Raw genomic sequence first — 222,915 nt, 5'->3', positions numbered from 1 at the left:
GCGCGGTGGTTCTCGATCACCACGACCTCCATGCCGTTGTCGAGCGTAAAGGTGGTTACCTGCTCCTCGATGGCCTCCTGCGCGGTGGCGGGGCCGGTCAGGATCGGTGTGGTCGCCGGCAGCGCCAGAAGCGCGGCGGCAGCGATGGTGCTCAGCCGTGTCAGCATGCGGGGGTCAACCTCCTCGAACCCGGTTCACCGACTAGCTACGACAGCCCTCGGCGAGTTCAAGCAACTTGACAGATTTGTAAGCTCGGGCCCCGTGTCCGACTGTGCGTCGGCCTGATCCCGCTTGCCGGCGCAGAGACGTCAGCGTGCGGGCGGCGGAGCGGACGGCGTTCGGATGTTCGTGCCCGGCACGCGGACGCGGTCCAGCCATGCCTGTGCGTCGAGCGACTGGCGCCGATACGCCCGGTTGTACTCGTCCTCGCGAACGATGCGCCAGTTGAGGATCGATGCCCGCCGGCGGAAGGCCGCATCCTCGCGTGCCAGATCCTGCCGGACGGTCGGATTCACGCCGCGCCGCCCCGCCGCAGCGACGAGCGCGCCGTCCGAGGCAGGGATCCCGGCGCCCGACGACAGCCGCGACGGATCGCCGCCAAGCGCCGCGACGGTATCCGACAGCGGGGTCAGGTCCGCCCGGTTCGCGCCGCCCGGCGTGGGCGCCGGCAACGCGGCGCGTCCGGCCGGCGGCGCCTGCAGCGGCTTGTTCGGGACGATGCCGAATTCCTCGGGCGCGCCGCGGAAGTTCTCGACACGGCGGAGGTTGGTCTCGCCGTCGCGCGCCGAGGAACAGGCACAAAGGGCCAGCCCTGTCAGGAGCCCCACGACCATCCGAACCCGCATTCCGCCTCTCCGTTCCGTCATCGCCCGAGCCTTAACGCAACTCTTTGCCGTCGTCACGCGCGCTTTTTCCGTCGTGCTGGCGGTGAGTTGTCGTCGCCCGGAAAGAGCACGAGCCCCGCCGCGCCGACGAAGATGGCGATGTCGGCAACGTTGAACGAATACGGGTTGTCGATGCCGCAGCACGACATGTTCAGAAAATCCGCGACCGCACCGTAGACCAGCCGGTCGATGACGTTGCCGAGCGCGCCGCCGATCAGAACGCCGCCCGCGATCAGGCCGGGCACACCCGGCGGATCGCGCCTGAGCCACACCAGCACGAAGAGGACGATGCCCATCGCCACCGCGATCAGCACCCACCGCGTGAGGTCGGCCTGTCCCGAGAACAGGCCGAAGTTGATGCCTGTGTTCCACGCCATGCGAAAGGTCAGCCACGGCGGCGCCACCTCGATCACGCCGCGCGTGTCGAGCGACAGGATGTGCAGGATCCACCACTTCGTCGCCTGGTCCAGGACGAAGATCGCCAGAGCCGTGATCCCCACGAGCCGCATGCCGCGCCGCCCGGTCAATGTCGGAAGTGCCGCATGCCGGTGAAGACCATCGCCAGCCCCGCCTCGTCCGCGGCGGCGATCACCTCGTCATCGCGCATCGCGCCACCAGGCTGAATCACGGCCTTCGCCCCGGCCTCGGCGGCGGCAAGCAGGCCGTCGGGAAACGGGAAGAAGGCGTCCGAAGCGACGACGGCGCCCTGCGTCAGCGCCGTGTCGAGGCCGAGCGCCTCGGCCATGTCGGCGGACTTGCGCGCGGCGATGCGGGTCGAGTCGACGCGGCTCATCTGGCCCGCACCGATGCCGACGGTCGCGCCATCCTTAACGTAGACGATGGCGTTGGATTTCACGTGCTTGGCCACGGTCCACGCCATGCGCAGATCAGGCATCTCCGCCTCCGACGGGGCGCGGCGCGTCACCACCCGAAGCGCGTCCGGCCCGACGCGGCCGGTATCGCGGTCCTGCACCAGAAAGCCGCCCGACACCTGCCGGATCGCGAGGCCCGCGGCCGCCGGATCGGCAAGCCCGCCGGTCACGAGAAGGCGCAGGTTCTTCTTCGCCGCGAAGATCGCGCGCGCGTCCTCGTCGGCCTCGGGCGCGATCACCACCTCGGTGAAGATCTCGGTGATCGCCTCTGCCGTCGCGCGGTCGAGCGGCCGGTTTAGCGCAACGATGCCGCCGAACGCCGAGGTCCGGTCGCAGTCGAAGGCGCGCGAATAGGCCTCGGCCAGCGTCGCGCCCGTCGCGACACCGCAGGGATTGGCGTGCTTGATGATCGCGCAGGCCGGTGCGTCGGCGCTGAACTCGGACACGAGTTCGAACGCCGCGTCGGTGTCGTTGATGTTGTTGTAGCTCAGTTCCTTGCCCTGAAGCTGGCGCGCCGTCGCGATGCCCGGCCGGGTCGCGCCGTCGGTGTAGAACGCCGCGGACTGGTGCGGATTCTCGCCGTAGCGCAGCGTCTGCGACAGGCGGCCCGCGACCACCCGGCGGCGCGGCGCGGCGTCGCCGAGCGCATCGGCCATCCAGCCCGACACCGCCGCATCGTAGGCGCCGGTGCGGGCATATGCGGTCAGCGCGAGCCGCTGGCGGAACGCGTAGGAGGTCGCCCCGTCCTGCGCGTCGAGCTCGGACAGCAGCGCGTCGTAGTCCTCGACATCGGTCACGACACTGACGAACCGGTGGTTCTTGGCCGCCGCCCGGATCATGGCGGGGCCGCCGATGTCGATGTTCTCGATCGCGGTATCGTAGTCCGCACCGCCGGCCACGGCGGACTCGAACGGGTAGAGGTTGACCACCAGAAGGTCGATCGCACCGATACCGTGTTCGGTCATCGCGGCCACGTGGCTGTCGTCGTCGCGCAGCGCCAGAAGCCCGCCATGCACCTTGGGATGCAGCGTCTTGACCCGGCCGTCCATCATCTCGGGAAAGCCGGTGACGTCCGAGACGTCTTGTACCTCGAGCCCGGCGTCGCGCAGCGCGCGGGCGGTGCCGCCGGTCGACAGAAGCTCCACCCCCCGGTCTGCGAGCGCGCGGCCGAGATCTTCCAAACCGGTCTTGTCGGAGACGGATATCAGCGCGCGGCGGAGGGGCACGAGGTCGGTCATGGGCAGGCCTTCGGTCAGGTGGCGTCTTCTATGTCGTCGTCCTCGGCCACGGACGGCGCGAGGTCGCGGATGGCGACCTCGGTCTCGTGCGCCTTGGCGAGGGTCCAGCGGACGCGCGTCGCATACTCCATCGCGCGGCCGGATAAAACGATCTGTTTCGTCGCCCGCGGACGGAGTCGCCCCTTCTCGAGATAGACCGACGGTTCAAGCGCCAAATCGGCCACGCCGTCGTGCCGGAAAACCCAGACCTCGCCCGAGCGGAGCGCCACCGACACAGCCGATCCGCCCATGTCGAGGGTCGCGTCGGCCTCGGGGTGCAGGTGAAAGCGGATCTGGAAGGGCAGCCCGGCCAATTTCGCCCCGGTCAGCCGCGCATCGAACAGCCGCTTGTCGCGGGCGCCCATCGCCACCAGAAGATCCTCGCCCGCCAGATGACGTCCGTCATGCGCCAGATCCAGCATCCGCGCGTGCGTGAGCCCGTGGGTCGAGGCGTAACCATCGTGCGCCCCTTCGAAGCGATACGCATCATCGAGCGTCTTGAGCTCGACGGGCACGCGCTCCGGCGCGTCCTCCAGCATCTCTCGCGGGGCCGCGCCGACATATCCGCTCTTGCCGAGCCTTGCGCTGGAATACCCGTCGAGGCACAGCGCCGAATGCGAGGGGGTCGCCCGGCCCGCGCGGCGCCACTCCGACCCGAAAATCGCACCGGAGCCGCAATTGACGATCAGCGGCCGGCGTCCCGAGGTCAGTTCGAAGGCCAGTGTCGAGGCATGGGCGTTGAACGACGCAGGGCCCGACGGCGGCGGCGTCGCGTCAACGATCAGGCTCGTGCGCCCGCCCGCAAGCCGCGCAAATCCCATGGCGAGGCCGCGCTGGGGCCGCCGGCGCACCCGTGCCGCAGCCAAGGCCTGGTCCAGCCGGCCCTCGAGACCGCGGCCGCCACCGTGAAAACGGGCCAACCCGCCATCGGCGTGACGCAGCGCGCGCAGCGTCGGCGCGATCCGGGCGATCGCCTCGGCATGATCGGGCTCGGGGGCGCTGCCACCCTCGTCGAGCGCCGACGCCGCCCATGTCAGCAACGTGAGCACCTCGAGCAGGTCCTCTGGATTTCGGGTCGCCAGCCCGCCCTCCGCATCGACGATGCGCGCGCATTCGCGCGCGAGCGCGGCCCGGGCGGGTTCGACCTGGTCATCCATTCCCTCGAGCGACAGGCCGGCATAGAGCAATCCGGTCAGCGCCTCGAACCGCGCGAGACCCGGCAACGTGGCGGACCAGCGCCGCGCGAGGTAGAGCGTTTGCGCCCCGAGTGCGCGGTGAAACGCCGCGGATTCCTCGGTCGTGCGCCCACGCAGCAGGAAGAAGGCATGATGCGTCCAGCGGATGATGCGCCGTCCGGCCAGGTCGGGCTGCCAGCCGGGGCCCGAGCCGTCGCCGAAGCGGTCGATCCAGCCCCAGACCCAGGCCTGTGCGACCGCGCGGGTGCGCGGATCGGCAGCGGCTGCAAGGTCGTCGAGCCACGCGCAGCCGTGAATCTCTTCTTCGAAGGCCGGGTCGGGCGCGGTCACGTCCCAGATCGACCAGCCCGGTGCCTCGACCAGGTGCCCGGCAAACATGAGGTTGCCGGCCGCGAGTTGGCGGCCCCGCGCGAAGGACCCCACCGTGCGCGGCTCGGGCGCCGAGCGGAACGCCGTCGCCGGGCGCGCCCGCGCCGCGCGCCACGCGTGATACCGGTTGTGGGTGCGTGCGGCGGTCTCGCGCCACCGCTCCAGTCTGGACATGCCCTGCTTCGCCTCTCGCCCGCCGCGCCCGGCGTGTTGTCGGACCCGAGATTACCGGCGCATCGGGGCGAAGTCACCGCCTCGCGTGAAACGATCATGCGGCCGGTCCCGAAGGCTTGCTGTACACCCCGAAAACGCGAAGCGCCCGGCACGAAGGCCGGGCGCACCGTCACGGTCGGGGGGTGACCGTCATTCCAACGCGGCAAGCTCGCGCGGCAGCTTGAACGTCCAGAGCATACCGCCCTGGTTGAGGTAGTTGACCTTCTTGGCGACTTCGCCGCCCCAGAGCGGCACAGCTCCGCCCCAACCAGAGATCACCGACACGTACTGTTCGCCGTCCTGCTCCCAGGTCACGGGCTGTCCGACGATTCCGGAGCCGGTCTGGAACGACCACAGCTCTTCGCCGGTCTCGTCATCCAGCGCGATGAACTTGCCCTCGGGCGTGCCGAAGAACACGAGGCCGCCGGCGGTCGTCATCACACCGCTCCAGAGCGGCGCGTCGTTCTTGTATTCCCAGACCCATTCGCCGGTATCGGGGTCGATCGCCTTGAGCGAGCCGATATGATCCTCGTAGTTCGGCTTGATGGTAAAGCCCGAGCCGAGATAGGCGGCGCCCTTCTTGTAGGTGATCGGCTCGTTCCAGATATCCATGCCCCACTCGTTCGAGGGCACGTAGAAGTTGCCCGTACGCTTCGAGAACGCCATCGGCATCCAGTTCTTGCCGCCAAGGAACGACGGCGACGAGAACACGACCTCGCCCTTCGCACCGTCGGCGCTGGCCGACGGATCGCCGGGCCGGTTTTCCTCATTGAAGATCGGTCGGCCATTCTCGTCGATGCCGTCTGCCCAGGTGATGTCCTTCACAAAGGGCTCGGCCGACACGAACGCGCCGTCCTCGGCGTTCAGCACGTAGAAGAAGCCGTTCCGGTCCGCCGTGGCGAGGCGCATGTTGCCCTCGCGGTCCTCGTAGGGCACGACCTCGTTCACGCCGTCGTAGTCCCAGCCCTCGCGCGGCGTGGTCTGGAAGTGCCACTTGATGTCACCCGTCTCCGGATCGATGCCGAGGCGCGACGCCGCATACAGGTTGTCGCCCGAGTTGTCCTCGGTCGGCTGGCCCGCATTGCGCAGGTGGCTGTTCCACGGCGCCGGGTTGCCCGTGCCGAAGATGAGCGTGTCGGTGCGCGCGTCGTAGGATCCGCCGAGCCACGTCGCACCGCCGCCGGTCTTCCACATGTCGCCCGGCCAGGTGGCGTTGAGCTCACCGGTCATGGTGCTCTCTTCGCCGTTGAGGGTGCCCATGTGTCCTTCGATCACCGGGCGGGTCCAGACCATTTCGCCCGTTTCGGCGTCGCGCGCCTGAACTTCGCCGACGATACCGAACTCGCCGCCGGAATTGCCCGTCACGACGAGGCCGTCGACGATGAGCGGCGCGGCGGTATAGCTGTAGCCGGCCTTGTAGTCGGCGATCTGGTCACGCCACACCACGTCGCCGGTCTTGGCGTCGAGCGCCACGATCCGCGCGTCCAGCGTGCCGAAATAGAGCTTGTCGTTGTAGAGCGCGGCGCCGCGGTTCACCACGTCGCAGCAGGGCAGAATCCCCTCCGGCAGACGGGCATCGTACTGCCACACCTCGGCGCCGGTCTCGAGATCGATCGCGTAGAGCCGCGAATACGAGCCGGTGATGTACATCATGCCGTCGTAGATCAGCGGCTGTGTCTCCTGACCGCGCTGCTTCTCGCCGCCGAGGCTGAAGGCCCAGGCCGGCACGAGGTTCTGCACGTTGTCGCGGTTGAGCATCTCGAGCGGGCTGTAGCGCTGCAGGTCGCGGCCCATGCCGTTGGTCACGACCTGTTCGGTCATCGACTGGTCGTCGGCGATCATTTCGTCGCTGACCTGCGCGGTCGCGGCGCCGGCCGAAGCGACGATCCCGGCCACGACGATGGCGGTGAATCGTGTCATGTCTGTCCTCCCTGTGGAACACGGCACCGGCACGCCCTGCGCACCGGTCAATCTCTCCTCCGTCGGCAGTATATGCGCTGCCCCGCGGCCTCATACGGCGCTTTGGTCTTACGACCCACGTGCGATTGACAGCCCCGGCCTCCACCCGACGGCGCGCCCTGGCCCTGGGAGGTTTTGCCCGGGCGGGCCGCCGAACGGGACCGGGGCTCGATCACTCGGCGGAATCCCCGCCGCCGAGCGACATCAGGTAGGCGAGGATGAAATCCTGCACCGTCGGATCCTCGATGCCGACATGCCGCATGCGTGTGCCGGGCATGAAGCCGTCGTTGTCGGCCATCCATACGCGGAGCGCCGCCGGCGTCCAAACGATGCCCGATCCGGCAAGCACCTCCGAGTAGGCAAAGTCCGGCATGCCTCCGGCCCGGCGCCCGACGACCCCGGCAAGCGGCGGCCCGTACGAGGCATCCGTGGCCTCCGGCGCATGGCACCGCCGGCACTCGGCCGAGAAGAGAGCCGCGCCGGCCTCGACCTTGATGGCCTCGAACGTGGCTTCGGACGCGCCGAGCGGTGCAGCGGCACCGACCAGCATCGCGGCCATGAGAACGGAGCGCATGTGCATGATGGATCTCCTGTCTGTCCCGGGCGCAGGCTTGCCGACCACGAGCGATGCGACCTTGATTCACATCAAGCCGCGCGCACCTTGGGCTCGTGCTTTGGTCTTACGACCTTGCGAGAGGCCCATGGCGGCAGGCCGATCCCCGGGGCCTTGCGCCCCTCCGGGACCGGGGCTAACCCGGTGGCCATGCGGATCCTGCGCGCCCTGTCCGAACTGCCCGACGATGCCCGCGGCGCCACCGCTGCGATCGGCAATTTCGACGGCGTGCACCTCGGACATCGTGCGGTGATCGAGACGGCCCGCGCGGCCGCCCCTGGCGCACCGCTCGCGGTTCTCACCTTCGAGCCGCACCCGCGCGAGGTGTTCCGTCCAGAGGATCCGCCGTTCCGGCTCACCGGGCCCGAGACGCGCGCGAACAGGCTGGCCAAGCTCGGCGTCGACTGGCTGTTCCAACTGCCCTTCGACGATTGGCTCCGCGGCCTGTCGCCCGAAGCCTTCGCGCGTGAGGTCCTGACCGACGGGCTCGGCCTCGCCCACGCGACGACTGGCCCGGATTTCCAGTTCGGCAAGGGCCGCGCGGGCGGTGTCGCCGATCTCGCCCGTTTCGGCGCCGAGATGGGATTCGGCACCACCGCCGCGCCACTGCGCGAATTGGGCGGCCTGCGCGTCTCGTCTACCGCCATCCGCACGGCGCTGACCGAGGGACGCCCGCGCGACGCCGCCGAACTCCTGGGCCACTGGCACCGGATCGACGGGCCGGTCCTGCATGGCGAGAAGCGCGGCCGCGACCTCGGGTTTCCCACCGCGAACATGTCGCTGGACGGGCTGCACAAGCCGCGGTTCGGGGTCTACGCGGTCCTGGTCGACGTGCTGTCGGGGGCCCATGCCGGCACCTGGACCGGGGCGGCCTCGGTCGGCGTGCGCCCGATGTTCGGAGAGAACTTCGCCAATATCGAGACCTTCCTCTTCGATTTCGCCGGCGACCTCTACGACACGCACCTGTCGGTGGCGCTGGTCGACTTCCTGCGACCCGAGGAACGCTTCGACGGCGTCGAGCGGCTGGTGGCGCAGATGCACGAGGATTGCATGCGCGCCCGCGAAATCCTGAAGGATTTGGCATGAGCGACGACCCGATCGACCGGTCCGGCCTCTCCCCCCGATTCTGGGAGGACAAGCGCCTCGACGAGATGTCCGGCGCGGAGTGGGAGGCGCTCTGCGACGGCTGCGGCAAGTGCTGCCTGAACAAGCTCGAGGACGAGGACACCGGCGAAGTCGCGCTGACCCGGGTAGCCTGCCGTCTCTTCGACGACGCCACCTGCCGGTGCGCCTCCTACGACACCCGCCACGCCTTCGTGCCCGAATGCATCGTGCTCAGCCCGAAGACGATCCCGGATCATGCCTACTGGCTGCCCTCGACCTGCGCCTACCGCCTGCTGTGGGAAGGGCGCCCGCTGCCGGACTGGCACCCGCTTCTCACCGGCACGCCCGACAGCGTTCACCGCGCGGGCGTGTCGGTGCGCGGTCAAACCGTGTCCGAGGTCACGCTCGACGAGGACGAATGGGAAGACCACATCATCGACGAGCCGGTCTGAGCCGCCAACTCTCCAGGAACCAGGTCATGAACTTCACCTCCGACAATGCCGGCCCGGCGCATCCGTCCGTCCTCGAAGCGATGGGGCGCGCGAATGACGGCCATGTCGCCGGCTATGGCGCCGACGCTCTCAGCGGTCGCGTGCGCGACCGGATCCGCGATCTTTTCGAGGCGCCGGAGGCGGCGGTCGAACTGGTCGCTACCGGCACCGCCGCCAACAGCCTCGCGCTGGCGACGCTCTGCCAGCCGTTCCAGACGGTCTTCTGTTCGCCGGTCGCGCACATCCACGAAGACGAGTGCAACGCGCCCGAATTCTACATGGGCGGCGGCAAGCTGACGCTCGTGCCGGGCGACGACGTCATGACCCCCGACGCCCTGCGCGCGGCGATCGAGGCGGAGGGGACCCGCGGCGTCCACGGCGCGCAGCGCGGCCCGGTCTCGATCACCCAGATCACCGAGCGCGGCAACCTCTACCCGCTCGAGCGGATCCGCCAGCTCTGCGGCGTCGCCCGCGATTTCGACCTGCCGGTCCATCTCGACGGCGCCCGCTTCGCCAACGCGGCGGTCGCGCTCAACGCCAGCCCGGCAGAGATGACGTGGAAGGCCGGTGTCGACGTCGCCGTCTTCGGCGGGACCAAGAACGGCCTCATGGGGGTCGAGGCGGTGATCTTCTTCGATCCCGAAGCCCATTGGGAATTCGAACTCCGGCGCAAGCGCGGCGGGCACCTGTTCTCCAAGTTCCGCTACCTCGCCGCGCAGATGGACGCCTATCTCGAGGGCGACCTGTGGCGCCGGCTCGCCACCGATGCCAATGCGCGCGCCGCCGAGATGGTCGCCGGGCTCGACGGCGTGGCGACGCTCCGCAACGCCCCGCGCGGCAATATGATCTTCGCCGAGCTGCCCCGGCCGGTGCACACCGCGCTGCGCGACGCCGGCGCGCACTACTATGTCTGGGAGGGGGACGAGCACGGCACCGACCCGGTCACCGCGCGCCTCGTTTGCGGGTGGTCGACGCCGCCCGAGGATGTCGCCCGCTTCGTCGAGGTCGCGCGCGCGGCCTGACGCGGTCACACATGACGTGGCGCGACAGCGCCACGGATCGGCTCAGTTCATCTGGAAGTGCAACTCGTAGGATCCGTCCTGGAACGCGCCGAACAGGTCGGCGATGTCGGGATGATCCACGGGCTCACCCGAGTAGTCCGCGACGAGGTTCTGCTCGGACACGTAGGCGACGTAAAAGCTCTGATCGTTCTCCGCCAGCAGGTGATAGAACGGCTGCTCCTTGGCCGGCCGACTGTCCTCCGGAATGGATTCATACCATTCCTCGGTATTGGCAAACTCGGGATCTACGTCGAAGACAACGCCCCGGAAGGGGTGCTTGCGGTGACGGACCACCTGGCCCAAATTGTATTTGGCGCGTTGTGTCTGCATGGCTGGCCTTTCTGACGCCGAGACTAGCCGGTTTCTCAACGATTTGTCCAACTTCTCGCCCCAAAAATGCCGGAAACACTCCGTCGACCCGCCTCCGACAGTCAGCGATATAGCGTGTGAGCCGGCGATGTCGTGCCCGTGGCCCGGAATTGCAAGCCCGCGGGCCGTGGCGCGGCGAATTGTGATTTCACCGCTGCGCGAGTTTCGCTAAACTGCCGGCACCACCGGGCGCAGATCCGGATCGACAGAACCGAGCAGTCAGAGCGAGAGGCAGATGAGGCACTTCCTTCGGGGTCCCCTGCGCGCCATGGTCGTCGTCCTGCTTGCGGCGTCCTGCGGCGGCGGCGGTTACAACTCCCCCCCGCGCAACCTCGACGACGCCTGCGCGCTCGTCCGCGAACGGCCGGAATATTTCCGTGCCTTCAAGCGGACCGAGCGCAAGTGGGGTGTGCCCGTGCACGTCCAGATGGCGACCATTCACCAGGAATCGAAGTTCGACGGCGATGCGCGCACGCCGTTCCGCTACTCGCTGGGCGTGATCCCGATCGGCCGGCAGAGCTCGGCCTTCGGCTACTCGCAGGCGCTCGACGGCACCTGGGAGGAATACCAGGACGGCCACGGCGGCCGCCGAACCCGGCGCGACCGGATCGACGATGCCACCGATTTCATGGGCTGGTACATGCGCCAGACCCGCGACAGTCTCGGTATCCCCCTCACCGACGCGCGCAACCAGTACCTCGCCTATCACGAGGGGCGCACCGGCTACGCGCGCGGCTCATACAATCAGAAGGCATGGCTCGTGCGGGTCGCCGACAAGGTCGACCAGCGCTCGCGCATGTACCAGGCCCAGCTGGTGCGCTGCCGCTGACATCCGGTCGCTGCGCCGGCCTCCCGGCGCGCCGCACCCGAAGGTCTCAACCACCCCGTTCCGGGGCCCGCACGGCCCCGGCCATGATCTTCTTCTTGGCGAAAATACTCCGGGGAGCGCGAGGGGCCGCGCCCCTCGCTCCGCCGGCCGCCGCCGGGCGCCCGCGCCGGGTCCGGCGTCCGCCGACGCTCGCAGGCTCAGTCGCGGCGCGCGATCTCGCCGCGGATGTTGAACTTGCCCGACGCGATCTGCGTCTGGCTCAGCCCGCCGAGAACGACCGTGGTCTGCGTGCCGTCGCCATCGGTGATGACCCACTGGCGCAGCTCGACCGGATTGCCGGTGAACTTCATCTGGATGGAGCCGTATTGCGGGTTGCGCGGGTCCTGCGCGGTGACGGTCGTCGCGGTCCCGTCGTAGCCGTGCTGCGTGACCATGCCGGCCTGCCCGAGATTGACGTTCCGCGCGAGGATGATCGACAGCGGGGTCTGGCTGAGCGGATAGGTTTCCGGCGCGGCGTTCACCTTGCGGTCGAAGATGACCACTGTGCCGTTGTTGGCGATGACGAGCGCCTCCTCGGGCGGCGCGTATTCGAAGCGCACCTTGCCGGGGCGCTGCAGGTAGATCGTGCCGGTGGAGATGGTTCCATCGGCGTTGACCTGCGTGAACGGGCTCGTCGCCGAGGTGATCGAGTTCAGGTAGTTCGAAACCTGCGACAGCGACAGCTGTTGCGCCGAGGCCGGCAGGGCGGTGGCGACGGCAAGGACGAGCGTCGCGAGGAGGACGGGAATGGCCCGCATGTGGTGTCTCCGTGTTCTGGGTCCGCGCACAGATCTGACATGACGCGCGCGGCTAAGCGATATCAGCTGGATAAAAGCAGCCACGGACCGCCGATCAACCCGGCGGCCGAGGCGATGAACGCCAGGACCATCACGACACCGTCGCGCATCGTGATCGCGAGGCCGAAGAGCGCGATCGCGCTCATCGGCAGGACCGCCGCGAACGGCACGACCTCGAGCGGCGGCACCACGAGGCAGAGCGCGATGATCGCGAGCGCCGCGGCCCGGCGCGCGGCGTCGGACGTCAGCGGCACGAGGCGGCGCCCGAATCGCCGGTCCATCCATCGCGCGGCCGGACGCATCCACCCGACCCCACGGGCGAGGTGATCGCCGCGCACCTGACGCGTCGACAGCGCGCGCGGCAGCCACAACCGCCGCCGGCCGCTCAGCATCTGCGCCGCCACCATCGCCATCACCGCTGCCATGAGCGTCGGCACGGTCGGGATGCCGCCGAACGGGCTGATGACGAGGAGCGCGAGTGCGAGGAAGACGGGGCCGAAGCCGCGTTCGCCTATGGCGTCGAGCACATCGCCAAGCGGGACGTGCCGGCGCGTGCCCTCGTCGATGCGGTCCGACAGACGGTCGAGCACGGCCTGGACGGCGCGCCGCTGCGGCGGTGCGGCGGCATCCGCCCGATCTCGGTTCCGTGCTTCCATGTCACGGCAACGCGAGGTCGGGAATGCGGTTCCCCGGCAGGGGAGGGGGCCCTTGGGCCGCCGCGCGGGACGGCCCATCGCGGCGACCACGGTCCTGGCACGGCAGGCGGGGCGCGCGCCCGGCGCTCCGGCGCCCCGAGCCGCCGGGATCAGTGCTGTTCCGGCACCAGGATCTCGCGCTTGCCGACATGGTTGGCCGACGACACGACGCCCTCGTCCTCCATCTGCTCAACGAGGCGCGCGGCCTTGTTGTAGCCGATGCCGAGCTTTCGCTGGATGTAGGAGGTCGAACACTTGCGGTCCTTGATGACGATCGCCACGGCCTGGTCGTAGAGCGCATCCTCTCCGCCGGTATTGCCGCCGGTGTTGAGCCCGAGCACCTGGTCGATGTTGTCGGCCTTCTCCTCGTCCGGCCCCTCGACGACGCCGCCGACATAGTCGGGCGGACCGTAGGCCTTGAGATGGTTGACCACCTCCTCGACCTCCTCGTCCGAGCAGAACGGCCCGTGACAGCGGGTGATCTTCGCCCCGCCGGCCATGTAGAGCATGTCACCCATGCCGAGGAGCTGTTCGGCGCCCATCTCGCCCAGGATGGTGCGGCTGTCGATCTTCGAGGTCACCTGGAAGGAGATCCGGGTCGGGAAGTTCGCCTTGATCGTGCCGGTGATGACGTCGACCGACGGGCGCTGCGTGGCCATGATGAGGTGAATGCCCGAGGCGCGCGCCATCTGCGCAAGCCGCTGGATGCAGGCCTCGATCTCCTTGCCCGCGACCATCATCAGGTCGGCCATCTCGTCGACGATGACGACGATGTAAGGCATCTTCTTGGGCTCGATTTCCTCGGTCTCGAAGACCGGATCGCCGGTCTCGTCGTCGAACCCGGTCTGGACCGTGCGCGAGAACATCTCGCCCTTCTTCTGCGCCTCGGCCACGCGGCCGTTGTAGCCGTCGATATTGCGCACGCCCATCTTGGACATCTTGCGGTAGCGGTCCTCCATCTCGCCCACGACCCACTTGAGCGCGACCACCGCCTTCTTCGGGTCCGTCACCACGGGGCTGAGCAGATGCGGGATTCCGTCGTAGACGCTCAGTTCGAGCATCTTGGGATCGATCATCACCAGGCGCAGTTCTTCGGGCGTGAGCTTGTAGAGCAGCGACAGGATCATCGTGTTGATCGCCACCGACTTTCCCGAGCCCGTGGTGCCCGCAATCAGCAGGTGCGGCATCTTGGCGAGGTTGGCGACCATCGGGTCGCCGCCGATATCCTTGCCCAGCGCCAGCGGCAGCTTGGCGTTGCCGTCGCCGTATTCGCGGCTCGACAGGATCTCTCGAAACGACACCATCTCGCGGTTGTCGTTGGGCAGTTCGATGCCGATGACCGACCGGCCCGGCACCGTCGACACCCGCGCCGAGAGCGCCGACATCGACCGCGCGATGTCGTCGGCAAGGCCGATCACCCGGCTGGCCTTCAGACCCGGCGCCGGCTCCAGTTCGTACATCGTCACGACCGGGCCCGGCCGCACCGACACGATTTCGCCCTTCACGCCGTAATCGTCGAGCACGCTTTCCAGCATGCGCGCGTTCTCTTCCAGCGCCTCGTCGGACAGGTGATGACGCTGGATACGGTCCGGGCTCATCAGCAGCGACAGGGGCGGCAGGTCGAATTCGGGTGCCGGCGTCTCGTCGAAGGCAAGGCGCGGCTGCGCCTCTTCCTGCGCGCGACGCGAGGGCTGGACCGGTTTCGGCGCGGCCTGCTGCACGACCTTGCGCGGCGCCGCAGGAGCCGGGCGCGACGGCGCGTCGAACGCCGCCAGATCGGCCTCGCTGTCGTCGTCCGCCTCGAAGGCCGGCACCGCGGGCTCCGCCGGGCGCGGGGCGCCGGTCTTGCGCGCCGGGCCGCTCGTGGCCGCCGGCGCCTCGTCCGGTGCGGGAACCGACCATGTCTCCTCGGCATCCTCCGGCATGTCGACGTGGATCCCGCCGGGCTTCGGCGCGTAAGCGTCCTGCGCCGGCGAGTGCGCGACGGTCGCGACACGGCGCGGCGCATCCTGCGCGGGGGCCGTCAGCGGCGGCTCGCGCCGCTCGTTCCGACCATGCTCCGCGGTCAGCGGCGGCTCCGTCCGCATGGCGTTGCGCGGCGCGAGGTTGGCGATCAGCGGGTCCGGCCGGCGGCCGCGCCCTTTGGTGAGCGGCGCCTCGGCGGCGATGCGTGCCTCGGGAGTCTGGCGCAGACGGGCGCGGATCGCGTCCGAGATCTTGGCGCGCACGCGATCTTCTTCGGGCGCGAGATCCGCATCATCGATGTCGGGACCGGCGCTGTCGTAGAGTTCCGCCTCGGGCAGCGGATCGGTCCGCCGCAGCAGGCCGGGCATGCGCGAGAGCAATCCGCCGCGGTCCTCGGGCTCTGCCGTGAACGCGGGCTCGTCCCGCCGGCCGAGCAGCGGCATGCGGCTCAGCAGGCCGCCGCGCGCCGGAGCCGGATCGTCCTCGTACTCCGCGTCGTCGTCTTCCCACAGCGGCTCGTCCGCGACGAGCGGCGGCGACCGCCGCACGCGCGAGACGCCGGCACTCGCATGGGCCTGGGTCTCCGCCCAGACCGCGTTTTCCTCGGCCTCGCGGCGGCGCTGCTCACGGCGATCGGCGTGTGCGGCGCGGAGCGCGCGCGCACTGCGCGCCGCGCCGGCAGCTCCGAGCCCGGTCACGCGCGCCAGAGTGGCGTAGCCCATGATGATTGCAACGAGGCTCGTCCGAATCGCGGACGTCATCTCGGCCCGGGTAAGGCCCATGACGAAAGCGCCGAGCGCCACGCTGCCCAACCCGCAGAGCAGCGTTGCGGCCTTGAGGCTCAGCCCCGGGCCGAACGGCAGAAAGCCCATCAGCGAGCCCATCGCGACGTCGCCCAGGAGCCCGCCAAGGCCGAAGGAATGCGTCCACTCCGGCCCGGCGTTCAGACCGGCGGCATAGACCGCGGCCAGCGCCCACCAGATCGGCACGAAGATTAGCCGGCCGAGCGCACGCTCCTCGCCGCGATGCAACACGAACCGCAGACCCCAGGCCATGAGCGCCAGCGGAAGCACCCAGTTGCCTGCGCCGAAGATCATGAAGAGCGGCGCGGCCACGGCGGCGCCCGCCGGTCCCATCCAGTTCTGTACCGGCGCGTCGGTCGCGGACATCCACGACGGATCGTCCGGCACGTAGCTGCCGAAGGTCGCAGCCGCCATCAGGCCCACGACGATAAGCGCAAGCCCCAGCAATTCCTTGCCGCGCCGCTCCAGCGCATTCGCCATGTCGGTGTCGAAGAGGGGGTCCCGTCCCCGTGCCTGATATGCCATGCCTCGCCTCTTGTTCGGTCTTCTGTCGTGGTCCGCGGCCATTCAGGGAAAGAGCGTCGCGCGCAGGCGCGCCAATCCGTCGGCCGTCTCCTCGCGCGGCGCCACCAGCGCCACGCGGATGTACTTGCTGCCGGGATTCCCGGTCTCGGTGTCGCGCGACAGGTAGGCGCCGGGCAGAACCCGCACGCCCGTCTCCTGCCAGAGCCGCAGAGCCGCCGCCTCGCCGTCCTCGACCGGCAGCCAGAGAAAGAACCCCGCCTGCGGCGCGCGATAGCCGGGCACGTCGCCCAGGATGCGGTCGGCGTCGTCGTATTTCTCGGCATAGAGGCGACGATTCTCCGTCACATGGGACTCGTCTGCCCAGAGCGCGGCCGCCGCGTGCTGCAGCGGCAGCGGCAACGGCGCGCCGGCATAGTTCCGCAGTTGCCGGATCCGGCCGATGCAGTCCGGCCCGCCCGCCACGAAGCCCGAGCGCAGACCCGGCACGTTCGACCGCTTGGACAGCGAATGGAAGACGACGACCCTTTCGGGATCCGCGCCCATTTCGGCCGCGACCTCGAGCACGCCGGTCGGGGCCGCGTCGCGCCAGATCTCGGAATAGCATTCGTCCGCCAGGATGCGGAACTCATGCCGCTCGGCCAGCGCGATCAGCGTGCGCCAGTAGTCGCGATCCGCGACCGCGCCCTGCGGATTGGCCGGCGAGCAGACGTAGGCCAGCGCCGTACGGTCGAGGATGTCGGCCGGCAGGCCCGCGTAATCCGGCAGGTGGCCGGTGTCCTCCGTCGCGTTCACGAAGACCGGCTCCGCCCCCACCGACAACGCCGCCACGGCATAGACCTGGTAGAACGGGTTGGGCGACAGCACCACCGGCCGTGCGCCGCGCTTGCTTTCCGGGCAGAGCGCCATCGCCGCGTTGTAGAGACCTTCGCGCGTCCCGTTCAGCGCCATGACCTGCCGGTCGGGATCGAGCCTCACGCCGTAGCGACGGCTCACCCAGTCGGCGATCGCGCCCAGAAGCTCCGTCGCGCCCTCGTTCGGCGGGTAGCGTCCGAATCCCTCGGCGTTGTCGGTGATGACGTCGGTGATCCAGTCCGGGAACGCATGCTTCGGCTCGCCGATGGTCATGTGAACCACCGGCCCACCGGGGGCATGCGCGTCGAGAAGCCCGCGCAGGCGCGGGAACGCGTAAGCCGGCAGGGTTGAAAACCGCTCGGGAAACATTGCTCGGACTGCCTCGGGTCGCGGGGTCGTTGTCGCCCCGTCGTTATCGCCGAAGATAGAAGATCGGGGGCCGCGCAGTCCAGCGCGACGGTGCCTCGATGCCACGATGTGACCGATAAGCCGCAGCGCTCAGGCGAAAAAATCTGGCGTGTGACACGCCAGACGCGAAGGCGGCGCCGGGCCGGCGCCGCCCCGAGCGCGTATCACTCCGCCGACGCGAGCTTCTCGTCGAGGATCTCCGAGAAGTCGGCATAGGTCATGTTGGAGTACTTCTCGCCGTCGATGATGAACGACGGGGTCGAGGTGATGTCGTCCTCGGTCGCGTTCTCCTGGTACCAGCCGACCAGCGAGCGCAGCTTGTCGCCGTCGTTCATGCAGGCCTCGAGCTCCTCGCCCTCGATCCCGGCAAGCCGGCCGATCTTGCGCAGCTCGTCGGCGATCGCGGATTCGGATCCGGCGCGCGCCCAGTCCGACTGCGACTCGTAGAGCATGTCGGTGATCCCGAAGAAACGCTCGGTGTCGGTGTTGCACCGCGCGATCGCCGAGGCCCAGATGCCGTACTTGTCGAAGTAGACCTCGCGCATCGTGAACTTGATCCGCCCGGTGTCGATGTAGTTCTCCTTGAGCTCGTCGAAGACCTGCTCGTGGAAACTCGCGCAGTGCGGGCAGGTGAACGACGCGTATTCGATCACCTCGACCGGCGCGTCGGCCGACCCGAGCGTCATCTCCTCGATCTCGACGCTCTCGCCCTCCTGCGCCGCCGCGGCTCCGGGCAGCACCGGCGCCGAGGCGCCGCGCTCTGCGGTCCAGCTCGTGCCGGCGCCGCTCAGCGCCCAGAACCCGCCGCCGACAAGAACCGCGGCCAGCGCCGCGGGAAGGATGATGCGTGTCATGTGGGTCTCGTCTCCTTGATGAACGTCCGGGGGGCGGTCCCCCGTGATCAGTGAAACGGCCGGGGCGGGTCAGCTCCGCCGCGGCCGCGTGGCGTAGTGGTTGCGCGCCAGCCGTTCGAGCGCGGCGCGCAGCGATCCGTCGGAAATCCCCTCCGCGGTTTCCGCCGCGGCGGCCCGCGCCGCGGGGTCGTCGGGCGGCGCGGCAGGGGCACGCGGGCGATGCGCGAAATCCGCCTGCCCGTCGGCGAACCCCGTGGCTGCCGTCTGGGTGATGCGGATGCGCGCGATGGCGTTGTAGCCGTAGACCGCGTTCACCCGCTCGCGCAGCCGCTCCTTTTCCATCTCCAGAAGCGGCGCGTTCGCGCCCGTCGTCAGAAGGGTCAGGCAGGCTCCGAGGCCGCCGCGACCGTAACTGATCTCGACCGGGCGCGACAGCGCCGCGAGCCGCGGCCCGGCGATCTCGGCCCAGTGCGTCAAGAGACGCGCCTGCGCGAAGCCGCGGCTTTCCGACGCCTTGCGGATCCGCCCCTCGAGAAGCGATCCCGTCCGGGCGAAACCGCGGGTGGTGGATCTGCGACCCATGCTTGCATCCCTCCGTCACCTTTCATTCTAGTGGCTCACGCGTCGGGCACCAGCCCGGAGCGTTCACCGATCAAGGGATCGTCAGCTTTGCGTGACTCCGCCGCCCCCGCCGCGCTGCAATCCGCGCTGCTCGACTGGTACGACGCCGAGGCCCGGGACCTGCCCTGGCGCGTCGGGCCGGCCGCCCGCGCCGCCGGCGAGCGGCCCGATCCCTATGCCGTCTGGCTGTCCGAAATCATGCTGCAGCAGACGACGGTGGCCGCGGTAAAACCCTATTTCGACGCGTTCACCCGGCGCTGGCCGGACGTCGGCGCATTGGCCGCGGCCAGGGATGCCGACGTCATGGCCGCCTGGGCCGGGCTCGGCTACTACGCCCGGGCGCGCAACCTCCTCAAATGCGCGCGCGTCGTGGCCGCCGAGCACGACGGCCGCTTCCCGGCCGATCACGCCGCCCTGCTCGCACTGCCGGGAATCGGGCCATACACCGCCGCCGCGATCGCGGCGATCGCCTTCGACATCCCCGCCCCCGTGGTCGACGGCAACGTGGAGCGGGTGATGGCCCGGCTCTTCGACGAGCACACCCCCCTGCCCGCGGCCAAGCCGGTGCTCACGGCGCACGCCGCCGCGCTCACCCCGGCGGCCCGTCCGGGCTGCCATGCGCAGGCGGTGATGGATCTCGGCGCCACCATCTGCACGCCGAGGTCGCCGGCCTGCGGGCTCTGCCCGTGGCGGCCCGCCTGCGCGGCGTGGCACGCCGGCACGCAGCGCGAGCTGCCCAAGAAGACGCCGAAGACCGCCAAGCCGGTCCGCCACGGCGTCGCCTACCTCGCGCGGCGCGTCGATGGCGCATGGCTGCTCGAGACCCGGCCGGAGCGCGGCCTGCTCGGCGGCATGCTCGGCTGGCCCGGCACCGATTGGGTCGCGCTCGACGCCGCGCCCGGAGACACACCGCCGATCCGCGCCGAATGGCACACGCTGCCCGAGGAGGCGCGCCACACCTTCACGCATTTCCACCTGCGCCTGACCCTGCGCACCGCGCTGGTGCCGATGGACCGCGCCCCGGATCGCGGCCGGTTCGTCCCGCCCGAGGCGTTTCGCCCCGCGGACCTGCCGACGCTGATGCGCAAGGCCTTCGACCTCGCGCGCCCGCGCTGACCGGCACCTCACGGGCGCCTGTGCTCCGGCCGCCGGCCCACCTGCCCCTTCTTCTTGGTCCAAATACTCCGGGGAGCGCGAGGGGCCGGCCCCTCGCTCCGACGCGGGCCACCCCGCGCCCCGGCCGGCACCCCTCGACCCCCAGTTGCAAAAGCGCGCCGGTCATGCATCTTTTTACCGACACCCGGTCCGCGGCGCTTTCGCGCCCCGAGAGCGCGGGCCATCGTCGGGAAAACAGGACAGGACCCAGACCTTGCGTATGCTCCGATCCATGACCGTGGGCATCGGCCCCGCGGCGCTCGGCCTTCTTCTCGGGCTGGCGCCGGTGGCGCCCGGCGCGCTTGCCGACGGCAGCTTTCTTCAGGTCGACCTTTCGTCATCGGCCGCCGATGCGGTCGGCACCGTGACCCGGGGCCGGCTAAGCTTCGGCGCGAACCACAACGATTACGACGGCGGTGCGGTGACCGGCCTCAGCCTGACGCATGCCTTTCCGCTGGGCGACGCGGCGACCCTGAAGCTCGGACCCGCGCTCAGCGTGGTGCGTGACGACGATGATGGCTTCGAATCGCCCCGGGCCGGGGTGAAGGCCAGCCTCGACCGCTACACGGCGACCGCGTTCGGATCGCTCTACCTGCTGGGCGAGGTCAACACGATCGACAGCGGGTGGTTCGCGCTGGTCCAGACCGGCCTCGGCAGCGGCGGATTCTCGGTCGAGCTGTCGCGTGGCGGCAGCGACACCTACGACGAGGCGACGCTGGCGGTGAACCAGCGTCTCGGCGCCGGCCCGATGAACCTGCGCGCCGGCTGGCGTTTCATCGCCGAAGAAGCCTTCGTCGGCGTCTCGGTGAACACGTTCTGATGGCGGTTCGGGAGCACGACCGGCGCCGCGCCGATCCCAGGTCGATCCTGCCGCGGCTGTCTCTGGCCGCGGCGGTCTACATCTTCGTTGTGGCGAGCGCCGTCGCGGTGCTGGCCGGCGCTGCGCTGCTGTTCGTCGCGCGCTCCGACCGGCTGCTCGATTCGGCGCTGGACAGCGCGGTCCGGCTGCGCTCCGAAGCGGCGGCGGAAACCTATGCGCGGCTCCTCCACGGCGACTGGCTCGACCTCGAGCAGCTGGCGCAGGACATTCCCACGACCTCGCGCGACGGCATCCGGGGGCTGATGGACGGCATCCAGGGTGACGGCCAGCGGTTGTCCTGGGTCGGCTATGCCGGCACCGACGGCACCGTGCTCGCCGCCTCCGACGGGCTTCTCGAGGGCGAGGACGTGAGCGGGCGCGACTGGTTCCGCAACGGTCTGCGCGGCGGGTTCGCCGGCGACGTGCACGAAGCGCTCCTGCTCGCGCGACGGCTGCCCGAGCGGCAGGTGGACGGCCCGCTGCGGCTTCTCGACCTGTCGCGCCCGGTGCGCGACGCCGAGGGCGACGTGACCGGCGTGGTCGGCATGCATATCGATTTCGGCTGGGCCGAGCGGGCGCTCGCGGAGACCGCGCGCACGCTCGGGATCGACGCCTTCCTCCTGAACGCGAACGGCGACGTGATCGTCGCCTCGGACGGCGGCCGCCCGTCGGCCGACGCGCTTGAGATCCTGCGCACCGCGCGATCCGGCGCGATGACGGCGGGCCGCGAGGCGTGGCCCGACGGGCAGGACTACTTCGCGACGCTGGTGCCGAGCGTCGGCTACGGCGACCTGCCAAGCTTCGGCTGGCGGCTGGTGGGCCGCATCCCGGCGGACGCGTTCCGGCCCGGGATGGCCGACCTGCGCGGAACCGCTGTCGTAGCGGGCATCGGGCTCGTCGCCATTCTGGGCATGGCGACCGCAATCTTCGTCCTGGTCTTCGTTCGGCCGATCGGCGCGCTGGGCGAGATCTCCGACCGGATCGCCGATGGCGACATCGTCTATCCTCCCGAATACGGCGGCACGCGCGAGGCGGCGCGGATCTCGGGGGCGCTGGCGCGCCTGCAGGACCGCCGCGTCAGCGACCGCCGGAGCTGAACGACAGCCGACGCGCCAGGTCCGACACCATCGCCGAGAGCCGGACGTTGCCGACCCCCGGCGCGGCGCCGTCGGCGTAGAAGCGGACGAACAGCGCCTCGCGCTGCACCGCATCGGGTAGAAGTTGCACCCGCGCGCCGTCGCGCGTTTCCGAGATGACGTAGGCCTCGACCGGACCGACATCGGCGATCTCGAGCGTGCCGCGCGTCTCGGCCGGGTAGCGTCGGCCGCGGATCCGGGCGGTATCGGCGGTCATCGACGTCAGCCAGACCTCGTGCACGGCAGCGCCTTCGTCGAAGCGCGCGCGCTCCGGCGCGTCGGCGACGTGACGTTCGCGCCGTGGCAACTCGATGCAGGCGATCACCGTGACGCTCAGCACGATCAGATTGTAGATCGTCCAGAACAGCACGACCCACTTGCCGTCGCCGGCATCGCTGTAGGCGAACCGGTCCGAGAAGATGCCGAGGATCAGTCCGCCGATCGTCAGCGAGAGGAGCACCGCGAACGGTGCCATCATGCGCCACTGCACGACGATGCGGGACCGGTCCCCGCCCTTCGCGGTCACGGAGAACGGGTGCCCCTTGGGTTTCAGAAGGCCCACGATCGCGGCGCGACTGATCGGGATCGCCCCGATAAGCTGGCTGACATCGTGCAGGATCGGCAGGATCATCAGCGGCGCCATCAGGTTCATGACGATCTGCGCCCACAGGTAGTAGGTCGCGAAATAGATCAGCACCTCGTCGAGCGGCGCATCCACGACGATCACGTTGAAGTACCAGTAGAGCAGCGGGAACACGACGACCGCGAGGCGGAAGATGAAGCTCGGCAGCCAGTAGAACACCGAATCGATCACGCTCCAGCGGTCGCGCAGGCGCAGGGCGTTGCGGCGGAACGGGCCGAGCGGCGAGCGCGCGATCTGCATGAGGCCGAGGCACCAGCGCGCGCGCTGGGTGACGTATTCCTTGAGCCCCTCGGGGGCGAGGCCCTCGGTCAGCGGCTCGTTGAGATAAGCTGTCTGGTAGCCGTGCGACTGCATCGTCAGCGAAAGCAGGAAATCCTCGGTCACGCTGTCGGTCGACATTCCGCCGATCTCGATCAGCGCGGAATACCGCGCGACCGACGACGTGCCGCAGCAGATGGCGATGCCCCACCCGTCGCGCGACGCCTGCATATGATCGAAGAAGAACCGTTGCTCGTCGGGATAGGACCGAGTCAGCCCGAGGTTGTTCTGCAGCGGATCGGCGTTGAAGAAGTGCTGCGGAGTCTGGACGAGACCGATGCTCGGGTCGTGGAACAGCGCGAGCGAGCGCGAGATGAAGCCCCGGTGCGGCACGAAATCGGCATCGAGCACGGCGACGAAATCGGGCGGCACGGCATCCTCGGCAAGCCGCTCGAGCGCGTGATTGATGTTGCCGGCCTTCGATCCCTTGTTGTCGGGACGCCGCATGTAGCGCACGTCCTGCGCCGCGCAGTAGTCGCGCAGCCAGTCGCGGCGTCCGTCGTCGAGGACGATGACCTCCTTGTTGGCGTGGCGCAGCGATTTCGCACCGATGATGGTGCGTTCCAGCACCTCCATCTCTTCGTTGTAGGTGGCGATCAGGATCGCGACGCGCGGCTCGTGGGCGCCCCACCAGCCGGCATGCGCGTCCGCGTCCGGGCTGCGGTCGCGGCGGCGCATCATCAGCACGCAGGCACTCAGAGAGCCGGCAAGCGCCAGCATCTCCAGCACGAAGAGCGTGCCGCTGGCGATGAAATCGATGGTGAGCCCGACCGGGGCGAGCGTTTCGGTCGCCCGCCAGAACGCGTAGCGCAGCGCCATGAAGATCGTGATGCCGTAGAGCACCACGCGGTGCGACGCCCGATTGCGGTCTGCGACGAAGGGCAGGAGCAGCCCGATGCCGGCGACCAGCAGAACCTGTATGTACGCGGCCCCGAGCTGTCCGAGATGCGGGAAAGCCGTCATGTCAGTTCAGAAAGCCCCGGATCCCGTCCAGCGGCCGCCGGTCGAAGAATGCGCGGCCGGTGCGGCCGATGGCACAGCCAAGCTCGGCATCGGCGTTCAGGGCCGGCACCAGCAACGCCACGTCGTAGCGCTCCAGGTGCCGCTGCGACGGCGCCACGGCGATGTTGCGATAGACCGTCTCGGCGCCGCTACCGGCGAGGCGCGCGATCGTCGCGTCGAACACGCGGCCGTCGCCCTGCATCCGGAACGAGGCCGGCTGCCCGATCCGCAGCGTGTTGTAGATCCGCTCGGTCACCGACAGCGTCACGAAGGTCGAGTCGCAATCGACCAGACGCAGGATCGGATCGCCCCTCTGCACGGTCACGCCGTCGGCCTGCAGAACCTCCCAGTAGCGGCCGTTGACCGGCGCAGTGATGTCGCCGCCGCCCAGCCGGGTCACCCTCACCTGCTCGCGCTGGACCCTCTGATCGAGCGTCGCGAGCCGCGCCTCGGCGCGCGCGCGATCGACCTCGAGACCGGCGAGCTGGCTCTGGAGTTCGACGGCACGCTGTTCGGCGTTCGGCGCGTCGTTGTAGCCGTCCCCGAGGAACACGCCCTGTTCGGCGGCGCGCACCGCGATCTCCAGAACCTCGACCCGCTCGCGCGCGTGGTCGATCGCGAGATCCGACCGCAGCGGGGCAAACGGGATGCGCGCGGCGTCGGTGTCGAAGCCATCGATGATCTCCTGCGTCTCCGCGTCCGGGACGCCGCCCGCCTCCAGGATCCCGAGCCGGGCGCGCGCATGGTCGAGCCGGGTCCGCAGCTCCGCGAGCCGCTCCTCGCGGTAGGTTTTCGTGCGGTCCAGCAACGCGGCCCGGATCGCGCGCACCTCCTCGATCATCGACGCGGCATGCGCGATTTCGGCTTCGGCGAACGAACGCTCCATCTTCAGGTCGTTCAGGCGCACGGTGTCGACCAGCGTGTCGGTCACCGAAGCGACGCTTTCGCCCGCTGTCACGAGTGATCCGAGCGCGCGCTCCGGCAGCGCAAGATCGCCTGCGACATCCGAGCGCACGGTCGTCACGCGCGCATTGACCACCGCGTTCGCGCTCGCCCCGGACATCTGTTCGCCCACGATGATCCAAAGCGCGACAGCCACTACGACGAGCCCGGTGAGGAGCCTGAAAACTTTCATGAATCCTGCCTCGAGTTGCTTCTTCTGAAACACCGGCACCCTACGACACACGAATACATGCATCCAAGGTTCGCGTTCTGATAGACACGGAAATTGGCGCTATTGTGTCGAGGCGCAGGACGCACCCTCGCGCGTGGCCACTCCGGCCAGCATGTGCAGGACGGCGGCGTAATACGGCCCCTCGATCGACCGCCGCCCCGGTGCGTTGACCTCGCCGCAGGCCACGAGGCGCGCCAGAGCAAGGTATCCCGGTAGATCGCTTTCGGCCACAGGAACGCCGCGCGCATCGCGCGCGACGACGATGGCGCCCCCTGCCCCGTCGGGCGCGAGCCGCGCCTGCGCCATACGGACCGCCGGATGATCGCGACGCCCCGACCATACGAGGTAGAGGGAGATCCGCAGCGCGTCGTAGGCCGAGCGCAGGTCGTGGCCGGTCGGTTCGGCAAAGCCGTCGGCCGTCACGTCGATCCAGTCGGGCATCATGTCGCGCGCCGCGAGTTCGGACAGGCAGGTTTCGCCGTGATCGGCCGCCCGCATCAGCCGATCGTTGCCCGCCGCCTCCGCCAGTTCCCGCAGCGCGCGCGGCATGATGTAAGACGGGTTGAACAGCACCCGGCGGTCGGTGGCGAAGGCTTCCGCACCCGGGCGCAGGATCAGCTCCTCCCCGGCGCGCGGATCCGGCCAGAGACAGCTCACCGACAGATCCGCCACGATCGCCGCGACATCGCCGGCGGCGACCTCCCACCCGGAATCCCGCCGCGCCCGAAGCAGCGCCCAGGCGCGGAAGAGATCGCCGTCCGTCGCGTTGTGCCAATCGTCGCCCACGACGCCAGCACCGGGCGTCCAGCGCCACGCCATCAGCGCGTCTTCGCGGACCAGGAGATGCGCGCGGGTCCACTCCTCGATCCGGCCAAAGGCGGCGCGGTCCCCTGCCGCCTGCGCAAGGAGCAGCGCGTAGGCCTGGCCTTCGGAATGGCTGATCCCGCCCTGTTCGGCATCCACGACGCGGCCGTCGTCCCGAAGGAACCGCGCCTTCCACATCGTCCATGCGTCGGCGACCTCGGCCGCACCGGGGGCGACACCTGCGAGGGCGCTCGCCCCGAGACCCTGCAGCACGATCCGTCTGTCCACGCGTTCGATCCTTTCCGCCGCGGCGCGCCTCGGCCGCACGGCAAACAGGACACGTCATGCCTGCGCCGCGTGCAAGGCCGCTTGCGGCCCCCGGCCATGCGCGCCGATCACGATATCTCGGCAGCCGGCGCAGAGCGGCGCGCGAACAACAACGCGAGGCAGAAGGCGCTCTCGGCGAGAACCGGCACGGCGTAGGCGGGCATGAAAAACGGCAGCATCTCCGGCGCACCGAACCGCAGACCGCTCCCGATCAGGTAGACGGCGCCGGCCGCGCCGAGCGCGACGCCCAGCCAACGCGGGAACAATTCCGAGTGCCAGATCAGCACCGCGGTCAGCAGGCTGTTGATCCCGAAGAATACGAGGCCGAGGTCGTAGCCGTGCGCATGCAGGTTCAGGAACAGCGCCGCGAGCCCGGCGCGCTGGTCCGGCGCAAGCCCCGCGATGTCCTGACCCGCGGCGACAACAAGCCAGGCCGCCTGCATGTTGAGGAGGTTGGCCGCAATCAGCCCTGCCTGCATCAACCGGAACACCATCGCCGCGCGCGCCAGACCGGGCGCGGCGTGCCGGAAGATCTCGAACAGCAGAAGCGCCAGTGCGACATCCGCGGCGGCCATCACGAGGTCCGCGACAATGGCGAGCCGAAAGGTTGCCGGCGCCCCGAGGATCGCCGCGGCGGTCGCGCCTGCATCGGCGAAATCGATCAGCGGGGCGCGCAGGCCGACCTCGGCCCCGATGCCACAGACGATGATCGTCAGGTAAAGAAGACCGGCCCATCGCAGGACCGCGATCTGGGGAAAATCTGTCTCGGCACGCATGAGGATCTCCTTTTCGGTGCAAAGAGTGTCGCGCCGTCCGGTCGATCCGCGACCCGGCGCCTCTGCCATTCGTCTATGCCGGATGCCGTTCGCCGCCTTGGCCGAGTCCGCCACTGGCTTGGCGCGCGCCGCCAATCGCCGCTCAGGCGTGCCGCCGCGCCTGCCGGAAGCGGGCGGGCGTCTGCCCGGTCCAGCTCTTGAAGGCACGGCTGAAGGTGCTCTGCTCGGCAAAGCCGGTGCAGAACGCGACCTCTGCGATCGTGCCGTCCCCTTCGGCCAGAAGCCGCTCGGCCATCTCGCGGCGCGTCTCGCGCACCAGCGCCGGGTAGCTCGCGCGCTCGTCCGCCAGCCGCCGCGACAGGCTACGCTCACTCAGGCCCAGTGCGCGCGCCATGTCGGCCGCGGGGGGGACGCCGCCGCTCAGCGAACGTGCGAGCCGGACCCGAACCCGCGCCGTGATCGTGTCGACCGTCCGATGCCGGTCGAGCGCGGCGGCGAGTTCGCCCGCGAAATAGTCGGACATCGCCGCATCGCCCAACCGCGTTTCGCGATCCAGCACCCCCGGTCCGAAGCGAATCGCGTCGGGTCCGCCGCCCAGGCGGACGGGACATCCGAAGAAACGCTCGAGCGGCGGCAACGGCCCGCCCGGATCGTGCCGCAACGTCACCTCGGCAAAGGCGATGTTCGATCCGGCGCACTGCCGCATCGCCGTGGCAAAGCCGGTCAGCGCGCAGGCGTTCCGCACGGCCAGGGCCGGATGCATCCGGGTGAGCGTCTCGATCCGGAACACGCCGCCCCCGGCCTCCGGCTGGAGCCGGTAGGCCACCGTGTCGGTCATCAGCAGGAAATACCGCGCCGCCCGCTCCAGCGCGGCCCGCAGTGTCGGCGCCGATTTCATGGCGAGTCCGAGCACCCCGAGATCGTCGATGCGAAGGCGCTTGCCATAGTCGATCGCCAGGACCACGGGATCGCCGTGCTTTTCCGCCACGCGCGCGATCAGGTCGAAGTATGTCTCGTCGGGCACGCGCCCGTCGCGCGCGGGAACGCGCGCCACGACAGCCGCACCATCACGCACCCGCCCGTCCGGATCGAGCCTGAAGCCCGCCGCCGCGACGAGGGTTCGCGCGAAGATCTCGGTGACCGTGCCCATGCGGACTTCATAGCACGGCGACCGCGGGTCGCACGCCCTGCGGCTCTCGCATCGGCCCATGAACGATCGCGCTGCCCCGCGTGAAACGCACCACCGGCGGCTCGCGCCCGGATCAGACCGTCTCGCCCTTCGACAGCCGGTCGAGGAACGCCTCGGCCTCCGCGATCACCGTCTCGCGCCGATCCGGCTTCATCCGGTCCCAGGTCGCGTACATCTGGGCCATGCGCGGGTTCTTCTCGAACCGGTCTCGGTGGCGGTCCATGAAATGCCAGTAGAGCAGGTTGAACGGGCACGCGCCCTCGCCGGTTTTCGTCTTCACCGCGTAATGGCAGCTGCCGCAGTAGTCCGACATCCGGTCGATGTAGCTGCCCGACGAGACATACGGCTTCGACGCGATCACCCCGCCGTCGGCGAACTGGCTCATGCCGATCGTGTTGGGTGCCGTGACCCATTCATACGCGTCGACATAGACGCGCATGTACCAATCCTCGACCTCCGCCGGGTCGATGCCGCACAACAGCGCGAAGTTGCCGGTGACCATCAGCCGCTGGATGTGATGGGCGTAGGCTTCCTCGCGGGTCTGCGCCACGACCTTCGACAGGCACCGCATCTTCGTTTCCGCTCCCCAGTAGAGCGGCGGCAACCCGCGCTGGTGATTGAGCCCGTTGCGGCGGGGATAGTCCGGGCCCTCGTGGAAATAGATGCCGCGCATGTACTCGCGCCAGCCGATCACCTGCCGGATGAATCCCTCGACCGCGTTCAGCGGCGCCGCGCCCTCGCGCCAGGCGGTCTCGACCGCATCGCAGACCTCGCGCGGGTCGAGCAGACCAAGGTTGATATAGGCCGAGATGACGCCGTGATAGAGAAACTTCTCGTCGTCCACCATCGCGTCCTGGTAGTCGCCGAACGACGGCAGCGCATGCTTGACGAAATGCGTCAGCGCGCGCCGCGCCTGGGCCTGGTCAGTGGCGTACCAGAACGGCCGGACGTCGCCGAACCAGTTGCCGAACCGGGCCTCGACCAGCTCCAGCACCGCCTCGACCTCGGCGTCGGGCGTGAACTGCATCGGACCGCCGAAGGCGATGTCGTCCGGCGCGGGCTTGCGGTTGTCGTGATCGAAGTTCCACTGTCCGCCCGCGGGCGCGTCGCCCTCCATCAGGTAGCCGGTCTTCTTGCGCTGCTCGCGGTAGAAGTACTCCATACGCAGTGTCTTGCGCCCCTTCGCCCAGCGCTCGAACTCCTCGTGGCTGGCGATGAAACGGTCGTCGGCGTGCTGCGTGCACCTGAGCGGCATGTCCGACAAGGCCTCGATCAGCCGCCATTCGCCGGGCTCGGTGGCGATCACCTCTCGCGCGCCCGTCTCCTCGGCCCGGCGCAGGAGTTCGCCCGGGATCGACCCGGCATTGTCGGTATCGTCAAGCTCGGCGTAGCGCACGTCCCAACCCTCCGAGCGCAGCCGCACGGCGAACTTGCGCATCGCCGCGAAGATCAGCGCGATCTTCTTCGGATGATGCTGGACGTAATTCGCCTCTTCGGCGACCTCGGCCATCACCACGACGTCCCGGTCCTTGTCCGCCGCGCGAAGCGCCGACAGCTCCGGCGACAGCTGGTCACCCAGCACGAGAACGAGCCGGCTCACCAGGGGATCTCCTTGAAGGCGTAGTCGAAGAAGCGACCGGTGTGATCGGCCGTCAGCCCCTCCATGACATCGACGAGCCGACGCGCCGCGGTGCCGGCGTCCACGGTCGGATGGCTGTCGGCGTACTTCTCGGTGAACGCGGTCTCGACCGTGCCGGGATGCAGCGCCACGCAGGCGAGGTGCCGGTGCGACCGGCCGAACTCGATCGCCGCGCTGCGGATCACCTGGTTCACCGCTGCCTTGGCCGTGCGGTACGAATACCACCCGCCGATCGCGTTGTCGCCGATCGAGCCGACCCGGGCCGACAGGGTCGCCATCACCGCCGGTGACGCGCGCGGCACTAGCCGGATCGCGTGTTTCAGAACGAGCGCGGGGCCGATCGCATTGAGCCGCAGCTGCGCCAGCATCGCCTCGGGCTCCAGCCGCTTGATCGTCTTCTCGGGCGCCGCTCCGTCGATCTCCAATGCGCCGGTCGCGCAGAACACGAGGTCGAACGGTCCCTCGAGCGCCGAGAGATGCCGCTCCACCGAGGCGTCGTCGGTGACGTCGAGCCCGTCGGACGACCGCGACAGCCCGGTGACCTCTACGCCGCGCCGCGACAGCTCCGCCGAAACGGCCGATCCGATCCCGCCCGAGGCGCCGATGATGAGTGCTCTGTCCATGGCGCCCGAGCTAGCGGCGGCGCCCGCGCGTTCAAGCGCGGCCATGGCGCGCCCCTGCCCTTGTGCCGCGCGCCCTCAGCGGCCCGCTCCGATCCCGCCGCGGCGCGTGGCGCGCCGGCCCCTCCGGCCCGCGATCCCGCACCGCGACCGCCCCGAGCGCCCGCGATCCCCGACGCCCCGCGCGGCCACTTCTTCTTGGCGCAAATACTCCGGGGAGCGCGAGGGGCAGCGCCCCTCGCCGGCCACACCCATCCGCAAGCCGTCGCCGCGGTCAGCGCGCGAAGGGCTCCGCAGGGTAGCCCACCCCGGTCAGGTAGAGCCCGTGCGGCGGCGCGACCGGCCCGCAGGCCGCACGGTCGCGCGCCGCGAGGGCGCGGAGCACCGCCTCAGGGGGCCACGCGCCGGTGCCCACGCGTTCGAGCGTGCCGACGATGCTGCGCACCTGGTTGTGCAGGAACGATCGCGCCCGCAGCGTCACGTGCACCTCGCGCCCCGCCGGGCCGGACACGTCGTGGATCTCCAGCGCATCGAGCGTCTTCACCGGACTCTTCGCCTGGCAGAGCGTCGAGCGGAACGTCGTGAAGTCGTGATGGCCCACAAGGTGCGCCGCGCCGGCGCGCATTGCCGCGACGTCGAGCGGCCGCTGGACCTGCCAGGCCTGCCCGGCTTCCAGCGTCGCGCGGGGCCGCCGGTTCAGCACGCGGAAGAGATAGCGCCGCTCCACCGCCGAGAACCGCGCGTGCCACGCGTCGTCGACCGCCGCCGCGGCGACGATCGCCACCGGCGCCGGCTTCAGGTGGTGGTTCAGCGCGTCGCGAAACGTGTCCGGCGCCCAGTCCTTGGCCATGTCGCAATGGCAGACCTGGCCGCGCGCGTGCACGCCGGCATCGGTGCGCCCGGCCGCGGCGATCCGCGGCAGGTCAGGCTCCAGCCGCGCCAGCGCCGCCTCGATCGCGCCCTGCACGCTGGGGCGATCGTCCTGCCATTGCCAGCCCGAGAAGGGCCTGCCGTCGTATTCCACCATGAGCGCGTATCGGGGCATGGCGCGCCGCCTACCCCGCGCCGCATCCGCAGGCAAGCGCCCCCGCGCCGTCGCGGCGGGCGCGCCGCGCGCCCTTTCACATCGCGCGCGCGGCCTTTATCTAGACGCGAGGCACGCAACCGGAGGCCCGCTTGATCCTCGGAGACATCGCAGACCGCCTAGGGCGCAGCGTCGAGGGCCTGACCGACGCGGTCGGCGACCGCTTTGGCGAACCGACCCTGCGCCTCGGCGTGACCGGCCTGTCGCGGGCCGGCAAGACCGTGTTCATCACCGCGCTCGTCGCGAACCTGATGGATCGCGGGCGCATGACCCAGCTCGCTGCGGCCGCTGACGGCCGCATCGAGGCCGCCTTCCTGCAGCCGCAGCCCGACGACACGCTGCCGCGCTTCGACTTCGAGCGTCACCTTGCGACGCTGACCGCCGACACCCCGGCCTGGCCCGAGAGCACCCGCGCGATCTCGGAGCTTCGGCTGTCGCTGCGGATCCGGCCGACCGGCCTGCTCGCGGGTTTCCAGGGCGCGCGCACCCTGCATCTCGACATCGTCGACTACCCCGGAGAATGGCTGCTCGACCTCGCGCTTCTCGACAAGAGCTTTGCCGACTGGTCGCGCGAGACGCTGGCACGGCTCGAGCACCGGGACATCGCGGCGGACTACCTCGCCCGCGCCGCGGCCGAGGACAGCTCGGCAGAGCTGGAAGAGGTCCGCGCCCGCGACCTCGCCGAAAGCTACACCGCCTATCTCGAGGCCGCGCGGAACGCGGGCTTTTCGGACTGCACGCCCGGGCGGTTCCTGCTGCCTGGGGATCTCGCCGGGTCGCCGGTGCTCACCTTCGCCCCGCTTCCGCCGGCCGAGGGCGCCGGCCGCCGCTCGCTCTGGCGCGAGTTCGAGCGGCGGTTCGAGGCCTACAAGGCCCGCGTGGTCAAGCCGTTCTTCCGCGATCACTTCGCCCGGATCGACCGGCAGGTCGTGCTCGTCGACGCGCTCGGCGCGATCCACAAGGGGCCGGGGGCGGTCGAGGACCTGCGCCGCACCATGGCCGACATCCTCACCGCCTTCCGCCCCGGTCGGAACGCGTTCCTGAGCCAGATCCTGATGGGCAAGCGGGTGGAAAAGATCCTGTTCGCCGCCACCAAGGCCGACCATCTGCATCACCTCCAGCATCCGCAGCTGGCCGCGCTCATGAAGGCGATGATGCGCGAGGCCGCCGACCGCGCCGCCTTCGCCGGCGCCGAGACCCGTGCGATGGCGATTGCCGCGCTGCGCGCCACCGTAGAGGAGACGCGCCAGCACCACGGCGAGGAATTGCCCTGCGTTCGCGGCACCCTGGCCGACAGCGGCCGCAGCGCCGCCTTCTACCCGGGCGATCTGCCGCAGGATCCCCAGCGCCTCCTCGGGCCGGCGCGGGACGGCGCCGAGCGCTGGCTGGACGCCGATTACGGCATCATGACCTTCGCGCCGGCCAAGCTGTCGCTGCGCCCGGGCGAGGGGCCGCCGCATATCCGCCTCGACCGCGCCGCGCAGTTCCTGATCGGGGATCGGCTGTGACCGGACCCTGGCTGCGCCCGGCCCGGCCGACCGACGCCGGTGGAATCGCCGCGATCCTGTCGGACTGGACCGACAGCACGCCCTGGGTGCCGCGGGTGCAGTCGCGCGCCGAGGACCTCGCGCTTGCCGGCGCGATGGTCGAACGCGGCTGGGTCACGCTGGCCGACACCGGCGCGGAGCACGCCGCCATCGCCGGGTTCATCGCCCGCGACGCGGAAACGGTGCACGCGCTCTACGTGGCGCCGTGGGCACGCGGGCACGGGCTCGGCGCACGGCTTCTGGACGGGGCCATGGCGACCGCACCGCACCTCACGCTCTGGACGTTCGAGGCCAATCTCTCCGCCCGCCGCTTCTACGCGCGGCAGGGCTTCGTCGAGGTCGCGCGCACCGACGGCGCCAACGACGAGGGCCTGCCGGACATCCAGTATCGCTGGAACAGGAGGGCCGCATGAGCGACCCAAGATCCCGCCGCGGTCCGGTGGTCTTCGATCTCGACGACGACACCGAGCCGGGCCCCACACCCGCCGACGCGCCGCCGGTCCCCGAGCTCGACGCGCCCGCCGAGGGCGCCGCGATGAAGGCCGCGGCCCGCGTGGCGGCACGGCGATCCACCGCGCTCGGGCGCTGGTTCTGGCGCCTCGCCGGCGCGATCGTGGCGCTCCTTGTCGGCGCCGCGGCGTGGTCCTTCGTCGCGAGTGTGATGGCGGCGAACCCAATCCTCGGCTGGGCCGTCACGGCGCTTTTCGCGCTCTTCGCCCTCGTCCTCGTCCTGATCGCCCTGCGCGAGGTGCGCGCCTTTGCCAGGCTCGCCCGGATCGACAGCCTGCACCGCGACGCGGGGGCGGCCCGCGCCGCGGGCGATCTGGCCGGCGCGCGCCGGATCGTCGACCGGCTGACGGCGCTCTACGACGGGCGGGACGACACGCGCTGGGGCCGCGCGCGGCTGGCGGAGCGGCAGGACGACGTGATGGACGGCCCCGACCTGCTGTCCCTCGCCGAACGCGAATTGATGGCACCGCTCGATCTCGCCGCCGCGCGCGAGGTGCAGGCGGCGGCCCGGCAGGTCGCGGGCGTCACCGCGCTCGTGCCGCTGGCCTTTGCAGACGTGGCCGCGGCCTTGGCGTCGAACCTGCGGATGATCCGCCGGATCGCCGAGATCTACGGCGGCCGTTCGGGCACGCTCGGCACGTGGCGGCTGACCCGAGCGGTGTTTTCGCACCTCGTCGCGACCGGCGCGATCGCCGCGGGCGAGGACATGCTCGAGCCGATTCTGGGCGGATCCGTTCTCGCGCGGCTGTCGCGCCGGTTCGGCGAAGGCGTGGTCAACGGCACGCTGACCGCCCGGGTCGGCGTGGCGGCGATGGAGGTCTGCCGGCCGATCCCGTTCTCGCGCGAGATGCGGCCCTCGGTCAGGACGCTGGTCGCGCAGAGCCTCACCGGCCTTTTCGACAAGCGCGGCAGCTGAGCCCGGTCGCGGGACAGGTCCCGCGCCGCGCGATGTGAAGAGACCTATGGCGCGACCGTGGGTATGGTCGCGCGCGACAAACCCCGCCGCCCGGAGCTGCCGATGGAAAGTTTTGCCGCCGACCTCGCCACCATGGTGCGAACCCCGCTCGAGGATACGCATGTCCGCGCGCTCTCCCGGGCGGGCCAGGAGGTGCACCTCGCGGCCGGCGAGATGGCGCATCGCCCGGGCGAGGTGCTCGACGTTTTCCTCTACGTGCTCGACGGAGAGCTGGAGGCCGTCGATCCGGCGACAGGGGCGCGATACGGCGGCGCCACGCTCGGGCCGACGCAGTTCTTCGGCGACACCAGCTTTCTCTACGGCGCGCGGAGCCTGAGCGGCGCGCGGGCGGTGCGCGACAGCCGGCTGCTGTCGGTGCCGCGCGACACGCTCCTGCGGCTCATGTCCGAGATGCCCGAGATGTCGGACATCATCGTCACCGTGTTCGCCGCCCGCCGCCGCCGCATCGTCGAGAGCCGCGAAGGCGGCCTCGTCCTCGTCGGGGTCGAGGACTCCCGCAATCTGCGCGACGTCGCCGCGTTTGCCGGGCGCAACCATCTGCCCTGCCGGGAGCTTGCGCTCGACAGCGCCGACGCCGCCGACCTCGCCCGAGCTTGCGGACACGACGCGGGCGTCCCGCTCGTGGTGTTCGACCGCAGCTTCGCCCTGGCAGATCCGACGCCACAGGCCGTCGCGGAGGCGCTCGGTCTCGACATGCCGCTGTCGGTCGATGCCGCTTACGACGTCGCCATCGTCGGCGGCGGACCCGGCGGGGTTGCCGCGGCGGTCTATGCCGGGGCCGAAGGACTGTCGGCGCTCGTTCTCGAGGAAATCGCCATCGGCGGGCAGGCGGGCACGTCCAGCCGGATCGAGAACTACATGGGATTTCCCACCGGCATCTCGGGCGCCGACCTGGTCGCGCGCGGAGAGATCCAGGCGATGAAATTCGGCACACGTTTCGCGATGCCGCGCCGCGCGGTCGCGCTCGCCGATCGCGATGACGGCGGTTTCATCGTGACGCTGGACAACGGCCGGGAGGTCCGCGCCGGGTCGGTGGTTGTCGCAACCGGCGTCCAGTATCGCAAGCTGCCGCTCGACATGCTGGAGGCGTTCGAAGGCGCCGGCATCTACTACGCCGCCACCGAGACCGAGGCCCGGTTCTGCCGCGACCGAGACGCGGCGGTCATCGGAGGCGGCAATTCCGCGGGACAGGCGGCCATGTACCTCGCGCGGACGGCGCGGCACGTGCACCTTCTGGTGCGCGGCACGTCGCTGGCCGCGTCGATGTCGGATTACCTGTCGTCGCGGCTTGCGGCGCATTCGCGCATCACGATCCACTATCGCACCGAGGTGACCGCGCTTCACGGCGATCACCGGCTCGAGGCGGTGACGATCCGCGACCGCGCCGCCGGGCAGGACTGGCGGCTCGCCACAGGCGGGCTCTTCGTGATGGTCGGGGCGGCGCCGCGCACCGACTGGCTCTCGGGATGCGTCGACCTCGACGCCAAGGGCTTCGTTCTGACCGGGGAGGCCGTGGGCGGCGAAAGCCCTTATGCCACGTCGCACCCCGGCATCTTCGCGATCGGTGACGTGCGCGCGGGGTCGGTCAAGCGTGTCGCAAGCGCGGTGGGCGAGGGATCGGTCGTGATCTCGACGGTCTGGGACTACGTGAACCGCCGCGGGTGACGCGACGCGCCCGGGGAAAGGCGCGCCGCGTCGGCGAGGGCGTCACTCGGCCGAAGCCGCGCCGCCACCGCCATCCGCTGCGCCTTCGGGCGCCACCGGTGCGCTTTGCGTGTCGCTGGCCGGTGCGGATACCTCCGGCGCCGTCGGCGCGGGCGCAGATGCGTCGTCGCCGCCGCCGAGAAACGCCGTGCCGGCGATCACCAGCACGACGAGACCGAGCGCGACGCCCAGTCCCGCGACCGCGCCACCGCTGCGCGGCTCTGTGCGCAAGCGCGGGTCGGCGCGCAGGGGATCGGTATACGGGTCGTGCCGGCTATGATCGGGATAGGCCATGACTGGTCTCCTCTTCGGGGTTCGGGCAATGGGATCGTGTGCCCGTCTGCCAAACAGATTGGGGCGCGATCGACACCGTGGGAGAGGGCGGACACCGTCCTGCCCGATCCGCGCGCCGGCTTGCCGGTTTCACTGTCCGCGATGGGCCGGTTCCGGCCACGCCGCACCGCGGCATCGCGGGAACCGGCGGCCCGGTGCCGAGCCAAGTGGCCCGATCGGCCGGGTCCGGCGCATGCTGGGCGGCCCGCGCGGGCCCGGCGCCGCCTTTACGCCGCGCGGCCCTGCGCCTATAACGCCGCCCATGACGGTTTCCTTCGCGATCCTCATCCGAATTATCTGCCCGGCGCGGTGAGTCCCCCGATGGGACGTGCCTCGCGCCGGGACAATGGCGCCCGCGCCGACGCGCCGCCCCTCTCTCCCCGACACGCCGCCGAGCCAACGCCGCAAGGACGCAACCCATGTGCGCCGACACCACCGACACGACCAGCCTGACGCCCGACTACAAGGACACCCTCGCCCTGCCGCAGACGGATTTCCCGATGCGCGCGGGCCTGCCGAAGCGCGAGCCCGGCTGGCTCGAGCGGTGGGAGACGATCGGCGTCTACGACCGCCTGCGCGACCGGGCCGAGGGCCGGACGCCCTTCACCCTGCATGACGGACCGCCCTATGCGAACGGGCACCTGCACATCGGTCACGCCCTCAACAAGACGATCAAGGACATCATCGTCCGCAGCCACCAGATGATGGGCCACGACGCGCGCTACATCCCGGGCTGGGACTGTCACGGCCTGCCGATCGAGTGGAAGATCGAGGAGCAGTACCGCGCCAAGGGCATGGACAAGGACAAGGTGGACGTCGTGGACTTCCGCCAGGAGTGCCGCCGCTTCGCCGAGGGCTGGATCGACATCCAGCGCGACGAGTTCAAGCGTCTCGGGATCACCGGCAACTGGGCCGATCCCTACCTGACGATGGACTACCGCGCCGAGCGCATCATCGCCGAGGAGTTCCAGACCTTCCTGATGAGCGGCGTGCTCTACCAGGGCTCGAAGCCGGTGATGTGGTCGCCGGTCGAGAAGACCGCGCTCGCCGAGGCGGAGGTCGAGTATCACGACAAGGAGAGCTTCACCGTCTGGGTGAAATTCCCGGTGACCGATTTCTCGCTGCCCGAGGCGGACGTGTCGGACGAGGAAATGTCCGACGACGAGCGCGAGGCGGTCGCCAGCGCCCGCGCGGAGGCGCGCGAGGCCTTCGTCGGCGCCAACGTGGTGATCTGGACCACCACGCCCTGGACCATCCCCTCGAACAAGGCGGTGGTCTTCGGAGAGGATTTTTCCTACGGCCTCTACGAGGTCACCGACACGCCGGACGAATGCTGGGCGCAAGTCGGCGATCGCTACATCCTCGCCGACAGGGTCGCCGGACCGACCTTCGCCCGCGCTCGGCTCGAGGACGGGATGTGGCGCCGGGTGCGCGACGTGACGCCCGCGCAGCTCGCGGCGATGACGCTGGCCCATCCCCTCGCGGGTGCCGAGGGCTCCGGCGGAGAATGGAACGACCCGCGCGATTTCCGCGCCGCGGACTTCGTGACCGACGAGGAAGGCACCGGGTTCGTGCACTGCGCGCCGTCGCACGGCATGGAAGAATACGAGCTCTATCGCGGCCTCGGCATGCTCGACCGCGTGATCACCTACAACGTCGAGGACGACGGCAGCTTCCGTCCGGACCTGCCGTTCTTCGGCGGCACCCGCATCCTCAAGCAGAACGGTAAGGAGGGCGACGCCAACGCGGCGATCATCGCCAAGCTCGTCGAGGTCGGCGGGCTCCTCGCGCGCGGGAAGATCAAGCACTCCTACCCGCATTCCTGGCGCTCCAAGGCCCCGGTCATCTACCGCAACACGCCGCAATGGTTCGCGGCGATCGACCGCGCGGTCGGCGACGGCCAGGACACCTACGGCACTACGATCCGCGGCCGCGCCCTGCGCTCGATCGACGAACTGGTGACGTGGACGCCGCGCTCGGGGCGCAACCGCCTCTACTCGATGATCGAAAGCCGGCCCGACTGGGTCCTGTCGCGGCAGCGCGCCTGGGGCGTGCCGCTCACCTGCTTCACCCGCAAGGGCGCGAAACCGACCGACACGGACTTCCTGCTGCGCGATCCCGCGGTCAACGCGCGCATCCTCGAGGCGTTCGAGACCGAGGGCGCGGATGCCTGGTACAAGCCCGGCGCGAAGGAGCGGTTCCTCGGCACCGACCACGACCCCGCCGACTGGGACCAGGTCTTCGACATCCTCGACGTGTGGTTCGACTCTGGCTCGACCCACGCGTTCGTCCTGCGCGATCGCGCGGACGGCACCGAGGACGGCATCGCCGACGTCTACATGGAAGGTACCGACCAGCATCGCGGCTGGTTCCACTCCTCCATGCTGCAGGCCTGCGGCACGATCGGCCGCGCGCCCTACCGCAACGTCGTCACGCACGGCTTCACGCTCGACGAGAAGGGCAACAAGATGTCCAAGTCGCTCGGGAACACGGTCGTGCCCGAGGAGGTGGTGAAACAGTACGGCGCCGACATCCTGCGGCTCTGGGTGGCCCAGGCCGACTACACCTCGGACCAGCGGATCGGGCCCGAGATCCTCAAGGGCACCGCCGACAGCTACCGCCGACTGCGCAACACGCTGCGATTCATCCTCGGCAACGTCGCGCATTACCGGCCCGAGGACGCGGTCGATCCGGCCGACATGCCCGAACTGGAGCGGCTGATCCTAAACAAGCTCTCGGTGCTCGACGGAGTCGTGCGCGAAGGCTACCGCAGCTTCGACTTCCAGCACGTCTTCCAGTCGGTGTTCAACTTCGCGACGGTGGACCTGTCGTCCTTCTACTTCGACGTGCGCAAGGACGCGCTCTACTGCGATCCGCGCGACAGCCTCGAGCGGCGCGCGGCGCTGACCGTGCTCGACCTGCTGTTCCACCGGCTGACGACGTGGCTCGCCCCGATCCTCGTCTTCACCGCAGAGGAGGTCTGGCTCGAACGCGTTCCCGGCGAGGGCAGCTCCGTTCACCTGCAGGACATGCCCGACACCCCGGCCGCCTGGCGCGACGACGCGCTCGCCGCGCGGGCCGACACGGTCCGCGCCGTGCGCCGCGTGGTCACCGGCGCGCTCGAGGAAAAGCGGCGCGAGAAGGAAATCGGCGCCTCGCTCGAAGCCGCGCCGATCGTCTACCTTCCGGCCGACGTGGCCGAGATCATCACCGATCGCGACACCTTCGCGACGCTGTGCATCACCTCCGACATCCGCCTGACCACCGATCCCGCGCCGGCCGACGCCTATCGCCTGCCGGACGTGCCGGGCATCGCGGTCTCGGTCGTCTCCGCCGAGGGCGAGAAGTGCCAGCGTTGCTGGAAGATCCTGCCGGACGTGGGCACGCACGCGCATCCCGGCACCTGCGCGCGCTGCGACCGGGCGCTCGCGGCGCAGAGTTGACGCTCCCGCGCGCGGCACCGTCCGAACGGCGGTGCCGCGCGGCACCACGCACCCACCCGCAGCCTCGGCCACGTCCCGGGCCGAGCTTGTTCTTGGCCGAAATACTCCGGGGTGAATTGCGCCGCAGGCGCAAGAGGGGCAGCGCCCCTCCATGGCCGGTCCGTCACCGGAGCGGCCCCTGGTCCGCATCCGCTTGTGTGCCGCGCAGGGTTGCGCCTACCATCGGAGACCCCGAGCAAGGAGCATCTCCGTGGCCACCGATCACCGCCCGCTGACCCTGCGCGACGTGTCCGAGGCCTCGGGCGTGTCCGAGATGACCGTGAGCCGCGTCCTGCGCAACCGCGGCGACGTGAGCGAGGCCACGCGCGAGCGCGTTCTCGAGGCGGCCAAGGCACTGGGCTACGTGCCCAACAAGATCGCCGGCGCGCTGGCGAGCCAGAGGGTGAACCTCGTGGCGGTGATCATCCCCTCGCTGCGCAACATGGTCTTTCCCGAGGTCATGGCCGGGATCAGTCACGAACTGGAAGAGACCGAGCTGCAGCCGGTCGTGGGGGTGACCGACTACCTGCCCGAGAAGGAGGAAAAGGTCCTCTACGAGATGCTGTCGTGGCGTCCCTCCGGCGTGATCATCGCCGGGCTCGAACATTCCGACGCAAGCCGTGCGATGCTGAAGGCCTCGGGCATCCCGGTGGTGGAGATCATGGACACCGACGGCACCCCGGTCGACTGCGCGGTGGGCATCTCGCATCGCCGCGCCGGGCGCGAGATGGCCCGCGCGATCGTCAAGGCCGGCTACGAGAACATCGGCTTCATGGGCACCAAGATGCCGTTGGATCACCGCGCCAGAAAGCGGTTCGAGGGGTTCACCGAGCAGCTCGCGAAGTCGGGGATCGAGGTCATGGACCAGGAGTTCTACTCCGGCGGCTCGGCGCTGGCCAAGGGCCGGGAAATGACCGCGGCGATGCTCGAGCGTACGCCGGAGCTCGATTTTCTCTACTATTCCAACGACATGATTGGCGCGGGTGGCCTCCTGCACCTGCTCGACAAGGGCATCTCGGTGCCGCGGCAGGTGGGTCTGGCGGGCTTCAACGGCGTGGAGTTGCTGGACGGGCTGCCAAGACGGCTCGCCACGATGGATGCCTGCCGGACCGAGATCGGCCGCCGCGCGGCGCGCATCATCGCCACGCGTGTGGCCGAACCCGAGGCGCCCGTGGAGCCCGTGATCGAACTGTCGCCCAAGATCGATTTCGGCGATACCCTGCGGCGGCGCTGACGCGTGGGCGCGCCGAGGCTGTCGAGACGGGGCCGGGGCCGAGGCAACCCCTCCGACACATGTTAACTTCGCCACAGAGTTGCTTGGAATGGTGTCATTTCGCCGACACATGCACGCTTTAGAAGTGGTGCATGGCGACCCACACCTCTCATAACGCTGCATTGCGCTCCGTGCGCCTCCGGCTGACGGGGGCGACGTCGCTGCGCGACGGCCAGATGCAGCAGCGCTCGGTCGCGATCGAGGACGGGCGGATCTCCAAGGGTCCGCTGCCGGAGGTCGACCTCAGCGGCTACTACATCCTGCCGGGTATCGTCGATGTGCATGGCGCCGCGTTCGACCGCTTCCGCGGGACGCTGCCGCGGGTCTGCGATCCGACGACCATCCTCGCCGCGGCGGAGTCGGAGGCGGCGGCGAACGGCGTGACCACCGCCTGGCTCGGCCAGTCGTGGAGCTGGGAAGGCGGGGCTGCGGACCCGGCCGAGGCGCAGCGGATGCTCGCGCTGCACAATGCCTACGTGACCACCCGCGCGCTCCTCGACCTGCGGGTCTCGATCCTTTGCGAGACCCATACCGTCGAGAGCCGCGACGCGCTGCTTTCGGCGATCCGGCGCTACCGCGTCGATCTCGTGCTGTTCACGAACCGGCTCGCCACGCTCCAGGGCCACGGCCCCGCCGAGGGGCCGCGCCCCGGTGACATCGCCGCGCGGATGCGCCGCGCCGCGGAGGAGACGCGCGACGTGCCCCGGCACCTGTGCCGTCTGGCCGAGGGCTTCGACACGCTGGGCGTGACCTACGGCAGCCTCGACGACCCCGACGGCGAACGGCGCGAGACCTACTCGATGATCGGCGCCAAGCTTTGCGTGCGCCCGGCGCGGCGGTCTGCGGCGGCGCTTGCACGCGCGGTCGGCGATCCCGTGCTCCTGCCGGCCCCGGCGATCCTGAACGCCGGCGTGAGCCCGTTCGACACGGCAGCGATCGATTACGTCCGGCACGGGCTGTGCAACGCGCTGGTCTCGGATCGCGCGCCGGCGGCGCTGGCGCAGTCGGCGTTCGCGCTGTCGGACTCGGGCATCGTGTCGCTCGCGCAAGCGTGGGGGCTCATCTCGGCGGCGCCGGCGGCGATCCTGGGACTGCCGGACCGCGGCACGATCGATTACGGCCGGCGTGCCGACCTGGCCATCGTCAACGCCGCCACGCACGCGGTTGAGGCCACGATCGTGGCGGGCCGGATTGCGCATCTGGCCGGCGCCGCGGCCGAGCGGTTCCTGTCGAGCCGCGCCGAGGTCGCGCTCGCCGCCGAGTAGGCGGCCCGGACACCAAACCTTCGCGCTGGCGTCAAGAATCTGTCACTGCGCATGGTTAACCGTGCGCCTGCGTCTGTGACCGCGCAAAGGCCCCGATGGGGCATACGTTTCCAGGACGATATTTCGATCAGGTATTCCAAGGCGGGGCGGCTTTGGCCGCCCCATTTTGGTTGCCACCGAGCGTTCGACGACGGCCATGCACTGGTCGGGAGGCGGCCTTGCAGCGCCGGCGGCTCGTCATGCCGCGCCGCAGCATCTAGCTTGGATGGCAAGGGAGGGAGCACACTCCAATTCGATCGAGGCTCCAGACATGGCACTTGCAGACACAAATCCCGCCGGCATCGCCCGCCGCAACGAAACCCGCGGCATCTTTTCCCGCATCATGGACGGCCTGGTCCATATCGCGGAAACCAATCACCGCGTGCGCCGCGTGCAGCACCTTAGCGCACTCAACGACTCGGAGCTCGCCGCGCGCGGGCTGAAGCGCGAGGACATCGTCCGCCACGTATTCCGCGACGTGCTCTACCTCTGAGCGCACGCGCCACGTTGCACGAAAAAGGCCGCGCCCCCGGGGGACGCGGCCTTTGTGTTTCGGATGCGCCCAGGATCAGTTCTGGGCGTAGAATTCGATGACGAGGTTCGGCTCCATGACGACCGGGTACGGCACGTCCGACAGGCCGGGCTGACGCACGAAGGTGCAGGTCATCTTGGAGTGGTCGACCTCGAGATAGTCGGGCACGTCACGCTCGGGGAGCTGCGCGGCCTCAAGCACCGAGGCGAGCTGCTTGGATTTCTCGCGGACCTCGATGACGTCGCCTTCCTTCACGCGGTAGGACGGGATGTTCACCTTGCGGCCGTTCACGAGCACGTGGGCGTGGTTAACGAACTGACGCGCGGCAAAGATCGTCGCGACGAACTTGGCGCGGTACACGACGGCGTCGAGCCGACGCTCCAGCAGACCGATCAGGATCTCGCCGGTGTCGCCGCGGACCCGCTCGGCCTCTGCGTAGATGCGGCGGAACTGCTTCTCGGTGATGTCGCCGTAGTAGCCCTTGAGCTTCTGCTTCGCGCGCAGCTGCAGGCCGAAGTCGGACATCTTGCCCTTGCGGCGCTGGCCGTGCTGGCCGGGGCCGTATTCGCGGCGGTTCACCGGGGATTTCGGACGACCCCAGATGTTTTCGCCCATCCGGCGGTCGATCTTGTACTTGGCAGAGGTGCGTTTGGTCACCGTCTGATCTCCTTCAACAGGTCTGTCGCCCTTGCGGTGGTCGCTCGGGCGGGGATGAAGGGCGTTGTCCTCTCGGGCCTGCAGCCCGTGACAGGCATCCCCTTGCGGGGGCCACCAACACCAATGAAAGCGGCGCGTACGCCGGCGTGCGGCCGATGTCAACCCAACGCCATTAATCGCGTGGCAAGGCGCCCGCGCTTAGATGCCGCCGAGTCGTCTGGAAGGAGGCGCCGGTGACGGACCGAAGCGCGAAACCGCCCGCATCGAACCCCATAGCGGAAGCCGTGTCCCTGCGCGACCGGGGGCTTCAGGCCACGGCCGAGGAGGCGATCCGCCACAAGCAGGTGCGCCTCGCGTTCCAACCCGTCGTGCAGGCGCACGCGCCCGAGCACATCGCGTTTCACGAGGCATTCGTGCGCGTGCTCGACCCCACCGGCCGCGTATTGCCGGCCGCCGAGTTCATGCCGGCGGTGGAGGCGACGGAAACCGGCCGCCTGCTCGACTGCATCGCGCTCGACAAGGCGCTCACGCAGCTTCGACGCACGCCCGACCTGAGGCTCGCCGTGAACATGTCGGCCCATTCGATAGGCTATGCGCGGTGGCGCCGCACGCTGGAGCGGGCGATCCGGTCGGATCCGACCGCGGGCGAGCGCCTGATCCTCGAGATCAACGAGGCCTCGGCCATGCGCGTCCCCGATATCGCCGGCGCCTTCATGTCCGAAATGCAAAGCACCGGGGTCGCCTTCGCACTCGACGATTTCGGTGCCTCGCACTCGGAGCTGCGCAATCTGCGCACGTTTCCCGTCGACATCGTGAAGATCGACGGAAGCTTCGTGCGTGGCCTCGCGACCGACGCCGACAACCAGGCGATGGTCAGGGCGCTCCATGCCGTCGCGCGCGCCTTCGATCTCTTCACGGTCGCGGAATCGGTGGAGACGGCCGCCGATGCGGCCTTTGCCGCCGATCTCGGCATCGACTGCCTGCAGGGCTACTTCTTCGCCGCGCCGACCATGCGGCCACCGTGGTCCGCTCCCCGTCAGGCACATCGCCGCGCCTGAGCGGCGCCGCCGAAGCGATCGCACCGCCCGCTGCTGCGAGTTGTGCCGTTACGTCCGATCCGATAATCACCGAAGGGAAGAGGCGACCGTCCATCCGGCCGCCCGGCCTGGTGACAGAGGAGACAAGGCATGACGAACATCGTGATCGCGTCCGCGGCACGCACCGCGGTCGGCGGCTTCAGCGGAGGCTTCGCCACCACGCCGGCCCATGATCTCGGCGCCGCGGTGCTCGAGGCGCTGATCGAGCGGTCGGGAATCGACAAGTCCGAGGTCTCCGAAACGATCCTTGGGCAGGTGCTGACCGCGGCGCAGGGGCAGAACCCCGCACGCCAGGCCCACATCAACGCCGGCCTTCCGCAGGAATCGGCGGCCTGGGGCATCAACCAGGTGTGCGGTTCCGGCCTTCGGGCCGTCGCGCTCGGGGCGCAGCACATCATGCTCGGCGATGCCGACATCATCTGCGCCGGCGGGCAGGAGAACATGTCGCTCAGCCCCCATGCCGCGCATCTGCGGGCCGGGCACAAGATGGGTGACGTGAAATACATCGACACCATGATCCGCGACGGTCTGTGGGATGCCTTCAACGGCTACCACATGGGCCAGACGGCCGAGAACGTCGCCGAGAAATGGCAGATCAGCCGCGAACAGCAGGACGAGTTCGCCGCCGCCTCGCAGAACAAGGCGGAGGCTGCGCAGAAGGACGGCCGCTTCAAGGACGAGATCGTTCCGTTCACCGTGAAGACCCGCAAGGGCGACGTCGTCATCGACACAGACGAGCATCCCCGTCACGGCGCCACGGCCGAAGGCATGGCCAAGCTGAAGCCCGCCTTTACCAAGGACGGCAGCGTCACCGCCGGCAATGCCAGCGGCATCAATGACGGCGCCGCGGGCGTTCTGCTGATGAGCGCCGACAACGCCGAGAAGCGCGGCATCGAACCGCTCGCACGCATCGTGTCGTATGCGACGGCTGGTCTTGATCCGTCGATCATGGGCGTCGGTCCGATCCACGCCAGCCGCAAGGCGCTCGAGAAGGCGGGCTGGAAGCCCGACGATCTCGACCTCGTCGAGGCGAACGAGGCGTTCGCGGCGCAGGCTTGCGCCGTCAACAAGGACATGGGCTGGGACCCCGAAAAGGTGAACGTCAATGGCGGCGCCATCGCGCTGGGTCACCCGATAGGGGCGTCGGGCGCGCGTGTCCTCAACACGCTCCTGTTCGAGATGAAGCGCCGGAACGCCAAGAAGGGCATCGCGACGCTCTGCATCGGCGGCGGCATGGGTGTCGCTGTCTGCGTCGAACGCCCCTGATCGGATCCGGGCGGGGCCACGGCCCCGCCCATCGCCATGGCACAGGCATTCACCTCCCCGACCCAACTCGTGTTCTCCGGAGGCGGCCTGCGCTGCTTCTGGCAAGGCGGCTTCCTCGAAGTCGTCTGCAGCGAACACCGTATCGAGCCGCGCCGCGTGACCGGTGTGTCGGGCGGCGCGCTCTCGGCGGTCGGCTTTCTGGCCGGTCGCGAAAAGGACCTCTACGACGAGATGTGCCGCGCCTTCGCGGAGCAGCACGCCAACCACAATGCCCACACGCTTTTCGACGAGGACGACGGCGGGCTGACCCCGCATCAGGAAATCTACTGCGCCGTCGTGGAACGGGTGATCGACGCCGAGGCCGAACGGCGCATCGCAGATGGACCGCAGCTCCAGATCCTGATCGCGCATCCGCCAGCCTCGAAGGCGCCGGCGCTGTCGGGCACGGCGATGGCCCTCGCCTACCAGTCGGAGCTCTACATCAAGTCGAGTCCGCATTTCGGCTGGGCCGAGAAGATGGGCCTCGAATGGACGCTGGTCGACGCGAACCAGGCCGCCCGCGACGGTGCGCTCACGCATCTCATCTGTTCGGCCGCCACGATCCCGCCCGTGTTCAAGCCGCCGGCATGGAACGGCCGGCCGGTGATCGATGGCGGCATGGCCGACCAGGCGCCGATGCCGGATCCGGACGAGGGCGACACCACGATCCTGCTGACCAGACGTTATCGCAAACTGCCCGACGATCCGCGCTTCACCTATATCGCGCCGTCCGAAGAGACGCCCGCGGACAAGATCGATTTCACCGATCCCGAGAAGCTGCGCCTGACGTGGGAGCAGGGCGAGGCCGATGCGCGTCTGTGGCTTGACGGAAAGCTGGATTGATGCTCTCACATCTTGAAACAATGTTGCGCTCGAGGAGTTAAAGGCGCAACGGAATTACTCAAAATCTCGGAGGAGGGAGAGAACATGGCTCGTACAGCATTGGTCACCGGCGGCAGCCGCGGCATCGGGGCGGCGATCTCGAAGGCGCTGAAGGAGGCCGGCTACGATGTGGCGGCGACCTATGCCGGCAACGACGAAAAGGCCAAGGCCTTCACCGACGAGACCGGCATCAAGACCTACAAGTGGAACGTCGCCGATTACGACGAGTCGAAATCCGGCATCGAACAGGTCGAGGCCGATCTCGGTCCGATCGACATCGTGATCGCCAATGCAGGCATCACCCGCGACGCGCCCTTCCACAAGATGAAGCCCGAGCAGTGGAAAGAGGTCATCGACACCAACCTCACCGGCGTCTTCAACACGATCCACCCGGTGTGGCCCGGCATGCGCGAGCGCGGCTTCGGGCGGATCGTGGTGATCTCGTCGATCAACGGCCAGAAGGGCCAGTTCGCGCAGGTGAACTATGCCGCGACAAAGGCCGGCGACCTCGGGATCGTCAAGTCGCTGGCCCAGGAGGGCGCCTCGAAGGGCATCACCGCCAACGCGGTCTGCCCCGGCTACATCGCCACCGAGATGGTGATGGCCGTGCCCGAGAAGGTGCGCGAGGCGATCATCGGCCAGATTCCGACAGGCCGGCTCGGCGAACCCGAGGAGATCGCGCGATGCGTCACCTTCCTCGTGTCCGACGACGCGGCCTTCATCAACGGCTCGACGATCTCGGCCAATGGTGGCCAGTTCTTCGTCTGAGCCAGCGACGCGCGCCCGTCAGGGCCAAGGAGCTCCCCGGTGTTCGGGGAGCTTTTTTGTGCGCTCGCGCACCGATGGGCTGACCCGCTGCCCGTTATCATCGCGCACGCGGCTCGCTAGATCCCGTGGGCAACGGGAAAGGAGATCCGCCATGATCACCGACATTCAGGGGCTTCACCACGTGACCTCGATCGCGTCCGATGCCCAGCACAACAACGATTTCTTCACTAAGGTGCTCGGTCTGCGCCGGGTCAAGAAGACGGTCAACTTCGACGCGCCCGAGGTCTACCACCTGCACTACGGCGACGAGGTCGGCACGCCAGGTTCGGTGATGACGTATTTCCCGTTTCCGCACGCCCGCCGGGGCTCCCCGGGCGCCGGCGAGGTGGGCACCACCGCGTTTTCGGTGCCGCAAGGCGCCCTGCCCTATTGGAGCACCCGCCTGTCGGAGGCGGGCGTGTCCGGACTGTCCGAGGACAGCCGCTTCGGCGAACCACGGCTGGCGTTCCATGGACCCGACGGCGACGGCTTCGCGCTCGTCGAGGTCGCGGAGGACCCGCGCGCGCCATGGACCGGCGGCGGCGTGCCCGAGGAGGCGGCGATCCGCGGTTTCCACTCCACGGACATGGCGCTGCGCGACATCGGCGCGACGGCCGAACTCCTGCGCTTCATGGGCTACGAAGAAAGCGACCGGCGCGCGGACGTCACCCGGTTTCACCTGCCGGGCCGTAGCGCGGCCCACGTGATCGATCTGACGGAGGTCTCCGCGCCCGCGGCCGGCCAGGGCGCCGGTTCGGTGCATCATGTCGCCTTCGCCGTCGAGAACCGGGCGCGACAGCTCGACGTCCGCAAGGCGCTCATGGATACGGGCTTCCAGGTCACGCCGGTGATCGACCGCGATTACTTCTGGGCGATCTACTTCCAGACGCCTGGTGGTGTGCTGTTCGAGGTCGCCACGAACGAGCCCGGCTTCGACCGCGACGAAGACATCGCGCATCTGGGCGAGGCGCTGAAGCTGCCGACCCAGCACGAGCACCTGCGCGAGGCACTCGAATCGCGCTACCTGGCGCCGATCCGCGATTGACCGGGAGCGGCGCGTCCTCCGGAACGAAGAAGGGCGCGCCGAACGGCGCACCCTGTTGAACGTCTCGGTGCTGTGCTGGCCGCCGCCGCGTCAGTGCAGCCGGCGCGACGACAGGCGCGTGATTTCCTCCTTGAGGCGCAGCTTCTGCTTCTTCAGCTCGGCAACATGCAGGCCATCCATGCCCGGCGCACGCTGGGCCGCCTCTACGGCCTCCGACAGGGACGCGTGCTTCTTCTTCAGTTCCTGCAAATGCGAACTCAAGCTCATGGGGACCTCCTGACTATGGGTGAGAATTCCATGGCACCACAATTTTCGCGCGAAGTCACGCTGCAGCGCATCAATCCGCAAATTCTGGATGACGGGAGGAAAACGAAATTGCGAAATCATGCCGAAAATTTAAACGGCTTTCCGTCACGCAAAATCGCGGCGACGGCAGGGTTGTAATCGTCCCCGTCGTGCACATGCGCCTCTCCGGCATGCAGAACGAGCGGCGGATGCAGTACGAAAGGCGTGCGCCCGCCCTTCCGGCCACGCAGGAGAATCAGACGCGCGGGGCGGCCATCCCGCGGCAGAAGCGGCTTCAGCTCCAGCGAGCCGAGCCGTGCCGCGAACGCCTCCAGAAGCTCCGGCAGGCGCTCTGCGCGATGGATGAAGGTGACGGTACCGCCCGGCGTCGTCCGCCGCGCGGCGGCATCTACCCACGTCGCGAGCGGCGTTTCCTCGGACAGGCCCGCCTCGCGCCCGGGGTCGGCGGCGGGCGATCGTCCCGCGGCCTCGAAATACGGCGGATTGGAAAGCACGTGGTCGAACCGCCGCGCGCGGATCTCGGCCGGCAGCGCGGCGACGTCCCCGGTGACGATCCGCGCGTCCAGTCCTGCGGCGGCGGCGTTGCGACGCGCAAGATCGGCATAGGCCGCCTGACGCTCGACCCCCGTCAGGTCCAGCCCCGGCACACGTGCGGCGAGACAATAGAGCGCCGTCCCCGCACCGCATCCAAGATCCAGCACGTGATCGCCCGCGCGCGCCGGAACCGACGCGGCGAGGAGCACGGGATCGATACCTGCGCGGTAGCCGCGCCGCGGCTGACTGAGCGTGATGCGCCCGCCCAGAAACGCGTTCTGTGTGAGGTCCGCGGCCGGAAAGCCGACCGCGTCAGCGGTCAAGCGCGACCCCGTTTTCCCAGAGCACGCGGCGCGCACGCGGCAGGTCGGCGCTGCGAACCATGAGCCGCCGCGGCAAAATGCCGATGGATCCCTCCAAGACGCTCATGTTTACGTCAAGCTCGAAGCACTCTATATCCTCCGCCTCGAGAAGGGTACGCGCGAGGGGGATCACCGTGATGTCGTTGGTGCGCAAAAGCTCTTCCATACCCGCGATCTAAAGCATGCGCGCGCGGCCTGTCGAGCCTCGCACGCCGTTCAGGGAAGCCGCATGAGCCTCGATCATCCCGCTGCCAAACCGCACGATCGCCTCGCTGCCGCGCTGTCGCAGGACATGGAGGCGGTCAACACGCTGATCCGCGCCCGCATGGCCTCCGAGAACGCGCCCCGCATCCCGGAAGTCACAGCCCACCTTGTCGATGCCGGAGGCAAGCGGCTGCGCCCGTTGCTCACGCTCGGCTCGGCCCGGATGATGGGGTATGGCGGCGGCCATCACGTGCACCTGGCCGCGACGGTGGAGTTCATCCACACCGCGACACTCCTGCACGACGACGTCGTCGATGAAAGCCGCCAGCGCCGCGGCCGTCCGACCGCGAACCTCCTTTGGGACAACAAGTCGAGCGTGCTTGTGGGCGACTACCTGTTCGCCCGCGCCTTCCAGCTCATGGTCGAAACCGAGAGCCTGCGCGTGCTCGATATCCTGTCGAACGCGGCGGCCACCATTGCCGAAGGCGAAGTACTGCAGCTCTCGGCCGCGCAGAACCTCGCGACGGACGAAGAGATCTATCTCAAGGTGGTGCGCGGAAAGACCGCCGCGCTGTTCTCGGCCGCGACAGAGGTCGGCGGCGTGATCGCCGGCGCGCCCGAAGGCGAGATCGCGGCGCTGCACGCTTATGGCGACGCGCTCGGCATCGCGTTCCAGATCGTCGACGACCTTCTGGACTACCAGGGCGAGACCAAGGCCACCGGCAAGAACGTCGGCGATGATTTCCGCGAGCGCAAGCTGACCCTGCCGGTCATCAAGGCGGTCGCGAAGGCGGACGCGGAAGAACGCGCGTTCTGGTCGCGCACGATCGAGAAGGGCCAACAAGACGACGGCGACCTCGATCACGCGCTCGCGCTGCTCGACAAGCACGGCGCGCTGGCCGAAACGCGGGACGACGCGATCGGCTGGGCACACCGGGCGAAAGACGCGATGGCGCGCGTGCCCTCGGCCGATCCCGAACTGCGCGCGATGCTGGTCGATCTGGCGGACTACGTCGTCTCGCGGGTGAACTGAGCGTCTACGCGGACGGGTTCAGGGTCACCACGCGCACCCACCATCCCGGCTCGGTCTGCGCGATCCGGTCCGCCGCCGCACGCGCATCGTCGGGGCGGTCGTAAAGACCGAAGCACGTCGCGCCAGAGCCCGACATCCGCGCGAGCCGCGCGTCGCCGAGCGCGTCAAGCACGTCTCGGATGACCGGCGCGACCGCACAGGCCGGACCCTCCAGATCGTTGCGTTGCGCGGCGAGCCACTCCGCCGCGGCGCCAGGCGTGGCCAGCACCGGCAGTTCTGGCGGCATCGGCGCGTTGTCCCGCCGGGTCATCCGCGCGAACACCGCCGGCGTTGCGACCGGCGCCCCGGGATTGACGAGGACCGCGGGCAGCTCTGGCAAGCCGCCAACGATCATCGAACGCTCGCCGATGCCGCCGACCCGCTGCGCCCGTGGATCGAGACACATCGGCACATCCGCGCCGAGCGCCTCCACCCGGTCCGGCATCGGCCGCTTCCAGTGCCGGGACAGGAGCCGCAGCGCCGCTGCTGCGTCGGACGACCCGCCGCCGATCCCGGCTGCGGCCGGCAGATGCTTGTCGAGCGTGATCCGCGCCGCACCCTCCGGATCGAGCAGCCGCGCGGCGCGCAGCACGAGGTTGTCCGCTCCGGTCGGCACGCCGGCGGCCATCGGGCCCGTCACCCGAAGCGACAGCGCCTCGTCGGCGGCGACCGTCAGGCGATCCCCCAGATCCGCGAACACGACCAGCGAGTCGAGCAGGTGATAGCCGTCCGCGCGGCGGCCGGTGACATGCAACGTGAGATTGACCTTGGCCGGCGCGAACCCCGGATCAGCGTCCGCCATCGGCCGCAACATCGAGCGGTGGCGCGCCCTCCTCGGCAAGCACGGCATCCAGCCCGACCTCGATCTTCCGGCGAATGCGCTCGGGATCGGCATCCTGGCTCACATCCTCGTGGTCGACGAAGGACAGCGCGCGCTGCCACATGAACTCGGCCTCGCGCTCGCGACCGACCGCCCAGTACACGTCGCCCAGGTGGTCATTCACCACCGGATCGATCGGCATGAGCTCCGCCGCGCGCTCCATGTGGCCCACGGCCTCCTCGTAGCGACCGAGCCGGTAGAGCGCCCACCCAAGGCTGTCGACGATATAGCCCGAGTCCGGCGAGAGCTCGACCGCGCGTTCGATCAGGTCGAGCGCCTCCTCGAGGTTCTCCTGCTCTTCGACGAGGCTGTAGCCAAGGTAGTTCAGAACCTGCGGCTGCTCGGGATTGAGATCGAGCGACTGCCGGAAATCGGCCTCGGCCTCGTCCCAGTTGCCCTGCCGCTCCTGGCTGATGCCGCGCGCGTAGTACAGGAACCATTGCGCCGTGTCGGGCGAGTCGAAGGCCGCGATGGCGTCCGAGTAGGCGCCGACCGCATCCTCGAAGCGTTCGAGCTGGCGGTACATGTCCCCGAGCGAGGACATCACCACCGGAAGGTCGCCATGGCTCTCGGCCAGGGATTCCAGCACCTCGACCGCCGCATCGTCGCGGTCGCTCTGGCGCAGGGACTGCGCCCGGCCAAGCTCCGCGGCGTGATAGGACGGGTGGTCGCGCGGCACTTTGCGATAGGCCTCGACCGCGAGGTCATGCTGGCCGACCTCGTCGCACAGCTCTGCCGCCAGCAGGATCGCGTCGACATGATCCTCGCGCAGATGCATCGCGACCCGCGCGTAGATCAGCAGGAAATCGCTCGACATCTCGCTCGAGAAGGCGCCGGCGAGGGTGTAGAACACTTCGGCCAGGCCGTCGCGCGCGGATTGCGCATGGGTGAAGGGGACGGTCTCGCCCGAGTCGAGCGCGGCCCGCAGGGCCCGCAGGCCGGGGTCGATGTCCGCGGTGAACGCGTCGTCGATCAGATCCACCGCCTCGCCGTTGCGATCGAGTTGGCTCAGAACCTCGGCGCGCGCCATGATCGCGCGGCGCGTCTGCTGCACGCCCTCCATCGCCCCCGAGGCAAAGATCGCCTCGGCGCCCTCGTGGTCTCCGACCGACGCCAGCGCCAGGGCCTTGTGGTAGGCGGAGAACGGGGCGAGCCCCTCGATGCGCGCAACCTCGTCGAACGCGACGAGGGCGGCGGACATGTCGCCTTCGCCGAGAAGCGCCCAGGCCTTGACCAGACCGTCGACCAGTCCGCCGATGCCCGACCCGCTGTCGATCTGGCGGATTACGGCGGTGTATTCGCCACGGCCAAGCCTGTCGGCGATCACCGCCATCTGGCCGACGCGGCTGCCCTGACCGAGTTCCATGACCCGCTCGCCGAGCACGCCCGCGCGCTCGAAGTCGCCCAGCGCCATGTGCGCGAACAGCGATTGCTCGAGAAGTTCGGCGCGCTCGCGATCGTGGCTGATCGCCCGGTCGTAGTAGCGCGCCGCAGCGCGGAAATCGCCGGTGATCGCGGCCTGCCGTCCGGCAAGGTAGTCGCCCGACATCCCCTGCGCGCCAACCGCGGCGGGTGTCGTGAGCGCCGCGACGAGCGCGGCCCGTGCGATCCAGTGACGTGCGCGTGCGGCCATGTGCTGCCCTTCCTCGCTTCGACCCGTCGCGAGAGCCTAGACGCCGCGCGGCGCGCGTGCAACGCGCGGGCGCCGCGCCAGGCTGTCACGCCTGCGTCAGCGCCCGCGCCCGGTCTCACATGTTGGGATAGTTCGGCCCGTCGCCGCCCTGCGGCGTGGTCCAGACGATGTTCTGCGCCGGATCCTTGATGTCGCAGGTCTTGCAGTGCACGCAGTTCTGGAAGTTGATCACGAAGCGCGGTTCGCTGTCGGTATCCACGAACTCGTAGACCCCGGCGGGGCAGTAGCGCTGCGAGGGCCCGGCATAGACCTTCCAGTCGACCTCGACCTGCCGCTCCGGCTCCTTCAGCTTGAGGTGCGTGGGCTGGCTTTCCTCGTGGTTCGTCATCGAGAACGAGACGTTGGTCAGCCGGTCGAAGCTCAGCTTGCCGTCCGGTTTCGGATAGTCGATCTTCGCATGGTCCTTGGCCTTGCCGGTGGCGGCCGCGTCGCTCTTGCCGTGGCCGATCGTGCCCAACAGCGAGAAGCCCCAGGTATTCGTCCACATGTCGAGCCCGCCGAGGCCGAGACTCGCCGTCAGACCGTACTTGGACCACAGCGGCTTCACGTTGCGCACCTTCTTCAGGTCCTGCCCGATCGCGCCCTCGCGCACCTCGGTCTCGTAGGTCGTGAGCTCGTCAGCCGCGCGGCCGGCCCTCAGCGCCTCGTGCGCGGCCTCCGCCGCCGCCTTGCCGGACAGCATCGCGTTGTGATTGCCCTTGATCCGCGGGACGTTGACCATGCCAACCGCACAGCCGAGCAGCGCGACGCCCGGTGCAACCATCTTGGGCATCGACTGGTAGCCGCCCTCGGTGATCGCGCGCGCGCCATAGGCGACGCGCTTGCCGCCCTCCAGCAGCTCCTTGACCATCGGATGGTGCTTGAAGCGCTGGAACTCCATGTAGGGATAGAGGTGCGGGTTGGTGTAGTTCAGGTGAACCACGAACCCGACATAGACCTGGTTGTTCTCGAGATGGTAGATGAACGACCCGCCCCCGGCATTCTTGCCGAGCGGCCACCCCATCGTGTGGGTCACCGACCCCTCGCGGTGCTTCTCGGGCGAGATCTCCCAGATCTCCTTCATGCCGAGGCCGTACTTCTGCGGCTCGACGCCCTTGTCGAGCTCGTACTTCGCGATCACCTGCTTCGACAGCGATCCCCGCACGCCCTCGGACAGGAACACGTACTTGCCACGCAGCTCCATGCCCGGCTCGTAGCCGTCGCCCGGCGTGCCGTCGGGGTTGAGCCCGAATTCGCCGGCCACGACTCCCGCAACCTCGCCGTTCTCGCCCCAGACGATCTCCGAGCATGCCATGCCCGGAAAGATCTCGACGCCCAGCGCCTCGGCCTGCTCGGCCATCCAGCGGCAGACGTTACCCATCGACACGATGTAGTTGCCGTGGTTCGACATCAGCGGCGGCATCGGCCAGTTGGGCACGCGCACACGCCCTTCCTCGCCCAGCAGGTAGAAGTTGTCCTCCGTCACCGGCACGGTGAGCGGCGCGCCCTTCTCCTTCCAGTCGGGGATCAGCGCATCGAGGCCCGATGGATCGAGCACCGCGCCCGACAGGATGTGCGCCCCGACCTCCGAGCCCTTTTCGAGCACCACGACCTCGAGGGTCTCGTCGAGTTGCTTCAGGCGGATCGCGGCCGACAGGCCGGCCGGCCCCGCGCCAACGATCACCACGTCGTATTCCATCGACTCACGCTCTACGTCGCTCATCTCGCTCCCTTCCCGGCCGGATCGGCCCCGCTTGACGAAATTTGCAGAGAGGTAACCCTTCGCGGCGCCCCCGGCAATTGTGACACCGCGTCCCGGCGGCGGGCCGCGCCCCCTTGAAATCGCATCCGCCTTCGGATCAAGTGCGGTGCTGACACGCGCGGGCGGTGCGCCGCCGCCGCCCCCACACGTTTGGACGCATCATGGAAAAGATACCGATGACCCGCGCGGGACACGCCGCGCTCGAAAAGGAATTGAAGACGCTGAAGTCCGACGAACGGCCGGCGATCATCCGCGCGATCTCCGAGGCGCGCGAGCACGGCGACCTGTCGGAGAACGCCGAGTATCACTCCGCGCGCGAAAAGCAGAGCTTTATCGAGGGCCGCATCAAGGAGATCGAGGGCATTCTCTCGCTCGCCGAGGTGATCGACCCCAAGACGCTGCAGGGCGCGATCAAGTTCGGGGCCACCGTCACCGTCGTCGACGAGGACACCGACGAGGAGAAGACCTGGCAGATCGTCGGCGAGCACGAGGCCAACATCGAGAAGGGTCTCCTGAACGTGCGCTCTCCGATCGCCCGCGCCCTCATCGGCAAGGAGGAGGGCGACAGCGTCGAGGTCCGCACGCCGGGCGGCGAGAAATCCTACGAGATCCTGAAGATCGAATACGTCTGACGCGAGGGCCGGCATGGCCGACGAGCACTCCGCCCGCACGACGCCGATCGGCGTCTACGACCGGACCCAGCCCGGAGAGGATGCGCCCTCCTCCGGCGAGATCGCCGCCGCGGCGCTCTGCGCCCTGTGGGTGCTGCTGGCCGGTGGCTACTTTCTGGTGTTCGGAACCGGCGGCGCCGACGGGCTGCGCTTCGCGCTCGTGCTGATGACGATCTTCCTGCCTGTGGCGATGATCTGGGTCGCCGCCACGGCGATGCGCGCGACGCGCATCCTGCGCGCCGAAAGCGCACGGTTGCAGGCCGCCGTCGACGCGCTGCGCCACGCCTATGTCAGCCAGGCGCAGGCCGGCCGGTCCGAACCGCAAGGCAGCGCCATCACCCGCAAGCTCGACGAGATCGCCGCCGCTCAGCGCAAGACGGAGACGACCCTCGCTGTCTTCACCTCGACCCGCAGCGCGCCGCGGCCCGCGACGGCGTCCGCCGCGCCACCGGCGACAGTCCCCGCCCCTGCCGAGGCCGCGGCCCAGCCGACCCTCGCGCTCGGCACTTCGGCCGAGGATACCGCGCCGGCGCTGCCGCGCGCCGACCTCATCCGCGCGCTGAACTTCCCCGAGACCGCGGAGGACACGGAAGGGTTCGCGGCGCTGCGCCGCGCGCTCAAGGACCGGCAGGCGGCCCAGCTGATCCAGGCCGCGCAGGACGTGCTCACGCTGCTGTCCGAGGACGGGATCTACATGGACGACCTGTCGCCCGACCGCGCACGCCCCGAGACGTGGCGGCGCTTCGCGCAAGGCGCCCGCGGTCGCGAGATCGCCGCCCTCGGCGGCATCCGCGACCGCTCGTCGCTGGCGCTCGCCGCCGGCCGCATGAAGCAGGACCCGATCTTTCGCGACGCCGCGCATCACTTCCTGCGCCTGTTCGATCGCGGCGTCGCGCGCTTCGAACCCGAGGCGACGGACGCCGAGATCTCGGACCTTGCCGACACGCGCTCGGCGCGCGCCTTCATGCTGCTCGGTCGCGTCGCCGGCACCTTCGACTGACCCGCCGCCGCGCCGGCGCACCCGCCGATCGCTCCGGATCCGCAACTCTGCCGGGTCCGCGCCGGTGCGCGCGACTATCGCCGCCCTGACCGACGGACCATACCGGGGCCGCGCCGGGCGCGCCGCCCGCTCTTCATCTTGCCGACAAACCCCGGGGGTGCGGGGGCAGCGCCCCCGCTCCGCCGCTCAGGCCCCATCGGCGGTCTCGACCTCCAGCGCGAGGGGGGCCGCCTTGGACGGCAGGTCGTCGACCGACAGCGGCGCCGACGGCTTCGACAGGCGGTTGCGCACCACCCAGTGCAGTCGCGTCGAGGCGCGCGTGATCGCGACGTAGGCGAGCCGCTTCCACAGCGGCTGCCCGGCCTCGACCCGGCCCATCCGCGCCGCGGCATATAGATCGGGCGCGAAGACCTGGACGTTCTCCCATTGCGAGCCCTGCGCCTTGTGGATGGTCACCGCGGCGCCGTGCAGGAACGTCGCGCCCATGCGCGCGGCGAAGGGAATGAACGGCTCCTCCTCGCCCGGCTTCTCGATCTTGACGATCGAGGCCGCCGACATCCGCGGATCCTCCGCGCCGACGACGTGCAGACGTGAAAAGCCCGCCCGTTTCCCGGGCCCGAGATAGATCACCTGCGCGCCCTTGATCAGGCCGCGCGCCTCGAGGTCGAGCCGCTTCTTGCGATGCTTGAGCGGCAGCTCCAGCCCGTCGCAGATCAGCGGCTCGCCGGGCAGAAGCTCCGTCTCCGGCGCCTCGTGGACGGCGCGGAACGCGTTGATGAGCCGGATGCGCGTGGCGTTGCGCCAGACCAGCACCGGGGAGCGGGCCATCAGGTCGACCTCGACCCGCTGTGCCCAGACGACGCGGTCGTCGTGGCGGGCCTTGTCCTCCACCATCCGCTCGAAATCCTCGAAGGACAGCTGCGGGTCCGACAGCGCGTGCGCCAGATCGAGAATCGGGTTGTCCGCCGCCTGTCGGTGAACGCGGCTCAGTTCCAGCTTCTGCGGCGCAGGGATGTCGTCGAACACCATCTTGCCCGATTGGTTGACCGGCGCGAGCTGCGCGGGATCGCCGAACAGCACGAGCGTGGGAAAGATCTCCTGGAGGTCCTCGAACTGCCGGTCGTCGAGCATCGAGGCCTCGTCGACGAAGCCAACGTCCAGCGGCTCCTCGCGCCGCTTCCAACCGGTAATGAAGTCCGACCCGCGCAGACCCGCGGCCGCGAGCGCCGCCGGCACCGACTTGTGCCCCTGGTACGACGCGAAGGCGCGGTCGAGCGCGGCCTCGGTCAGCTCTTCGATATCGGGCTTCTCGGCATTGCCCATCAGCCACTCGGCGATGCGTTCGTATTCGGGGTCGTAGACCGGCGTGTAGAGGATGCGGTGGATCGTGGTCGCCGGAACCCCGCGCGTGCGCAACACGCTGGCCGCCTTGTTGGTCGGCGCGAGGACCGCGAGCGTTCGTCGCTCGCGCCGCCGCCGGCTCTCGTAGTCGCCCGAGACCAGTTCGACCCCGGCGGCCTCCAGCGCCCGGCAAAGCTCGGCCAGGAGCAGCGTCTTGCCCGAGCCCGCCTTTCCCATGAGCGCCAGCCGCTTCGACGCGTGCCCCTGCGCCGGCAGGACCTGTCCCTCGGTCAGGTCGATGCCCGCGGCCTGCAGCATCTCGGCCACGCGATCGTAGGCCTCGGCCTGATCGTCGGAGAATGTGATCGCGATCCCGGTCATGCGGCGGACCCTATCGCCGCCCCGGGACGGGCACCAGAGGGGCGGCGCGGCCGCGGCACCGGCGCCCGGGCGCGGTCGCGCTTGGCGCGGCGCACGGCTCGGTGTAGCTCTCCTTCATGTCGTTTCTCCGTCGCACGCTCGGCCTGTCCCGTTTCGACGCACAGATCGCGCCCCGCGCGGCCTTCGCGGCGATCGGCGATCTGCACGGATGCTGGACCGAAACCGACCGCCTGTTGCGACGCCTCGACGGCGTGCTGCCGACAACCGCGTCGGTGGTGTTCGTGGGCGACTACATCGACCGTGGACCGGAGAGCGGCCGGGTGCTGCGCAACCTCATGGACCTGCAGCGCGCGTGCGGGACAGACCGCATCGTCTGCCTGAGCGGCAACCACGAGGAGATGCTGCTCGACATGCTCGATGCGCCGGCCGATGCCGGGCCGCGCTGGCTGCGCCACGGCGGGCTCGAGACGCTGGCAAGCCTCGGGGTCGCGCCAGTGCCGCTCGACGCGGAGGAAGCCGCGTGGTTCGATTTGCGCGACGCGGTGCGCGCGGCGCTCGGCCCCAAGACCGAGGCGTGGCTGCGCGCCCTGCCGACGCTGTGGCACAGCGGCAATGTCGCCGTCACCCATGCCGGCGCCGATCCGGCGCTCCCGCTCGATGCGCAGGACGACGATGTTCTGCGCTGGGGCCATCGTGATTTTGCCCGCCGCGGCCGCCGCGACGGGATGTGGGTCGTGCACGGTCACACGATCGTCGATACGCCCAAGGCCGCGCATGGGCGCATCGCCATCGACACCGGCGCCTACGCCACCGGCACGCTGACCGCGGCGGTGATCTCTCGCGGAAGCTGCGAATTCCTGTTCGCCTGACGCGACACATGGGCCGTCTCGGTGCGGCGCGGAGGCGTTCCGAAGGCGGCGTCGAACCAGCGTCGCGATGTCTCGGGCGCGATCCCCGCCCGCGTGGCGACGCGGGCCCTCGCCTCCGTCTCGAAACTCCACAACCCGACCGAGATCGCCGCACGGCCGCGTCCGGCGGAGCCCAGGACCTCCGGCGACGCACCGATGCGGCGGTAGATCCGCACCATGCGCGCGTCGAACACGCCGACGAAATGAGCCACCCCGAAATGCTCCAGCACCTCGCCGCCCGCCAGCATCAGCGCGGCGGCGACGCGGGGATCGGCCGTCTCGGACAGGCAGAATCGGGTGCATTCCCAGATCAGCGGACTTTCGATGCGCACGCCGTCGGTCAGGTGCGTGAAGTAATCGTTGACCATCGTGGGCCCGAGTGTCGGCAGCAGCCGCATGGATCCGCCGTGATCGCCTCCGGGTGTTTCCCAGATCACGTAGAGCGGATCGAGGCCGTCGTACGCGTCGATCTCTCGACCGTCCGGTGTCAGCGGCAGATCCCACCCGAGCCGCCGGACGAATTGTGCCGCGCGGTCGCGGAACATGCCGTCGCGCAGGCGCGGGTGGGTGCCGAGGTCTCGGCCGTAGATGTAGCGGATCATGCGGGGCGTCCTCCGGTTGCGATGGGAGGAGACTGCCCGCCGAATGATTAACGCCCGCCGCCGGCACCGTGCGCAGCCCTCGGCAACGCCGCACCCTGTGTTGAGGATCGGTTGCGGATCCGTCCCGGATCAGAGGACGATCGCGCCGCGTTGCAACGCCCGGGCCACCGCATGGGTGGTGTTGATTGCGCCGAGCTTGTGGCGTGCGCTTTCGATGTAGACGCGGAGCGTGTGTTCCGAGATCGAAAGCGTATCGGCGACCTGCGCGCGATTGTGCCCGAGCGCGAGAAGGGTGAGCGCCTCGACCTCGCGCGGTGACAGCGCCGCCGCCTCCTGCGGTCGGCGCCCGGGCTGAAGCTCCAACGCCTTTTGGTTGAACGCATTGGCAAGCAAGATCAGGTCGCGCCGTCGGTCTCCGGTAAACCGCGCCCAAACCTCGTCGTCGCAGAAATGATTGATCGTGAAGAGCGCGAATTGCCCGTTCGGCCCCCGGATCGGCACGGAGAATCCCTGATTGCCGACTCCGTGCGCCACCGCGTCCGCTAAAAATGCGCGCGCAGCGCGCGATGTCCAATCGAGCTGTTTCCAATCCACCGGATGAAAGCTCTGGAAACATCCGAGCACGACCGGATCGATTCGCAGATAGCCTTTTTCCATGTATCGCTCGACCCAGGCGGGGTCGTATGTTCCGCACCCGTATTGGTCGCCGCTGCCACTTACCCAGTGATAGACGACGTGCGATACATCGAGATCTGTTCTGAGGTCTTCCGAAACGGCCTGGAGCGTCGCGTGACTGTCAGCCGACTCCAAACCGGTCAGCATCTTCCCGATCGGCGTGATCGACGATACGTAGTTCAAGTTCTTCGTCCTCGGCCCGCGACGCGATTTCCGCGTGCGCCACGAACTTGGCGTCCTCGATTTGAGCCGCCAGCGCGGTCAATCCGTTCTGTCGCGCAAAGGTGCCCAGGTCCGAAAGCACATTGATGATCCAGTCGTGTCTCATGGATGTCACCCGCAAATTCTTAACAGAAGGTTAACCAAGATCCTTGGCGCGTGAGCCGACCCTAGATCGCCCAATGCGGCAGAGATACTCACGAAAGTTCCCTCCCCAATTCCGGCGGGGTCCCTGCCCGCCAAGTTGACCTGTCATTCCCGGCCCGGGCGAATTTCCCTGTGCAAACGATCCGCCTCGTTGTCACGTCGGGTCGGCAGGCGCGACGCCTGGCACACCGCTGAACGAACACGATGGTCCGCGGAGATCCCGGATCGGCACCAGCGTGCGACGCGGGCTGATCGCGCCTCGAGACCCTGCGCCGGCGCCGGCGCACGCCGCTCCTCAGAGCCACACGCCCCAAGTCGTTCGACGCAGCGCCACTCGCCGCAAAAAACGCGAAACGACCCGCGACATCGCCACGGGCCGTCCGATTGCCTGGAAACGTTGCGTTCCGTGAAGTCAGCGCTTCGCTTCGAGCGCGTCCTCCAGCGTGCGCAAGCCGGTCGTCGGCGCCTGCACCAGCACGGACATGTTGCCGGGCTTGTGCTCGTTGCGCATCATTTTCATGTGCGCGTGCGGGATCTCCTCCCACGGGAAGACCTCGGACATGCACGGATCGAGCCGCCGCTCGACCATCAGCTGGTTCGCCGCCGCTGCCTGCTTGAGATGCGCGAAGTGCGAGCCCTGCAGCCGCTTCTGGTGCATCCACATGTAGCGCACGTCGAAGGTGGTGTTGTAGCCTGACGTGCCGGCGCAGATCACCACCATGCCACCCTTCTTCACCACCAGCGTGGAGACCGGGAACGTCGCCTCGCCGGGATGCTCGAAGACCATGTCGACGTTCACGCCCTTGCCGGTGATCTCCCAGATCGCCTTGCCGAACTTGCGCGCCTCCTTCAGCCACTCGCTGTATTCCGGCGTGTTGACCGTGGGCAGCTGGCCCCAGCACTTGAAGTCCTTGCGGTTGATCACGCCCTTGGCGCCCATCGACATGACGAAGTCGCGCTTGCTCTCGTCCGAGATCACGCCGATCGCGTTGGCGCCCGCGGTGTTCGCGAGCTGGATCGCGTAGGAGCCGAGACCCCCCGACGCGCCCCAGACCAGCACGTTCTGGCCGGGCTTCAACTCGTGCGGATGGTGGCCGAACAGCATCCGGTAGGCCGTCGCGAGCGTCAGCGTATAGCAGGCGCTCTCCTCCCAGGTCAGGTGCCGCGGCCGCGGCATCAGCTGCTGGGCCTGCACGTTGGTGAACTGCGCGAAGGAGCCGTCCGGCGTCTCGTAGCCCCAGATCCTCTGGCTGGGCGACAGCATCGGGTCGCCGCCGTTGCACTCCTCGTCGTCACCGTCGTCCTGGTTGCAGTGGATCACGACCTCGTCGCCGACCTTCCAGCGCTTCACCTTGTCGCCGACCGCCCAGACGATGCCGCTCGCGTCGGACCCGGCGATGTGGAACTCGGCCCCGTGCACGTCGAACGGCGAGATCGGCACGCCCTTGCCGGCCCAGACTCCGTTGTAATTGACCCCGGCCGCCATCACCAGCACGAGCACCTCGTGGCTGTCGAGCTGCGGCACGTCGACGACCTCCTGCTGGAAGCTCGTGTCGGGGTCGCCGTGCCGTTCGCGGCGGATGCACCAGCAGTACATCTGCTTCGGAACGTAGCCCATCGGGGGCATCTCGCCGATCTCGTAGAGGTCCTTTTCGGGCGCGTCGTACTGCGCGACGTCGGTTTGCGTGTCCAGAGCCATCGGGGCCTCCTTCGTGAAAGTCAGCCGGGGCTCTCGCGCGCGTCGCCGCGCCGCAGAATCGTCACCCCGTTCACCCGGGGATATCGCCGGCCGCGCAACAATTCAACACGAATGACGCAGCGTTTGAAACTTTATGACCCTGCAGTCGCAGAAAGATCGACGTCCGGCGCCGCTGCGGGCATCGCGTGCGCGATCGATCCGGCATAGTAGCGGGCGAGCGGAGCGCCGGATTCGGTCACTGCGAAACCTGCGGCCTCCTCGCGCACGATCTGCCGCTTGAGCAGCGCGCGCAGGCCCGTCTCGACGGCGTAGTCGCGGTTGCCGCGCGGCAGGTAGATCCGGTCGGGGCCGAGCGCGTCGGCAGCGCGGCCGAAGGCGCGTTCCAGCCCGCTCCGGTCGAGCGGACCCTCGCTGAGGAGAAGATGCGCCACCAGCGGCACCGGGAGCACCGGGGTCACCGCGCCGATCCGCGCCAGGAGCTCGCGCGCCAGCGCCTCCGGCGTGCGCGCCGCCTCGGGCTGCCCGCGCAGCGACAACGGCGTGCCATAGCTCACGGCGGCATAGCCGAACCGGTGATAGCGCCCGGTCAACCGCAGCCAGATCTGCTTGAGCGCGAACCCCGCGACGACACTGATCCGCGCGTTGAAGCGGCGGTCGCCGCGCGTTCCCGCGGCAACGAGGATGCGATCCTCCAGAACCCGGTCGTAGTTCAGCGCCACAGGCACGAAGACGACGTCGCGCCCGGCATCCGCGGCGCCCTCCGAGATGTACTTGAGCAGCCCGACGCGCGGCGATGCGAGCCGGCCGTCGAGGCTGAGACCACCCTCGGGAAAGATCGCCTGCGTCACGCCACCTGCGGTCGCGAGTTGGACATAGCGTTCGAGCACCCGGCGATAGAGCGCGTTGCGCGACCGTCTCCGGATGAAATACGCCCCCATCGCCCGGATCAGCCGCGACAGCGGCCAGACCCGCGCCCACTCGCCCACGGCATAGCTCAGCGCCGAGCGATCGGCTGCGAGCCACGTCACCAGGACGTAGTCCATGTTGGAGCGATGGTTCATCACGAAGACCACGGTCGCCTCGGGATCGATCCCGCGCAGGCTCTCCGGATCCGGCCGCACGATCCGCACCCGGTAGATGGCGTTCGACAGCAGGCGCGCCGCGCGGATCGCCACCCCGAAATACGCCAGCGCGGAAAACGACGGCACGATCTCGCGCGCGTACCGCCGCGCCTCCTCGAAGGCCACGTCCTCGCGCACCCCGGTCTCGCGCGCCCGCGCCACGATCGCGCGCGTCACTTCCGGGTCGTAGCACAGCCGCTGGATCAGATCGTACCGGCGCGCCAGGCGGAACGGCTCGATCGGTCGCTCGAGCCGGGTGTTGAGCCGCGCCACGGCACGCTCGAGCCGCCGGCGCAGGAACCAGCGCACCGAGGGAAACAGGAAATGCGACGCGAAGGTCACCGCGGCAAAGGCCATGATCAGCACGAAGAGCCAGGCGGGAAGCGTCACGGAACCGGTCATCGCCGCAGACTTGCACCCGCCCCCGGCGCGGGCAAGCGTTTCGCCCGCCCCTTCTTCTTGGCCGAAGTACTCCGGGGAGCGCGAGGGGCCGCGCCCCTCGCTCCAGCGCCGGGATCCGGGGATCACTGCGGGTGCGTCGCGGGCCGGATGACGCCGCAGCGCGGCGAATTGACATTGCCATAATATTTCTACTATCCACGCCAGAGCGAAACATTATTGCTCGGCATTCCTCAGCTCAGGTGACGCCCCGCCATGACCGACACGCCCGCTCTTCCGCCCCGCGACAAGCCCTGGCTGATCCGCACCTATGCCGGCCATTCCACCGCCGCCGCGTCGAACGCGCTCTATCGCGGCAACCTCGCCAAGGGGCAGACCGGCCTGTCGGTGGCCTTCGACCTGCCGACCCAAACGGGGTACGATAGCGACCACGAGCTCGCCAGGGGCGAGGTCGGCAAGGTCGGCGTGCCGATCTGCCATCTGGGCGACATGCGCACGCTGTTCGACCGGATCCCGCTCGACCAGATGAACACCTCGATGACGATCAACGCGACCGCACCGTGGCTCCTCGCGCTCTATATCGCCGTGGCCGAGGAGCAGGGTGCCGACGTGTCGAAGCTGACGGGAACGGTCCAGAACGACCTGATCAAGGAATACCTCAGCCGCGGCACCTATATCTGCCCGCCGAAACCCTCTCTCCGCATGATCGGGGATGTCGCCGAGTACTGCTACAAGCACGTGCCCAAGTGGAACCCGATGAACGTCTGCTCCTACCACCTGCAGGAGGCGGGCGCGACGCCCGAGCAGGAGCTGGCCTTCGCGCTCGCCACCGCCACGGCGGTCCTCGACGAGCTGAAGCCGCGCGTGCCGGACGCGGATTTCCCGGTTCTCGCGGGGCGGATCTCGTTCTTCGTGAACGCCGGCATCCGCTTCGTCACCGAGATGTGCAAGATGCGCGCCTTCGTCGATCTGTGGGACGAGATCCTGCAGACGCGCTACGGCATCACGGATCCGAAGTATCGCCGGTTCCGCTACGGCGTGCAGGTCAACTCGCTCGGCCTGACCGAGCAGCAGCCCGAGAACAACGTCTACCGGATCCTGATCGAGATGCTGGCCGTCACGTTGTCCAAAAAGGCGCGCGCTCGCGCCGTGCAACTGCCGGCCTGGAACGAGGCCCTGGGCCTGCCACGCCCATGGGACCAGCAATGGTCCATGCGGATGCAGCAGATCATGGCCTACGAGACGGACCTTCTGGAATACGACGACCTGTTCGACGGCAACCCGGCGGTGGAGCGCAAGGTGGCCGAGCTTATGGAGGGCGCGCGCGCCGAGCTCGCCAATCTCGACGCGATGGGCGGGGCCATCGACGCGATCGACTACATGAAGGCGCGCCTGGTCGAGAGCAATGCCGACCGGGTCGGCCGCGTGGAGCGCGGCGAGACCGTGGTGGTCGGCGTCAACCGCTGGACCGAGAGCGAACGCTCGCCGCTCCTGGGCGAGGACGGCGGCATCATGACCGTCGATCCGGCGGTCGAGGCCGACCAGATCGACAGGTTGCAGGCCTGGCGCGAAGACCGCGACGACGGCGCTGTGGCCGAGGCGCTTGCGGCGCTGCGCAAGGCCGCCCGGGAGGGCCGCAATGTCATGGAGGCATCGATCGCCGCCGCGCGCGCCGGGGTGACCACCGGCGAATGGGCGGGCGAGATGCGCGCCGCGCACGGCGAGTACCGGGGCCCGACCGGCGTGTCCAAGGCCCGCTCCAACAGGGCCGAGGGTCTCGACGATATCCGCGAGTCCGTGGACGCGGTGTCGGACCGGCTCGGACGGCGGCTGACTTTCCTCGTGGGCAAGCCCGGGCTCGACGGCCACTCCAACGGCGCCGAGCAGATCGCCTTCCGCGCGCGCGATTGCGGCATGGAGATCGATTACGAGGGGATCCGCCTGACGCCGGCGCAGATCGTCGAGGGCGCGCTGGACGGTGGCTGCCACGTGATCGGGCTGTCGATACTCTCGGGCAGCCATTTGCCGCTGGTGGAGGATACGCTACGCCGCTTGCGCGAGGCCGGACTTGGACATGTGCCGGTGATCGTCGGGGGCATCATTCCCGATGAAGATGCGGCCAAGCTGACGTCGATGGGCGTCGCGAAAGTCTATACGCCAAAGGATTTCGAATTGAACACGATCATGCGGGATATCGTGACTCTGGTAGATCCAAAAGCGGTTGCCGCTGAATAGCGTCGCATCTCCGACTGACGCCGAAAGCCGCCCATCGAAAGGGCGGCTTTTCTTTTTTCGTTGCCAAGCCTTACGTAACGGCGCAAATTAGCAATCGCGTAACGAATTTAACAAAAAACAACCGGCAGCCGAAATGGAGTGCAAGAATGACGGTAATGAACCTCGATGAGTTGTCGAAAGACGAACTTCAGAAACTTAAAGCTGATGTCGATCGCGCTCTGAAAACCATCGATCAGCGCCGGAAGGCCGAGGCGAAACGCGCGGCCGATGCAGCGGCAAAGGAATACGGGTTCTCTCTCGACGACCTCGTCGCGGAGGGTGGCAAGCTCGGCAAGGGGCTCCCCAAATACAAGAATCCGGACAACGCGTCGCAGACCTGGACCGGTCGCGGCCGCAAGCCGAATTGGGTGATCGCCGCGCTCGAGAACGGGAAGTCGCTCGACGATCTCAAGATCTGATCGCATGAGCCTGCATATCGACGCAGCTCCCGGCGACATCGCCGAAACGGTTCTTTTGCCCGGTGATCCCTACCGGGCAAAATGGGCCGCTGAAACGTTTCTCGACAGCCCGCGCCTCGTGAACGAGGTTCGGGGCATGCTGGGCTACACCGGCACGTGGAACGGGAACCCGGTGACGATCCACGGCTCGGGCATGGGCATGCCCTCGCTCTCGATCTATGCCAACGAGTTGGTGCGCGACTACGGCGCGCGCACGCTCGTGCGCATCGGCTCCTGCGGCGCGATGCAGGATCGGATCGCGCTGCGCGACGTGATCATCGCGATGACCGCCAGCACGCTATCGACGCCGTCGCGCGGGATCTTTCGCGAACTGAACTTCGCCCCGGCGGCCGACTGGCCCTTGCTGCGCGCTGCTGCCGCCGCTGCCGAGTCGCGCGCAACCACGACGCATGTCGGCGGGATCTATTCGTCAGATGTCTTCTACGACGAGCGACCGGACCTGAACGAGATCATGACCCGCCACGGCATCCTGGGCGTCGAGATGGAGGCGGCCGAGCTCTACACCGTCGCCGCACGCCACGGCGCGCGCGCGCTTGCCGTTCTGACGGTGAGCGATCACCTCCTGACGGGCGACGCGTTGTCGAGCGAGGCGCGCGAAACCGGCTTCGCCGAGATGGTGGAGATCGCGCTGGAGGCGGCGTTCGCCGCCGACTAGGCCCCGTGCCCCCGGTCGTAGCCGTTTCGCGACGGCTCGGCCCATCCCGCCAATGATCCTGGCGCCGGTCGCAGAATCTCGACCTCGAGGGGATGGCAGGGAGCTGCGTCGCTCGAATGCTCCGATCCGCAATCTCCGCCCGGACAGGCGCTGAGCGCCCCCAGAAGGTCGATCTCGGCCAGGAACGTGATGGCATCACCCGGACGCACCGGGCTCGCTTTCATGAAGTATTGCCCGGTGTCCCGGGTGAAGCCGGTGCACATGAAGACGTTGAGCACATCGTGCACATGTGGCTCCGCCTCCGTCGCCGCGCACCCGAGATGCGCGGCCAGCGCCCGGGTCAGGTTGGAGTGACAGCAGGCATGGTACTGGCGGCCGGACAGCAGGTGCGCCGTGTATGGATCGCACCGCGTGCCGATCACGTCGTGAACCGATCCGCCGTCGGAATCGATTCCGTACCAGTCGAGATCGTCCTCCACGATGGTCGCCATCGGGCGCAGATGCGGAAAGCATGACCAGAGCCGCGCTCCGGTCGACACGTGCGTGCCGTGAAGCGCGCGCGTCTTGCCGGAATAGAATCGTTCCGACAGGTCGTCAGCCGCCCACAGGTTCAGATCGCCGACCTGCGGTCCCTCGACCGATCGAACCCGGAAGAACGCACCGGCCGGCACCCGGAACGTCTCCGCCTCTCGCGGCGCGATCCGCACGCGACCGGCGATCTCCGCGTCCGCCAGCGCCGTGCGGTAAGCTTCGAGCGGAACCGGCGGCAGTGTTACGGTCGGATAGCAGATCACCGGCCGCGCGGCACGGCGCGTCGCGGCATCATCGGGGTCCATCTTCATTGCATCTCCTCCGGTCGCTGATGGTCGCGCCATCCGGTGTCGTGCGATCCGCGGCACGCCGCCAGAATGCCGCTGCGTGCGATCCGGGCAATAGGACCGGACAAGAAAAAGGCCGGGTCATTGCCCGGCCTTCAGCTCAGTTGGTCATGTAGCGTGGCGTCAGATCGCCACGACGTCCAGCGGCGGGAAGCCGTTGAAGCCGACCGAGGAGTAGGTCGACGTGTAGGCACCGCAGCTGCGGATGATGATCTTATCCCCGGCTTTCAGACCGAGCGGCAGCTCGACCGGGCGCTTTTCATAGAGGACGTCAGCCGAGTCGCAGGACGGGCCGGCCAGGACGCAGGGCCCCTTCGGCTCGTGGTCGCGCTCGGTGACGAGGTGGTAGCGGATCGCCTCGCCTTCCGTTTCGGCCAGCCCCGAAAAGCGGCCGATGTCGAGGTAGACCCAGCGATGCAGGTCGTTCTCGGATTTCTTGGACACGAGCAGCACCTCGGCGGCAATGGCCCCGGCTTCAGCCACGAGACCGCGGCCCGGCTCTGCCATGACGTGCGGCACGTCGCCGAAACGCTCGGACACCAGCTCCATCACGCGCGCGGCGTAGGCCGTCGGCGCGTCGATGTCTTCGGTGTAGAAGGCGGGGAAGCCGCCACCGATGTTCAGCGTGTGCAGTGCGTGACCAGCTTCGTGCGCCTTGCGCCAGACCGCGGCAACCTGATCGAGCGTGCCGGCCCAGCCCAGCGCGCGCTTGGTCTGTGATCCCACGTGGAACGACAGGCCGATCGGCTCGAGCCCGCGGGCCACGGCAAGGTCAAGCAGCGCGATCGCCTTGTCCTGGGCGCAACCGAACTTGCGCGACAGCGGCCAGTCGGCCTCCGAGGCGTCGACGATCATGCGGACGTAGACCTGAGCGCCAGGCGCGTGCTCGGCGATCTTCTCCATCTCTTCTTCGGCGTCGACGGCGAACATGCGGATGCCCGCCTGATGCGCGAACGCGATGTCCGACGCACGCTTGATCGTGTTGCCGAACGAGATGTCCTGGGGACGCGCACCGAGCGACAGGCAAAGCTCGATCTCGCCGCGCGACGCGGCGTCGAAGTGCGACCCGAGGCCGACCAGCGTCTCGATCACGGCGCGATCCGGGTTCGCCTTGACGGCGTAGTGGATCGCGGCACGGCCGAGCCCGGCAGAGAGCGCGCGGTACTGCTCGGCGACAGCCTGCGTGTCGATCACGAGGGTTGGGCGATCAAAGGTTGTGGCGCGGATGAAGCTCTCGACGCGCGAGGACACGCCGCGGGGCGCGGACACGACTTTGGATGCCGAGAACTCGGTGACGTATGCGTTCATGTTCCATCTCCAATAGGACCCGGTCCCCGCGGGGACCGACCAGTGCTGTCAGAGACGTTACCGTCGCTACGTAACCGTGGGGCGGACCCATGGGACAGAGGCGCGTGCGTTGGCGTCTGGTAGAGCGCATATGCGCGCTCGTCCGAGTCGCTGCAAGGGTGGATTTCGTCGGTTCTTCGATTTTTCCCTGCGACGGTCAGACGTTGTCGCGCAGACACGTTTTCGGCTTCTGGGCCGGTTTTCCGGCGACCGTCGCCCCGCACTGGACACAGCTCCATGTGGCTTCCGTGTCACTATGGCGCCGTTCGCGCCAGCGGCAGGACCGCGTCGCGCGGTTCGAAAAGATCGCGATCAGAATGAAGGCGACGATCAATCCGACGACGACGAACATGTCACGGCTCTCCTCGCTGCGAAGCGGGCGGCGCATCGCCGCCCGCACCGAAGGCTAGCGCCCGCCGGCACGGAGCCAAGCGGGCTCGGCCGTCAGGCGGCGTCGTGATACGCGACGGCGCCGAACGCGCGATCGTCGCTGCCGGTCCGCTGTGCGGCGGTCTGCGCGGGCGCGGCCGGGGTCCAGTAGGAAAGCTGTTCGGCGAGCACGGCAAGCGCCTGTTCGGCGCGGGTGGTCGCGGTTGTGTGGGTGCGATCGGTCATTGCAGGTGCCTCTAGCAGGTTGCTGTGGCCCCTCCCTGACACCCAATATGATGCCGCAGCGCAGCGAAGTCATCCTCCGCAACCACATGAGAGGCATGATGTGCCTGCAAGGATCGGCGCACGAAAAAGCGCCGCCCGGGCCCGGGCGGCGCCATTCCGACCTGCGCTGACGGTGCGGTCAGACCGCGCGTTCCACCATCTTCTTCTTGATCTCGGCGATGGCCTTCGCCGGGTTCAGCCCTTTGGGGCAGGTCTTGGCGCAGTTCATGATCGTGTGGCAGCGATAGAGCTTGAACGGATCCTCGAGGTCGTCCAGCCGTTCGCCGGTCGCCTCGTCCCGGCTGTCGATGATCCAGCGATAGGCATGAAGCAGCGCGGCAGGTCCGAGGTAGCGGTCGCCGTTCCACCAGTAGGACGGGCACGCAGTCGAGCAGCAGGCGCACATCACGCATTCGTAGAGGCCGTCGAGTTTCTCGCGGTCCTCGATCGACTGACGCCACTCCTTCGCGGGGCGGGGCGTCTCGGTTTCCAACCAGGGATGGATCGACGCGTGCTGCGCATAGAAGTGCGTGAGGTCCGGGATCAGGTCCTTGACCACCGGCATGTGCGGCAACGGATAGATCTTCACGTCGCCCTTGACCTCGTCCATGCCGTAGATGCAGGCCAGCGTGTTGATGCCGTCGATGTTCATCGCACACGAGCCGCAGATCCCCTCGCGGCAGGAGCGACGGAAGGTCAGCGTCGGGTCGATCTCGTTCTTGATCTTGATCAGCGCGTCCAGAATCATCGGACCGCAGCTGTCCACGTCCACGAAGTAGGTATCGACGCGGGGGTTTTCGTCGTCGTCCGGGTTCCAGCGGTAGATCTGGAACTTGCGAAGGTTCGTTGCGCCCTCGGGCTTTGGCCAGGTCTTGCCGGTGCGGATGGTGGAGTTCTTGGGAAGGGTCAGTTGGACCATGTCAGCCTCCGTGGCGAAGAAGGGCCGGCAGCCCCTCGGCTGCCAAAGAAATAAGTACGGCGCGGCGTAGGCACATCCGGACGAAACGTCGCGCGGGCACGCGGGCGCGGTCGACCATTAGATCGCTCCAGCCCGGCGCGCGTAGTCGGTGGCGAGGCAGCGGACCGTTTGCGGTTGCTGCACGACCTCGGCCACGATCTGGGCCGACGAGGCTGTCGGACCGGTGACCGAGTCGGTGGCCAGCGCGTAGATCTGCTGCGCGGAGGCCTGGTCGATGATGCAGTTGATTGCCGGCTCGACGGGCAGATTGGGATAGCGTTCCAAAACGACGCGGTTGATCGTGGACCGCGCGGCATTGCGCGCGATCTGGTCCTGCGTCTGGGCTGTGCAGCCCGCCAGAAGGATCAGTATTGGAAGCGCCATACCCCATCGCATCAGAACGTCCGCGCCTTCGGCGCGATCTTCTTCATCGCGATGCCGCCCTCGTCCTCGCGGGTGAGCGGGTCCTCGATCACCGGGCGGTAGCTGAGCGTCATGCGGATCGAGTTGATCCGGTTGCCCTCTGCCCGCGCAATGGTGTGCACGCGCCAGTTCTCGTCGTCTCGCTCCTGATGATCCTCGTGCGCATGGGCGCCGCGGCTCTCGGTCCGCGCCTCGGCCGAGATGATCGTGGCCAGCGCGTTCGGCATCAGGTTGGTCAGCTCCAGCGACTCCATGAGATCGGAGTTCCAGATCATGCTGCGATCCGTGACCGAAAGATCGTCGAGCTTGCCGGCGATCGCCGTCATCTTCTCGACCCCGTTCGACATCGTCTCGGCGGTGCGGAACACGGCCGCATCCTCCTGCATGGTGCGCTGCATCTCGAGCCGCAGCTCGGCGGTCGGCACCGTGCCCTTGGCGTGGCGGACCCCGTCGAAGCGATCGAGCGCCTTGTCGACCTCGGACTGGTCGACCGTGCGCGGGCTGGCCTCGCGATCGACGGTCTTGCCGGCGCGGATCGCGGCGGCGCGGCCGAACACGACGAGGTCGATCAGCGAATTCGAACCGAGGCGGTTCGCACCGTGGACGCTGGCGCAGCCCGCCTCGCCCACGGCCATCAGGCCCGGAACGACGCGGTTGGGATCGTCCTCGGTCGGGTTCAGCACTTCACCCCAGTAGTTCGTCGGAATGCCGCCCATGTTGTAGTGCACCGTCGGAATGACCGGGATCGGCTCCTTGGTGACGTCGACGCCGGCGAAGATCTTGGCGCTTTCCGAGATGCCCGGAAGCCGGAGCTGCAGCGCCTCCTTGGGCAGGTGCGACAGGTTCAGGTGGATGTGATCCTTGTTCGGACCGACGCCGCGGCCCTCGCGGATCTCCATCGTCATGCAGCGCGAGACGTAGTCGCGCGGCGCGAGGTCCTTGTAGGTGGGCGCGTAGCGTTCCATGAACCGCTCGCCCTCGGCGTTGGTGAGATAGCCACCCTCGCCGCGGGCGCCCTCGGTGATCAGGCAGCCTGCGCCGTAGATCCCGGTGGGGTGGAACTGCACGAACTCCATGTCCTGCAGCGGGAGGCCGGCGCGCGCCACCATGCCGCCGCCGTCGCCGGTGCAGGTATGCGCCGAGGTCGCCGAGAAGTAGGCGCGCCCGTAGCCGCCGGTGGCGAGCACCACCATCTTGGCGTTGAAGACGTGGATCGTGCCGTCATCGAGCTTCCAGCACACGACACCTGTGCAGGTGCCGTCGGCGTCCATCATCAGGTCTATGGCGAAGTACTCGATATAGAACTCGGCGTTGTTCTTGAGCGACTGACCATAGAGCGTGTGCAGGATCGCGTGGCCCGTCCGGTCGGCCGCGGCGCAGGTCCGCTGCACCGGCGGGCCCTCGCCGAACTCGGTGGTGTGGCCGCCGAAGGGGCGCTGGTAGATCTTGCCCTCCTCGGTCCGCGAGAACGGCACGCCGTAATGCTCGAGCTCGTAGACCGCGGCGGGCGCGTTCCGGGCGAGGTATTCCATCGCGTCGGTGTCGCCGAGCCAGTCGGACCCCTTGACCGTGTCGTACATGTGCCACTGCCAGTTGTCCGGGCCCATGTTCGACAGCGAGGCCGCGATGCCGCCCTGCGCCGCCACGGTGTGAGAGCGGGTCGGAAAGACCTTGGTCACGCACGCGGTGCGCAGGCCCTGCTCGGCCATGCCGAGCGTCGCGCGGAGGCCCGAGCCCCCGGCGCCCACCACCACGACGTCATAATCATGCGTCTCGTAGTCGTATGCTGCCATTCGTTCGGTGCTCCAGAGTTCTTAGAGGGCGAGGCGCGCGACGGCGAAGATCGTGACCGCGGCGGCGCCCCAGCAGAGACAGGTCATGCCGATGATGATGAACTTCGCCCAGTCGTTGTGAACGTAGTCCTCGATCAGCGTCTGGAAGCCGTCGGCGAAGTGCACGAAGCTCACCGTGAGCGCGAGCGCGGCGACGATCGCCGGGAAGGGCCGCGCGAAGTGGTCGGTCACGCCGGCGTAATCCTTGCCGATGGCCGGGGCCACGGCGATCAGGAAAAGCGGGATCAGGACCAGCAGCGCGACGGATTGCACCTTCACGCGCCAGTGGTGCTGGGTTCCGGTCTTGGCGCTGCCCCACGGGTCGGCGCGCTTGCGGTCGGTCATGTAGCTCATGCGAGGCGCTCCTTTCACACGGCCAGGGCGATCAGGGTGAGGATCCACAGCACGCCGGAACCGATCACGCAGCCCCAGCCGAGTTTCTCGGCGGTGTCGAGATCGAGGCCGATCCCATTGTCCCAGATCAGGTGCCGGACACCGGCCAGGAAGTGGTACCAGAGGGCCCAGAGCGACAGGGCGAAGATCAGGATGCCGAGCCAGCTGGTGACGACGGCGTCGGCGGTCGCGAAGGCGTCGGGCCCGGCGGCGGCCGCGATCAGCCACCAGACGATCATCACCATGGACAGAAGCAGCGCGTTGCCGGTGATGCGGGTGAGGATCGAGGTGATCGAGGTCAGTTGCGGGCGGTAGACCTGCAAGTGGGGTGAGAGCGGGCGGTTGCCGCGGTTCACGTCTGCCATTGTGGACGTCCTTTCGCTTCCCTTGCACGGGGTTCTAATGGTTTTGCCGCGCGTGTCACGGAACAAGCCGTGTTCCGGGCGCGGTTTTTTGGCGCAAGCGCGCCATTGAGGCGCATTGTGATCACGCAACGGCAGGGCGTGATCACGTGTGGCGACATGGCCGCGATTCTCGGGCCGCACGACGCGCGACAGGCGGCCCGCCGCGGGGGCGCTGCCCCCGCACCCCCGGGGTTTCTTGGCAAGATGAAGGGCCGCCGCCGGTGTTCGCGTGTCCCGGCGGGATCAGGACGGCATCAGCGCCCAGTAGTCGAGATCGAGAAGGATACCCGGCCGGTAGGCGCCGTCGGCATCCTTCGGCTCGCCCACGCTGCCGTCCGTCGTGGCGACGAGGCGCAGGCGGATCGCGCCGATGCCGGGGCGGTCGGTCGGCGCGGTCTCGAGCACCTCGGACCAGGCGCGGATCGTGTCGCCGGCGAAGCAGGGATTGGCATGCGCGCCCCCGTTCAGCCCGACGATCATCTGCGCGTTGGCGAGGCCGTTGAAGCTCAGCGCGCGCGCCATGGAGATGACGTGTCCGCCGTAGATCAGCCGCTTGCCGTCGTCGCGCATGGTCCCGTCGAAATGGGTCTTCGAGGTGTTCTGCCAGGCGCGGGTGGCCATCATGTGCTCGGCCTCCTCGATCGTGACGCCGTCGACATGGTCGATCACCTCGCCGACCGCGTAGTCGGACAGGCGGTGCGGTTCGCCGGCGAGCGCGGTATCGTAGGCGCCGAAGTCGAGCCCGTCGGGGATGTGCAGGTCGCCGGGCGCGAGCGCTGGGCTGAGGTCGGGGATCACCGTCTCGGGCGCCGGGGCGTTGGCGTCGCGCGTCTTGACCATGACCCAGCGGACATAGTCGAGCACGGTTTCGTCGCGTTGGTTCAGACCGCGCGAGCGCACCCAGACGATCCCGGTCCGGCCGTTCGAGTTGCGCTTGAGGCCGATCACCTCGCTTTCGGCGCGGAGCGTGTCGCCGGGCCAGACCGGGCGCCGCCAGCGGCCCTCGGCGTAGCCGAGATTGGCGCGCGCGTTGAGAGAGACGTCCGGCACCGTCTTGCCGAAGACGACGTGAAAGGCCAGCAGGTCGTCCATCGGCGCCGCCGGCAGGCCGCAGGCCTGCGCGAAGGCATCGGAGGAATAGAGTGCGTGCCGCATCGGGTAGAGCGCGTGGTAGAGCGCGCGCTCGCCGCTGCCGATCGTGCGCGGCGCGGCGTGCCGGATCACCTGGCCGATGCGGTAATCCTCGAAGAAGTATCCCGCACTGGTTTTGGGCGGCACGTGGGCATCCTTCATCACTGCTCTCCGAGCTTGAGGTCCGGGGAATAGGCGCCGTCGACTTCCTTGGTGACGGCCTGCCCGCAGCGCATGACGCCGTTGGCCGCGTCGAACGCGTAGGCAGGATCCCCGTGAAGCTCCCAGCCGCGCGACAGCGCCTCGCTGACCTTGTGGCAGAAGGCCGACGTGTCGTCGGCGGAGAGGAAGCGGTAGAGTTTCATCGGCCTACCCCGCAAACGGCCAGACGCCGAGCCAGGCGTGGATGGCGGTGATGATCGCGTACATGGCGATCGTGATGACGACGAGAAGGACATCCTTGCGGGCCGGGCCGGGCTCGGGGCGCACCCATGCCTCGCTGCGATTGATGACGATCACCTCGGCCACCGCCCAGGCGAGCATCGCGCCGAACAGGAGTATGGAGGCGAGATCGCCGTTCACCAGAAGGTGCGCGACGGCCCAGATCTTGACCGCGGTCAACTGCGGATGGCGCAGCTTGCCGCGCAGGCGGCCGGTGGTGGCGCTCATGCCGTAAACGAAGACCGCCGCCACCATCAGCAGGTTGTTGACGTGCACGAGGAAGGCCGGCGGCGTCCAGACCCCGATGAACGGGGCCTGCCGGTAGCCGAGAATCATCAGCACCAGAGCCACGAGCAGAACGACGGCGAGCGCGCCCTTGCCGGCGCCGCCGAGACGGGCGCGGGCGTCCGGCGCCGCGCGTTTGAAGAGATGCGCCGCCACCCAGAGGGCGATGCCGAGGACGAGAAGGATCATGGCTGGCTTACTCCGCTGCGATCGCGCCGATCGCCTCGGCTTGTGCCAGAACCTTGCGGGCCGTGTCCACGTGCAGGTTCTCGACGATCCGGCCATCGACGACGGCGACACCCTGCCCCTCGGCGGCGGCGGCCTCGTAGGCGGCGATCTGGCGGCGTGCGAGGTCGATCTCGGCCTCGGAAGGCCCGAAATGCGCGTTCGCGGTCTCGACCTGGGCGGGATGGATCAGAGTCTTGCCGTCAAAGCCCATGTCGCGGCCCTGCCGACATTCCACCGCCAGCCCGTCGACATCCTTGAAGGCATTGTAGACGCCATCGACGATCACCCGGCCGTGGGCGCGCGCGGCGATGACGCAGAGCCCGAGGCCCGACATGACCGCCACGCGATCGTCGGTGGCGCGGGCGCCGAGCTCCTTCACGAGATCGTTCGTGCCCATGACCATGCCCTCGAGGCGGGGATGTGCGGCGATCGCCGGCGCCTCGATCATGCCGCGCGGCGTCTCCATCATCGCCCAGACCGGGCGGTCCCCGGTGATACGAGCGAGCGCGTCGATCTGCGCCGGGTTCTCGACCTTGGGCAGCAGCACCGCGTCGCACGACATCATGGCGGCGGCCTCTGCGTCGGCCTCGCCCCAGGCGCTGTCGCGACCGTTGATCCGGACGATGCGGTAGCGCGCGCCGAAGCCACCCGCCTCCAGCTCGCGGGCGAGTGTCGCGCGCGCCTCGTCCTTTTCGTCGGGCGACACCGCGTCCTCGAGGTCGAAGATGATCGCGTCGACAGGCAGCCCGCGCGCCTTCTCGATCGCGCGCGGTTTCGAGCCAGGGATATAGAGCACGGATCGGAACGGACGGAGCTGCATCGGCGGCCTCCTCGCAGTCGCGGCAACAAAGTTGCGCGAGTGAGGCCACTTCTTTGCAAAATGTTCAAGCGGAAAATGCCGCATTGCAGCGGAAAGCGGCCGCGCCGTCAGGTGAGCGCGTCCCAGACCAGCTTTGTCCCGGTCACGGTCAGGAGGGTGTAGGTCAGTGCGAAGAACGCCCGCTCGGGGACGAGCCAGTGCAGCCGCACGCCGATCCAGGTGCCGAGGATCGCCATCGGCGCCAGCGCGAGATCGAGCAGCAGCGTGTCGCGGGTGAAGATGCCCATGCCGGCATAGATCCCGGCCTTTGACAGGTTGATCGCCCAGAAGACCAGCACCGTCGTCGCCTGGAAGGTCGTCTTGTCGAGCTTTCGGCCGAGCAGATAGACCGCCGCGGCCGGGCCGCCGGCATGGCTGACGAAGCTGGTGAAGCCGAGGGTCACGCCCGCGGCGGCGCCGGCGACCGGACCCATCGGCCGCTGGCCGAGGCGGATCAACCCCGACGCCAGGGCCGCCTGCCACGCGACGAACAGGAGCGCGACGAGCCCGATCAGGAAGCGGATCGCGTCGGGGTCGGCGCGGTCGTAGAAGAGCGCGCCGGCGGCGACACCCGGCAGGCCGGTCAGGATCAGGAGCCGTGCGTCGCGCCAGTTCCATCGCCTCCAATAGGCCGGGAGCGCGGTCACGTCGATCAGCATCAGCAGCGGCAGCATGATCCCGAGCGCGGCGCCCGGCTCGAGCACCAGCGCGAGGATCGCCGCGCTTGCGAACGCGGCGCCCGATCCGAATCCGCCCTTCGAGATCCCGGCAAAGAGAACCGCCGGAAGGCCGACCGCCAGCGCCGACCAGCTCAGGATGTCCACGCGATGTCTCCGTTCTCGCCGCTTCTGACGGTGTGGCTTAGCCCGGGCGCCGGCGCTTGCCCATGCCGGACGCGCCGGGCGGAGGCGGGCGGCGCCCTTGCGCGCATGCGCGCATGGGACTAGCCATGCGCCCAAACAATGCCACCGGAACCGGAGACAGTGACCATGGCCAGACCCAAGATCGCGCTGATCGGCGCGGGACAGATCGGCGGCACGCTCGCCCACCTCGCCGCGATGAAGGAACTCGGCGACGTCGTGCTGTTCGACATCGCCGAAGGCATCCCCGAGGGCAAGGCGCTCGACATCGCCGAATCGGGCCCGGCCGAGGGCTTCGACGCGGCACTCAAGGGCACGTCGGACTATGCAGACATCGCCGGCGCCGACGTCTGCATCGTGACCGCCGGCGTTCCGCGCAAGCCGGGCATGAGCCGCGACGACCTGCTGGGCATCAACCTCAAGGTGATGAAGGCCGTCGGTGAGGGCATCAAGGCGAACGCGCCGAATGCCTTCGTCATCTGCATCACCAACCCGCTCGACGCGATGGTGTGGGCGCTGCGCGAATTCTCGGGCCTGCCGCACGAGAAGGTCTGCGGTATGGCCGGCGTTCTCGACAGCGCGCGCTTCCGCCACTTCCTGAGCCTGGAGTTCGGCGTGTCGATGCGCGACGTGTCGGCTTTCGTGCTGGGCGGGCACGGCGACACGATGGTGCCGCTCGTCCGCTACTCGACCGTGGCCGGCATCCCGCTTCCGGATCTGGTCGACATGGGCTGGACGACGCAGGAGAAACTCGACGCGATCGTGCAGCGCACCCGCGACGGCGGCGCCGAAATCGTCGGCCTGCTGAAGTCCGGCTCCGCGTTCTACGCGCCCGCGACCTCGGCGATCGAGATGGCCGAGGCCTACCTCAAGGACCAGAAGCGGCTCCTGCCCTGCGCGGCATGGTGCGACGGCGTTCTCGGGCTCAAGGGTCTCTATGTCGGCGTGCCGACCGTGATCGGCTCCGGCGGCATCGAGCGCATCGTCGACATCAAGATGACCAAGGACGAACAGGCGATGTTCGACAGCTCCGTCAACGCGGTGAAAGGCCTCGTCGACGCGTGCAAGGGCATCGACGAGACGCTCGCCTGACGTGACCTACCGGGCGGGCTTGGCCTTGGTGGCCAGGCCCGCGCCGGCTTCCTCCATCCAGCGGTCGTGCGTCGCAGCGGAGAGGTCGACCGATGCGGCAAGGCCGTAGGCCGCCAGTGCCGGCGCCGGATCGAACGACAGATCCAGAATGTACCCTTCCGCCGCCAGCCGGGCTTCCTCGTCCGGGCGGACGGTCTTCAGCCGGTCATGCGCGCCGGCGAGAGCTGCCTCGAGGTCCGGCTCGGCCGACAGCTCTTCGGCGAGCGTTGCGCGCCAGGGCAACTGATGGCGCGTCGGTCCCTTTTCCTCTCGCGCGATGTATCGCGCCGTCTTCGCGATCCAGTGCTTCCGCGTCAGCCCGTCGAAATGCAGGATCCGCAGCCCATCGGCGTAGTCGCGCCTGATCCGCCGGTTCGCGGCGCGGCCGAGCCGCGGTGCATGTATGCCCATCAGCAATCCCTGTCGCCCCTTGGGCGCGAAGGCCTTGCCCGAGACATGGCCGCTCAGGCCGCCCGAGGTGAGCCGCGCGATATCCGGATCGAGGATGTCGGACCGCTCCGGCGGCACCTGGGCGCGGAACACTCCGTCGAAGATCGTGCGCTGCGGCACGCCGGCGCGGAACGCGCGCTCCACGTTGGCGATCTTCAGCGCGTCGACCGAGGCACCGTCGAGGACCTCGGGAACCGGTCGCTCGGGCCAAAGGTACTCGTCCGCGTCGAGGTGCAGCAGCCAGTCGACACTTTCCTGCGCGTAGGCGTGATCGGCGTTCAGGACTTGCCGGCGCTCCTGTCCGCGCGGGCGCTTTCCGGATTGGACCCCGCGCCAGTAGCCCCGATCGCATGCGACCACGCTGCAGGCCGGGATCTGCGCCAGAAGCGTCATCGTTTCGTCGTCCGGCGCATCGAGATAAATGTGGATGCGCGCGGCGCCGAGCGCGGCGTGCCACGCCGCGAACGCGGCCGTCACCGCCGGGGATTCGGCTTGGGTGGACACGACGCCCCAGGTTGGACCGGGTGCGCCGAATTCGGGCGGCATGGCCTGCTCCGGTTTTTTGTCGTCTGCTCTCGGGGCGACCGTAGCAGCGAGATTTTTGCGCGTCCCCGCCAGACGTTAACCCGCGTCGACGCGGTTCGGGACTGTTGCCGTTGGGCCCGTTCGATTCGATGGGCAAAGTGTGATCACACGCCGGCGGGCTGTGACCACAAACGTCGGAAAATACCTTTGATCGCTCCGATCTTGCGATAATCCCTTTAAAACCCCCGTGCGCGCATGGCTAGGTGCAGGCAAGCGAAGCAATTTCGGGACAGTCCTCATGAATATCCACGAGTATCAGGCCAAGCAGCTTCTGCGCAGCTACGGTGCGCCGGTTTCCGATGGCCGGGTCGTGCTGCGCGCGGAAGAGGCCAAGACCGCGGCGGGCGCGCTCGACGGACCGCTCTGGGTGGTCAAGGCGCAGATCCACGCCGGCGGGCGCGGCAAGGGTTCGTTCAAGGAGTCCGATGCGGGCGAAAAGGGCGGCATCCGACTCGCCAAGTCGGTCGAGGAAGCCGCGGACGAAGCCAAGAAGATGCTCGGCAAGACGCTCGTGACGCACCAGACCGGCCCGTCCGGCAAGCAGGTGGGCCGCATCTACATCGAGGAGGGCTCCGACATCGAGCGCGAGCTCTACCTCGCGCTTCTGGTGGACCGCGTGTCCTCGCGCATCTCGTTCGTGTGCTCCACCGAAGGCGGCATGGACATCGAGGAGGTCGCGGCCTCCACGCCCGAAAAGATCCTGTCCTTCCCGGTCGATCCGGCCACCGGGTACCAGCCGTTCCACGGCCGCCGCATCGCGTTCGCGCTCGGCCTCAGCGGCCAGCAGGTCAAGCAGTGCGTGAAGCTGATGGGCATCCTCTACAACGCCTTCGTCGAGAAGGACATGGAGATGCTCGAGATCAACCCGCTGATCGTCACCGACAAGGGTGATCTCAAGGTGCTCGACGCCAAGCTCGGTTTCGACTCCAACGCGCTTTACCGCCAGGCCGATGTCGCGGAGCTGCGGGACGAGACCGAAGAGGATCCAAAGGAGCTTCAGGCGTCCAAGTACGACCTCAACTACATCGCGCTCGACGGCGAGATCGGCTGCATGGTCAACGGCGCCGGCCTTGCCATGGCGACGATGGACATCATCAAGCTCTACGGTGCCGAGCCCGCCAACTTTCTCGATGTCGGCGGCGGCGCAACGAAGGAAAAGGTCACCGAGGCGTTCAAGATCATCACGTCCGACAAAAACGTGAAGGGTATCCTCGTGAACATCTTCGGCGGCATCATGCGCTGCGACGTCATTGCGGAGGGCGTGATCGCCGCGGTCAAGGAAGTCGGTCTCGAGGTCCCGCTGGTTGTCCGCCTCGAGGGCACCAACGTGGAGCAGGGCAAGACGCTCATCAACGAGAGCGGGCTCAACGTGATCGCCGCCGACAGCCTGTCGGACGGCGCCCAGAAGATCGTGAAGGAAGTCAAAGGGTGACGATGGAACGGCGGCTCCGGACAGGGACCGTCCTGATGGCGGCCGGTCTGGCTCTTTGGGCGTGTGGCCCGAACGAGGGCCTGCCGCCGGACCGCGAGGGCCTGATGGGCGGGATCCCCGCCTCGGCCCGGGGCCCGTTCGACGTTCGTGCCGCGGTCGCGGAGGCGACGCGCGCCTGCATTCGCAGCGAGCTCGACGGCCCGGCAACATTGCGGTCGCTGGAGCAGTCCGGCTGGACCCCGTTTCGCGACATGGATCTTGGCGGCTACGCGAAGTTCTACGGCGGGAACAAGACGGGGCCGTTCGCTCCGGCCGACTACGTGCGGGTCGGCGACCGCACCGCGCGCACCGACTGCGAGATTCAGGTGCCGCGCGCCAGGGGTCGGGAATTCTATCCGGTGGTCCTCGCCGAGTTCGAACGGTTGGGCTACGGCCGGTTCGACTACCGTGATGCGCCGCGTTTCTTTCGCGACGGGGAACGGTTCATCGTGACCGGACGCTACAATGTCACCACCTCGGCGTGGGCACATTTCGATATCGGCCGCGTCGATGGCGCATCCGACCGGACGTGCCGCGATCCGAATGTGCCTGACACCGCAAAGAGGGGCTGCTGATGCGCTTTCCCGAACGAGACGACCTCACCGACCGACTGTCCGACTACACACCGCTGATCGCCGGCGTGGCGATGATCGGCGCCGGGCTGCTGATGCGGCGCACCGCGCCCGAGACGCTGCGGCTGCCCGAACCGTCGCCGCGGCCGAAATCGCTGCGCGACGTGCGATCCGGCAGTGACGCGGCGCGCGCCGCGCGCGACGGCATCGCGCGGTTCATTCCGCAGAACCTGACCAAGACGCTCGGCCGATCGCTGATCCTCATGGGTGCGGCGACGATCGCCGTGCGCATGCTCGACGAACTCGTGGACGACGATTCCGCGCGATACTGACAAACGACCGGGCGGGCCCGACGCGGCCCGCCCAGAGGGACAAAGGACGAAACGACATGGCAATTCTCGTCGACGAGAACACCCGGGTGATCTGTCAGGGCCTCACGGGCTCTCAGGGGACCTTCCACACCGAGCAGGCGATCGCCTACGGCACGAAGATGGTCGGCGGCGTGACGCCCGGAAAGGGCGGCCAGACCCATCTCGATCTGCCTGTCTTCGACAGCGTGCACGCGGCCAAGGCGAAGACGGACGCCAATGCCAGCGTGATCTACGTGCCGCCGCCGTTCGCCGCGGACTCGATCATGGAAGCGATCGACGCGGAGATGGAGCTGATCGTCTGCATCACCGAGGGCATTCCCGTCCTCGACATGATGAAGGTCAAGCGCGCGCTCGAAGGGTCGAAATCCGTGCTCGTCGGCCCGAACTGCCCGGGCGTCATCACGCCGGATGCCTGCAAGATCGGCATCATGCCCGGCCACATTCACAAGCGCGGCAAGGTCGGGGTGGTATCCCGCTCCGGCACGCTTACCTACGAGGCCGTGAAACAGACGACTGACGTCGGCCTCGGCCAATCCACCTGCGTCGGTATCGGTGGCGACCCGATCAAGGGGACGGAGCATCTCGACGTGCTGGAATGGTTCCTCGACGACCCCGAAACCGAGGCGATCATCATGATCGGCGAAATCGGCGGATCCGCCGAGGAAGACGCCGCGCAGTTCCTCGCAGACGAGAAGAAGAAGGGCCGCTGGAAGCCGACCGCCGGCTTCATCGCGGGCCGCACCGCGCCTCCGGGCCGCCGCATGGGCCACGCGGGCGCCATCGTCGCCGGCGGCAAGGGCGGTGCCGACGACAAGATCGAGGCAATGAAGTCCGCCGGCATCGTCGTGGCCGACAGCCCGGCGACGCTGGGCGAGGCGGTGGTCGAGGCGATCGACAAGGGATGATCCGTCCGGTGCGGCACGCGCCGCACCGGGCACGCGACGAAGCCCACCGGCGCCGTCGCACAACGATACGAGACGGGGCGGCCCCGGCGTCATGCCGGGGCGCACCCATGCCCGGAGCCGGGCGCATCAGGAGACCAGAGACATGACCGACCAATCTCCGAACGACCTCTTCCACGCCTCCAGCTTCATGCAGGGCGCGAACGCGGACTATCTGGAGCAGATGTACGCCCGCTACGCCAATGACCCGAACGCGGTCGACGAGGCTTGGCAGGCCTTCTTCAAGGGGCTCGGAGACGACGAGATCGCGGTCAAGAAAGAGGCCGACGGCCCCTCTTGGGCGCGCCGTGACTGGCCGCCCGAGCCGCAGGACGACGTGACTGCCGCGCTCACCGGCAACTGGCCGATGCCGATGGTCCCCGCCGAGGCGAAGGGCGCGGCCGACAAGATCCGGGACAAGGCCGAGGCGCAGGGCGTCGCGCTGACCGACGACCAGATCCAGCGCGCCGTGCTCGACTCGATCCGCGCGCTGATGATCATCCGCGCTTACCGCATCCGCGGCCATCTGGACGCGCAGCTCGACCCCCTCGGCATGCGCAACCGCGGCCAGGAGCATCCCGAGCTCGACCCGAAATCCTACGGCTTTACCGACGCCGACATGGACCGGCCGATCTTCATCGACAACGTGCTCGGGCTCGAGATCGCGAGCCTGCGCGAGATCGTGGGTGTGCTGAAGCGCACGTATTGCGGCACGTTCGCGCTGCAGTACATGCACATCTCCGATCCCGAACAATCCGCCTGGCTGAAGGAGCGGATCGAGGGCTACGGCAAGGAGGTGAAATTCACCCGTGAGGGCCGCAAGGCGATCCTGAACAAGATGGTCGAGGCCGAAGGCTTCGAGAAGTTCCTTCACGTCAAATATACCGGCACCAAGCGCTTCGGTCTCGACGGCGGCGAAAGCCTCATCCCGGCGATGGAGCAGATCATCAAGCGCGGGGGCAATCTCGGCCTGAACGAGATCGTCATCGGCATGCCCCACCGCGGCCGTCTGTCGGTGCTCGCCAACGTGATGGGAAAGCCCTACCGCGCGATCTTCAACGAGTTCCAGGGCGGCAGCTTCAAACCCGAGGATGTCGACGGGTCGGGAGACGTGAAGTATCACCTCGGCGCCAGCCATGACCGCGAATTCGACGGCAACAACGTGCACCTGTCGCTTACGGCGAACCCCTCGCACCTCGAGGCGGTGAACCCCGTCGTTCTGGGCAAGGTCCGCGCCAAGCAGGACCAGATGAAGGACGAGACGCGCACGCGCGTGCTGCCGATTCTTCTGCACGGCGACGCCGCCTTCGCCGGTCAGGGCGTCGTGGCCGAGTGTTTCGCCCTGTCGGGGCTGCGCGGTCACCGCACCGGCGGCACGATCCACCTCGTGGTGAACAACCAGATCGGCTTCACCACCGCGCCGCACTTCTCGCGGTCCTCGCCCTACCCGACGGACAACGCGCTGGTGGTCGAGGCGCCGATCTTCCACGTCAACGGCGACGACCCCGAGGCCGTGGTGCACGCCGCCAAGGTCGCCACCGAGTTCCGCCAGAAGTTCGGCAAGGACGTGGTGATCGACATCTTCTGCTACCGGCGGTTCGGCCACAACGAGGGCGACGAGCCCATGTTCACCAACCCGCTGATGTACAAGCAGATCAAGGGCCACAAGACGACGCTCACGCTCTACACCGAGCGGCTGGTCAAGGACGGGCTGATCCCCGAGGGCGAGATCGAGGACATGAAGGCCGCCTTCCAGTCCCATCTCAACGAGGAGTTCGAGGCCGGCAAGAACTACAAGCCCAACAAGGCCGACTGGCTCGACGGGCGGTGGTCGCATCTCGACAAGCAGCAGCAGGGCAAATACCAGCGCGGCAAGACGTCGATCAAGCGCGAGACGCTCGACGCGGTCGGCAAGGCCATCACCAAGGTGCCGGAGGGCGTGGTGATGCACCGCACCGTCAGTCGCCTGCTCGACAACCGGCGGCAGATGTTCGAGACCGGCAAGGGCTTCGACTGGGCCACCGCAGAGGCGCTCGCCTTCGGGTCTCTCCTGACCGAGGGGTACCCGGTCCGGCTGTCGGGTCAGGATTCGACACGTGGCACGTTCTCGCAACGGCACTCCGCGATCATCGATCAGGAAACCGAAGAGCGGTATTACCCGCTGAACCACATTCGCGACGGCCAGGCCCGGTTCGAGCCGATCGACTCGGCACTGTCGGAATACGCGGTGCTCGGCTTTGAATACGGCTACTCGCTGTCGGAGCCGAACGCTCTCACCCTTTGGGAGGCGCAGTTCGGCGACTTTGCCAACGGCGCGCAGATCATGTTCGACCAGTTCATCTCCTCGGGCGAGTCGAAATGGCTGCGAATGTCCGGGCTCGTCTGCCTGCTGCCGCACGGCTACGAGGGGCAGGGCCCCGAGCACTCGTCGGCCCGACTCGAACGCTGGCTGCAGCTCTGCGGACAGGACAACTGGATCGTGGCGAACTGCTCGACCCCGGCCAACTACTTCCACATCCTGCGCCGGCAGCTGCACCGCTCGTTCCGCAAGCCGCTGATCCTCATGACGCCGAAATCGCTGTTGCGGCACCGCCTGTGCGTGTCCGACGCCGAGATGTTCGTCGACGGATCGTCCTTCCACCGCGTGCTGTGGGACGATGCCGAGCTGGCCGAGAGCGAGTTCAAGCTCAAGCCCGACTCCGAGATCCGCCGCGTGGTCCTGTGCTCCGGCAAGGTCTATTACGACCTGATGGAAGAGCGGAACGCGCGTGGGCTCGACGATGTCTACATCATGCGCGTCGAACAGTTTTATCCGTTCCCCGCGGTGTCGGCGGTCAAGGAGCTCGAACGCTTCAAGCAGGCCGAGGTGATCTGGTGCCAGGAAGAGCCCAAGAACCAGGGCGCCTGGTCCTTCATCGAGCCCAATATCGAATGGGTGCTCGGCCGGATCGCGGCCGCGCATCCGCGGCCGCGTTATGTCGGCCGCGCCACGTCGGCCTCGCCCGCCACGGGCCTGGCCTCCTCGCACAAAGCCCAGCAAGAGGCGCTCGTCGACGAAGCGCTGACGATCGAAGGAAAGTGACCCAATGACCGAAGTGCGCGTGCCCACCCTGGGCGAGTCCGTGACAGAGGCGACTGTGGCGACCTGGTTCAAGAAGCCCGGCGACAGCGTCGCGGTCGACGAGATGCTCTGCGAACTGGAAACCGACAAGGTGACGGTCGAGGTGCCCTCGCCCGCCGCCGGCACATTGTCCGACATCGTCGCCGACGAGGGCGAAACCGTCGGCGTGGATGCGCTCCTCGCCAATATCGAAGAGGGCGCATCGGGCTCCGGTGACGGCGGCGGCAGCAGCAGCGGCAGCAGTGGCAGCAGCGGCGGCAAGGCCGACGCGGGCTCGAAAGAGACCGAGGAGGCGCCCAAGAAAGAGGTCGCCGATGCCGGCGGGCCGCAGGGCGACGATACCGGCACCAAGATGGACGTGATGGTCCCCACCCTCGGTGAAAGCGTGTCCGAGGCGACGGTTGCGACCTGGTTCAAGAAGGAGGGCGACGCGGTCGAGCAGGACGAGACCCTGTGCGAACTCGAGACCGACAAGGTCTCGGTCGAGGTCCCCGCGCCCGCCGCCGGCACCCTCGCCGAGATCGTGGCGACCGAGGGCACCACTGTGCAGGCCGACGCAAAGCTCGCCGTGATCGCCACCGGGTCCGCCGGGGCCGGCGCGTCCGAGTCGACGGCCCCCAAGGCGGGGGCCGACCACGGCGGCGATGCGCCCGCCAAAGCACCGGGCGCGACGCAATACGACACGCCGCCGGCCGGCGACGGCGGCCCCGGCCGCTCCGACATAGAGGACGCGCCTTCGGCCAAGAAAGCGATGGCCGAGAAAGGCGTCAGCCGTGATCAGGTGCAGGGCTCGGGCCGCGACGGCCGGGTGATGAAGGAAGACGTCTCGCGCGCGCTGTCGGCCACCAACCAGCCCGCCGCGAAACAGACGGAAGCGCCGAAGGCGCCGCGCGCGCCCGTCCCGGCCGAGGACGAGAGCCGCGAAGAGCGCGTGAAGATGACGCGCCTGCGCCAGACCATCGCCCGGCGCCTCAAGGACGCGCAGAACACGGCCGCCATGCTCACGACCTACAACGAGGTCGACATGACCGAGGTCATGGCGCTGCGCTCGGAGTACAAGGAGCTGTTCGAGAAGAAGCACGGCGTGCGGCTCGGCTTCATGTCCTTCTTCACCAAGGCCTGCTGCCACGCGCTGAAGGAAGTGCCGGAGGTCAACGCCGAGATCGACGGCACCGATATCGTGTACAAGAACTTCGTGCACATGGGCATCGCCACAGGCACGCCCACGGGGCTGGTCGTGCCGGTGATCCGCAACGCGGATTCGATGTCGTTCGCCGACATCGAGGCGGCGATCAACGAGAAGGGCAAGCGCGCGCGCGACGGCAAGCTGTCGATGGCCGAAATGCAGGGCGGCACGTTCACGCTGTCGAACGGCGGCGTTTACGGCTCGCTGATGTCCTCTCCGATCCTGAACCCGCCGCAATCGGGCATTCTGGGCATGCACAAGATCCAGCAGCGCCCGATGGTCGTCGATGGCCAGATCGTCGCGCGGCCGATGATGTATCTGGCGCTTAGCTACGATCACCGCATTGTCGACGGCAAGGGCGCGGTCACGTTCCTCGTCCGCGTCAAGGAGGCGCTGGAGGACCCGCGCCGGCTGCTGATGGATCTCTGAGCCGACCTCGCAACCGGCGGAGGCGGTTTTCCCGGCCGCCTCGGCCGCTAGCTCTCGGGGCAGCGCCGCGCCACCGCGCGGCACCGCCCAAGGAGACCGACATGACCCAGCCGATCCACATCCCGCACGAAACGCCCGAGGTGAAGGTCCTGCGCGAAACCACGCGCGGCGGCTTGAAATACCGGCTTCTCGTCGACGCGGATTACGGCCCGTCCTCGGAGATTACGCAGGGCCTGTTCTATCTCTACGGGGGCCATGTCGAGGATCTCCACCGCCACGACATCCCCGAAACCCTGCATGTCGTCGAGGGCAGCGGAAAAATCACGCTGGAAGACCGCGAAATCGAGGTGACGCCGGGCGACACGGTGTTCGTTCCGGCCGGTTGCCGCCACGGCTTCGACGCCGACGACGACATGACGCTGCTCTTCACCTTCCCCGTGCCGCGCTTTGCCGAGATCGATTTCGACTACGGAGACGCCGGATGACGCGGCCGAAGACACCGGCCCCTGCGGGTCCGCTCGCCCGGCTCGTGGCGGCCCGCCGCGCGCTCGTGGCGCCGACCGGCCTCGCGACCCTGGCGGATGTCGGGCTCGACGGTCCGTACGTGTCGCCCTACCAGCTGTCGTGCGGCGCCGCCGACGGCCCGGTGCTCGTGTCCTTCAACTTTCTCGACGCGCCGACGGCGCGGGACCGCCGCGCGACGCTCGCGCGCGACGGATACTTGCCCGAGATGCTGTTCAACCGCGTCCTCGACGCCGCGCTCGCCCGTCTCGGCCGCGCCCGGCACGAGATCTATCTCACGCACGCCGCGCATGTCCTGCCGCCGGCGCGCTCTGCGCCGGTGCCGCGCGCGGCAATAGACGCGAGCATGGAAGCGGTCACCCGTTTCGAGACCGCGGACCGGCCGGTGATCGCGCTCGGCGACGTTGCCGCCAGCGCCTGCGCGCGGTTCGGCATCGCCCACGACGCGTTGCCCCATCCTTCCGCACGAGGCCGGACGCGAGATGACAAGGCCGCGGCACTGGCCACCGCGATCGCCCGCGTGCTGCCCGCCGTCGCCGACCGACAGGTCCCGGCCCATGCTTGAGGATCCGCTCTCGCTTCTGTGCCTTTACGGGCTTTGGGTCATCGTGACGATGGTTGCGCAGGTGCTTGCCGCCGCGGCGCAGGTCGGCCTGGTGACGCTGTCGTATCCTCGCGACAACATGCCGCCGCTCACCGGTGTCGCCGGACGGCTGGAACGCGCGCTGCGCAATTCCGTGGTGGCGCTTGCCCTGGTCGCGCCGCCCGTCCTGGTCCTCGCGCTCCGCGCGCCCGAGGGCCTGGCACCGGCCGGCGCCGTGACGCTGGCGATGCAGGTCTTTCTGGTGTCGCGTATCCTGTTCGTGCCGGTCTACGCGGCCGGCATCCCGTTCCTGCGAACCCTCATCTGGGCCGCGGGCTTCATCGCTACACTCTGGCTCTATCTGCAGGCGCTATGACACCCGAACTCACCGCCCTCGTCCTCGCCGCGCTGCTTCAGGTGGTGCAGTACGTCGCCTTCGCCGTGCCGGCGAACCGCGAACTCGGCCCCGGCTACACGATGTCCGCCCGCGACCGGGAGCCCTCGCGCGGGCTGTCGCAAGGGACCGCGCGGCTGCAGCGCGCGCTCGGCAACCATTTCGAGGGCCTGATCATGTTCTCGATCGCCGTGTTCGTGATCAACGCGGCCGAGGCAGGCAATTGGTTCACCGCGCTTTGCGCCTGGACGTATCTCGGCGCCCGCATCCTCTACGTGCCCGCCTACTGGTTCGGCTGGCGGCCGGGACGCTCGCTGATCTGGGCGGTGGGTTTTCTCGCCACCGTGCTGATGCTGCTGGCGGCGCTCGTCTGATGTTCCCTAATCTGCAAGATATCGCGCGGTGAGAGGGCCCCCGGCCCAGAGGGTCGGCCCCCCGCCGTGCCAACAACCGAAAGGACCTCCTCCATGGCCAGCTACGACCTCATCGTGATCGGCTCGGGCCCGGGCGGCTACGTCGCGGCGATCCGGGCGGCGCAACTCGGCCTCAAGACCGCCTGCGTCGAGGGGCGCGAGACATTGGGCGGCACCTGCCTCAACGTCGGGTGCATCCCGTCCAAGGCGCTCCTGCACGCCACGCACCAGCTGCACGAGGCCGAGCACAATTTCGCCAAGATGGGGCTGAAGGGGAAGGCGCCCTCCGTCGACTGGGCGCAGATGCAGACCTACAAGTCCGAGACCATCGAGACCAACACCAAGGGCATCGAGTTCCTGTTCAAGAAGAACAAGATCGACTGGCTGAAGGGCTGGGGCTCGATCCCGGAGGCCGGCAAGGTCAAGGTCGGCGACGAGACGCACGAGGCCAAGAACATCATTATTGCCACCGGGTCGGACGTAGCCCAGCTCAAGGGCGTGGAGATCGACGAGAAGGTGATCGTCAGCTCCACCGGTGCGCTCGAGCTCGGCAAGATCCCGAAGAAGATGATCGTCATCGGCGCCGGGGTCATCGGGCTCGAGATGGGGTCCGTCTACGCGCGTCTCGGCTCCGAGGTCACGGTGCTGGAGTATCTCGACACCGTGACCCCGACGATGGACGGCGAGGTGCAGAAGCAATTCCAGAAGATCCTGTCGAAGCAGGGCCTCAAGTTCGTTCTGGGCGCCGCGGTGCAGTCGGCCGAGGTCAAGAGCGGCAAGGCCAAGGTCACCTACACGCTGAAGAAGGATGACAGCGAGGAGACGCTGGACGCCGACGCGGTCCTCGTCGCCACCGGCCGCCGGCCCGTCACCGAGGGGCTCGGCCTCAAGGAGCTCGGCGTCGAGATCACCGAGCGCGGGTTCGTGAAGACCGACGGTCATTTCAAGACCAATGTCGATGGCGTCTACGCGATCGGCGACGCGACCGAGGGCCCGATGCTCGCCCACAAGGCCGAGGACGAGGGCATGGCCGCGGCCGAGACCGTCGCCGGACGCGCCGGCCACGTGAACTACGACGTGATCCCTTCCGTGATCTACACCCACCCGGAGGTCGCCGCAGTCGGCAAGACGGAGGAAGAGCTGAAGGAGGCGGGCCGCGCCTACAAGACCGGCAAGTTCTCCTTCATGGGCAACGGCCGCGCCAAGGCGAACTTCGCGGCCGACGGCTTCGTCAAGATCCTCGCCGACAAGGAGACCGACCGGATCCTCGGCGCGCACATCATCGGCCCGATGGCCGGCGACCTGATCCACGAGCTCTGCGTGGCGATGGAGTTCGGTGCCGCGGCAGAGGACGTGGCGCTGACATGCCACGCGCACCCGACCTATTCGGAGGCGGTGCGCGAGGCGGCGCTCGCCTGTGGCGACGGGCCGATCCACATGTGACCGTCCGTGCCGGACCGGCGGGCGGAGCGGGGGCTCTGCCCCCGCACCCCCGGGGTTTTCGGCAAGATGAAGGCGGGATCGCGCGCCGTTCGGTACGGGCGCGCGATGTTTTCGCGCGGTGCGGATATCTCGGGCCCGGCAATGCGGGTGTCGCGGGCGTCCCGGGCCGCGTACACGTGGATGCGTCAGGGCGTACGCGGGCCGGCCTCGGCCATCAGTCGGTCGCTCGCCGCCTCGATGTCGGTGCGCAGCCGGGCGAGAACGGTTTCGGGCGGCGTGTCGGCGGGCAGGCGCGGCAGGAACTCCACGACCCCGAGGCCCGGACGCTTGAGAATGCCGGAGCGTGGCCAGAACAGTCCGACATTGGTCGCCACCGGCACGCAATCCTGTCCGAGTTCGCGAAAGAGCGCCGCCGTGCCGACCTTGTAGGGGATGCTGACCCCGGGCGCGACACGCGTGCCCTGGGGGTAGATCACGAGCTGGCCCGGCTGCGCCCGGCCTCGCGCCACGTCGGCGAGCATCTTGGCGATCGCCTGTCCGCGGCGGCCGCGATCGACCGGCACGCAGCCGATCCGCCAGGCGTACTGCCCGATCGCGGGGGTCCAGAGCAGCTCGCGCTTCATGATGAACTTGGCGCGCGGCAGCACCGCGAAGATCATCAGGATGTCGAGAAAGCTCTGGTGCTTGGCCGCGACCATGACCTCGTCGGTGGGCACCTCGCCCCGGATCTCTGTCCGCACGCCGACCATCCAGCGCAGCGTCCAGATGGCGTAGCGCGCATAGGACCGGCAGGCGAAGCGCGCGACCCGCCGCGAGACGAGCGCGCCCGGCAGGAAGACCAGCCCGAAGACAATCATGGCGAGGTAGACCTGGGCGGTATAGACGACCGAGCGGATCCATTGCAGCGACTGGCTCATGCGAGATCTCCCAGGACACGGCGGGCGGCGGCGCGGGTCGCGAGGAGGGCGACCAGTGCCGCGAGGGGCGGCACGAGGACCGGCCACAGCCAGTCCGCTCCGAGAAAGCCCAGACCGGTGAGGATGCCGCCCGCCTCTCCCCCGTCGGGCACAAGCACGATCGCGACCAGGCCCAGGGCGGCGCCTGCCGCGGCGCCGGCGAGCGCGCGCAGCGTGAAGCGGCGTACGAAGGCCCCGGCGATGTAGGCGTCGGTCGCGCCGACGAGGCGCAGGACCGCGATCACCTGCGCGTTGGCGGCGAGCGCCGCGTTGGCCGCGAGCGTCACCATCGCGCCCAGCGTGCCGAAGATGAGCGCGAGCGCCGTCCACCCGAGCGTCCGCAGCCCGGCCGCGGCCTCCATCAGCGGCCGGCGCCAGCGGGCGTGATCGTCGAGCACGGCGCCCGGCACCTCGGCCTGGAGCCTGAGGCGCAGCCCGTCGGGATCGTAGCCTGCCGCGGTCTCCGAGAAGGCGATGAGCTGCGGGATCGGCAGATCCTCGAGCGGCAGGTCGGGCCCGAACCACGGTTCGAGCAGCGCGCGCTGCGCGTCGGCGTCGAGCGCGCGGATGTCGGTGACGCCCGGCGTCTGTTCGAGCACGCGCAGCGCCGCGGCGACCTGCCGGTCCATCTCGCCCGACGGCGCCGAAATGCGCAGCGTGGCGCCACGGGCCAGCTCCTCGCCCCAGCGGTCGGCGAGACGGCCGGCCGCGAGCGCCAGTGCCAGCGCGAAGACCGCGAGAAACGCCATCGTCGCCGCCGAAACCAGCGTCAGCCGCACGGTGAACCCGGCCGGTGGCACAACCCGGTCCGCCGCGGCGTCGCCGCGCAGGAGCGCACCGATCCGCTGGAGCCGCGCCCTCACAGGTCCGCCCCCGCGAGCTGCAGGCGCCGATTGGAGATCCGCAGCACGCGGGCGGAGACCTGGCTCTTGGCGGCGCGGATCAGGCTGAGGTCGTGGGTGGCGATCATCACCGCGCGGCCCATCCGGTTGAGCTCGACGAGCAGCGTCATGAGGCGCTGCGACATCTCCCAGTCGACATTGCCGGTGGGCTCGTCCGCGAGGATCGCGTCCGGCGCCACGATCACGGCACGGGCGAGCGCGGCGCGCTGGCGCTCGCCGCCGGACAGCTCGGGCGGGCGGGCCCGGGCGCGGTGGGTGAGCCCGACCCATCCCAGGAGCTCGTCGAGGTCCTGCCGCGCGGCCTGCGTGTCGCGCCCCGAGACGGTGAGCGGCAGGGCCACGTTCTCGGCGACGCTCAGGTGGTCGAGGAACTGGCAATCCTGGTGCACGACGCCGACGCGGCGGCGAACGTCGGCGACACCGTCACGGCCGAGATCGCGCACATCCTTTCCGAACAGCGTGACCTGGCCCGCGGTCGGCGTCAGCGCGGCGTAACAGAGCTTCAGGAAGGTCGTCTTTCCCGCGCCGGACGGGCCGGTCAGAAAGTGGAACGAGCCCGGCGCGAGCTCGAGAGAGATGTCGGTCAGAAGCTCGCCGCCGCCGTAGCTGTAGGCGACATGGTCAAAGGAGATCACGGCTATCCATCGCTCGCGTTCGGGGCCGGACGGGCAGCCGGCCCGGCGTCGGCCTCTTGTGCCCGAGCCACGCTCCGGATTCAATGTCGCACGGGCCGGGCCAAGGGTCTTTCCGCCGCGTTGACGGCGGCTTATGGTCGTCGGGCCGGTTGCGAAGGGTCGCGAGCCGGCGGATCGGATGGGAAGGCGGGACGAACACGATGCGGCTGATCTGCCCCAATTGCGGCGCGCAGTACGAGGTGCCGGCGAACGTCATCCCGACCGGCGGGCGCGACGTGCAGTGTTCGAACTGCGGGCATACGTGGTTCCAGGCGCATCCCGACGACCCGGTGGCCGACGACGCGCCGGAGGCGCACGCGCCTGTTCGGGACGCCGGGGCCGCGCCGGACCCCGACCCGCATACCGAACGCGAACCGGAGCCGGAAGCGGATCCGGAGCCCGAACCCGAGACCGTGGCCGAGCACGAGGAAGACGCCGCGCCGCGCCGCCAACTCGATCCGGCGGTTGCCGACGTGCTGCGGCAGGAGGCCGAGTACGAGGCGCGCCACCGCGCCGCTGAAAGCAGCAGCCTCGAGACCCAGACCGAGCTCGCGCTCGACGCGGAGCCCGAGGACGAGGCGACCCGCCGCAGCCGTCAGGCGCGAGAGCGCATGGCCCGCATGCGTGGCGAGACCCACGAGGACCCGACGGATCGGGCGCGGCGTGCCGCGGCATCGACCGGCGCCGTCGGCGCCGGTGCCGCGCTGCGCGAGCCCGACGAGACGCCGCTACCCGTATCCCCGGAGTCGGAGCGCGAGAGCGCGTCGCGACGCGACCTGCTGCCGGACGTGGACGAGATCAACCAGACGCTGCGCTCCGCCGACGAACGGCGCCCGGTCGAGACGCCGCAGGGTCGCGCGCCCGAGCCCGAGCCGCAACGCGGCGGTTTCGGACGCGGCTTTGCCGTGGTCATCCTGATCGGGGCAGCCCTTATCGCGCTTTACGTAATGGCGCCGCGCATCGCCGCCGCGCTGCCAGCCGCGGCCGACCCGCTGGCCGGATACGTCGCGGCAGTGGACGGCGCGCGGCTGTGGCTCGACGCGCAGGTGGCGGCCTTTCTCGACATCCTCGACGGGCCGAATCTCGATCCGGCCCCGGCGGAGCCCGCAACAGGCGACGGCTGAGCGTCGCGGCGGCCGCGCCTCAGACCCGTTCGATCGCGACCGCCGTACCCTCGCCGCCGCCGATGCAGATCGCGGCCACGCCGCGGCGCAGGTCGTGCGCCTCGAGCGAATGCAGCAGCGTGACGAGGATGCGCGCGCCGGACGCGCCGATGGGATGGCCGAGCGCGCAGGCTCCGCCATTCACGTTCACAACGTCATGGCTCAGCCCCATTTCGTGCATGAACGCCATCGGAACCACCGCGAAAGCCTCGTTGACTTCCCACAGGTCCACATCCTCGACGCGCCAGCCGACGCGGTCGAGCAGCTTCCGCGCCGCGGGCACCGGCGCGGTGGTGAAGAGCCCGGGCGCCTGGGCGTGCGTGGCATGACCGAGAATGCGCGCGCGCGGCGCCCGCCCCGCGGCCTCCGCGGTGTCGCGCCGCTCCAGCACGATCGCGGCCGCGCCATCGGAGATCGAAGAGGAATTCGCCGGGGTCACCGTGCCGTCCTTCCGGAACGCCGGCTTCAGCTGCGGGATCTTGTCGGGGCGCGCAGCGCCCGGCTGTTCGTCCTCCTGCACCTCCGTCGGCCCCTTGCGCCCGGAGACGGTCGTGGCGACGATCTCGGCGGCGAAGGCGCCGCTCGACTGCGCGTCGAGCGCCCGCGACAGGGACGCCAGCGCGTAGGCGTCCTGCGCCTCGCGCGTGAACTGGTAGGCCTCGGCGCAATCCTCGGCGAAGGTGCCCATCAGGCGGCCCTTGTCGTAGGCGTCCTCGAGCCCGTCGAGAAACATGTGATCGACGACCTCGCCATGGCCGAGCCGGGCACCGCTCCGCATCTTCGGCAGCAGGTATGGGGCGTTGGTCATGCTCTCCATCCCGCCCGCGACGAGCGCGTCGGCCTGTCCCAGCGCGAGGCGGTCCCACGCCATCATCGCGGCCTTCATCCCGGAGCCGCACATCTTGTTCAGCGTCGTCGCCGGCACCTCCTCGCCAAGACCGGCGGCAAAGCCGGCCTGGCGGGCCGGCGCCTGCCCCTGCCCGGCCGGCAGCACGCAGCCCATGACGACCTCCTCGGGCGCGACGCCGGGTGCGTCGTCCAGCGCGGCGCGGATCGCGGCACCGCCGAGCTCGGCCGCGGTTGCACCCGCGAGCGCCCCCTGAAAGCCGCCCATGGGCGTGCGCCGCGCGGCGGTGATGACGATCTCGTGCATCGGGCTCTCCTCCTCCGTTGCTGCCCATGATCTGGCATCCCGCAAAGCGTTTGGAAAGGTTTTGCGCCTAGCGTGCCCGCACGCGGCCAGCCGGAGGATCGCCACATGCTGCTTTCGACCGAATCCCTCGCGGGTGCGCTGATCGTCCGCGTCGACGCCACGCGGATCGACGCCGCCAGCGCAATCCAGTTCAAGGACGCGATGCGGGAGGCCTCCTCCGGACCCGAGACGCGGATCCTCCTGGACCTTTCGCGGGTCGAGTTCGTCGATTCGAGCGGCCTCGGCGCCGTGGTCGCGGCGATGAAGCATCTCGGGCCGGGCCGGCGGCTCGATCTCGTGGCCCTGCAACCGAATGTCGACAAGGTGTTCCGGCTGACCCGGATGGACACGATCTTTGCCATCCACGCGGACATCGCCGCGGCCAGCATCGCGCATGCCGGCGGATGAACCGTCTTCGGGACGCGCTGGCGCCGCAGTCGGCGATGCCGCCACAACCCTGCACCTGCATGCCACGCCGGTGGACATTCGATCCGCGCTGCTGCGCTTCGAGGCGGATCTGCGGGTTGCGGGACTGAATGCGGCGCAGGCCGGGCTGAGTGCCCTGGTGGTCGGCGAAGCGCTGAACAACGTCGCCGAACACGCGCTGCGCGGATGTCCGGCAGGCCGGATCGAGGTCCGCGCGATCCTCGAACCCGGGCACCTCAGCGTGCTCGTCGAGGATCAGGGCGCCCCGATGCCGGGCCTTGCCCTGCCGCGCGGCGACCTGCCGGACCTGTCGCGCGACCTCTCAGATCTGCCGGAGGGTGGTTTCGGCTGGCACCTGATCCGAGCGCTCACCCACAGCCTCGACTACAGCCGGACGCACGGACGCAACCGGCTTCGGATGCGGATCATGCTGGACCGGCTTCACGATGGCGTCGTCTGACGTGGTGCCGGGACCGCTTTCGCGGCGGCGCGACAACACGATGGACCGGCGATTCAGAGCTGACCGGGCGCGCAGCGGCACGGCGCGAAGGGCCGCTCGCGTGCCGCAAGACGAGACGCGTACCACGCAAAGCCGGGCGGCCGCATTGCCGCATGCGCGACAACGCGGAGCGTGGCGCGCGACTGTGGTCGATCCGGGACCGACCGGGTCGTGGAATTGTCAAATTGCCAGCCAAATTGGGCCCGAATGCCCCCTTACATACGGCACCGTAGCTGCATAAGGCTTCCCTCGGCGTCGCGTTGCAACAGCCCCCACCCAGTGCGCGGCGCCGAGGACTTTCCCCGACCTCCTTCCGAGTTGACGCGACCGGCCGGCTGCCTAGGCTGGGCCGCGACGAAGGAGATCCCCCAGATGCGCGACTTTCACCTGCCCGGCCGCTCCGCGGTCTTCGCGGAAAACGGCATGTGCGCCACCTCGCATCCCCTGGCCGCTCAGGAGGCCCTGCGAATCCTGCAGGCGGGCGGTTCGGCCGCGGATGCCGCGATCGCCGGCGCCGTTCTTCTGGGTGTGTGCGAGCCGCACATGACAGGACTCGGCGGCGATGCCTTCGCTCTCGTGTCCGAGCCCGGCAAGGACATCGTGGCGGTGAACGGCTCCGGCCGCGCGCATGCGGCCGCGGATGCCGAGCGGCTGCGCGCCGAGGGTCACGCAACGATGCCGCTCTCGAGCCCGCATGCGGTGACCATCCCCGGCGCGGTCGACGCGTTCTGCACCATGTCGGAGCGGTGGGGTCGGCTCGGGCTCGACCGCTGCCTCGCGCCCGCGATCGACTATTTCGAGGCCGGCGTGCCGGTCGCGCCCCGTGTCGCCTTCGACTGGGCGGGGCTGACCGACGTGCTCGGCCCGGACGCCCGGCGGCATTTTCAGCCCGGCGACGGGGCGCCGGCGCCGGGCGCGCGGATCGCTCTGCCCGGCCAGGCCGAGGTGCTGCGCCGGATCGCCCGGGACGGGCGCGCGGGCTTCTACGAGGGCGAGGTCGCCGCCGACATGCTCGCCGCGCTGGCCGGGGCCGGACACACGCCGGAGGATTTCGCTGCCGCGCGCACCGACATCGGGGCGCCGATCGCGGGCGGTTACGGCGATGCGACGTTGACCGAGCATCCGCCGAACGGACAGGGCGCGACCGCGCTCCTGATCCTCAACATCCTGAGCCGGTTCGATCTTTCGGCGCTCGATCCGAACGGGGCCGACCGGGTGCACCTGGAGATCGAGGCGGCCAAGCTCGCCTACGACGCGCGCAACCGCTTCCTCGCCGATCCGGATCACGTGACCCGGCTCGAGCACATGCTGTCGCCGGACACCGCAGCGGGCCTCGCCGCGCTGATCGACCCCGCGCAAGCGCTGCCGATGCCCGCCCCGGCGTCGGAGGCGGTGCACCGCGACACAGTCTACATCACCGTCGTCGATCGCGACCGCATGGCGGTGTCGCTGATCTACTCGATCTTCCACGGCTTCGGGTCGGGGATCGCCAGCCCACGCTTCGGCATCCTGTTCCAGAACCGCGGCGCGGGATTCTCGCTCGAGCCAGGACACCCCAATGCGCTCGCTCCGGGCAAGCGGCCGATGCACACGATCATCCCGGCGCTGCTCGACCGTGCGGACGGCACGCGGATGCCGTTCGGCGTCATGGGCGGGCAGTACCAGCCGTGCGGCCACGCGCGGGTCGTCACCAGCCTCGTGTCCTTCGGGATGGACCTTCAGGGCGCGCTCGACGCCCCGCGCACGTTCTTCGAAGGCGACACGCTCATGGTCGAACGCGGCTACCCGGAAACGCTTCACGCGGAGCTTTCCGCGCGCGGGCACGATGTCGGGGTGCCGCACACGCCGATCGGCGGCGCCCAGGCCATCGCCATCCGGCCGGACGGCGTGCTCGAGGGCGCGTCCGATCCGCGCAAGGACGGTTGCGCGCTGGGATACTGAGGCCGAGCGCGCGACGGCCGCCCGGGCGCCCGGCTCCCGCACACACGACCCGCGGGGGCTCTGCCCCCGCACCCCCGGGGTTTTCGGCAAGATGAAGGGACTCGCGGCGCGCGCAGCCCTCGCGGGGCGCCCGGGCGTCAGTAGCTGTATTCGGCGAAGACGCGACTGAGGTCGCCATCCCAATCGCCGCGATAGCGCTCGAGCAGTTCGTCCGCGGGCACCTGCCCGCTCTCGACGCTGTCCTTCAGCGCGTTCAGGAAATGCGTCTCGTCGGGCAGGAGGCCGCCGGCGCCCTGGCGCGCGCGGGCCTTCAGCCCGGCCTCGGACAGTTCCAGCACCTCGCGCGCGAGGGTGTGCATGTCGACCTCGCCCACCTTGGCCTGCAACCCGTCGACCGACGCCGCGATCCGCATGCCCTCGCGCGTGGCGGCATCCCAGCCCTTGGCGAGATCCCATGCGGCGTCGAGCGCGGACTGGTCGTACATCAGCCCCACCCAGAAGGCCGGCAGCGCGCAGAGCCGGCGCCACGGGCCACCGTCGGCACCGCGCATCTCGATGAACTTCTTGATCCGCGCTTCGGGGAAGATCGTGGTCAGGTGATCGGCCCAGTCCGACAGCGTCGGCACCTCGCCCGGCAGCGCCGGCAGGCGCCCGTCGAGGAAGTCGCGGAAGGATTGACCGGAGGCGTCGAGATAGCGCCCGTCGCGATAGACGAAGTACATCGGCACGTCGAGCGCGTAGTCGACCCAGGCCTCGAAGCCGAAGCCGTCCTCGAACACGAAGGGCAGCATGCCGGTGCGGTCGGGATCGAGATCGCGCCAGACGCGGCTGCGCCAGGACTTGTGGCCGTTTTCGCGGCCGTCGAGGAAAGGCGAATTGGCGAACAGCGCGGTCGCCACCGGCTGCAGCGCCAGCGCCACACGCAGCTTCTTGACCATGTCGGCCTCGGAGGCGAAGTCGAGATTCACCTGCACCGTGCAGGTGCGGTACATCATCGTCTTTCCCATCGTGCCGACGCGGTCCATGTAGTCGGTCATGATCCGGTAGCGGCCCTTGGGCATCATCGGCATGTCCTCGTGCGCCCAGGTCGGCGCGGCGCCGAGACCGATATAACCGGCCCCCACGGCGTCGGCGACGTCGCGCACCTCGGCGAGGTGGCGGTTCACCTCGTCACAGGTCTGGTGGATCGTCTCGAGCGGAGCGCCGGACAGTTCGAGCTGGCCGCCCGGTTCGAGGGAAACGTTGGCGCCGTCCTTTTCGAGACCGATCAGGTGGCCGCTTTCCTCGATCCCGTTCCATCCATGGCGGTCGCGCAGCCCCTCGAGCACCGCGCGCACCGAGGTCGGACCGTCATAGGGAAGCGGCGCGAGCGTCTCCTTCACGTAGCCGAACTTCTCGTGCTCGGTGCCGATGCGCCACGCCTCGGGCGGCTTGCACCCGCGGGCGAGATAGTCCGCGAGCTGATCGCGGCTTTCGATCGGCCCGCCGCCTTGTTGGGGAATGGACATGCGATGCGGGCTCCGGTGTCGTGCGCGGCTTCGGTCCCGAGGGATGTAGCCAAGCGCGCGGGGTGTCAATGCGGGCCGGTCACCGCCGGGTGCACGGAGCCCCTGCGCCAGATCACGACCGGACCGTCCGCGGCCGACCGGCGCGCCCGGAGGACAGCCTCGGTGTCGAGCCCGGGAAGGGCCGCGAAGGCATCGAACAGACGCTCGGCGCCCTCGGCGTTGGCCGGAATCACGAGCGGCGCGTCGGCGGCACGGTCGAGCCGCCAGGCCGCCGGGCGCGCCTGCGGCTCGTAGGTCAGCGCGGTGATCGCGTCGAGATCGGCGATGCCGCCGTCGCGCGGGCCGAAATAGGCGATGCGCCCTTCGGTGACGCTGACGATGCCGGGCCCGCCGCCGCCCGCGCCGAAGCGCGCGCGCTGCGCGCCGGCGACGGCCAGCGCGAGCCCGCCGGCGGCGACGACCCAGCCGAGCGCGCCGCCGCCGCGCGGCACCCAGAGGAGCCCGACGAGCACGACGGCCGCCCCGATCAGCGTCTCGGCCCAGCGGCGCAGCGCCGCCTCGGCGCCCGGCCGGATCATCGCCAATCTCCCAGCCGGCTCTGCCACAGGGTCAGCGCGGCGACGGCGGCGGTATCGGCGCGCAGGATCCGTGGCCCGAGCGCGGTGACCCACGCCTGCGGCATCGCGCGCAGCCGCGACCGCTCCGCCTCGGAGAACCCGCCCTCGGGCCCGATGAGGATCGCCCAGGGGCCCGGCTCGTCGGGCGCGCGCTCCGGTATGCCGGCCGCCCCGGCAGCGCCCTCGTCGCAGAACATGATCCGCCGCGCCTCGGGCCAGGCGGCGAGCGTGTCGGCGAGCCGGGCGAGGTCCGCGACCTCGGGCACGAAGACGGCGCCGCATTGTTCGGCGGCCTCGCGCGCATGGGCCTGCAGACGATCGCGGCGGATGCGCTCGGAATTCGTGTGCTCGGTTGCCACCGGCACCAGCCGGCGCACGCCCATCTCCACCGCCTTCTCGACGATGAAGTCCGTGCGCGCCTTCTTGACCGGGGCGAACAAAAGCCAGAGATCCGGCGGCGCCCACTGCGGCGCGGTGCGCTCCACCGCCTCGAGGGTGCCGCCCTTCTTGCCGGCCTCGACGACCCGCGCGGCCCATTCGCCGTCTTCGCCGTTGAACACGGCCAGCGTCGCCCCCTCGGCCAGCCGCATGACCCCGAAGAGGTAGTGCGCCGCCTCGCGCGACAGCGGCACCGGTTGTCCCGCCCCGAGCGGGTGCTCTACAAACAGCCTGACACGAGCCATGGAGCGGACCCTATGCCCGACACCTCCCCGGCGCCAGAGCCGAGCGGCGCGATCGCCGACGCCTATCGCGGCAACTGGGTCGATCGCCTCGCGCCGGAGGCGTGGAAACCCTATTTCAGGCTGTCGCGGCTCGACCGTCCGATCGGCACGTGGCTGTTGCTGCTGCCCTGCTGGTGGGGGCTTTTCTTGGCCATCGCGGCGACCGGTGGCGCGCGCTGGCACGACGCGTGGATCTTCGCGGGCTGCGGGCTTGGCGCGATCCTGATGCGCGGCGCGGGCTGCACGTGGAACGACATCACCGACCGCGGCATCGACGGGTCGGTGGCGCGCACGGCCGCGCGGCCGATCCCCTCGGGCGCGGTGAGCGCCCGCGCCGCCTTCGCCTGGGGCTGTGCGCAATCGCTCGCCGCCTTCTGTATCCTCATCACGTTCAACTGGGCGGCCATCGGGCTCGGGATTCTCGCGCTCCTGCCGGTCACGATCTATCCCTTCGCCAAGCGCTTCACCTGGTGGCCGCAGATCTTCCTCGGGCTCGCCTTCAACTGGGGGGCGCTGCTGGCCTGGACGGCGCATACCGGCACGCTCGGCTGGCCGGCGCTGCTGCTCTACGTCGCCGGCATGGCGTGGACTCTGTTCTACGACACGATCTACGCCCACCAGGACAAGGAGGACGACGCCCTGATCGGCGTGAAATCGACCGCCCGGCTCTTCGGCGACGCGACTCCGCGCGCGCTGGCGGTGTTTCTCGTCGCCGCTGTCGCGCTGATGGGGCTCGCCGTCATCGTGGCCGCGCCGGACGGCGAGATCGGAATGCTCGTGCTCGCGCTGATCGGGCCCTGGGCAATGGGCTGGCACATGCTGTGGCAGCTGCGCCGGGTCGATCTCGGCGATCACGATCGCCTCCTGTCGCTCTTTCGCTCGAACCGCAACGCGGGCCTTCTGCCCGTGCTGTTTTTCGCCGCTGCCTGTCTCGCCTGATTGCGGGCGGGCGCCGGCGCCCGTATCACGAACCCCTTCCTGAACGGTCCCGGACACCGATTCCATGCGCCTGTCTGCCATCGCCATCCTCGCCGCCACCTTCACCGCCGCCGCCGCCCTCTGCGCCGTGGCCGCGTCGATTTCCGTACGCATGGTCGAACAGAACTCGGCCGCGGGCGTCGAACGGCGCCTGGAACGCGAGGGCATCGACTGGGCCGGTGTCGACGCCAACGGGCTGCAGGTGTTCGTCCACGGCACCGCGCCGGACGAGGCGGCACGGTTCCGCGCCATTTCCGCGGCCGGCAAGGTCGTCGATGCCGCCCGGGTCATCGACGAAACCCTCGTCGCCGAGCCCGAGGCGGTCGACCCGCCGCATTTCTCGGTGGAGATCCTGCGCAACGACAGCACCGTGTCGCTGATCGGCCTGGTGCCGGCGGAGTACGATCGCGCGCGCCTGATCGAGCTCGCCGGCAACATCGTGGGCGACCCCGACGGCGTGTCGGACCTCCTCGAGACGGCCCGGTTCCCGGTGCCGGACGGCTGGGGCGACGCGATGCAGCTGGCCACCCTCGCACTCGAAGAGCTGCCGCGCGCCAAGATCTCGGCCGAGGCCGGGCAAGTGGCGGTGCAGGCGATGACCGACAGCGCCCAGGCCCGGCGCGAGGTGCAGGCCGATCTCGAGGCCGCGGCGCCGGAGGGAACACGGCTCGCGCTCGATCTGTCGGCGCCGCGCCCGGTGCTGTCGCCGTTCACGCTGCGGTTCGTGAAGGACGACGCGGGCACCCGCTTCGATGCCTGCTCTGCCGACACCGAGGAGGCGCGCGCGGCGATCCTCGAGGCCGCGCGCGCCGCCGGCGCCGCCGAGGGCGCGGGCTGCGTGGTCGGGCTCGGCGTGCCGTCGCGCGCCTGGAGCGACGCGGCCGTGGCCGCGATCGGTGCTGTCGACGCGCTCGGCGGCGGGCAGGCGACCTTTTCCAACGCTGACGTCTCGTTCATCGCCCCCGTGGGCACGCCGCCGGCGCGGTTCGACGACGTGACCGCGGATCTCGAGGCCGCGCTGCCGGACGGGTTCGTGCTCGACGCGGTGCTGCCCGAGCCCCCCGATCCCGACGCCGACCGCGGCCCGGTCGAATTCAGCGCCACCCTCAGCCCCGAGGGCCGGGTGCAGCTGCGGGGCCGCATCGACTCCGAGATGGCGCGCACCACCGCCGACAGCTACGCGCGGGCACGGTTCGGATCGGAGGCGGTGTCGGTCGGCGCGCGCATCGACGACGACCTGCCCGACGGCTGGTCGGCGCGTGTGCTGGCCGCGCTCGAGGCGCTGTCGATGATGGCCAACGGCGCGGTGACCGTCACGCCCGAGAGCATCGCGGTGCGCGGCGACACCGGCAATCCGGACGCCAGCGCGGAGATCGCGGCGCTCCTGTCGGAAAAACTCGGCACGGACGATTACGACATCGAGGTCGCCTATCTCGAACGCCTCGACCCGACCCTGGGGATTCCCACCCCGGCCGAATGCGTCGACCAGATCCGCCAGATCATCGGCGCGCGCAAGATCACGTTCGAACCGGGTTCCGCGGTGCTCGACGGCTCCACCCGCGAACTGCTCGACGAGGTGGCGGATCTCCTCAAGGTCTGCGGAGAGATCCCGCTGGAGATCCAGGGCCACACCGACAGCCAGGGCCGCGAGGTGATGAACGAGCAGCTGAGCCAGGAGCGCGCGCAGGCGGTGCTCGACGCGCTGCGGCAGCGCCGGGTGCTCACCGCGTCCTACCGCGCCGTCGGCTACGGCGAGGCCGAGCCGATCGCCGACAACGACACCGAGGCCGGCCGCGAGGCCAACCGCCGGATCGAATTCCGCCTGGACGAGGCGGAGGACGCGGGCGAAGACGCCGCGCCGGGTCCGGAAGACGTTGAATATCCCGTCCCGACGGGCGATGAAGCTGTGACGGAGGCTGCGGCCTCCGACGCCGCCGCAACGAGCGCCGAGGAAGGGCCGGAGGATGAACAGGATTGAGTTCATTGTCGCGACCGCGATCATCCTGTTCGTGGCGTTCTGCCTCGGATGGTTCGCGAACTGGCTGGTGCATCGCTTCACGCGGGTGAGCCAGGCCGACGTGAACGAGCTCGAGCGCATGAGCCAAGAGCTGCACGAGGCCGAGGAGACCCGCGACCAGGCGATCACCTACCTGCAGCAGCGCGAGGCCGAGCTCACAAACCAGCTCGCCCAGACGGAGGCCGAACTGGCCGCCGCGATGGAAGGACTGCGCGAGGCCCGTCACGAGGCCGAGGAAATGCGTGCCTACGTCGAGCGGATGAACGCCAGCTGAGGACGCGCCGCCGGACGCGGGCCACGCCCGTCGCCGCCGCGCGCACCGCCGCGATCCTTCATCTTGCCGAAAACCCCGGGGGTGCGGGGGCAGAGCCCCCGCGAGTTGTGCGTGCGGGGGCAGAGCCCCCGCGATCCGATGCGTGCGACCGGTTTGCCACCAGGCATGCGCGCCGTCCCGCTCCACTCGGCGTCCGCGCGCCCCATACCGTTCAGCGTTTGCGCCGGCCGCCGGCGCTGCGCTTGTGGAATCCCGGCGGACGCTTGGCCACCCAGCGCAGGAACCCGGCCATCCGCGGATGCGCGCGCAGCGCTTCGGGCGTGCAGAAGTCGCGGGCGAGTTCGGCTTCGGTGAACGTGGCGTGGATCTCGTTGTGGCAGATCTGGTGCAGCAGCACGACCGGGCCGCCCTTGCCGCCCTTCAGCTTCGGCACGAGGTGGTGCAGGCTCTGCCGCACGTCGGGCGGGATCGGCCGCCCGCAGAGGGGGCAGATCGGGTCGCTCATCGCTTGCGCCTCCGGTCGGGCTCGGACATGACGACCTGACACGGGCGGCGCGGAGTTCAAGTTTGGCAGCGACAGAGTGCGACGCCCTCGTCATCGGCGGCGGTCCGGCGGGCCTGATGGCGGCCGACACGCTCCTCTCCGCCGGGCGCCGTGTGATTTTGGCCGAGCAGCGCCCGAGCCTCGCGCGCAAATTCCTGATGGCCGGGAAGTCCGGGCTGAACCTGACCAAGGACGAGGACACCGAGACCTGCCTCGCGGCCTACGGCGAAGCGGCCGGCACTCTCGCCCCGATGATCCGGGCCTTTCCCCCAGCGGCGGTGACGCGGTGGGCAGAGGAACTGGGCCAACCGCTCTTCACAGGCACGACCGGTCGGGTGTTTCCAACCGCGATGAAGGCCTCACCGCTTCTGCGGGCGTGGCTGGCGCGGCTTGCCGGGCTTGGCCTCGATGCGCGGACACGCTGGGCCTGGCGCGGGTGGGCGGGCGCCGACACGCTGTTCGACACGCCCGACGGGCCAGTGCGGCTCGCGCCGTCGGTGACTGTCCTCGCGCTCGGCGGCGCGAGCTGGGCGCGGCTCGGCTCCGACGGCGCCTGGGCGGGGATCCTCGAGGCCACCGGCGCGCCGGTCGTGCCGTTCGCACCCGCGAATGCCGGGCTGCGCGTCGATTGGTCGGCGCACATGGCAGCGCATTTCGGCGCCCCGCTCAAGAACGTGGCGCTCGGTGCGGGCGGGCGCACCACCCGCGGCGAGATCGTGATCGCGCGCACCGGGCTCGAAGGCGGAGCGCTTTACCCGCTGTCGCCCGAGCTCCGTGAGAACGCGGCTCTGGCGATCGATCTCGCGCCCGACGTGGCGCCCGAGACGCTTGCGGCGCGCATCGCCGCCCGGCCCTCGCGCGAAAGCGCGTCGAACCGTCTGCGCAAGGCGGCGCGGCTGTCGCCGGCGGCGCGCGCGCTGGTGCTCGAATGTGCCAGACCGCTGCCGCGGGATCCTCAGTCCGTCGCGCGCCTGCTCAAGGCGGTGCCCGTCCCGCATGCCGGGCTCGCCCCGCTCGACGAGGCGATCTCGACCGCCGGCGGCCTTGCCTGGCCGGGCCTGTCGCCCGGACTGGAGATCGCGGCGCGGCCGGGTGTCTTCGCTGCCGGCGAGATGCTGGACTGGGAGGCGCCGACCGGCGGCTACCTGATCACCGCGTGCCTCGCCACCGGGCTGTGGGCCGGGCGGCACGCGGCAGAGACCTGATCGAGCGATCAGGGGCGCGGCGTCCGGGGGGAACCGCCGCGCCCCCTCGTGCCTCGAGCCACACGAGGGATCAGTGGCCGAGGATCTGGCTGAGAAAGAGCTTCGTCCGCGGATTCTGCGGGTTGTTGAAGAACTCCTCGGGTTCGTTCTGTTCGACGATCTGGCCCTGGTCCATGAAGATGACGCGGTTCGCCACCTGACGGGCAAAGCCCATCTCGTGGGTGACGCAGATCATCGTCATCCCTTCTTCGGCCAGCTCGACCATCGTGTCGAGCACTTCCTTGATCATCTCGGGGTCGAGCGCGGAGGTGGGCTCGTCGAAGAGCATGATCCGGGGACGCATGCACAGCGATCGGGCGATCGCCACGCGCTGCTGCTGCCCGCCCGAAAGCTGGCCGGGATACTTGTCGGCCTGCTCCGGGATCTTGACCTTCTCGAGAAAGTGCATGGCCGTCTTGTCGGCCTCGTGCTTGGGGATCTTGCGCACCCAGATCGGCGCGAGCGTGCAGTTCTCCAGGATCGTCAGGTGCGGGAACAGGTTGAAATGCTGGAACACCATCCCGACTTCGGAGCGGATCGTGTCGATGTTCTTGATGTCCGACGACAGCACCGTGCCGTCCACCTCGATCCGTCCGCGCTGGTGTTCCTCCAGCGCGTTGATGCAGCGGATCAGGGTGGACTTGCCCGACCCCGACGGCCCCGCGATCACGATCCTCTCGCCGCGATAGACGGTCAGGTCGATGTCGCGCAGGACGTGGAAGGTCCCGAACCACTTGTTCATGTTCGAGATCTGGATCGCGACCTCATCCGAAACCTGCATCTGCGCCGGTTTCGACGTCTCGACTGCGGTGTCTGCCATTGACTGAACTCCTTACCGGCGGTCCGTGTTGAGCTGCCGCTCGAGCCACTGGGAATATTGCGAGATACCGTAGCAGGTGACGAAGAACAGGAGCGCGGCAAAGCTCAGCAGCTCCCAGTAGACGCCGTTCCACTCGGTTGAAGCGAGAATGGGCCCGCGGATCATGCCGACGAGATCGAACATTGAGATGATCGACACGAGCGTCGTATCCTTGAACAGGCCCACGGCCACGTTGACGATGCCGGGGATCGAGATCTTGAGCGCCTGCGGCAGGATCACGAGGCGTATCGCCTGGGGGTAGTCGAGCCCCAGCGAATCCGCCGCCTCGTACTGGCCCTTCGGCAGCGCCGCGAGACCGCCGCGGATCACCTCGGCGATATAGGCGGAGGCGAACATCGTGATCATGATGATCACGCGCAGGATCAGGTCGAAGTTCGATCCCGGCGGCAGGAAGTAGGCCAGAACCACGTTCGCCACGAACAGCAGCGTGATCAGGGGAACCCCGCGCACGAACTCGATGAAGATCACGCAGATCCACTTGATGATCGGCATGTTCGACTGCCGCCCCAGCGCCAACGCGATGCCGATCGGGATCGACAGCGACACGCAGACCGTGCCGAGGATCAGGTTCAGCATGAACCCACCCATGTTTCGGCTGTCGACAGGTTCGAGCGCCAAAATGCCGGTGAAGTTGAAGAAACCCGTGAGCCACCAGAACACCAACGCCGCCGCGATGCCGCCGAAGAACCCGATCGCGAAGCTCTGCGTGATGAAGCGCGAATAGACGAGGTAACCGGCGACGAAGCCAAGCGCCGCGCAGACCGGCGTCAGGATCGACCCGCCCCAGATCAGCCAGTAGGCGAGGAACGGATAGATCGCGGTAAAGATCAGCATCGACCGCGGGAAGACCTTGTAGAACAGCACCGGCGCCAGCGCCACGAAGAGCAGGATGAACGCCGTCGCCGGACGCCAATAGAGTTCGGACGGGTACTGGAAACCGAACAGGAGCTGATTCCACCGCTCCGTCAGCACCGCGAAGCAGCCACCCGTCGCGCCCTGCAGGATCTCGCGGCAAGCCGACAGCGACGGCGCGTCCCAGATCCCGTTGGCAAGCCACGGCAACACCCCCGCGATGAGCTGGTAGAGGCACCAGAGCGCCACCAAGGTCAGGAGCGCGTTCGGGATCGTGGAGAACAGGTTGGCGCGCATCCACCTGACGACTCCACGCTCTGCCGCCGGCGCCGGCTGCTCGTCGATCAGCGTGTCGCGCGACCAGCCGACCGAGTGCTCGTGCATGTCGGACATGTCAGCGCTCCTTCAGGCGAACGGCGTTGTTGTAGACGTTCATGATCGCCGAGATCGACAGGCTGATCAGGAGATAGAACAACATCAGGAGCAGGATCGTCTCGATCGCGCGACCGGTCTGGTTGAGCGTGATGCCCCCGAGCGTGCCGGTCAGGTCCATGTAGCCGACCGCGATCGCCAGCGACGAGTTCTTGGTGATGTTCAGGTAGTGGGAAATCAGCGGCGGCACGATCACCCTCAGCGCCTGAGGCAGCACCACGAGGTTCATGATGCGGCGCGGGCGCAGCCCGAGGGCCGCGGCCGCCTCGGTCTGGCCCCGGCTGACCGACTGGATGCCCGCGCGCACGTTCTCGGCGATGAACGCGCCGGTATAGATGGCGAGCGCGAACCACAGCGCGATCAACGACCCGAGAAGCGTGATTCCGCCCGAGAAGTTGAAGCCGCCGAGCTCCGGGATCTCCAGCGCGATCGGACGGCCCAGAATGAAGTAGGCGAGGATCGCCGGCACCAGAACGATCGCGACGGTCGGCCATGTCGTCGGCAGCAGCCGACCCTCGTCGTAAAGCACCTTGGTCGCGTACCGCCGATAGAGAATCGCGCCGACGATCGAGATCAGGAAGACCCCCAGCACGACCCATCCCAACGGCTCGAACAGCGGCTTCGGGATGTAGACGCCGCGGTTCGTGAAGGCGAACATCCCGAACAGCATCGATGCGTCGGGGTCGTCGCCGCGAAACGCACTCGGCGCCGGGGCGACGGCGGTCATGATCGTGAAGATGATGATGATCCAGATCAGCACCGGCACATTGCGGAACATCTCGACGTAGACCGCCATCAGCTTCGACACGAGCCAGTTGTTCGACAGGCGAAGAACGCCCGCCGCGACGCCGATGATCGTCGCCGTGATGCAGGCGAGGATCGATACCAGGAGCGTGTTCAACAGCCCCGCGATCGAGGCGCGCAGGTGGCTCGACTGGCTGGTGTAGTCGATCAGGGTCTGGTTGATGTCGTAGCCCGACGGATCGCCGAGGAAGTCGTAACTGATGTTGAGCCCGGCGGCCCGCAGGTTCGCGACAAGGTTCGACCCGAGATAGGCGAACAACGCGGCAACGCAGACCAGCGCGATAAACTGGAAGGTGTACGAGCGATAACGCGTGTCGTTCACCAGCATCGAAAGCCGGAACGACTCGCGCGGCGGGTCGCTGAGTGTGGTCATCGATGTGATCCCTGTGGCGTCTGCCCGTTTGCGGCCGGCGGGTTGATCCCGTCCTGACCTCTGGGCCCGACTTTATGCAATGCGGCGCCGTATCCGGCGCCGCGGGGTCGGGCCGGCACGCCATGCGCGCCGGCCCGCATGTCGGATTAGCGGAACGGCGGAGCGTAGAGCAGCCCGCCGTCGGTCCACTGCGCGTTCAGGCCGCGCGAGAGGCCGATCGGGGTCGACTCGCCGATGTTCTTGGCAAAAATCTCGCCGTAGTTGCCGTTCGCCTTGATGGCGCGGTAGGCCCATTCGGCGTCGAGGCCGAGCATCTCGCCGAGGTTGCCTTCGGTGCCAAGGATCCGGTTGATCTCCGGGCTCTCGGTCCCGGCCTTCAGCTCGTCGATGTTCGCCGAGGTGATGCCGTATTCCTCGGCCGCGATCAGCGCGTTGAGCGTCCAGCGCACCACGTCGCCCCAGTCGTTGTCGCCGTGACGGACGAGCGGGCCGAGCGGCTCCTTCGAGATGATCTCCGGAAGGATCACGTGATCGCTCGGGGTTTCGAACGCCGCGCGCGTCGCCGCGAGGCCCGACGCGTCGGTGGTGTAGACGTCGCAGGCGCCCGCGAGATACTGCTGCTGCGCTTCGGCGTTGGTCTCGATCGGGACCGGCTCGTAATCCATATTGTTACGACGGAAGTAGTCCGCGAGGTTGAGCTCGGTCGTGGTGCCGGTCTGGATGCAGACCGTCGCGCCGGCTAGCTCGCGGGCCGAGCTGACGCCCAGCGATTTCGGGATCATGAAGCCCTGGCCGTCATAGTAGTTGATGCCGGTGAACTCGAACTTCAGGTCCACGTCGCGGGAGAACGTCCAGGTGGTGTTACGCGCCAGCATGTCGATTTCGCCGGAGGCGAGCGCGGTAAAGCGCGTCTTGCCGGTCGTGGGCACGAATTCGATGGCGTTCTGGTCCTCGAGCACCGCAGCGGCCACGGCGCGGCACACGGCAACGTCGAAGCCCGACCATTCGCCGTCCGCGTCCGGGGCGGCGAAGCCGACCAGACCGGTGGTCACGCCGCAGTTCAGCGTGCCGCGGTCCTGCACGTCGGACAGCGTTTGCGCGCTGGCCGCACCGGCCGACAGCGCGGCAGCGGTCAACGTGCCAAGGATGACAGATTTTTGCATTTGAACCTCTTCCTGTTTCAGCGCCGCCCTTTGACCGGACGGTCGCGCGTCCCCAACCGGGGCCGATGAGACGAAAGCCGGGCAAGCCCGGCGGTCAACACGCCCGAGTGTGGGCGCAATCGTTTTGAGAGGTCAAGCCAAAGCCGGGGCCGATTGCCTGTCTTTTCAACACTTGCCGCAACGTGCGGCGGTGCGGACCGGCGTCAGTGACTCCGGGCGAGCGACAGGAATCGCACCGCGTCCATGAACGCGCCGCGCTTGTGGTCTTCGGCAGCCGCGGCCTCCTCGTCCTCGCCCCAGAGCTCGGCCTGCCAGGTTTCATCGATCCGCGAGGCCGCCCAGAGCGTTTCGGGCGCGTGGGCGCCCCGCTCGGCTGCAAAGCCGATGACGAGCGACCCGGTCAGAGACACCAGATCGTGAAACGCCGTCAGCTCGAACGCGTCCAGCGCGTGCACGGCGCCACGCAGTTGCGACAGCGCGTGTGCATCCTGTCCGGCGTGCATGATTCCGGTCCGGGGCTCGAGCCGCGCGCCGAGCGTCTGCGCGGCCCAGTCGAGCAGCGGATCCCACGCCGCCGCCTGCCGCTCGACGAGCCCTTCGGGGCCGTCGGCGCGGTAGCACAGCAGATCGGCGTCGCCGTACTCCGCCAGCATGTCGGCGACGTCGGCGTGCTGGGGCCGCACGCGGTCGATCGCGGCGTTCGCGCCGCGGGTGACCGGCATGCTCAGCGGGTCGATCTTGTCGCCCTGCGCCTGCCATTCATCGGCGATCGCCGCTGCCATCGCCGCGGTCGGCACCACCAGAGGGGCCTTGGCCGGCGTCTTCACCGGCCGCCCGTCGAGGCGCACCGTGTGACCGTCTGCTTCGCTCGCAACCGTGGCATCGGTCCAGAACCGCTTGGCCGCCCACTCGCTCATGCTGACTCCCAGATCGTCTCGAGCCGCGCCGGCAACTCGTCGATGTGATCGATGACCGCGTGCGCCGCCGACAGCCGCTCCGGCCGGTGATATCCCCAGCTGACGCCGATCGCCGGAATGCCGGCGCTGGCGGCCATCGCCATGTCGAACTCGGTGTCGCCGACCATGACCGCGCGGTGCGGCGGCACGCCCGTCTCCGCGAGCGCCTCGAGCAGCATCGCGGGATGCGGCTTCGACGGATGGTCGTCGGCGCATTGCCGGGTGACGAAGAGGCTGCGCAGATCATGCCCCTCCAGAAGCTTGTCCAGACCGCGCCGCGACTTGCCCGTCGCCACACCCAGAAGCGTCGTCGGTACGCCGTGCAGTCGGTCGAGCATCGCACGCACGCCGGGATAGAGCGGCGAGGACAACGCCACGCCGCCGGCGGCGCGCAGCTCTGTATAGGCGTCCTTGTAGGCGTCGACCATGCGCGCCCGCACCGGTCCGGCGGCATCGGGCAACAGGTGCTCGAACGCCTCGGGCAAAGACAGCCCGACGATCGACAGGATATCGGTGCGTCCCGGAACGGGATGGTCCGTCGCTGCAAAGGCGCGATCCATCGCCGCGAGGATGTCGGCCTGGCTGTCGACGAGCGTGCCGTCGACATCGAAGATCACGAGCCGCAGATCGTCGCTCATGCCTCCTCCACGAACGGATCGGTCGGAACGTCGGCCGGATCCCAGCCGACCGTATCCCACGTGCGGATCATGTGCTCCGGCAGCGGCGCGGTGAAGGTCAGGCGCGCGCCCGTGACCGGATGCGTCAGCGCGATCATGCGCGCGTGCAGGTGCAGCTTCCGGCTGATCTCTCCGCCAAGCTGAGCGCCCCAGCCGTCGCCCAGGTTCTCCTGCCCGGATCCACCGTACTTGCCGTCGCCCACGATCGGGTGGCCGAGTTCGGCCATGTGCGCGCGCAGTTGGTGCGTGCGCCCGGTGACCGGCACCAGCGCGACCCAGGCGGCGCGGGTGGCGAGCCGCGACAGCACCGCGTAGTCGGTCGTCGCGTTCTTCGCGCCTTCGGTCGACGGCACGTCGTCGGGATGCAGGCAGAGCATCTTTTCGCCCTCGCCGCCGGCGCCGTGACCCGGCGCCTTCACGAGGCCGTAGCGGATCGTTCCCATGGCCGGCTGCGGCACGCCGGCGACGGCGGCCCAGTAGATCTTTCGGGACTCCCGCGCGCGGAACGCCTCTGACAGCGCCTTAGCCACCGCGCGCGTCCGGGCCAGCAGCAGGACGCCCGAGGTATCCTTGTCGAGCCGGTGCACGAGGCGCGGGCGCTCGTCGAGCCCGAACATCAGGGCCTCCGACAGGCCGTCGACGTGGCGCGTCTGCTTCGACCCGCCCTGGCTCGGCAGGCCGGGCGGCTTGTTGAGCGCGATGATGTGGTCGTCGCGGAAGATCACGCAGTCGCGGATCATCGCGGCGTCCTTGTCGGACACGCCGGGCTTGGGACGCGAGGCGACCTCGCCCGGTTCGGGGATCGGCGGGATCCGCACCTTCTGCCCCACGGCGAGGCGGTGCGCGCTCTTCACGCGACCGCCGTCGACCCGAAGCTCGCCCTTGCGGCACATCTTCTCGATCCGGCCCTGCGCGAGATGCGGGAACAGCCGCTTCAGCCAGCGGTCGAGCCGCTGATCGCCGTCGCCCGGCCCCACGGTAACCGTCTGAACCCCGCTCATGCCGTAACGCTCCGTGCCAGCGCCAGCCCGGCGACGAGCGCACCGATCGACAGTGCGACCGACGCCGCGGCATAGAGCACCGCCGTGCCCGCCGCACCCCGCTCCCAGAGCGTGACAACGTCGAGCGAGAAGGCCGAGAACGTGGTGAACCCGCCGAGAAGCCCGGTCATCAGGAGCGGCGCCACCCGGTTCGCCCCAAGATGGGCGAGCGCCACCACGAGGACGCCCATCGCGAAGGAGCCGGCGATGTTCACCGCGACCGTGCCCCACGGGAAACCCGGCCCCAGCGCGCGCATCAGCGCGGCGCCCGTCAGATACCGGGCGACAGCGCCCGCGGCGCCACCCAGCGCAACCTGGAGAAGGGTGAAGCTCATGGCAGAGGCATGTCGCGTCTGCCCGTTCGGGAGTCAAGCGCGCGCCGGCGGGCTCCGCTGTATGCGGCGCCGGCGGGCGCCCTTGCACGCGGCGCCGGCGCGGTGCAGGATTTTGACCTGACGGTCAAACCCGCCGGGACGCGGCGCGCCCCCGGCCCCTGCCCCCCGAGGAGCCCCGCCATGGACGGCACGCTCGAGCCGAACGACTTCAGCCATATCGTGACCGCGGACAAGCGGCATGTCTGGCACCACCTGAGTCAGCACAAGCCGTGGGAGACGTCGGATCCCAATATCCTGATCGAGGGCAAGGGGATGCGCGTCTGGAACCAGGCGGGGAAAGAGCATCTCGATGCGGTGTCGGGCGCCGTCTGGACGGTCAATGTCGGCTATGGACGCGAGCGCATCGCCAAGGCGGTCTATGACCAGATCCTGAAGATGAACTATTTCGCCGGGGCCGCGGGCACCGTGCCCGGCGCGCTGTTCGCCGAACGGTTGATCGAAAAGATGCCGGGGATGAGCCGGGTCTACTACTGCAACTCGGGGTCCGAGGCGAACGAGAAGGCGTTCAAGATGGTGCGCCAGATCGCGCACAAGCGCCATGGTGGCCGCAAGCACAAGATCCTGTTCCGCGACCGCGACTACCACGGCACGACGATCGGCTGTCTCTCGGCCGGCGGGCAGGACGAGCGCAACGCGCAATACGGCCCCTTCGCACCGGGCTTCGTGCGCGTGCCGCACTGCCTCGAATACCGCAGCCACGAACAGGACGGCGCGCCGGAGGACAACTACGGCGAATGGGCCGCCGACCAGATCGAGGCGGTGATCCTGCGAGAGGGGCCCGATACGATCGGTGCCCTGTGCCTGGAGCCCGTCACCGCCGGCGGCGGCGTGATCCCGCCCCCCGAGGGCTACTGGCAAAAGGTGCAGGAGATCTGCCGCAAGTACGACATCCTCCTGCATATCGACGAAGTCGTCTGCGGCGTCGGCCGGACCGGCACGTGGTTCGGCTACCAGCAATACGGCGTCGAGCCCGACATGGTGACGATGGCCAAGGGCGTGGCGTCGGGCTACGCGGCCATCGCCTGCCTGACCACGACCGAGGAGGTGTTCGACCTCTTCAAGTCGGACGAAAGCGATCCGATGGACTATTTCCGCGACATCTCGACCTTCGGCGGATGTACCGCCGGGCCGGCCGCGGCGCTGGAGAACATGGCGATCATCGAGGACGAGGGCCTGCTCGACAACACGACCGCGATGGGCGCCTACATGCTCGAGCGGCTGGGCGCGTTGCAGGACCGGCACGCCGTCATCGGCGACGTGCGCGGCAAGGGCCTGTTTCTCGGCGCGGAACTGGTGAGCGATCGCGCGACGAAAGAACCGGTGCCGGAAGCGCAGGTCAAGGCGGTGGTCGGCGATTGCATGAAGCAGGGCCTGATCATCGGCGCGACGAACCGGTCGGTGCCCGGCAAGAACAATACGCTGTGCTTCTCGCCCGCGCTTATCGCCACCAAGAGCGATATCGACGCCATCGTGGATGGCTTGGACGGCGCGTTGGGTCGCGTTTTCGGGTGACGGTCACGAACGCGCTGGGGCAACCCGTCGGCGCGCCGGTCGCGCTCGACCTGCCCCGGCCGTTGCCCCCGAGCACGCCGATGCGGGGTCGCACCTGTTCGGTCGTGCCGTCGACGCCCGATCACGCGGACGCGCTCTTCGCGGCCTATTCAGACGATGCCGAGGGCCGGAACTGGACCTACCTCCCGGTCGACCCGCCGCGCGATATCGCGGAGATGCGCGCACGGCTCGAGCAGATGCAGGCCAGCGCAGATCCGCTGTTTCACACGGTCCTCGATTCCGCAGGCACGCCGCTCGGTACCGCCAGCTACCTGCGGATCAATCCGGAGGCCGGCAGCCTCGAGGTCGGCTGGATCACTTTCTCGCCGCGGCTCCAGCGCACCGTCATGTCGACAGAGGCGATGGTCCTTATGATGGCGCGCGCCTTCGACGAGCTCGGCTACCGCCGCTACGAATGGAAATGCGATGCGCTGAACGCACCGTCGCGCGCGGCGGCCGACCGGCTCGGTTTCACGTACGAAGGCACGCACCGGCAGGCGACGGTGACCAAGGGGCGCAATCGCGACACAGCGTGGTTTTCGATTCTCGACAGGGAATGGCCGCCCCTGAGGGCGGCCTTTCGGGCTTGGCTCGATCCGGCCAATTTCGATGCGGGCGGACGGCAGCGCGCCCGCCTGTCAGATCTACTCGGCGGGTGACGGTTCGGCGGCGCCGCCGCTGCTTCGTGCGGTGTCGTAGACCGAACTCGCGTTCTCCTCCTTGTGCAGGTCGGACGGCTGCGGACGCGGACCCACCGAGACGTAGTCGAGCTCCTCTTCCATCAGGCCAAGGATCACCGCCGGGATCATCATGAAGACGAGGCAGAAGATCGGCAGCCCGACCACCGTGATGACCTGCTGCAAGGCTGTCAGGCCGGCCTGGCCTGCAAGCACGATCAACAGGATCGCGATCGTGCCCTCCGCGATCCCCCAGAACAGCCGCTGCTGAACCGGTCCGGCCTCGGCCTCGCCGGTGCACAGCATGTCGACGACGAGCGACGCGGAGTCGGACGACGTGGCGAAGAAGATCGCCACGACGAGCACCGCGAAGCCTTGGAGGAAGGTCGCGAACGGGAAATTCTCGAGGAAGGCGAACATTGCCAGCGGGATCGAGTCCGACACCGCCTGGCTCAGCTGGCCCGCGGCCTCGCCCATCTGCTCGCGGCTTTCCGCGCCGATGCCGTCGAAGCCCATCGCCTGCCAGCCGAATATGGCGAACCAGATCAACGTGAAGAGCGACGGCGCCAGCAGGACGCCCATGACGAATTCTCGGATCGTCCGGCCATAGGAGATGCGCGCCACGAAGAGACCCATGAAGGGCGACCACGTCACGGTCCAGGCCCAGTAGAACACGGTCCACGACCCCTGCCAGCCCCAGCCTTCGGTGTCGGGCGTTCGATCGGCCAGCATATCGTTCCAGAAGGCGAGCCGCGGCAGGTTCGACAGGTAGAGGCCCGCCGTTTCCACGATCCCGCGCAGCAGGAACAGCGTCGAACCGGCGACCAGAACGAACAGCATCAAACCGATGGCCATGCCGATGTTCAAGTTCGACAGAACCCGCACGCCATTGTCGAGGCCGGCGACGATCGAACCCACCGCCACGGCCGTCAGGATCGCGATGATGATGATCTGAACGCCCGGCCCGTCGCCGGTGCCCATGAGTTCGTTCAGGCCCGCGGCCACCTGGCTCGACCCGAGTCCAAGCGAAACCGCGACGCCGAACAGCGTGCCGAGAATCGCGACGACGTCGATCGTCTTGCCGATCGGGCCGTGGATGCCCTCTCTCAGGAGCGGGTAGAACACCGAGCTTACCCGCACCGGCAGCTGGTAGCGGTAGATGAAGTAGGCAAAGGCCAGCCCCGGCAGCGTGAAGATCGTCCAGGTGTGCAGTCCGAGATGGTAGAGCGCGATCGAGATCGCGTCCTGCGCCGCCTCGGCCGAATGCGGCTCCACGCCTGGCAGCGGTGGCGTCGCGAAGTGGCTCATCGGCTCGGCCACGCCCCAGAACATGAGCACGGTCCCGATGCCGCCGGCAAAGAGCATCGTGAACCACGAGATGTTGCCGTATTCGGGCCGGGCCGCGCGCCCGCCGAGGCGGATGTGCCCGTAGCGGCTGCACGAAACCCAGATCAGGAAGCCAAGCCAGACGTTGACGCCGAGGATGAAGAACCAGCCGAGATTGGTGACGATCCACGATCGCGCCGCGGCGAACCCGTCTCCGATCGCATCGGTGAAGATCACCAGCACCAGGGCGAAAAAGACCATGAAGATGGCGGCGGAAAAGAAAATGACGGGATCGGTCTTCAGACCGAGGCGGCGGGCAAGATCTTCCAAGATCAGTCTCCAATACGCTTGCTGGAACGTACCGCCGCACCCGCGGGATGGTGCCGCGTATGAGAAAAACAACCCGGGCGCCGTGACCCGGTTCCGCGTCAAGGGAAAAGATGTTCCAAATGTATAGTTTTAAACCGGAAGAATCTTTCTTCGGCGCCGATTGCAAGTGTCCTCGGCGCCTGCCGCCCGCGTGGCAGAAGCGCGCGATCGTCGCGCAGAAATGGAAAAGGCCGCCCGAGGGCGGCCTGTCCATCGAGCACCGAAGTGCGAGGATCAGACGTTCACGCTGTCCTTCAGGGCCTTCGCAACGGTCACTTTGACCTGCTTGTCGGCGTCCTTCTTGAACTGCTCGCCGGTCGCGGGGTTGCGCACCATGCGCTCGGGACGCTCGCGGCAATAGATCTTGCCGACGCCCGGGAGGGTCACCGCGCCACCGTCGGCGACTTCCTTGGTGATGATGCCGGTCAGCGCATCGAGCGCGGCGCCAGCCGTCTTCTTGTCGCTGCCCATCTCTTCTGCGAGAGCTGCCACGAGCTGCGTCTTCGTCATTGCCTTCGCCATTCAGTCGGCCTCCTTACCGCCACAGGTCTTGCGCCATATCGCGCCGAATAAACTCAATCTTGAGTGAGAACACAAGAAATTGCGGTGCGCCAGTGCGGAATCGCGCACAGCGCGTCGCAAATCCTCATCAAAGAAATGCTGTTTCATAAAAGCTGCGCAATTTCCGGCTGTGGATACGCTCAAGCGGCATCTCGCGCAACTGCTCCATGGCATGGATGCCGATCAGCAGATGCCGTGCCACCTGCGTGCGGTAGAAGTCCGTGGCCATCCCGGGCAGCTTCAACTCACCGTGCAACGGCTTGTCGGACACGCACAGGAGCGTCCCGTAGGGCACCCGGAACCGGAAACCGTTGGCCGCAATGGTTGCGCTTTCCATGTCGAGCGCAATGGCCCGCGACTGCGATAGCCGCTGGACCGGCCCCGACATGTCGCGCAGTTCCCAGTTGCGGTTGTCGACGCTGGCGACCGTTCCGGTCCGCATCACGCGCTTGAGCTCGTAACCCGACAGCTCCGTGACCTCGGCCACTGCGGTCTCGAGCGCGACCTGGATCTCGGCCAGCGCCGGGATCGGCACCCAGACCGGCAGGTCGTCGTCGAGCACCCGGTCTTCGCGCAGGTAGGCATGCGCCAGCACGAAATCGCCCAGCGACTGCGAATTGCGCAGCCCCGCACAATGCCCGACCATCATCCAGGCATGGGGGCGCAGCACGGCGATATGGTCGGTCGCGGTCTTCGCGTTCGACGGCCCGACGCCGATGTTGACAAGCGTGATGCCCGCCCCGTTCGGCCGCTTCAGATGATAGGTCGGCATCTGCGGCATCTTAAGGACCGGCGCGATCTCGGCCTCGGCATCGGTGATCTCGACGTTCCCGGTCGACACGAAGCTGGTGTAGCCGCTGTCGGAATCGGCCAGCATCTTGCGGGCGAAGGCCTCGAACTCACTGACGTAGAACTGGTAGTTCGTGAACAGCACGTGGTTCTGGAAGTGCTCTGGATCCGTCGCGGTGTAATGCGCGAGCCGCGCGAGCGAATAATCGACCCGCTGTGCGGTAAAGAGCGCGAGCGGTTCGGTTCCGTCGACCTCCGGCGTGTGGGTGCCGTTGACGATGTCGTCGTTCGTGGAGGTGAGGTCCGGCACGTCGAACACGTCGCGCAACGGAAACGCGGCGGCGCCTTCCTGCGGCACGGTGATGTCCGACTTCGCGGCCACCGCGAAATGGATCGGGATCGGCACCGACGACGGGCCGACCTGCACCGGAACTCCGTGCATGCGGATCAGAAGCTCGAGCTGCTGGCGCAGGTAATGCTCGAACAGGTCGGGCCGGGTGATCGTGGTGGCGTAGGTGCCGGGCGCGGCGACGTGGCCGAAACTCAGCCGGCTGTCCATTTTGGAATGGCTGGTCGTGGTGATGCGCACTTCGGGGTAGAAGGCGCGCTGGCGCATGCCCGGGTGTCCCTCGCGCATCGCCGTCTCGAACGCGCCGGTCAGGAAATCGACCGCCTCGTCGTAGAGTGCGGCAAGGCAGGCCACGGCCTCTTCCGGGTCATCGAACGTCCGGGGCGCGTGTGCGGCCGGCGTTCTGATCTCGATATTTCCCGGAATGTCCTGCATCGTCTGTCCTGTCCGCCCCAGTTGGCGCGCAAGATGGCAGGGGGCCGGGCGGGCTTCAAGCGTGCCGATGCGGCAGGCCACGTGCCGGCATGGAACGGCGCAGCGGCGCCGGCGTTACCGCGCCATGCCGACGACGCCAGACCTTCTCTACTACCCGGACAGCCGCCCCGGGATCCGCCGTCGGCGGCGCGGGCGCGGCTGGTCCTACATCGCGCCCGATGGCACCACGATCGACGACCGGGCCGAGCGGCGCCGGCTCAACGCGCTCGCCGTTCCGCCAGCCTACGAGGACGTGTGGCTGTGCCCCGAACCGCTGGGCCATCTTCAGGCGACAGGCCGCGATGCAAGGCGGCGCAAGCAGTATCGCTACCACCCGGACTGGACCGCCTTCCGCGCCAAAGCGAAATTCGACCACCTCGCCGATTTCGGCCGCGCGCTGCCGGGCCTGCGCCGCCGGGTCCTCGACACCCTTCGCGAAGGCCGCGCCGGCGACCACGCCTTCGCGATCGCCGCGGTTCTGGCGCTGCTCGACCGCGCGGACCTTCGCGTCGGCAATTCCGACTACACGCGCGAGAACAAGACCTTCGGTGCGACGACCCTGCGCCCTCGGCATCTGCGGCTCGACGGCGGAACGCTCCGGCTCGACTTTCCGGGCAAGGGCGGAACGCAGGTGCAGAAACGACTGCGCGACCGCACGCTGGAGCGCACGCTGTCGCGGCTCGACGATCTTCCCGGTCCGACACTGGTGTCGTGGATCGACGAGGACGGCGCGCCGCGCGCGGTAACCTCGGACGAGGTCAATGCCTTCCTGTCCGGCCAGATCGGGGCGGACGGCGTGACCGCCAAGACCTTCCGGACCTGGACCGGCTCTGTCGTCGCGCTCGAGACCGCGCTGGCGCAGGAAAAGCCGACGATCAAGGCTCTGGCCGAGGCCGCGTCGACCCGGCTGTGCAACACACCGACGATTGCCAGGAACTCCTACATCCACCCCGACGTGGTGGCGCTGACCGAGGAAAGCCCGTCGGCGCGGGCCGCGCTCGCCCGCGACGCGCGGGAGGTTCACGGCCTGCGCCAGGCGGAGGCCGTGCTTCTGCACCTGATCGGCTAACGCCTCACGCCGTGGGCCTCGGTATGAGCGGCCGAGACAAGGGTTTTGGCGCGCGCAGCACCCCCGCGCGGCCCGGGACGTGCCGCCGCGCGCACAACAGCGGTCGTGACTCAGCTGCGCACCTTCTTCTCGTAGGCGTCGGCGATGTCGCGCGCCATCGCGCCCACCTCGAAGGTGTAGTCGCCGATCTGGCCAACAGGGGTGACTTCGGCCGCGGTGCCGGTGAGCCAGCACTGCTCGAAGCCCTCGAGCTCCTCGGGCATGATGTGGCGCTCGTGGACCTTGACCTGCCGCTCCTCCAGAAGGCCCAGAACCGTCTGACGAGTCAGCCCGTTGAGAAAGCAGTCCGGCGTCGGCGTGTGCACCTCGCCATCCTTGACGAAGAAGATGTTGGCGCCGGTCGCCTCGGCAACGTAGCCGCGATAGTCGAACATCATCGCGTCCGAGCACCCCTTCGCCTCGGCGGCGTGCTTGGACATCGTGCAGATCATGTAGAGGCCGGCGGCCTTGGCGTGGCTCGGCGCCGTTTCGGGCGACGGACGCTTCCACTTGGCGATGTCGAGCTTGGCGCCGCGCGTCTTGGCGTCGCCGTAGTAGCTGCCCCATTCCCACGCCGCGATGGCCAGCCGCACGGGGTTGCGCTTGGACGCGACCCCCATGTCCTCTCCTGCGCCGCGCCACGCGACCGCGCGGACATAGGCATCGGTCAGGCCGTTGGCCTGCAGCACCTCGGCCTTGGCGGCCTCGATCTCGTCGACGGTGTAGGGGATCTCGAAATCGAGCTCGCGGGCGGAATAGTGCAGCCGCTCGGAATGCTCGCGCGACAGGAAGATCTTGCCACCGTAGGCGCGCTCGCCCTCGAAAACCGAGCTGGCGTAGTGCATCGCGTGTGTGAGGATGTGCACGTTCGCGCCGCGCCAATCCACCATTTGGCCGTCCATCCAGATCGTGCCGTCCCGATCATCATACGCCCCAGCCATCCCGCGAGCTCCCTACCTGCGTTTGCGTTTGTTGCGCATCTTGCGTCCGATCCGGACACAAAATGTCGCAAAACCTGCGAGTCGCTACCAGTCACCGCTTGGAATGTCAACAAGGCTGACGTAAAGTGCCCGCAAAGACGGCGGACGACGAACGGGGATCAGACCATGGGCGAGGCCGAACGCGCGGGACCACAGGGCGGCGAGGCGCTGCTGTTTCTCACCGATGAGCAATTGCGCCAGGGCATCGAGGCGATGTTCTTCGCCTATCGCGGATTTACCGCAGACCCCGACCGCATCCTCGCCACGCTGTCCTACGGGCGCGCGCACCACCGGGCGATCCACTTCATCCACTGCGTGCCCGGCACCACGGTGAACAACCTTCTGTCGATCCTCGGGGTGACCAAGCAATCGCTCAATCGCGTGCTGCGCACGCTCATCGCCGACGGCCTCGTGGAGAGCCGGGTCGGCCGGCTCGACAAGCGCGAGCGGCATCTCTACCTGACCGAGCGCGGCGAGGGGCTGGAACGCCAGCTCTCGGACGCGCAGCGGGCGCGCATGCGCCAGGCCTATCGCCAGGCCGGGCCCGAAGCCGTCGCCGGTTTTCGCAAGGTGCTGGAAGCGATGATGGATTCCGAGCAGCACCGACAGTATCGTGCGCTTCGGGACAGCCGCTGAAGCGGCGACGCGCACGGCGCGGAAGACGGAGGGGACGGCCATGAGCGATCCGGATGCGCATCTGCTGATCGTGGACGACGACGAACGGATCCGCGGTCTGCTGCAGAAATTCCTGATGCGCAGCGGCTTCATGGTCAGCGCCGCACGCGACGCGGCGCATGCGCGGCGCATCCTGTCGGGCCTCGATTTCGATCTCATCGTTCTCGACGTCATGATGCCGGGCGAAGACGGGGTTTCGCTCACCCGCTGGCTGCGCGAGACGCGCACGACGCCGATCCTCCTGCTCACCGCGAAGTCAGAAACCGACGACCGCATCGCGGGGCTGGAGGCCGGCGCGGACGACTACCTCGGCAAGCCGTTCGAGCCGAAGGAACTGCTGCTGCGGATCAACGCGATCCTGCGCCGGATGCCCGAACCGCCCGCAGGCGAGACCTCGCCCAAGCTGCTGACGCTCGGGCCGATCCGCTACGACATCGAACGCGGGGAGATGTGGCGCGGCGAGGATCCGGTGCGCTTGACCGCGACCGAGAGCCATTTGATGCGGATCTTCGCGGCGCAGCCCGGCGAAGCGCTGTCGCGCACGAAGCTCGTGGAGGATCTCGGACGCGATCGCGGCCAGAGCCAGGAGCGCGCGGTCGACGTCCAGATCACCCGGCTGCGGCGCAAGATCGAGGATGACCCGAAACAGCCCCGCTACCTGCAGACGGTGCGCGGGGCAGGCTACATGCTCTCGCCCGACTGATCGGCCCGATCATCGGCGAAGACGCCCGCAAGGGCGGATCGAGCCTTGCCCGCGCGCCCGCTTTCGGGTGTCCTGCCGGCCATGACCGCACTCCTGACTCATGCCGAAGGGTTGTCTCACATTACGCCCGACGGCCATCCCGAACGCGCCGCCCGGCTCGACCATGTGCTTCACGCGCTCGAACCGCTCGACCTCGACCGCGTGACTGCGCCTCTGGCCGAGATCGAGGATCTCGAGCGCTGCCACCCGCGTGGCTACATCGACGCGGTCCGCGCGAAGATCCCGTCGCGCGGAAGCGTGCCGCTCGACGCCGACACTTGGGTCTCGCCGGGGTCGTGGTCGGCGGCGTTGCGCGCCGTGGGCGCGGCCACGCGCGCCGTCGACATGGTGCTGGCCGGCGACGCGCCGAACGCGTTCTGCGCCACGCGGCCGCCCGGCCACCACGCGGAGACCGAGCGCGCAATGGGCTTCTGCCTTTTCGGGACGGTCGCCATCGCCGCCAAGCACGCGCTAGACGCGCACGGCCTGTCCCGGGTGGCGGTCGTCGATTTCGACGTTCACCACGGCAACGGCACGCAGGATCTGCTCTGGACCGAAGAGCGCGCGCTCTTCGTGTCGTCGCACCAGTCGCCGCTCTGGCCCGGATCGGGCAGCGAGCAGGAGCGCGGCGCCCACGGCCAGATCTGCAACCTGCCGCTCGCCCCCGGAACCGACGGCGCGGTCATGCGCCGCCGCTACGAGGATCACGTCTTTCCGCGTCTGCGCGAGTTCGCGCCGGAGCTCCTGCTGATCTCGGCCGGGTTCGACGCCCACGAGGACGATCCACTGGCCAATCTCGGGTGGGAGACCGAGGATTTCCGCTGGCTCACACGTGCGCTTTGCGAGGTCGCGGACGAGGTCTGCGGCGGCCGCGTGGTCTCGACACTCGAGGGCGGCTATGATCTTTCGGCGCTCAGCGAAAGCGCCCGCGCGCATGTCGAGGAACTGAGGGAGGCCGGCCGATGACCGAGACCGCGATCGAGGAGATGAGCTTCGAGCAGGCGATGGCCGAACTCGAGCGCGTGGTCGGCCAGCTGGAGCGCGGCGACGTCGCTCTCGAAGACTCGATCAAGCTCTACGAGCGCGGCGCTGCGCTGAAGAAGCGGTGCGAGGCGAAGCTCAAGGAAGCCGAGGAGAAGGTCGCCGCGATCACGCTCGACGCCGATGGTCAGCCCACGGGCACGAAGCCGGTCGACTCCCTCTGATGTCCTTCGACACCGAGCTTGCGGAGGCGCAGTCGGCGATCGGCGACGGCTTCGACCGTCTCTTTGCCGCGACGCCGGATCTGCCCCTGCACCGCGCGATGCGTCACGCCGTGAGCGGCGGCAAGCGACTGCGCGGGTTCCTCGTGGTCGCGGGCGCGCGGCTGCACGGGGCGGAGGACGCGCTGAATCCGGCGCTCGCGATCGAGGCGATCCATGCCTACTCGCTGGTGCACGACGATCTGCCGGCGATGGACGACGACGACGTGCGCCGGGGACAGCCGACGCTGCACCGCGCCTTCGACGAGGCGACCGCGATCCTCGCGGGGGACGCTCTGCAGACGCTTGGTTTCGAGCTGTGCCTCGCGCCCGGATGCCATCCGGACGCCGCCGTGCGCGCCGATCTCGCGTTCTCGCTGGCGCGCGCGTCGGGCGCTGACGGCATGGTCCTGGGTCAGGCGCTCGACATCGCCGCCGAAAGCGCGGCGGATCCGCTCGACCTCGACGGAATCACACGGTTGCAGGCCGGCAAGACCGGCGCTCTGATCGGCTGGGCCGCAGAGGCCGGCCCGCGCCTTGCCGGAGCCGACATCGCCCCGATGCGGGCCTACGCGCAGGCGCTGGGCCTCGCTTTCCAGATCACCGACGATCTGCTGGACCACGAGGGCGACGCCGGCGAGATGGGCAAGGCCGTCGGCAAGGATGCCGGCGCCGGCAAGGCCACCTTCGTGTCGCTACTCGGCGCGGACGGTGCCCGCGCCCGCGCGTCGCAGCTGGTGGACGAGGCCTGTGACGCCCTAGCTCCCTACGGCAAGGAGGCTGCGAGCTTGATCGCCGCCGCCCGCTTCGCTATCTCGCGGCGCAGCTGACCGGCCCCTCACGCCCTGTCCGCCCGCGCGCAACGAAGGAGACGCGCCAGCCCATGTCCGACCGTCCGCTTACCCCGCTTCTCGATCGCGTGGCCACGCCCGCCGATCTCAAGGCCTTCTCCGACATGGAGCTGCGCCAGGTCGCCGACGAGCTTCGCTCGGAAACGATCTCGGCCGTCAGCGAGACGGGCGGCCATCTCGGGGCCGGTCTCGGCGTCGTGGAACTGACCGTCGCCCTGCATGCCGTTTTCGACGCGCCGAGGGACAAGATCGTCTGGGACGTGAGCCACCAGACCTATCCGCACAAGATCCTGACGGGGCGGCGCGACCGCATCCGCACGATCCGTCAGAAGGACGGACTTTCGGGTTTCACCAAACGCAGCGAAAGCCCCTACGACCCGTTCGGAGCGGCCCACAGCTCGACCTCGATCTCTGCGGCGCTCGGTTTCGCCACGGCGCGGGATCTGGGCGGCGATTGCGACACCGGCCATGGCGACGCCATCGCTGTGATCGGCGACGGCGCGATGTCGGCCGGGATGGCCTACGAGGCGATGAACAACGCGGGACACATGGGCAAGCGGCTGATCGTCATTCTCAACGATAACGAGATGTCCATCGCGCCCCCGACCGGGGCGATGTCGACCTACCTGTCGCGCCTCTACACCGAGGCGCCGTTCCACACGCTGAAGGACGCCGCGAAGGGCGCCGTGTCCTTCCTGCCCGAGCCGTTCCGCGAGGGTGCGAAACGGGCCAAGGACATGATCAAGGGCATGGCGATGGGCGGCACGCTCTTCGAGGCGCTCGGGTTCAGCTATCTCGGGCCGATCGACGGCCACGACATGAACCAGCTCCTGCCCGTGCTGCGGGCCGTGAAGGCGCGCGCGCACGGCCCGATCCTGCTGCACGTGCTGACCAAGAAGGGCAAGGGGTACAAACCGGCGGAGGAACGCGCGGACCGCGGGCACGCGACCGCGAAGTTCGACGTCTCCTCGGGCGAGCAGAAGAAATCCAAGCCGAACGCGCCCGCCTACACCAAGGTGTTCGCCAACGCGCTGCTGGCGGAGGCCGAGGCGGATCACCGGATCTGTGCCGTGACGGCGGCCATGCCCGACGGCACCGGCCTCGACGTCTTCGGCGCCACCTACCCCTCTCGCACATTCGATGTCGGCATTGCCGAACAGCACGCGGTCACGTTCTCGGCCGGCCTCGCTGCCGGCGGCATGCGCCCCTTCGCGGCGATCTACTCGACGTTCCTGCAGCGCGGCTACGACCAGGTGGTGCACGACGTGGCGATCCAGCGCCTGCCGGTGCGATTCGCGATCGACCGTGCCGGACTGGTCGGCGCCGACGGCGCTACGCACGCCGGCAGCTACGACGTGGCCTACCTTTCGAACCTGCCGGGCTTCACCGTGATGGCCGCCGCCGACGAGGCCGAGCTTGTCCACATGGTCGCGACGGCCGCCGCGCACGACGACGGGCCTATCGCGTTCCGCTATCCGCGCGGCGAAGGCACGGGGGTCGAGATCCCGGGCAAGGGCACGCCGCTGGAGATCGGGAAGGGCCGGATCATCCGCGAGGGCAAGGGCGTCGCGCTCCTGTCCTTCGGGGCCCGGCTGAAGGAAGTGATCGAGGCGACCGACGCGCTCGAGGCGCGGGGCCTGCGCCCGACCATCGCCGACGCGCGTTTTGCCAAGCCGCTAGACCGCGAGCTGATCCTCGACCTTGCGCGCGACCACGAGGCGCTGATCACGATCGAGGAAGGCGCCGTCGGCGGATTCGGCAGCCACGTCGCGCAGCTTCTGGCAGAGGAAGGCGTGTTCGACACCGGGCTGAAGTTCCGCTCGATGGTGCTGCCCGACACCTTCATCGATCAGGCCAGCCCCGCCGACATGTACACGGTCGCCGGGCTGAACGCCGAGGATATCGAGGCGAAGGTCCTGTCGCTCATGGGGGTCACCCGGATGGACCGGCGCGCCTGATCGCGGTCGCCGCCGTGCCGCCCTTTCGGCCTCAGACGACGCCCTGCCAGATCGCCGTCGCCACGGCGAGGACACCGGCGACGGTGACGTAGCCCGCGATGATGTAAAGGCCGTCGCGAATCATCAGCCCGATCGCGAAGAGCGACACCGCCGTCGCGCCGAAGGAGGTGAAGAACGGCAGAAGCTCCAGCGCCGGCCACGTCATGGCCGTCAGCAGGATCGCCACCAGCGCCCCGGTCGAGAACGGGAAGCGTGACAGCATCCGCCAGCGGTTCCGGCTGTGGCGATCGACCCAGGCGGCCGGTTTCTTCAGGAAATCGAGGCCCTGTCGCAGCCGTTCGGCCCCGATGCGGCGCCGCCGCAGAAACCCGGGAAGCCACAGGTGGTCGCGCCGCGCCAGCGCCTGCACGGTGATGGTCACGATGACCAGCGCGCCGATGGTCGGCGTGCCGGGAATGCCCGACACCGGCGAGATAAGAATGAGCGCAGGCACCAGGATCGCGGCCGGGAACGACCGGTCGCCGATCTTCTCGAGGATTTCCTGCACCGAGACCGTCTTGTCCCCGGGCTCTGGCCGGATGCGCGCCAAAAGCTCGCCGAGCGAGGTCACCGGCGCGCCACCACCCGCTGCCATGGACGTGTCCTTCATGGGTTCGCCGTTCAGGCCGGTTCGGTTTCGAGGAGCGATTGCAGCCCCGTGCGGTAGTCCGGATAGGCCAGCGTCACGCCCAGCTCCGCCTTCATCCGGTCGTTCGCCACGCGCTTGTTGTCGCTGTAGAAGCTTCGCGCCATCGGCGACATCTCGGCCTCGTCGAACGGCACCTCCGGCGGCGCCGGCAGGCCGAGAAGCTCGGCCGCGTAGGCCAGCACATCCTGCGGCGGCGCCGGGTCGTCATCGCAGACATTGTAGACCGCGCCGGGATTCGGCCGTTCGATCGAGGCGGCGAGAACTGTCGCGATGTCCTCGACATGGATGCGGCTGAAGACCTGGCCGGGTTTGACGATGCGGCGCGCGGTTCCCTTGCGGACCTTTTCGAACGGACCGCGACCGGGGCCGTAGATTCCGGCCAGCCGGAACACGTGCAGCGGCAGCTGCGGGATCGCGCCCCAGGCGGCCTCGGCCTCCACCCGCTTCTCGCCACGCGATGTCGCCGGGTGAAGCGGCGTGGTCTCGTCGACCCACGCGCCGTGGTGGTCGCCGTAGACGCCGGTGGTCGAGAGGTACCCGGCCCAGTAGAGATCGGACGCCGCCGCCTCGATCGCGTCACCGGCCAGCATCAGGGCCGGATCGCCCTCGTCGTCCGGCGGCACCGAGACGAGCAGGTGTGTCGCCTCCGGCAGCGCCTCGGCGATCGCCTCGCGGGACCATTCGACGGGCTCGACGCCGTCGGCGCGGAGCGTTGCGGCCTTCTGCGGGTCGCGCACGGTTCCGCGGACGCGCCACCCCTCCGGTATCAACCGGCGAGAGAGCGCCTGCGCGGAATACCCGTGCCCGAGGCAGAGCAGCGTGGGATGTCGTTCACTCATGCATCAAAGATGCGGCTCGCGCGCCCGTTTGACAAGCGGTGCGGGTGTGCCTTCCGTCGGCGGGCCTCCGCCGAGGGCCCCGCCCCCGCGCGCTTTTGCGTCTCGCGGCGCGTCGCCTCCGTGGTATCTCGTCCCGCAAGAACAACGATCGGGACAGTTTCTCCATGCGCCTGCCTGTCGCACTCGCGTGCCTCTGCGCCGCGCTGTCGCTCACCGCCTGCGGGGCCGTCGGCCCGCTGGACGAGACCGAGAGCCGAAGCTTCGCCGCCGTCACCCCGGCGCTGCCGCTTCACCCCAACGAGACGCCCGAGCTGCGGCAACTCATCAACGAGTATTCCGACCTCTACGACGTGCCGCGGCCGTTGGTGCACCGGGTCATCGTGCGCGAGAGCACGCACCGACCCAAGGCCCGCAACGGCCCGTATTACGGATTGATGCAGATCCTGCCGGCGACGGCCCGCACGATGGGCTTCCGCGGGCAGCCTTCCGACCTGCTCGATGCCGAGACGAACCTGCGCTACGCGGTCAAGTACCTGCGCGGCGCGTGGATGGTGTCGGACGGCAGCTACGACCGGGCGGTCGGCTGGTACGCGCGCGGCTACTACTACGAGGCCAAGCGGCGCGGGATGCTCGTCGAGACCGGGCTCCGGCCCGGCTGAGGCCTGCGTGGGGGCTCTGCCCCCACACCCCCGGGGTTTCCGGCAAGATGAAGCGGCCGCCGGCGCGTGGTATGGCGCGGTGTCCTCAACCCGCCGGATGACGCTCGGGCCGCTCAGATGGTCGCGTCAACCGCGGAATAGTCCGGTCCGTGATCGACGCGGACGCCCATCGCCTCGAGTTGACGGATGCGCGCGAGGTCGCGGCGGTCGGCGCCGCGACCGGGCTCGCGCAGGATCACCCGGGCGATGCGGCCGGAATGCCGCTCGGCGGCGGCGAGATAGACCTTGGGGTCGTGCTGGCCGGTGTCGCCGACGAGCACCGCCGGCAGATCGGGATGCGCGCCGAGCAGCGCGTCGATCGCCGCGCCCTTGTGATCGCCGTGGGTGCCGGAGATGAACTGCGTCTTCGAGATGCCAAGATCGCGCAGGAAGATCGGCGCCTTGGGCACATCGTGCCGGTCGAGGATCCGGCGCAGGAAGTGGTGCAGGTTCCAGGGGCTCGACGAGACGAAGAAGACCGGCGCACCGGCCGCGGCGAACGCCTTCATCAGAGTGACCGCGTCGGGAAAGACGTGCCGGGTCATGGCGTTGCCGGTGAGCGAGGTCCAGAGATTGCGCGCGAGCGAGTAGGCGCCGGTCTCGAGCACGGTGTCGTCGATGTCGGAGATGACGAAAAACGGCGCGGCGGGGTCGACCACCAGCGCCTCGAGCGTGGCGCCGTCGCCGCCCTCGACCTCGACCGGCTCGGCGTGCCAGCCGGGCGCGGCGCCGTCGCGCGGCAGTGCGAGAGTGAAATAGCCTTCCTCGTCGGTGCGTGCATCGACCCCACGGGCCGTGACCCGGCGCTCGGCCACCTCGCGGGTGAAGAACAGGCCGATCATCTGCCGCAGGTTCACGAGCCACGACGCCTCGGGCGCCGGCGTCGTGCGGCGCAGCGATGTGAGAACGCGCCCGCGCAGGAGGATCGTCTCGGGCGTCGCGTAGCCCAGGTACGGGTCGATCACCACGCTGTCCGGCGTGCGACGGAGAAAGACCCGTTCGAGCGCCTGCTCGACCGGGTGCGCGATCCGGGCGAGCAGCCGTTTCGGCATCAGCCGGGGCTCATGCCGCGGATCTTCTCGGAGCGCCGGCGCAGCAGTTCGACAGTGGTCAGAAGCGCGATGGAGATGCCGACCAGGATCGTCGCCACCGCGAGGATCGTCGGCGAGATCTGCTCGCGCAGACCGGTGAACATCTGCCAGGGCAGCGTCTGCTGCTGGGCGGAGCCGACGAACAGCACGATGACCACCTCGTCGAAAGAGGTGATGAAGGCGAAGAGACCTCCGGAGATCACGCCCGGCAGGATCAGCGGCATCTGAACCTTGAAGAAGGTGGTGACCGGGTTCGCCCCGAGATTGGCCGAGGCCCGCGTGAGCGAGCGGTCGAACCCGACGAGCGTCGCCGTCACGGTGATGATGACGAAAGGAATGCCGAGCGCGGCATGCGCGAGGATCACCCCGAGATAGGTGCCCTGCAGGCCGATCCGGCTGTAGAAGAAGTACATCCCCGCCGCCGAGATGATGAGCGGCACGATCATCGGCGAGATCAGGATCGCCATGATCACCTGCCGTCCCGGAACGTGCGGCTGGCTGAGGCCGATGGCCGCGAGCGTGCCGAAAGTCACGGCGAGGAGCGTCGCGATCGGCGCGATGATGAGCGAGTTCCGCAACGCCTGCTGCCATTCCGAGGAATCGAAGAAGTTGCGGTAGTGCCGCAGCGAGTAGCCCTCGGGGTCGAAGGCCAGCATCTCGGGCGTGAAGGTGAAGAAGTTCTCCGCGTTGAAGGACAGCGGCATCACCACGAGGATCGGCGTGATGAGAAATACGAAGATCGCGCCGCAGAGCACCCGGAAGCTGTAGTGCCAGAGCACCTGGCCGCCGGTCAGGTAGGGCGGCAGGGTCATGCGGTAGCGGCACCGCCCCACCCAGTAGATGAACCAGCCGATGAACCAGCCGAAGAGGCCGCCCACGATCAGCCCGGGAAGCCCGCCGATCAAAAGGCCTGCAACGGCGAAGAGCGCGATCACGCCCCACTTGAAGCTTCGTTCCTGCGCCGTTCCGAGATAGGCCATGGCGAGGTAGGCGAGCGCCGCGGTGAGCGCGGCGCCGAGCGCGATGCCGGCGAAGCCGGATCCCTGGGCGGTGCCCACGAAGAGGCCGAAGAACGCCCCGGCCGCCGCGACCACGCCGCAGGTGAAGCCGTAGGGCATGGTCCGCGTTTCGGTGATGACCACGTCAGATGTCGACATGTCCTCAGCCCCCCAGCTTCACGTTGTCGATGCCGACGATCCGGTCGTAGGCCCAATAGAGGATCAGAACCACCGCAAGGAGGATCGTGCCGAGCGCGGCGGCGAGCCCCCAGTTGAGCGAGGACGAGATATGGTAGGCGATCCGGTTCGAGATGAACGTGCCGGTGGTGCCGCCGACGATCTCGGGCGTGATGTAGTAGCCGATGGCGAGGATGAAGACGAGGATCGACCCCGCCCCGATCCCGGGCACCGATTGCGGGAAGTAGACCCGTCGGAACGCGGTGACGTTGGTGGCGCCGAGCGACTTCGCCGCGCGCACGTAGGAGGGCGGGATCGTCGACATCACCGAGTACATCGGCAGGATCATGAACGGCAGCAGGATGTGCGTCATCGCCACGATGGTGCCGAACTGGTTGTTGATCATCACCAGACGGTTCGCATCCCCGACGAGGCCGAGCCAGACCAGCACGTCGTTGATGACGCCCTGCTGCTGAAGCATCACCTTCCACGCGCTCGTGCGCACAAGCAGCGACGTCCAGAACGGCAGCAGCACGAGGATCATCAGCAGGTTGGCGGACCGCATCGGCAGGTTCGCAAGAAGATAGGCGATCGGATAGCCGAGCAGGATGCAGCTGAACGTGATGACGAGCGACATGAACATGGTGCGTTTGAACAGCAGCCCGTAGATCCGCTCGTCCTCGTCGCGCAGTCCGGCGCCCTCGGGCGTGAGCTGCATGTCGACGGCATTGAGGAAATACCCGCTGGTATAGTTCGGCGAAAACGCCTCGAGCGTGCCCCAGATGCGCGGATCGCCCCAATCCTCGTCGACGGAAAGGAAGAACTCCTTGGTGGTCTGCGTCTCGAAATCCGCGACGGCGGCGTCGGCCTCCTGCAGAAGCTCGGCGTGCGGACCGGAATAGTTCGCGACATCTTCGTTCATCAGGTCGGTGTAGAGCCCGGTATAGACGCGGCTCCACGGCTCTTCGTCGAGCGGGGATTCCTGGTCCTCCGTGCGGATGAACTCGACGAAGTTGAGGAAGCTGCGGGTCGTTTCGGGCAGGAGCGTCGCCACACCCTCGCGCAGCTGGAACTCCGGCAGCGGGTCGCCCGACTCCTCGTCCCAGGCGCGCTGCTCCTCGAGCCACTGGTCGGAGCCCATGAGCTCGGCCCAGACGACCTCTTCCTCCCAGGCCTCGTTCAGCTCCTCGAACTGGTCGAGATAAGCGTCGCCCAGATCCTCGACGCTGCGTCCGGTCTGCCGGAACAGGGACGAAATCCCCGTGGTCTCGTAGTTGAGACGCGAGCCCAGACGAGTGTGCTCCCGGCGCTCGGCGGCGAGGAACAGATCGTCGTAGAGCGCGTCGAAGACCGGCTCGTCCGGCGCCTCGCCGCTTTCGTAGTCCCAATCCTGCAGCGCCTCGACGGTGCGTGGCAGCGTGTCCGACACGATCTGGTTCTCGACCGAGCGGAACAGCATGTCCGCGATCGGCGCGACGAAAGTCAGAAGAACGAAGAGCAAGAGCGGCGCGATCAGCATCAGCGCGCGGAGCTTCTGGATCCGCAGCGACCGCGCGAGCGATTTCTTGAGCGGCGTGCCGTCCGCGGCGAGCATCCGGCCCTGCGCGTCGACGTTGTCGAGCGCCTTGGCCTGCGCCAGCGGGTCGTCCGGTGTCGGGCCCTCGATCTTGCCCGGATCGGCGGTGGCGTCACTCATCGGTCCATCCCCTCCACGACCAGGATCACGCTGTCCGCGGTGCGCCGCCGGATCTCGGCGACCTCCTGGTAATCACTGTCGTTGTAGGCGGCGAGCGCCGCGTCGTAGCTGGGGAACTCGATCACCACGTGGCGGTCGTGGGTGTCGCCCTCGACGATCTCGGAGCGGCCGCCGCGGACGATGAAGCGTCCGCCGAGTCCCTCGAGGATCGGCGTGTCCCGCTCCACGTATTCGCGATAGGCGTCGGGATCGCGAACGGTGATGTGGGCGATGATGTAGCCCTTGGGCATCGGGGTTCCCTGTCGGTGTCGCGCGCCGTTGCGTCGGCGCGTCGTGTCGGCTGGATGCCCGCCGGCGACGATGCGCCGGCGGACGGGACCCGGGCGAACGCGACGCCCCGGTCGGATCTCGGCCGGCGGGGCTCAGCCCGCCGCGTGCCTTACTGCGCGAGCCACGACTGGAACTTCGCGTCGATGTCGTCGCGGTAGTCGGCCCAGAACTCGTAGTTGTAGAGGAACGTGTTCTCCGAGTTCGCCGGGTCGGTCGGCATGTGCTGCTTCATCTCTTCGGGCACGAGCGGCGCGGAGGTGTCGCGCGCGGGGCCGTAGGAGATGTAGTTGGCCTGATCGGCGAGGCGCTGGGTGTCGGTCGCGAAACGCACGAAGTCCAGCACGCGGTTCAGCCGGTCTTCCGGCAGACCCTCGGGGATGATCCAGCCGTCAAGGTCGAACACCTGGGCGTCCCACATCATGCCGACCGGCTGGTCCTGCTCCTCGATCACCGAATAGAGGCGGCCGTTATAGGTCGAGCCCATGAAGACCTCGCCGTCGGCGAGAAGCTGCGGCGTGTCGGCGCCGGCCGACCACCAGATCACCTCGTCCTTGATCTCGTCGAGCTTGGCGAGCGCCTGGTCCTGGCCCTCTTCGGTGGCCAGCACGTCATAGACCTCGTCCTTGGCGACGCCGTCGCAGAGCAGGGCCCATTCCATGTTGTTGATCGGGCGACGCTCCAGCGCGCGCTGGCCGGGATAGGTCTCGAGATCCCAGACATCGCAGATGTCGTTCGGCGGCTCGGCACCATCGGGCACCATGTCGGTGCGGTAGCCGAAGGTCGTAGAGTAGACGATCTGCGGGATGTAGCAGTCCGACACGATCAGGTCGCCGAAGTCGTCCGTGGGGTCGACTTCCTCGCCGCTCTCGGTTTCGCCGGGAGCGAGGATCTCGTCGTGATCGACCTCCATCGCGAGGCCCTCGTCGCACAGACGGATGGCATCGGAGGCCACCACGTCCACGAGGTCCCAGGTGATGTTGCCGGCTTCGTTCATGGCGCGGAGCTGCGCCACCGCCTCGTTCGAGCTCTCGTCCCAGGTCACGGAGACATCCGGGTTCATCTCGAGATACGGCACGACATAGGCCTGCTGCTGGCTGTTCTGGTATGCGCCGCCCCAGCTCACCAGCGTCATGCTGTCAGCCATTTCCTGAGCGGCAACCGCGCCGCCGGCCAGCGTCAGCGCGGTGGTAGCAAGAAGCGTCTTGGTCATCTTCATTCGTTTCTCCCTAGATCACCCGTTCGGGATTTGACGGGCCGGCGCCACGGGCGGGACAGCGGCCCTGTCGGGTGCGTCGGGCAGTCGGGGCGCCCGTTATCGGGCACGGGCCGACCGCCCGATGCGATCACGTCAACTCGCGTCGAGCGCGCGGCAATCCTCGGGCAGCCATCCGATCTGGATGGTCTCCCCGGGAGAGAGCCGCTTCTGGTCGGCCCGATTGCGCGTCTTGACGATGAATTCGTCGTGGCCCGCCACCGACAGGCGCGTGCGGAACACGTCGCCCATATAGATGAATTCGCGGACCTCGGCGGTGAGGGTATGGGCGTCGGGCCCGAGTTCCGGATTGAACTCGACCCGCTCCGGGCGGATCGACACGCGGGTCCGCTCGCCTTTCTGCGACACGTTCACCGGCATCGCGTCGATGACGTCGCCGCTGTCGAGCTTGACCGTGCAGCGGTTGCCGCCGATTTCCTCGATGACACCTTCGAGCGTGTTGTTCTCGCCGATGAACTGCGCCACGAAACTGTTCTGCGGCGCTTCGTAGAGCTCGTCCGGGGGCGCGAGCTGCTGGATGCGGCCATCGTCGAACACCGCGACGCGGTCCGACATCGTCAGCGCCTCGGTCTGGTCGTGCGTGACGTAGACCACCGTGATGCCCAGGTCGTCGGCGATACGCTTGATCTCGAACTGCATGTGCTCGCGCAGCTGCTTGTCGAGAGCGCCCAGCGGCTCGTCCATCAGCACCAGCTCGGCCTCGAACACCAGCGCCCGCGCGAGCGCGATCCGCTGCTGCTGACCGCCGGAGAGCTGGGCCGGCCGGCGGCCGCCGAAGGCGCCCATCTGCACCATCTCCAGCGCGCGCTTCACCTTCTGCTCGCGCTCCGACTTGGCCATGCCGCGCACCTCGAGCGGGAACGACAGGTTCTCGGCCACGGTCATGTGCGGAAACAGCGCGTAGTTCTGGAACACCATTCCGATCCCGCGCTTGTGCGGCGGGATGTTGTTGATCGGTTTGCCGTCGAGCTTGATTTCCCCGTGCGTCGCCGTCTCGAAGCCCGCAAGCATCATCAGGCACGTCGTCTTGCCGGAGCCCGAGGGGCCAAGCATCGTCAGGAACTCGCCCTTCGGCATTGCGAGGTTGAGATCCTTCACGACGAGCGTTTCGCCGTCATAGCTCTTTTGCACGCGCTCGAACGCGACGAAGGCGTCGCTCTCAGCCGATGTCCCCAAGGCTGCACTCCCTGATATGTCCGCGGGTTATCCCGCTTGTCTGGTCTCCGACTAAACCGCCCGCGAGAAAATTATGCAACTCTCTCATGCGGACAGGCGTAATCCCTGTGCGGAAACGGTCGATCCGCCCAGATATCGGGCGCACGACGGGACGTTTGTGTGCGGTGTCCGGCGGATCGTGCCGGATCGCCCGCGCGACGTCCCGTCGCACCCAGGCGCCGGCAGCGCCGGGGCGGAGCGACAGGATTCGCCATCAGACGGTCCGATCGGGCCGTGATGCCGCCACGATGTACACAACTTGGGTTCGCAGTAAGCAGTGCGCCTCGAAAAATGCCGGAATTTTTGGCAACTTGTCCGGAAACGGCATGTGATGTCGCGTTCCGACCACCCTAGATGTACACAAGTCGGCAGGCTGAATGGAGTTCATCGTCGGTCAGAAAGGCTTTGCCCATGATGTATCATCGCTTCTCGAAAGACCTCCCCTTCTCGGAAGAGGAGTATACGCGGCGCCTCGACAAGACCCGCCGCGCGATGGAGCGATCCGGGCTCGACGTCCTGTATGTCACCGACCCGTCGAACATGGCGTGGCTCACCGGCTATGACGGCTGGTCGTTCTACGTGCACCAGGGCGTGCTCGTCTTTCCCGACGCCGACCCGATCTGGTGGGGACGCAACCAGGATTCCAACGGCGCGGTCCGCACCGTCTGGATGGGTGACGACCGGGTGATCGGCTACGCCGACAACTACGTCCAGTCGACGGAGCGACACCCGATGGAGGACCTCGCCAGCCGCATCGTCGGCATGGGGTACGAAAAGGCGCGCATCGGCGTGGAGCTCGACAACTACTACTTCTCGGCGCGTGCCTACATGACGATGGCCGGGGAACTGCCCGACGCCACGCTCCTCGACGCGACGGCGCTGGTGAACTGGCAGCGCGCGGTGAAGTCGGAAGAAGAGCTGGTCTTCATGCGCCGCGCCGCGAAGATCTCGGAAAAGATCATCGACGGCCTCGTGGAGCGGGTAGAGCCCGGCGTTCCCAAGAACGACGTCGTCGCCGAAGTCTTCCGCGACGCGATCACCGGCATCGACGGCCACTGGGGCGACTACGCGGCGATCGTGCCGCTGCTGCCCTCGGGCTCGGACGCGGCGGCGCCGCACCTTACCTGGGACGGCCGCCCGTTCAACGCCGGCGAGGCCACGTTCTTCGAGATCTCCGGCTGCTACCGCCGCTATCACGCGCCGTTGTGCCGCACGATCTTCCTCGGAGAGCCGTCGGACATCTTCAAGCGCGCCGAGGCGGCGCTGGTCGAGGGGCTGGAGGCCGGTCTAGACGCCGCGCGCGCCGGCAACCGCGCGTGCGACATCGCGAACGCACTGGCCGCACCGCTGGAATCCGCGGGCATCGAACGGGGCGCCCGCTGCGGCTACCCGATCGGACTGTCCTACCCGCCGGACTGGGGCGAGCGCACGGTGTCCCTGCGCTCGGAGGACGAAACCGTGCTGGAGCCCGGCATGACCTTCCACTTCATGCCCGGCCTGTGGATGTCGGACTGGGGGCTCGAGATCACGGAGTCGATCCTCATCAAGGACGAGGGTCCGGCCGAGACGTTCTGTCAGCGCCCCCGCAAGATGTACGTGAAGGACTGACCATGCTGGAGCGCACCGAGGCGATCCTCGCCGATCTCATCGCGCACCCCACCGTGTCGTCGGCGCCCAATGCCGGGCTCATCGACGACATGGCGACCCGGCTGGAGGATGCGGGCGCACGGGTCGAGGTGTTTCGCGACGAGAGCGGCGAGAAGGCGAACCTCTGGGGGTCGATCGGCCCCGACATGGGCGGCGGCGTGCTCTTGTCGGGCCATTCGGACGTTGTGCCGGTGGCTGACCAGGACTGGTCCACGGATCCATGGGAACTGACCGAGCGTGGCGACCTTCTCATGGGGCGCGGCACCTGCGACATGAAGGGGTTCATCGCGTCGGCGATCTCCATGGCGAGCGCGTATGCGGGCACGAACCTGCGCCGGCCGGTGCATTTCTGCTTTACCCACGACGAAGAGGTCGGCTGCCTCGGCGCGCAGGCGCTCGTGCCGCATCTCAAGGCCCGCGACCACCTGCCCGCGATCGCCATCGTCGGCGAACCGACCGAGATGCGGATCATCGAGGGGCACAAGGGCTGCTGTGAATACACCGCGCGGTTTCACGGGCTCGAAGGCCACGGCTCCAACCCCGACCGGGGCGTGAACGCGGTGGCCTACGCCGTGCGCTACGTCGCCCGGCTGATGGAGCTGGCCGAGGAACTGAAGGCGCGCGCCCCGCGAGACAGCCGCTTCGATCCGCCCTGGACAACGGTCAATGTCGGGCGCCTGTCCGGCGGGGTGGCGCACAACGTCATCCCCGGCCGTGCCGAAGTCGAGTGGGAGATGCGCCCGGTGCAGTACGGCGACGCCGAATTCGTCAAGGAAGCGCTGCAATCCCTCATCGAACAGGATCTCCTGCCGGCGATGCGCGCGGTCAGCCCGCGCGCCGACATCAGCGTCGAGACCATTGGCGAAGTCGTCGGCCTCGAGCCGATGGACGACAACATGGCGCGCGCGCTGGTGTCCCAGCTGACCGGCGGCAACTCGGCCGATGTCGTGCCCTTCGGCACCGAGGCGGGGCTTTTCCAGGAGCTCGGCATGTCCGTCGTGGTGTGCGGCCCCGGATCGATCGCCCAGGCGCACAAGCCCGACGAGTACGTGTCGCGTCAGCAACTGGCCGAATGCCTGACGATGCTGGAGGGCCTTCGGAGGAACCTCGCGGCATGAGTGCCGAAGCCCGGCATCAACGGCTCTATGCCGAGTTGCGGGGCCGGATCTGCCTGCTCGACTACCCCCCCGGCACAAAGCTGGGCGAAGAGGCACTGGCCGCGGAGTTCGGCGTCTCGCGCACGCCGGTGCGGCGCGTTCTCGCGCGGTTGTCGGACGAGGGGCTGGTCGAGGCGCGACACGGTGTCGGAACGCTCGTGACCGACGTGGATGCCCGAGAGCTCGGGCAGGTCTACGCGCTGCGCGAGGAGCTTGCACAACTGTCGGGCACGATGACGCCGCGGCCCGTGACGGACGCGGTGCTTTCCGAGCTTCGCACGTTGATCGCCGAGGGCGCCAAGCTCGCCGATTTGCCCGATGCCCGGGCCTTCGCCCGGCTCAACATGGCTTATTTCAGCTTCACGCAGCGCCTGATCGGCAACGACGCTCTCGCCGAGGTGTCGGAGCGACTCTACTTCCGCACGGCCCGGATCTGGCTGCAGGCCATCGCAGAACTAGACCTTGACCGGGAGATCGCGGCCTTCCGCGAGGAGATGCGGCAAGTCGCCGACGCGCTGCGTTCGGGCGACATGCCCGCGGTCGGCATGATCCGCCGCGCGCATATCTCCATGAGTTTTCACCGGTTGAAGGCGGCGCTTCCGGCCGGCTGAGCCGCGCGCCGCCCTCGTCTCAGAGCGACTCTGTTTCCGGATACCAGTCCGGCGTCAGAACCTCGGCGGTCTCCACCATCTCGGCAAAGGCGGCCGGGTCCTGCGTGCCGCCATCCCGCCCGCGGAAATGGTAGGGGTAGACGTAGGTCGGCGCGAACTCGTTGACCGCGCTCGCCGCCGCCTCCGCGTTCATCGTGAACGGCAGGTTCATGCAGACGAAGGCCACGTCGATGTTTTCGAGCGCGCGCATCTCCGGGATATCCTCGGTGTCGCCCGAGATGTAGACGCGGAAGCCTTCGAAGCTCAGGGCGTAGCCGTTGTCGCGGCCCTCGGGGTGAAAGTCGAGACGCCCCTCGGTGGTGTTGTAGGCCGGAATCGCGTCGATCCCGAGGGTCTCCCACTCGGTGCTGGCGCCGTTGCCGATCTGCTCGGCGCCCGATGCCAGCCCCTCGGGAAGCATCTCGCCCACCGCCGGGTTGGTGATCAGGTGCGTGCCGTCGGCCATCAGCGCCTCGAGCGTCGCCGCATCGTAGTGGTCGCCGTGCTCGTGAGTGACGAGGATCAGGTCGGCATCGGGAAAGTCGGAATAGGCCTCGGCGCCGCCGACCGGATCGACATAGATCACGCCTTTCGGGGTCTCCATCACGAAGGAGGCATGGCTGACCGGATGCACCGTGATCGGACCCGCGTCGGTCTCGAAGGTGTTCGACATCGCGCCCTGTGCCATCGTTGCGTAGGGAAGGATCGTGACAGCGCCCGCCGTCGCGCCGATCGTGGACAGGAACCTGCGTCTCGTCTGCATGATCTTCGTCTCCTCGCTGTTGCCGGATGACCTGCAGTTAGCGCCGGCGAGGAGCGCTTCAATTGCCGCATTTTGCGGGCACAAAACCAGCGCAGGATTGTGTTTTGTTTCCCGAACAGGACATACTCTGACCAAAATTCAAAACTACCCCACTCGAGATACGAAGCTTTGACGCGGAATGTGGCAAAGCGCACGAAAGGCGCCGGATGCTCGAGTTCGACAACGTCAGCAAGTCCTTCTGGACCGGATCCCACCGCAAGGTGATCCTGGACCGCGTGTCGTTCCGCGTCGACCTCGGCGAGTCCGTCGGAATCCTCGCGCCGAACGGCACCGGCAAGACGACGTTGATCAAGATGATGGCGGGCCTCGAGAAACCCGACGAGGGCACCATCCGGCGCACCTGCCGGGTCTCGTTTCCGCTGGGCTTCATGGGCGGCGTGATCTCGAAGATCTCGGCAGCCGAAAACGCCCGCTATATCGCCAAGCTCTACGGCCTCGATCCCGACTACGTCGAGGCGTTCTGCCGGTGGCTCTGCGGATTGGGCGAGTATTTCGACCAGCCGCTCGGCACCTACTCGTCCGGCATGAAGGCGCGGTTCTCGTTCTCGCTGATGCTCGCGCTCGACTTCGACATCTACCTGATCGACGAGGGCATGCCCTCGTCCACCGATGTCGAGTTCAACCGGCGGGCCGGCGACTTCCTCGCCGAGCGGCTGCGCACCACGACGATCATCATCGTCAGCCACCAGCCGGCGATCCTGGAGAAGTTCGCGCGCAAGGCCGCGGTCCTGATGGACGGGCAATTGCACATGTTCGAAAGCCTTGAAGAAGCGAAGCGGCTCTATGACTACGAAACCCAAGGCTAGAAAATTCCGCATCCGCCGCTCCGCCGACGCCAGTGCCGCCGAAGCCCTGACGCACGACGACGCGCCGGACCAGCGCGCCGCCAACTTCGACGGTCCCGATGACGGCGTCGTCCGTGACGGCTATGTCAGCTCTCCGCTCGAAGTCGCCGCCGACGCCGAGATCCAGGCGATCCGCGACGAGGGCCTGACCGGGCGCCAGCTGCGCATGGCGCGCCGCGTCGCGCAGAAGCACGGGCTCGCCCCGACGTCGGACTTCGACGCCGTGCGCCTGTTGCGCGCCCGCGGCATCGACCCGTTCCAGCGCGCCAACACGCTTGAGCTGGTGGTGACCCGCGACCCCGAGACAGGCGTCGAGTCGACCGCCCCCGACTCCGCCGGCGCACCCGCGGAGGCCGAAGAGCCGCGCGACGAGCGAGTCCAGTTGCCCCAGACCATGCCGCTGAAGAAAAAGGGCGTGCCCTCGACCGAGGTCGGCCCCGTCCCGAGCCCGGCCGAGCGCCGGGCCGAGGAAATCGGCCGCATCCAGAAGGATCTCGCCCGCCGGCGCCGGCGCAAGTTCGCGCTGCTGCTCACACGGCTGTTCTTCTTCGTCGCGCTGCCGACGATCGTGGCCGGGCACTACTTCTTCAACGTGGCGACGCCGCTCTACTCGACCAAGTCTCAATTCCTCATTCTCGCCAACGACAGCGGCGGGGGCGGCGGCGTCGGGGGGCTCCTTTCGGGCACGCAATTCGCCACCAATCAGGACGCGATCGCGGTCCAGTCCTACCTGTCGTCGAAGGACGCGATGCTGCGCCTCGACGAGGACGAAGGATTTCGCGCGCATTTCAGCCAGGACTTCATCGATCCGCTGCAGCGGCTGGACGCCGCAGCCTCGACCGAGGAGGCCTACGACGTCTATAAGCGCAACGTCGAGATCGGCTACGACCCGACCGAGGGCGTGGTGAAGATGGAGGTCACCGCGGTCGATCCCCAGACCGCGGCCCAGTTCTCCCGCGCGCTCGTGTCCTACGCCGAGGAACGGGTCGACAACCTCTCGCTGCGCAAGCGCTCGAACGCCGTGCTCGATGCCGAACAGGGCCTCGCGGAGGCGGAGTCGGCGCGCCGCGACGCGCAGGAACGGCTGGTCCGGCTGCAGCAGGAAAGCGCGCTGATCGACCCGGAGGGCCGGATCGCGGCCCTGCGCGGGCAGATCAACAATTTCGAAGTGCAGCTGCAGGAAAAGCGGCTCCAGCTCCAGGCGCTGCTCGACAATGCGCGGCCCAACCAGAGCCGGGTCGACGGCGCGCGTGCCGACGTGCGCCGGCTCGAGGCGCTGCTGGCCGAGCTCAACACGCGGATGACCACCGCGCAGGAAGGCGGCGACTCGCTGGCCGACACGGCCGTGCAGGTGCAGCTCGCCGAGGCCGATCTGGCCACCCGCGACCTCATGCTGCAATCGGCCCTCGAACGGCTCGAGACCGCGCGCCGCGATGCCGACAGCCAGGCACGCTACCTCACCACCGCGGTGGAACCGACCGCGGCCGAGGATCCGGCCTATCCGCGCAAGTTCGAGAACACGCTTCTGGCGTTCCTGATCTTCTCGGGCATCTACCTGATGGTGTCGCTCACCGCGTCGATCCTGCGCGAACAGGTCTCGGCCTGATCGGGGGTGGCGCGCCCCGACGCTAGCGTTCGAGGCTCTCGAGATAGGCCCAGATATCGGCCGCGCCGGTTTCCATCCGATAGGCCATGCGCGAGCGCGCCTCGGGATCGTCGAGCACCTGCTTTGTGAATATCGTGGGGTTGCGAAGGTACTCGGCGAGCGCGCCCTGCGTCCACGTCACGTCGCGCGCACCCAGCGCGCGCAGCCACTGCGAATAGTCGAAACGGCTGTCGGATGCGGCGCGCCCGCCCGCGACACCGTAAAGGTTCGGGCCCGCCCGTCCGCCGCCGCGCAGGATCGTGCCGTCCGGCGCCACCACCCGGTGGCACGCCGCACAGTCGGAAAAGAGCTGCGCGCCGCGGTCGACATCCTGAGCCCGCAATGGTGGCGTGGCGCCAAGGTTCAGCGCCAGAGCGACGCCGATCGCGATCGGGGTGAGGCGGGAGCGGGGCATGCTGTCTCCTGTCGGGCCGCCCCCGTCAGATAGGCATCCCCGCGGCGCCGAAAAGCCCCGCGCCGGTGCGTCGGCTCAGGCCACGGCGTGCGCCAGCGCGCACCGCTTCCAGAGAGCCGCGAGCGCCTGCACCAGGTTTTCGATATCGGCGTCGGAATGCAGCGGCCCCGGCGTGAAGCGCAGCCGCTCCGTGCCCTTCGGCACCGTCGGATAATTGATCGGCTGAACGTAGATCCCGAAATCCTGCATCAGGATGTCGGCGATCTGCCGGCACTTCACGGGATCCTTGATCATCACCGGGATGATGTGGCTGTCGTTCTGCAGGTGCGGAATGCCCAGCGAATCGAGCCGCGCCCGCAACTTGGCGACCTGCGCGCGCTGACGCTGGCGCTCGGCGTCGCTCTGCTTGAGATGCGCGATCGAGGTACGCGCGGCCGCGGCCACCGCCGGCGGCAGCGCGGTGGTGAAGATGAACCCCGAGGCGAAGGAGCGGATGAAGTCGCACAAAGCCGCCGACCCCGACACGTAGCCGCCCATCACGCCGTAGGCCTTGCCGAGCGTGCCCTCGATCAGCGTGATCCGGTCCGCCAGCCCGCGCGCTTCGCTGACGCCGCCGCCGCGCGGGCCGTACATGCCGACCGCGTGCACCTCGTCGAGATAGGTCATCGCACCGTGCGCCTCGGCCACGTCGAGGATCTCGTCCATCGGGCAGATGTCGCCGTCCATCGAGTAGACGCTCTCGAAGGCGACGATCTTCGTGGCGTTGACCGGCAACGCCGCCAGCTTGCGGTCGAGGTCCGCAGGATCGTTGTGGCGCCAGATCACCTTGTCCGCCTTGGAATGGCGGATGCCCTCGATCATCGAGGCGTGGTTCTTCTCGTCCGACAGGATCACCGCGTCGGGCAGCTTCGCCCCGAGCGTCGACAGCGCCGCCCAGTTCGACACGTAGCCCGACGTGAACAGCAGCGCCCGCTCCTTGCCGTGCAAGTCCGCCAGTTCCGCCTCCAGCAACGCGTGCTGGTGCGTGTTGCCCGAGATGTTGCGCGTGCCCCCGGCGCCGGTGCCGCAGGCCTGCGCAGTGTCGCACATCGCCGCGATCACCTCCGCGTGCTGACCCATGCCGAGATAGTCGTTCGAGCACCAGACCGTGACCTCGTCCGGGGCGTTGGCGTCGTGGCTCTTCGCTTGCGGGAAGGCGCCGACCGCGCGCTCGAGCTCGGCGAAGATCCGGTAGTTGCCTTCGCGGCGCAGCGTGTCGAGCGCGTCGGTGAACAGGGCGTCAAAGTCCATGGGCGTCCTCCCTCGTCGGTCCGTTGGCGGGCGCGGGAAGCATCCAGCGCCACAGCTTCTCGTCCGGCAGCGGCAGCACCATGAACCAGTGCTCGAGAAGCGCGAGTCCGGTCATCGCGGCAAGGAGCGCGAAGCCGGCGGTTTGGGCCGGGGTTCCGGCCGTCGTCAGTAGCGTGATCCACACCGCGGTCGCGGCCGCCAGCCCGGTCACCGAGACCGGGAAGAGCCAGTTGACTCCCGCCTTGCGGAAATGGCTCGGCACGTGCGCCAGCGCGCGCGGCATGAACTCGGTATTGATCCGCGGCACGCCGAGAAAGAGGTTCAGCTTGGCGGAGATACGGGCGAAGAACAGCACCGCGAAGGTCCAGAAACCGACCGCGTTGGCCGCGTCCCGGGTCAGTGCCCAGAGCCCGAGGAAGGCGCCCGCCAGCAGCATCTCGTGGTAGGCGAGAACGCCCCAGGCGCGCAGGAACCGTTCCCATTCGGGCAGGTGGCGCGGACAGACATGCGCGTTCGGCCCGGTGATCGTGCCGGTGAGGAAGGCCAGCTCGATCCAGCCCCAGACCGCCAGCGCCGACAGGAACGCGAGGTACACCGCGCCGACATCGGCCGCACCCGCGCTCGCCCAGAGCCCCGCGGCGCCGAGGACGAGAAGCGGCAGCGCCGCGATCGTCGCGCGGCGCCCGGCCTCCGCGCGGTCGGCACGCCGCACGAGCACGAGGATCGCCCCGGTGGAGAACCACCAGGCGAAGAGCGCGAAGAGCGCCGCGATCCCCGGATGTCCGCTCATCCCCGATACTCCTGTCCCGAATGGCAGGCACGTCCCGCCCCGCGTCTTCTTCTTGGGTCAAATACTCCGGGGGTCCGGGGGCAGCGCCCCCGGGCCGTTCCGTCGTCCTGTCGGATCCGGCTCAATACGCCGGCTCCAGGCGCGGGCTCTCGGGCACCCGGTGCCGCCGCGCCGGGATCGCGTAGAGCCGGGCGAAGCAGTACGCCGCCTTGGCCTGGTTTGCCCAGGAACGCAGCCGCCCGCCGATGCCGCCCGCCTCGGTCCCCTCGGCGATCGCCACGTTGGCGCGGTGCAGCCGCTCCAGCGTCGGCTGCCAGGCCGCATGCTCGATATCGAGCGTGATCGGAAAGATCTGCTCGCTGAGCGCCGAGGTCTTGGTAAAGACCTCGTGGGCATACCAGTCGGGATCCACGCCCAGCGCCTCGTGGAAGGCCGGGCGCTGGTGATCGCGCACGTACATCGTGGCAAAGACCGCGGTGAGGAAGAACTTGATCCACCACACGTTCACGCCCGAGGTCAGTTTCGGATCGGTCTTCATGAGCAGCGCGAACGCCTCGCCGTGGCGGAACTCGTCGTTGCACCACTCCTCGAACCACTTGAAGATCGGGTGGAACCGGTGCTCGGGGTGCCGCTCCAGGTGCCGGAAGATGGTGATGTAGCGGGCGTAGCCGATCTTTTCCGACAGATAGGTGGCGTAGTAGATGAATTTCGGCCGGAAGAAGGTGTATTTCTTCTTCTGCGTCAGGAAGCCGAGGTTCACCGCCACGCCCGCCTCGCGCAGCGCATCGTTGATGAAGCCCGCGTGCCGCGCCTCGTCGCGCGCCATCAGCTGGAACAGCGTCGTGACGTCGTGGTTCGATCCGCGCCGCTTCATCTCCTTGTAGAGCACGCAGCCCGAGAACTCGGCGGTGCAGGACGAGATCAGGAAGTCGATGAATTCCTTCTTCAGGCCGGGCTCCATCCCCTCCCAGTCGACCACGTCCCAGTCGGCGGTCTTCTTGAAGTGGCCCTTGTTGGGATCGGCCTGCATCTCGGCGATCAGCGCGTCCCAGTCGGCGCGCACCGGCGAGACGTCGATCGCGTCGAGCGCGTCGAAATCGGTGGTGTAGAAGCGCGGCGTCAGCAGTGTATTCTGCATCGCCACGTCGGTCGCGAACTTGGAATCGAGCTTGGCCTGCTCCTCCTGGAGGGCAATGCCCTCTTCTGCGGTCTGGGCCTCGGCGCGCTTGTCGGCGACGGGATCGGCATGCACGTTCATAGCCGCACCTCCTCGGAGAACGAGAACTCGCAGAGCTCCATCACTTCGAGATCGCCGGTCAGTCGCGTCCACAGGCGTTCGAGCTTCGAGGCGCGCAGGATGGTCGCCTCGCGGTCCTCGCTCACCACCTCGCCGAACGGCGCCATGATCTCGGGGCCGTGCACCTTGACCTCGTCACCGGGATAGATGACGGCGCCGTTGTTGAAGCGCACATGCGCGTGCAGGCTCTCGAAGCAGTGCGACACCTCGACGGTGCACGGCGCCCTCTCCACGTCCTTTGTCAGTAGTCCCATGAGTCTTCCCTCCTCATTCGGGCTCGTTCTGCAGCAGCCTGGCAAATGCCGCCGCGTTGTCCGCGCCGAACCCCATGAGGTCGGCGCGCCATCCCGTGGACGGATCGATGATCGCGATCCGCCCGCTGTCCATCGCCTCGAGGCGCACCGGCGCATCGAGCGGCAGCCGCGCGTTGCGGCGCTCGCGCTCGATCACCCGGGCGACGCCTGACACGAAGCCGCCCTCGTCGGGAGCGAGATCCGCGATCACCCGGCCGTCCGCATCCATCACGCGTGCCGCGCCCGTCATGTCGGCCTCGAGCGTGATGGTCCGCGCGGTGACGACGGGCCCCGCCGGGGGCGTCGCCTCGAGAGGCCGGTCGGTCCAGACCGCGTAGGATGCGATCGCGAGGCTTGCGAGAACCATCGCCACCATCGCCCGGATGAGCGGCAGCGGCACCAGCTCGGCCTCGGTGCTCTTCATGCGGCGTTCAAGCGGTTGTGCCATCGTCATCGCCTCCTTCACTCGGCCGCGACGGCGGCCGCGGCCGCCGGGGCGGGCCGGGCCTCAGCCGGCGCCACTTGCGGAACCGCGACCCTGGCCTCCGCCGCCTCGGCGATCAGCCGCGCGACCTGTTCGGCTTGCGGGATACAGCGCAGCGCCGGCTCGGGGCGCGCGATCCGCCACGGCCGCACGTGCGGCCAGAGCACGAGGTAGGACATGACCGGCCCGCCCACGGTCGACAGCGCGATCGTTCCGGTGCCCCGGCGCCCCGGCGCGTATCCCGCGGCGGCGATCTGCGTGTAAGGCAGGTTCAGCGTCACCGTCAGCGCTGCACCGATCCGCATCGCCACGCGGCGATCGGTGACCGTGTAGACGGTCGCCCGCGCCTGAATCCAGCCGATCAGGCCCAGAAGCGCCACAACGATCGCGCCCAGGATCAGGAACGGCACCGCCGCACCGACCGCCTGGCCCATCGGCACGAGATCGACCAGCGTGCCGAAGCGCCACAGCGCCAGGAGGACGAAATAGCCGACGACCCAGGGCAGGCTGAGCGAGGTCCAGGTCAGCGCGAAGGCGTCCGGCCGACCCTGCCAGAGGATCCGCTCGCCCTCGGGCGGTCGTTCCGGCAGCCCCGGAACCGGTTCGATGTCAAAGTCGTCGTGGCTCATCAGTCTGTCCTCCCCAGGGTCCGAGGGCCCGCGTGGCTGTCGCGGGCCCGGCCGTCCGCGATCAGAGTTTCGGCGCTTCGCGCTTGGCGCTGGCATAGAGAAGACCGGCACCGTAGTAGCTGCTGATCTTCTCTTCCTCGAGCTTGGTGACCTGCGCCGGCGACTTGGTCGTCGGCACGCCGGCGAACTGCTGGGCAAAGATCGACCGGACCTGCACCCGGTTCGACCGGATCCGCGCCATGGTCATCGGCACCAGCCGCTTGCCGCCGCCGTTCTCGGGGTCGAGAGAGATCTCGAGATAGCGCACCAGCTGCTCGGGCGCGTCCACCCACATGTCGGAGATCATGCCGACAACCTTGTCGTCGCCGGACACCACCGGCATGCCGCGCGGGTCGCGCCCCGCCGCCATGCGGAACCCTTCCTTCTCCATCGGCACGATTTTCGGGTGGCCGTGACCGTCGAGCTCGGGCTCGTCGGCGCGCGGGCACCACGCCCCCGGCCCGACTCCGGCTTCCATCGGGTTGCCGGTGGGCGCGAAGGGAAAGCCCGACGCCCCGGTCGTGGCCTCGAGCGCGAGATCGGTGCGGTCGAGGTTCTGGCCCGACGGCAACTTCTTCTCGCCCCGGCCGTGCGGCAGGATGAAGGTCTTGTCCGAGGGCACCGGCCAGATGCCGCCGGCATCCGCCTTGCTGCCGTCCTCGTCCACGAGCGGATACCCCTCGCGCTGGTTCTCGCGCTGGATCCAGATCACGAGGCCGACGAAGAAGATGAAGAAGATCCAGAGCGAGAGGCTCGCCAGGTCGAGATTTCCGAACGGATAGTCGTTGATCATGACCCTGCTCCTTTGCTTGAGGCGGGTTCAGGTGGGGAAGTCGGCCAGTCCGATGCCGGCCTTCTCTGCGGGTGCGGGACGGGATGCGGCGCGGCCCACGAGGGGGCCGAGCGCCACGAGCGTGATGAACAGCAGGCCGATCTCGACGTGGTAGACGACCGAGTAGCCGGTGGCGGGCGTGGCCAATGGCTGGCCGAGGTCGCCGGCGATGGCGTGAATGTTGACCCAGTCGCGTGTCGCGCCGCCGATCGCGGTGGAAAGCCCGGCGGCGGTCGCCTGTGCAGCACCCCAAGCCCCGAGCGCGAGGCCGCGGCCGGCCACGCCCTCGGCGGGCATGGTCATCGCCGCCGTCAGGGTCGAGACGGCGAAGAGCCCGGCGCCAAGCCCGATCAGGCCCGCGCCGCCGAAGAACAGCGCCGGCGACGCCATCGGCGCCGCGAACACGACCATCGAGAAGGCGGCGATCCCCGCCAGCACGCCCGTCGCCGCCAGCCGGTAGACATCCGCGTTCCGCGCCAACGCCCGCGCCGCGAGCGCGAACCCGGCCAGCGCACCGGCCGCCCACATCGCCGTCAGAAGCGTCGTCGTCGAGACCGACAGGCCGAGGATCTCGCCGCCATAGGGTTCGAGCAGAACGTCCTGCATGGTGAAACCCATGGTGCCGAGGAACACGACGACGAGAAGACGCCCGGCGCTGCCGCCCCGCGCGTAGTCCGCCCAGGCATCGGCGAAGCGCGGCCGCGGCGCGGCGCGCTCCTCGGCGCTCATCGGGCGGACCTGCTCCTGCTTCCAAAGCGCGACGACGTTCAGCAGCACACCGACGACCGCCGCCGCCTGCACCACGCGAATGAGCCGCAGCGGCGTGAAATCCCGCAGGAGCCAGCCGATCACCAGCGCCGACAGGCCCATTCCGACAAGGAACATCACGTAGAGAAGCGCGACCACGCGCGGGCGCGTCTCCTCGGTCGCGCGGTCGGAGGCGAGCGCGAGGCCCGCGGTCTGCGTCATGTGCAGCCCGAGCCCGGTCATGAGGAAGGCCAGCGCCGCCAGCACCTCGCCGGCGAACGGCACGTGATGCACCGTGTCGCCGCCCAGCACGAGCAGCGCCATCGGCATGATCGCGAGCCCGCCCATCTGCCACAGCGACCCGAACCAGAGATAGGGGATCCGCTTCCACCCGATGGCCGAGCGGTGCGTGTCCGAGCGAAAGCCCAGAAGCGCCCGGAACGGCGCCACCAGCACCGGCAGGGCGATCATCACCGCGACGATCGTCGCCGGCACCGTCAGCTCCACGATCATCACGCGGTTCAGCGTGCCGAGCAGCATCACCGTCGCCATGCCGACCGACACCTGGAACAGCGCCAGCCGCAGGAGCTGCCCGAGCGGCAGCGCATCGCTCGCCGCGTCGGCGAAGGGCAGGAACCGCCGGGCGACGCGCACGCTCATGGCCGCACCTCCAGCGCATGCGAGATGTAGAAGCCCGAGCTCACCCGCCCGAGATCGCGCACCGCGCCGAGATCGGCGATCGCGCCCGAAAGCCGCGCCGGCCCGTGCGGCACCATCACCGGCGACCGGTCGGACCGCGGAAAGAGCCGTCCGGCCTGCCACATGGTCATCAGCAGCGGCGTGCGCGGCGCGACGGTGAAGACGATGCTGTCGCGCGTGCGGGCGCTCAGTGCGCCGAGGACGCTGCGGATGTCGCCGGCGGCGTAGTAGATCAGGCTGTCCATGGCGAGTACGTGGTCGAACTCGCCCAGATGCGCCTCCGTCATGTCGCCGGCGAGGAAGGTCACCCGCGTGCCGAGGTCCGCCGGCAGACGCTCGCGTGCGATCGACACCAGCGCCGGCGACAGGTCGATCGCCGTCACCTCGGCGCCGCGTTCCGCCAGCGCGCGGGTCATCTGCCCCGCCCCGCAGCCCGCGTCCAGCACCCGCCGCCCGGTCAGGTCCGCCGGCAGAGCCGCCAGCATGCGCGCGCGCATCGCGTCGCGGCCGCTGCGGACGGTCTCGCGGATCCGGCTCACCGGCGCGTCCGAGGTCAGCCGCGCCCAGACCTCGGTGGCGGTGCGGTCGAAATAGGTCTCGACCCGGGCGCGTGTGGCCTCGTAGCGCATCAGTCGAATCCCAGAAGCTCGAAGATGTCGCGGTCCGGCAGCGGTGCCGGCGTCAGCGGCTCGGTGCCGCGCCAGAGCGTTTCGGCCAGCCGCAGGTATTCCTGCCGGGCCGCCACGATGTCGTCCTCGTCCGGCATCTCGAACAGGGTCTTCTTCTTCAGCCGCGAACGCCGGATCGCATCGTAGTCGGGCATGTGCGCGATGCGCTGGAACCCGACCGTGTCGCAGAACCGGTCGACCTCGTCGGTGTCCTTCGAGCGGTTGGCGATGCAGCCCGCGAGCCGCACCTTGTAGTTGTTCGATTTCGCCTGAACCGCGGCGATGATCCGGTTCATCGCGTAGATCGAGTCGAAGTCGTTGGCGGTCACGATCACCGCGCGGTCGGCGTGCTGCAGCGGCGCCGCGAACCCGCCGCAGACCACGTCGCCCAGCACGTCGAAGATCACCACGTCGGTGTCCTCGAGCATGTGATGCTGCTTCAGGAGCTTCACCGTCTGGCCCACGACGTAGCCGCCGCAGCCGGTGCCGGCGGGCGGACCGCCCGCCTCGATGCATTGGACGCCGCCCCAGCCCTCGGTCACGAAATCCTCGGGCCGCAGCTCCTCGGCGTGGAAATCGACGTCCTTGAGGATGTCGATCACCGTCGGCTGCAGCCGCCCGGTCAGCGTGAAGGTCGAATCGTGCTTCGGGTCGCACCCGATCTGCAGCACCCGCTTGCCCTGGCTGGCGAAGGCGGCCGACAGGTTGGACGACGTGGTCGACTTGCCGATCCCGCCCTTGCCGTAGACCGAAAAGACCTGTGCGCCCTCGATCTTCATCGACGGATCCTGGTGCACCTGCACCGATCCTTCGCCGTCCTGCCCGCGCAGGACCGGCGGCGCGGTCACGCCGCGGGCCTCGAGACCGGCGGCCTCTCGCATCGCGGCGCGCCCCGCGGGCGGCTGCTTGTGATCGAGCGGACTCATGTCTCCCCCTTCCATGCAGGCGAAGGTGCACCTGCTTCATCTTGCCGAAAAAACCCCGGGGTCCGGGGCAGCGCCCCGGTCCCGCGCCATCCGCCCCGCGCACAGCGCGGAACGGCGTGATCCGTGGCGGGCCGGGCCGGGCGGTGCCCGGCGTCCGGGCGGATATGCGCGCGCCCGCTCATTCCGCCGCCACCCCTTCCATGCGATCCTCCAGCGCGTCCGCAGCGTCGCGCAGCGCCGCCAGCGTCGCGTCGTCGGGCTGCCAGTAGGCCCGGTCGTGGGCCTCGAGCAGGCGGTTCGCCATGCGCGAGGACGCCACCGGGTTCAGCTCCGCCAGCCTCGCGCGCATCTCGGGATCGAGAACGTAGGTCTCCGACAGGCGCTGATAGACCCATGGCTCGACCTCGCCGGTCGTCGCCGACCAGCCCATCGTGTTGGTCACGTGCGCCTCGATCTGGCGCACGCCCTCGGCGCCGTGGCGCAGCATGCCCTCGAACCATTTCGGGTTGAGGGACCGCGCACGGGTCTCCAGCGCCACCTGGTCGGACAGCGTGCGCACCGTGCCCGCGCCCCGCGTGGTGTCCGAGATGTAGAGCGCCGCCTCCGTGCCGCGGGCGCGGCGCACTGCACGACTGATTCCGCCGAGCGTATCGAAGTAATGGTCGACCGTGGTCACCCCGAGTTCCACGCTCTCGAGGTTCTGGTAGGCGACCTCGACGCCCGACAGCATCCGTGTCAGCAGGGCCGGGTTGGCCACCGCCTGCCCGTTCGTGCCGTAGGCCCAGCTCTTGCGGGCCTCGAAGGCGTCGGCCAGGTCGTCCTCGTCGCCGAACGCGGAGCTCTCGACGAGGCTGTTCACGTTCGACCCGTAGGCGCCCTCGGCGTTCGAGAACACCCGCAGCGCCGCCTCCTCGATCGAACAGCCGGCCTCGGCCGCATGCGCCTCGGCATGCGCGCGGACCGGATTCATATCGGCAGGCTCGTCCGCCGTCGCCGCCTTCAGCGCCGCCTCGGCCAGCATCCGGCTCTGGAGCGGCAGCAGGTCGCGGAAGATGCCCGACAGCGTCATCACGACGTCGATCCGCGCCCGGCCGAGCGTCGCGAGGGGCACAAGGTCCGCCCCCGACAGTCGCCCGAACGCGTCGAAGCGGGGCACCGCGCCCAGAAGCGCGAGCGCCTGCGCGAGCGGCGCGCCGTCGGTCTTGATGTTGTCCGATCCCCAGAGCACCAGCGCCACCGAGCGCGGCGTCGATCCGTGCGCCACGATCAGCCGCTCCGCCTGCCGCGCGCCCTCCTCCATCGCGAAGGCGGTCGGCATCCGGAACGGATCGAAGGCATGGATGTTGCGCCCCGTGGGCAGGATCTCCGGGCTGCGGATCACGTCGCCGCCGGGCACCGGCGCGACGAAGCGGCCGGCCAAGGCCCGCATCAGCCCGTCGAGCTCGGCATCCGAGCCGAGGGCGGAGTCCATCCGCGCCCGCGTCTCCGCGTCTCCGCCGAATTCAAGGTAGCTCTCGCGCGCTTCGGCGCTCATCGGGCCGCCGACCACGTGAAGCCCCTCCGGGATCAGCGCCGCCTCGGTCTCGAGAAGCCGTGCCCAGAGCGTTTCGGGCGCCCCGTCCATGTCGACCGAGGCCGCCTGGCTTTCGATCAGCGCCGCCAGTTCCTCGGCCCGCGCGTCGCCCGGCGGCAGCTCCCGCCAGCGCGTCAGGCTCTCCTTCAGCTCCAGAAGCCCCTTGTAGAGCCCGGCCTGCGACAAGGGCGGCGTCAGGTGGCTGACCGTCACGGCGCCGGCGCGCCGCTTGGCCAGCGTCGCCTCGCTCGGGTTGTTGGCGGCATAGAGATAGACGTTCGGCAAGTCCCCGATCAGCCGGTCGGGCCAGTCGCCGGGACCCGACCCGGCCTGCTTGCCGGGCATGAATTCCAGCGCGCCGTGCATGCCGAAATGCAGCACCGCGTCTGCGCGGAACGTGTTGCGCAGCCACAGGTAGAACTGCGCGAAGGCATGCGTGGGCGCGAACCCGCCTTCGAACAGCAGGCGCATCGGGTCGCCCTCCCAGCCGAAGCCGGGCTGCAGGCCCACGAACACCTTGCCGAATTGCGCCCCGAGCACGAAGACGCCGCGCCCGTCGGACTGCACCCGGCCCGGCGCCGGCCCCCAGACCGCCTCGATCTCGTCGAGCCACGGGGTGGCGCGCACCATCTCGTCGGCGCTGACCTGCGCCGCGACGTTGGCCTCCTGGCCGTATTGCTGGGCGCTCCCCTCGAGCAGCGCGGCGCGCAGCGCATCGACGCTGTCGGGAGGATCGAGGTCGTAGCCCTCGTCCTTCATGCGGTGCAACGTGTTGTAGAGGCTCTCCCACACCGCGAGGTGCGCCGCGGTTCCGGCCGCGCCGGCATTGGGCGGAAAGCCGAAGAGCACCACCGCCACGCGGCGCTCTGCGACGCGCGAGCGGCGCAGCGCCGCGGCCGTCCTCGTGCGCGCGACCAGCGCCGCGATCCGCTCCGGGCAGGGCGCCATCGCCTTGGTGCCGGTGCCGGCACAGGCGTGGCGGCAGCCCGTGCATCCCTCGCCGCCATGCCGCCCCGCAAAAACGTGCGGGCGAGTCGCGCCGTCGATCTCCGGCAGCGCGATCAGCATCGTCGTCTCGATCGGACCGAGCCCGCGCGCGCTCGCCGCCCACTCGGCCAGCGTCTGGAACTCCAGCGGGTGCGCCGCGATATAGGGAATGTCGAGATCCCCGAGCACCGCCACCGCGGCGTCGTTGTCGTTGTAGGCCGGCCCGCCCACGAGGCTGAACCCGGTCAGCGACACCAGCGCGTCGATCCGTGCGCCCTCGGCGTCGCGGAAATAGGCGTCGATCGCCGGCCGCCCGTCGAGCCCGCCGGCAAACGCCGGGATCACCCTGACACCCTCGGCCTCGAAGGCGCGGATCACCGCGTCGTAATGCGCGGTGTCGCCCGACAGCACATAGGACCGCATCATCAGAAGCCCGACCGTCGCGACCGGCGCCTCGGGCGCCGGCAGCGCCGATGCGTCGGCGCCGATCCGGCCCGGCAGGTCGGGATGGTAGATGCCGCATTCGGGATACTCGACCGGCGCCGGCGCCTCGACGCCGCGCCACTCCGCCCGGCCCGCATAGCGCGAGATCAGGAACCGGACCATCGCCTCGATGTTCTCGTCCGATCCGCCGAGCCAGTACTGCATGGTCAGGAACCACGCCCGGAGATCCTGCGCCTTGCCGGGGATGTACCGCAGGATCCGCGGCAGCCGCCGGAGCATCTGCATCTTGCGCTGGCCGCTCTCGGTCGAGGGCTTGGCCGAGCCCCGGAGCTTCTTCAGGAGCGCCATCGTGGAGCTTTCGGGCGCGGCCATGTCCAGCCCGCCCATCCGCGTCAGCTTGACGATCTGCGCGTCGGCGATGATGCCGATGAGCGCGTCGGCGTCGTCGCGCCGCGCGGCGAGATCCGGAAGAATCGCCTGCACGTGGTCCTCGAGAAAGAGCAGCGAGCAGACGACGATGTCGGCGCGCGCCACGGCAGCCCTCGCCTCCTCCAGCCGCTCCGGCGCCCGGCCCCAGTCGGCGGCGGCGAGGCAGGTGACCCGCAGGCCCGGGAACTCCGGCGCGAGCGCCGCCTCGGCGCGCGCGACCGGCTCGGCCGCATGCGCGTCGAGCGTGATGATGACGACCTCGTAGGGCGCCGGGGATATGACCGCGTCATCGCGCATAATGGGCCTTCGCCTCGTAGAGGGTCTCGACGCCGATCTCGGTCTCGCCGCGCGACGCCGCGAACGCCTCGGTGTTCCGCTTGGCCTTCCCGCGCACGAAGAACGGAATCTTCCGAAGCTCCTGCTCGGCCGCCGGAAGCCAGACCACCTCGACCGGCCCGCCGTCCGGCTCGGTCTTCTTGGCGGAAATACTCCGGGGGGTCTGGGGGGCGGAGCCCCCCTCCCCGGACGCCGCTGCATGGCCGCCGTGATGGCTCGGGCCGGCGGCGTCGTGAAACTCGAAATCCTCGCGGAACATGGTCAGCAGGTGCTCTTCGAGCCCCATGACCAGCGGGTGCACCAGCGTGTCGAAGAGGACGTTCGCGCCCTCGATCCCCATCACCGGGGCGTAGCGGGCGGGGAAATCCTGCACATGCACCGGCGCCGAGATCACCGCGCAGGGGATGCCGAGGCGCTTGCCGATGTGGCGCTCCATCTGGGTGCCGAGGATCAGCTCGGGCGCGGCGGCCTCGATCGCCGCCTCGACCTCGAGGTAGTCGTCGGTCACCAGCGCCTCGAGCCCCATGTCGCGCGCCGCGGCGCGCAGGGGGCGCGCCATCTCGCGGTTGTAGCAGCCGAGCCCAACGACCTCGAACCCCATCTCGTCGCGCGCGACGCGGGCCATGGCGCGGGCATGGGTGCCGTCACCGAAGACGAACACGCGCTTTCCGGTGAGGTAGGTCGAATCGACCGAGGCCGAGTACCACGGCAGGCGCAGCCGCGCCTCGTCGAGCGCCGGCGCGAGACCCAGCGCCGCACCGACCTCGGCCGCGAAATCGCGCGTCGCGCCCGCGCCGATCGGCACTGTCCTGGTGTAGGGCAGGCCCAGCTCGCGCTCCATCCAGCGGCACGCGCTCTCGCCGGTTTCGGGATACATCAGCACATTCAGGTGCGCCGCACCCAGCCGCGCGATGTCCGCGGGCCGCGCACCGTAGGGCGCGCAGACGTTCACCGCCACGCCCATGTCCTGCAGAAGCCGCGTGATCTCGGTGATGTCGTCGCGGTGGCGGAAGCCCAGCGCGGTCGGCCCGATCAGGTTGACGCTCGGCGTCTCGGTCCGCGCGCAGGGCGCCGCGAGCGCGCGCACGATCTGGTAGAACGTCTCGTCGGCGCCGAAATTCTCCTTGCGCTGATAGGACGGCAGCTCGAGCGGGATGACCGGGATGCCGAGGCCCAGCGTCTCGGCCATGCCGCCGGGATCGTCCTGGATCAACTCGGCGGTGCAGGACGCGCCGACGATCATCGCCTCGGGGGCGAAGCGCTCGTGCGCGTCGAGACAGGCGCGGCGGAACAGGTCCGCCGTGTCGGAGCCCAGATCGCGCGCCTGGAACGTCGTGTAGGTCACCGGCGGGCGATGATTGCGCCGCTCGATCATGGTGAAGAGCAGATCGGCATAGGTGTCGCCCTGCGGCGCGTGCAGCACGTAGTGCAGACCCTTCATCGCCGTGGCCACCCGCATCGCGCCCACATGGGGCGGGCCCTCGTATGTCCAGACCGACAGCTTCATGGCAACACGACCGGGGGTGTCACACCCCCGGACCCCCGTGGAGTATTTGCGCCAAGAAGAAGCAGGGGCGCGGGTGAGGCGGAGAGGCGCAGGCATCGCATCAGGCCGCCCCCACCTTGAGCGCGTCGCGGCGGCGCAGCGGACGGGAGAAAAGGCCGGCGAGATCGCCCGCCTGCTCGTAGAAATGGACCGGCGTGAAGACCAGTTCGATGGCCCACTTGGTGGTCAGCCCCTCGGCCTCGAGCGGGTTGGCGAGGCCGAGCCCGCAGACCGTCAGGTCCGGACGCGCCTCGCGCAGCCGCGCGAGCTGCAGATCGACGTCCTGCCCTTCGCTCAGCGTCGGGCCCGGCGCCAGCAGTTCGAGATCCGGGCCGAGGATCTGCCGGTGCAGGAACGGCGTGCCGACCTCGACCGCATGCATGCCGCATTCGCGGGTGAGAAACCGGGCGAGCGGGATTTCGAGCTGCGAATCCGGGAACAGGAAGAGCGACCGACCCGAGAGCACCTCGGCGGCCTGGCGCACCGCGCGGCGGGCGCGGGCGCGCGGCGCCTCGGTCACCCGGTCGACGACGTCCGGGCCGATGCCGAACTCGGCCGCGACGGCCTTGAGCCAGAGCGTCGTACCCTCCTCGCCCACCGGGATCGGCGCGGGGATGTGCCGCGCGCCCCGCCGCTCCAGCGCGCCCAGCGTATCGCCGAGGAACGGCTGCGTCAGCGCGAAGACGGTGTTCGGCCCGATTCCGAGCCCGCTGTCGGCGCGGGGCGCGGGCAGGACCCGCACCGGGCCGACGCCGATCCGCTCGAGCAGATCGAGCGCCTGCGCCTCGACCACGTCGGGCAGGGCGCCGACGAGCACGAGTTCGCGCTCCGTGGTGGCCGGAAGCTCCGGCACCATCGCCGCGAGGCAGGCGTCCTCGCCCTCGGTGAAGGTGGTCTCGATCCCCGAGCCGGAGTAGCTCAGCACGCGGACATGCGGTGCATGCGCGGCCGACAGCCGCTCTGCCGACTTTGCGAGGTCGAGCTTGATGACCTCGGACGGGCAGGAGCCGACGAGGAACAGCTGGCGGATGTCGGGGCGCCGGGCGAGCAGGTCGTGCACGACGCGGTCGAGCTCCTCCTGGGCGTCCTTCAGGCCGGCGAGATCCGTCTCCTCGAGAATCGCCGTGGCGAAGCGCGGCTCGGCGAAGATCATCACGCCGGCCGCCGATTGCAGCAGGTGCGCGCAGGTGCGGCTGCCCACGACGAGAAAGAACGCGTCCTGCATCTTGCGATGCAGCCAGACGATGCCGGTCAGGCCGCAGAACACCTCGTGCTGGCCCCGCTGCTTGAGCACGGGGGTGGCGCTGCAGCCACCGGCAGGGGGAGGCGGGAAGCTCTCGGTCATGTCGCCGCCTCGGCGCGGCGCGCCTGGCGGAGTTTCAGGACGAATTGCGCGGCGTTGACCACGTAGGCGGCATAGGCGGCCAGCGCGACCGTCAGCGCCGTCTCGGGCGCGGCGCCCTGCCAGAGCACCCAGAGGTACCCGGTGTGCAGCGCGATCACCGCGAAGGACACGACATCCTCCCAGAAGAACGCGGGCGCGAAGAGCCACTGGCCGAAGACCACCTTTTCCCAGATCGCGCCGGTCACCATGATGACGTAGAGGATCGCGGTCTTGAGCAGGATTGAGGCCGTGGCGAGTGCGTAACCCGCGCCGGTCGTCAGCGCCCACAGGACCAGACCCAGAGACACCAGGAACACGGCGAATTGCAGCGGCGCGAGAACCGCCTGGACGCTGGTCCAGACCGTCGCGTCGCGCCGGGCCCGTTCGGCCGGCGTGTAGAGCCGCCGGGGGGCCCGGTCGGGGGCCGGCCGCAGGGCGGCGGTGCGGGATGATTCCACGGAGTGCATGGGAAAAGCGTAGCGTTCGGCGGGAAAATGTGTCAATTGAAACTTACACTCTTGGTGGTGGCGGCACCGGAATCGCGGGATAGATCGAATTCTCCCTGCTTTTTCGTGCCACGTCGCGCCATGCGTGTCAGTTAAAGTTGACTTTCTGCGTGGTCTGATCGCGGATAATGTCAACTCGCCTGTCGTGTCGCGACCGGCACGACGACCGAGCATCGCGACGATCAGGAGGAGGCGCAGATGCCGATGGACGGGTCGACCACTTCCAACGCACCGGGGCGCGCGGAGATCGCGACGCTCGCCGGAACCGTCGTGTCGCTGCTCAACGGAGCCACGCCCCGCCGCGCGGCCACCCGCGTCGAAGCCGGGGCGCAGATCCTTTACGACGCGACCCGGCCGGGACTGCCCTTCGCGGCGACGCCGACGCTGGCGCAACTGCACGCGCTCGGCCTCGGCGCGGCGGACATCGTCGACGGCTGCATCCCGGCGGCGGCGCGCCGCCTCGGCAGCGACTGGCTCGGCGACAGGCTCGGCTTTGCCGACGTCTCGATCGCCTCGGCGCGCCTGCAGGGGCTGCTGCCGCAGCTGTCGCCGCCCGGCGGACCTGACGGCGCCGCGCTGGACGAGGTGCGCACGGCGCTGATCGTCCTCGCCCCCGACGACACCCACACGCTCGGCGTCCACGTCGCGGCGGCCCAGCTGCGCCGCGCCGGCGTGTCCGTCGCCATTCTGTTCGGCCCAGACCGCGCCGCGCTGCGCGATGCGCTGGCCCGTGACGATCGCGATATCGTCCTGTTTTCCTGCGGCCTATCCGAACGGCTGCCCTACATCACGAAGATGAGCGCCGTGCTTCGTGATGAAACCGACAGCGGAGCCCTGAGCGTTCTGGGAGGGAATGTCCTCGATCGGCACGACGACCTTGGCGAACGAACCGGTGTGGACCTCGTGACAAACGACGTACGGGCTGCACTCGCGATGCATGGCGCAGCGTCGGGAAGTCCGGTAAGGAGCCGCAGATGAACAAGCGCGACACGTCACCGATGCCGATCGCGGCAACCGAACCTATCGAGGCTTCCGTCCTGTACGATCTCATCGCGGCGTCGAGCGACGTGGCGATCTTCGTTGCGCCGGACGGGCGGGTGCTGTCGGTCCTGAACGGGCAGGACAGCGCGCGCGACCCCGGTGTCACCGCCGGCAGGAAGCTCTCCGAATCGCTGACCGAGGAAAGCCGGCCGAAGCTCGACAGCCTGCTGGCGCGTGTGGCGCGGGGCGAGACTCCGCATCGCCCGACCGAACTCAACCATCGCGACGACTTCGGCGTCGAGGTTCCCATCGCCTATCGCGCGGTGCCGTTCGACACCGACGGCACGGTCGTCCTCCTCGGCCGCGATCTCAGCCCCATCGCCGAGACACAGGCGCAGCTCGTGCAGGCGCAGATGTCGCTCGAGCAAGGATACGAGGCGCGGCGCGAGTTCGACGCCCGCTACCGGATCCTGCTGCGCACGGTGCGAGACCCGGTCGTGTTCGTCGGCGCGACGGACGGCGCGATCGTCGATATCAACGAACCGGCCGCCGCGCTTCTGGGCGCGACGCGCGAAGGGCTGATCGGCCGGCCGCTGGGCGCGGCGTTCGCCGATCGCGACGGCGCCGATTTCATGGAGGCGCTGACCCAGGCCGCGGGCGGCGACGACGGCCGTGCGACGGTGTTCGAGGTCGCGCGCACCGGCAAATCGGTGCACGTGACGGCGCAGATGTTCCGCGCCGCCGGCGAACGTGCGGTGATCTGCCGGCTGTCGGGCGAAGCCGCCGCCGAGGACACGCGCTCGGCGCTGTCTGTCGATCTCGGGATCCTCTTCGAGCGCTCCAGCGACGCGATCGTCTTCACCTCGCTGAACGGCGAGATCCTCAACTGCAACGACAGCTTTCTCGACCTGCTGAACGCGGCTCAGGCCTCCGAGGTTTCCGGGGAGAATCTGTCGACCTTCCTCGGGCGCGGGCGGATCGACCTGAACGTGCTGGTCGAGAATGCCCGCCGCCTCGGCCAGATGCGACTCTACTCGACCAAGCTGGTCAGCCGCTACGGCGGGTCCGTCCCGGTCGAGATGTCGGTGACCTACCTCAACGACCGCGCCGATCCGGTTCTCGCGCTCGTCCTGCGCGATTCGACGCGGAGCGAGGCGGTGCGCAGCGCGCAGGCGCAGGGTTCGCCGGAATCCGCACGCTCGGTGATGGAGCTCGTGGGCTCCGCCACCCTGAAGGAGATCGTCGCCGAGACGACCGACGTGGTCGAGAAGATGTGCATCGAGACCGCCGTGCACCTGACTCGGAACAACCGCGTCGCGGCGGCCGAGATGCTCGGCCTGTCGCGGCAGTCGCTCTACGTCAAGCTGCGCAAGTACGGGCTTCTGAACCGCGAGCCCAGCGGCGAGGAGTAGGCGCCCGGGCCTTGCGCCGACTCGCCTTTCCATGTCTAGTTGACACATGAGTGTCAGCGAAAGTTTACAGTCACGGCGCCTGCCCGACCCCGCCGCGCTCTTGCGGCTGGTGAAGCCGGTCACGTGGTTTCCCCCCGTCTGGGCCTACCTGTGCGGCACGGTGTCCTCGGGCGCCGCGCCGGACGGCGCGTGGACGCTGGTGCTCGTCGGCATGGTGCTGGCCGGTCCGGTCGTCTGCGGCATGAGCCAGGCGGCCAACGACTGGTGCGACCGGCATGTCGACGCGATCAACGAACCCGACCGGCCGATCCCCTCCGGCCGGGTGCCGGGGCGCTGGGGCCTGTGGGTGGCGCTCGCGATGTCCGGCCTCGCGCTGGCGCTCGGCGCGACGCTCGGCCCCTGGGGCTTCGGTGCGACGGTCGTCGGGGTCGCCGCCGCCTGGGCCTACTCGGCCGAGCCGGTGCGGCTGAAGCGCTCGGGCGTCTGGGGCCCGGGCCTCGTCGGCCTGTCCTACGAGACCCTGCCCTGGTTCACCGGCGCCGCGGTGCTCAGCGCCGGGCGGCCCGCGGCCGAGGTCATCGTGATCGCGGTGCTCTACGGCATCGGCGCACACGGGATCATGACGCTCAACGATTTCAAGGCGCTGGAGGGCGACCGCCAGACCGGGGTCGCCTCCCTGCCCGTCACGCTCGGGCCGGCGCGCGCGGCGCGGGTGGCCTGCGTCGTGATGCTGGTGCCGCAGATCGCCGTGGTCGCGCTGCTGGTCGGCTGGGGCGCACTCTGGGCGCCGGCGGCGATCGCGGCGCTTATCGTCGCGCAGCTCTGGGCGATGCGCGTGATGCTGCGTGATCCCAAGGCGCGCGCGCCGTGGTACAATGGAACCGGCGTGCTGTTCTACGTCTCCGGCATGATGATCGCGGCTGTCGCGCTCCGCGGGATCGGAGCGGGCGGATGACGCTGTCGTGGCTCTCGATCGTCCGGCTCGGGCTCGTGCAGATGGCGCTCGGCGCGATCGTCGTGCTGACCACGTCCACGCTCAACCGGTTGATGGTGGTCGAACTGGCGCTTCCGGCCGTGCTTCCCGGCTTCCTCGTGGCGCTGCATTACGGCATCCAGATCACCCGGCCGAACTGGGGGTTCCGCTCCGACACGCTCGGCAACCGGACGATCTGGATCGTCGGTGGCATGGCGATCCTGGCGCTTGGCGGGATCGGCGCCGCGGCGGGCGTCGTCGTACTCGAGCGCGCCTTCTGGCCCGGTCTCGGCCTGTCCGTCGTTGCCTACGCGGCCATCGGCCTCGGCGTCGGCACCTCCGGCACCTCGCTCCTTGCGCTGCTGGCCACCGCAACCGCTCCGCATCGCCGCGGCGCGGCGGCCACGATCACCTGGCTGATGATGATTTTCGGCATCGCGGTCACCGCCGGTGTCGTCGGCGGCCTGCTCGATCCCTACACGCCAGCGCGGCTCATGGTCATCGTGTCGGCCACCGCGGCGACGGTCCTGGTGATGACCGCGCTGGCCGTCCGCGGCGTCGAGCGCGGTCTCGTCGTGCGTCCCGAGCCCGAGCCGCAGCCCTTCTTCGCCGCGCTGGCCGAGGTCTGGCGCGAGCGGCAGGCGCGCAACTTCACGCTCTTCGTCTTCCTGTCGATGATCGCCTACTTCATGCAGGAGTTGATCCTCGAACCCTATGCCGGGCTGGTCTTCGCCTACACGCCCGGGCAATCGACCCAGCTCGCCGGCGCCCAGAACGGCGGTGTCTTCCTCGGCATGCTGACGGTGGGCATCATGGCGACCGGGTTCCGCATCGGCAGCATGCGGGCCTGGGTCGCCGCCGGCTGCCTCGGCTCCGCCGCCGCGCTCCTGACGCTCGCGGCGATCGCGCCGACGGGCCCGGGCGGGCCGATCCTGCCCGCCGCGGTGGCGCTCGGCCTTTTCAACGGCATGTTCGCGGTCTCGGCCATCGGGGCGATGATGAAACTCGCCGGCGAGGGCCGCGGCGCGCGCGAAGGCACGCGGATGGGTCTCTGGGGCGCCGCGCAGGCAATCGCCGCCGGCTCCGGCGGGCTCGCGGGTGCGGCGGCCGTCGACGTGATGCGCAGGGTCACCGCGGATGCACCCGCCTTCGCCACCGTATTCATTGTCGAGGCCGCGCTCTTCGTCGCCGCCGCGATCATGGCGCTTGTCATCATGGAGGGGCGTGCGCCGGCCCCCGCCCTGCAACCGGGAGAATGACCATGTTCGATGTCGTCGTTGTCGGAGGCGGACCCTGCGGTGCCACTGCCGCAGAGGATCTCGCGCGGTCCGGGGCGCGCGTCGCGCTCCTCGACCGGGAGGGCCGGATCAAGCCGTGCGGCGGCGCGATACCGCCGCGGCTGATGGCCGATTTCGACATCGGCGAAGCCCAGCTTCTCGCCAAGATCACCACCGCGCGCATGATCTCGCCCAGCGGCCGGCGCGTCGACATCCCGATCGAGAACGGTTTCGTCGGCATGGTCGACCGCAAGGACTTCGATCCCTTCCTGCGGGCGCGGGCCGAAACCGCCGGCGCGACACGCCACACCGGCACCTTCCTGCGGGTGGACCGGAGCGACGGCACCGCGGTCGTCTACCGCGACAAGGCGACCGGCGAGGAACGCCGCCTGCCCACCCGGCTGGTGATCGGCGCCGACGGCGCCAACAGCCGCGTCGGCAAGGCCGAGGTGCCCGGCGCCGAGGCGATCCCCTACGTTTTCGCCTACCACGAGATCGTCGCCGCCCCCGGGCCGGGCGAGTACGATCCCGATCGCTGCGACGTCGTCTACGACGGCCGCATCAGCGCCGATTTCTACGGCTGGGTGTTCCCGCACGGATCGACCGTGTCGGTCGGCATGGGCACCGAACACCGCTCGGCCGATCTCAAGGCGGCGACGGCCGACCTGCGTCGCGCTGCAGGCCTCGCGGGATGCGAGACACTGCGCAAGGAAGGCGCGCCGATCCCGCTCCGGCCGCTCGACCGCTGGGACAACGGCCGGGACGTCGTCCTCGCCGGCGATGCCGCCGGCGTGGTCGCGCCGTCTTCCGGAGAGGGCATCTACTACGCCATGGTCGCCGGCCGCGCGGCCGCCTCGGCCGCCGCCTCCTGCCTCGCGACCGGCCGGGTCGCGGACCTGCGCCTCGCCCGCAAGCTCTTCATGCGCGAGCACAAGACCGTCTTCCGCGTCCTTGCTTCGATGCAGAACGCCTATTACCGCTCGGACGCGCGGCGCGAACGCTTCGTGTCGCTGTGCCACGACATCGACGTCCAGCGCCTGACCTTCGAGGCCTACATGAACAAGAAACTGGTGCGCGCCCGCCCGATGGCGCATGTCCGCATCGGCATGAAGAATTTCGCGCACCTCACCGGCCTGGTCTCGGAGACCTACGTGTGAGCCTCGCGATTCCCGCCTGGATCGACGGCCGCCTGACCCCGGTCGACAAGCTCGAAGCGCATGTACGCGGTCTGCGCCACAAGGCCGTTTCGGTCTTCGTGCTCGACGGCGACAGGGTCCTGCTGCAACGCCGGGCGGCGGGAAAATACCATACGCCCGGGCTGTGGGCGAACACCTGCTGCACGCATCCCCACTGGGCCGAACCGCCCGAGGCCTGCGCCAGGCGTCGCCTCGCCGAAGAGCTCGGCCTGCGCGACCTGCCGCTGACCCATCGCGACGTGGTGGAGTATCGCGCCGACGTGGGCGGCGGGCTCGTCGAGCACGAGGTCGTGGACCTCTTCACCGCCGAGGCGCCGGGCCCGCTCGCGCTCGCACCCGACCCGGACGAGGTGATGGACACTGCCTGGATGCCGCTCGATGGGCTCCGCGCCGACATCGCGGCGCGGCCGCAGCGCTACACCCCGTGGCTCCGGATCTATCTCGAAGAGCACGCGCCCCGGATCTTCCCCGCGGCCCTCCTCGGCTGAACCGCACCGTGCCGACCCCGGCACGCGCCGCCGCCCCCTTCATCTTGCCGATAAACCCCGGGGAGCGCGAGGGGCTGGCCCCTCGCTCCGACGCGCGCCGCCCGCAGCCGACCTGCGGACGGCGCGCCGGTCTCAAGACCAGTCGAAGAGTTTCTTTGCGGCCTTCGCGGTCTTCTCGGCGATCTCGTCGGCCTCCGCCTCGGTCAGGCAGAACGGCGGCGCGAAGCCGAGGATGTCGCCCTGCGGCATGGCCCGCGCGATGATACCGTCCTCGAGCAGCAGGCCGGCGAGCAGTGCACCGATCTTGTCGGTCGCGTCGAAGAAGGTGCGGCTATCGCGATCCTTCACGAATTCCACCGCGCAGAGCAGGCCCTCGCCGCGCACGTCGCCGACATGCGGGTGGTCGGCCAGCGCCTCGCGCATCACGCGGTTGAAGTAGGCGCCGGTGCGCCCGGCATTGCCCACGAGGTCGAGCGTGTCGATCAGCTCGAGGTTGGCGACGCCGGCCGCCGCGCCGATCGGGTGGGCCGAGTAGGTCCAGCCGTGGCCGATCGGGCCGTTCTCGTCGGTGCCCTGCTCCAGCACCTTCCACATCTTGTCGGACACGATGGAGCCCGAGAGCGGCGCGTAGGCCGAGGTCAGGCCCTTCGCGATCGTCATCAGGTCCGGCTTGATCCCGTAATGGTCCGACCCGAACATCGAGCCGAGCCGCCCGAAGCCGGTGACGACCTCGTCGGCGATCAGCAGGATGTCGTGCTTGTCGAGCACCTTCTGGATCGCCTCCCAGTAACCCGCGGGCGGCGGCACGATGCCCCCGGTTCCGAGGACCGGCTCGCCGATGAAGGCGGCGATGGTGTCGGCGCCCTCGCGCGCGATCAGCGCCTCGAGCTCGTCAACGCAATGCTGGACGAAATCAGCCTCCGACATCGCGAGGTCGGGCCGGCGGTAGTAGTACGGCGCCTCGGTGTGGAGAACCTGCGACAGCGGCAGGTCGAATTTCTTGTGGAAGAGCTCGAGCCCGGTCAGCGACCCGGTCATCAGGCCCGAGCCGTGGTATCCGCGCCAGCGCGAGATGATCTTCTTCTTTTCCGGGCGACCGAGGATGTTGTTGTAGTACCAGACGAGCTTCACGTTGGTCTCGTTCGCGTCCGATCCGGACAGGCCGAAATAGACCTTCGACATGTGGTCCGGCGCGCGATCGAGGATCATCTTGGCGAGCCGGATCGACACCTCGGTGCCGTGGCCGACATAGGCGTGGTAATAGGCGAGGCTACGCGCCTGCTCGGCGATCGCTTCGGCGATCTCCGGCCGGCCGTACCCGACGTTGACGCAATAGAGCCCGGCGAACGCGTCGAGCAGGCGATGCCCGTCGCGCGTCTCGATGTGGCAGCCTTCGCCGCCCTCGATCACCCGGTGCGGCGCGTTGCCCCGCGCGAACTCCGCGAGGTGCGTGGACGGGTGAAAGAAGTTCTCCCGGTCCCACTGCTCGAGCATGTCGTTCTTCAGCATTCGGTCACGTCCTTTCTGGCAAATTCGCGGGGCGGCTGCGCGTCCGCCCCGGCCTGTCCTGTTCCGTCGCGTCAGCCCCAGTCGCGGCAGACGTACTTGATCTCGGTAAACGCTTCGAGTCCCTGCCTCGCGCCTTCGCGGCCGAGTCCCGACTGCTTCATGCCGCCGAAGGGGATGGGCGCGCCGGTGACCTTGGTGCGGTTCACCGCAACCATGCCGAACTGCAGCGCCCGGCTCACGCGGTAGATCCGCCGCGGATCGAGGCTGTGAACGTAGGCCACGAGGCCGTACTCGGTGGCGTTCGCGCGGGCCACGACTTCGTCCTCGGTATCGAAGGGCACGAGCGCGGCCACGGGGCCGAAGGTCTCTTCCGACAGGATCGCCGCGTCCTCGGGCACGTCGGCCAGCACCGTCGGCTCGAAGAACAGCTTGCCCGCCGCATGGCGCTTGCCGCCACAGAGGAGCCGCGCGCCTTTCTCGACGGCGTCGGCGACATGCTCTTCCTGCTTGGCAACGGCCCGCTCGTTCATCAGCGGCCCGATATCGGGATCATCGAAGCCGGTGCCCACGGTGAGCGCCTCGGTCGCGGCGGTGAACTTCTCGACGAAGGCGTCGTAGATCGCCCTCTCGATGAAGATCCGGTTCGCGCCAAGGCAATCCTGCCCGGAGGTCGCGAACTTCGCCTTCATCGTCTCGGCCACGGCACGGTCGATCTCGGCGCCCTTGAACACGATCACCGGGGCATGGCCGCCGAGTTCCATGATCAGCGACTTCACGGTGCCCGCGCACTGCTTGTAAAGCAGCCGCCCGATCTCGGTCGAGCCGGTGAAGGACAGGACGCGCACCCGCGGGTCGGCCGTCCACGGCTCGACGATCTCGGGCGCCTCGCCGGTGACCACGTTGAACACGCCCGGCGGCAGGCCCGCCCGCTCGGCCAGTTCGGCCAGGGCGAGGGCCGAGAACGGCGTCTCGGCAGAGGGATGGGCGACGATGGTGCAGCCGGCGGCAAGTGCCGCGGCCGCCTTGCGGGTCAGCATCGCCGAGGGGAAGTTCCACGGCGTGATGAGCGCGGCCACGCCCATCGGCTCGCGCCACAGCTCGACTTCGGCATCCGGCAGGTGCGAGGTCACACCCTCGATGTTCGGCCGCCGCGTTTCCTCGGCGTAGAACTCGATGAAGTCGGCGGCGTAGTCGATTTCGCCGCGCGCCTCGGAGATCGGCTTGCCCTGCTCGAGCACCATGATCCGCGCGAGATCCTCCTTGTGCTCCTTCATCAGCTCGTACCACCGGCGCAGAAGGCGAGCGCGCTCCTGCGGCAGGCTTTGCGACCAGCTCTCGAAGGCGGTCTGAGCGGCATCGACCGCGGCCCGCGCCTCGTCGCCCGACAGGCGCGCGACCTCGCCCAGCCAGGCGCCATCCGCCGGATTGGCGACCGGCAGCGCCGCGCCCGACGCGGCGCCTTGCCACTTGCCGTTCACGTAGGCGAAGTTTCGGACCAGCCGGGGATCGGACAGCTCGGACAGGGGCGATTTTGGAAAGGTGCGGTGCACGGTCATGCGGTCCTCCGATTGGGCGATGGTGGATGTATCGCCCGGATGGATCAGAGGAGGGGACCAAACTTGCCTGCCGGCGCAGAGACATCCTCTGCCAAAGCGCCGTTTTTCAGTCCGAATGGCCTGCCTCTCGGCGCGGCCGCACGCGCAGGGCACCCGAGGCAGACGAGATGCCTCCTCAGCCGTCGTCCGCGAGCAGTGACAGGGGAATGCCGCCCGAGGATTTCACCGGCTTCGTGACGATGTAGGTGTAGTAGCGCGCCAAGCCGATCCGCGCCTCCAGCATCCGGTCGATCAGGCGCTGGTAGGCGTCGATGTCGCGGGCCACGACCTGGCAGAGATAGTCGAACCCCCCGCCCAGCGCCCAGACGAACGTGATCTCGTCGTAACCCTGCACCGCCTCCTCGAACACGCGGAAATCGGGGGCCTTGTGGCTGTCGAGCTCGACGGCGACGAACACGGTGACATGCGGCCCGAACGCGCGCAGCGACAACCGCGCGCCGTATCCCTCGATGATGCCGGCGCGTTCGAGTTTCTTCAGTCGTTCCCAGCAGGGGGTCGGGGACAGGCCGACGCGATCGGCCAGCTCGGTCTTGGTGATGCGGCCCTCGCGCGTGAGCGTGCGCAGGATGTCGAGGTCGCGCGCGTCGAGCCGCACCACCGCCTCAGGTCCGGATCCGGGTGCCGGCGTCGCCGAGCCGCTGGGCCACATGCGTGGCGATGGCGGTGTCCTGGGCGCCCGTGCCGGTCAGATCGGCGATGGTGATGTCCCGCGCGCTCTGCCGCCCGGGGCGGGCCCCGGTGACGATTTCGCCCAGTTCCGCAGGCTGCTCGGGCATCAGCCCGGCCGCGCGGGCCGCGCGCAACTCGCCCATCACTTCGGTCTGGCTCGCGCGGTCGGCGACGTAGAGATCCGCGCGCGGCAGGCACGCGGCCTCCAGCTCCTGCTTGCCCTCCTGGTCCGATCCCATTGCGGTGACATGCAATTCCGGGTGGAGCCAGTCGGCGCGCAGGATCGGGTCGGTCGCCGGTGTCGTGGTGACCACCAGCTGCGAGCGCGCGACGAGCGTTTCGGGGTCGGTGCAGATCTCGGCCTCGATCCCGATCGTCGCGGCCAGATCCTCCGCGCAGGCAGCGGCACGGCGCGCGTCGCGCCCCCAGACAAGCACCCGCTCGAACGGCCGGACGAGGTGTGCCGCACGCATCTGCAGCCGGGCCTGCACGCCGGTGCCGAGAACGCCGGCGGTGGTCACGTCCGGCGGCGCGAGATGCCGCGCGGCGACCGCGCCCGCCGCGGCGGTGCGCAGATCCGTCAGGTACCCGTTGTCGAGAAAGACGGTGTCGACAAGCCCGGTTTTGGCCGAAAACAGGATCATCAGGCCGTTGAGCGACGGCAGGCCGAGCGACGGATTGTCGAAGAAGCCGGGCGAGACCTTGATCGCGAAGCCGTCGAAGCCGGGGATGTAGGCGGTCTTCACGTCGACCTCGGCATTGCGATCATGCATCGCCATGGACATGACCGGCGGCATCACGACATCTCCGCGGGCGAGCGCCGCGAAGGCGCCCTCCACCACGTCGACCGCGCCGGTGTCGAGCGGGATCGCGGCGCGCAGTTCGGCCTCGGTCACGATCCGGATGTCATGCGCCATAGGGCCGCCCTTCGATCACCGTGTCGCCGAGCGTCACGTCCTGCCCCGTCACCACGCGGGTGAAGATGTCCATGTCGAGATTGCGCCCCGTCAGGATCGTGCCGGTGGGCCCGGTCAGCTGAACCCGCCCCGTCTGCACGGCGGCGAGGCCGACGACGCAGGCACCCTCGGCGATCAGCCGGTCCTCGTGGTAAAGCGTCTGCAGCGCACGATAGACGTCGGCTTCCTCGACCTGCACCACGCTGTCGAGCAGGTCACGGCACATCGGGAAGGTCAGGCGATTGTCGAGACCGATCCCGCCGCCGAGGCTGTCGGCGAGGCTTTCGACCTCCTCGACCTCGACGGGGTGGCCGGCCTCGAGGCTCGCCTGCATCGCCGCGCCGCGCGCCATCGACACGCCGATCACCCGGATCTCGGGCTTGATCGCCTTCGCCGCCGCCGCGATCCCGGCGGCGAGACCGCCGCCCGAGAGCGGCACCAGCAGGGTGTCGAGTTCCGGCACCTGCGCCAGCATCTCCAGACCGATCGTGCCCTGCCCGGCGATGACGTGAGCGTCATCGAACGGCGAGATCTCGACGAGGTTCTGCTCGCGCGCGAGCCGCTGGCTCTCGGCATGGGCGGTGTCCTGCGAGCGGCCGGCGATGTGGATGTCGGCGCCGAGCGCGCGAATCCCCTCGACCTTTGCGCGCGGCACAAGTTCGGACATGCACACGACCGCGCGCAGGCCCCGGGCGCGGGCGGCGTAGGCGACGCCGCGCCCGTGATTGCCGGTCGAGCAGCAGGTCACGCCGGCGGCGTCCGGAGGAAGATGCGCCACGGCGTTGAGCGCCCCGCGCAGCTTGAACGCGCCGATCGGCTGGGCGAGTTCGAGCTTGAGCCAGACCGGCTGGCCGTAGCGCGACTCCATGAACGGCGAGGGCACGAAGGGGGTGGCATCGGCCTGCCCGCGGATGGTGCGGGCGGCGGCGAGGATATCGGCGAGTGTCACAGTCATCGAGCGGGACTATGGGGCGATGCGGCCCGGAAGAAAAGCCGCCCGGTCGGCGCGGGCGGCCGGTGCGGATGCGAGGGGCCAGCCCCTCGCGCTCCCCGGAGTATTGTCGCCAAGAAGAAGGAGAGCCGGGCAGCCGCGGCCAAGCCGGGCGTCCGCGTCGGGACGCTTCAGAAGCCCTGTGCCGCCGCGACCGCGCGTTTCCAGGCGCCATATTTCCGGTCGCGGATGTCGGCGCCCATGTCTGGCGCGAAGTTGCGGTCGCGCTCCCACATGGCGGCGAAGCCGTCCGTGCCCGGGTAGATCCCTGCCTGCATGCCGGCGAGCCATGCCGCGCCCATGGCCGTCGTCTCGAGCACTTTCGGGCGGTCGACCTCGGCGCCGAGGATGTCGGCGAGAAACTGCATCGCCCAGTCCGAGGCGCTCATCCCGCCATCGACCCGCAGCGTCGCCTCTCCCTCCGCCGAGGTCCAGTCCGCGTGCATCGCCTCGATCAGGTCGCGGGTCTGGTAGCCCACGCTCTCGAGCGCGGCGCGCGCGAACTCCTCGGGGCCGGAATTGCGGGTGAGCCCGAAGATCGCGCCGCGGCACTCGGCGTTCCAGTAGGGGGCGCCGAGACCGGTGAAGGCCGGCACCAGGACGACGTTCTGGCCGTCGTCGGCGCGTTCGGCGAGCGGCTGCGTCTCCGTGGCGGCGCGGATGATCTTGAGCCCGTCGCGCAGCCATTGCACGACCGCGCCGGCGACGAAGATCGAGCCCTCGAGCGCGTAGGTGGGCGTGCCGTCGAGCTGGTAGGCGATGGTGGTCAGGAGCCGGTTGTTCGAGCGGACCGGCTCCTGACCGGTGTTGAGCAGGGCGAAGCAGCCGGTGCCGTAGGTCGATTTCAGCATCCCGGGCGCGAAGCACGCCTGGCCGATCGTCGCCGCCTGCTGGTCGCCGGCGACGCCGAGAATCTGGATCTCGCGCCCGAAGAGATCGGGCCGCGTGGTGCCGAAGGTGCCCGCGCAGTCGCGCACCTCGGGCAGCATCTCCATCGGGATGTCCAGAAGCTCGGCGATCGAGGTCGACCAGCGCCCCTTGCGGATATCGTAGAGCATCGTGCGGCACGCGTTCGTCGCATCGGTCACGTGGCTCTGCCCGCCGGTCAGCTTCCAGATCAGGAAGCTGTCGACAGTGCCGAAGAGGAGCTTGCCCTCGCGCGCCTTCTCGCGCGCGCCGGGGGTCTCGTCGAGGATCCACTTGAGCTTCGACGCGGAGAAGTAGGGATCGAGCAGGAGACCGGTGCGGTCGGTCACCATCTCCTCGTGGCCGGCCTCGCGGAGCGCGTTGGTGATCGGCGCGGTCCGCCGGTCCTGCCAGACGATCGCGCGGTGCACCGCCTGCCCGGTGTCGCGATCCCAGACGCAGACCGTCTCGCGCTGGTTGGTGATGCCGATCGCGGCGATGTCGGCCGGGCTGCAGCCGGCTTTCTCGATCACGCCACGGCAGGTGGCGGCGACCGTCGTCCAGAGGTCGGACACCTCGTGCTCGACCCAGCCGCTGGCCGGGTAGTGCTGGGCGAATTCCTCCTGCGCCACGGCGGCAATCTTCAGGGACTCGTCGAACAGGATCGCGCGGCTGGACGTGGTGCCCTGGTCGATGGCGAGGACGTATCCCATCGGCTCCTCCCAAGAAGTGCTGGTGTTACTGCGCGGCGTGGGCCCGCGCCTCGGTCCGGGCATCCTGCATCCAGCGCCCGAGCGCCGCAACGGCATCGTCGGTCATGCGGATGCCGAGCCGGGTGCGCCGGAAAAGCACGTCCTCGGCCGTGCGGGCGTATTCGTGGCGCATCAGCCAGCGCACCTCGGCCTCGGTCAGGGTCTCGCCGAAGTCGCGTCCGAGGTCGCCTTGCGCGGTGGCGTCGCCGAGGATCTGCCAGCTTTCGGTGCCGTAATGCCGGATCAGGCGCTGCGCCCATTTCGGCCCGAGAAACGGGTAGTCGCGCGCCAGCCGGTCGATCAGGCCGTCGGTCGCGCGCACCTCGAAATCGCCGCCGGGCAGGGTGACGCCCGCCGTCCAGGGACCGGACAGGCCCTCGAAATGCGGCACGATCCGCTCGAGCGCGCTTTCGGCGAGGCGGCGGTAAGTGGTGATCTTGCCGCCGAAGATGTTGAGAAGCGGCGCGCCGCCGTCGGCATCGACCTTGAGCGTGTAGTCGCGGGTCGCAGCGGTGGCCGAGCTCGCCCCCTCGTCGTAGAGCGGGCGGACGCCGGAATAGCTCCAGACGACATCGTCGGCGGTCAGGTCACGCTTGAAGTAGCCGTTGGCGAAGTCGAGCAGGTAGTCGCGCTCTTCCGGCGTGCATTCGGGGCGCCGGTCGAGGTCCTTCTGCTCGCTGTCGGTTGTTCCGATGAGGGTGAAGTCCTGCTCGTAGGGGATGGCGAAGATGATCCGCCCGTCGGTGCCCTGGAAGAAGTAGCACTTGTCGTGGTCGTAGAGCCGGCGGGTCACGATGTGGCTGCCGCGGACGAGACGGACGGTATCCTGCGCGTTCGAGCGGACCTTGGTGCGGATGATGTCGCCGGCCCAAGGGCCGCCGGCATTGACGAGCATCCGGGCCGTGACAGTGCGGCTCTCGCCGCTCTCGGTATCCTCGAGAACGATGCGCCAGACGCCCTCGGCGCGGTCCGCCGAGGTGACCTTGGTGCGCGGCATGATGTCGGCGCCGCGCGCTTCCGCGTCGCGCGCGTTGAGCACGACGAGCCGCGAGTCCTGCACCCAGCAATCGGAGTACTCGAAGGCCTTCTCGAACCGGTCGTCGAGCGGTTCGCCCTCGGGCGCGTTGCGCAGATCGAGCGTCCGCGTGCCCGGCAAGATCTTTCGGCCGCCGAGATTGTCGTAGAGGAACAGGCCGAGGCGGATCAGCCAGGCCGGCCGGCGCCCCTTCATCCATGGCATGACGGTGTTGAGGATGCGCGAGGTCGGCGTCGAGCTTTCGAACCGCATGTCGCGATGGAACGGCAGGACGAAGCGCATCGGCCACGAGATGTGCGGCATCGCGCGCATCAGCGTCTCGCGCTCGATCAGGCTCTCGCGGACGAGCCGTACCTCGAAATACTCGAGGTAGCGCAGGCCCCCGTGAAAGAGCTTGGTCGAGGCCGATGAGGTCGCCGAGGCGAGATCGTTCATCTCTGCGAGCCCGACCCGGAGGCCACGGCCTTGGGCGTCACGGGCGATTCCGCAGCCGTTGATGCCGCCCCCGATGACGAACAGGTCGTAGCTCGCCGTTGCGTCGTGCTGATCGGCCATGCCGTCCTCCGCTCCGGTCTTCTCCGCCTTTCGGGGTACATCATAGGGCGCAGAATGGAAGGGCAAGCGACGCCGATCCGCGCAAAATCGCGCCATCTGCCGCGGAAACGGGCAAACGGCGCGCTCAGAAATAGCTGCGCACGAGGCTTCCGGCCAGGAGTGCCCAGCCATCGGCCAGTACGAAAAAGGCGAGCTTGAACGGCAGCGACACGATCGCCGGAGGCACCATCATCATGCCCATCGCCATAAGCACCGCGGCGACCACGAGGTCGATGACGAGAAATGGCATGAAGATCAGGAAGCCGATCTGGAAGGCGCGGGCGATTTCGGACAGCAGGAAGGCCGGGACGAGCACGGAGAGCGGTGCGTCCGGCGACAGTGCGGCGCCCGGTCCGTCGGCGAGGTCGGGGCGGAGATCGGCCATCGCCGCGAAGGTCGCAGGATCGGCGCGGCCGGCCATGAAATCGCGGAAGGGGCCCATGGCGGCGGTGAACGCCTCCGCAACCGCCATGTCGTCCTCGAGAAGCGGTGCGACCCCAGCGGCGTAGGCCGCAGTGAAGACAGGCTCCATCACGAAGTATGTGAGAAAGAGCGCGAGGCTGACGATCAGCATGTTCGGCGGCGATTGCTGCAACCCGACGGCCTGCCGCAGGATCGCGAGAACGGTGACCATGAAAGGAAAGCAGGTCACCATGATCGCGATGCCCGGCGCGAGGCTCAGCAGCGTGACGAGCGCGATCAGCTGCAGCGTAGTGCCGGTGAGCGACGCGTCGTCGCCGAAGTCAATGCTCAGGTCCTGGGCGGCCGCGGCGGCAGGCAAGAGCGCGAGGCCGAGGCCGGCCCACGCGATCGCGCGGGAATGGCGTGAACCTCCTCCGCCCTGGCCGGGCGTCCTCGGCCGGGTTTGGAGGAGTCTTGCCATCGTCAGGCTGGTGCCTTCAGGTCGGCCACCTCGGTCAGGCGCACGGCGAGCCGGGTCTGCCCGCCCTCCTCGAACACCTCGAGCGCGCCGGTGCCGATCAGGCGGTCGCCCACGTAGAGTTCGACCGGATCGTCGAGCTGCTTGTCGAGGGTCAGAACGGAGCCCTCGTCGAGGCGCAGGAGGTCGCGGATGAGCGGCCGCGCCCGGCCGACCGAGACCGTGACCTCGATCGGGACTGCGGCGAGCGCGCTCGCCTCCGCGCCTTGCGGGCCGGGTGGGGCTGCGGTCTGCGGGTCGGCGGGATCATCCATGGGCAAGCTGTCCTTCGGTCATGGTGCGCAGGCCGGCGATGGCCTCGCGGATGGTGTCGGCGATGTCGGTGAGGTCGACCCGGCTTTCGCTGTCGGAGAGACGGATGTCGGCCTGCCCCTCCTCGAGTGACGCGTCGGCCACGAGCGCCACCGGGAAGCCCACGTCACGCAGCACCAGCGGTTCGACGAGCGGCAGCTGCTCGGGCGCCACGGCGACCGTGACCTCGAGCCCACCGAGCGTCGCGCTGCGGGACTGAAGCTCGGAAACGAGATGCGCGGCGAAACCGTCCTTCAGGGCGGCAGGCAGGATCGTGTCCGCGATCTCCTCGAGGAGCGGGCTCATGGCGCGCAGGACGTGGCCATAGGCCTCGTGATAGGTGAACGAGAGGTCGCGAAGGTTCTGCGCGAACTCCGATCCGAGACGTTCCCTGTCGTCGGCCTGCGCGCGTACCGCGTCGTCCCAGCCGGCACGATATCCGGTTTCGTAGGCGCGCTCCTCTCGCGCGAGGATCTCGGCTTCGGACGCGCCGGCACCAGAGGCCCGTATGGGTGCTGGCCGCCCGAAATCCTCGAGAAGATCCGACAGGCGGGTCATTCGATCTCCTCCGCCGTGTCGAGCCAGCTGCGCAGGATCTGCACGGTTTCCTCGCGCCGCTCCTCGATCAGGCCGCGCAGGCGTTCGACCGGGTCTTCCTCGGCGCCGCCCGGTTCGAACCCCGCGTCCCCGTCGGCCGAGGCCAGCATCGGGAGATTGGCGAATCCGCCGCCCTCATCGACCTCGCCAGTCAGCGCGTCGGCGACGCCGAAGGCGGGCAGGCCCGCGTCGGGCTCGTCCGCTTCGGGAGCCGGCAGCGCGGCTGCGCCCGCGCCGCTCAAGACCGGCCGCACCACGAAGAGCCCCAGCGCGAGCGCGACAACCGCGAGCACGGCCATCTGAATCAGCGCCATCAGGTCGAGACGGATCCCGGCGAAGAGGCCGGGATCGTCGGCCGCGCTTCCCAGCCCCTCGCTCTGTTCGAACGGCAGGGAACGGATCGTGATCGTGTCGCCCCGCGACTCGTCGAAGCCGACCGCCGAGGCGACGAGATCGCGCAGCGAGGCCTGTTCGGGCTCGGGCATCGGCACGAAACGCGGCGCGCCGTCATCGGCGGGTTCGATAGTCCCGTTGACGAGCACCGCCACGCTTAGCCGGCGCACGGCGCCGGGGCCCCTCACGAGCTCGCGGGTCGTCTCGGACACCTCGTAGTTCAGCCGCTCGCGCGTGGTGCTGCCGCTCGATTGCGAGCTTTCCGTCGCGCCGGCATCGCCGTCGGGCAGGTTCGACGCAACGGTGACGCCGGCGCCGCCCTGATCCTGGCTCTGTTCCGTCGTCTCCTCTGTGTCGGAGCTGATCACGACCCGGCTTTCGGGATCGAACCGTCGTTCGCGGATCTGCTCGCTCTCGGTCACGGTGTCGACGCTCACCTCGACCACGGCATTGCCGAGCCCGACACGTGCCTCGACCAGACGCAGGACACGCTCGCGGAGCGCGGCGGCCCGGTCTTCCGGCGTGGCGCCGACGCCGGCGTCGTCCTCGGCCGTGAGCAGACCCCTGCTGCTGTCGATCACGGAGACGCCGTCCGGCGACAGCCCAGGCACTGCGGCGGCGACGAGGTGCCGGATCGCGCGCGCCTGCGCGACCTCCACGGGCGCCAATGCGCCGGTGACGGAGACCGAGGCCGACGGCGTGACGCTACGCTGGAACGGATTGGCGCTGCTTGATGCGATGTGCACGCGCGCGGCGGCGATGTGCGGCGCCGCCACGATCGTGCGCGCGAGTTCGCCCTCCTTGGCGCGCCAGTAGGCCGCGTCGAACATCTGCGAAGTGGTGCCGAACCCGGTCAGTTCGTCCAGCAATTCGTAGCCGTCGCTGCCGCTGGCGGGGAGGCCCTCGCCGGCCAGCGTCAGGCGCAGCGCGTCACGCTCGGCTGCCGGCACGAAGATTGCGCCGCCACGTACCTCGTAGGCGGCGCCGCGGGCTTCGAGTGCCGACACGATCTCGCCCGAGGCGGCCGCGTCCAGGCCGCCAAAGAGCAGCGTCATGTTGGGCGCGGTCGCCAGGCGCGACAGCGCGATGATCGCGGCGAACATCATGAGCGTGGCGGCGACCACCACGATGCGTCGCTGCACACTGAGCGCGCTCCAGACAGACAGCAGGGACTGCACCGCCAACTCCGATTCTCCGGCCCGACTTCTTCGGTTGCCCGCCGATCTAGCAGCGGTGCGTTTAAGAAACGGTTAGCTGATTGGCAGGTAGACAGGGTTATCGCGAAACGGGGAATCGGAGATGACCGACGCCACGGCCGACGCGGCGAACGCGCCGCGCAAATCGTCGAAACTGCCGCTGATCCTGGGCATGGTTCTCGGCCTCGCCGGGGGCGGCGGGGGCTATCTCGCAGTGTCTGCCGGGCTTCTGCCCTTCGCCGGGGGCGGCGCCGAGGCGCGCGAGGCAGGCCATGACAGCGAGGGCGCGGCCGACCACGACGGCGAGGCCGGCCATGCGGATGCCGGAGCCGACACGCACGAAGCCGGATCCGCGCCGCCCGGCGATTTCGCCTTTCTGGAATTGCCCCCGCTCGTCGTTTCGTTGGGTCAGGGTGCCGGCAACGCGCATCTCCGCTTCCGCGCGACGCTCGAAGTGCCCGCCGCCCATGCCGAGGAGGTGCGCACGCTCCAACCCCGCGTGCTCGATGCGATGAACGGGTATCTGCGTGCGCTCGATCCCGGTGACATCGAGGCGCGTGATGCGCTTGTGATGATCCGCGCACAGCTGACTCGCAGGGTTCAGCTCGTTCTCGGACGCGAAAAACTGCGCGATCTGCTCGTGCTGGAATTCGTACTCAACTGACGGGGATCGCCTTGGACTTCATCGCAGACATCGTTCTCGCGCTCGGAGCGCTCGGGGCCGGCTTCTACTGTTTCGTGCTGGCCCGCCGTCTCGCGCGCTTCACCGATCTCGAAGGCGGTGTCGGAGGGGCGGTCGCCGTCCTCTCGGCCCAGGTCGATGACCTGTCGAAGACGCTCGATGCCGCCCGTTCCGCCGCCGGAACCTCGCAGGCGTCGCTGATGCAGCTGACCGAGCGCGCAGAAGAGGTGGCCCAACGGCTCGAGCTTCTGGTGGCGGCGATGCACGACCTGCCCGACCCCGCGGCGACGGACGGCCGCACCAGTCGTGATCGGCCCGGCGAAGGCTCCGCGGAGCCCGTGCCGGCCTTCACCTCACGCAGCGCCGCGCGCCCCGCCGCGCACGCAACACCAGACGGGTCGAGCGCGTATCGCAGCGCGCCGCACGATGGGGCGCACCGAAAAGCCGCCTCAATCGATGCGAACGCCGCGGGACGCGCGCGTTCTCCGGAGACCGACCCCGCAGAACCGGTTTTCGCACGCCGCGCGAGGGCCGACATATGACGCGCGCGCAACCGAGAAGTGCCGCGGTCGGTGCGCGGCAAAGGATGAGCAGTGCGCCGCCGAGCAAAATGAGCCGTGCTGCAGCCGGATTGTCACCACGACGGCCCGGTCGGGCAACCGGCGTGCGGCGCCGTCGCGGCCGCGGTGCCCTCGCACTGATCGGCGGTCTTCTCATTGCCTCGGCCCTGCTGCGTGCCGGCGGCGGGGTCGACCGGCTGACGGCCTGGGCCGAGGAAGGCGAGCCGACCGCTCCGACCGAAGCCGCGGACCCGACTCCGGACGCAGCCGCTCTTCTCGATGCGCTCGATGCACGGGAGGCGCGGATCGATGCGCGTGAACGCGACCTCCTGCTCCGGATGCAGGCGCTTCGCGTGGCGGAAGAGGAAATCGGCGAGCGGCTCCAGGCGCTCGAGGCGGCGGAGTCGAAGCTGCGGGCCACGCTCGACGTGGCGAGAACAGCGGCTGAAACCGACATCACCCAGCTGACGGACGTCTACGCGCGCATGAAGCCCAAGCAGGCCGCCGCCTTGTTCGAGGAAATGGATCCCGGATTCGCGGCCGGGTTCCTGGCGCGCATGGATCCCGAGCCCGCTGCGGCGATCATGGCCGGGCTGACCTCTGACAAGGCCTACCTGATCAGTGTGGTGCTTGCGGGCCGCAACGCCGATGTGCCGCGTCCCGCGCCAGACCAGGCACAGGACACCAGCGGCACGACGGATCCCGTCGCTTCGACACCAGGCCCGGACGGATGACCATGCATCCGGGCCCTATGGCGCCGGCGTCGATCGATGCCCGCTTGGCTTCGCGCGCCGCGGGACCTAGCCTCCGCCGCGCACGGCAGGGAGGCGTCGAACATGCGCATCGAGATGTGGTCGGGGCCGCGCAACCTTTCGACGGCGATGATGTATGCCTTCGGCAACCGCGACGACATGCACGTGGTCGACGAGCCATTCTACGCCGCGTACCTCGACGCGACGGGGCTGAACCACCCGATGCGGTCAGAGATTCTCGCCGCGCAGCCCCGGGACCCGGCCGACGTCATCGCGCGCTTGCGCGCCGCTCCGCCCGGGGGCCGGGCGCACCGCTATCACAAGCACATGGCGCAACACATGATCCGCAGCATCCCGCGCGACTGGTTCGACGGGGGCACGCATGTGATCCTGATCCGGCACCCCGCCCGGGTCGTGGCGAGCTTTGCCGCCAAGTACGAGAACCCGACTCTCGACGATATCGGGTTTTTGCAGCAGGCGGAGATCCACGAGGCCCTGTGCGCAGCCGGGCACAAGCCGGTCGTGATCGATTCCCACGACATCCGGCAGGCCCCGGAGACCATGCTGCGCAGATTGTGCGCGGCGATCGGTCTCGGCTTCGACCCGGCCATGCTCTCCTGGCCCTCGGGTGGTCATCCGCAGGACGGCGTATGGGCCCCGGTCTGGTACGGGGCCGTACATCGCTCCACCGGGTTTGCCGGGCCAGAGGGACCGTTGCCGGAGCTCGACGGGGCCGCGGCGCGGCTCGCCGAGGACGCCATGCCGGCCTACGAACACCTGCGTGCCCAAAAAATCTGAAGAATCCTCTTTGCCTTGAAACTTCGGCAGACCCGAATCCGTGACTACGCATCCGATCGGGCACCCCCCGACGGATTGATACGGCGTATCCGTCACGCCCGTGCCCCCCTTCGGGGTCGTGGCGGAGACCGGCCCGGCCCCCGCGGGGGCCGGGCAAAATCATCGCCGCACATGCGCGCGCGTCGTGTCGCAGCGGCTTCCGCCGTACATCTCGTCCAAAACCCCGGCAAAGCACTCCGATGCGCCCGGCACCGCCTCGAACAGTGTCATGCTGGAGCGGACCTTCAGGGCATCGACCGATCCGAGCATGTCCTCCGGATCGTGCCCGCGATGTCGCAGGAGAAGGCTTGCCGCGGTCTCGAGTCGCGGACCGAGAACCGGGTGCGCGAGGTAGTGCGCGGCCTCGTCCAACCCCGAGAGCCCGAAATGAGTCGCCCGCTGCGATCTGCCCAGCACCGCGAGTTGGGGAAACACCCACCAGATCCAGTGCGTGCGCTTCGCACCGGCGGTCAGTTCCGACACCACCTCGGGCCAGCACCTTTCCTGCGCGGCCACGAATTCGCTCAGCTCCGCCATATCAGACAGCTAGATGGAACCCGCGCACACGCAAGTGTGCGGCGCCGCGTCCCTTGGTCTGCTATCCTTCGAACAGCTCAGGGGAGGAGCCGATGATCCGGGGGATCGCAGTTGCAGCAAGTCTTGCGGCGCTTCCGGCCGCGGCACAGGAGGTCGCGGACCTTTCCCCGCGGGACGGCTGGTCCATCACCGCGACCGAAAAGGCGTACGACATGCTTGTCGCCGACACTCGCGCCGCGATCACCGAGGGCGGGCTCGGCATCGTGACACAGGCCGGCCCGACCGGTGCCGCCGCCGCCCGTGGCGTGACAATTCCCGGCAACACGGTGATCGGCGCGTTCAACAACGCCTACGCGGTCGATATCCTGCGGGTGTCGACCGCGGCGATGATCGAGGCACCGATCCGGTTCTACGTCACGGAAAACGCCGACGGCACGGCGACGCTGTCCTACAAGCGGCCGAGCATGGTATTCGCACCCTACATGGCGGAGGCACCGGAGCTTGAGCCGATCACGGCAGATCTCGACGACCTCTTCGCCACCATCGCCGCCGCGGCGACGGAATAGAGACTATTTCAAAAGGCTTGCGAGCTTCATCGCGACGCTCATGTCGCCCGACACCTTGATCTTGCCCATGGCGAAGGCCGTCATCGGGTTAAGCTTGCCGTGGATGAGCCGGTCGAGGTTGTCGCGCGAGATCCGGATCGTGCAGTCGGCCGGGTCGTCGGCCAACCGCGCCTCGCGACCGTCGAGCGTGATCGCGCCGTCGTCGCCGCAGTCGAACTTGAGGCTCTCGGCGATCGGCCGCTTGTCGAGTCCCCGCTGAAATCTGGCCCGGATCTCCTCGAGCGTCATGTCGTGCTCCCCTGACGATGCGCCGTCACTTGGACGCGCGGCGCTTCGCCTGACAAGCGCGACGTTGCGGCGTCGCGTCTTGGCGCGACCCTACGGCGTCAGCCGAGCCGGCGGTTGCGCGCGGCGAGCAGCTTCAGCCGCAGCGCGTTGAGCTGGATGAAGCCCGCAGCATCCTTCTGATCGTAGGCGCCCGCGTCCTCCTCGAAGGTGACATGCGCCTCCGAGTAGAGCGAATGATCGGACCAGCGGCCGACCGTCCGTGCGAGCCCCTTGTACAGCTTGAGCCGGACCGTCCCCGTCACGTGGGCCTGCGAGCGGTCGATGGCGGCCTGCAGCATCTCGCGCTCCGGCGAGAACCAGAAGCCGTTGTAGATCAGCTCGGCATAGCGCGGCATCAGTTCGTCCTTCAGGTGCGCCGCGCCGCGGTCGAGCGTGATCTGCTCGATGCCGCGATGCGCCTCGAGCAGGATAGTGCCGCCCGGCGTCTCGTAGATCCCGCGGGACTTCATGCCGACGAAGCGCCCCTCGACGAGGTCGAGGCGACCGATCCCGTGCCGGCGCCCAAGCTCGTTGAGTTCGGTCAGCATTGCCGCAGGCGACAGCGCCGAACCGTTCAGCGCGACGGCATCGCCCTTCTCGAAGGTGATCTCGACGAATTCGGGCGTGTCGGGCGCATCCTCGGGGTTCACCGTGCGCTGGTAGACGTAGTCCGGCGCATCCTCGGCCGGATCCTCCAGGACCTTGCCCTCGGACGAGGTGTGCAGAAGGTTGGCATCGACCGAGAACGGCGCTTCGCCGCGCTTGTCCTTCGCGATCGGGATCTGGTTTTCCTCGGCAAAGGCGAGGAGCTTGGTGCGCGAGGTCAGGTCCCATTCGCGCCACGGCGCGATGACCCGGATATCGGGGTTGAGCGCGTAGGCCGACAGCTCGAAGCGCACCTGGTCGTTGCCCTTGCCGGTGGCGCCGTGCGCCACGGCATCCGCCCCGGTCTCCTCGGCGATCTCGACGAGCCGCTTGGAGATCAGCGGACGCGCGATCGACGTACCCAGAAGGTAGAGCCCCTCGTAGACGGCGTTGGCTCGGAACATCGGAAAGACGAAATCGCGCACGAACTCCTCACGCACGTCCTCGATGTAGATGTTCTCGGGACGGATGCCGAGCATCTCGGCTTTCTTGCGCGCCGGCTCAAGCTCCTCGCCCTGCCCGAGATCGGCGGTGAACGTCACCACCTCGCACCCGTATTCGGTCTGCAGCCACTTGAGGATGATGGAGGTGTCGAGTCCGCCGGAATAGGCGAGAACGACCTTCTTGGGCGCATGTGCGGGCATGGCGGGCACTTCCTGATGTCGAAGCCGGGGCGGCGAAACTGGCGGCGCGGATAGCGGCTTTTGGACCCAGCGGCAAGGCAGGGCCGGGACCGCCGCGCTTGCCAAGCGGCCACGTCTGCGGCAGGAGCCTGAGACATGAGTGATTTCCCCGAGCGCGCCCGCGCCGCCGCACAGGCGATGCGCGAAATCTTCCCGCCCACGCCGTGCATGAAGAACGAGCACCTGTCGGCGCTCTACGGTGCCGAGATCTGGCTCAAGCGCGAGGATCTCGCGCCAGTCCGCTCCTACAAGATGCGCGGCGCCTTCAACGCCATGCGCCAGCAGCCGGACGCGGATCTCTTCGTCTGCGCTTCGGCGGGCAACCACGCGCAGGGCGTCGCCTTCATGTGCCGCCACTTCGGCAAGCGCGGCGTGATCTTCATGCCGGTGACGACGCCGCAACAGAAGATCCAGAAGACCCGGATGTTCGGCGGCGACGCCATCGAGATCCGCATGGTGGGCGATTACTTCGACGATTGCCTGCGCGCGGCGCAAAGCTTCTGCGACGAGGCGGGCGCGGTGTTTCTGCCGCCCTTCGACGATGACGTGGTGATCGAGGGACAGGCCAGCGTCGCGGCCGAGATCGACGCCGAGATCGGCACGCCCGACCACATCGTCGTGCCCGTGGGCGGCGGCGGCCTGTCGGCTGGCCTGCTGGGCTATTTCGGCCCGGCGGTCCAGTGGACGCTGGTCGAGCCAGCGGGCGGAGCGTGCCTCCGCGCCGCGCTCATGGCAGGGGAGCCCGTGGCACTGCCATCGGTCGACACCTTCGCCGACGGCGCGGCGGTGGGGCGGATCGGCGCGCGCCCGTTCGAGCGCCTGCGCGACGTGGGCCTCGCCAACACACTGACGATTCCGGAAGACCGGCTCTGCACCACGATCCTCGACATGCTGAACGTCGAGGGAGTCGTGCTCGAACCGGCCGGCGCGCTGGCGATCGACGCGCTGAAGGATCTCGGGCAGTCCATCCGCGGGCGGCGCGTGGTGTGCATCACCTCGGGCGGAAACTTCGATTTCGAGCGGCTGCCCGAGGTCAAGGAACGCGCCCAGCGCTATTCCGGGGTGAAGAAGTACTTCATCCTGCGCCTGCCGCAGCGCCCCGGTGCGCTGAAGGATTTCCTTGCCGTGCTCGGCCCCGACGACGACATCGCGCGGTTCGAGTATCTGAAGAAATCCGCGCGTAACTTCGGCTCTGTATTGATCGGAATCGAGACCACCGAGGCCCGGAACTTCGAGGTCCTGTTTTCGAAGCTCGACGCGCAGGGCTTCGTCTGGCGCGACATCACCGAGGACGACACTCTGGCGCAGTTTCTGGTCTGAACCTGCTCATCGGGTGTCGCACTCGGTCAGTCCCTGCTCCAGCGCGACGCGCGATGCGTCGAAGAGCGGCCGCAACCGGTCGAGCCCGTCGGGCCGCGCGCCCGCGGCCGCCTGCGCCTCTCCGGCCGAGCAGAGCGCCGCAAAGTCCCGAAGCCCGAGATCGAGCGCACTGCCCTTGAGAAAGTGCAGCTTCGCGGCAAGGTCCGGCGCGTCCGGCGACAGCGCGTCGAGCGCCGCGGCCACCTCGGACAGGAAGAGCGCCGCCACCTCGTCGAATGCCTCTGCGCCGATCTCGGTGCGCAGGGCGAGAACCTGATCCCAGTCGATCATGACCGCTCCGGTATCGCACATGCCAGTGAAGCGGAGGTTAAGACCGCGCTTCAGCAACGCTTCACCATTTTGCCGTATCGACCGGACGACTGGCGCGACGGGCGCCGGGTTTCGTGGACCTCGGCATGATCGAACCGCACAGGCTGCCGCGGGCGGGGTCCGCATCGCCGGAACACGGCCGCGATGCGGCCCCGCCCGGCGCGGCCGTCCTGCCGCGCATCCTCGTCGTCGACGATAGCGCGGGCCAGCGGATGATGCTGTCGCGCCGGCTTGGCCGCTGGGGCTACCGCGTGACCGAGGCGCGGGACGCGTCCGAGGCGCTGGCGCACCTGGCGGAGGTGCCGCACGACATCGTGCTGTCCGACTGGATGATGCCCGGCATGGACGGGCTCGAGCTGTGCCGCCGGCTGCGCGCCATGCCCCGGCGGGACTACAGCTACTTCATCCTCCTGACCTCCAAGAGCGACAAGGCCGAGGTCGCGCGCGGCCTCGATGCCGGCGCCGACGATTTCGTGTCGAAGCCTGTGAACCCGGCCGAGCTGCGCGCGCGCCTCAACGCCGGAGCGCGCATCCTGTCGATGCAGGCCGAACTGCAGCAGCAGACGGCGGTCATCTCCGACACGCTGCACAAGCTGCGCGGCGCCTACGACGCGATCGAGCGCGACCTGAGGCAGGCGCGCACGATCCAGCAGGCGCTGGTGCCGCGGCGCAGCCTGTCGGTCGGCGCGACCGAGGTCAGCCTCCTGTTCAAGCCGTGCGGCCATGTGGGCGGCGATCTCGTCGGAATGTTCAGTCCGGGGCACGGGCGGCTCGGCGTCTACGCGATCGACGTGTCCGGCCACGGTATCACATCGGCGATGGTCACGGCCCGGGTGGCCGGCTACCTCAACCCCGATTTTCCCGAACAGAACCTGGCTCTGGAGCCGCGGTTCGGGCGCTTCTTCGCGTTGCGCCGGCCCGAAGAGGTCGTGCGCCAGCTGAACGCGCGCCTCATGTCGGACCCCGGCGTGGACGAGTACCTTACCATGGCCTACGCGAGTTGTGATCTCGACGGCGGGCGGATCGACCTCGTTCAGGCGGGCCACCCGAGCCCGCTGCTCCTGCGGGCGGACGGCCGGGCGGAGTTCGTCGGCCTCGGCGGTCTGCCGGTTGGCCTGATGCCGGAAGTGGAGCCGATGGCGCTGTCGCTGCGGCTGTCGCCCGGCGATCGCCTGCTTCTCTACTCGGACGGGGTGACCGAGGCGGAAACCCGCACCGGCGGCATGCTGGGCGAAGACGGGCTTCTGCAGATCATCCGCGCCTGCTGGGCGAGCCGTGGGACCGAGTTCCTCGACGAGCTGTTCTGGCGGCTGTCGCAGGCCGCCGCACCCGGCGACGGGTTCCAGGACGATGTCTCGGCGGCCCTGCTGGACTATCGGCCGGGCGCCCCCGGCTGACGCTCAGGCGCCCGGCGCGTGTCGCGCGACGAACGCCCGGTCGCCGCCGTTCCCGAGCTGCCGCGCGGCAAGCTCCGGCGCCATCCAGACCGCACTGTGCCCGGCCTCGCTCGGTGGCCCAAGCTGCAGCACCGGGCGAGCGGCATAGACGATGCAGAGCTTCTCGGCCCAGAGCGCGTATTCCGGCATGTAGGTGAATCGGCGGAACGCCCCCAGCCGCCGTGGCGTGGCGATACGCCAGCCGGTCTCTTCCAGCACCTCGCGGTGCAGCGCGGCGAGCGGACTTTCTCCGGGATCGATGCCGCCGCCCGGCAGCTGGAACTCGGGCCACGGCTCTTCCTGATGGGTCAAGAGAAGGTCGCCGCCCCTTTCGAGGATCGCGTACGCCCCGGCGCGAAGCGTGTAGCGGCGCCCGGGCTCGGGCGGTGGACCGAAGCGTTCTGTCATGGATCGGTCCCCTTGGACGCCCGCTTGCACTGCATATATGGCCCCGATATGCCAATCCCCGGGCTACAAGGAAACCCCATGACACTCGGCACCAAGCTCGCCTGGGACGATACCGTCCTGCCTTTTCAGCTCGACCGCTCGGATATCCGCGGCCGGGTGGCGCGGCTCGACGGCGTCCTGGACGGGATCCTGAAGCAACACGACTATCCCCCGGCGGTCGAGGCGCTCGTCGCCGAGATGGCGCTCCTGACGGCGTTGATCGGCGAGACGATCAAGCTGCGCTGGAAACTGTCGCTGCAGGTGCAGTCGAAGGGCCCGGTGCGCATGATCGCGACCGATTTCTACGCACCGGAGAAAGAGGGCGAGCCCGCCCGCATCCGCGCCTATGCCAGCTTCGACCGCGACCGCATCGAGCGCGTTCCGATGGCCAACGTGGGCGAAGGGTACTTCGCGATCCTCGTCGACCAGGGCAAGGGCATGCAGCCCTACCAGGGCATCACGCCGCTGGTCACCACGTCACTGTCGGATGCAGCGGAGTCCTACTTCGCGCAGTCCGAGCAGCTGCCCACGCGCTTCCAGCTGAAATTCGGCCGCTCGACCGAGGCCGGCGGGCAGGAACACTGGCGCGCAGGCGGCATCATGCTGCAGCACATGCCGAAGGCGAGTCCGCACGTTCAGGGCGGCGGCTCCGGCGAAGGCGGCCTGCTGAAGCCCGAGGACATCCTCAACGATGACGAGGGCGAGGACTGGAACCGCGCGAACTTCCACCTCGACACGGTGGAGGACATCGAGCTGATCGGTCCGTCGCTGCCGCCGACGGACCTGCTGGTGCGGCTGTTCCACGAGGAAACGCCGCGCGTGTTCGACACCCAGCCGGTGCGCTTCGGCTGCACCTGTTCGGAGGATCGCGTCCGCCAGTCGCTGTCGATCTACTCGGCCAAGGACATCGAGAAGATGACCACCGACGACGGGCGCGTGACCGCCGACTGCCAGTTCTGCGGGGCGCATTACGTGCTCGATCCGCAGACGCTCGGCTTCGAGGCGACGGACACGCCGTCGGATCGCGACTCGGGCGATGACGATTGACCCGCTCGATCGGCTGCGCCGAGCGCTCGTCGCGCCCGGAGAGATTTCGACCGATTACGACCTGAACCCCGACACGGTGCTCCCGCCCGGCAGAAAGCTCCGGCCGGCGGGGGTGCTTTTGGCGCTCGTCGAGTCCGATACCGGGCCGCGCGTGATCCTGACCAAGCGATCCTCGCGGCTGAAACACCATCCGGGCCAGATCGCCTTTCCGGGCGGCAAGCAGGATGACGGCGACGCCGATGCAACGGCGGCGGCCCTGCGCGAGGCGGAGGAAGAGATCGGCCTGCCGCGGTCGCAGGTGGAGCTTCTGGGCCATCTGCCCGCCCACGAGACGGTCACGGGTTTCCTGATGTCGCCGGTGGTCGGGCGCGTGCGCGATGGCTTCGATCCCGTCGCGGAGCCGGGCGAGGTCGAGGAGATCTTCACCGTGCCGTTGGCGCACCTCACCGACCTGTCGCGGTTCTCGGTCCAGTTCCGGCGCTGGCGCGGCACGCGGCGGCATTACTATACCGTGCCGTTCGGCCCCTACTACATCTGGGGCGCCACCGCGCGCGTGCTCTACGGCCTCGCCGACCGGATGGCGTCGTGCGACTGACCGATGCGGAGTGGCTGACCGCGCCCAGCGCGCAGGCGGTGCTCGGCACGATCGAGGTGGGCGGCCACCGCGCGCTCGCCGTCGGCGGCTGCGTGCGGAACGCGCTGTTGGGGCTTCGGGTCGACGACGTGGACATCGCCACCGATGCCCGTCCCGACCGCGTCATCACGCTGGCCGAGGGAGCCGGGCTGAAGGCAGTGCCGACCGGGATCGACCACGGCACCGTGACCGTGGTCGCCGAAGGCATCGGCTACGAGGTCACGACCTTCCGCGCCGACGTGGATACCGACGGCCGCCACGCCACGGTACGCTTTTCCGACAGCGTGGAGGAAGACGCGCGGCGGCGCGACTTCACCATGAACGCGCTCTATGCCGAGCGGGACGGACGGGTGATCGACCCGCTCGGCGGTCTGCCGGACCTCGAGGCGCGGCGCCTGCGCTTCATCGAGGACCCGGGCCGCCGCATCCGCGAGGACTACCTGCGAATCCTGCGCTTCTTCCGCTTCTCGGCCTGGTATGCCGACCCCGAGCACGGCATGGATGCCGGCGCTCTCGCCGCGATCGCGGCACATCTCGACGGCATCTCGCGGCTCTCGCGCGAGCGGATCGGCGGGGAGGTGACGAAGCTCCTGTCCGCACCCGACCCTGCCCCGGCCGTGGCCGCGATGCAGGCGACCGGCGCGCTGGCGGCGACGCTGCCCGGGGCGGAGCCCTCGGCGCTGGCCCCGCTCGTCCACCTCGAACGCGACGCCGGGATTGTGGCGGCGCCGACGCGGCGGCTCGTCGCGCTCGGGGTTCGGGATGGCGCCGCCCTGCGCCTGTCGAAGGCCGTGCAGCGCCGCATCGCCGCGATCGCCACGGCCACGGATCACGGCGCGGGCGCCGAGGAACTGGGCTACCGGTTCGGGGCGGACATCGCCCGCGACGCCCTGCTGATCCGCGCCGCGAGCCTGCCGGCGCCGCTGCCGCCCGGCGCGATCGAGGCGGCCGCCCGCGGCGCAGAGCACCGCTTCCCGGTCAAACCGCGCGACCTTATGCCCGCGTTCGAGGGCGCGGCCCTCGGCGATCGCCTCGCCGAGCTCGAGGAGGCCTGGATCGCGTCCGGATTCGAACTCGACCGGGAGGCGCTTCTGGCCCGCTGAGGCGCGTGCCACCGGCCACGCGCCGAAACCGGCCGAGGGCGGCCCACACGCGTCCCTTCAGGTTTGCATCCCGCCCCGCCGCCGCCTAGGTTCCGCGCATTCGCCCGGCCGGCCTCGCGACGCCCGCCGCCCCGGGCGGCAACCCAGACATCCGAGGAGCCGGAACCGTGCGCCTCTTCCGCTTCTTCGAGGGCCTCGTCGACCCTTACGTCGACTATCCCGAGACCGACGCGCCCCCGCGTCGGCTCCTGCCCTTCATGCTCGATTATTCACGCCCCTTCCGGGGCGTCTTCGCGCTGGCCGGCATCCTGTCGGTCGTCGTCGCGGGGGTCGAGTTGCTGCTGATCTGGGCGATGGGCTGGGTCGTCGACATCCTCGCCGGATCCCCGGCCGAGGTCTGGGCCACGCACGGCTGGGCCCTGATCGCGCTCGGTGTCTTCATCCTCGTCCTGCGCCCGGCGCTGCAGGCGCTCGACGTCCTGCTCCTCAACAACACGATTCTGCCGAACTACGGCACGCTCTACCGCTGGCGGGCGCACCGGCACGTGCTGCGCCAGAGCGTCGGCTGGTTCGAGGACGACTTCGCCGGCCGCATCGCCAACCGCATCATGCAGACGCCGCCCGCGGCGGGCGAAGCGGTGTTCCAGATCTTCGATGCGCTGACCTACTCGCTGGCCTACGTCATCGGCTCGTTCTTCCTGCTGGGCATCGCGGAGCCGTGGATGATGGCACCGCTGGCGGTCTGGTTCGGGCTCTGGATGGCGCTGATGCGCTGGACGGTGGCGCGCGTCAAACCCGCCAGCCAGGCCGCGTCGGACGCCCGAAGCTTCGTCACGGGCCGGGTCGTGGACAGCTACACCAACATCCACTCGGTCAAGATGTTCGCGCACCACGACCGCGAGGTCGAATACGGCCGCGAGGCGATCGAGCACGCGCGCCAGACCTTCGCGAACGAGATGCGGATCTACACGATCATGGACGTGGCGCTGACCGTGCTCAACGGCATCCTGATCGTCGGTGTCGTCGGGCTCGCGCTCTGGTTCTGGGGCGTTGGCGCGGCCACCGTCGGCACCGTGGCGGCGTCGACCGCGCTGGCCCTGCGGCTCAACGCGATGACCGGCTGGATCATGTGGGCGATGACGAGCTTCTTCCAGCAGCTCGGCATCGTCGCCGAGGGGATGGAGACCATCGCCCAGCCGATCCGCCTGACCGACGCATCCGATGCGCGCGAGCTCGTCCTCGACGAGGGCCGGATCGAGATCGACCGCGTCTCCCACCACTACGGCAAGGGACAGGGCGGTCTCGACGCGGTGTCGTTGACCATCCAGCCGGGCGAGAAGGTCGGCCTCGTCGGCCGCTCGGGGGCGGGCAAGTCGACGCTGGTGAAGCTGCTCCTGCGCTTCTACGACGTCGAAGACGGCAAGATTCGCCTCGACGGACAGGACATCCGCGAGGTCACGCAGGAAAGCCTGCGCCGCCGCATCGGCATGGTTCAGCAGGATTCGGCGCTCATGCACCGCTCGGTGCGCGACAATATCCTCTATGGCCGACCGGAGGCCGGCGAGGACGCGATGATCGCCGCCGCGAAACAGGCACAGGCCCACGAGTTCATCGCGGATCTGCAGGACGCCAAGGGCAACCGCGGCTACGACGCGCAGGTCGGCGAACGCGGGGTGAAGCTCTCCGGCGGCCAGCGGCAGCGCATCGCACTCGCCCGCGTGATCCTGAAGGACGCGCCGATCCTCCTGCTCGACGAGGCGACGAGCGCGCTCGACAGCGAGGTCGAGGCTGCGATCCAGGATACGCTCTACGGCATGATGGAGGGCAAGACGGTCATCGCGATCGCGCATCGGCTGTCCACGATCGCGCACATGGACCGGATCCTCGTGATGGATCAGGGCCGCATCGTCGAGGAAGGCAGCCATGCCGCGCTCCTCGTGCAGGGCGGTCTCTACGCAAGCTTCTGGGCCCGCCAATCCGGCGGCTTCCTGACGATGGACGACAGCGAGGCGGCGGAGTGAGTTCCGCCGCTTGCTCCGCGCTTGCCGCGCCACATCTAAGGTGATGATGAAACAACCCGCCGACTGGATCGATCCGTTCGCACATGCGGACGGCCCGCCGCCGCGGACGCTCTTCGCGTTCGTGAAGTGGGCGCTTTCGGGCGCGTGGCGGATCGTGCTGGCGGGCTCGCTGCTCGCGGTCTGCGTCGGCACGGTCGAGGTCGCCGCGGCGATGGTGCTCGGCCTCGTGGTCGACGCCGCGCTGGCCGCCGAAACCTCGGTGTTCGCGGAATCGACATGGACGCTCCTCGGTGCGCTGGCGTTCTTCGTCGCGCTGCGCCCGGCGGCCTACGTCGCCAGCACCTACTTCAACACGATCGTCATACAGCCCAACGTCTTCAACCTCGTGCTGTCGCGTCTGAACAGGTACACGATCGGGCAGGCCAGCACCTTCTTCGACAACGACTTCGCCGGGCGCATCGCTCAGAAGGAGATGCAGACCGCCCGCGCCCTGACCGACGTGGTGGTCGAGATGGTCACCTCGATCCTGGTGGCGCTTGCCTCGTTCATCGGGGCCATCCTGCTGATCGGGACGATCGACCCCCGCATCGCCGCGGGCCTGTTGATCTGGTTCATCGGCTACGTGCTGATGATCCGCCACTACATGCCGCGCATCCGCAAGACGTCCAAGGCGCGCGCCGGCGCCCGGGCGCAGGTCACCGGGCAGATCGTCGACACCGTGACCAACATCAAGACGGTCAAGCTGTTCGCCCATGCCGATCACGAGGATCGCGCGGCGCTCGACGCTATGGCGACCTTCCGCGACCGAACGCTGTCTTACGGCCGCGTGGCGACCGCGTTCCGCTTCTGGCTGGTGATGCTCGCCGGGGTGCTGCCGGTATTCATGGTGGGCGGGGCGCTGATGCTGTGGTCGACGGGTGGACTGTCGGCCGGCGACATCGCCGCGACCGGCGCCGTCGCCCTGCGGCTCGCGCAGATGATCGGCTGGGTCAGCCACACGCTGATGGCGCTCTACTCGAACGTGGGCGAGACCGAGGACGGCATGCGCACGCTGACCCCGCGCTACACGCTGCTCGACGCCGAGGACGCGACCGATCTCGAGGTGACCGGTGGCGAGGTCGCGATCGAGGATGTGACCTTCCGCTACGGGCACGACATCGGCGGGATCGAGGACATCGACCTGACCATCGCGCCCGGAGAAAAGCTCGCCGTCGTCGGGGCGAGCGGCGCGGGCAAGTCGACGCTCGTCGCCCTGCTGCTGCGGATGTACGACGCCGAGGACGGGCGCATCCGCATCGACGGGCAGGACATCGCCCAGGTGACGCAAGAGAGCCTGCGGCGCCGTATCGGCATGGTCACGCAGGAAACCGCGATGTTCAACCGCTCGGCGATGGAGAACATCCGCTACGGCGATCCCGGCGCCACCGAGGACCAGGTGATCGAGGCCGCGCGCAAGGCCGAGGCGCACGACTTCATCACCCGGATGCAGGACCACGAGGGGCGCAAGGGCTACGACGCGCATCTGGGCGAGCGCGGGGTGAAGCTGTCGGGCGGGCAACGTCAGCGTATCGCGCTCGCGCGGGCGATCCTGAAGGATGCGCCGATCCTCGTGCTCGACGAGGCGACCAGCGCGCTCGACAGCGAAGTCGAGGCGCAGATCCAGTCCGCGCTCGAACGTGTCATGGAGGGCAAGACCGTCCTCGCCATCGCGCATCGCCTCTCGACCATCGCGCACATGGACCGGATCGTCGTCATGGACGAGGGCCGGATCGCCGAGATCGGCACGCATGACGCCCTGCTGGCCAAGGGCGGGCTCTACGCCCGCTACTGGAGCCGGCAGTCGGGTGGGTTCATCTCCACCCGCGCGGCGGCGGAATGATCCGGCGCTGACACTCGACGCCGCGGCCGTTTCGCGGCATCAGCGGCGCATGACGATCAAGCTCACCATCGACAGGCTCGGCCATCTGGGCGACGGCATCGCCACAGGTCCGGTCTTCGTGCCTGGCACATTGCCGGGCGAGACGGTCGCCGGCGACGTCGACGGCGACACGATGCCGGCACCGAAGATCGTCACGCCCTCACCCGACCGCGTCGCGCCGCCCTGCCCCCATGCGCGCACCTGCGGCGGCTGCCAGCTTCAGCACGCGGCGGATCCGTTCGTCGAAAGCTGGAAGGTCGACGTGGTGCGCACGGCGCTCGCCGCGCATGGTCTCGATGCGCCCATGCGACCGGTCGCCACCTCGCCCGAGCGCAGCCGGCGTCGCGCGACATTCTCGGCCCGGCGCACGAAATCCGGCGCGCTGGCCGGCTTCCACCGCAAGCGATCCGACGTGATCGTGCCGGTGCCCGAGTGCCGCGTGGTCCATCCCGACATCGCTGCTGCGCTTCCGCTGGTCGAATCGCTCGCCCGGCTCGGCGGCAGCCGCAAGGCCGAGCTGTCGGTTCAGATCACCCGCAGCAACGCCGGCCTCGACGTCGCGGTGACCGGCGGCAAGCCTGCCGACGCAGCGCTGCGCTCCGAGCTTGCGGCCCTCGCCCGCGCGCGGAACCTCGCCCGTATCGCATGGGGCGCCGACGAAACGCTGGAGCGGCGACCGCCGGCGGTCCGGCTGGGCCCGGCCGAGGTGATCCCTCCGCCGGGCGCCTTCCTCCAGGCCACTCTTGAGGGCGAGGCGGCCCTGCAGGCAGCCGTGGCCGAGGCGGTCGGCGACGCGCGCCGGATCGTCGACCTCTTCTCCGGGTGCGGCACCTTCACCCTACCGCTGGCCGCGCGGGCCGAGGTGCACGCCGTCGAGGCGTCGCGCGACATGCTGGCGGCGCTCGATCGCGGCTGGCGTCACGGACCGGGGCTGCGCCGCGTCACCACCGAGGCGCGCGATCTCTTTCGCGATCCGCTGTCTTCGGTCGACCTGGCGCGCACCGATGCCGTGGTGATCGATCCGCCCCGCGCCGGCGCCGAGGCGCAGGTCGCGCAGATCGTCGAGGCGGCCGCGCCGCGCGTCGCGCATGTCTCGTGCAACCCGGTCACCTTCGCGCGCGACTGCGCGGCGTTCGTCCGCTCGGGCTACCGGCTCGACTGGGTCCAGGTTGTCGATCAGTTCCGCTGGTCGTCGCATATCGAGATCGCGGCCGCCCTGTCGCGCGGGTGACCCACCTGCCCGGATTCACCGAATCGTGAGCACCCTGCTGATATATCTGTGCCGACGGGCCGTTTTGGGGTAAAAGGCGCGAAAAACGAGCGGGCAGTATCCATGCACATCATCAAGGTTATCGCGGTCGTCGCCGCGGCGCTGAGCCTATCCGCGTGCGGAAGCAAATTCCGCACGTACAACGGTCCGGAGGTCACCCGGGTCTACGTCGACAAGTCGGAACGCAGGATGTACCTGATCCACCACGATCGGGTGCTGAAACAATATCCGATCCAGCTCGGCTTCGCCCCGGCGGGGCACAAGCAGTTCGAGGGCGACGGCCGGACGCCGGAGGGCCATTACCTCATCGACAAGCGGAATCCGAACTCGAAGTTCCACCTGTCGGTCGGCATCTCCTATCCGAACGAGAACGACATCGCGCGGGCGCTGGCGATGGGCCGCGATCCGGGTGGCGACATCTTCATTCACGGCGGACCGCAGCGCGGCAGCAGCGCCAATGCCAAGAGCGATTGGACCTGGGGCTGCATCGCGGTGAGCGATCGCGAGATGGAGCACATCTACGCGATGGTGCGGGACAATACGCCGATCTACATCGCGCCCTGACCTGTTTCGCGCCCGGGCGGGGCGCGGCGATCACCGGTCGCGGCGGCGTCAGAGCCCCGCGATCTCGGTGCCGCCGCCGCCGCCCGGCGCGCCGGTGACAAGCGTCCACCAGATCTTGCCGTTGGGTTCCTGGTACCAGGCGAAGCCCATCTCGCGCGCCTCCGGGTTCAGGATGACATCGCGCGTCGCCGGATCGTCCATCCAGGCGGACAGCGTTTCCAGCTCGGTTTCGAAGGTTTCGGAAATCGCCTCTCCAACGAGCTGACCGGGATAGCCGGCACGCTGCACGCGCTCGACCGGCGAGGAGCCGTCGGACCCGAAATGCCACGGACGGTTCTGCACCGACATGTCGCGCGAGTGCGTCGCCGCGGCGGCCCGCAACTGCGAATTGAGCTCCAGTGGCGACGCCCCGTTCGACTGTCGCAGGGAATTGACCGCGTCGAGCATGCGGTAGGACACGCGGGACTCGCTGGCGCCTGCAAGGTTGTAGACCTGCATCGGCTGGCCGTCCGGGCCGAGCGCGGTGTTGCTCGTCGTGATCGTCGGGCCACAAGCCGCGAGGGTCAGAGCCGCGCCAGCGGCAAGAAGAAGGAAGCGTGTCATGGCCTGTCCACCCGTTTAAATTCTGTTAAGGAACGCCATATCCCCGTATAAGTTGCCATTCAAACCCACATCGACGTGAAACCGCCGATGACGCGCGTTTGAATTGCGGCTGCGGCCGATCCGCCCTAGCCGCTAAATAGATCTGAAGAGTGGACCCGGAGACGTTGTCATGAGCAAGATCCCATCTTCCCGATTCGGCCGGCGCGGCTTTCTCGCCGGAACCGCCGCGTTCCTCGGCGCACCCGCACTGGCACAGACGGGCCCAGGCACGACCGAACTCGAGCGTGACCTGTCCAACGTGGTGCGCCGCAACGTGTCGAGCTTCCGCACGCTGGACTGGCAGCCGTACTTCTCGAACCTGAACAACGGCGCGATCCTCGTCGATATCCGCTCGCGGGCGCTGCATTACTGGTCCGAGGATCAGAGCCTCTACAAGCTCTATCCGACCTCCGTGCCGCTGACCGAGGACCTGACCCGTCGCGGCCGGACGTCGGTGACGCTGAAGGATCCGGCGCCGGATTGGCGGCCGACTCCCTCGATGAAGCAACGCAACCCTGAGTGGCCGGATTACGTCCCGCCGGGCCCGGACAATCCGCTTGGAACGCGCGCGCTTCACCTAAGCTGGCAGTATTACCGGATCCATGGCACGCACGACACGCGCAAGATCGGGCGCCGGTCGTCGAACGGATGCATCGGCCTCTACAATCACCATATCGAGGAGCTTTATCAGCTCGCCACGGTGGGCACACAGGTGTTGCTAATTTGACGACAGGCGCTGCGTTTCACAGGCATCTCAAGGGCTAGCAAATTGCTTTGGCGTTTTTTTGCTGGTTAGAACGACTCACGAGAATACGTCTTGGGTGCCTGTCGCTGGGTCCTTCCCGGCCGCGGTGGCGGGCCAGCATCTGGAGGAATAGATGAAGAAACTCGCACTCGCCGCCGCAATCGCAGCAGCCGGCACCTCGGCCATGGCCGGTTCCTACGCGAAGGATGACGTGGTCATGGAGCCCGTCGTCGTCGTCGAAGAAACCGAGCAGCAGTCGTCCTCGGCCGCGATCATCGTGCCGCTGATCCTGCTCGCTCTCGTCGCAGCAGCAGTCGCGTCCGACTGATCCGCGACAGCGATCGGAATAATCCGGAAGGGCGGCGCCGCGAGGGGCCGCCCTTTTTCGTTGCGCCCGACCCGGCCGACTACTCAGCCGCAAGTTGCAGCGCTTCCGCGCCGCCGACCTCGTCCGGCACCTGGTGCGCCCAGACCAGCGCACGGTGATCGAACCCGCCTGACAGCTGCGGTTTGACGATCTCGAAATACGGCGAGATGTCGAAATCCCCCGGCACGTACAGCGAATGGTGCCGGATGTGCAAAAGCTCGCGTCGTGTCGCGCCGTCCCGCGTGCGCAGCTTCACCTCGCGAACCCGCGGCAGGATCGGATACCCGACCTCCTGAAACGCCTGCGCGATCAGCGACGAACAGATCGCCCGTGTGGGATCCCCGGACCCGAGCGCCAGCATCCGGCGCCGCCACCGTCGCGGCAGCGGCGGCTGCGGCAGCACGAACCGCGCCAGATCGAAGATGTTGCGCATGTCGTAGCGCAGGCCGATGCGATCAGCCATGAACCGGGCGACCTGCTTGCGCTCCGCGTCGTTCAGGCCGACCGGTCGGCAGATGCGCGTGTGGTGGCGGGTGTACTTGGCCAGCGGCACCGCCACGCACCCCTCGCCCAGGTTGACTTCCACGAGGTCGAGTCCGGTGCCCGCCGCGTCGCCCACATAGACGGCGGCATGCGACCAGGTTGATTGGGTCAGGTACTTGACCGACTGCCCGACGATGGACTGCCCGTCGACCAGCAGCACGTCGCCAGGGCGCAGCGTGCTGCGCAGGCGGTCGAAATCGGCCGGCACGTGGCTCCCGCCCGAGGCGTCGTTCGACGTCAGCCGCCGCGCGAGCCAGAGACCCGTCGCGCGCAGGGCGCTATCGATGCGGGATTTCACGCTGTCGGCCACGTCCCAACCCTTCCTCGTCTCGCGGCGCACGTGCGCCACGGATCAAAGGTAGGAACGCCGTCTTTCCAAACCGATACCGAATACGCGCGCGCCTGTTGCACGGAGGATCACCTTGCCGCGCGAATTGTATCAAATTGTGGCAGAAAAGGGGCGCGCCGACGATCCGGCGCCGCGGCGGCCGGCTCAGTCGAGCCAGCCGGCCACGTTTTCCTCGATCACCTGCGACAGCGCCGCGATATGCGCGTCGTCGTCGTTGAGGCAGGGGATATAGGTGAAATGCTCGCCGCCGGCCTCCTCGAAGCTCTCCTTGATCTCCTCGTTGATCTCTTCGAGCGTTTCGATGCAGTCGGCCGAGAACGCCGGCGCGCAGACCGCGATGTTCTTCTTGCCGTCCTCTTCGGCGAGGCGCGCGACCTCCTCGACGGTGTAGGGCTTCAGCCATTCCTCGGGCCCGAACCGCGACTGGAAGGTGGTCGTGATCTCGGTGTCGTCCCAGCCGAGCCGTTCCTTCAGCAGGCGCGTCGTCTTCTGGCACTGGCAGTGATAGGGGTCGCCCTCGAGCAGGTAGCGCTTCGGCACGCCGTGGTACGAGCAGACGAGGATATCCGGCCGGGTCTCCAGCTTCGCGTAGGCACGCTCGATCGACTGGGCGAGCGCCTCGATGTATTTCGGATGCTCGAAGTAGGGCGGCACGGTCCGCGCCACCGGTTGCCAGGTCTCCTGTTCCAACGCGCGGAAGAAGGCGTCGTTGGCGGTCGCCGACGTGGCGCCGGCGTAATGCGGATAGAGCGGGAAGAACAGGATCCGGCGGCAGCCGGACTCGACCATCTTGCGCACCTTGGAGCGGGTCGACGGGTTGCCGTAGCGCATGCAGAAATCGACCTCGACCTGGTCACCGTATCGCTCCGCCATCGCTTCGGCGATCTTGGCGGTCTGGTCCTTGGTGATGGTCATGAGGGGGCTCTCGCCCTTGTCCTCGTTCCAGATCGATTTGTACGCTTCCCCCGACGAAAACGGACGTTTCGTCAGGATCACCAGCTGCAAGAGCGGCTGCCACAGCCACGGAGAGTAGTCGATCACCCGGCGATCGGACAGGAACTCGTTCAGATACCGCCGCATCGACCAATAGTCGTAATTGTCCGGCGTCCCAAGATTGGCGAGCAGGATACCGACCTTCTCGGCCGGTACCTTCGGGTGATCGGCCGGGGCATGGGTGGGGCGAATGGCGGCTTTCGTGGCGTCCAGCATCGACTCGTATCCTTGTTCCCTGCCGTTTCTACGTAGCGAATCGGGCGTTCGGTTCAATCTCGGAGCTTCGTCTCCGCGCTGCCGAGTGCCTCGGCAAGGCTGTGCGTGGCCGATCCGGGGCGCAGCGGCTGCGGCTGGCTGTCGTCCGGTGCCCATCCGGTGAGCGCCACGAGCTCGAACGTCGCCGGCACGAACCCGTCGGTGTCGGCATACCCTTCGGCATAGAGCTCGGCCGCGCGCAGCAGCACCTGGCGGCGTGTGGGCCGGCGCGGGCGCGTGGTCAGCGCGTTGGCCTCGCCCATCGCGCGCAGGTCGCGCATCAGGTGCAGCGCATCGCGGTAGCGCACGGTCATGGTGAAGCCATCGGCGACTGGCAGCGCCAGTCCCGCACGCTGCAGCAGCGCGCCCAGATCGCGAATGTCGCCCATCGGAGCCACGCGCGGGCTGAGCCCACCGGCCACTTCGACCTCCGCCTGCCCGAGCGCAGCGCGCAGTTCCGACAGTGTCCGGCCACCGAACGCCGCGCCGAGGAACAGACCATCGGGTTTCAGCGCACGCCGCGACTGGATGATCTGACCCACGGGATCGTTCGCCCAGTGCATGGCGAGCGCATGGATCACAAGGTCATGCGCGCCCGGAACGAGATCGAGCGTCTCGGCGTCCGGCACGATCCGGGCGTCGGGCATCCGGTCCGCCCAAACCTCCGGGAACGGCGTCACGACGGCCGGAGCCGTAAAGGTTCTGTTAACCACGCTGAGGCGATCCTGCAGATCGTCCGCGGCGTGCTCGTGCAGGAACAGGGCGGGGTCGCTCCGCGCGCGCTGCCTGTTGCGGTCCAGCGCCGCACGGTCAGTCAATTCGGGCATGTCGGTCATGAGAGGGAAATAAGTGCGCGGCCTGCGCTTGCAAACGGCGATCCGCCTTGTCTACCCGCCGGCTTGCCTTGCCTGCGGCGGCCGTGTGGAGAGCGATTTCGGCCTCTGCGGGTCCTGCTGGGCCGACACGAGCTTTGTCGCCGGCGCGGTCTGCGACGCCTGCGGCACACCGCTGCCCGGCGGACCGGACGCCGCGGAAAGCGCCGGGCTGACCTGCGACGAGTGCCTGAAGATCCCGCGGCCCTGGGCGCGCGGCCGGGCCGCGTTGCTCTATTCCGGGGCAGGTCGAAAGCTCGTGCTCGGCCTGAAACACGGCGACCGCCACGATATCGCGCGCCCCGCCGCGACCTGGATGGCCAACGCGGCCGCGTCGCTTCTGCAGGCGGATACCGTTATCGTGCCCGTTCCGCTGCACACGCTGCGGCTGCTGCGGCGCCGCTACAACCAGTCGGCGCTCCTGTGCGCGGCGCTTGGGCACCTGACTGGCCATACGGTCGCGGTCGATGTCCTGAAGCGCGTGCAGCGGACACCGAGCCTCGACGGGCAGTCCCGGGACCAGCGGTTCGCCACGCTTGCGGGCGCTATCCGGGCGGACCCGCGCCGGGTGCACCTGGTCGCGGACCACCCCGTCCTGCTTGTCGATGACGTGATGACGAGCGGCGCGACACTGGCGGCCGGCACGGAGGCCCTCGTTGCCGCCGGCGCAACGGAGGTCTGCGTGCTGGCACTGGCGCGCGCGGCGCGCGATACCTAGATTTGCCCGGACAAGGGATATCAGAGGAATTTGCATGCAGTCCGTCGAAATCTACACATCGCCGCTCTGCGGCTTCTGCCACGCGGCCAAGCGCCTGCTGACGCAGAAGGGCGTGAGCTTTTCCGAGATCGACGTGCTAGCCGACCCAGGACGCAAGCCGGAAATGATCGACCGTGCCGGCGGCGCTCGAACGGTGCCCCAGATCTTTGTCGGCACCACCCATGTCGGCGGGTGCGACGAGCTTTACGCTCTTGACCGCGCCGGAAAGCTCGACCCGCTCTTGCAGGCCGCGTGACCCGCGCCGCACTCATTCAGCTCACGTCCTCGGACGATCCCGCCGCGAATATCGCGACAGTGCGCGACGTGCTGCGCGACGCAGTGGCCGATGGCGCGGCGTTCGTCCTGACCCCCGAAGTGACGAACTGCGTGTCGGCCAGCCGGACGCATCAGCGCGAGGTCCTGCGCCGGGAGGGCGAGGATCCGACGCTCGCTATGCTGCGCGAGGAAGCCGCCCGCGCCGGCATCTGGTGCCTTGCGGGGTCGCTCGCGCTGCAGGCCGATCCGCCGGAGGAGCGGTTCGTGAACCGCTCCCTGCTGATCGGTCCCGCGGGCGAGATCGCGGCCCGCTACGACAAGATGCACATGTTCGATGTTCAGGTGTCGGAGACCGAGACCTACCGTGAAAGCGCGGGTTATGCGCCGGGCGATCGCGCGGTGATCGCCGACACGCCGTTCGGCCGGATCGGGCTGACGATCTGTTACGATGTGCGCTTTCCCTATCTCTATCGCGCGCTCGCGCAGGCGGGCGCCGACATCCTGACGGTTCCCTCGGCGTTTTCGCCCGCGACCGGCCCGATGCACTGGGAGCCGCTTCTGCGCGCGCGGGCCATCGAGTGCGGCGCATGGGTCCTGGCGCCGGCGCAGACCGGCGCCCATGAAGCCGCTCGCGGCCGCCGGCGCGAGACCTGGGGCCACAGCCTCGCGGTGTCTCCGTGGGGCGAGGTCGTGGCCGACGGCGGCACCGCCCCCGGCACCACCTTCGTGGAGATCGACCGCGCGGCGGTGGACGATGCGCGCGCCAAGATCCCGGCGCTGACCCACGACCGCGCGTTCACCGGCCCCTGATGACAGAGCCCGCGGACCTTGCCGTTTCGCTGGTGAGCGAGATCATGGCCGCCGACCAATTGTTGCGCTCGCGTCTTGCGCGGGTTCTTCCGGCGCGGATGGAGCTGTCGCACTTCTCGGTTCTGAACCATCTGGCCCGCGTGGGTGGAGAGCGGACGCCGGCCCAGCTGGCGCGCGCCTTTCACCTCACGCGCGGCGCGATGACGAACACCCTCACCCGGCTCGACACGGCGGGTCACATCCACATCCGCCCGGATTGGGACGATGCGCGCCGCAAGCTCGTGGCGATCAGTCCGGCCGGCTTGCGCGCCCGCGACGAGGCGCTCGAGGCCATCGCCCCGCTTCTGGGGGAAACGGCGGAAGCTCTCGGCGACGATCGTCTGCGCGCCGCCTTACCGGTCCTGCGATCGTTGCGACAGGCGCTGGAGACACCGCCGGAGCGCTAGACCGGCCTCAGGCGGTGATGTCGCGCCGCGCCGTCACCGTATAGTTCACGGCAAGGTCCCGGTCCGACAGGCGGAACCCGCCTTTGGCCAGATCGGGGACCATGCCCTTGCGGTCGACGGGCGACAGCCCGCCGGCCGTCATCATCCCTTCGAGCTCGTCCGGACGAATGAAACGGTTCCAGTCGTGCGTGCCCCGCGGAAGCCAGCGCAGCACCCATTCCGCGCCGACGATGACCGCGGCGAAGGCGCGCGCCGTGCGATTGACCGTCGAGACGATCAGCAAGCCCCCTGGGGCGACCAGACGTGCGGCCGTCGCCACGAAGGCGTCGGGATCGGGCACGTGTTCCACGATCTCCATCGCCAGCACGGTATCGAAGCGTGCCTCGCCTTCGGAAAGGGCCTCGGCCGTTCCGGCGCGGTAGTCGATGGTCAGTTCCTGCGCCTCGGCGTGCGTCCGAGCGGCGGCGATGTTCGCCGCGCCCGCGTCGATGCCGGTGACGTGCGCGCCCAGACGTGCCATCGGCTCGGACATGAGGCCGCCACCGCAGCCGATATCGAGAACCGACAGCCCCGCCAGCGGATCGGCGGCGTCGAGATCACGCCCGAACTCGCCAGCGATCTGCGCCGCGACGTAGTCCAGACGGCAGGGCCCCATTGCGTGCAGGGGCGCCGCGCGACCCTTCGGATCCCACCACTCCGCGGCCATCGCCTCGAACTTCGCGACCTCCCTCGGGTCGACGCTGGTGTCGGTCATCGCGACGTATTTCCCATGGTCATTTCGTGTCCCTATCTCATATAGCTGGGGCATGGACAAAGACCTCGGTCAAAAGCGCGCGGTGCAATATCTCTATCCCCCGTTGGACCCGTTCGACCAACGGATGCTGGACGTCGGCGACGGGCACAGCGTCTATGTCGAGCAATGCGGCAACCCCCGGGGGCGCCCGGTCATCGTTCTGCACGGCGGACCGGGGGGCGGCTGCTCTCCGGCGATGCGGCGCTACTTCGACCCCAAGGTCTATCGCGTGATCCTGTTCGATCAGCGCGGCTGCGGACGCTCGCGTCCGCATGCGAGCGTGGAGAACAACACGACCTGGGATCTGGTGGCCGACATCGAGCGCATCCGCGACACGCTCGACCTCGGGCCGGTCGTCGTCTTCGGCGGGTCCTGGGGCGCGACGCTGGCGCTGATCTACGCGATCTCGCATCCCGACGCAGTGCGCCAGCTGGTACTGCGCGGCGTGTTCCTGATGACGGAGGACGAGCTCGACTGGTTCTATGGCGGCGGTGCGGGGCTGTTCTGGCCCGAGACCTGGGCGCGCTTCACCGATCTCATTCCCGAGGACGAGCGCGACGACATGATCGCCGCCTATCATCGCCGGCTTTTTTCCGGCGACATGCGGATCGAGACGAAGTTCGCGCGTGCGTGGTCGGCGTGGGAAAACGCGCTCGCCTCGGTTCAGTCCTCCGGACAGGGCGGCGAGGCGCCGGGCGATTATGCCCGCGCGTTCGCCCGGCTGGAGAACCACTACTTCACGCATCGCGGCTTTCTCGACGAGGACGGGTGGATCCTGAAGAACGTCGACCGGATCTCGCAGATCCCCGGCGCGATCGTCCAGGGCCGCTACGACATGATCTGTCCGCCGGTCCGCGCATGGCGTCTGGCGCGCGCGTGGCCGGCCGCCGACCTGCGGATGATCCGGAACGCCGGTCACGCCCTGTCGGAGCCCGGGATCAGCGCGGAACTCGTGCGGATCATGGATGAGATGATCCATTAACGACGCCCCGTGCGACGAGAGCGACACGAGCCTTCCCTTCTCTGACACTACTCGCTAACGTACGGCCTGTCCCAAGAAAACGGCCGACAACAGGCTCCGTGTCAAACGTCCTACGCATCATTCTCCAGCGTCTCGCCCTCGGTCTGCTGACGCTCTTCGTGGTCTCGGTCGTGATCTTCGCAGCGGTGAACCTGCTGCCGGGCGATTTCGCACAGGTCATCCTCGGGCAGGGCGCCACACCACAGGCCGTGGAGTCGATCCGCCGCGATCTGGGTCTCGATCAGCCCGTCGTGCTGCGATACTTCGACTGGCTCGGGGGCGCGCTCACCGGCGATCTCGGCACATCGTTCGCGCAAGCCAACTTTGCCAGCTTCGTCGGCGAGGGCGCCGCGCGCGGCACGACCGTGATGCAGCAGATCGCGCCGCGGTTCGCGAACACCATGTTCCTCGCCGGCGTGACCGCCCTCATCGCGGTGCCGTTCGCCGTGGGCCTCGGCATCCTCGCCGCGCTCTACCGCAACACGGCGTTCGACAAGGGCGCCAACGTTTTCGCCCTCACCTCGATCAGCTCGCCGGAGTTCTTCCTCGCCTACGTTCTGATCCTGTTTCTGGCCGTGCTGAACCCGATCCTGCCGTCGCTGTCGAACATCTATGCCGGCATGGGCCTCGGCGAACGGCTCGAGCGAACGCTCCTGCCGGCGCTGACCCTGACGCTCGTGGTCACCGCGCACATGATGCGGATGACCCGCGCGGCAATCATCAACCTCCTGGCCAGCCCCTACATCGAAATGGCCCGCCTCAAGGGCATGAGCCCGATGCGCGTGATCGTGAAGCACGCGCTGCCGAACGCGCTGGCGCCCATCATCAACGTGATCGCGATCAACCTCGCCTATCTCATCACCGGCGTGGTCGTGGTCGAGGTCGTGTTCGTCTATCCCGGCATCGGCCAGCTCTTCGTGGACAGCGTGAAGATCCGCGACATTCCCGTGGTTCAGGCCTGCTGCCTGATCTTCGCGGCCGCTTATATCCTCCTCAATCTCGTGGCGGACATTCTCTCGATCCTGTCGAATCCACGGCTGAGGCATCCGAAATGACGACCCTTCTCGGCTTTCTCGGCGTTCTGGCCGCGCTTCTGGTTGCGGCCTTCGCAGCCCGCGCCGCCGGCCAACGGACGTCGAACGCGTATCTGCGCGACATGACCTTCGCCGGCGCGTTCGGGTGGATGCTTCTCCTCGCGGCGCTGGCCGGGGGCGTCTACCTCTATGCCTTCGTCGACGGCGCGGTGTTCTTTCGCTGGGCGGTGCAGTTCTTCGCGGTGGCGGCGGTGGCGGCCTTCCTCTTTCGCCTGGCTGGCCGCAGCGTCGGGACCGAGGCGACAAAGAAGGGCTTTCGGCAAATGCCGCTGACCGCGTCCTTCGGCCTGCTGACCATCCTGCTCTACGCGCTGACCGCGATCCTCGCGCCCCTACTCGCCCCGTACGGCCAGTCTGAGGTGGTCGGAACGGTCAACATGCTGCCGGGCGGCGACCCGGCGACCGGCGGCGATCCGGCGCACCCGCTCGGCACCGACCAGATCGGGCGGGATCTGCTGTCGCGCCTGATCTACGGCGCCCAGAACACCGTGGGCATCGCGTTCGCCACGACGTGCATCGCGTTCTTCGTGGGCGGCGCGCTCGGTTTCCTTGCCGCGACGATCGGCGGTTGGTTCGACAACATCCTCAGCCGCGCGGTCGACGTGCTGATGGCGATCCCGTCGCTGATCTTCGCGCTGCTCCTGATGACGATCGCCAGCGCCTGGGCGGGCAACCAGCAATGGCAGCTGACGCTCTACATGATCTTCATCATCGCGCTGATCGACTCCACGCGGGTCTTCCGCCTTGCCCGCGCCGTCGGGCAGAACATCGTCGTGATGGATTACATCGAGGCCGCGAAACTGCGCGGCGAAGGACTGTCCTATCTCATCTTTCGCGAGATCCTGCCCAACGCGACCGCGCCGCTCCTCGCCGAGTTCGGTCTGCGCTTCTGCTTCGTGTTCCTGACCATCGCCGCCCTGTCCTTCCTCGGGGTCGGCATCCAGCCCCCGTTGGCCGACTGGGGCACGATGGTGCGCGACCTCGCGCAGTTCATCAATTTCGCCGCCTTCTCGCCGCTGGCCGCAGCCTTGCCGCTGATGGCGGCGGGGGCGATCGCACTGCTGACCGTGGCGGTCAACTTCGTCGTCGACTGGGTGTTGCACCGCTCCTCGGGGCTGAAGGATTGAGGCCATGACCGAACCGCTGCTGAAGATCCGCGGCCTGACGCTCGAGGGATTGTCGGACGAGACCTGGACACAGATCGTCAACGGCGTCGATCTCGACCTGCACCGCGGCGAGGTGCTGGGCCTGATCGGCGAGAGCGGCGCGGGCAAGTCGACGATCGGTCTCGCGGCGATGGGTTTCACACGAGACGGCGTGCGAATTTCGGGCGGCAGCGTGGAATTCGACGGCATCGACCTCGTGAACGCCCGGATGGGCGTGAAGCGCGACCTCCTCGGCAAGCGCATTGCCTATGTCGCGCAATCGGCGGCGGCGAGTTTCAATCCCGCGCACAAGCTGATCGATCAGCACACCGAGGCGCCGGTCGAACACGGCGTGATGAACGAGAAGGAAAGCCAGGAGGACGCGATGCGTCTCTACGAGCGGCTGCGCCTTCCCAATCCCGAGGAGATCGGCTTCCGCTATCCGCACCAGGTCTCTGGCGGGCAGCTGCAGCGCGCGATGACGGCGATGGCGATGTCGTGCCGCCCCGACCTCATCATCTTCGACGAACCGACGACGGCGCTTGACGTGACGACGCAGATCGAGGTGCTGGCCGCGATCCGCGACATCGTGGAGCAATTCGGCACCGCCGCGATCTACATCACCCACGATCTCGCGGTCGTGGCCCAGATGGCCGACCGCATCAAGGTCCTGTTCCGGGGCGACGAGGTGGAGGAAGCGGCGACCCGCACCATGCTCGACTCGCCGCAGGAGGACTACACGCGGTCGCTGTGGGCGGTTCGCAGCTTCGAGCGGCCCGAGAAGCCCGCGCCCGCCGCCGGCGCGGTACCGGTCATCTCGGTCGACGCGATCGATGCGTTCTACGGTGACGTCCAGGTCCTGCGAGGCGTGAGCTTCGACATCCACGAAGGTCGCACCGTCGCGGTCGTCGGCGAAAGCGGGTCGGGCAAGTCGACCGCCGCGCGCTGCATCACCGGGCTCCTGCCGCCGCGCAGCGGCGTCATCCGTCTCGATGGCGAGGAACTGCCGCTCGATTATCGCAAGCGGTCGAAGGAACAGCTGCGCCAGATCCAGATGATCTATCAGATGGCCGACACCGCGCTCAATCCGCGCAAGACGATCGGAGAGATCATCGGCCGGCCCGTCGAGTTCTACCGCGGCCTGAAAGGGGCGAAGCGGCGCGACCGCGTGGCCCAGCTTCTGCACGAGATCGAGCTGCCGCCGGGCGAATACATCGACCGTCTGCCCTCCGAGCTTTCGGGCGGGCAGAAACAGCGGATCGGGATCGCGCGCGCACTGGCCGCCGAGCCCAAGTTCATCATTTGCGACGAGGTCACGTCGGCGCTCGATCAACTTGTCGCGGAGGGCATCCTGCGGCTGTTGGCACGACTGCAGGATGAGCGCAAACTGTCATACATGTTCATTACACACGACCTCGCCACGGTGCGCGCCATCTCGGACGAGGTGGTGGTCATGAAGGACGGCGAGGTTGTCGAGCAGGGTCCGAAGCGCGAGATGTTCTCGCCGCCCCATCACCCCTACACCGACCTGCTGCTGAGCTCGGTGCCCGAGATGGATCCCGACTGGCTGACCAATCTCCTCGAGGAGCGCGGCCGCGACAACATCGGCGATGCCGCCGTGAACAAGATGGCTTAACCTGAGCGCCGCCACGGCGCCAAGAACCGGACCGCGACGGGCCGGACACGACGACAAGGGAGACGACCACATGACTTCGATTTCGAGACGCGGACTACTTCGAACCGGTGCCGCCGCCGGTGTGCTGGCGGCCACCGGCCTGCCGATCCGGGCCCAGCAGGCCAAGCGCGGCGGCCGGCTGGTCGTGGGCCTGTCGGGCGCCAACACCTCCGACAGCTGGGACGGCCGGACCCATTCCGACGTCTTCATCATTTCCGCGGCCCAGGGCGCGGTGTTCGACAGCCTGACCGAGGTCGCCGCCGATGGCAGCCTCGTGGGTGAGCTCGCCACAGACTGGGAAGCGTCGTCCGATGCCAAGACCTGGACCTTCAACCTTCGCCAGGGCGTGACCTTCCATAATGGCAAGCCGTTCGGCGCCGACGACGTGATCGAGTCGCTCCAGCTGCACGTGGCCGAAGGCTCGAAATCGGCAGCCGCACCGCTGGTCGAGCCGATCGCCGAGATGAAGAAGCTCGGCGAGCACCAGGTTCAGTTCGTGCTGAACGCCGGCAACGCCGACTTCCCATACCTGATGTCGGACTATCACCTGCTGATCTACCCCGCGGGCCAGATCGAGGAGGCGATCGCGCAGGGCATCGGCACCGGCCTTTACCGCAATGTCAGCCTCGATCCGGGCGTGCGCTGGGTCGGCGAACGCGTTGAGAGCCACTACAAGGATGGCGAGTTCGGCTGGTTCGACGAGATCGAATTCATTGCGATCAACGACAACACGGCCCGCATGAACGCACTGCTGACCGGGCAGGTCGACGCGATCAACCGCATCGACTTCAAGACCGAGCAGCTTCTGCGCGCGAACCCCGCGGTGCGGATCCAGGAAGTGACGGGCAACCAGCACTACACCTTCCCGATGCTCACCAACATCGCGCCGTTCGACGACGTGAACGTGCGCAAGGCGCTCAAGCACGGCATCAACCGCCAGGAAATGCTGGAGAAGGTGCTGTTCGGTCACGGCCAGATCGCCGCAGACAGCCCGATCGGCCCCGCGAACCAGTACATGGCCGAACTCGATCCGATTCCGTACGACCCCGACCAGGCAAAGTACTACCTGCAGCAGGCCGGGCTCGACTCGATCGACGTCAATCTCTCGGCCTCTTCGGCCGCGTTCGAGGGGGCGGTCGACGCGGCCCAGCTCTACCAGGCCTCGGCCTCCGCGGGCGGCATCAACATCAACGTCGTTCAGGAGCCGGCGGACGGCTACTGGTCTAACGTCTGGATCAAGAAGCCGTGGTGCGCCTGCTACTGGTCTGGACGCGCGACCGAGGACTGGATGTTCTCTTCGGCCTACCAAGAGGGCGTGGCCTGGAACGACAGCCAGTGGGACAGCGAGGACAACGAGCGCTTCCAGAACCTTCTGGTCGAGGCCCGCGCCACGCTCGAGCCCGCGCTGCGCCGCGAGATGTACGGCGAGATGCAGCAGATCCTGCGCGACGAGGGCGGCGTCGTCATCCCGATGTTCGCGAACTGGGTGCAGGCCGTATCCAACAAGGTGGCGACCCCGGACACCATCGGCAACCTCTGGCAGATGGACAACTCGCGCCTCGCCGAACGGTGGTGGATGGCCTGATCGGTCGACGCCCTCTGGCATTCGACGCCCCGCGCAGTGCGCGGGGCGTTTTTCGTTTTGAATATGCGCGATTCGGGACGCGACGTGCTACCGTTCCGGTCGAGTGAAGCGGCGCCATGCCCGCGCCGTGACAGGAGAGCCCGATGCCCCAGCCCGATTTCGACCGCCTCGTCTTATTCGGCGACAGCCTGACCGACGCCGGAGAGATCTTTCGCCTGACGAGCGAGGTTCTCGCGATCCCGTTCCCGCTCGAGAGCGCGGGCTACGCGGGCGTGCTGTCGAACGGGCCTGTCTACAGCCAGACCCTGCCCGATCTGCTCGGCGTCGATTCCGAGGTCTTCGCCGTGGCGAGCGCGCAGGCCGTGGGCGAGCGGCCGCTGTGGCAGGTGCTGGGTCTCGATGATCCTAATCCGCCGTTCGACGGCGCCCTTGTCGCGCCGCTGATCCTGCCGGACACCACCGCGGACGACCTGTCCTTCGACGTCAATCTCGGCGCTCAGGTCGACCGGTTCCTCGCGGAACCGATCGAGGGCGACACGGCGGCGTCCTTCCTGATCGGCCTCAACGACGTGTCCCGGCTCGATCTGGAGGATCCGGGCGCACTCTTCGACGCGATCACGCTTCTGAACAACGTGGTCGAGAGCACGCGCGCGGCGGCGCAAGCCGTCGTCGACAGCGGCGCGGCCGATACGGTGATCCTCTACAGCTTCCCGAACGCGGCCTTCCTGCCCGGCGCGGCAGACCTCGATCCGGTCGCGGTCGCGGCGCTCGATGTTTTCGTCGGGCTGCACGAGGTGGCGCTGCGCGATCTCGCCTCGGATCTCGAGGATGACGGCGCCGACGCGATGGTCGTCGATCTGAATGCGCTGACCGCCGAGATCGACGCCGACATGGCCGCCTTTGGACTCGAGGCGAAAGGCCCTGTGCTGCTCGGCACCGGCACCGATCCTCAGATCATTTTGCCGGCCGACCCGGGCGATCTGCCGACGCTGTTCTTCCCGGAAGACCCCGCGGTCGCGGGGCTGGATCCGGCTCAGGTCCAGTTTTTCGATTTCCTGCACCCGACGACGGCGGTGCACGACGTCTTCGCCGTCTACAGTGCCGCCGCGATCACCCGCGAGACTCATGTCCTGTCGGAATTCACGTCGATCCGGCTCTTCGATGGCGACGATCACCTGATCCTCGCCCGCGGCGGCAGCGACTTCATCACCTTGGGCGGCGGCGACGACATCGCGCTCGGCGGGACGGGCAACGACACGGTGTTCGGCAACGGCGACGAAGACCTTATCCTCGGCGGGTCGGGCCGCGACGACGTGCGTGGCGGCACGGGCGACGATCTCTTGGCCGGTGGCCCGGGTCGCGACCGGCTGACCGGCGGCAGCGACGACGACACCATGATCGGCGGAACCGGCGACGACCGGGTCGACGGCCGCTCGGGCGACGACGTGTTTGTCTGGGCGCCGGGCGACGGCGACGACACGATCATCGGCGGCAGCGGAAACGACACTCTCTATCTCGCCGAATCGGCGGAGACCGCCGCGGCGCTGGCCGACGCGGAGTCGGGCCGGTCCTTCTGGGAAGCGTTCTTCGGCACCTGGGACCTGGGCGATCTGGGCCTCAGCGTGTCCGGGATCGAGAAGGTCCGGCTCTTCGCGTCGCTCGAGGAGATCCCTGGCGGCAGCGACGGTGCGCTGGCCGACGCGGATCTCTGGGGCGTGGTCTGAGAGACCTCAGACCGGGAGGCGCACCACGTTCGCGTCGGTGCGCCCCAACGCCTCGTTCACGCGCAGGGCGATATCGGCGGCGGTCAGGCCGGCATCGGCGTACATCTCTGCCGGGCTCGCCTGTTCGATCAGGCGGTCGGGCAGGGTCATCGTCCGAACCGCCAGACGTCCATCGAGAAGCCCGTCGCGCGCCATCGCCTCCAGAACATGCGCCCCGAAGCCACCGCCGGCGCCCTGCTCCAGCGTCACCAGGGCGGCGTGATGCCGCGACAGGTTTCGGATCAGGTCCATGTCGAGCGGCTTGGCAAAGCGCGCGTCGGCGACCGTGGCGGTGATCCCCTCGGCCGCCAGCATGTCGGCGGCGGCCAGCGCTTCGGACAGATGCGCGCCGAGCGACAGGATCGCCACGTCCGCGCCCTCGCGCACGATTCGCCCCCGCCCGATTTCGAGCACTTCACCCCGCTCGGGCAGATCGACGCCGGTGCCCGCGCCACGCGGGTAGCGGAACGCGATCGGGCCGGCGTCATGCGCCAGCGCGGTTTCGACCATGTGGCACAGCTCGGCCTCGTCGGCCGCGGCCATGACCGTGAAGCCGGGAAGGCAGCTCAGGTAGGCGAGGTCATAGGCGCCCGCATGAGTCGCACCGTCGGCGCCGACGAGGCCGGCGCGGTCGATGGCGAAACGCACCGGCAGCCGCTGAAGCGCCACATCGTGCACCACCTGGTCATAGCCGCGCTGAAGGAAGGTCGAGTAGATCGCGCAAACGGGTTTGAGGCCAGCGGCCGCGAGGCCGGCGGCGAAGGTGACGCCGTGCTGCTCGGCGATGCCCACGTCGAACACCCGCGCCGGAAAGCGCTTGGCCATGATATCGAGCCCGGTACCCGAGGGCATCGCCGCGGTGATCGCGCAGACGTCGGGATTCCGTGCCGCAGCGTCGGTCAGTGCCTGGCCGAAGACCTTGGTATAGGCCGGAGGGCCGCCCTTGCCCTTCTTCTGCGTTCCGCTCTCGACGTCGAACTTCGCCACGCCGTGATACTTGTCGGCGCTGGTCTCGGCCGGCGCGTAGCCCTTGCCTTTCACGGTGCAGCAATGGATCAGGACCGGCCCTGTCGCGCGCATTCGCGCTGCACGCAGGACGCTCAGAAGCTGGCCCATGTCGTGCCCGTCGATCGGCCCGATGTAGTCGAAGCCGAGTTCCTCGAAGAGCGTGCCGCTTCCGGTGCCGGTCACGAGCTGGCGCGCCCGCCGCGCGCCGTCGCGCATCGGCGCGGGCAACGCGGCCTCCATGCCCTCGGCCAGCGCGCGCATGTCCGAAAACGGGGCCGTGCCCCAGAGCCGCGAGAGATAGGCCGACATGGCGCCGACCGGCGGTGCGATCGACATCTCGTTGTCGTTGAGGATGACGAACAGCCGGCGCCCTTCTGCGCCCGCGTTGTTGAGCGCCTCGTAGGCCATGCCCGCGCTGATCGCGCCATCGCCGATGACCGCGATGGCATCGCCGGTCGCTTTGCCCATGTCACGACCGACGGCGAAACCGAGCCCGGCCGAGATCGAGGTGGAGCTGTGCGCCGCGCCAAAGGGATCGAATTCGCTCTCGCTGCGCTTGGTGAAGCCCGAAAGCCCGTCCTTCTGGCGCAAGGTACGGATACGGTCGCGACGTCCGGTCAGGATCTTGTGCGGGTAGCACTGGTGCCCGACATCCCAGATCAGCTTGTCCCTCGGAGTGTCGAACACCGCGTGGATCGCCACCGTGAGCTCCACGACGCCGAGCGAGGATCCGAGATGCCCGCCGGTTTCACTGACCGCCGAGATCGTCTCGGACCGAAGCTCACGCGCGAGGCGCGACAGGTCAGTGTCGGTCAGGCGCCGCAGGTCCGCCGGCGATGCCACGCGGTCGAGAATCTGTGTGTCGGGTCTCTGGGTCATGGCCGCCTCCTCCTGACGGGTCGGTGACGCGCTAACGGATGCGGGGCGCGTCTTCGGCTGATTGGCGCCACGCCTCGAATGCTGGATGCGCATTTCGGCGTGGCGCCGGTCCTGCAGCCAACAGGACGGAAACCGGGGGTCTTGCGGCCCCCGATCACCACGACGCCTGGGAAGAGGACGCCGCGGATCCGCGGGCGCGCGGGGCCGAAGCCCCGCGTGCGTCACTCGTAGACCGGGTCTCCGGTCGTCGCGAGCTCGGGCCAGTCGGCGATCACGTTCATGCCCTGCAGCGGCTGCTGATAGCCCTGGTGGCAGGTCTTGCACGCGGCCTTGGGCGCGTCGCCGTGAACCGGGCCGAGCCGGTTCTCCGGGTACACGTCCTTCAGCGGCACGAGGTAGTCGTTGTTCATCTCGAGCACCATCGCGATGCCGAGGCTCTCGGTCGCCCATTGCGGCGTCACCTGCCCGCCGTCGTAGAAGGCGCGCGAGTTGTGACAGAACACGCAGTTCACCCCGAGAGAGTTCGAGACGTAGTTCATCAACGAATAGGTCCGCTCCGCATCCTGCCACGTCGCCGTGTTGGGGTCGGTCGGATCGCTGTCGACATGCGACGAGTAGTCGTGAACGCCGATCGGGTTGTCCTCGAGAAGGTAGCTCTCGAGCGCGTCGGAGGGCAGCGAGGTGTACTGCGACTGCATGGTCACGCGGTTCTGCACCGCACCCCAGCCCTCCATCGTGTCGCCGAGCGGCGTGAGCCTGAACCAGATGTTCTCCGGCACGTTGTTGCCGCGGTGGCAGGTGTAGCAGTTCACGCCCACTTCCTGCTGCGCGTTGACGTGACCGCCCCAGTTCTCGTTGATGTTCTGGGTCATCTGGATCATCCGGCGCGACACCATCTTGGTGTAGAGATCGTCGGATGCGTAGGTCTCCAGCCCGCCGTTGCCGTGGCAGTAGGCACAACCCTGTTCGGGCGACACCCACTGCGTGATGGCCAGCATCACGCGGTTGAAGTTGTCCTCCGTCAGACCGTCGAGCACCTGCACGTTCTCGTAGACGTCGCCGGCGAGGGGGGCGCCCTCCTCCACGGGATAGGGCGCCTCCGTGTAGTAGTCGACGATCGTCGGATCGACGTCGGTGATCTCGCTGACGAATTCCACCTGCGCCATGCCCGTCCCGGCGGGGCCGGTCTGCATCGACTTCGTCGCGAACGGCTGGCCGGCCGAGATCAGGAGGGCCGCGATGACGACCGCGCCGCCGACGGCACCCACGAGGATCGCGGGGCCATAGATGTCGACGGGACGATCCTTGTTCCAGTCATTGAACCACTTCGGAAGCATGGATCATTCTCCTCCCTCTGCACCGCCCTGGCCGATGAAGCCTTCGTAGCTGTAGCCGTAGGCCTCGTAGCCGTAGGCGCCGTCGTAGCTCGGAGCGAAGTGGTGCTCTTGCGCCCAGATGAACCAGTTATCGACGACGGTGCCGGTGAGCAGGATCCCGATCCCGCCGGTTATCGGCGTCAGGACCGCGAACCACCACGCCCAGCGGTGAATGCCCTCCATCGTGGCGTTGAACCCCATGGTCCAGCGCCAGAACAGGGCCGCGCGCTCGGACGCGGTGCCGCGATCCACGATCTGCTCGAGCTCACGGTCGCCCCCGTAGCGGCAGACGGCGAGGATCGTGCCGCCGTGCATCGCGAAGAGCAGGACGGAGCCGTAGAGGAACACGATCGAGAGACAGTGGAACGGGTTGTAGTAGAGGTTGCCGTAGCGAATGGAGAACGCCGTGGTCCAGTCGAGGTGCGGGAAGATGCCGTAGGGCACCGCCTCGGACCACGATCCCATGAGGACCGGGCGGAAGAGGCCCAGCACGAGGAACAGCCAGATCGCAGAGCCGAAGGCCCAGAAGACGTGCTTGCCCATCTTCTGCTCTTTCGCCAGCAGCCACGAACGGGCCCACCAGGTCATCACCGACACGAGCAGGAAGAAGCTCGCGATGATGTACCACCCGCCGTCGTAGAGCGGCGGGATCCGCAGCCCGTATTCCGGGCTCGGCGGCTCGAGCGCGAGCCAGAACCCCTGCCGGATGAACTCGGGGATCGACCAGTTCACCTGCGCCAGCATGTTGAAGCCGACGATGTTGAGCGCGATGATGAACGTCGCAGCCGACACGAGCCCCGTCCAGCCGAGGTAGATCGGCCCGATCTGCGCGTTGCCGAGCCAGCCGGCCAGGGACGAGAAGAAGGGCTTGAGCGCGCGCTCCTCCATCATCCGGCCGTTGTCGTTCATCCCCCACTCCGGGGTGCCCTGCACCTGCGTCTGGGTGAAGATGTTCTGATATTCGACTTTCCAGACCATGGGTCACACTCCCCCGTTCGCGAAGGGGCCCCAGATCGGCATCTCGAGCCACCAGTTCCACCATTCGGGCCAGCCCTTGGTCCAGACGGGCCCGGAGATGATGATGCAGACCGCCGACCAGAAGCCGGCATTGATGGCGAGGAGGAACCCCAGCCGGTGAATGCCCAGCGTGCCCACCGAGTAACCGATGAAGTCGCGGAAGAACGTGTCCTCGTGGTCGGGCGTCTTCATGACCTCGCCCTTCTCGGGGTTCGCCGCCGAGAGGATGAGCGCGCCGTGCAGCGCGAGCGCCAGCGTGGTGGTGAAGAACAGGGTCACCGCCAGCATGTGCGCCGGGTTGTAGTGGAAGTGGAGATACGCGTAGCCGACGTTCGACACCCAGTCGAGGTGGCTGAAAATCCCGTACGGGAAGGCATGCCCCCACGCACCCATCAGCAGAGGGCGGAACACCTCGAGCGTGAGGTAGGCGAGGATCGCGACGCTGAAGGCGAAAGGCACGTGATAGCCCATGCCGAGCTTGCGGCAGATCTCCACCTCGCGCAGCGCCCACGAGATGAACGCGCCCGTCGCGCAGATCGTGATGACCTGCCAGAGCCCGCCCTCCATCAGTGGCGCCGCGCCGAGCCCGTAGCTGAGGTCCGGCGGCGGGATGTTGATGAGCCAGGGGTTGAAGGTGCCCTGGTGGGCGGCCCCCCAGAAAATGAGAATTGTCCCGAGCAGGGCGAAAAAGGCGGTCGTGACCCCGAAGAAGCCCACGTAGAAGGGCCCCACCCAGAAGTCGAAGAGATCGCCCCCGATCAGCGTCCCGCCCCGGACGCGATATTTCTTTTCGAAGCTGAGCAAAGCCATCTTCCGTCTCCGCGTTTGGCGGCTCGCCGCAACAGGGGCCGGGCCGTCTGTACCTACTTGCGTTTGCCGCGGGCGGGGGTGGCGTCAGCCTCCCGTCGTCCGCCCGCGGCGGTCGTGTCACCGGTGTAGCGGCACGGGCTCTCGGCCCGCGCCGGGCTCATCAGCCTGCGCCGCCGGCGGCGGCGGCCGTCTCGAACCAGTTCACGCCGTTCGACAGAACGACGAGATGGATCATGACGGCGAGCAGGAAGAGGAAGACACCCTGCGCCACGAACACGCGGCGCGGGTCGAAAATGAGCCAGATCTTGTAGAACTTTGCCATTTCCCGCTCCTCAGAACCACGGACGCCAGATGAAGGTGGCCAGATGAGCCACCACTGCGACCGCCGAGAACAGCCAGAGGCCGCTCATGTAGACGGAATGCAGTTCCTGCGCCTGCTCGTCGGTGAGACCTGTGAAGGACAGGTCGGTCGGATCAGCCATGAACTTTCCTCCGGAACGTTATGCTGACGCCGCGACACCCTCGCGGCCGGGTCCCGTCGGGCGCGCGCGCCCTCCAGGCTGTCCGCCCCGAGCAAGAGGCGGCCAGTTCGGTCACTCGGCTCAGGCCGAGAAAAGGATCGGCGTGATCCGGTCCGCTTCGGCCCACGCCCGGGCCAGCGGCCCGTGCAGGTTGAGCGTCTGCTTGCGGAACACGTCGAGAAGCCAGCTTCCCGTGGCGAACGGGATCGCCAGCACGAAGATCAGGCTGAAATAGACAAGAAACTCGGCCCCGCGCTTGTTCACGCGGCGACGCGGCATGTCGGTGGTGAAATCGGTCATGAGGACCCTCCCTGGCTTGGATCGAGGGCCTGCACCGTCTCGCGCACGACGCGGTCGGCCCCTTGTTTCAGCGCTTCGGCCTCGGCGGCGTCGCGCAATGTCTTGGCTGCGGAAATGCGGGTCAGCACCGGATGCGTGGCGACGATCCGGTCGAGCTCGGCTTGCGCGTCGGCGTCCCAGGCCATGTCGCGGCGCAATGGCGTCGGCGTGGCGTCTCCGGCATCCATCGCACTGCCGAGCGGCAGGATGTGGAACAGCGCGTCGAAGAGCCCGTTGCACACCTCCTGCAGAAGGTAGGTCGCGCCGGCATAGCCCATCATCGGTGTGCCGGTGTGCCGGCGGATCGCCGCGCCCGGAAAGCTGGCCGGGATGAAGGCTGGCTGCGGTCCGTGCCCGCCGCGCGTTTCGGCGAGGTACATCTTCTCGTTGATCGAGCCGAGCACGACGATCGGACGCTCGCGCGAGATCATCGCGCGCACGCTGTCGTTGTCGGTCTTCTTGCCCGCAACGCGGGCCACCGCAAAGGCGCAGGGCAGTCCGAGATCGCCCTCGAGGTAGTTGCGGATGCCGCGCGTGTAGGTCTCGTTCGCGACGATCCCGAAATTCGCGGTCGCGAAGAAATCCTGCGTGACCGACCGCCACAGATCCCAGACCGGCTTCAGCGTCGAATGCTTCTCGCGCTCGATGAACGGTTCGGGGTCGAGTCCGAGCATCTCGCCCAGCCGCCGCAGGAACAGCGTCGTGGACTCCATCCCGATCGGCGCCTGCAGGTAGGGCTTGCCCAGCACCTCCGCGAGCCCGCGGCCGAACTCGCGGTACATCACCACGTTGGCGTCGGCGTTCACCAGGTTGCGCATCTCGGCGAGGTGCGCGCCTATCGGCATCACCATGTTGACCTCGGCGCCGATGCCTTCGACGAGGCGCCGGATCTCGGCGAGGTCGGAGGGCATGTTGAACGTGCCGTACATCGGCCCGAGGATGTTCACACGCGGGGGCGCGTCGTCCTCGCGCTTGGCCTCGGGCGGCATCCGGCCCTTGGTCATGCCCCACTCGGTGAAGATCCAGGTCATGGCGCGGTCCGCCGCCTGCCACTGATCCTCGTCGATGGTGCGCGGCAAGAACCGCTGCAGGTTGGTGCCCTCGGGCGTGACCCCGCCGCCGATCATCTCCGCGATCGAGCCGGTGACCACGACCGCCGGAAGCGCCGGGTCGAGACAGCCCCAAGCACGCTTCATCGCGCCCTCGGTGCCCTCGCGGCCAAGCTCCTCCTCGCCGAGACCGGTCACCACGATCGGAAGCTCGTGCGGCGGCAGCGCGTCGGTGTAGTGCAGCACCGATGTCACCGGCAGGTTCTCGCAGCCCACCGGGCCGTCGATCACCACCTGCAGGCCCTTCACCGCGCAGAAGGCGTAGACCGCACCCCAGTAGCCGCCGGCCCTGTCATGGTCCTGAATCAGCATCCCGCATCTCCCCCGGCAGGGGCCCGCAGGGCGGCGTTCGGTATCGTGCGCAGCGCCATCATCAGATCATCTCCTGCGCGCGGCGCGCCTTGGCGGCACGATCGAGCTTCTTCTGGTTGGTGCGGCGGAAATCGTCACGCAGGTTCGGCGCGCCTTCCCAGACACCGGCGCTGTCGCCTGTGCCGACGCCCTCGAAGAACGCCCGCATCCGGTCCATGCGCTCGCGCCCGCCGATCGCGGCATTGACCACCTGCGCCAGCGGGCCGGCGCCCGCGGCACCCATCAGCGGCCGCGCCGAGATCAGGTTCGTGAAGTAGAGCCCAGGGATCCCGCGCTCCTTGGCCGCCTGCACGACCGGCGTGGTGCCGATGGCGAGGTCGGGATCGGCCGCCTCCATCGCCGCGATGTCGTCTTCGAGCGACGCGCGAAAGCGCACGCGGCAGCCCCGCGCCTCGAGCCAGGCGGCATCCTCCTCCGACCAGCGCGACCGGGCGCAGGCGGTGCCGACATAGGGCACCTCCGCCCCGCTCTCGATCAGGAGCCGCGCCACCAGAAGTTCCGAGCCCTCGTAGCCCGACAGCGTGATGCGACCCGAAATCGGTGCCGCGGCCAGCGCATCCTTCACGCCCGGGAGGATGGCGTTCTGCGCGGCCGCGGCCGTCGCCTTCGGCACGCCGAAGACATCCGCAATCCGGCCCAACCACGCGGCCGTTCCCTCGTATCCCACGGGCGCGGAGCCGATCACCGGCCTTCCCGCCGTCTCGAACACGCGCACACTGGCGCTGTAGAACGGGTGCAGCGCCGCGACGGCGCCGCAATCGAGCGCGGCATAGAGCTCGCGCCATTCCCGGCACGGCACCACCGGCCCGGCCGCAAGGCCGAGCGGATCGAGCAGCGCGCCGATCGTCATCGGGTCCGCCGGGAACATCTCCCCGAGGAGCGTGACCGTCGGCCGGTCGCTCACCCGCGCCTCCGGCGCCGCCACCGGCCCGGCCTCGACCTCCGTCCGCGCATAGTCCAGCATCGCGCCCGCCAGCACGTCCTTGGCCTCCGCGTGCGTCGGCACGCCGAAGCCCGGCACGTCGATCCCCACCACCCGGACGCCGTCGATCTCCTTCGGCAGAAGCCGCAGCGGCACGCCCGACGCGGTCGGCACACAGAGATTGGTCACGACGATCGCGTCGCGCTTGTCGGGATCCGCGAGCTCGTGCACCGCCGCGCGGATGTCCTCGAAGAGCTTGCCTGTCACCAGTGTCTCGGAATCGAACGGCACATAGCCGACCGACCGGCGCGCGCCGTAGAAGTGGCTGAC

At 68.7% G+C, this 222,915-nt stretch carries 219 protein-coding genes (2 of these 219 only partly in view); 94 read left to right on the top strand and 125 right to left on the bottom strand.

The window, feature by feature from the left end; all coding sequences use genetic code 11:
- From ROJ8625_RS15195 to ROJ8625_RS15165, 7 genes are all read right to left on the bottom strand, one after another.
- Positions 1 to 167, bottom strand: partial view of a M16 family metallopeptidase gene (locus ROJ8625_RS15195; RefSeq protein WP_085792738.1) — the beginning only. Its footprint begins 1,297 nt before the window's first position; 167 of the gene's 1,464 nt are visible here — the first part of the coding sequence; its start codon is at positions 165 to 167; its stop codon lies off the left edge, out of view.
- Between the two features lie 141 nt (positions 168 to 308).
- The gene (locus ROJ8625_RS15190; protein ID WP_085792737.1) at positions 309 to 845 is read right to left on the bottom strand and encodes a DUF3035 domain-containing protein; all 537 of its coding nucleotides are present in this window, start codon (positions 843 to 845) and stop codon (positions 309 to 311) included.
- Between the two features lie 53 nt (positions 846 to 898).
- Positions 899 to 1,393 carry a signal peptidase II gene (lspA, locus tag ROJ8625_RS15185; RefSeq protein ID WP_085792736.1) on the bottom strand — a complete coding sequence of 165 codons (495 nt, stop codon included), beginning with the start codon at positions 1,391 to 1,393 and terminating at the stop codon, positions 899 to 901.
- A 14-nt stretch (positions 1,394 to 1,407) separates the two neighbouring features.
- Complete coding sequence (gene purH, locus ROJ8625_RS15180) at positions 1,408 to 2,994, bottom strand: bifunctional phosphoribosylaminoimidazolecarboxamide formyltransferase/IMP cyclohydrolase (protein WP_085792735.1); 1,587 nt, start codon at positions 2,992 to 2,994, stop codon at positions 1,408 to 1,410.
- A gap of 14 nt (positions 2,995 to 3,008) precedes the next feature.
- A complete protein-coding gene (locus ROJ8625_RS15175) occupies positions 3,009 to 4,772 on the bottom strand; it encodes a heparinase II/III family protein (protein ID WP_085792734.1) in 1,764 nt (587 codons plus the stop codon).
- 189 nt (positions 4,773 to 4,961) lie between these two features.
- Positions 4,962 to 6,731, bottom strand: a complete 1,770-nt coding sequence (locus ROJ8625_RS15170; RefSeq protein ID WP_085792733.1) for a PQQ-dependent methanol/ethanol family dehydrogenase — start codon at positions 6,729 to 6,731, stop codon at positions 4,962 to 4,964.
- A gap of 211 nt (positions 6,732 to 6,942) precedes the next feature.
- Positions 6,943 to 7,350 (bottom strand): c-type cytochrome, encoded by a 408-nt coding sequence (locus tag ROJ8625_RS15165; RefSeq protein ID WP_306372293.1) that lies wholly within the window; start codon positions 7,348 to 7,350, stop codon positions 6,943 to 6,945.
- A gap of 183 nt (positions 7,351 to 7,533) precedes the next feature.
- On the opposite strand from ROJ8625_RS15165, the gene ROJ8625_RS15160 reads away from it, so the two are divergent.
- Genes ROJ8625_RS15160 through ROJ8625_RS15150 form a run of 3 tightly spaced genes read left to right on the top strand, consistent with a single transcriptional unit; the run spans position 7,534 to position 10,000 of the window.
- Positions 7,534 to 8,469 carry a bifunctional riboflavin kinase/FAD synthetase gene (locus ROJ8625_RS15160; RefSeq protein WP_085792732.1) on the top strand — a complete coding sequence of 312 codons (936 nt, stop codon included), beginning with the start codon at positions 7,534 to 7,536 and terminating at the stop codon, positions 8,467 to 8,469.
- Positions 8,466 to 8,939 (top strand): YcgN family cysteine cluster protein, encoded by a 474-nt coding sequence (locus ROJ8625_RS15155; RefSeq protein ID WP_085792731.1) that lies wholly within the window; start codon positions 8,466 to 8,468, stop codon positions 8,937 to 8,939. Before ROJ8625_RS15160 ends, ROJ8625_RS15155 begins: the two co-directional genes overlap by 4 nt.
- 26 nt (positions 8,940 to 8,965) lie before the next feature.
- Positions 8,966 to 10,000 (top strand): threonine aldolase family protein, encoded by a 1,035-nt coding sequence (locus ROJ8625_RS15150; RefSeq protein ID WP_085792730.1) that lies wholly within the window; start codon positions 8,966 to 8,968, stop codon positions 9,998 to 10,000.
- Positions 10,001 to 10,042: 42 nt separating this feature from the next.
- On the opposite strand, the gene hspQ is transcribed toward ROJ8625_RS15150, so the two are convergent.
- Complete coding sequence (gene hspQ, locus ROJ8625_RS15145; RefSeq protein WP_085792729.1) at positions 10,043 to 10,369, bottom strand: heat shock protein HspQ; 327 nt, start codon at positions 10,367 to 10,369, stop codon at positions 10,043 to 10,045.
- Positions 10,370 to 10,643: 274 nt separating this feature from the next.
- On the opposite strand from hspQ, the gene ROJ8625_RS15140 reads away from it, so the two are divergent.
- Complete coding sequence (locus ROJ8625_RS15140; RefSeq protein ID WP_085792728.1) at positions 10,644 to 11,237, top strand: transglycosylase SLT domain-containing protein; 594 nt, start codon at positions 10,644 to 10,646, stop codon at positions 11,235 to 11,237.
- A 197-nt stretch (positions 11,238 to 11,434) separates the two neighbouring features.
- Here ROJ8625_RS15140 and ROJ8625_RS15135 read toward each other — a convergent pair whose 3' ends face one another.
- The 6 genes from ROJ8625_RS15135 to ROJ8625_RS15110 form a co-directional block, all read right to left on the bottom strand.
- Positions 11,435 to 12,034 (bottom strand): LolA family protein, encoded by a 600-nt coding sequence (locus ROJ8625_RS15135; protein ID WP_085792727.1) that lies wholly within the window; start codon positions 12,032 to 12,034, stop codon positions 11,435 to 11,437.
- 62 nt (positions 12,035 to 12,096) lie between these two features.
- Complete coding sequence (locus tag ROJ8625_RS15130; RefSeq protein WP_085792726.1) at positions 12,097 to 12,729, bottom strand: exopolysaccharide biosynthesis protein; 633 nt, start codon at positions 12,727 to 12,729, stop codon at positions 12,097 to 12,099.
- A 149-nt stretch (positions 12,730 to 12,878) separates the two neighbouring features.
- Positions 12,879 to 16,061 carry a DNA translocase FtsK gene (locus tag ROJ8625_RS15125; protein WP_085792725.1) on the bottom strand — a complete coding sequence of 1,061 codons (3,183 nt, stop codon included), beginning with the start codon at positions 16,059 to 16,061 and terminating at the stop codon, positions 12,879 to 12,881.
- A 42-nt stretch (positions 16,062 to 16,103) separates the two neighbouring features.
- A complete protein-coding gene (locus tag ROJ8625_RS15120) occupies positions 16,104 to 17,282 on the bottom strand; it encodes an aminotransferase class I/II-fold pyridoxal phosphate-dependent enzyme (protein ID WP_085792724.1) in 1,179 nt (392 codons plus the stop codon).
- A 203-nt stretch (positions 17,283 to 17,485) separates the two neighbouring features.
- Positions 17,486 to 18,175, bottom strand: coding sequence for a DsbA family protein (locus tag ROJ8625_RS15115; RefSeq protein WP_085792723.1), 690 nt, complete (start codon positions 18,173 to 18,175; stop codon positions 17,486 to 17,488).
- Between the two features lie 69 nt (positions 18,176 to 18,244).
- Positions 18,245 to 18,757, bottom strand: coding sequence for a DUF721 domain-containing protein (locus ROJ8625_RS15110; protein WP_085792722.1), 513 nt, complete (start codon positions 18,755 to 18,757; stop codon positions 18,245 to 18,247).
- An 87-nt stretch (positions 18,758 to 18,844) separates the two neighbouring features.
- Between ROJ8625_RS15110 and ROJ8625_RS15105 the strand changes: the two genes are divergently transcribed.
- The 3 genes from ROJ8625_RS15105 (at position 18,845) to ROJ8625_RS15095 (ending at position 21,907) form a co-directional block, all read left to right on the top strand.
- A complete protein-coding gene (locus ROJ8625_RS15105) occupies positions 18,845 to 19,912 on the top strand; it encodes an A/G-specific adenine glycosylase (protein ID WP_085792721.1) in 1,068 nt (355 codons plus the stop codon).
- 259 nt (positions 19,913 to 20,171) lie between these two features.
- Entirely contained in the window at positions 20,172 to 20,771 is a 600-nt protein-coding gene (locus tag ROJ8625_RS15100) for a hypothetical protein (protein ID WP_085792720.1), read from the top strand.
- Complete coding sequence (locus ROJ8625_RS15095; RefSeq protein ID WP_085792719.1) at positions 20,771 to 21,907, top strand: cache domain-containing protein; 1,137 nt, start codon at positions 20,771 to 20,773, stop codon at positions 21,905 to 21,907. The genes ROJ8625_RS15100 and ROJ8625_RS15095 overlap by 1 nt, the downstream gene beginning before the upstream one ends.
- Here the strand turns inward: ROJ8625_RS15095 and ROJ8625_RS15090 are convergent.
- From ROJ8625_RS15090 to truA, 8 genes are all read right to left on the bottom strand, one after another.
- On the bottom strand, positions 21,888 to 23,870 hold the full coding sequence (locus ROJ8625_RS15090) for a glycosyltransferase (protein WP_085792718.1): 1,983 nt from the start codon (positions 23,868 to 23,870) through the stop codon (positions 21,888 to 21,890). The genes ROJ8625_RS15095 and ROJ8625_RS15090 overlap by 20 nt on opposite strands.
- A gap of 1 nt (position 23,871) precedes the next feature.
- Positions 23,872 to 25,044, bottom strand: a complete 1,173-nt coding sequence (locus ROJ8625_RS15085; RefSeq protein WP_085792717.1) for an HlyD family secretion protein — start codon at positions 25,042 to 25,044, stop codon at positions 23,872 to 23,874.
- A 99-nt stretch (positions 25,045 to 25,143) separates the two neighbouring features.
- The gene (locus ROJ8625_RS15080; protein ID WP_234984281.1) at positions 25,144 to 26,175 is read right to left on the bottom strand and encodes a glycosyl hydrolase family 8; all 1,032 of its coding nucleotides are present in this window, start codon (positions 26,173 to 26,175) and stop codon (positions 25,144 to 25,146) included.
- 107 nt (positions 26,176 to 26,282) lie between these two features.
- The gene (locus ROJ8625_RS15075; protein WP_085792836.1) at positions 26,283 to 26,990 is read right to left on the bottom strand and encodes a DUF4386 domain-containing protein; all 708 of its coding nucleotides are present in this window, start codon (positions 26,988 to 26,990) and stop codon (positions 26,283 to 26,285) included.
- 142 nt (positions 26,991 to 27,132) lie between these two features.
- Positions 27,133 to 28,140 carry an AraC family transcriptional regulator gene (locus tag ROJ8625_RS15070; RefSeq protein WP_159456779.1) on the bottom strand — a complete coding sequence of 336 codons (1,008 nt, stop codon included), beginning with the start codon at positions 28,138 to 28,140 and terminating at the stop codon, positions 27,133 to 27,135.
- A gap of 112 nt (positions 28,141 to 28,252) precedes the next feature.
- Positions 28,253 to 29,779, bottom strand: coding sequence for a cryptochrome/photolyase family protein (locus tag ROJ8625_RS15065; RefSeq protein WP_200813320.1), 1,527 nt, complete (start codon positions 29,777 to 29,779; stop codon positions 28,253 to 28,255).
- Positions 29,776 to 30,441, bottom strand: coding sequence for an SDR family NAD(P)-dependent oxidoreductase (locus tag ROJ8625_RS15060; RefSeq protein ID WP_085792834.1), 666 nt, complete (start codon positions 30,439 to 30,441; stop codon positions 29,776 to 29,778). Before ROJ8625_RS15060 ends, ROJ8625_RS15065 begins: the two co-directional genes overlap by 4 nt.
- A gap of 271 nt (positions 30,442 to 30,712) precedes the next feature.
- Positions 30,713 to 31,483, bottom strand: coding sequence for a tRNA pseudouridine(38-40) synthase TruA (gene truA / locus ROJ8625_RS15055; protein ID WP_085792715.1), 771 nt, complete (start codon positions 31,481 to 31,483; stop codon positions 30,713 to 30,715).
- A gap of 131 nt (positions 31,484 to 31,614) precedes the next feature.
- On the opposite strand from truA, the gene ROJ8625_RS15050 reads away from it, so the two are divergent.
- From ROJ8625_RS15050 to ROJ8625_RS15035, 4 genes are all read left to right on the top strand, one after another.
- Positions 31,615 to 33,030: a YcjX family GTP-binding protein gene (locus ROJ8625_RS15050; protein ID WP_085792714.1), complete on the top strand. Its 1,416-nt coding sequence runs from the start codon at positions 31,615 to 31,617 to the stop codon at positions 33,028 to 33,030.
- A complete protein-coding gene (locus ROJ8625_RS15045) occupies positions 33,027 to 33,482 on the top strand; it encodes a GNAT family N-acetyltransferase (protein WP_085792713.1) in 456 nt (151 codons plus the stop codon). Before ROJ8625_RS15050 ends, ROJ8625_RS15045 begins: the two co-directional genes overlap by 4 nt.
- Positions 33,479 to 34,495 (top strand): YcjF family protein, encoded by a 1,017-nt coding sequence (locus ROJ8625_RS15040; RefSeq protein ID WP_085792712.1) that lies wholly within the window; start codon positions 33,479 to 33,481, stop codon positions 34,493 to 34,495. Before ROJ8625_RS15045 ends, ROJ8625_RS15040 begins: the two co-directional genes overlap by 4 nt.
- A 102-nt stretch (positions 34,496 to 34,597) precedes the next feature.
- Positions 34,598 to 36,220: an FAD-dependent oxidoreductase gene (locus ROJ8625_RS15035; RefSeq protein ID WP_085792833.1), complete on the top strand. Its 1,623-nt coding sequence runs from the start codon at positions 34,598 to 34,600 to the stop codon at positions 36,218 to 36,220.
- 42 nt (positions 36,221 to 36,262) lie between these two features.
- Here the strand turns inward: ROJ8625_RS15035 and ROJ8625_RS15030 are convergent, their stop codons facing one another.
- Positions 36,263 to 36,553 carry a hypothetical protein gene (locus ROJ8625_RS15030; protein ID WP_085792711.1) on the bottom strand — a complete coding sequence of 97 codons (291 nt, stop codon included), beginning with the start codon at positions 36,551 to 36,553 and terminating at the stop codon, positions 36,263 to 36,265.
- Positions 36,554 to 37,011: 458 nt separating this feature from the next.
- On the opposite strand from ROJ8625_RS15030, the gene ileS reads away from it, so the two are divergent.
- From ileS to ROJ8625_RS15010, 4 genes are all read left to right on the top strand, one after another.
- Positions 37,012 to 40,035 (top strand): isoleucine--tRNA ligase, encoded by a 3,024-nt coding sequence (gene ileS / locus ROJ8625_RS15025; protein ID WP_085792710.1) that lies wholly within the window; start codon positions 37,012 to 37,014, stop codon positions 40,033 to 40,035.
- A gap of 250 nt (positions 40,036 to 40,285) precedes the next feature.
- Positions 40,286 to 41,308, top strand: a complete 1,023-nt coding sequence (locus ROJ8625_RS15020; protein WP_234984280.1) for a LacI family DNA-binding transcriptional regulator — start codon at positions 40,286 to 40,288, stop codon at positions 41,306 to 41,308.
- 131 nt (positions 41,309 to 41,439) lie between these two features.
- Positions 41,440 to 42,612, top strand: a complete 1,173-nt coding sequence (locus tag ROJ8625_RS15015) for an amidohydrolase family protein (RefSeq protein ID WP_234984279.1) — start codon at positions 41,440 to 41,442, stop codon at positions 42,610 to 42,612.
- A 310-nt stretch (positions 42,613 to 42,922) separates the two neighbouring features.
- The gene (locus ROJ8625_RS15010) at positions 42,923 to 43,144 is read left to right on the top strand and encodes a DUF1127 domain-containing protein (RefSeq protein ID WP_085792708.1); all 222 of its coding nucleotides are present in this window, start codon (positions 42,923 to 42,925) and stop codon (positions 43,142 to 43,144) included.
- Between the two features lie 75 nt (positions 43,145 to 43,219).
- Here ROJ8625_RS15010 and rpsD read toward each other — a convergent pair whose 3' ends face one another.
- Positions 43,220 to 43,840 (bottom strand): 30S ribosomal protein S4, encoded by a 621-nt coding sequence (gene rpsD, locus ROJ8625_RS15005; protein WP_085792707.1) that lies wholly within the window; start codon positions 43,838 to 43,840, stop codon positions 43,220 to 43,222.
- Positions 43,841 to 44,073: 233 nt separating this feature from the next.
- Here rpsD and ROJ8625_RS15000 point away from each other — a divergent pair, with 233 nt between their 5' ends.
- From ROJ8625_RS15000 to ROJ8625_RS14980, 5 genes are all read left to right on the top strand, one after another.
- Positions 44,074 to 44,898 carry an EAL domain-containing protein gene (locus ROJ8625_RS15000; protein WP_085792706.1) on the top strand — a complete coding sequence of 275 codons (825 nt, stop codon included), beginning with the start codon at positions 44,074 to 44,076 and terminating at the stop codon, positions 44,896 to 44,898.
- Positions 44,899 to 45,027: 129 nt separating this feature from the next.
- Entirely contained in the window at positions 45,028 to 46,203 is a 1,176-nt protein-coding gene (locus ROJ8625_RS14995) for an acetyl-CoA C-acetyltransferase (protein WP_085792705.1), read from the top strand.
- A 36-nt stretch (positions 46,204 to 46,239) separates the two neighbouring features.
- Positions 46,240 to 47,085: a patatin-like phospholipase family protein gene (locus tag ROJ8625_RS14990; RefSeq protein WP_085792704.1), complete on the top strand. Its 846-nt coding sequence runs from the start codon at positions 46,240 to 46,242 to the stop codon at positions 47,083 to 47,085.
- Positions 47,086 to 47,169: 84 nt separating this feature from the next.
- The gene (phbB, locus tag ROJ8625_RS14985) at positions 47,170 to 47,892 is read left to right on the top strand and encodes an acetoacetyl-CoA reductase (RefSeq protein WP_085792703.1); all 723 of its coding nucleotides are present in this window, start codon (positions 47,170 to 47,172) and stop codon (positions 47,890 to 47,892) included.
- Between the two features lie 151 nt (positions 47,893 to 48,043).
- Complete coding sequence (locus tag ROJ8625_RS14980) at positions 48,044 to 48,976, top strand: VOC family protein (RefSeq protein WP_085792702.1); 933 nt, start codon at positions 48,044 to 48,046, stop codon at positions 48,974 to 48,976.
- Between the two features lie 90 nt (positions 48,977 to 49,066).
- On the opposite strand, the gene ROJ8625_RS14975 is transcribed toward ROJ8625_RS14980, so the two are convergent.
- From ROJ8625_RS14975 to ROJ8625_RS14965, 3 genes are all read right to left on the bottom strand, one after another.
- Positions 49,067 to 49,243 (bottom strand): YdcH family protein, encoded by a 177-nt coding sequence (locus tag ROJ8625_RS14975; RefSeq protein ID WP_085792701.1) that lies wholly within the window; start codon positions 49,241 to 49,243, stop codon positions 49,067 to 49,069.
- Positions 49,244 to 49,359: 116 nt separating this feature from the next.
- Positions 49,360 to 50,139, bottom strand: coding sequence for a tRNA1(Val) (adenine(37)-N6)-methyltransferase (locus ROJ8625_RS14970; protein WP_085792700.1), 780 nt, complete (start codon positions 50,137 to 50,139; stop codon positions 49,360 to 49,362).
- Positions 50,129 to 50,344, bottom strand: coding sequence for a putative signal transducing protein (locus ROJ8625_RS14965; RefSeq protein ID WP_085792699.1), 216 nt, complete (start codon positions 50,342 to 50,344; stop codon positions 50,129 to 50,131). The genes ROJ8625_RS14970 and ROJ8625_RS14965 overlap by 11 nt, the downstream gene beginning before the upstream one ends.
- A gap of 63 nt (positions 50,345 to 50,407) precedes the next feature.
- Here ROJ8625_RS14965 and ROJ8625_RS14960 point away from each other — a divergent pair, with 63 nt between their 5' ends.
- Complete coding sequence (locus ROJ8625_RS14960) at positions 50,408 to 51,415, top strand: polyprenyl synthetase family protein (protein ID WP_085792698.1); 1,008 nt, start codon at positions 50,408 to 50,410, stop codon at positions 51,413 to 51,415.
- A 4-nt stretch (positions 51,416 to 51,419) separates the two neighbouring features.
- Here ROJ8625_RS14960 and ROJ8625_RS14955 read toward each other — a convergent pair whose 3' ends face one another.
- From ROJ8625_RS14955 to ROJ8625_RS14945, 3 genes are all read right to left on the bottom strand, one after another.
- The gene (locus ROJ8625_RS14955; RefSeq protein ID WP_085792831.1) at positions 51,420 to 52,256 is read right to left on the bottom strand and encodes a 4-(cytidine 5'-diphospho)-2-C-methyl-D-erythritol kinase; all 837 of its coding nucleotides are present in this window, start codon (positions 52,254 to 52,256) and stop codon (positions 51,420 to 51,422) included.
- Positions 52,243 to 53,967 carry a tetratricopeptide repeat protein gene (locus ROJ8625_RS14950; protein ID WP_085792697.1) on the bottom strand — a complete coding sequence of 575 codons (1,725 nt, stop codon included), beginning with the start codon at positions 53,965 to 53,967 and terminating at the stop codon, positions 52,243 to 52,245. Before ROJ8625_RS14950 ends, ROJ8625_RS14955 begins: the two co-directional genes overlap by 14 nt.
- A gap of 115 nt (positions 53,968 to 54,082) precedes the next feature.
- Positions 54,083 to 55,729: an electron transfer flavoprotein-ubiquinone oxidoreductase gene (locus ROJ8625_RS14945; protein WP_085792696.1), complete on the bottom strand. Its 1,647-nt coding sequence runs from the start codon at positions 55,727 to 55,729 to the stop codon at positions 54,083 to 54,085.
- Between the two features lie 200 nt (positions 55,730 to 55,929).
- On the opposite strand from ROJ8625_RS14945, the gene greA reads away from it, so the two are divergent.
- Positions 55,930 to 56,400, top strand: coding sequence for a transcription elongation factor GreA (greA, locus tag ROJ8625_RS14940; protein WP_085792695.1), 471 nt, complete (start codon positions 55,930 to 55,932; stop codon positions 56,398 to 56,400).
- A gap of 13 nt (positions 56,401 to 56,413) precedes the next feature.
- Positions 56,414 to 57,439 (top strand): hypothetical protein, encoded by a 1,026-nt coding sequence (locus ROJ8625_RS14935; protein WP_085792694.1) that lies wholly within the window; start codon positions 56,414 to 56,416, stop codon positions 57,437 to 57,439.
- Between the two features lie 186 nt (positions 57,440 to 57,625).
- On the opposite strand, the gene ROJ8625_RS14930 is transcribed toward ROJ8625_RS14935, so the two are convergent.
- Positions 57,626 to 59,161 carry an ATP-dependent DNA helicase gene (locus tag ROJ8625_RS14930; protein WP_085792693.1) on the bottom strand — a complete coding sequence of 512 codons (1,536 nt, stop codon included), beginning with the start codon at positions 59,159 to 59,161 and terminating at the stop codon, positions 57,626 to 57,628.
- 116 nt (positions 59,162 to 59,277) lie between these two features.
- On the opposite strand from ROJ8625_RS14930, the gene ROJ8625_RS14925 reads away from it, so the two are divergent.
- Entirely contained in the window at positions 59,278 to 60,030 is a 753-nt protein-coding gene (locus tag ROJ8625_RS14925; protein ID WP_085792692.1) for a metallophosphoesterase, read from the top strand.
- On the opposite strand, the gene ROJ8625_RS14920 is transcribed toward ROJ8625_RS14925, so the two are convergent.
- The 5 genes from ROJ8625_RS14920 to ROJ8625_RS14900 form a co-directional block, all read right to left on the bottom strand.
- Positions 59,964 to 60,671 (bottom strand): acyl-homoserine-lactone synthase, encoded by a 708-nt coding sequence (locus tag ROJ8625_RS14920; protein WP_085792691.1) that lies wholly within the window; start codon positions 60,669 to 60,671, stop codon positions 59,964 to 59,966. The genes ROJ8625_RS14925 and ROJ8625_RS14920 overlap by 67 nt on opposite strands.
- Positions 60,672 to 60,800: 129 nt before the next feature.
- Positions 60,801 to 61,493 carry a helix-turn-helix transcriptional regulator gene (locus tag ROJ8625_RS14915; protein ID WP_085792690.1) on the bottom strand — a complete coding sequence of 231 codons (693 nt, stop codon included), beginning with the start codon at positions 61,491 to 61,493 and terminating at the stop codon, positions 60,801 to 60,803.
- On the bottom strand, positions 61,468 to 61,674 hold the full coding sequence (locus ROJ8625_RS14910) for a hypothetical protein (protein WP_085792830.1): 207 nt from the start codon (positions 61,672 to 61,674) through the stop codon (positions 61,468 to 61,470). Before ROJ8625_RS14910 ends, ROJ8625_RS14915 begins: the two co-directional genes overlap by 26 nt.
- 450 nt (positions 61,675 to 62,124) lie before the next feature.
- Positions 62,125 to 63,411, bottom strand: a complete 1,287-nt coding sequence (gene ccrA / locus ROJ8625_RS14905) for a crotonyl-CoA carboxylase/reductase (RefSeq protein ID WP_085792689.1) — start codon at positions 63,409 to 63,411, stop codon at positions 62,125 to 62,127.
- Between the two features lie 131 nt (positions 63,412 to 63,542).
- The gene (locus ROJ8625_RS14900; protein ID WP_085792688.1) at positions 63,543 to 64,934 is read right to left on the bottom strand and encodes a 1-acyl-sn-glycerol-3-phosphate acyltransferase; all 1,392 of its coding nucleotides are present in this window, start codon (positions 64,932 to 64,934) and stop codon (positions 63,543 to 63,545) included.
- A gap of 252 nt (positions 64,935 to 65,186) precedes the next feature.
- Here ROJ8625_RS14900 and ROJ8625_RS14895 point away from each other — a divergent pair, with 252 nt between their 5' ends.
- The 3 genes from ROJ8625_RS14895 (at position 65,187) to deoD (ending at position 68,339) form a co-directional block, all read left to right on the top strand.
- Complete coding sequence (locus ROJ8625_RS14895; protein WP_085792687.1) at positions 65,187 to 67,166, top strand: ethylmalonyl-CoA mutase; 1,980 nt, start codon at positions 65,187 to 65,189, stop codon at positions 67,164 to 67,166.
- A gap of 146 nt (positions 67,167 to 67,312) precedes the next feature.
- Positions 67,313 to 67,624, top strand: a complete 312-nt coding sequence (locus ROJ8625_RS14890) for an H-NS histone family protein (protein WP_306372292.1) — start codon at positions 67,313 to 67,315, stop codon at positions 67,622 to 67,624.
- A gap of 4 nt (positions 67,625 to 67,628) precedes the next feature.
- On the top strand, positions 67,629 to 68,339 hold the full coding sequence (gene deoD, locus ROJ8625_RS14885; protein WP_085792685.1) for a purine-nucleoside phosphorylase: 711 nt from the start codon (positions 67,629 to 67,631) through the stop codon (positions 68,337 to 68,339).
- On the opposite strand, the gene ROJ8625_RS14880 is transcribed toward deoD, so the two are convergent.
- The 14 genes from ROJ8625_RS14880 to ROJ8625_RS14820 form a co-directional block, all read right to left on the bottom strand.
- Complete coding sequence (locus ROJ8625_RS14880; RefSeq protein WP_085792684.1) at positions 68,336 to 69,181, bottom strand: urea carboxylase-associated family protein; 846 nt, start codon at positions 69,179 to 69,181, stop codon at positions 68,336 to 68,338. The two genes, deoD and ROJ8625_RS14880, sit on opposite strands and share 4 nt — an antisense overlap.
- Before the next feature lie 159 nt (positions 69,182 to 69,340).
- Entirely contained in the window at positions 69,341 to 70,525 is a 1,185-nt protein-coding gene (locus ROJ8625_RS14875; protein ID WP_085792683.1) for a type III PLP-dependent enzyme, read from the bottom strand.
- A gap of 196 nt (positions 70,526 to 70,721) precedes the next feature.
- On the bottom strand, positions 70,722 to 70,916 hold the full coding sequence (locus tag ROJ8625_RS14870) for a hypothetical protein (protein WP_085792682.1): 195 nt from the start codon (positions 70,914 to 70,916) through the stop codon (positions 70,722 to 70,724).
- Between the two features lie 92 nt (positions 70,917 to 71,008).
- Complete coding sequence (locus ROJ8625_RS21060) at positions 71,009 to 71,179, bottom strand: hypothetical protein (protein ID WP_159456778.1); 171 nt, start codon at positions 71,177 to 71,179, stop codon at positions 71,009 to 71,011.
- Positions 71,180 to 71,357: 178 nt separating this feature from the next.
- The gene (locus ROJ8625_RS14865) at positions 71,358 to 72,137 is read right to left on the bottom strand and encodes a succinate dehydrogenase iron-sulfur subunit (protein WP_085792681.1); all 780 of its coding nucleotides are present in this window, start codon (positions 72,135 to 72,137) and stop codon (positions 71,358 to 71,360) included.
- A gap of 117 nt (positions 72,138 to 72,254) precedes the next feature.
- A complete protein-coding gene (locus tag ROJ8625_RS14860; RefSeq protein ID WP_085792680.1) occupies positions 72,255 to 72,572 on the bottom strand; it encodes a hypothetical protein in 318 nt (105 codons plus the stop codon).
- Entirely contained in the window at positions 72,572 to 74,392 is a 1,821-nt protein-coding gene (gene sdhA / locus ROJ8625_RS14855) for a succinate dehydrogenase flavoprotein subunit (RefSeq protein WP_085792679.1), read from the bottom strand. The genes ROJ8625_RS14860 and sdhA overlap by 1 nt, the downstream gene beginning before the upstream one ends.
- A 21-nt stretch (positions 74,393 to 74,413) precedes the next feature.
- Positions 74,414 to 74,785: a succinate dehydrogenase, hydrophobic membrane anchor protein gene (sdhD, locus tag ROJ8625_RS14850; protein ID WP_085792678.1), complete on the bottom strand. Its 372-nt coding sequence runs from the start codon at positions 74,783 to 74,785 to the stop codon at positions 74,414 to 74,416.
- Between the two features lie 14 nt (positions 74,786 to 74,799).
- Positions 74,800 to 75,189: a succinate dehydrogenase, cytochrome b556 subunit gene (gene sdhC / locus ROJ8625_RS14845; protein WP_085792677.1), complete on the bottom strand. Its 390-nt coding sequence runs from the start codon at positions 75,187 to 75,189 to the stop codon at positions 74,800 to 74,802.
- A gap of 282 nt (positions 75,190 to 75,471) precedes the next feature.
- Positions 75,472 to 76,521, bottom strand: coding sequence for a MaoC family dehydratase (locus ROJ8625_RS14840; protein WP_085792676.1), 1,050 nt, complete (start codon positions 76,519 to 76,521; stop codon positions 75,472 to 75,474).
- A complete protein-coding gene (locus ROJ8625_RS14835; RefSeq protein ID WP_085792675.1) occupies positions 76,521 to 76,724 on the bottom strand; it encodes a DUF1737 domain-containing protein in 204 nt (67 codons plus the stop codon). Before ROJ8625_RS14835 ends, ROJ8625_RS14840 begins: the two co-directional genes overlap by 1 nt.
- A gap of 4 nt (positions 76,725 to 76,728) precedes the next feature.
- A complete protein-coding gene (locus ROJ8625_RS14830; protein ID WP_085792674.1) occupies positions 76,729 to 77,274 on the bottom strand; it encodes an NnrU family protein in 546 nt (181 codons plus the stop codon).
- Positions 77,275 to 77,281: 7 nt separating this feature from the next.
- Positions 77,282 to 78,133: an HpcH/HpaI aldolase/citrate lyase family protein gene (locus ROJ8625_RS14825; protein WP_085792673.1), complete on the bottom strand. Its 852-nt coding sequence runs from the start codon at positions 78,131 to 78,133 to the stop codon at positions 77,282 to 77,284.
- Between the two features lie 107 nt (positions 78,134 to 78,240).
- On the bottom strand, positions 78,241 to 78,996 hold the full coding sequence (locus tag ROJ8625_RS14820) for a sulfite exporter TauE/SafE family protein (protein ID WP_143535138.1): 756 nt from the start codon (positions 78,994 to 78,996) through the stop codon (positions 78,241 to 78,243).
- 165 nt (positions 78,997 to 79,161) lie between these two features.
- Between ROJ8625_RS14820 and mdh the strand changes: the two genes are divergently transcribed.
- Complete coding sequence (mdh, locus tag ROJ8625_RS14815; RefSeq protein WP_085792672.1) at positions 79,162 to 80,124, top strand: malate dehydrogenase; 963 nt, start codon at positions 79,162 to 79,164, stop codon at positions 80,122 to 80,124.
- A gap of 6 nt (positions 80,125 to 80,130) precedes the next feature.
- Here mdh and ROJ8625_RS14810 read toward each other — a convergent pair whose 3' ends face one another.
- A complete protein-coding gene (locus ROJ8625_RS14810) occupies positions 80,131 to 81,159 on the bottom strand; it encodes a glycosyltransferase family 2 protein (RefSeq protein ID WP_085792671.1) in 1,029 nt (342 codons plus the stop codon).
- Positions 81,160 to 81,436: 277 nt separating this feature from the next.
- On the opposite strand from ROJ8625_RS14810, the gene sucC reads away from it, so the two are divergent.
- From sucC to lpdA, 11 genes are all read left to right on the top strand, one after another.
- The gene (gene sucC / locus ROJ8625_RS14805; protein WP_085792670.1) at positions 81,437 to 82,630 is read left to right on the top strand and encodes an ADP-forming succinate--CoA ligase subunit beta; all 1,194 of its coding nucleotides are present in this window, start codon (positions 81,437 to 81,439) and stop codon (positions 82,628 to 82,630) included.
- A 35-nt stretch (positions 82,631 to 82,665) separates the two neighbouring features.
- A complete protein-coding gene (locus tag ROJ8625_RS14800; RefSeq protein ID WP_159456777.1) occupies positions 82,666 to 83,244 on the top strand; it encodes a hypothetical protein in 579 nt (192 codons plus the stop codon).
- Positions 83,244 to 83,573 carry a hypothetical protein gene (locus ROJ8625_RS14795; protein ID WP_085792668.1) on the top strand — a complete coding sequence of 110 codons (330 nt, stop codon included), beginning with the start codon at positions 83,244 to 83,246 and terminating at the stop codon, positions 83,571 to 83,573. The genes ROJ8625_RS14800 and ROJ8625_RS14795 overlap by 1 nt, the downstream gene beginning before the upstream one ends.
- Before the next feature lie 56 nt (positions 83,574 to 83,629).
- The gene (gene sucD / locus ROJ8625_RS14790; protein WP_085792667.1) at positions 83,630 to 84,517 is read left to right on the top strand and encodes a succinate--CoA ligase subunit alpha; all 888 of its coding nucleotides are present in this window, start codon (positions 83,630 to 83,632) and stop codon (positions 84,515 to 84,517) included.
- Positions 84,518 to 84,659: 142 nt separating this feature from the next.
- Complete coding sequence (locus tag ROJ8625_RS14785) at positions 84,660 to 87,635, top strand: 2-oxoglutarate dehydrogenase E1 component (RefSeq protein WP_085792666.1); 2,976 nt, start codon at positions 84,660 to 84,662, stop codon at positions 87,633 to 87,635.
- 4 nt (positions 87,636 to 87,639) lie between these two features.
- Positions 87,640 to 89,289, top strand: coding sequence for a 2-oxoglutarate dehydrogenase complex dihydrolipoyllysine-residue succinyltransferase (gene odhB / locus ROJ8625_RS14780; RefSeq protein WP_085792665.1), 1,650 nt, complete (start codon positions 87,640 to 87,642; stop codon positions 89,287 to 89,289).
- Between the two features lie 101 nt (positions 89,290 to 89,390).
- Positions 89,391 to 89,774, top strand: coding sequence for a cupin domain-containing protein (locus ROJ8625_RS14775; RefSeq protein WP_085792664.1), 384 nt, complete (start codon positions 89,391 to 89,393; stop codon positions 89,772 to 89,774).
- Positions 89,771 to 90,376, top strand: a complete 606-nt coding sequence (locus tag ROJ8625_RS14770; protein WP_085792663.1) for a hypothetical protein — start codon at positions 89,771 to 89,773, stop codon at positions 90,374 to 90,376. Before ROJ8625_RS14775 ends, ROJ8625_RS14770 begins: the two co-directional genes overlap by 4 nt.
- Positions 90,369 to 90,770 carry an MAPEG family protein gene (locus tag ROJ8625_RS14765; protein ID WP_085792662.1) on the top strand — a complete coding sequence of 134 codons (402 nt, stop codon included), beginning with the start codon at positions 90,369 to 90,371 and terminating at the stop codon, positions 90,768 to 90,770. The genes ROJ8625_RS14770 and ROJ8625_RS14765 overlap by 8 nt, the downstream gene beginning before the upstream one ends.
- Complete coding sequence (locus ROJ8625_RS14760; protein WP_085792661.1) at positions 90,767 to 91,162, top strand: MAPEG family protein; 396 nt, start codon at positions 90,767 to 90,769, stop codon at positions 91,160 to 91,162. The genes ROJ8625_RS14765 and ROJ8625_RS14760 overlap by 4 nt, the downstream gene beginning before the upstream one ends.
- A 93-nt stretch (positions 91,163 to 91,255) precedes the next feature.
- Positions 91,256 to 92,644: a dihydrolipoyl dehydrogenase gene (gene lpdA / locus ROJ8625_RS14755; RefSeq protein ID WP_085792660.1), complete on the top strand. Its 1,389-nt coding sequence runs from the start codon at positions 91,256 to 91,258 to the stop codon at positions 92,642 to 92,644.
- A 185-nt stretch (positions 92,645 to 92,829) separates the two neighbouring features.
- Here the strand turns inward: lpdA and ROJ8625_RS14750 are convergent, their stop codons facing one another.
- The 3 genes from ROJ8625_RS14750 to ROJ8625_RS14740 are packed head-to-tail and all read right to left on the bottom strand — an operon-like array spanning position 92,830 to position 95,137.
- The gene (locus ROJ8625_RS14750; RefSeq protein ID WP_085792659.1) at positions 92,830 to 93,561 is read right to left on the bottom strand and encodes a lysophospholipid acyltransferase family protein; all 732 of its coding nucleotides are present in this window, start codon (positions 93,559 to 93,561) and stop codon (positions 92,830 to 92,832) included.
- Positions 93,558 to 94,463: a cell division protein FtsX gene (locus tag ROJ8625_RS14745; protein WP_085792658.1), complete on the bottom strand. Its 906-nt coding sequence runs from the start codon at positions 94,461 to 94,463 to the stop codon at positions 93,558 to 93,560. Before ROJ8625_RS14745 ends, ROJ8625_RS14750 begins: the two co-directional genes overlap by 4 nt.
- Positions 94,460 to 95,137, bottom strand: a complete 678-nt coding sequence (locus ROJ8625_RS14740) for a cell division ATP-binding protein FtsE (RefSeq protein WP_085792657.1) — start codon at positions 95,135 to 95,137, stop codon at positions 94,460 to 94,462. The genes ROJ8625_RS14745 and ROJ8625_RS14740 overlap by 4 nt, the downstream gene beginning before the upstream one ends.
- Before the next feature lie 200 nt (positions 95,138 to 95,337).
- Between ROJ8625_RS14740 and ROJ8625_RS14735 the strand changes: the two genes are divergently transcribed.
- Positions 95,338 to 96,300: a zinc-ribbon domain-containing protein gene (locus ROJ8625_RS14735; RefSeq protein WP_085792656.1), complete on the top strand. Its 963-nt coding sequence runs from the start codon at positions 95,338 to 95,340 to the stop codon at positions 96,298 to 96,300.
- 19 nt (positions 96,301 to 96,319) lie between these two features.
- On the opposite strand, the gene ROJ8625_RS14730 is transcribed toward ROJ8625_RS14735, so the two are convergent.
- Positions 96,320 to 97,492: an acetyl-CoA C-acyltransferase gene (locus ROJ8625_RS14730; protein WP_085792655.1), complete on the bottom strand. Its 1,173-nt coding sequence runs from the start codon at positions 97,490 to 97,492 to the stop codon at positions 96,320 to 96,322.
- A gap of 105 nt (positions 97,493 to 97,597) precedes the next feature.
- Between ROJ8625_RS14730 and ROJ8625_RS14725 the strand changes: the two genes are divergently transcribed.
- The 3 genes from ROJ8625_RS14725 to ROJ8625_RS14715 all read left to right on the top strand — a co-directional run bounded on the left by ROJ8625_RS14725 (position 97,598) and on the right by ROJ8625_RS14715 (position 100,397).
- On the top strand, positions 97,598 to 97,939 hold the full coding sequence (locus ROJ8625_RS14725; protein ID WP_085792654.1) for an STAS domain-containing protein: 342 nt from the start codon (positions 97,598 to 97,600) through the stop codon (positions 97,937 to 97,939).
- The gene (locus ROJ8625_RS14720) at positions 97,926 to 98,417 is read left to right on the top strand and encodes an ATP-binding protein (protein ID WP_085792653.1); all 492 of its coding nucleotides are present in this window, start codon (positions 97,926 to 97,928) and stop codon (positions 98,415 to 98,417) included. Before ROJ8625_RS14725 ends, ROJ8625_RS14720 begins: the two co-directional genes overlap by 14 nt.
- A gap of 411 nt (positions 98,418 to 98,828) precedes the next feature.
- The gene (locus tag ROJ8625_RS14715; protein WP_085792652.1) at positions 98,829 to 100,397 is read left to right on the top strand and encodes a gamma-glutamyltransferase family protein; all 1,569 of its coding nucleotides are present in this window, start codon (positions 98,829 to 98,831) and stop codon (positions 100,395 to 100,397) included.
- A gap of 137 nt (positions 100,398 to 100,534) precedes the next feature.
- On the opposite strand, the gene ROJ8625_RS14710 is transcribed toward ROJ8625_RS14715, so the two are convergent.
- From ROJ8625_RS14710 to ROJ8625_RS14700, 3 genes are all read right to left on the bottom strand, one after another.
- On the bottom strand, positions 100,535 to 101,905 hold the full coding sequence (locus ROJ8625_RS14710; RefSeq protein WP_085792651.1) for a glutamate--cysteine ligase: 1,371 nt from the start codon (positions 101,903 to 101,905) through the stop codon (positions 100,535 to 100,537).
- Between the two features lie 65 nt (positions 101,906 to 101,970).
- Positions 101,971 to 102,483: a hypothetical protein gene (locus tag ROJ8625_RS14705; RefSeq protein WP_085792650.1), complete on the bottom strand. Its 513-nt coding sequence runs from the start codon at positions 102,481 to 102,483 to the stop codon at positions 101,971 to 101,973.
- Positions 102,480 to 103,205, bottom strand: coding sequence for a 16S rRNA (uracil(1498)-N(3))-methyltransferase (locus ROJ8625_RS14700; protein ID WP_085792649.1), 726 nt, complete (start codon positions 103,203 to 103,205; stop codon positions 102,480 to 102,482). Before ROJ8625_RS14700 ends, ROJ8625_RS14705 begins: the two co-directional genes overlap by 4 nt.
- 12 nt (positions 103,206 to 103,217) lie before the next feature.
- Between ROJ8625_RS14700 and ubiA the strand changes: the two genes are divergently transcribed.
- The 3 genes from ubiA (at position 103,218) to ROJ8625_RS14685 (ending at position 106,513) form a co-directional block, all read left to right on the top strand.
- Complete coding sequence (gene ubiA, locus ROJ8625_RS14695) at positions 103,218 to 104,183, top strand: 4-hydroxybenzoate octaprenyltransferase (RefSeq protein WP_085792648.1); 966 nt, start codon at positions 103,218 to 103,220, stop codon at positions 104,181 to 104,183.
- Positions 104,184 to 104,247: 64 nt separating this feature from the next.
- The gene (locus ROJ8625_RS14690; RefSeq protein ID WP_085792647.1) at positions 104,248 to 106,200 is read left to right on the top strand and encodes an OmpA family protein; all 1,953 of its coding nucleotides are present in this window, start codon (positions 104,248 to 104,250) and stop codon (positions 106,198 to 106,200) included.
- On the top strand, positions 106,187 to 106,513 hold the full coding sequence (locus ROJ8625_RS14685) for a hypothetical protein (protein WP_085792646.1): 327 nt from the start codon (positions 106,187 to 106,189) through the stop codon (positions 106,511 to 106,513). The genes ROJ8625_RS14690 and ROJ8625_RS14685 overlap by 14 nt, the downstream gene beginning before the upstream one ends.
- A 211-nt stretch (positions 106,514 to 106,724) precedes the next feature.
- Here the strand turns inward: ROJ8625_RS14685 and ROJ8625_RS14680 are convergent, their stop codons facing one another.
- Positions 106,725 to 107,018, bottom strand: coding sequence for an HNH endonuclease (locus tag ROJ8625_RS14680; protein ID WP_085792645.1), 294 nt, complete (start codon positions 107,016 to 107,018; stop codon positions 106,725 to 106,727).
- A 62-nt stretch (positions 107,019 to 107,080) separates the two neighbouring features.
- Between ROJ8625_RS14680 and ROJ8625_RS14675 the strand changes: the two genes are divergently transcribed.
- The gene (locus tag ROJ8625_RS14675; protein ID WP_268794702.1) at positions 107,081 to 108,262 is read left to right on the top strand and encodes a TIGR03862 family flavoprotein; all 1,182 of its coding nucleotides are present in this window, start codon (positions 107,081 to 107,083) and stop codon (positions 108,260 to 108,262) included.
- 70 nt (positions 108,263 to 108,332) lie between these two features.
- Here the strand turns inward: ROJ8625_RS14675 and ROJ8625_RS14670 are convergent, their stop codons facing one another.
- From ROJ8625_RS14670 to crcB, 8 genes are all read right to left on the bottom strand, one after another.
- A complete protein-coding gene (locus ROJ8625_RS14670; protein WP_085792644.1) occupies positions 108,333 to 109,121 on the bottom strand; it encodes an amino acid ABC transporter ATP-binding protein in 789 nt (262 codons plus the stop codon).
- 12 nt (positions 109,122 to 109,133) lie between these two features.
- A complete protein-coding gene (locus ROJ8625_RS14665) occupies positions 109,134 to 110,426 on the bottom strand; it encodes an amino acid ABC transporter permease (RefSeq protein ID WP_085792643.1) in 1,293 nt (430 codons plus the stop codon).
- A gap of 1 nt (position 110,427) precedes the next feature.
- Positions 110,428 to 111,642, bottom strand: a complete 1,215-nt coding sequence (locus ROJ8625_RS14660) for an amino acid ABC transporter permease (protein ID WP_085792642.1) — start codon at positions 111,640 to 111,642, stop codon at positions 110,428 to 110,430.
- Between the two features lie 146 nt (positions 111,643 to 111,788).
- On the bottom strand, positions 111,789 to 112,805 hold the full coding sequence (locus tag ROJ8625_RS14655; protein WP_085792641.1) for an amino acid ABC transporter substrate-binding protein: 1,017 nt from the start codon (positions 112,803 to 112,805) through the stop codon (positions 111,789 to 111,791).
- Between the two features lie 203 nt (positions 112,806 to 113,008).
- Positions 113,009 to 113,722, bottom strand: coding sequence for an ATP12 family chaperone protein (locus tag ROJ8625_RS14650; RefSeq protein WP_085792640.1), 714 nt, complete (start codon positions 113,720 to 113,722; stop codon positions 113,009 to 113,011).
- Complete coding sequence (locus ROJ8625_RS14645; protein ID WP_085792639.1) at positions 113,719 to 114,399, bottom strand: HAD-IA family hydrolase; 681 nt, start codon at positions 114,397 to 114,399, stop codon at positions 113,719 to 113,721. The genes ROJ8625_RS14650 and ROJ8625_RS14645 overlap by 4 nt, the downstream gene beginning before the upstream one ends.
- On the bottom strand, positions 114,396 to 115,439 hold the full coding sequence (locus tag ROJ8625_RS14640) for an RluA family pseudouridine synthase (protein ID WP_085792638.1): 1,044 nt from the start codon (positions 115,437 to 115,439) through the stop codon (positions 114,396 to 114,398). The genes ROJ8625_RS14645 and ROJ8625_RS14640 overlap by 4 nt, the downstream gene beginning before the upstream one ends.
- Complete coding sequence (crcB, locus tag ROJ8625_RS14635) at positions 115,436 to 115,813, bottom strand: fluoride efflux transporter CrcB (protein WP_085792637.1); 378 nt, start codon at positions 115,811 to 115,813, stop codon at positions 115,436 to 115,438. Before crcB ends, ROJ8625_RS14640 begins: the two co-directional genes overlap by 4 nt.
- A 180-nt stretch (positions 115,814 to 115,993) precedes the next feature.
- Between crcB and ROJ8625_RS14630 the strand changes: the two genes are divergently transcribed.
- Positions 115,994 to 117,385 (top strand): aminotransferase family protein, encoded by a 1,392-nt coding sequence (locus tag ROJ8625_RS14630; protein ID WP_085792636.1) that lies wholly within the window; start codon positions 115,994 to 115,996, stop codon positions 117,383 to 117,385.
- Positions 117,382 to 118,083, top strand: coding sequence for a GNAT family N-acetyltransferase (locus ROJ8625_RS14625; RefSeq protein ID WP_234984278.1), 702 nt, complete (start codon positions 117,382 to 117,384; stop codon positions 118,081 to 118,083). Before ROJ8625_RS14630 ends, ROJ8625_RS14625 begins: the two co-directional genes overlap by 4 nt.
- On the opposite strand, the gene ROJ8625_RS14620 is transcribed toward ROJ8625_RS14625, so the two are convergent.
- The 3 genes from ROJ8625_RS14620 to ROJ8625_RS14610 form a co-directional block, all read right to left on the bottom strand.
- Positions 118,069 to 119,757 (bottom strand): BCCT family transporter, encoded by a 1,689-nt coding sequence (locus tag ROJ8625_RS14620; protein WP_085792635.1) that lies wholly within the window; start codon positions 119,755 to 119,757, stop codon positions 118,069 to 118,071. The two genes, ROJ8625_RS14625 and ROJ8625_RS14620, sit on opposite strands and share 15 nt — an antisense overlap.
- Before the next feature lie 273 nt (positions 119,758 to 120,030).
- Positions 120,031 to 120,318, bottom strand: coding sequence for an HU family DNA-binding protein (locus ROJ8625_RS14615; RefSeq protein WP_085792634.1), 288 nt, complete (start codon positions 120,316 to 120,318; stop codon positions 120,031 to 120,033).
- 127 nt (positions 120,319 to 120,445) lie between these two features.
- On the bottom strand, positions 120,446 to 121,930 hold the full coding sequence (locus tag ROJ8625_RS14610) for an AMP nucleosidase (RefSeq protein ID WP_085792633.1): 1,485 nt from the start codon (positions 121,928 to 121,930) through the stop codon (positions 120,446 to 120,448).
- Between the two features lie 124 nt (positions 121,931 to 122,054).
- On the opposite strand from ROJ8625_RS14610, the gene ROJ8625_RS14605 reads away from it, so the two are divergent.
- Positions 122,055 to 123,038, top strand: a complete 984-nt coding sequence (locus ROJ8625_RS14605) for a DNA topoisomerase IB (RefSeq protein WP_085792826.1) — start codon at positions 122,055 to 122,057, stop codon at positions 123,036 to 123,038.
- A gap of 110 nt (positions 123,039 to 123,148) precedes the next feature.
- Here ROJ8625_RS14605 and ROJ8625_RS14600 read toward each other — a convergent pair whose 3' ends face one another.
- Positions 123,149 to 124,018: a branched-chain amino acid aminotransferase gene (locus ROJ8625_RS14600; RefSeq protein ID WP_085792632.1), complete on the bottom strand. Its 870-nt coding sequence runs from the start codon at positions 124,016 to 124,018 to the stop codon at positions 123,149 to 123,151.
- Between the two features lie 165 nt (positions 124,019 to 124,183).
- On the opposite strand from ROJ8625_RS14600, the gene ROJ8625_RS14595 reads away from it, so the two are divergent.
- The 6 genes from ROJ8625_RS14595 (at position 124,184) to dxs (ROJ8625_RS14570) (ending at position 129,524) form a co-directional block, all read left to right on the top strand.
- Complete coding sequence (locus tag ROJ8625_RS14595) at positions 124,184 to 124,693, top strand: MarR family winged helix-turn-helix transcriptional regulator (protein WP_085792631.1); 510 nt, start codon at positions 124,184 to 124,186, stop codon at positions 124,691 to 124,693.
- Between the two features lie 40 nt (positions 124,694 to 124,733).
- Positions 124,734 to 125,435, top strand: a complete 702-nt coding sequence (locus ROJ8625_RS14590) for a response regulator (protein ID WP_085792630.1) — start codon at positions 124,734 to 124,736, stop codon at positions 125,433 to 125,435.
- 81 nt (positions 125,436 to 125,516) lie between these two features.
- A complete protein-coding gene (locus ROJ8625_RS14585; RefSeq protein WP_085792825.1) occupies positions 125,517 to 126,440 on the top strand; it encodes a histone deacetylase family protein in 924 nt (307 codons plus the stop codon).
- Positions 126,437 to 126,679, top strand: coding sequence for an exodeoxyribonuclease VII small subunit (locus ROJ8625_RS14580; protein ID WP_085792629.1), 243 nt, complete (start codon positions 126,437 to 126,439; stop codon positions 126,677 to 126,679). The genes ROJ8625_RS14585 and ROJ8625_RS14580 overlap by 4 nt, the downstream gene beginning before the upstream one ends.
- Complete coding sequence (locus ROJ8625_RS14575) at positions 126,679 to 127,545, top strand: polyprenyl synthetase family protein (protein WP_085792628.1); 867 nt, start codon at positions 126,679 to 126,681, stop codon at positions 127,543 to 127,545. The genes ROJ8625_RS14580 and ROJ8625_RS14575 overlap by 1 nt, the downstream gene beginning before the upstream one ends.
- A 53-nt stretch (positions 127,546 to 127,598) precedes the next feature.
- The gene (gene dxs / locus ROJ8625_RS14570; protein WP_085792627.1) at positions 127,599 to 129,524 is read left to right on the top strand and encodes a 1-deoxy-D-xylulose-5-phosphate synthase; all 1,926 of its coding nucleotides are present in this window, start codon (positions 127,599 to 127,601) and stop codon (positions 129,522 to 129,524) included.
- A 31-nt stretch (positions 129,525 to 129,555) separates the two neighbouring features.
- Here dxs (ROJ8625_RS14570) and ROJ8625_RS14565 read toward each other — a convergent pair whose 3' ends face one another.
- Together ROJ8625_RS14565 and ROJ8625_RS14560 are read right to left on the bottom strand one after the other, a co-directional pair.
- Entirely contained in the window at positions 129,556 to 130,173 is a 618-nt protein-coding gene (locus ROJ8625_RS14565; RefSeq protein ID WP_085792626.1) for an exopolysaccharide biosynthesis protein, read from the bottom strand.
- Between the two features lie 11 nt (positions 130,174 to 130,184).
- Positions 130,185 to 131,051 (bottom strand): SDR family oxidoreductase, encoded by an 867-nt coding sequence (locus ROJ8625_RS14560; protein WP_085792625.1) that lies wholly within the window; start codon positions 131,049 to 131,051, stop codon positions 130,185 to 130,187.
- 164 nt (positions 131,052 to 131,215) lie between these two features.
- Here ROJ8625_RS14560 and ROJ8625_RS14555 point away from each other — a divergent pair, with 164 nt between their 5' ends.
- Positions 131,216 to 131,710, top strand: a complete 495-nt coding sequence (locus ROJ8625_RS14555) for a lytic transglycosylase domain-containing protein (RefSeq protein ID WP_085792624.1) — start codon at positions 131,216 to 131,218, stop codon at positions 131,708 to 131,710.
- A gap of 113 nt (positions 131,711 to 131,823) precedes the next feature.
- Here the strand turns inward: ROJ8625_RS14555 and ROJ8625_RS14550 are convergent, their stop codons facing one another.
- From ROJ8625_RS14550 to ROJ8625_RS14525, 6 genes are all read right to left on the bottom strand, one after another.
- Positions 131,824 to 132,801, bottom strand: coding sequence for a phosphatase domain-containing protein (locus ROJ8625_RS14550; RefSeq protein ID WP_085792623.1), 978 nt, complete (start codon positions 132,799 to 132,801; stop codon positions 131,824 to 131,826).
- A complete protein-coding gene (locus tag ROJ8625_RS14545; protein WP_143535144.1) occupies positions 132,801 to 133,958 on the bottom strand; it encodes an ABC transporter permease in 1,158 nt (385 codons plus the stop codon). The genes ROJ8625_RS14550 and ROJ8625_RS14545 overlap by 1 nt, the downstream gene beginning before the upstream one ends.
- Before the next feature lie 43 nt (positions 133,959 to 134,001).
- Entirely contained in the window at positions 134,002 to 135,711 is a 1,710-nt protein-coding gene (locus ROJ8625_RS14540) for an ABC transporter permease (RefSeq protein ID WP_085792621.1), read from the bottom strand.
- Positions 135,708 to 136,001, bottom strand: a complete 294-nt coding sequence (locus tag ROJ8625_RS14535) for a DUF1330 domain-containing protein (RefSeq protein WP_085792620.1) — start codon at positions 135,999 to 136,001, stop codon at positions 135,708 to 135,710. Before ROJ8625_RS14535 ends, ROJ8625_RS14540 begins: the two co-directional genes overlap by 4 nt.
- A gap of 149 nt (positions 136,002 to 136,150) precedes the next feature.
- Complete coding sequence (locus ROJ8625_RS14530; RefSeq protein ID WP_085792619.1) at positions 136,151 to 137,257, bottom strand: extracellular solute-binding protein; 1,107 nt, start codon at positions 137,255 to 137,257, stop codon at positions 136,151 to 136,153.
- Between the two features lie 132 nt (positions 137,258 to 137,389).
- Positions 137,390 to 138,490, bottom strand: a complete 1,101-nt coding sequence (locus tag ROJ8625_RS14525; RefSeq protein ID WP_085792618.1) for an ABC transporter ATP-binding protein — start codon at positions 138,488 to 138,490, stop codon at positions 137,390 to 137,392.
- Between the two features lie 450 nt (positions 138,491 to 138,940).
- Between ROJ8625_RS14525 and ROJ8625_RS14520 the strand changes: the two genes are divergently transcribed.
- The 3 genes from ROJ8625_RS14520 to ROJ8625_RS14510 are packed head-to-tail and all read left to right on the top strand — an operon-like array spanning position 138,941 to position 141,944.
- Entirely contained in the window at positions 138,941 to 140,137 is a 1,197-nt protein-coding gene (locus ROJ8625_RS14520; protein WP_085792617.1) for a M24 family metallopeptidase, read from the top strand.
- A gap of 2 nt (positions 140,138 to 140,139) precedes the next feature.
- Positions 140,140 to 141,294: an acetylornithine deacetylase gene (gene argE, locus ROJ8625_RS14515; RefSeq protein ID WP_085792616.1), complete on the top strand. Its 1,155-nt coding sequence runs from the start codon at positions 140,140 to 140,142 to the stop codon at positions 141,292 to 141,294.
- Positions 141,291 to 141,944, top strand: a complete 654-nt coding sequence (locus ROJ8625_RS14510) for a GntR family transcriptional regulator (protein ID WP_085792615.1) — start codon at positions 141,291 to 141,293, stop codon at positions 141,942 to 141,944. The genes argE and ROJ8625_RS14510 overlap by 4 nt, the downstream gene beginning before the upstream one ends.
- 19 nt (positions 141,945 to 141,963) lie before the next feature.
- Here ROJ8625_RS14510 and ROJ8625_RS14505 read toward each other — a convergent pair whose 3' ends face one another.
- On the bottom strand, positions 141,964 to 142,749 hold the full coding sequence (locus ROJ8625_RS14505; protein ID WP_085792824.1) for an MBL fold metallo-hydrolase: 786 nt from the start codon (positions 142,747 to 142,749) through the stop codon (positions 141,964 to 141,966).
- 203 nt (positions 142,750 to 142,952) lie between these two features.
- On the opposite strand from ROJ8625_RS14505, the gene ROJ8625_RS14500 reads away from it, so the two are divergent.
- Positions 142,953 to 143,612, top strand: a complete 660-nt coding sequence (locus ROJ8625_RS14500) for an ABC transporter ATP-binding protein (protein WP_085792614.1) — start codon at positions 142,953 to 142,955, stop codon at positions 143,610 to 143,612.
- The gene (locus tag ROJ8625_RS14495; RefSeq protein ID WP_085792613.1) at positions 143,590 to 145,257 is read left to right on the top strand and encodes a KpsE/RkpR family capsule polysaccharide export protein; all 1,668 of its coding nucleotides are present in this window, start codon (positions 143,590 to 143,592) and stop codon (positions 145,255 to 145,257) included. The genes ROJ8625_RS14500 and ROJ8625_RS14495 overlap by 23 nt, the downstream gene beginning before the upstream one ends.
- A 22-nt stretch (positions 145,258 to 145,279) precedes the next feature.
- Here the strand turns inward: ROJ8625_RS14495 and ROJ8625_RS14490 are convergent, their stop codons facing one another.
- The 15 genes from ROJ8625_RS14490 to bchF all read right to left on the bottom strand — a co-directional run bounded on the left by ROJ8625_RS14490 (position 145,280) and on the right by bchF (position 161,571).
- A complete protein-coding gene (locus ROJ8625_RS14490) occupies positions 145,280 to 145,711 on the bottom strand; it encodes a c-type cytochrome (RefSeq protein WP_085792612.1) in 432 nt (143 codons plus the stop codon).
- A gap of 75 nt (positions 145,712 to 145,786) precedes the next feature.
- The gene (gene hemA / locus ROJ8625_RS14485; RefSeq protein WP_085792611.1) at positions 145,787 to 147,001 is read right to left on the bottom strand and encodes a 5-aminolevulinate synthase; all 1,215 of its coding nucleotides are present in this window, start codon (positions 146,999 to 147,001) and stop codon (positions 145,787 to 145,789) included.
- On the bottom strand, positions 146,991 to 147,791 hold the full coding sequence (gene puhE, locus ROJ8625_RS14480; RefSeq protein ID WP_085792610.1) for a putative photosynthetic complex assembly protein PuhE: 801 nt from the start codon (positions 147,789 to 147,791) through the stop codon (positions 146,991 to 146,993). The genes hemA and puhE overlap by 11 nt, the downstream gene beginning before the upstream one ends.
- Positions 147,792 to 147,912: 121 nt before the next feature.
- On the bottom strand, positions 147,913 to 149,049 hold the full coding sequence (acsF, locus tag ROJ8625_RS14475; RefSeq protein WP_085792609.1) for a magnesium-protoporphyrin IX monomethyl ester (oxidative) cyclase: 1,137 nt from the start codon (positions 149,047 to 149,049) through the stop codon (positions 147,913 to 147,915).
- Positions 149,046 to 149,342, bottom strand: coding sequence for an O2-dependent cyclase accessory protein (locus tag ROJ8625_RS14470; RefSeq protein WP_085792608.1), 297 nt, complete (start codon positions 149,340 to 149,342; stop codon positions 149,046 to 149,048). The genes acsF and ROJ8625_RS14470 overlap by 4 nt, the downstream gene beginning before the upstream one ends.
- Before the next feature lie 13 nt (positions 149,343 to 149,355).
- Positions 149,356 to 149,829, bottom strand: a complete 474-nt coding sequence (gene puhC, locus ROJ8625_RS14465; protein WP_143535137.1) for a photosynthetic complex assembly protein PuhC — start codon at positions 149,827 to 149,829, stop codon at positions 149,356 to 149,358.
- Positions 149,830 to 149,843: 14 nt separating this feature from the next.
- A complete protein-coding gene (gene puhB / locus ROJ8625_RS14460) occupies positions 149,844 to 150,494 on the bottom strand; it encodes a photosynthetic complex putative assembly protein PuhB (RefSeq protein WP_085792606.1) in 651 nt (216 codons plus the stop codon).
- Positions 150,495 to 150,555: 61 nt separating this feature from the next.
- Positions 150,556 to 151,326 carry a photosynthetic reaction center subunit H gene (gene puhA, locus ROJ8625_RS14455; RefSeq protein WP_200813319.1) on the bottom strand — a complete coding sequence of 257 codons (771 nt, stop codon included), beginning with the start codon at positions 151,324 to 151,326 and terminating at the stop codon, positions 150,556 to 150,558.
- A gap of 27 nt (positions 151,327 to 151,353) precedes the next feature.
- Complete coding sequence (locus ROJ8625_RS14450) at positions 151,354 to 152,772, bottom strand: MFS transporter (RefSeq protein ID WP_085792605.1); 1,419 nt, start codon at positions 152,770 to 152,772, stop codon at positions 151,354 to 151,356.
- A complete protein-coding gene (gene bchM / locus ROJ8625_RS14445) occupies positions 152,769 to 153,440 on the bottom strand; it encodes a magnesium protoporphyrin IX methyltransferase (protein ID WP_085792604.1) in 672 nt (223 codons plus the stop codon). The genes ROJ8625_RS14450 and bchM overlap by 4 nt, the downstream gene beginning before the upstream one ends.
- On the bottom strand, positions 153,440 to 154,360 hold the full coding sequence (gene bchL, locus ROJ8625_RS14440) for a ferredoxin:protochlorophyllide reductase (ATP-dependent) iron-sulfur ATP-binding protein (protein ID WP_085792822.1): 921 nt from the start codon (positions 154,358 to 154,360) through the stop codon (positions 153,440 to 153,442). The genes bchM and bchL overlap by 1 nt, the downstream gene beginning before the upstream one ends.
- A 223-nt stretch (positions 154,361 to 154,583) precedes the next feature.
- Positions 154,584 to 158,135 carry a magnesium chelatase subunit H gene (locus ROJ8625_RS14435; protein ID WP_085792603.1) on the bottom strand — a complete coding sequence of 1,184 codons (3,552 nt, stop codon included), beginning with the start codon at positions 158,133 to 158,135 and terminating at the stop codon, positions 154,584 to 154,586.
- Positions 158,125 to 159,681 (bottom strand): ferredoxin:protochlorophyllide reductase (ATP-dependent) subunit B, encoded by a 1,557-nt coding sequence (gene bchB / locus ROJ8625_RS14430; protein WP_085792602.1) that lies wholly within the window; start codon positions 159,679 to 159,681, stop codon positions 158,125 to 158,127. The genes ROJ8625_RS14435 and bchB overlap by 11 nt, the downstream gene beginning before the upstream one ends.
- A 100-nt stretch (positions 159,682 to 159,781) precedes the next feature.
- Entirely contained in the window at positions 159,782 to 161,065 is a 1,284-nt protein-coding gene (locus ROJ8625_RS14425; protein ID WP_085792601.1) for a ferredoxin:protochlorophyllide reductase (ATP-dependent) subunit N, read from the bottom strand.
- Entirely contained in the window at positions 161,062 to 161,571 is a 510-nt protein-coding gene (gene bchF / locus ROJ8625_RS14420; protein ID WP_085792821.1) for a 2-vinyl bacteriochlorophyllide hydratase, read from the bottom strand. The genes ROJ8625_RS14425 and bchF overlap by 4 nt, the downstream gene beginning before the upstream one ends.
- 237 nt (positions 161,572 to 161,808) lie before the next feature.
- Here bchF and ROJ8625_RS14415 point away from each other — a divergent pair, with 237 nt between their 5' ends.
- Genes ROJ8625_RS14415 through idi form a run of 6 tightly spaced genes read left to right on the top strand, consistent with a single transcriptional unit; the run spans position 161,809 to position 167,937 of the window.
- Positions 161,809 to 162,588 (top strand): cobalamin B12-binding domain-containing protein, encoded by a 780-nt coding sequence (locus ROJ8625_RS14415; RefSeq protein WP_085792600.1) that lies wholly within the window; start codon positions 161,809 to 161,811, stop codon positions 162,586 to 162,588.
- Positions 162,585 to 164,003, top strand: coding sequence for a transcriptional regulator PpsR (gene ppsR, locus ROJ8625_RS14410; protein ID WP_085792599.1), 1,419 nt, complete (start codon positions 162,585 to 162,587; stop codon positions 164,001 to 164,003). Before ROJ8625_RS14415 ends, ppsR begins: the two co-directional genes overlap by 4 nt.
- Positions 164,004 to 164,049: 46 nt before the next feature.
- Positions 164,050 to 164,958, top strand: a complete 909-nt coding sequence (chlG, locus tag ROJ8625_RS14405) for a chlorophyll synthase ChlG (RefSeq protein ID WP_085792598.1) — start codon at positions 164,050 to 164,052, stop codon at positions 164,956 to 164,958.
- A complete protein-coding gene (locus ROJ8625_RS14400) occupies positions 164,955 to 166,235 on the top strand; it encodes a BCD family MFS transporter (RefSeq protein WP_085792597.1) in 1,281 nt (426 codons plus the stop codon). The genes chlG and ROJ8625_RS14400 overlap by 4 nt, the downstream gene beginning before the upstream one ends.
- A gap of 2 nt (positions 166,236 to 166,237) precedes the next feature.
- Positions 166,238 to 167,410, top strand: coding sequence for a geranylgeranyl diphosphate reductase (locus tag ROJ8625_RS14395; RefSeq protein ID WP_085792596.1), 1,173 nt, complete (start codon positions 166,238 to 166,240; stop codon positions 167,408 to 167,410).
- Entirely contained in the window at positions 167,407 to 167,937 is a 531-nt protein-coding gene (gene idi / locus ROJ8625_RS14390; protein ID WP_085792595.1) for an isopentenyl-diphosphate Delta-isomerase, read from the top strand. Before ROJ8625_RS14395 ends, idi begins: the two co-directional genes overlap by 4 nt.
- Positions 167,938 to 168,069: 132 nt before the next feature.
- Here the strand turns inward: idi and ROJ8625_RS14385 are convergent, their stop codons facing one another.
- The 11 genes from ROJ8625_RS14385 to fliF form a co-directional block, all read right to left on the bottom strand.
- Positions 168,070 to 169,446 (bottom strand): aspartate aminotransferase family protein, encoded by a 1,377-nt coding sequence (locus tag ROJ8625_RS14385; protein ID WP_085792594.1) that lies wholly within the window; start codon positions 169,444 to 169,446, stop codon positions 168,070 to 168,072.
- Positions 169,447 to 169,517: 71 nt separating this feature from the next.
- Positions 169,518 to 171,002 (bottom strand): NAD-dependent succinate-semialdehyde dehydrogenase, encoded by a 1,485-nt coding sequence (locus ROJ8625_RS14380; protein WP_085792593.1) that lies wholly within the window; start codon positions 171,000 to 171,002, stop codon positions 169,518 to 169,520.
- 175 nt (positions 171,003 to 171,177) lie between these two features.
- Positions 171,178 to 171,657 carry an Lrp/AsnC family transcriptional regulator gene (locus ROJ8625_RS14375; protein ID WP_085792820.1) on the bottom strand — a complete coding sequence of 160 codons (480 nt, stop codon included), beginning with the start codon at positions 171,655 to 171,657 and terminating at the stop codon, positions 171,178 to 171,180.
- A 7-nt stretch (positions 171,658 to 171,664) separates the two neighbouring features.
- Positions 171,665 to 172,648: a cyclodeaminase gene (locus ROJ8625_RS14370; RefSeq protein WP_085792592.1), complete on the bottom strand. Its 984-nt coding sequence runs from the start codon at positions 172,646 to 172,648 to the stop codon at positions 171,665 to 171,667.
- Positions 172,638 to 173,642, bottom strand: coding sequence for a hydroxyectoine utilization dehydratase EutB (eutB, locus tag ROJ8625_RS14365; protein ID WP_085792591.1), 1,005 nt, complete (start codon positions 173,640 to 173,642; stop codon positions 172,638 to 172,640). The genes ROJ8625_RS14370 and eutB overlap by 11 nt, the downstream gene beginning before the upstream one ends.
- Before the next feature lie 167 nt (positions 173,643 to 173,809).
- A complete protein-coding gene (glpK, locus tag ROJ8625_RS14360; protein ID WP_085792590.1) occupies positions 173,810 to 175,297 on the bottom strand; it encodes a glycerol kinase GlpK in 1,488 nt (495 codons plus the stop codon).
- Between the two features lie 25 nt (positions 175,298 to 175,322).
- Entirely contained in the window at positions 175,323 to 176,927 is a 1,605-nt protein-coding gene (gene glpD / locus ROJ8625_RS14355) for a glycerol-3-phosphate dehydrogenase (protein ID WP_085792589.1), read from the bottom strand.
- Positions 176,928 to 177,051: 124 nt separating this feature from the next.
- Entirely contained in the window at positions 177,052 to 177,849 is a 798-nt protein-coding gene (fliP, locus tag ROJ8625_RS14350) for a flagellar type III secretion system pore protein FliP (protein ID WP_085792588.1), read from the bottom strand.
- Positions 177,850 to 177,851: 2 nt separating this feature from the next.
- Complete coding sequence (locus ROJ8625_RS14345) at positions 177,852 to 178,160, bottom strand: FliM/FliN family flagellar motor switch protein (protein WP_085792587.1); 309 nt, start codon at positions 178,158 to 178,160, stop codon at positions 177,852 to 177,854.
- Positions 178,153 to 178,755 (bottom strand): FliH/SctL family protein, encoded by a 603-nt coding sequence (locus ROJ8625_RS14340; protein ID WP_085792586.1) that lies wholly within the window; start codon positions 178,753 to 178,755, stop codon positions 178,153 to 178,155. The genes ROJ8625_RS14345 and ROJ8625_RS14340 overlap by 8 nt, the downstream gene beginning before the upstream one ends.
- Positions 178,752 to 180,365, bottom strand: a complete 1,614-nt coding sequence (gene fliF / locus ROJ8625_RS14335; RefSeq protein WP_085792819.1) for a flagellar basal-body MS-ring/collar protein FliF — start codon at positions 180,363 to 180,365, stop codon at positions 178,752 to 178,754. Before fliF ends, ROJ8625_RS14340 begins: the two co-directional genes overlap by 4 nt.
- Before the next feature lie 121 nt (positions 180,366 to 180,486).
- On the opposite strand from fliF, the gene ROJ8625_RS14330 reads away from it, so the two are divergent.
- From ROJ8625_RS14330 to ROJ8625_RS14315, 4 genes are all read left to right on the top strand, one after another.
- The gene (locus ROJ8625_RS14330; protein ID WP_085792585.1) at positions 180,487 to 181,047 is read left to right on the top strand and encodes a flagellar basal body-associated FliL family protein; all 561 of its coding nucleotides are present in this window, start codon (positions 180,487 to 180,489) and stop codon (positions 181,045 to 181,047) included.
- 11 nt (positions 181,048 to 181,058) lie between these two features.
- Positions 181,059 to 181,607 carry a hypothetical protein gene (locus tag ROJ8625_RS21575; RefSeq protein ID WP_370738475.1) on the top strand — a complete coding sequence of 183 codons (549 nt, stop codon included), beginning with the start codon at positions 181,059 to 181,061 and terminating at the stop codon, positions 181,605 to 181,607.
- Positions 181,604 to 182,359: a MotE family protein gene (locus ROJ8625_RS14320; protein WP_234984277.1), complete on the top strand. Its 756-nt coding sequence runs from the start codon at positions 181,604 to 181,606 to the stop codon at positions 182,357 to 182,359. Before ROJ8625_RS21575 ends, ROJ8625_RS14320 begins: the two co-directional genes overlap by 4 nt.
- 102 nt (positions 182,360 to 182,461) lie before the next feature.
- On the top strand, positions 182,462 to 183,175 hold the full coding sequence (locus ROJ8625_RS14315; protein WP_085792584.1) for a sulfotransferase-like domain-containing protein: 714 nt from the start codon (positions 182,462 to 182,464) through the stop codon (positions 183,173 to 183,175).
- 159 nt (positions 183,176 to 183,334) lie between these two features.
- Here the strand turns inward: ROJ8625_RS14315 and ROJ8625_RS14310 are convergent, their stop codons facing one another.
- A complete protein-coding gene (locus ROJ8625_RS14310; protein ID WP_143535135.1) occupies positions 183,335 to 183,751 on the bottom strand; it encodes a DUF1810 domain-containing protein in 417 nt (138 codons plus the stop codon).
- Between the two features lie 92 nt (positions 183,752 to 183,843).
- Between ROJ8625_RS14310 and ROJ8625_RS14305 the strand changes: the two genes are divergently transcribed.
- Positions 183,844 to 184,317 carry a DUF302 domain-containing protein gene (locus ROJ8625_RS14305; protein ID WP_085792582.1) on the top strand — a complete coding sequence of 158 codons (474 nt, stop codon included), beginning with the start codon at positions 183,844 to 183,846 and terminating at the stop codon, positions 184,315 to 184,317.
- 3 nt (positions 184,318 to 184,320) lie between these two features.
- Here the strand turns inward: ROJ8625_RS14305 and ROJ8625_RS14300 are convergent, their stop codons facing one another.
- Both ROJ8625_RS14300 and ROJ8625_RS14295 read right to left on the bottom strand, forming a co-directional pair.
- Positions 184,321 to 184,605, bottom strand: coding sequence for an SCP2 sterol-binding domain-containing protein (locus ROJ8625_RS14300; RefSeq protein WP_085792581.1), 285 nt, complete (start codon positions 184,603 to 184,605; stop codon positions 184,321 to 184,323).
- Positions 184,606 to 184,703: 98 nt separating this feature from the next.
- Entirely contained in the window at positions 184,704 to 185,933 is a 1,230-nt protein-coding gene (locus ROJ8625_RS14295; protein WP_085792580.1) for an argininosuccinate synthase, read from the bottom strand.
- Positions 185,934 to 186,068: 135 nt separating this feature from the next.
- Between ROJ8625_RS14295 and ilvA the strand changes: the two genes are divergently transcribed.
- Positions 186,069 to 187,292 carry a threonine ammonia-lyase IlvA gene (gene ilvA / locus ROJ8625_RS14290; RefSeq protein ID WP_085792579.1) on the top strand — a complete coding sequence of 408 codons (1,224 nt, stop codon included), beginning with the start codon at positions 186,069 to 186,071 and terminating at the stop codon, positions 187,290 to 187,292.
- Positions 187,293 to 187,298: 6 nt separating this feature from the next.
- Here ilvA and ROJ8625_RS14285 read toward each other — a convergent pair whose 3' ends face one another.
- A complete protein-coding gene (locus tag ROJ8625_RS14285) occupies positions 187,299 to 187,622 on the bottom strand; it encodes an Hpt domain-containing protein (protein WP_085792578.1) in 324 nt (107 codons plus the stop codon).
- A 125-nt stretch (positions 187,623 to 187,747) separates the two neighbouring features.
- Here ROJ8625_RS14285 and ROJ8625_RS14280 point away from each other — a divergent pair, with 125 nt between their 5' ends.
- The gene (locus tag ROJ8625_RS14280; RefSeq protein WP_085792818.1) at positions 187,748 to 189,058 is read left to right on the top strand and encodes a PP2C family protein-serine/threonine phosphatase; all 1,311 of its coding nucleotides are present in this window, start codon (positions 187,748 to 187,750) and stop codon (positions 189,056 to 189,058) included.
- A gap of 3 nt (positions 189,059 to 189,061) precedes the next feature.
- Here the strand turns inward: ROJ8625_RS14280 and ROJ8625_RS14275 are convergent, their stop codons facing one another.
- Positions 189,062 to 189,505: an NUDIX hydrolase gene (locus ROJ8625_RS14275; protein WP_085792577.1), complete on the bottom strand. Its 444-nt coding sequence runs from the start codon at positions 189,503 to 189,505 to the stop codon at positions 189,062 to 189,064.
- Between the two features lie 78 nt (positions 189,506 to 189,583).
- On the opposite strand from ROJ8625_RS14275, the gene hslO reads away from it, so the two are divergent.
- From hslO to ROJ8625_RS14240, 7 genes are all read left to right on the top strand, one after another.
- Positions 189,584 to 190,591, top strand: coding sequence for an Hsp33 family molecular chaperone HslO (gene hslO / locus ROJ8625_RS14270; protein WP_085792576.1), 1,008 nt, complete (start codon positions 189,584 to 189,586; stop codon positions 190,589 to 190,591).
- Positions 190,581 to 191,186 carry a CoA pyrophosphatase gene (locus ROJ8625_RS14265; protein WP_085792575.1) on the top strand — a complete coding sequence of 202 codons (606 nt, stop codon included), beginning with the start codon at positions 190,581 to 190,583 and terminating at the stop codon, positions 191,184 to 191,186. The genes hslO and ROJ8625_RS14265 overlap by 11 nt, the downstream gene beginning before the upstream one ends.
- On the top strand, positions 191,177 to 192,328 hold the full coding sequence (locus ROJ8625_RS14260) for a CCA tRNA nucleotidyltransferase (RefSeq protein ID WP_085792574.1): 1,152 nt from the start codon (positions 191,177 to 191,179) through the stop codon (positions 192,326 to 192,328). Before ROJ8625_RS14265 ends, ROJ8625_RS14260 begins: the two co-directional genes overlap by 10 nt.
- A 167-nt stretch (positions 192,329 to 192,495) precedes the next feature.
- A complete protein-coding gene (locus ROJ8625_RS14255) occupies positions 192,496 to 194,349 on the top strand; it encodes an ABC transporter ATP-binding protein (protein ID WP_234984276.1) in 1,854 nt (617 codons plus the stop codon).
- Positions 194,350 to 194,392: 43 nt separating this feature from the next.
- A complete protein-coding gene (locus tag ROJ8625_RS14250; protein WP_370738474.1) occupies positions 194,393 to 196,228 on the top strand; it encodes an ABC transporter ATP-binding protein in 1,836 nt (611 codons plus the stop codon).
- 55 nt (positions 196,229 to 196,283) lie between these two features.
- Positions 196,284 to 197,498: a class I SAM-dependent RNA methyltransferase gene (locus tag ROJ8625_RS14245; protein WP_085792815.1), complete on the top strand. Its 1,215-nt coding sequence runs from the start codon at positions 196,284 to 196,286 to the stop codon at positions 197,496 to 197,498.
- Between the two features lie 102 nt (positions 197,499 to 197,600).
- Positions 197,601 to 198,101, top strand: a complete 501-nt coding sequence (locus ROJ8625_RS14240; RefSeq protein ID WP_085792573.1) for a L,D-transpeptidase family protein — start codon at positions 197,601 to 197,603, stop codon at positions 198,099 to 198,101.
- Positions 198,102 to 198,149: 48 nt separating this feature from the next.
- Here the strand turns inward: ROJ8625_RS14240 and dalA are convergent, their stop codons facing one another.
- Positions 198,150 to 198,704 carry a divisome-associated lipoprotein DalA gene (gene dalA / locus ROJ8625_RS14235; protein WP_085792572.1) on the bottom strand — a complete coding sequence of 185 codons (555 nt, stop codon included), beginning with the start codon at positions 198,702 to 198,704 and terminating at the stop codon, positions 198,150 to 198,152.
- A gap of 169 nt (positions 198,705 to 198,873) precedes the next feature.
- Between dalA and ROJ8625_RS14230 the strand changes: the two genes are divergently transcribed.
- Positions 198,874 to 199,470 carry a L,D-transpeptidase gene (locus ROJ8625_RS14230; RefSeq protein ID WP_085792571.1) on the top strand — a complete coding sequence of 199 codons (597 nt, stop codon included), beginning with the start codon at positions 198,874 to 198,876 and terminating at the stop codon, positions 199,468 to 199,470.
- Positions 199,471 to 199,621: 151 nt separating this feature from the next.
- Positions 199,622 to 199,816, top strand: a complete 195-nt coding sequence (locus ROJ8625_RS14225) for a ferrochelatase (protein ID WP_085792570.1) — start codon at positions 199,622 to 199,624, stop codon at positions 199,814 to 199,816.
- Between the two features lie 79 nt (positions 199,817 to 199,895).
- Here ROJ8625_RS14225 and ROJ8625_RS14220 read toward each other — a convergent pair whose 3' ends face one another.
- The 3 genes from ROJ8625_RS14220 to ROJ8625_RS14210 form a co-directional block, all read right to left on the bottom strand.
- Positions 199,896 to 200,708 carry a C40 family peptidase gene (locus ROJ8625_RS14220; RefSeq protein WP_234984275.1) on the bottom strand — a complete coding sequence of 271 codons (813 nt, stop codon included), beginning with the start codon at positions 200,706 to 200,708 and terminating at the stop codon, positions 199,896 to 199,898.
- 183 nt (positions 200,709 to 200,891) lie between these two features.
- On the bottom strand, positions 200,892 to 201,956 hold the full coding sequence (gene hemH, locus ROJ8625_RS14215) for a ferrochelatase (protein WP_085792569.1): 1,065 nt from the start codon (positions 201,954 to 201,956) through the stop codon (positions 200,892 to 200,894).
- A 53-nt stretch (positions 201,957 to 202,009) separates the two neighbouring features.
- Positions 202,010 to 202,831: a methyltransferase domain-containing protein gene (locus tag ROJ8625_RS14210; protein ID WP_085792568.1), complete on the bottom strand. Its 822-nt coding sequence runs from the start codon at positions 202,829 to 202,831 to the stop codon at positions 202,010 to 202,012.
- 13 nt (positions 202,832 to 202,844) lie between these two features.
- Between ROJ8625_RS14210 and ROJ8625_RS14205 the strand changes: the two genes are divergently transcribed.
- From ROJ8625_RS14205 to ROJ8625_RS14190, 4 genes are read left to right on the top strand one after another with little or no spacing between them, the layout of a single operon-like run.
- Positions 202,845 to 203,585 carry a ComF family protein gene (locus ROJ8625_RS14205; RefSeq protein WP_306372291.1) on the top strand — a complete coding sequence of 247 codons (741 nt, stop codon included), beginning with the start codon at positions 202,845 to 202,847 and terminating at the stop codon, positions 203,583 to 203,585.
- Between the two features lie 34 nt (positions 203,586 to 203,619).
- Positions 203,620 to 203,880, top strand: coding sequence for a glutaredoxin 3 (gene grxC / locus ROJ8625_RS14200; RefSeq protein WP_085792567.1), 261 nt, complete (start codon positions 203,620 to 203,622; stop codon positions 203,878 to 203,880).
- A complete protein-coding gene (locus ROJ8625_RS14195; protein WP_085792566.1) occupies positions 203,877 to 204,710 on the top strand; it encodes a carbon-nitrogen hydrolase family protein in 834 nt (277 codons plus the stop codon). Before grxC ends, ROJ8625_RS14195 begins: the two co-directional genes overlap by 4 nt.
- On the top strand, positions 204,710 to 205,156 hold the full coding sequence (locus ROJ8625_RS14190) for a MarR family winged helix-turn-helix transcriptional regulator (protein WP_085792565.1): 447 nt from the start codon (positions 204,710 to 204,712) through the stop codon (positions 205,154 to 205,156). The genes ROJ8625_RS14195 and ROJ8625_RS14190 overlap by 1 nt, the downstream gene beginning before the upstream one ends.
- A 7-nt stretch (positions 205,157 to 205,163) precedes the next feature.
- Here the strand turns inward: ROJ8625_RS14190 and ubiG are convergent, their stop codons facing one another.
- Positions 205,164 to 205,910, bottom strand: a complete 747-nt coding sequence (gene ubiG / locus ROJ8625_RS14185; protein WP_085792564.1) for a bifunctional 2-polyprenyl-6-hydroxyphenol methylase/3-demethylubiquinol 3-O-methyltransferase UbiG — start codon at positions 205,908 to 205,910, stop codon at positions 205,164 to 205,166.
- 52 nt (positions 205,911 to 205,962) lie between these two features.
- On the opposite strand from ubiG, the gene pip reads away from it, so the two are divergent.
- The 6 genes from pip (at position 205,963) to ROJ8625_RS14155 (ending at position 214,193) form a co-directional block, all read left to right on the top strand.
- Entirely contained in the window at positions 205,963 to 206,931 is a 969-nt protein-coding gene (gene pip / locus ROJ8625_RS14180) for a prolyl aminopeptidase (protein WP_085792563.1), read from the top strand.
- Positions 206,932 to 207,029: 98 nt separating this feature from the next.
- On the top strand, positions 207,030 to 208,025 hold the full coding sequence (locus tag ROJ8625_RS14175) for an ABC transporter permease (protein ID WP_085792562.1): 996 nt from the start codon (positions 207,030 to 207,032) through the stop codon (positions 208,023 to 208,025).
- Positions 208,022 to 209,191 (top strand): ABC transporter permease, encoded by a 1,170-nt coding sequence (locus tag ROJ8625_RS14170; RefSeq protein WP_085792561.1) that lies wholly within the window; start codon positions 208,022 to 208,024, stop codon positions 209,189 to 209,191. The genes ROJ8625_RS14175 and ROJ8625_RS14170 overlap by 4 nt, the downstream gene beginning before the upstream one ends.
- Positions 209,192 to 209,195: 4 nt before the next feature.
- Positions 209,196 to 210,845 (top strand): ABC transporter ATP-binding protein, encoded by a 1,650-nt coding sequence (locus ROJ8625_RS14165; protein WP_085792560.1) that lies wholly within the window; start codon positions 209,196 to 209,198, stop codon positions 210,843 to 210,845.
- A gap of 70 nt (positions 210,846 to 210,915) precedes the next feature.
- Positions 210,916 to 212,469: an ABC transporter substrate-binding protein gene (locus ROJ8625_RS14160; RefSeq protein ID WP_085792559.1), complete on the top strand. Its 1,554-nt coding sequence runs from the start codon at positions 210,916 to 210,918 to the stop codon at positions 212,467 to 212,469.
- A 143-nt stretch (positions 212,470 to 212,612) separates the two neighbouring features.
- The gene (locus tag ROJ8625_RS14155; protein ID WP_085792558.1) at positions 212,613 to 214,193 is read left to right on the top strand and encodes an SGNH/GDSL hydrolase family protein; all 1,581 of its coding nucleotides are present in this window, start codon (positions 212,613 to 212,615) and stop codon (positions 214,191 to 214,193) included.
- A gap of 6 nt (positions 214,194 to 214,199) precedes the next feature.
- Here ROJ8625_RS14155 and dxs (ROJ8625_RS14150) read toward each other — a convergent pair whose 3' ends face one another.
- The 9 genes from dxs (ROJ8625_RS14150) to bchY form a co-directional block, all read right to left on the bottom strand.
- On the bottom strand, positions 214,200 to 216,119 hold the full coding sequence (dxs, locus tag ROJ8625_RS14150; protein ID WP_085792557.1) for a 1-deoxy-D-xylulose-5-phosphate synthase: 1,920 nt from the start codon (positions 216,117 to 216,119) through the stop codon (positions 214,200 to 214,202).
- Positions 216,120 to 216,340: 221 nt separating this feature from the next.
- Positions 216,341 to 217,456: a photosynthetic reaction center cytochrome PufC gene (gene pufC, locus ROJ8625_RS14145; protein ID WP_085792556.1), complete on the bottom strand. Its 1,116-nt coding sequence runs from the start codon at positions 217,454 to 217,456 to the stop codon at positions 216,341 to 216,343.
- 3 nt (positions 217,457 to 217,459) lie between these two features.
- Positions 217,460 to 218,473 carry a photosynthetic reaction center subunit M gene (gene pufM / locus ROJ8625_RS14140; RefSeq protein ID WP_085792555.1) on the bottom strand — a complete coding sequence of 338 codons (1,014 nt, stop codon included), beginning with the start codon at positions 218,471 to 218,473 and terminating at the stop codon, positions 217,460 to 217,462.
- A 3-nt stretch (positions 218,474 to 218,476) separates the two neighbouring features.
- Entirely contained in the window at positions 218,477 to 219,322 is an 846-nt protein-coding gene (pufL, locus tag ROJ8625_RS14135) for a photosynthetic reaction center subunit L (RefSeq protein WP_085792554.1), read from the bottom strand.
- 160 nt (positions 219,323 to 219,482) lie between these two features.
- A complete protein-coding gene (gene pufA, locus ROJ8625_RS14130) occupies positions 219,483 to 219,644 on the bottom strand; it encodes a light-harvesting antenna LH1, alpha subunit (RefSeq protein ID WP_037259287.1) in 162 nt (53 codons plus the stop codon).
- A 10-nt stretch (positions 219,645 to 219,654) separates the two neighbouring features.
- Positions 219,655 to 219,804 (bottom strand): light-harvesting antenna LH1, beta subunit, encoded by a 150-nt coding sequence (gene pufB / locus ROJ8625_RS14125; RefSeq protein WP_037259290.1) that lies wholly within the window; start codon positions 219,802 to 219,804, stop codon positions 219,655 to 219,657.
- A 120-nt stretch (positions 219,805 to 219,924) separates the two neighbouring features.
- Complete coding sequence (gene pufQ, locus ROJ8625_RS14120) at positions 219,925 to 220,143, bottom strand: cytochrome PufQ (RefSeq protein ID WP_085792553.1); 219 nt, start codon at positions 220,141 to 220,143, stop codon at positions 219,925 to 219,927.
- Positions 220,140 to 221,603 (bottom strand): chlorophyllide a reductase subunit Z, encoded by a 1,464-nt coding sequence (gene bchZ / locus ROJ8625_RS14115; protein WP_085792552.1) that lies wholly within the window; start codon positions 221,601 to 221,603, stop codon positions 220,140 to 220,142. The genes pufQ and bchZ overlap by 4 nt, the downstream gene beginning before the upstream one ends.
- Positions 221,604 to 221,664: 61 nt before the next feature.
- Positions 221,665 to 222,915 carry the 3' portion of a chlorophyllide a reductase subunit Y gene (bchY, locus tag ROJ8625_RS14110; RefSeq protein ID WP_234984274.1) on the bottom strand. 285 nt of this gene lie beyond the right edge of the window, so the window shows 1,251 of its 1,536 coding nt (coding positions 286-1,536); the start codon falls outside the window, past its right edge; its stop codon occupies positions 221,665 to 221,667.

This window comes from Roseivivax jejudonensis (assembly GCF_900172265.1).
Lineage (GTDB): Bacteria > Pseudomonadota > Alphaproteobacteria > Rhodobacterales > Rhodobacteraceae > Roseivivax > Roseivivax jejudonensis.
The sequence above is the reverse complement of the archived record's forward strand: the minus strand, read 5'-3'. Positions and strand labels throughout refer to the sequence as shown.

Bases quoted from the DNA above. Each gene is read 5' to 3' on its own strand.
- greA (WP_085792695.1), top strand. From the start codon at position 55,930: ATGGAAAAGATACCGATGACCCGCGCGGGACACGCCGCGCTCGAAAAG.
- ROJ8625_RS14710 (WP_085792651.1), bottom strand. From the start codon at position 101,905: ATGTCCATTCCCCAACAAGGCGGCGGGCCGATCGAAAGCCGCGATCAG.
- ROJ8625_RS14330 (WP_085792585.1), top strand. From the start codon at position 180,487: ATGACCGACGCCACGGCCGACGCGGCGAACGCGCCGCGCAAATCGTCG.
- sdhD (WP_085792678.1), bottom strand. From the start codon at position 74,785: ATGAGCTACATGACCGACCGCAAGCGCGCCGACCCGTGGGGCAGCGCC.
- ROJ8625_RS15090 (WP_085792718.1), bottom strand. From the start codon at position 23,870: ATGACGGCTTTCCCGCATCTCGGACAGCTCGGGGCCGCGTACATACAG.
- ROJ8625_RS14530 (WP_085792619.1), bottom strand. From the start codon at position 137,257: ATGAAGATGACCAAGACGCTTCTTGCTACCACCGCGCTGACGCTGGCC.
- ROJ8625_RS14715 (WP_085792652.1), top strand. From the start codon at position 98,829: ATGCGCGACTTTCACCTGCCCGGCCGCTCCGCGGTCTTCGCGGAAAAC.
- ROJ8625_RS14265 (WP_085792575.1), top strand. From the start codon at position 190,581: ATGACGATTGACCCGCTCGATCGGCTGCGCCGAGCGCTCGTCGCGCCC.
- ROJ8625_RS14385 (WP_085792594.1), bottom strand. From the start codon at position 169,446: ATGCTGAAGAACGACATGCTCGAGCAGTGGGACCGGGAGAACTTCTTT.
- dxs (WP_085792627.1), top strand. From the start codon at position 127,599: ATGTCCGACCGTCCGCTTACCCCGCTTCTCGATCGCGTGGCCACGCCC.
- ROJ8625_RS14660 (WP_085792642.1), bottom strand. From the start codon at position 111,642: ATGACCACACTCAGCGACCCGCCGCGCGAGTCGTTCCGGCTTTCGATG.
- pufA (WP_037259287.1), bottom strand. From the start codon at position 219,644: ATGGCAAAGTTCTACAAGATCTGGCTCATTTTCGACCCGCGCCGCGTG.
- ROJ8625_RS14785 (WP_085792666.1), top strand. From the start codon at position 84,660: ATGACCGACCAATCTCCGAACGACCTCTTCCACGCCTCCAGCTTCATG.
- ROJ8625_RS14165 (WP_085792560.1), top strand. From the start codon at position 209,196: ATGACCGAACCGCTGCTGAAGATCCGCGGCCTGACGCTCGAGGGATTG.
- ROJ8625_RS15010 (WP_085792708.1), top strand. From the start codon at position 42,923: ATGGCACTTGCAGACACAAATCCCGCCGGCATCGCCCGCCGCAACGAA.
- pufL (WP_085792554.1), bottom strand. From the start codon at position 219,322: ATGGCTTTGCTCAGCTTCGAAAAGAAATATCGCGTCCGGGGCGGGACG.
- ROJ8625_RS14490 (WP_085792612.1), bottom strand. From the start codon at position 145,711: ATGCCCCGCTCCCGCCTCACCCCGATCGCGATCGGCGTCGCTCTGGCG.
- ROJ8625_RS14935 (WP_085792694.1), top strand. From the start codon at position 56,414: ATGGCCGACGAGCACTCCGCCCGCACGACGCCGATCGGCGTCTACGAC.
- ROJ8625_RS14930 (WP_085792693.1), bottom strand. From the start codon at position 59,161: ATGACCGGGATCGCGATCACATTCTCCGACGATCAGGCCGAGGCCTAC.
- ROJ8625_RS14800 (WP_159456777.1), top strand. From the start codon at position 82,666: ATGGCGGCCGGTCTGGCTCTTTGGGCGTGTGGCCCGAACGAGGGCCTG.
- ROJ8625_RS14510 (WP_085792615.1), top strand. From the start codon at position 141,291: ATGAGTGCCGAAGCCCGGCATCAACGGCTCTATGCCGAGTTGCGGGGC.
- deoD (WP_085792685.1), top strand. From the start codon at position 67,629: ATGAGCCTGCATATCGACGCAGCTCCCGGCGACATCGCCGAAACGGTT.
- ROJ8625_RS14880 (WP_085792684.1), bottom strand. From the start codon at position 69,181: ATGAAGATGGACCCCGATGATGCCGCGACGCGCCGTGCCGCGCGGCCG.
- ROJ8625_RS14535 (WP_085792620.1), bottom strand. From the start codon at position 136,001: ATGCCCAAGGGCTACATCATCGCCCACATCACCGTTCGCGATCCCGAC.
- ROJ8625_RS14630 (WP_085792636.1), top strand. From the start codon at position 115,994: ATGGACGGCACGCTCGAGCCGAACGACTTCAGCCATATCGTGACCGCG.
- ROJ8625_RS14240 (WP_085792573.1), top strand. From the start codon at position 197,601: ATGCACATCATCAAGGTTATCGCGGTCGTCGCCGCGGCGCTGAGCCTA.
- ROJ8625_RS14645 (WP_085792639.1), bottom strand. From the start codon at position 114,399: ATGAGCGACGATCTGCGGCTCGTGATCTTCGATGTCGACGGCACGCTC.
- bchM (WP_085792604.1), bottom strand. From the start codon at position 153,440: ATGCGCTACGAGGCCACACGCGCCCGGGTCGAGACCTATTTCGACCGC.
- ROJ8625_RS14995 (WP_085792705.1), top strand. From the start codon at position 45,028: ATGACGAACATCGTGATCGCGTCCGCGGCACGCACCGCGGTCGGCGGC.
- ROJ8625_RS14310 (WP_143535135.1), bottom strand. From the start codon at position 183,751: ATGGCGGAGCTGAGCGAATTCGTGGCCGCGCAGGAAAGGTGCTGGCCC.
- ROJ8625_RS14285 (WP_085792578.1), bottom strand. From the start codon at position 187,622: ATGATCGACTGGGATCAGGTTCTCGCCCTGCGCACCGAGATCGGCGCA.
- ppsR (WP_085792599.1), top strand. From the start codon at position 162,585: ATGAACAAGCGCGACACGTCACCGATGCCGATCGCGGCAACCGAACCT.
- ROJ8625_RS14650 (WP_085792640.1), bottom strand. From the start codon at position 113,722: ATGAGCGAGTGGGCGGCCAAGCGGTTCTGGACCGATGCCACGGTTGCG.
- ubiA (WP_085792648.1), top strand. From the start codon at position 103,218: ATGCCCGACACCTCCCCGGCGCCAGAGCCGAGCGGCGCGATCGCCGAC.
- ROJ8625_RS14670 (WP_085792644.1), bottom strand. From the start codon at position 109,121: ATGGCAGACACCGCAGTCGAGACGTCGAAACCGGCGCAGATGCAGGTT.
- ccrA (WP_085792689.1), bottom strand. From the start codon at position 63,411: ATGGCTCTGGACACGCAAACCGACGTCGCGCAGTACGACGCGCCCGAA.
- ROJ8625_RS14550 (WP_085792623.1), bottom strand. From the start codon at position 132,801: ATGCCGAAACGGCTGCTCGCCCGGATCGCGCACCCGGTCGAGCAGGCG.
- glpD (WP_085792589.1), bottom strand. From the start codon at position 176,927: ATGGCCGATCAGCACGACGCAACGGCGAGCTACGACCTGTTCGTCATC.
- ROJ8625_RS14915 (WP_085792690.1), bottom strand. From the start codon at position 61,493: ATGCTGACCGGTTTGGAGTCGGCTGACAGTCACGCGACGCTCCAGGCC.
- lpdA (WP_085792660.1), top strand. From the start codon at position 91,256: ATGGCCAGCTACGACCTCATCGTGATCGGCTCGGGCCCGGGCGGCTAC.
- ROJ8625_RS14580 (WP_085792629.1), top strand. From the start codon at position 126,437: ATGACCGAGACCGCGATCGAGGAGATGAGCTTCGAGCAGGCGATGGCC.
- puhC (WP_143535137.1), bottom strand. From the start codon at position 149,829: ATGGCACAACCGCTTGAACGCCGCATGAAGAGCACCGAGGCCGAGCTG.
- ROJ8625_RS15135 (WP_085792727.1), bottom strand. From the start codon at position 12,034: ATGCGGGCCATTCCCGTCCTCCTCGCGACGCTCGTCCTTGCCGTCGCC.
- ROJ8625_RS14980 (WP_085792702.1), top strand. From the start codon at position 48,044: ATGATCACCGACATTCAGGGGCTTCACCACGTGACCTCGATCGCGTCC.
- ROJ8625_RS14875 (WP_085792683.1), bottom strand. From the start codon at position 70,525: ATGAACGCATACGTCACCGAGTTCTCGGCATCCAAAGTCGTGTCCGCG.
- ROJ8625_RS14680 (WP_085792645.1), bottom strand. From the start codon at position 107,018: ATGAGCGACCCGATCTGCCCCCTCTGCGGGCGGCCGATCCCGCCCGAC.
- hslO (WP_085792576.1), top strand. From the start codon at position 189,584: ATGACACTCGGCACCAAGCTCGCCTGGGACGATACCGTCCTGCCTTTT.
- ileS (WP_085792710.1), top strand. From the start codon at position 37,012: ATGTGCGCCGACACCACCGACACGACCAGCCTGACGCCCGACTACAAG.
- dxs (WP_085792557.1), bottom strand. From the start codon at position 216,119: ATGACCCAGAGACCCGACACACAGATTCTCGACCGCGTGGCATCGCCG.
- ROJ8625_RS14225 (WP_085792570.1), top strand. From the start codon at position 199,622: ATGAAGAAACTCGCACTCGCCGCCGCAATCGCAGCAGCCGGCACCTCG.
- grxC (WP_085792567.1), top strand. From the start codon at position 203,620: ATGCAGTCCGTCGAAATCTACACATCGCCGCTCTGCGGCTTCTGCCAC.
- ROJ8625_RS14520 (WP_085792617.1), top strand. From the start codon at position 138,941: ATGATGTATCATCGCTTCTCGAAAGACCTCCCCTTCTCGGAAGAGGAG.
- ROJ8625_RS14665 (WP_085792643.1), bottom strand. From the start codon at position 110,426: ATGTCCGACATGCACGAGCACTCGGTCGGCTGGTCGCGCGACACGCTG.
- bchF (WP_085792821.1), bottom strand. From the start codon at position 161,571: ATGCACTCCGTGGAATCATCCCGCACCGCCGCCCTGCGGCCGGCCCCC.
- ROJ8625_RS14345 (WP_085792587.1), bottom strand. From the start codon at position 178,160: ATGGATGATCCCGCCGACCCGCAGACCGCAGCCCCACCCGGCCCGCAA.
- phbB (WP_085792703.1), top strand. From the start codon at position 47,170: ATGGCTCGTACAGCATTGGTCACCGGCGGCAGCCGCGGCATCGGGGCG.
- pufB (WP_037259290.1), bottom strand. From the start codon at position 219,804: ATGGCTGATCCGACCGACCTGTCCTTCACAGGTCTCACCGACGAGCAG.
- ROJ8625_RS14280 (WP_085792818.1), top strand. From the start codon at position 187,748: ATGATCGAACCGCACAGGCTGCCGCGGGCGGGGTCCGCATCGCCGGAA.
- ROJ8625_RS15160 (WP_085792732.1), top strand. From the start codon at position 7,534: ATGCGGATCCTGCGCGCCCTGTCCGAACTGCCCGACGATGCCCGCGGC.
- ROJ8625_RS14340 (WP_085792586.1), bottom strand. From the start codon at position 178,755: ATGACCCGCCTGTCGGATCTTCTCGAGGATTTCGGGCGGCCAGCACCC.
- sdhA (WP_085792679.1), bottom strand. From the start codon at position 74,392: ATGGCAGCATACGACTACGAGACGCATGATTATGACGTCGTGGTGGTG.
- ROJ8625_RS14400 (WP_085792597.1), top strand. From the start codon at position 164,955: ATGACGCTGTCGTGGCTCTCGATCGTCCGGCTCGGGCTCGTGCAGATG.
- ROJ8625_RS14565 (WP_085792626.1), bottom strand. From the start codon at position 130,173: ATGAAGGACACGTCCATGGCAGCGGGTGGTGGCGCGCCGGTGACCTCG.
- glpK (WP_085792590.1), bottom strand. From the start codon at position 175,297: ATGGGATACGTCCTCGCCATCGACCAGGGCACCACGTCCAGCCGCGCG.
- ROJ8625_RS14865 (WP_085792681.1), bottom strand. From the start codon at position 72,137: ATGGTCCAACTGACCCTTCCCAAGAACTCCACCATCCGCACCGGCAAG.
- ROJ8625_RS15060 (WP_085792834.1), bottom strand. From the start codon at position 30,441: ATGGACAGAGCACTCATCATCGGCGCCTCGGGCGGGATCGGATCGGCC.
- ROJ8625_RS14990 (WP_085792704.1), top strand. From the start codon at position 46,240: ATGGCACAGGCATTCACCTCCCCGACCCAACTCGTGTTCTCCGGAGGC.
- ROJ8625_RS14685 (WP_085792646.1), top strand. From the start codon at position 106,187: ATGAACAGGATTGAGTTCATTGTCGCGACCGCGATCATCCTGTTCGTG.
- ROJ8625_RS14810 (WP_085792671.1), bottom strand. From the start codon at position 81,159: ATGCCGCCCGAATTCGGCGCACCCGGTCCAACCTGGGGCGTCGTGTCC.
- ROJ8625_RS14945 (WP_085792696.1), bottom strand. From the start codon at position 55,729: ATGAGCGACGTAGAGCGTGAGTCGATGGAATACGACGTGGTGATCGTT.
- ROJ8625_RS14830 (WP_085792674.1), bottom strand. From the start codon at position 77,274: ATGATCCTTCTCGTCCTCGGCATCGCCCTCTGGGTGGCGGCGCATCTC.
- ROJ8625_RS14590 (WP_085792630.1), top strand. From the start codon at position 124,734: ATGAGCGATCCGGATGCGCATCTGCTGATCGTGGACGACGACGAACGG.
- ROJ8625_RS14230 (WP_085792571.1), top strand. From the start codon at position 198,874: ATGAGCAAGATCCCATCTTCCCGATTCGGCCGGCGCGGCTTTCTCGCC.
- ROJ8625_RS15165 (WP_306372293.1), bottom strand. From the start codon at position 7,350: ATGCACATGCGCTCCGTTCTCATGGCCGCGATGCTGGTCGGTGCCGCT.
- ROJ8625_RS14700 (WP_085792649.1), bottom strand. From the start codon at position 103,205: ATGGCTCGTGTCAGGCTGTTTGTAGAGCACCCGCTCGGGGCGGGACAA.
- bchL (WP_085792822.1), bottom strand. From the start codon at position 154,360: ATGCGAGAGGCCGCCGGTCTCGAGGCCCGCGGCGTGACCGCGCCGCCG.
- ROJ8625_RS15130 (WP_085792726.1), bottom strand. From the start codon at position 12,729: ATGGAAGCACGGAACCGAGATCGGGCGGATGCCGCCGCACCGCCGCAG.
- ROJ8625_RS14500 (WP_085792614.1), top strand. From the start codon at position 142,953: ATGCTCGAGTTCGACAACGTCAGCAAGTCCTTCTGGACCGGATCCCAC.
- ROJ8625_RS14920 (WP_085792691.1), bottom strand. From the start codon at position 60,671: ATGATCCGCTACATCTACGGCCGAGACCTCGGCACCCACCCGCGCCTG.
- chlG (WP_085792598.1), top strand. From the start codon at position 164,050: ATGAGTGTCAGCGAAAGTTTACAGTCACGGCGCCTGCCCGACCCCGCC.
- dalA (WP_085792572.1), bottom strand. From the start codon at position 198,704: ATGACACGCTTCCTTCTTCTTGCCGCTGGCGCGGCTCTGACCCTCGCG.
- argE (WP_085792616.1), top strand. From the start codon at position 140,140: ATGCTGGAGCGCACCGAGGCGATCCTCGCCGATCTCATCGCGCACCCC.
- ROJ8625_RS14210 (WP_085792568.1), bottom strand. From the start codon at position 202,831: ATGACCGACATGCCCGAATTGACTGACCGTGCGGCGCTGGACCGCAAC.
- ROJ8625_RS15075 (WP_085792836.1), bottom strand. From the start codon at position 26,990: ATGCGTGCCGAGACAGATTTTCCCCAGATCGCGGTCCTGCGATGGGCC.
- ROJ8625_RS14470 (WP_085792608.1), bottom strand. From the start codon at position 149,342: ATGGGACTACTGACAAAGGACGTGGAGAGGGCGCCGTGCACCGTCGAG.
- odhB (WP_085792665.1), top strand. From the start codon at position 87,640: ATGACCGAAGTGCGCGTGCCCACCCTGGGCGAGTCCGTGACAGAGGCG.
- ROJ8625_RS14965 (WP_085792699.1), bottom strand. From the start codon at position 50,344: ATGGAAGAGCTTTTGCGCACCAACGACATCACGGTGATCCCCCTCGCG.
- sucD (WP_085792667.1), top strand. From the start codon at position 83,630: ATGGCAATTCTCGTCGACGAGAACACCCGGGTGATCTGTCAGGGCCTC.
- ROJ8625_RS14795 (WP_085792668.1), top strand. From the start codon at position 83,244: ATGCGCTTTCCCGAACGAGACGACCTCACCGACCGACTGTCCGACTAC.
- ROJ8625_RS15095 (WP_085792719.1), top strand. From the start codon at position 20,771: ATGGCGGTTCGGGAGCACGACCGGCGCCGCGCCGATCCCAGGTCGATC.
- ROJ8625_RS14960 (WP_085792698.1), top strand. From the start codon at position 50,408: ATGAGCCTCGATCATCCCGCTGCCAAACCGCACGATCGCCTCGCTGCC.
- puhA (WP_200813319.1), bottom strand. From the start codon at position 151,326: ATGATCAACGACTATCCGTTCGGAAATCTCGACCTGGCGAGCCTCTCG.
- ROJ8625_RS14305 (WP_085792582.1), top strand. From the start codon at position 183,844: ATGATCCGGGGGATCGCAGTTGCAGCAAGTCTTGCGGCGCTTCCGGCC.
- pufM (WP_085792555.1), bottom strand. From the start codon at position 218,473: ATGGTCTGGAAAGTCGAATATCAGAACATCTTCACCCAGACGCAGGTG.
- ROJ8625_RS14770 (WP_085792663.1), top strand. From the start codon at position 89,771: ATGACGCGGCCGAAGACACCGGCCCCTGCGGGTCCGCTCGCCCGGCTC.
- ROJ8625_RS14450 (WP_085792605.1), bottom strand. From the start codon at position 152,772: ATGAGCGTGCGCGTCGCCCGGCGGTTCCTGCCCTTCGCCGACGCGGCG.
- ROJ8625_RS14775 (WP_085792664.1), top strand. From the start codon at position 89,391: ATGACCCAGCCGATCCACATCCCGCACGAAACGCCCGAGGTGAAGGTC.
- ROJ8625_RS14895 (WP_085792687.1), top strand. From the start codon at position 65,187: ATGACCGACACGCCCGCTCTTCCGCCCCGCGACAAGCCCTGGCTGATC.
- ROJ8625_RS14910 (WP_085792830.1), bottom strand. From the start codon at position 61,674: ATGAGACACGACTGGATCATCAATGTGCTTTCGGACCTGGGCACCTTT.
- ROJ8625_RS15120 (WP_085792724.1), bottom strand. From the start codon at position 17,282: ATGTTTCCCGAGCGGTTTTCAACCCTGCCGGCTTACGCGTTCCCGCGC.
- truA (WP_085792715.1), bottom strand. From the start codon at position 31,483: ATGCCCCGATACGCGCTCATGGTGGAATACGACGGCAGGCCCTTCTCG.
- ROJ8625_RS14925 (WP_085792692.1), top strand. From the start codon at position 59,278: ATGTCGTTTCTCCGTCGCACGCTCGGCCTGTCCCGTTTCGACGCACAG.
- ROJ8625_RS15015 (WP_234984279.1), top strand. From the start codon at position 41,440: ATGGCGACCCACACCTCTCATAACGCTGCATTGCGCTCCGTGCGCCTC.
- ROJ8625_RS15035 (WP_085792833.1), top strand. From the start codon at position 34,598: ATGGAAAGTTTTGCCGCCGACCTCGCCACCATGGTGCGAACCCCGCTC.
- lspA (WP_085792736.1), bottom strand. From the start codon at position 1,393: ATGCGGCTCGTGGGGATCACGGCTCTGGCGATCTTCGTCCTGGACCAG.
- hemH (WP_085792569.1), bottom strand. From the start codon at position 201,956: ATGCTGGACGCCACGAAAGCCGCCATTCGCCCCACCCATGCCCCGGCC.
- ROJ8625_RS14190 (WP_085792565.1), top strand. From the start codon at position 204,710: ATGACAGAGCCCGCGGACCTTGCCGTTTCGCTGGTGAGCGAGATCATG.
- ROJ8625_RS14275 (WP_085792577.1), bottom strand. From the start codon at position 189,505: ATGACAGAACGCTTCGGTCCACCGCCCGAGCCCGGGCGCCGCTACACG.
- sdhC (WP_085792677.1), bottom strand. From the start codon at position 75,189: ATGGCAGACGTGAACCGCGGCAACCGCCCGCTCTCACCCCACTTGCAG.
- puhB (WP_085792606.1), bottom strand. From the start codon at position 150,494: ATGAGCCACGACGACTTTGACATCGAACCGGTTCCGGGGCTGCCGGAA.
- ROJ8625_RS14250 (WP_370738474.1), top strand. From the start codon at position 194,393: ATGATGAAACAACCCGCCGACTGGATCGATCCGTTCGCACATGCGGAC.
- ROJ8625_RS14975 (WP_085792701.1), bottom strand. From the start codon at position 49,243: ATGAGCTTGAGTTCGCATTTGCAGGAACTGAAGAAGAAGCACGCGTCC.
- ROJ8625_RS14690 (WP_085792647.1), top strand. From the start codon at position 104,248: ATGCGCCTGTCTGCCATCGCCATCCTCGCCGCCACCTTCACCGCCGCC.
- ROJ8625_RS15155 (WP_085792731.1), top strand. From the start codon at position 8,466: ATGAGCGACGACCCGATCGACCGGTCCGGCCTCTCCCCCCGATTCTGG.
- mdh (WP_085792672.1), top strand. From the start codon at position 79,162: ATGGCCAGACCCAAGATCGCGCTGATCGGCGCGGGACAGATCGGCGGC.
- ROJ8625_RS14540 (WP_085792621.1), bottom strand. From the start codon at position 135,711: ATGAGTGACGCCACCGCCGATCCGGGCAAGATCGAGGGCCCGACACCG.
- ROJ8625_RS14955 (WP_085792831.1), bottom strand. From the start codon at position 52,256: ATGGCGGACGCTGATCCGGGGTTCGCGCCGGCCAAGGTCAATCTCACG.
- ROJ8625_RS15110 (WP_085792722.1), bottom strand. From the start codon at position 18,757: ATGGGTCGCAGATCCACCACCCGCGGTTTCGCCCGGACGGGATCGCTT.
- ROJ8625_RS14545 (WP_143535144.1), bottom strand. From the start codon at position 133,958: ATGCCCTACGGCTTCACCTGCGGCGTGGTCGCGGCGGCCGGGGCGTTC.
- ROJ8625_RS14595 (WP_085792631.1), top strand. From the start codon at position 124,184: ATGGGCGAGGCCGAACGCGCGGGACCACAGGGCGGCGAGGCGCTGCTG.
- ROJ8625_RS14890 (WP_306372292.1), top strand. From the start codon at position 67,313: ATGACGGTAATGAACCTCGATGAGTTGTCGAAAGACGAACTTCAGAAA.
- ROJ8625_RS14415 (WP_085792600.1), top strand. From the start codon at position 161,809: ATGCCGATGGACGGGTCGACCACTTCCAACGCACCGGGGCGCGCGGAG.
- ROJ8625_RS15150 (WP_085792730.1), top strand. From the start codon at position 8,966: ATGAACTTCACCTCCGACAATGCCGGCCCGGCGCATCCGTCCGTCCTC.
- ROJ8625_RS14720 (WP_085792653.1), top strand. From the start codon at position 97,926: ATGCCGGCGGATGAACCGTCTTCGGGACGCGCTGGCGCCGCAGTCGGC.
- ROJ8625_RS14870 (WP_085792682.1), bottom strand. From the start codon at position 70,916: ATGTTCGTCGTCGTCGGATTGATCGTCGCCTTCATTCTGATCGCGATC.
- ROJ8625_RS14370 (WP_085792592.1), bottom strand. From the start codon at position 172,648: ATGGCGCATGACATCCGGATCGTGACCGAGGCCGAACTGCGCGCCGCG.
- hspQ (WP_085792729.1), bottom strand. From the start codon at position 10,369: ATGCAGACACAACGCGCCAAATACAATTTGGGCCAGGTGGTCCGTCAC.
- ROJ8625_RS15125 (WP_085792725.1), bottom strand. From the start codon at position 16,061: ATGGCATATCAGGCACGGGGACGGGACCCCCTCTTCGACACCGACATG.
- ROJ8625_RS14725 (WP_085792654.1), top strand. From the start codon at position 97,598: ATGCTGCTTTCGACCGAATCCCTCGCGGGTGCGCTGATCGTCCGCGTC.
- bchB (WP_085792602.1), bottom strand. From the start codon at position 159,681: ATGAAGCTGTCGGTCTGGACATACGAGGGCCCGCCCCATGTGGGCGCG.
- fliP (WP_085792588.1), bottom strand. From the start codon at position 177,849: ATGGCAAGACTCCTCCAAACCCGGCCGAGGACGCCCGGCCAGGGCGGA.
- ROJ8625_RS14555 (WP_085792624.1), top strand. From the start codon at position 131,216: ATGCGCCTGCCTGTCGCACTCGCGTGCCTCTGCGCCGCGCTGTCGCTC.
- ROJ8625_RS15170 (WP_085792733.1), bottom strand. From the start codon at position 6,731: ATGACACGATTCACCGCCATCGTCGTGGCCGGGATCGTCGCTTCGGCC.
- ROJ8625_RS15085 (WP_085792717.1), bottom strand. From the start codon at position 25,044: ATGAAAGTTTTCAGGCTCCTCACCGGGCTCGTCGTAGTGGCTGTCGCG.
- ilvA (WP_085792579.1), top strand. From the start codon at position 186,069: ATGAGTGATTTCCCCGAGCGCGCCCGCGCCGCCGCACAGGCGATGCGC.
- ROJ8625_RS14610 (WP_085792633.1), bottom strand. From the start codon at position 121,930: ATGCAGGACATTCCGGGAAATATCGAGATCAGAACGCCGGCCGCACAC.
- ROJ8625_RS14950 (WP_085792697.1), bottom strand. From the start codon at position 53,967: ATGGCCGCACGCGCACGTCACTGGATCGCACGGGCCGCGCTCGTCGCG.
- hemA (WP_085792611.1), bottom strand. From the start codon at position 147,001: ATGGACTTTGACGCCCTGTTCACCGACGCGCTCGACACGCTGCGCCGC.
- ROJ8625_RS14425 (WP_085792601.1), bottom strand. From the start codon at position 161,065: ATGACCGAGAGCTTCCCGCCTCCCCCTGCCGGTGGCTGCAGCGCCACC.
- ROJ8625_RS14495 (WP_085792613.1), top strand. From the start codon at position 143,590: ATGACTACGAAACCCAAGGCTAGAAAATTCCGCATCCGCCGCTCCGCC.
- ROJ8625_RS14900 (WP_085792688.1), bottom strand. From the start codon at position 64,934: ATGACCGGTTCCGTGACGCTTCCCGCCTGGCTCTTCGTGCTGATCATG.
- ROJ8625_RS14155 (WP_085792558.1), top strand. From the start codon at position 212,613: ATGCCCCAGCCCGATTTCGACCGCCTCGTCTTATTCGGCGACAGCCTG.
- ROJ8625_RS15100 (WP_085792720.1), top strand. From the start codon at position 20,172: ATGCTCCGATCCATGACCGTGGGCATCGGCCCCGCGGCGCTCGGCCTT.
- ROJ8625_RS14575 (WP_085792628.1), top strand. From the start codon at position 126,679: ATGTCCTTCGACACCGAGCTTGCGGAGGCGCAGTCGGCGATCGGCGAC.
- ROJ8625_RS14615 (WP_085792634.1), bottom strand. From the start codon at position 120,318: ATGGCGAAGGCAATGACGAAGACGCAGCTCGTGGCAGCTCTCGCAGAA.
- acsF (WP_085792609.1), bottom strand. From the start codon at position 149,049: ATGAACGTGCATGCCGATCCCGTCGCCGACAAGCGCGCCGAGGCCCAG.
- pip (WP_085792563.1), top strand. From the start codon at position 205,963: ATGGACAAAGACCTCGGTCAAAAGCGCGCGGTGCAATATCTCTATCCC.
- ROJ8625_RS14600 (WP_085792632.1), bottom strand. From the start codon at position 124,018: ATGGCTGGGGCGTATGATGATCGGGACGGCACGATCTGGATGGACGGC.
- eutB (WP_085792591.1), bottom strand. From the start codon at position 173,642: ATGACTGTGACACTCGCCGATATCCTCGCCGCCGCCCGCACCATCCGC.
- ROJ8625_RS14170 (WP_085792561.1), top strand. From the start codon at position 208,022: ATGACGACCCTTCTCGGCTTTCTCGGCGTTCTGGCCGCGCTTCTGGTT.
- ROJ8625_RS15030 (WP_085792711.1), bottom strand. From the start codon at position 36,553: ATGGCCTATCCCGATCATAGCCGGCACGACCCGTATACCGATCCCCTG.
- ROJ8625_RS14605 (WP_085792826.1), top strand. From the start codon at position 122,055: ATGCCGACGACGCCAGACCTTCTCTACTACCCGGACAGCCGCCCCGGG.
- ROJ8625_RS14750 (WP_085792659.1), bottom strand. From the start codon at position 93,561: ATGAGCCAGTCGCTGCAATGGATCCGCTCGGTCGTCTATACCGCCCAG.
- ROJ8625_RS14840 (WP_085792676.1), bottom strand. From the start codon at position 76,521: ATGAAGGATGCCCACGTGCCGCCCAAAACCAGTGCGGGATACTTCTTC.
- ROJ8625_RS14765 (WP_085792662.1), top strand. From the start codon at position 90,369: ATGCTTGAGGATCCGCTCTCGCTTCTGTGCCTTTACGGGCTTTGGGTC.
- ROJ8625_RS15070 (WP_159456779.1), bottom strand. From the start codon at position 28,140: ATGGGCACGGTCACCGAGATCTTCGCGCGAACCCTCGTCGCGGCGGCG.
- ROJ8625_RS14860 (WP_085792680.1), bottom strand. From the start codon at position 72,572: ATGCGATGGGGTATGGCGCTTCCAATACTGATCCTTCTGGCGGGCTGC.
- ROJ8625_RS14640 (WP_085792638.1), bottom strand. From the start codon at position 115,439: ATGAGCGGGGTTCAGACGGTTACCGTGGGGCCGGGCGACGGCGATCAG.
- ROJ8625_RS15190 (WP_085792737.1), bottom strand. From the start codon at position 845: ATGCGGGTTCGGATGGTCGTGGGGCTCCTGACAGGGCTGGCCCTTTGT.
- ROJ8625_RS14730 (WP_085792655.1), bottom strand. From the start codon at position 97,492: ATGCACGAGATCGTCATCACCGCCGCGCGGCGCACGCCCATGGGCGGC.
- ROJ8625_RS15115 (WP_085792723.1), bottom strand. From the start codon at position 18,175: ATGACACGCATCATCCTTCCCGCGGCGCTGGCCGCGGTTCTTGTCGGC.
- ROJ8625_RS14585 (WP_085792825.1), top strand. From the start codon at position 125,517: ATGACCGCACTCCTGACTCATGCCGAAGGGTTGTCTCACATTACGCCC.
- ROJ8625_RS14380 (WP_085792593.1), bottom strand. From the start codon at position 171,002: ATGACCGTGCACCGCACCTTTCCAAAATCGCCCCTGTCCGAGCTGTCC.
- ROJ8625_RS14395 (WP_085792596.1), top strand. From the start codon at position 166,238: ATGTTCGATGTCGTCGTTGTCGGAGGCGGACCCTGCGGTGCCACTGCC.
- puhE (WP_085792610.1), bottom strand. From the start codon at position 147,791: ATGAGCGGACATCCGGGGATCGCGGCGCTCTTCGCGCTCTTCGCCTGG.
- ROJ8625_RS15175 (WP_085792734.1), bottom strand. From the start codon at position 4,772: ATGTCCAGACTGGAGCGGTGGCGCGAGACCGCCGCACGCACCCACAAC.
- ROJ8625_RS14300 (WP_085792581.1), bottom strand. From the start codon at position 184,605: ATGACGCTCGAGGAGATCCGGGCCAGATTTCAGCGGGGACTCGACAAG.
- crcB (WP_085792637.1), bottom strand. From the start codon at position 115,813: ATGAGCTTCACCCTTCTCCAGGTTGCGCTGGGTGGCGCCGCGGGCGCT.
- ROJ8625_RS15040 (WP_085792712.1), top strand. From the start codon at position 33,479: ATGAGCGACCCAAGATCCCGCCGCGGTCCGGTGGTCTTCGATCTCGAC.
- ROJ8625_RS21060 (WP_159456778.1), bottom strand. From the start codon at position 71,179: ATGACCGATCGCACCCACACAACCGCGACCACCCGCGCCGAACAGGCG.
- ROJ8625_RS14320 (WP_234984277.1), top strand. From the start codon at position 181,604: ATGACGCGCGCGCAACCGAGAAGTGCCGCGGTCGGTGCGCGGCAAAGG.
- ROJ8625_RS14655 (WP_085792641.1), bottom strand. From the start codon at position 112,805: ATGCAAAAATCTGTCATCCTTGGCACGTTGACCGCTGCCGCGCTGTCG.
- ROJ8625_RS14825 (WP_085792673.1), bottom strand. From the start codon at position 78,133: ATGCAGCTCCGTCCGTTCCGATCCGTGCTCTATATCCCTGGCTCGAAA.
- pufQ (WP_085792553.1), bottom strand. From the start codon at position 220,143: ATGACCGATTTCACCACCGACATGCCGCGTCGCCGCGTGAACAAGCGC.
- ROJ8625_RS14315 (WP_085792584.1), top strand. From the start codon at position 182,462: ATGCGCATCGAGATGTGGTCGGGGCCGCGCAACCTTTCGACGGCGATG.
- ROJ8625_RS14560 (WP_085792625.1), bottom strand. From the start codon at position 131,051: ATGAGTGAACGACATCCCACGCTGCTCTGCCTCGGGCACGGGTATTCC.
- ROJ8625_RS14160 (WP_085792559.1), top strand. From the start codon at position 210,916: ATGACTTCGATTTCGAGACGCGGACTACTTCGAACCGGTGCCGCCGCC.
- purH (WP_085792735.1), bottom strand. From the start codon at position 2,994: ATGACCGACCTCGTGCCCCTCCGCCGCGCGCTGATATCCGTCTCCGAC.
- bchZ (WP_085792552.1), bottom strand. From the start codon at position 221,603: ATGCTGATTCAGGACCATGACAGGGCCGGCGGCTACTGGGGTGCGGTC.
- pufC (WP_085792556.1), bottom strand. From the start codon at position 217,456: ATGCTTCCGAAGTGGTTCAATGACTGGAACAAGGATCGTCCCGTCGAC.
- ROJ8625_RS14835 (WP_085792675.1), bottom strand. From the start codon at position 76,724: ATGAAACTCTACCGCTTCCTCTCCGCCGACGACACGTCGGCCTTCTGC.
- ROJ8625_RS14760 (WP_085792661.1), top strand. From the start codon at position 90,767: ATGACACCCGAACTCACCGCCCTCGTCCTCGCCGCGCTGCTTCAGGTG.
- ROJ8625_RS15140 (WP_085792728.1), top strand. From the start codon at position 10,644: ATGAGGCACTTCCTTCGGGGTCCCCTGCGCGCCATGGTCGTCGTCCTG.
- ROJ8625_RS14705 (WP_085792650.1), bottom strand. From the start codon at position 102,483: ATGATCCGGCCGGGCGCCGAGGCGGCGCTGCGCCGCTGGGCCGAGACG.
- ubiG (WP_085792564.1), bottom strand. From the start codon at position 205,910: ATGACCGACACCAGCGTCGACCCGAGGGAGGTCGCGAAGTTCGAGGCG.
- sucC (WP_085792670.1), top strand. From the start codon at position 81,437: ATGAATATCCACGAGTATCAGGCCAAGCAGCTTCTGCGCAGCTACGGT.
- ROJ8625_RS14435 (WP_085792603.1), bottom strand. From the start codon at position 158,135: ATGCGCGATGACGCGGTCATATCCCCGGCGCCCTACGAGGTCGTCATC.
- ROJ8625_RS14735 (WP_085792656.1), top strand. From the start codon at position 95,338: ATGCGGCTGATCTGCCCCAATTGCGGCGCGCAGTACGAGGTGCCGGCG.
- ROJ8625_RS14295 (WP_085792580.1), bottom strand. From the start codon at position 185,933: ATGCCCGCACATGCGCCCAAGAAGGTCGTTCTCGCCTATTCCGGCGGA.